This window comes from Thiocapsa bogorovii (genome assembly GCF_021228795.1).
GTDB classification, from domain to species: domain Bacteria; phylum Pseudomonadota; class Gammaproteobacteria; order Chromatiales; family Chromatiaceae; genus Thiocapsa; species Thiocapsa bogorovii.
On the sequence record NZ_CP089309.1, the window covers coordinates 173,014 to 403,699 of the forward strand.

207 protein-coding genes, 3 tRNA genes and 3 pseudogenes (2 of these 213 running past the window's edge) are annotated in these 230,686 nt (G+C 64.7%); 90 read left to right on the plus strand and 123 right to left on the minus strand.

Annotated elements, in window-relative coordinates:
• The 11 genes from LT988_RS00810 to rimP all read right to left on the minus strand — a co-directional run.
• On the minus strand, window positions 1–621 hold the 5' portion of the coding sequence (locus tag LT988_RS00810; RefSeq protein ID WP_232408384.1) for a hypothetical protein. 33 nt of this gene lie to the left of the window's left edge; only the first 621 of its 654 coding nucleotides appear in the window; the start codon lies at window positions 619–621; its stop codon lies beyond the left edge, outside the window.
• A 216-nt stretch (window positions 622–837) separates the two neighbouring features.
• Window positions 838–3,870 carry a bifunctional diguanylate cyclase/phosphodiesterase gene (locus LT988_RS00815; protein ID WP_332460512.1) on the minus strand — a complete coding sequence of 1,011 codons (3,033 nt, stop codon included), beginning with the start codon at window positions 3,868–3,870 and terminating at the stop codon, window positions 838–840.
• Between the two features lie 227 nt (window positions 3,871–4,097).
• Window positions 4,098–7,886, minus strand: a complete 3,789-nt coding sequence (locus LT988_RS00820; protein ID WP_232408386.1) for a response regulator — start codon at window positions 7,884–7,886, stop codon at window positions 4,098–4,100.
• A gap of 89 nt (window positions 7,887–7,975) precedes the next feature.
• Window positions 7,976–8,728 (minus strand): competence/damage-inducible protein A, encoded by a 753-nt coding sequence (locus LT988_RS00825; protein ID WP_232408387.1) that lies wholly within the window; start codon window positions 8,726–8,728, stop codon window positions 7,976–7,978.
• Between the two features lie 204 nt (window positions 8,729–8,932).
• Window positions 8,933–11,032 carry a polyribonucleotide nucleotidyltransferase gene (pnp, locus tag LT988_RS00830; RefSeq protein ID WP_232408388.1) on the minus strand — a complete coding sequence of 700 codons (2,100 nt, stop codon included), beginning with the start codon at window positions 11,030–11,032 and terminating at the stop codon, window positions 8,933–8,935.
• Window positions 11,033–11,214: 182 nt separating this feature from the next.
• Window positions 11,215–11,484, minus strand: coding sequence for a 30S ribosomal protein S15 (gene rpsO / locus LT988_RS00835; protein WP_232408389.1), 270 nt, complete (start codon window positions 11,482–11,484; stop codon window positions 11,215–11,217).
• Between the two features lie 218 nt (window positions 11,485–11,702).
• Window positions 11,703–12,620, minus strand: a complete 918-nt coding sequence (gene truB, locus LT988_RS00840; RefSeq protein WP_232408390.1) for a tRNA pseudouridine(55) synthase TruB — start codon at window positions 12,618–12,620, stop codon at window positions 11,703–11,705.
• Window positions 12,604–13,014, minus strand: coding sequence for a 30S ribosome-binding factor RbfA (gene rbfA / locus LT988_RS00845; protein WP_232408391.1), 411 nt, complete (start codon window positions 13,012–13,014; stop codon window positions 12,604–12,606). The genes truB and rbfA overlap by 17 nt, the downstream gene beginning before the upstream one ends.
• A gap of 4 nt (window positions 13,015–13,018) precedes the next feature.
• Window positions 13,019–15,766 (minus strand): translation initiation factor IF-2, encoded by a 2,748-nt coding sequence (gene infB, locus LT988_RS00850; RefSeq protein ID WP_232408392.1) that lies wholly within the window; start codon window positions 15,764–15,766, stop codon window positions 13,019–13,021.
• Window positions 15,767–15,784: 18 nt separating this feature from the next.
• Window positions 15,785–17,287, minus strand: coding sequence for a transcription termination factor NusA (gene nusA / locus LT988_RS00855; RefSeq protein WP_232408393.1), 1,503 nt, complete (start codon window positions 17,285–17,287; stop codon window positions 15,785–15,787).
• Window positions 17,288–17,410: 123 nt separating this feature from the next.
• Window positions 17,411–17,869, minus strand: a complete 459-nt coding sequence (gene rimP / locus LT988_RS00860; protein WP_232408394.1) for a ribosome maturation factor RimP — start codon at window positions 17,867–17,869, stop codon at window positions 17,411–17,413.
• Window positions 17,870–18,446: 577 nt separating this feature from the next.
• Between rimP and LT988_RS00865 the strand changes: the two genes are divergently transcribed.
• Window positions 18,447–19,004, plus strand: coding sequence for a SprT family zinc-dependent metalloprotease (locus LT988_RS00865; protein ID WP_232408395.1), 558 nt, complete (start codon window positions 18,447–18,449; stop codon window positions 19,002–19,004).
• A 252-nt stretch (window positions 19,005–19,256) separates the two neighbouring features.
• On the opposite strand, the gene LT988_RS00870 is transcribed toward LT988_RS00865, so the two are convergent.
• The 5 genes from LT988_RS00870 to nagZ form a co-directional block, all read right to left on the minus strand.
• The gene (locus LT988_RS00870) at window positions 19,257–20,270 is read right to left on the minus strand and encodes a hypothetical protein (RefSeq protein ID WP_232408396.1); all 1,014 of its coding nucleotides are present in this window, start codon (window positions 20,268–20,270) and stop codon (window positions 19,257–19,259) included.
• Between the two features lie 165 nt (window positions 20,271–20,435).
• Window positions 20,436–21,176 (minus strand): S-methyl-5'-thioinosine phosphorylase, encoded by a 741-nt coding sequence (locus tag LT988_RS00875; protein ID WP_232408397.1) that lies wholly within the window; start codon window positions 21,174–21,176, stop codon window positions 20,436–20,438.
• A gap of 133 nt (window positions 21,177–21,309) precedes the next feature.
• A complete protein-coding gene (locus LT988_RS00880) occupies window positions 21,310–21,786 on the minus strand; it encodes a hemerythrin domain-containing protein (RefSeq protein WP_232408398.1) in 477 nt (158 codons plus the stop codon).
• Window positions 21,787–21,976: 190 nt separating this feature from the next.
• Window positions 21,977–22,528, minus strand: coding sequence for a hypoxanthine-guanine phosphoribosyltransferase (locus tag LT988_RS00885; RefSeq protein ID WP_232408399.1), 552 nt, complete (start codon window positions 22,526–22,528; stop codon window positions 21,977–21,979).
• Complete coding sequence (gene nagZ / locus LT988_RS00890) at window positions 22,525–23,601, minus strand: beta-N-acetylhexosaminidase (RefSeq protein WP_232408400.1); 1,077 nt, start codon at window positions 23,599–23,601, stop codon at window positions 22,525–22,527. The genes LT988_RS00885 and nagZ overlap by 4 nt, the downstream gene beginning before the upstream one ends.
• Before the next feature lie 396 nt (window positions 23,602–23,997).
• Between nagZ and LT988_RS00895 the strand changes: the two genes are divergently transcribed.
• Entirely contained in the window at window positions 23,998–24,582 is a 585-nt protein-coding gene (locus tag LT988_RS00895) for a hypothetical protein (protein ID WP_232408401.1), read from the plus strand.
• A gap of 114 nt (window positions 24,583–24,696) precedes the next feature.
• On the opposite strand, the gene LT988_RS00900 is transcribed toward LT988_RS00895, so the two are convergent.
• Window positions 24,697–25,596 carry a PDZ domain-containing protein gene (locus LT988_RS00900; protein ID WP_232408402.1) on the minus strand — a complete coding sequence of 300 codons (900 nt, stop codon included), beginning with the start codon at window positions 25,594–25,596 and terminating at the stop codon, window positions 24,697–24,699.
• 261 nt (window positions 25,597–25,857) lie between these two features.
• Between LT988_RS00900 and ftsH the strand changes: the two genes are divergently transcribed.
• From ftsH to LT988_RS00920, 4 genes are all read left to right on the plus strand, one after another.
• Window positions 25,858–27,783: an ATP-dependent zinc metalloprotease FtsH gene (gene ftsH / locus LT988_RS00905; protein WP_232408403.1), complete on the plus strand. Its 1,926-nt coding sequence runs from the start codon at window positions 25,858–25,860 to the stop codon at window positions 27,781–27,783.
• A gap of 174 nt (window positions 27,784–27,957) precedes the next feature.
• Complete coding sequence (locus tag LT988_RS00910) at window positions 27,958–28,548, plus strand: Maf family protein (protein WP_232408404.1); 591 nt, start codon at window positions 27,958–27,960, stop codon at window positions 28,546–28,548.
• A 387-nt stretch (window positions 28,549–28,935) separates the two neighbouring features.
• Window positions 28,936–30,498, plus strand: a complete 1,563-nt coding sequence (locus LT988_RS00915) for a lytic transglycosylase domain-containing protein (RefSeq protein ID WP_232408405.1) — start codon at window positions 28,936–28,938, stop codon at window positions 30,496–30,498.
• A gap of 208 nt (window positions 30,499–30,706) precedes the next feature.
• The gene (locus LT988_RS00920) at window positions 30,707–30,982 is read left to right on the plus strand and encodes a SemiSWEET family sugar transporter (RefSeq protein ID WP_232408406.1); all 276 of its coding nucleotides are present in this window, start codon (window positions 30,707–30,709) and stop codon (window positions 30,980–30,982) included.
• Window positions 30,983–31,522: 540 nt separating this feature from the next.
• On the opposite strand, the gene LT988_RS00925 is transcribed toward LT988_RS00920, so the two are convergent.
• A complete protein-coding gene (locus LT988_RS00925) occupies window positions 31,523–34,201 on the minus strand; it encodes a bifunctional acetate--CoA ligase family protein/GNAT family N-acetyltransferase (protein ID WP_232408407.1) in 2,679 nt (892 codons plus the stop codon).
• Between the two features lie 250 nt (window positions 34,202–34,451).
• Between LT988_RS00925 and LT988_RS00930 the strand changes: the two genes are divergently transcribed.
• From LT988_RS00930 to LT988_RS00940, 3 genes are all read left to right on the plus strand, one after another.
• Complete coding sequence (locus tag LT988_RS00930) at window positions 34,452–35,384, plus strand: histone deacetylase family protein (RefSeq protein WP_232408408.1); 933 nt, start codon at window positions 34,452–34,454, stop codon at window positions 35,382–35,384.
• Between the two features lie 277 nt (window positions 35,385–35,661).
• A complete protein-coding gene (locus LT988_RS00935) occupies window positions 35,662–36,447 on the plus strand; it encodes a dienelactone hydrolase family protein (protein WP_232408409.1) in 786 nt (261 codons plus the stop codon).
• Between the two features lie 376 nt (window positions 36,448–36,823).
• Window positions 36,824–38,269: a cryptochrome/photolyase family protein gene (locus tag LT988_RS00940; RefSeq protein WP_232408410.1), complete on the plus strand. Its 1,446-nt coding sequence runs from the start codon at window positions 36,824–36,826 to the stop codon at window positions 38,267–38,269.
• Here the strand turns inward: LT988_RS00940 and LT988_RS00945 are convergent.
• The 3 genes from LT988_RS00945 to LT988_RS00955 all read right to left on the minus strand — a co-directional run bounded on the left by LT988_RS00945 (window position 38,250) and on the right by LT988_RS00955 (window position 40,651).
• Entirely contained in the window at window positions 38,250–39,056 is an 807-nt protein-coding gene (locus LT988_RS00945) for a TatD family hydrolase (RefSeq protein WP_232408411.1), read from the minus strand. The two genes, LT988_RS00940 and LT988_RS00945, sit on opposite strands and share 20 nt — an antisense overlap.
• A gap of 212 nt (window positions 39,057–39,268) precedes the next feature.
• Window positions 39,269–40,009, minus strand: a complete 741-nt coding sequence (locus tag LT988_RS00950; protein WP_232408412.1) for an NYN domain-containing protein — start codon at window positions 40,007–40,009, stop codon at window positions 39,269–39,271.
• 99 nt (window positions 40,010–40,108) lie between these two features.
• Complete coding sequence (locus LT988_RS00955) at window positions 40,109–40,651, minus strand: DUF2058 domain-containing protein (RefSeq protein WP_232408413.1); 543 nt, start codon at window positions 40,649–40,651, stop codon at window positions 40,109–40,111.
• Between the two features lie 273 nt (window positions 40,652–40,924).
• Here LT988_RS00955 and LT988_RS00960 point away from each other — a divergent pair, with 273 nt between their 5' ends.
• The 6 genes from LT988_RS00960 to LT988_RS00985 all read left to right on the plus strand — a co-directional run bounded on the left by LT988_RS00960 (window position 40,925) and on the right by LT988_RS00985 (window position 47,338).
• Window positions 40,925–41,440 carry an OmpH family outer membrane protein gene (locus tag LT988_RS00960; protein ID WP_232408414.1) on the plus strand — a complete coding sequence of 172 codons (516 nt, stop codon included), beginning with the start codon at window positions 40,925–40,927 and terminating at the stop codon, window positions 41,438–41,440.
• A gap of 187 nt (window positions 41,441–41,627) precedes the next feature.
• Window positions 41,628–41,864, plus strand: coding sequence for a YdcH family protein (locus LT988_RS00965; protein ID WP_232408415.1), 237 nt, complete (start codon window positions 41,628–41,630; stop codon window positions 41,862–41,864).
• A 314-nt stretch (window positions 41,865–42,178) separates the two neighbouring features.
• On the plus strand, window positions 42,179–42,811 hold the full coding sequence (locus LT988_RS00970; RefSeq protein ID WP_232410659.1) for an MBL fold metallo-hydrolase: 633 nt from the start codon (window positions 42,179–42,181) through the stop codon (window positions 42,809–42,811).
• A 57-nt stretch (window positions 42,812–42,868) separates the two neighbouring features.
• On the plus strand, window positions 42,869–43,741 hold the full coding sequence (locus LT988_RS00975; protein WP_232408416.1) for a hypothetical protein: 873 nt from the start codon (window positions 42,869–42,871) through the stop codon (window positions 43,739–43,741).
• A 207-nt stretch (window positions 43,742–43,948) separates the two neighbouring features.
• The gene (locus tag LT988_RS00980; protein ID WP_232408417.1) at window positions 43,949–46,825 is read left to right on the plus strand and encodes a DUF349 domain-containing protein; all 2,877 of its coding nucleotides are present in this window, start codon (window positions 43,949–43,951) and stop codon (window positions 46,823–46,825) included.
• Between the two features lie 48 nt (window positions 46,826–46,873).
• On the plus strand, window positions 46,874–47,338 hold the full coding sequence (locus tag LT988_RS00985; protein WP_232408418.1) for a LexA family protein: 465 nt from the start codon (window positions 46,874–46,876) through the stop codon (window positions 47,336–47,338).
• Between the two features lie 128 nt (window positions 47,339–47,466).
• Here the strand turns inward: LT988_RS00985 and LT988_RS00990 are convergent, their stop codons facing one another.
• The 3 genes from LT988_RS00990 to prfB form a co-directional block, all read right to left on the minus strand.
• A complete protein-coding gene (locus tag LT988_RS00990; RefSeq protein WP_232408419.1) occupies window positions 47,467–47,772 on the minus strand; it encodes a hypothetical protein in 306 nt (101 codons plus the stop codon).
• Between the two features lie 209 nt (window positions 47,773–47,981).
• Window positions 47,982–49,523, minus strand: coding sequence for a lysine--tRNA ligase (gene lysS, locus LT988_RS00995; protein ID WP_232408420.1), 1,542 nt, complete (start codon window positions 49,521–49,523; stop codon window positions 47,982–47,984).
• 209 nt (window positions 49,524–49,732) lie between these two features.
• A protein-coding gene (gene prfB, locus LT988_RS01000; protein WP_232408421.1) for a peptide chain release factor 2 occupies window positions 49,733–50,831 on the minus strand; the annotation gives its coding sequence in 2 pieces (ribosomal slippage) (window positions 49,733–50,755 and window positions 50,757–50,831; 1,098 coding nt in all).
• 170 nt (window positions 50,832–51,001) lie between these two features.
• Between prfB and LT988_RS01005 the strand changes: the two genes are divergently transcribed.
• The 5 genes from LT988_RS01005 (at window position 51,002) to pyk (ending at window position 55,051) form a co-directional block, all read left to right on the plus strand.
• On the plus strand, window positions 51,002–51,718 hold the full coding sequence (locus LT988_RS01005; protein ID WP_232408422.1) for a transposase: 717 nt from the start codon (window positions 51,002–51,004) through the stop codon (window positions 51,716–51,718).
• Window positions 51,715–52,104 carry a cupin domain-containing protein gene (locus tag LT988_RS01010; RefSeq protein WP_232408423.1) on the plus strand — a complete coding sequence of 130 codons (390 nt, stop codon included), beginning with the start codon at window positions 51,715–51,717 and terminating at the stop codon, window positions 52,102–52,104. The genes LT988_RS01005 and LT988_RS01010 overlap by 4 nt, the downstream gene beginning before the upstream one ends.
• A gap of 57 nt (window positions 52,105–52,161) precedes the next feature.
• Window positions 52,162–52,452, plus strand: a complete 291-nt coding sequence (locus tag LT988_RS01015) for a polyhydroxyalkanoic acid system family protein (protein WP_232408424.1) — start codon at window positions 52,162–52,164, stop codon at window positions 52,450–52,452.
• A 67-nt stretch (window positions 52,453–52,519) separates the two neighbouring features.
• Window positions 52,520–53,104 carry a flavin reductase family protein gene (locus tag LT988_RS01020; protein ID WP_232408425.1) on the plus strand — a complete coding sequence of 195 codons (585 nt, stop codon included), beginning with the start codon at window positions 52,520–52,522 and terminating at the stop codon, window positions 53,102–53,104.
• Between the two features lie 498 nt (window positions 53,105–53,602).
• Window positions 53,603–55,051, plus strand: a complete 1,449-nt coding sequence (pyk, locus tag LT988_RS01025) for a pyruvate kinase (protein WP_232408426.1) — start codon at window positions 53,603–53,605, stop codon at window positions 55,049–55,051.
• A 237-nt stretch (window positions 55,052–55,288) separates the two neighbouring features.
• Here pyk and LT988_RS01030 read toward each other — a convergent pair whose 3' ends face one another.
• The 6 genes from LT988_RS01030 to LT988_RS01055 all read right to left on the minus strand — a co-directional run bounded on the left by LT988_RS01030 (window position 55,289) and on the right by LT988_RS01055 (window position 60,519).
• Window positions 55,289–56,731 (minus strand): DUF294 nucleotidyltransferase-like domain-containing protein, encoded by a 1,443-nt coding sequence (locus tag LT988_RS01030; protein ID WP_232408427.1) that lies wholly within the window; start codon window positions 56,729–56,731, stop codon window positions 55,289–55,291.
• A 593-nt stretch (window positions 56,732–57,324) separates the two neighbouring features.
• Window positions 57,325–57,399, minus strand: a tRNA-Val gene (locus LT988_RS01035).
• Window positions 57,400–57,702: 303 nt separating this feature from the next.
• On the minus strand, window positions 57,703–58,122 hold the full coding sequence (locus LT988_RS01040; RefSeq protein WP_232408428.1) for an antitoxin Xre-like helix-turn-helix domain-containing protein: 420 nt from the start codon (window positions 58,120–58,122) through the stop codon (window positions 57,703–57,705).
• Window positions 58,123–58,598: 476 nt separating this feature from the next.
• Window positions 58,599–59,297, minus strand: coding sequence for a hypothetical protein (locus tag LT988_RS01045; protein WP_232408429.1), 699 nt, complete (start codon window positions 59,295–59,297; stop codon window positions 58,599–58,601).
• A 14-nt stretch (window positions 59,298–59,311) separates the two neighbouring features.
• A complete protein-coding gene (locus LT988_RS01050) occupies window positions 59,312–60,088 on the minus strand; it encodes an SDR family oxidoreductase (protein WP_232408430.1) in 777 nt (258 codons plus the stop codon).
• Window positions 60,085–60,519 carry a hypothetical protein gene (locus LT988_RS01055; RefSeq protein ID WP_232408431.1) on the minus strand — a complete coding sequence of 145 codons (435 nt, stop codon included), beginning with the start codon at window positions 60,517–60,519 and terminating at the stop codon, window positions 60,085–60,087. The genes LT988_RS01050 and LT988_RS01055 overlap by 4 nt, the downstream gene beginning before the upstream one ends.
• 143 nt (window positions 60,520–60,662) lie before the next feature.
• Between LT988_RS01055 and LT988_RS01060 the strand changes: the two genes are divergently transcribed.
• Window positions 60,663–61,670 carry a D-cysteine desulfhydrase family protein gene (locus tag LT988_RS01060; RefSeq protein ID WP_232408432.1) on the plus strand — a complete coding sequence of 336 codons (1,008 nt, stop codon included), beginning with the start codon at window positions 60,663–60,665 and terminating at the stop codon, window positions 61,668–61,670.
• Between the two features lie 61 nt (window positions 61,671–61,731).
• Here LT988_RS01060 and LT988_RS01065 read toward each other — a convergent pair whose 3' ends face one another.
• Window positions 61,732–62,073: an endonuclease gene (locus LT988_RS01065; protein ID WP_332460593.1), complete on the minus strand. Its 342-nt coding sequence runs from the start codon at window positions 62,071–62,073 to the stop codon at window positions 61,732–61,734.
• Here LT988_RS01065 and LT988_RS01070 point away from each other — a divergent pair.
• On the plus strand, window positions 62,068–62,550 hold the full coding sequence (locus tag LT988_RS01070) for a hypothetical protein (RefSeq protein ID WP_232408433.1): 483 nt from the start codon (window positions 62,068–62,070) through the stop codon (window positions 62,548–62,550). The genes LT988_RS01065 and LT988_RS01070 overlap by 6 nt on opposite strands.
• Here the strand turns inward: LT988_RS01070 and LT988_RS01075 are convergent.
• Window positions 62,547–62,735, minus strand: a complete 189-nt coding sequence (locus tag LT988_RS01075) for a hypothetical protein (protein ID WP_232408434.1) — start codon at window positions 62,733–62,735, stop codon at window positions 62,547–62,549. The genes LT988_RS01070 and LT988_RS01075 overlap by 4 nt on opposite strands.
• A gap of 197 nt (window positions 62,736–62,932) precedes the next feature.
• Between LT988_RS01075 and LT988_RS01080 the strand changes: the two genes are divergently transcribed.
• Window positions 62,933–63,481, plus strand: a complete 549-nt coding sequence (locus tag LT988_RS01080) for a GNAT family N-acetyltransferase (RefSeq protein ID WP_232408435.1) — start codon at window positions 62,933–62,935, stop codon at window positions 63,479–63,481.
• Between the two features lie 150 nt (window positions 63,482–63,631).
• Entirely contained in the window at window positions 63,632–65,173 is a 1,542-nt protein-coding gene (locus LT988_RS01085) for a transposase (RefSeq protein ID WP_232408436.1), read from the plus strand.
• A 254-nt stretch (window positions 65,174–65,427) separates the two neighbouring features.
• Here the strand turns inward: LT988_RS01085 and mtnC are convergent, their stop codons facing one another.
• The 9 genes from mtnC to LT988_RS01130 all read right to left on the minus strand — a co-directional run bounded on the left by mtnC (window position 65,428) and on the right by LT988_RS01130 (window position 78,516).
• Complete coding sequence (mtnC, locus tag LT988_RS01090; protein WP_232408437.1) at window positions 65,428–66,105, minus strand: acireductone synthase; 678 nt, start codon at window positions 66,103–66,105, stop codon at window positions 65,428–65,430.
• Window positions 66,106–66,678: 573 nt separating this feature from the next.
• Window positions 66,679–67,809, minus strand: a complete 1,131-nt coding sequence (locus tag LT988_RS01095; protein ID WP_232408438.1) for an SEL1-like repeat protein — start codon at window positions 67,807–67,809, stop codon at window positions 66,679–66,681.
• Window positions 67,810–68,002: 193 nt separating this feature from the next.
• A complete protein-coding gene (locus tag LT988_RS01100; protein ID WP_232408439.1) occupies window positions 68,003–70,771 on the minus strand; it encodes a putative virulence factor in 2,769 nt (922 codons plus the stop codon).
• Between the two features lie 39 nt (window positions 70,772–70,810).
• Window positions 70,811–70,990: a hypothetical protein gene (locus LT988_RS01105; RefSeq protein WP_232408440.1), complete on the minus strand. Its 180-nt coding sequence runs from the start codon at window positions 70,988–70,990 to the stop codon at window positions 70,811–70,813.
• On the minus strand, window positions 70,968–71,108 hold the full coding sequence (locus tag LT988_RS01110) for a hypothetical protein (RefSeq protein ID WP_232408441.1): 141 nt from the start codon (window positions 71,106–71,108) through the stop codon (window positions 70,968–70,970). The genes LT988_RS01105 and LT988_RS01110 overlap by 23 nt, the downstream gene beginning before the upstream one ends.
• Window positions 71,109–71,180: 72 nt before the next feature.
• Window positions 71,181–74,174 (minus strand): virulence factor SrfB, encoded by a 2,994-nt coding sequence (locus LT988_RS01115; protein ID WP_232408442.1) that lies wholly within the window; start codon window positions 74,172–74,174, stop codon window positions 71,181–71,183.
• 286 nt (window positions 74,175–74,460) lie between these two features.
• A complete protein-coding gene (locus tag LT988_RS01120) occupies window positions 74,461–76,290 on the minus strand; it encodes an SrfA family protein (RefSeq protein ID WP_232408443.1) in 1,830 nt (609 codons plus the stop codon).
• Complete coding sequence (locus LT988_RS01125; protein WP_232408444.1) at window positions 76,287–77,786, minus strand: hypothetical protein; 1,500 nt, start codon at window positions 77,784–77,786, stop codon at window positions 76,287–76,289. Before LT988_RS01125 ends, LT988_RS01120 begins: the two co-directional genes overlap by 4 nt.
• A gap of 172 nt (window positions 77,787–77,958) precedes the next feature.
• A complete protein-coding gene (locus LT988_RS01130; RefSeq protein ID WP_232408445.1) occupies window positions 77,959–78,516 on the minus strand; it encodes a CDP-alcohol phosphatidyltransferase family protein in 558 nt (185 codons plus the stop codon).
• Window positions 78,517–78,820: 304 nt separating this feature from the next.
• Here LT988_RS01130 and purM point away from each other — a divergent pair, with 304 nt between their 5' ends.
• Window positions 78,821–79,894: a phosphoribosylformylglycinamidine cyclo-ligase gene (gene purM, locus LT988_RS01135; protein WP_232408446.1), complete on the plus strand. Its 1,074-nt coding sequence runs from the start codon at window positions 78,821–78,823 to the stop codon at window positions 79,892–79,894.
• The gene (purN, locus tag LT988_RS01140) at window positions 79,887–80,549 is read left to right on the plus strand and encodes a phosphoribosylglycinamide formyltransferase (RefSeq protein WP_232408447.1); all 663 of its coding nucleotides are present in this window, start codon (window positions 79,887–79,889) and stop codon (window positions 80,547–80,549) included. Before purM ends, purN begins: the two co-directional genes overlap by 8 nt.
• Window positions 80,550–80,811: 262 nt before the next feature.
• Here the strand turns inward: purN and LT988_RS01145 are convergent, their stop codons facing one another.
• The 3 genes from LT988_RS01145 to LT988_RS01155 form a co-directional block, all read right to left on the minus strand.
• The gene (locus LT988_RS01145; RefSeq protein WP_232408448.1) at window positions 80,812–81,066 is read right to left on the minus strand and encodes a hypothetical protein; all 255 of its coding nucleotides are present in this window, start codon (window positions 81,064–81,066) and stop codon (window positions 80,812–80,814) included.
• 29 nt (window positions 81,067–81,095) lie between these two features.
• Window positions 81,096–81,386 (minus strand): DUF6489 family protein, encoded by a 291-nt coding sequence (locus LT988_RS01150; protein ID WP_232408449.1) that lies wholly within the window; start codon window positions 81,384–81,386, stop codon window positions 81,096–81,098.
• A gap of 155 nt (window positions 81,387–81,541) precedes the next feature.
• On the minus strand, window positions 81,542–82,021 hold the full coding sequence (locus LT988_RS01155; protein ID WP_232408450.1) for a hypothetical protein: 480 nt from the start codon (window positions 82,019–82,021) through the stop codon (window positions 81,542–81,544).
• Window positions 82,022–82,170: 149 nt separating this feature from the next.
• Between LT988_RS01155 and LT988_RS01160 the strand changes: the two genes are divergently transcribed.
• Window positions 82,171–82,485 carry an MTH1187 family thiamine-binding protein gene (locus LT988_RS01160; RefSeq protein WP_232408451.1) on the plus strand — a complete coding sequence of 105 codons (315 nt, stop codon included), beginning with the start codon at window positions 82,171–82,173 and terminating at the stop codon, window positions 82,483–82,485.
• Window positions 82,486–82,641: 156 nt separating this feature from the next.
• Window positions 82,642–83,484: a metallophosphoesterase family protein gene (locus tag LT988_RS01165; protein WP_232408452.1), complete on the plus strand. Its 843-nt coding sequence runs from the start codon at window positions 82,642–82,644 to the stop codon at window positions 83,482–83,484.
• A 56-nt stretch (window positions 83,485–83,540) separates the two neighbouring features.
• Here the strand turns inward: LT988_RS01165 and LT988_RS01170 are convergent, their stop codons facing one another.
• Window positions 83,541–83,711, minus strand: a complete 171-nt coding sequence (locus LT988_RS01170; RefSeq protein ID WP_232408453.1) for a hypothetical protein — start codon at window positions 83,709–83,711, stop codon at window positions 83,541–83,543.
• A 252-nt stretch (window positions 83,712–83,963) separates the two neighbouring features.
• Here LT988_RS01170 and hslO point away from each other — a divergent pair, with 252 nt between their 5' ends.
• The 8 genes from hslO to LT988_RS01210 all read left to right on the plus strand — a co-directional run bounded on the left by hslO (window position 83,964) and on the right by LT988_RS01210 (window position 91,530).
• Window positions 83,964–84,836, plus strand: coding sequence for an Hsp33 family molecular chaperone HslO (gene hslO / locus LT988_RS01175; RefSeq protein ID WP_232408454.1), 873 nt, complete (start codon window positions 83,964–83,966; stop codon window positions 84,834–84,836).
• Between the two features lie 14 nt (window positions 84,837–84,850).
• Window positions 84,851–86,101 (plus strand): NupC/NupG family nucleoside CNT transporter, encoded by a 1,251-nt coding sequence (locus LT988_RS01180; protein WP_332460515.1) that lies wholly within the window; start codon window positions 84,851–84,853, stop codon window positions 86,099–86,101.
• 256 nt (window positions 86,102–86,357) lie between these two features.
• Complete coding sequence (locus tag LT988_RS01185; RefSeq protein ID WP_232408455.1) at window positions 86,358–86,726, plus strand: HIRAN domain-containing protein; 369 nt, start codon at window positions 86,358–86,360, stop codon at window positions 86,724–86,726.
• A gap of 57 nt (window positions 86,727–86,783) precedes the next feature.
• Window positions 86,784–87,098 (plus strand): hypothetical protein, encoded by a 315-nt coding sequence (locus LT988_RS01190; protein WP_232408456.1) that lies wholly within the window; start codon window positions 86,784–86,786, stop codon window positions 87,096–87,098.
• Window positions 87,095–87,859, plus strand: coding sequence for a protein-L-isoaspartate(D-aspartate) O-methyltransferase (locus tag LT988_RS01195; RefSeq protein WP_332460516.1), 765 nt, complete (start codon window positions 87,095–87,097; stop codon window positions 87,857–87,859). Before LT988_RS01190 ends, LT988_RS01195 begins: the two co-directional genes overlap by 4 nt.
• A 127-nt stretch (window positions 87,860–87,986) precedes the next feature.
• Window positions 87,987–90,392: a tRNA(Met) cytidine acetyltransferase TmcA gene (locus tag LT988_RS01200; RefSeq protein ID WP_232408457.1), complete on the plus strand. Its 2,406-nt coding sequence runs from the start codon at window positions 87,987–87,989 to the stop codon at window positions 90,390–90,392.
• A complete protein-coding gene (locus LT988_RS01205; RefSeq protein ID WP_232408458.1) occupies window positions 90,389–90,865 on the plus strand; it encodes a bis(5'-nucleosyl)-tetraphosphatase in 477 nt (158 codons plus the stop codon). The genes LT988_RS01200 and LT988_RS01205 overlap by 4 nt, the downstream gene beginning before the upstream one ends.
• Entirely contained in the window at window positions 90,862–91,530 is a 669-nt protein-coding gene (locus LT988_RS01210) for a YceH family protein (RefSeq protein ID WP_232408459.1), read from the plus strand. Before LT988_RS01205 ends, LT988_RS01210 begins: the two co-directional genes overlap by 4 nt.
• A 258-nt stretch (window positions 91,531–91,788) precedes the next feature.
• On the opposite strand, the gene LT988_RS01215 is transcribed toward LT988_RS01210, so the two are convergent.
• Window positions 91,789–91,878 (minus strand) — tRNA-Ser (locus tag LT988_RS01215).
• 209 nt (window positions 91,879–92,087) lie between these two features.
• Here LT988_RS01215 and LT988_RS01220 point away from each other — a divergent pair.
• Both LT988_RS01220 and LT988_RS01225 read left to right on the plus strand, forming a co-directional pair.
• The gene (locus LT988_RS01220; RefSeq protein ID WP_232408460.1) at window positions 92,088–92,756 is read left to right on the plus strand and encodes a Bax inhibitor-1/YccA family protein; all 669 of its coding nucleotides are present in this window, start codon (window positions 92,088–92,090) and stop codon (window positions 92,754–92,756) included.
• A 96-nt stretch (window positions 92,757–92,852) separates the two neighbouring features.
• Entirely contained in the window at window positions 92,853–93,038 is a 186-nt protein-coding gene (locus LT988_RS01225; protein WP_232408461.1) for a hypothetical protein, read from the plus strand.
• A gap of 416 nt (window positions 93,039–93,454) precedes the next feature.
• Here LT988_RS01225 and LT988_RS01230 read toward each other — a convergent pair whose 3' ends face one another.
• Window positions 93,455–93,823: a DUF4870 family protein gene (locus LT988_RS01230; RefSeq protein ID WP_232408462.1), complete on the minus strand. Its 369-nt coding sequence runs from the start codon at window positions 93,821–93,823 to the stop codon at window positions 93,455–93,457.
• Window positions 93,824–93,829: 6 nt separating this feature from the next.
• A complete protein-coding gene (locus tag LT988_RS01235; RefSeq protein ID WP_232408463.1) occupies window positions 93,830–94,165 on the minus strand; it encodes a hypothetical protein in 336 nt (111 codons plus the stop codon).
• A 228-nt stretch (window positions 94,166–94,393) separates the two neighbouring features.
• Here LT988_RS01235 and LT988_RS01240 point away from each other — a divergent pair, with 228 nt between their 5' ends.
• Together LT988_RS01240 and LT988_RS01245 are read left to right on the plus strand one after the other, a co-directional pair.
• The gene (locus tag LT988_RS01240; protein ID WP_232408464.1) at window positions 94,394–95,689 is read left to right on the plus strand and encodes a dicarboxylate/amino acid:cation symporter; all 1,296 of its coding nucleotides are present in this window, start codon (window positions 94,394–94,396) and stop codon (window positions 95,687–95,689) included.
• A 171-nt stretch (window positions 95,690–95,860) separates the two neighbouring features.
• Window positions 95,861–99,403 carry a sulfite exporter TauE/SafE family protein gene (locus LT988_RS01245; protein WP_232408465.1) on the plus strand — a complete coding sequence of 1,181 codons (3,543 nt, stop codon included), beginning with the start codon at window positions 95,861–95,863 and terminating at the stop codon, window positions 99,401–99,403.
• Window positions 99,404–99,552: 149 nt separating this feature from the next.
• Here LT988_RS01245 and LT988_RS01250 read toward each other — a convergent pair whose 3' ends face one another.
• Window positions 99,553–101,103, minus strand: coding sequence for a GTPase family protein (locus LT988_RS01250; RefSeq protein ID WP_232408466.1), 1,551 nt, complete (start codon window positions 101,101–101,103; stop codon window positions 99,553–99,555).
• A complete protein-coding gene (locus tag LT988_RS01255) occupies window positions 101,100–102,326 on the minus strand; it encodes a YcjF family protein (RefSeq protein WP_232408467.1) in 1,227 nt (408 codons plus the stop codon). Before LT988_RS01255 ends, LT988_RS01250 begins: the two co-directional genes overlap by 4 nt.
• Window positions 102,327–102,703: 377 nt before the next feature.
• Between LT988_RS01255 and pbpG the strand changes: the two genes are divergently transcribed.
• Window positions 102,704–103,549 carry a D-alanyl-D-alanine endopeptidase gene (gene pbpG, locus LT988_RS01260; protein ID WP_232408468.1) on the plus strand — a complete coding sequence of 282 codons (846 nt, stop codon included), beginning with the start codon at window positions 102,704–102,706 and terminating at the stop codon, window positions 103,547–103,549.
• A gap of 21 nt (window positions 103,550–103,570) precedes the next feature.
• On the plus strand, window positions 103,571–104,185 hold the full coding sequence (gene trhA, locus LT988_RS01265; protein WP_232408469.1) for a PAQR family membrane homeostasis protein TrhA: 615 nt from the start codon (window positions 103,571–103,573) through the stop codon (window positions 104,183–104,185).
• Window positions 104,186–104,210: 25 nt separating this feature from the next.
• Here the strand turns inward: trhA and LT988_RS01270 are convergent, their stop codons facing one another.
• Window positions 104,211–105,314 (minus strand): NADH:flavin oxidoreductase/NADH oxidase, encoded by a 1,104-nt coding sequence (locus LT988_RS01270; RefSeq protein ID WP_232408470.1) that lies wholly within the window; start codon window positions 105,312–105,314, stop codon window positions 104,211–104,213.
• Window positions 105,315–105,507: 193 nt separating this feature from the next.
• Window positions 105,508–106,017 (minus strand): GNAT family N-acetyltransferase, encoded by a 510-nt coding sequence (locus LT988_RS01275; protein ID WP_232408471.1) that lies wholly within the window; start codon window positions 106,015–106,017, stop codon window positions 105,508–105,510.
• Between the two features lie 223 nt (window positions 106,018–106,240).
• On the opposite strand from LT988_RS01275, the gene LT988_RS01280 reads away from it, so the two are divergent.
• Window positions 106,241–107,167, plus strand: coding sequence for a cation diffusion facilitator family transporter (locus LT988_RS01280; protein WP_232408472.1), 927 nt, complete (start codon window positions 106,241–106,243; stop codon window positions 107,165–107,167).
• A gap of 18 nt (window positions 107,168–107,185) precedes the next feature.
• On the opposite strand, the gene LT988_RS01285 is transcribed toward LT988_RS01280, so the two are convergent.
• Window positions 107,186–108,385: a Bcr/CflA family multidrug efflux MFS transporter gene (locus LT988_RS01285; RefSeq protein ID WP_232408473.1), complete on the minus strand. Its 1,200-nt coding sequence runs from the start codon at window positions 108,383–108,385 to the stop codon at window positions 107,186–107,188.
• Window positions 108,386–108,711: 326 nt separating this feature from the next.
• Between LT988_RS01285 and LT988_RS01290 the strand changes: the two genes are divergently transcribed.
• Window positions 108,712–109,485, plus strand: a complete 774-nt coding sequence (locus LT988_RS01290; protein WP_232408474.1) for a glucose 1-dehydrogenase — start codon at window positions 108,712–108,714, stop codon at window positions 109,483–109,485.
• 27 nt (window positions 109,486–109,512) lie between these two features.
• Here the strand turns inward: LT988_RS01290 and LT988_RS01295 are convergent, their stop codons facing one another.
• From LT988_RS01295 to LT988_RS25460, 5 genes and pseudogenes are all read right to left on the minus strand, one after another.
• On the minus strand, window positions 109,513–110,163 hold the full coding sequence (locus LT988_RS01295) for a SphA family protein (RefSeq protein ID WP_408648032.1): 651 nt from the start codon (window positions 110,161–110,163) through the stop codon (window positions 109,513–109,515).
• Window positions 110,064–110,474, minus strand: a complete 411-nt coding sequence (locus tag LT988_RS01300; RefSeq protein ID WP_232408476.1) for a transporter family protein — start codon at window positions 110,472–110,474, stop codon at window positions 110,064–110,066. The genes LT988_RS01295 and LT988_RS01300 overlap by 100 nt, the downstream gene beginning before the upstream one ends.
• Before the next feature lie 360 nt (window positions 110,475–110,834).
• Window positions 110,835–112,553 carry an aldehyde dehydrogenase family protein gene (locus tag LT988_RS01305; protein ID WP_232408477.1) on the minus strand — a complete coding sequence of 573 codons (1,719 nt, stop codon included), beginning with the start codon at window positions 112,551–112,553 and terminating at the stop codon, window positions 110,835–110,837.
• Between the two features lie 51 nt (window positions 112,554–112,604).
• Window positions 112,605–112,748 (minus strand): hypothetical protein, encoded by a 144-nt coding sequence (locus LT988_RS01310; RefSeq protein ID WP_232408478.1) that lies wholly within the window; start codon window positions 112,746–112,748, stop codon window positions 112,605–112,607.
• 16 nt (window positions 112,749–112,764) lie between these two features.
• Window positions 112,765–113,418 (minus strand): annotated as a pseudogene (locus LT988_RS25460) (proline dehydrogenase family protein); the annotation flags it as partial.
• 106 nt (window positions 113,419–113,524) lie between these two features.
• On the opposite strand from LT988_RS25460, the gene LT988_RS01315 reads away from it, so the two are divergent.
• The gene (locus LT988_RS01315) at window positions 113,525–114,109 is read left to right on the plus strand and encodes a hypothetical protein (protein WP_232408479.1); all 585 of its coding nucleotides are present in this window, start codon (window positions 113,525–113,527) and stop codon (window positions 114,107–114,109) included.
• Between the two features lie 138 nt (window positions 114,110–114,247).
• A complete protein-coding gene (locus tag LT988_RS01320; RefSeq protein WP_232408480.1) occupies window positions 114,248–115,039 on the plus strand; it encodes a hypothetical protein in 792 nt (263 codons plus the stop codon).
• Between the two features lie 224 nt (window positions 115,040–115,263).
• Here the strand turns inward: LT988_RS01320 and glgP are convergent, their stop codons facing one another.
• On the minus strand, window positions 115,264–117,783 hold the full coding sequence (glgP, locus tag LT988_RS01325; RefSeq protein ID WP_232408481.1) for an alpha-glucan family phosphorylase: 2,520 nt from the start codon (window positions 117,781–117,783) through the stop codon (window positions 115,264–115,266).
• Between the two features lie 119 nt (window positions 117,784–117,902).
• Window positions 117,903–119,192, minus strand: a complete 1,290-nt coding sequence (locus LT988_RS01330; RefSeq protein WP_269752087.1) for a multifunctional CCA addition/repair protein — start codon at window positions 119,190–119,192, stop codon at window positions 117,903–117,905.
• A 194-nt stretch (window positions 119,193–119,386) separates the two neighbouring features.
• Here LT988_RS01330 and LT988_RS01335 point away from each other — a divergent pair, with 194 nt between their 5' ends.
• A complete protein-coding gene (locus LT988_RS01335) occupies window positions 119,387–119,869 on the plus strand; it encodes a DUF2939 domain-containing protein (RefSeq protein WP_232408482.1) in 483 nt (160 codons plus the stop codon).
• A 49-nt stretch (window positions 119,870–119,918) separates the two neighbouring features.
• Here the strand turns inward: LT988_RS01335 and LT988_RS01340 are convergent, their stop codons facing one another.
• The 3 genes from LT988_RS01340 to LT988_RS01350 form a co-directional block, all read right to left on the minus strand.
• Entirely contained in the window at window positions 119,919–120,305 is a 387-nt protein-coding gene (locus LT988_RS01340) for a PF20097 family protein (RefSeq protein ID WP_232408483.1), read from the minus strand.
• Window positions 120,306–120,393: 88 nt separating this feature from the next.
• The gene (locus LT988_RS01345; RefSeq protein WP_232408484.1) at window positions 120,394–120,540 is read right to left on the minus strand and encodes a hypothetical protein; all 147 of its coding nucleotides are present in this window, start codon (window positions 120,538–120,540) and stop codon (window positions 120,394–120,396) included.
• Window positions 120,541–120,579: 39 nt separating this feature from the next.
• Window positions 120,580–120,771, minus strand: coding sequence for a hypothetical protein (locus LT988_RS01350; protein ID WP_232408485.1), 192 nt, complete (start codon window positions 120,769–120,771; stop codon window positions 120,580–120,582).
• Between the two features lie 61 nt (window positions 120,772–120,832).
• Between LT988_RS01350 and LT988_RS01355 the strand changes: the two genes are divergently transcribed.
• The gene (locus LT988_RS01355; RefSeq protein ID WP_232408486.1) at window positions 120,833–121,249 is read left to right on the plus strand and encodes a YajD family HNH nuclease; all 417 of its coding nucleotides are present in this window, start codon (window positions 120,833–120,835) and stop codon (window positions 121,247–121,249) included.
• A gap of 363 nt (window positions 121,250–121,612) precedes the next feature.
• Window positions 121,613–122,083: a universal stress protein gene (locus LT988_RS01360; RefSeq protein WP_232408487.1), complete on the plus strand. Its 471-nt coding sequence runs from the start codon at window positions 121,613–121,615 to the stop codon at window positions 122,081–122,083.
• Between the two features lie 425 nt (window positions 122,084–122,508).
• On the opposite strand, the gene LT988_RS01365 is transcribed toward LT988_RS01360, so the two are convergent.
• From LT988_RS01365 to LT988_RS01410, 10 genes are all read right to left on the minus strand, one after another.
• The gene (locus LT988_RS01365; RefSeq protein ID WP_232410664.1) at window positions 122,509–122,997 is read right to left on the minus strand and encodes a phosphatidylglycerophosphatase A family protein; all 489 of its coding nucleotides are present in this window, start codon (window positions 122,995–122,997) and stop codon (window positions 122,509–122,511) included.
• Window positions 122,998–123,001: 4 nt separating this feature from the next.
• Complete coding sequence (thiL, locus tag LT988_RS01370) at window positions 123,002–123,976, minus strand: thiamine-phosphate kinase (protein ID WP_232408488.1); 975 nt, start codon at window positions 123,974–123,976, stop codon at window positions 123,002–123,004.
• Between the two features lie 124 nt (window positions 123,977–124,100).
• Window positions 124,101–124,598 carry a transcription antitermination factor NusB gene (nusB, locus tag LT988_RS01375; RefSeq protein ID WP_232408489.1) on the minus strand — a complete coding sequence of 166 codons (498 nt, stop codon included), beginning with the start codon at window positions 124,596–124,598 and terminating at the stop codon, window positions 124,101–124,103.
• Window positions 124,598–125,068, minus strand: coding sequence for a 6,7-dimethyl-8-ribityllumazine synthase (ribH, locus tag LT988_RS01380; RefSeq protein ID WP_232408490.1), 471 nt, complete (start codon window positions 125,066–125,068; stop codon window positions 124,598–124,600). Before ribH ends, nusB begins: the two co-directional genes overlap by 1 nt.
• 188 nt (window positions 125,069–125,256) lie before the next feature.
• Window positions 125,257–126,402, minus strand: coding sequence for a bifunctional 3,4-dihydroxy-2-butanone-4-phosphate synthase/GTP cyclohydrolase II (gene ribBA / locus LT988_RS01385; RefSeq protein ID WP_232408491.1), 1,146 nt, complete (start codon window positions 126,400–126,402; stop codon window positions 125,257–125,259).
• A gap of 75 nt (window positions 126,403–126,477) precedes the next feature.
• Window positions 126,478–127,161 (minus strand): riboflavin synthase, encoded by a 684-nt coding sequence (locus tag LT988_RS01390; RefSeq protein ID WP_232408492.1) that lies wholly within the window; start codon window positions 127,159–127,161, stop codon window positions 126,478–126,480.
• Window positions 127,162–127,211: 50 nt separating this feature from the next.
• Window positions 127,212–128,324: a bifunctional diaminohydroxyphosphoribosylaminopyrimidine deaminase/5-amino-6-(5-phosphoribosylamino)uracil reductase RibD gene (ribD, locus tag LT988_RS01395; protein WP_232410665.1), complete on the minus strand. Its 1,113-nt coding sequence runs from the start codon at window positions 128,322–128,324 to the stop codon at window positions 127,212–127,214.
• 59 nt (window positions 128,325–128,383) lie between these two features.
• Window positions 128,384–128,896 carry a transcriptional regulator NrdR gene (gene nrdR, locus LT988_RS01400; RefSeq protein WP_232408493.1) on the minus strand — a complete coding sequence of 171 codons (513 nt, stop codon included), beginning with the start codon at window positions 128,894–128,896 and terminating at the stop codon, window positions 128,384–128,386.
• A complete protein-coding gene (gene glyA / locus LT988_RS01405; protein ID WP_232408494.1) occupies window positions 128,897–130,153 on the minus strand; it encodes a serine hydroxymethyltransferase in 1,257 nt (418 codons plus the stop codon).
• Between the two features lie 196 nt (window positions 130,154–130,349).
• Entirely contained in the window at window positions 130,350–130,802 is a 453-nt protein-coding gene (locus LT988_RS01410) for a DUF29 domain-containing protein (protein ID WP_232408495.1), read from the minus strand.
• Window positions 130,803–131,189: 387 nt separating this feature from the next.
• Here LT988_RS01410 and ubiG point away from each other — a divergent pair, with 387 nt between their 5' ends.
• The 11 genes from ubiG to LT988_RS01465 all read left to right on the plus strand — a co-directional run bounded on the left by ubiG (window position 131,190) and on the right by LT988_RS01465 (window position 141,656).
• Window positions 131,190–131,909 (plus strand): bifunctional 2-polyprenyl-6-hydroxyphenol methylase/3-demethylubiquinol 3-O-methyltransferase UbiG, encoded by a 720-nt coding sequence (gene ubiG, locus LT988_RS01415; RefSeq protein WP_232408496.1) that lies wholly within the window; start codon window positions 131,190–131,192, stop codon window positions 131,907–131,909.
• Window positions 131,909–132,775, plus strand: a complete 867-nt coding sequence (locus LT988_RS01420) for a squalene/phytoene synthase family protein (protein ID WP_232408497.1) — start codon at window positions 131,909–131,911, stop codon at window positions 132,773–132,775. The genes ubiG and LT988_RS01420 overlap by 1 nt, the downstream gene beginning before the upstream one ends.
• 230 nt (window positions 132,776–133,005) lie before the next feature.
• Window positions 133,006–133,755 carry an SDR family NAD(P)-dependent oxidoreductase gene (locus LT988_RS01425; RefSeq protein WP_232408498.1) on the plus strand — a complete coding sequence of 250 codons (750 nt, stop codon included), beginning with the start codon at window positions 133,006–133,008 and terminating at the stop codon, window positions 133,753–133,755.
• A gap of 35 nt (window positions 133,756–133,790) precedes the next feature.
• Entirely contained in the window at window positions 133,791–134,966 is a 1,176-nt protein-coding gene (gene bioF, locus LT988_RS01430; protein ID WP_232408499.1) for an 8-amino-7-oxononanoate synthase, read from the plus strand.
• Window positions 134,967–135,158: 192 nt separating this feature from the next.
• Window positions 135,159–135,971, plus strand: a complete 813-nt coding sequence (gene bioH, locus LT988_RS01435) for a pimeloyl-ACP methyl ester esterase BioH (protein WP_269752088.1) — start codon at window positions 135,159–135,161, stop codon at window positions 135,969–135,971.
• Window positions 135,968–136,873 carry a malonyl-ACP O-methyltransferase BioC gene (gene bioC / locus LT988_RS01440; protein ID WP_232408501.1) on the plus strand — a complete coding sequence of 302 codons (906 nt, stop codon included), beginning with the start codon at window positions 135,968–135,970 and terminating at the stop codon, window positions 136,871–136,873. Before bioH ends, bioC begins: the two co-directional genes overlap by 4 nt.
• A 25-nt stretch (window positions 136,874–136,898) precedes the next feature.
• Window positions 136,899–137,666: a dethiobiotin synthase gene (bioD, locus tag LT988_RS01445; protein ID WP_232408502.1), complete on the plus strand. Its 768-nt coding sequence runs from the start codon at window positions 136,899–136,901 to the stop codon at window positions 137,664–137,666.
• A 66-nt stretch (window positions 137,667–137,732) separates the two neighbouring features.
• Window positions 137,733–138,956 (plus strand): D-alanyl-D-alanine carboxypeptidase/D-alanyl-D-alanine-endopeptidase, encoded by a 1,224-nt coding sequence (locus LT988_RS01450; protein ID WP_232408503.1) that lies wholly within the window; start codon window positions 137,733–137,735, stop codon window positions 138,954–138,956.
• A 47-nt stretch (window positions 138,957–139,003) separates the two neighbouring features.
• A complete protein-coding gene (locus LT988_RS01455; protein WP_232408504.1) occupies window positions 139,004–139,867 on the plus strand; it encodes a trypsin-like peptidase domain-containing protein in 864 nt (287 codons plus the stop codon).
• 89 nt (window positions 139,868–139,956) lie between these two features.
• The gene (locus tag LT988_RS01460; RefSeq protein WP_232408505.1) at window positions 139,957–140,868 is read left to right on the plus strand and encodes an ATP-binding cassette domain-containing protein; all 912 of its coding nucleotides are present in this window, start codon (window positions 139,957–139,959) and stop codon (window positions 140,866–140,868) included.
• The gene (locus tag LT988_RS01465) at window positions 140,868–141,656 is read left to right on the plus strand and encodes an ABC transporter permease (protein ID WP_232408506.1); all 789 of its coding nucleotides are present in this window, start codon (window positions 140,868–140,870) and stop codon (window positions 141,654–141,656) included. Before LT988_RS01460 ends, LT988_RS01465 begins: the two co-directional genes overlap by 1 nt.
• A gap of 40 nt (window positions 141,657–141,696) precedes the next feature.
• Here the strand turns inward: LT988_RS01465 and LT988_RS01470 are convergent, their stop codons facing one another.
• Window positions 141,697–141,900: a TlpA family protein disulfide reductase gene (locus LT988_RS01470; protein WP_232408507.1), complete on the minus strand. Its 204-nt coding sequence runs from the start codon at window positions 141,898–141,900 to the stop codon at window positions 141,697–141,699.
• Window positions 141,901–142,085: 185 nt separating this feature from the next.
• On the opposite strand from LT988_RS01470, the gene LT988_RS01475 reads away from it, so the two are divergent.
• Window positions 142,086–142,325 (plus strand): helix-turn-helix domain-containing protein, encoded by a 240-nt coding sequence (locus tag LT988_RS01475; protein WP_232408508.1) that lies wholly within the window; start codon window positions 142,086–142,088, stop codon window positions 142,323–142,325.
• A gap of 460 nt (window positions 142,326–142,785) precedes the next feature.
• Here the strand turns inward: LT988_RS01475 and dnaB are convergent, their stop codons facing one another.
• From dnaB to LT988_RS01505, 6 genes are all read right to left on the minus strand, one after another.
• Window positions 142,786–144,180 carry a replicative DNA helicase gene (gene dnaB, locus LT988_RS01480; protein WP_232408509.1) on the minus strand — a complete coding sequence of 465 codons (1,395 nt, stop codon included), beginning with the start codon at window positions 144,178–144,180 and terminating at the stop codon, window positions 142,786–142,788.
• Window positions 144,181–144,337: 157 nt separating this feature from the next.
• Window positions 144,338–144,787: a 50S ribosomal protein L9 gene (rplI, locus tag LT988_RS01485; RefSeq protein WP_232408510.1), complete on the minus strand. Its 450-nt coding sequence runs from the start codon at window positions 144,785–144,787 to the stop codon at window positions 144,338–144,340.
• A 148-nt stretch (window positions 144,788–144,935) separates the two neighbouring features.
• The gene (locus LT988_RS01490) at window positions 144,936–145,868 is read right to left on the minus strand and encodes a DUF2232 domain-containing protein (RefSeq protein WP_232408511.1); all 933 of its coding nucleotides are present in this window, start codon (window positions 145,866–145,868) and stop codon (window positions 144,936–144,938) included.
• Between the two features lie 8 nt (window positions 145,869–145,876).
• The gene (gene rpsR / locus LT988_RS01495) at window positions 145,877–146,113 is read right to left on the minus strand and encodes a 30S ribosomal protein S18 (RefSeq protein ID WP_007194235.1); all 237 of its coding nucleotides are present in this window, start codon (window positions 146,111–146,113) and stop codon (window positions 145,877–145,879) included.
• A gap of 15 nt (window positions 146,114–146,128) precedes the next feature.
• On the minus strand, window positions 146,129–146,542 hold the full coding sequence (gene rpsF / locus LT988_RS01500; RefSeq protein ID WP_232408512.1) for a 30S ribosomal protein S6: 414 nt from the start codon (window positions 146,540–146,542) through the stop codon (window positions 146,129–146,131).
• 173 nt (window positions 146,543–146,715) lie between these two features.
• A complete protein-coding gene (locus tag LT988_RS01505) occupies window positions 146,716–147,168 on the minus strand; it encodes an SRPBCC family protein (protein ID WP_232408513.1) in 453 nt (150 codons plus the stop codon).
• A 120-nt stretch (window positions 147,169–147,288) separates the two neighbouring features.
• On the opposite strand from LT988_RS01505, the gene LT988_RS01510 reads away from it, so the two are divergent.
• Complete coding sequence (locus LT988_RS01510) at window positions 147,289–148,491, plus strand: acyltransferase family protein (RefSeq protein ID WP_232408514.1); 1,203 nt, start codon at window positions 147,289–147,291, stop codon at window positions 148,489–148,491.
• A gap of 174 nt (window positions 148,492–148,665) precedes the next feature.
• Here the strand turns inward: LT988_RS01510 and LT988_RS01515 are convergent, their stop codons facing one another.
• The 7 genes from LT988_RS01515 to LT988_RS01545 all read right to left on the minus strand — a co-directional run bounded on the left by LT988_RS01515 (window position 148,666) and on the right by LT988_RS01545 (window position 157,692).
• The gene (locus LT988_RS01515) at window positions 148,666–149,427 is read right to left on the minus strand and encodes a DnaJ domain-containing protein (protein WP_232408515.1); all 762 of its coding nucleotides are present in this window, start codon (window positions 149,425–149,427) and stop codon (window positions 148,666–148,668) included.
• Between the two features lie 7 nt (window positions 149,428–149,434).
• Window positions 149,435–150,154 carry a vWA domain-containing protein gene (locus LT988_RS01520; RefSeq protein WP_232408516.1) on the minus strand — a complete coding sequence of 240 codons (720 nt, stop codon included), beginning with the start codon at window positions 150,152–150,154 and terminating at the stop codon, window positions 149,435–149,437.
• A gap of 206 nt (window positions 150,155–150,360) precedes the next feature.
• Complete coding sequence (locus LT988_RS01525; RefSeq protein WP_232408517.1) at window positions 150,361–152,334, minus strand: ATP-dependent DNA helicase; 1,974 nt, start codon at window positions 152,332–152,334, stop codon at window positions 150,361–150,363.
• Between the two features lie 41 nt (window positions 152,335–152,375).
• Complete coding sequence (locus LT988_RS01530) at window positions 152,376–153,302, minus strand: tetratricopeptide repeat protein (protein ID WP_232408518.1); 927 nt, start codon at window positions 153,300–153,302, stop codon at window positions 152,376–152,378.
• Window positions 153,302–155,626 carry a penicillin-binding protein 1B gene (mrcB, locus tag LT988_RS01535; RefSeq protein WP_232410666.1) on the minus strand — a complete coding sequence of 775 codons (2,325 nt, stop codon included), beginning with the start codon at window positions 155,624–155,626 and terminating at the stop codon, window positions 153,302–153,304. The genes LT988_RS01530 and mrcB overlap by 1 nt, the downstream gene beginning before the upstream one ends.
• A 303-nt stretch (window positions 155,627–155,929) precedes the next feature.
• Window positions 155,930–156,718 (minus strand): ABC transporter permease, encoded by a 789-nt coding sequence (locus tag LT988_RS01540; protein ID WP_232408519.1) that lies wholly within the window; start codon window positions 156,716–156,718, stop codon window positions 155,930–155,932.
• Window positions 156,715–157,692, minus strand: a complete 978-nt coding sequence (locus tag LT988_RS01545; RefSeq protein WP_232408520.1) for an ABC transporter ATP-binding protein — start codon at window positions 157,690–157,692, stop codon at window positions 156,715–156,717. The genes LT988_RS01540 and LT988_RS01545 overlap by 4 nt, the downstream gene beginning before the upstream one ends.
• A gap of 103 nt (window positions 157,693–157,795) precedes the next feature.
• Between LT988_RS01545 and LT988_RS01550 the strand changes: the two genes are divergently transcribed.
• The gene (locus tag LT988_RS01550) at window positions 157,796–158,557 is read left to right on the plus strand and encodes a TSUP family transporter (protein ID WP_232408521.1); all 762 of its coding nucleotides are present in this window, start codon (window positions 157,796–157,798) and stop codon (window positions 158,555–158,557) included.
• On the opposite strand, the gene LT988_RS01555 is transcribed toward LT988_RS01550, so the two are convergent.
• Window positions 158,539–159,150, minus strand: coding sequence for a hypothetical protein (locus LT988_RS01555; protein WP_232408522.1), 612 nt, complete (start codon window positions 159,148–159,150; stop codon window positions 158,539–158,541). The two genes, LT988_RS01550 and LT988_RS01555, sit on opposite strands and share 19 nt — an antisense overlap.
• Window positions 159,151–159,439: 289 nt before the next feature.
• Here LT988_RS01555 and LT988_RS01560 point away from each other — a divergent pair, with 289 nt between their 5' ends.
• The 3 genes from LT988_RS01560 (at window position 159,440) to mutS (ending at window position 164,061) form a co-directional block, all read left to right on the plus strand.
• Window positions 159,440–160,189, plus strand: a complete 750-nt coding sequence (locus tag LT988_RS01560) for an MBL fold metallo-hydrolase (RefSeq protein ID WP_232408523.1) — start codon at window positions 159,440–159,442, stop codon at window positions 160,187–160,189.
• A gap of 224 nt (window positions 160,190–160,413) precedes the next feature.
• Window positions 160,414–161,241, plus strand: a complete 828-nt coding sequence (locus LT988_RS01565; RefSeq protein ID WP_232408524.1) for a PD-(D/E)XK nuclease family protein — start codon at window positions 160,414–160,416, stop codon at window positions 161,239–161,241.
• 231 nt (window positions 161,242–161,472) lie between these two features.
• Window positions 161,473–164,061: a DNA mismatch repair protein MutS gene (mutS, locus tag LT988_RS01570; RefSeq protein ID WP_232408525.1), complete on the plus strand. Its 2,589-nt coding sequence runs from the start codon at window positions 161,473–161,475 to the stop codon at window positions 164,059–164,061.
• A gap of 50 nt (window positions 164,062–164,111) precedes the next feature.
• On the opposite strand, the gene LT988_RS01575 is transcribed toward mutS, so the two are convergent.
• The 5 genes from LT988_RS01575 to LT988_RS01595 all read right to left on the minus strand — a co-directional run bounded on the left by LT988_RS01575 (window position 164,112) and on the right by LT988_RS01595 (window position 167,822).
• Window positions 164,112–164,900: a PP2C family protein-serine/threonine phosphatase gene (locus tag LT988_RS01575; protein ID WP_232408526.1), complete on the minus strand. Its 789-nt coding sequence runs from the start codon at window positions 164,898–164,900 to the stop codon at window positions 164,112–164,114.
• Window positions 164,901–164,937: 37 nt separating this feature from the next.
• Complete coding sequence (locus tag LT988_RS01580; protein WP_232408527.1) at window positions 164,938–165,672, minus strand: DsbC family protein; 735 nt, start codon at window positions 165,670–165,672, stop codon at window positions 164,938–164,940.
• Between the two features lie 7 nt (window positions 165,673–165,679).
• Window positions 165,680–166,162, minus strand: a complete 483-nt coding sequence (locus LT988_RS01585) for a YajQ family cyclic di-GMP-binding protein (protein WP_232408528.1) — start codon at window positions 166,160–166,162, stop codon at window positions 165,680–165,682.
• 110 nt (window positions 166,163–166,272) lie between these two features.
• Window positions 166,273–167,169: a site-specific tyrosine recombinase XerD gene (gene xerD, locus LT988_RS01590; protein WP_232408529.1), complete on the minus strand. Its 897-nt coding sequence runs from the start codon at window positions 167,167–167,169 to the stop codon at window positions 166,273–166,275.
• Window positions 167,170–167,351: 182 nt separating this feature from the next.
• Window positions 167,352–167,822 carry a methylated-DNA--[protein]-cysteine S-methyltransferase gene (locus LT988_RS01595; RefSeq protein ID WP_232408530.1) on the minus strand — a complete coding sequence of 157 codons (471 nt, stop codon included), beginning with the start codon at window positions 167,820–167,822 and terminating at the stop codon, window positions 167,352–167,354.
• A gap of 451 nt (window positions 167,823–168,273) precedes the next feature.
• On the opposite strand from LT988_RS01595, the gene LT988_RS01600 reads away from it, so the two are divergent.
• Window positions 168,274–168,738 carry a YcgN family cysteine cluster protein gene (locus LT988_RS01600; protein WP_232408531.1) on the plus strand — a complete coding sequence of 155 codons (465 nt, stop codon included), beginning with the start codon at window positions 168,274–168,276 and terminating at the stop codon, window positions 168,736–168,738.
• A gap of 106 nt (window positions 168,739–168,844) precedes the next feature.
• On the opposite strand, the gene rimK is transcribed toward LT988_RS01600, so the two are convergent.
• The 3 genes from rimK to LT988_RS01615 form a co-directional block, all read right to left on the minus strand.
• On the minus strand, window positions 168,845–169,750 hold the full coding sequence (gene rimK, locus LT988_RS01605; RefSeq protein ID WP_232408532.1) for a 30S ribosomal protein S6--L-glutamate ligase: 906 nt from the start codon (window positions 169,748–169,750) through the stop codon (window positions 168,845–168,847).
• Between the two features lie 420 nt (window positions 169,751–170,170).
• Window positions 170,171–171,523 (minus strand): prephenate-dependent tRNA uridine(34) hydroxylase TrhP, encoded by a 1,353-nt coding sequence (trhP, locus tag LT988_RS01610; RefSeq protein WP_232410667.1) that lies wholly within the window; start codon window positions 171,521–171,523, stop codon window positions 170,171–170,173.
• A 47-nt stretch (window positions 171,524–171,570) separates the two neighbouring features.
• Entirely contained in the window at window positions 171,571–172,746 is a 1,176-nt protein-coding gene (locus LT988_RS01615) for a ChaN family lipoprotein (RefSeq protein ID WP_408648033.1), read from the minus strand.
• 138 nt (window positions 172,747–172,884) lie between these two features.
• On the opposite strand from LT988_RS01615, the gene LT988_RS01620 reads away from it, so the two are divergent.
• The gene (locus LT988_RS01620) at window positions 172,885–175,020 is read left to right on the plus strand and encodes a M1 family metallopeptidase (protein WP_232408534.1); all 2,136 of its coding nucleotides are present in this window, start codon (window positions 172,885–172,887) and stop codon (window positions 175,018–175,020) included.
• A 405-nt stretch (window positions 175,021–175,425) separates the two neighbouring features.
• On the opposite strand, the gene LT988_RS01625 is transcribed toward LT988_RS01620, so the two are convergent.
• The 3 genes from LT988_RS01625 to LT988_RS01635 form a co-directional block, all read right to left on the minus strand.
• A complete protein-coding gene (locus LT988_RS01625) occupies window positions 175,426–177,594 on the minus strand; it encodes an alpha-amylase family glycosyl hydrolase (RefSeq protein WP_232408535.1) in 2,169 nt (722 codons plus the stop codon).
• A 76-nt stretch (window positions 177,595–177,670) separates the two neighbouring features.
• Entirely contained in the window at window positions 177,671–178,792 is a 1,122-nt protein-coding gene (locus LT988_RS01630; RefSeq protein WP_232408536.1) for an AI-2E family transporter, read from the minus strand.
• Window positions 178,793–178,933: 141 nt separating this feature from the next.
• Entirely contained in the window at window positions 178,934–179,608 is a 675-nt protein-coding gene (locus tag LT988_RS01635) for a Fe2+-dependent dioxygenase (protein ID WP_232408537.1), read from the minus strand.
• Window positions 179,609–179,955: 347 nt separating this feature from the next.
• On the opposite strand from LT988_RS01635, the gene LT988_RS01640 reads away from it, so the two are divergent.
• From LT988_RS01640 to mepA, 4 genes are all read left to right on the plus strand, one after another.
• Complete coding sequence (locus tag LT988_RS01640) at window positions 179,956–180,546, plus strand: hypothetical protein (protein ID WP_232408538.1); 591 nt, start codon at window positions 179,956–179,958, stop codon at window positions 180,544–180,546.
• Between the two features lie 41 nt (window positions 180,547–180,587).
• Window positions 180,588–180,941 carry a hypothetical protein gene (locus tag LT988_RS01645; protein WP_232408539.1) on the plus strand — a complete coding sequence of 118 codons (354 nt, stop codon included), beginning with the start codon at window positions 180,588–180,590 and terminating at the stop codon, window positions 180,939–180,941.
• Between the two features lie 7 nt (window positions 180,942–180,948).
• Window positions 180,949–182,736, plus strand: a complete 1,788-nt coding sequence (locus LT988_RS01650) for an SLC13 family permease (protein WP_232408540.1) — start codon at window positions 180,949–180,951, stop codon at window positions 182,734–182,736.
• 128 nt (window positions 182,737–182,864) lie between these two features.
• Window positions 182,865–183,731, plus strand: coding sequence for a penicillin-insensitive murein endopeptidase (mepA, locus tag LT988_RS01655; protein ID WP_232408541.1), 867 nt, complete (start codon window positions 182,865–182,867; stop codon window positions 183,729–183,731).
• A gap of 236 nt (window positions 183,732–183,967) precedes the next feature.
• Here mepA and LT988_RS01660 read toward each other — a convergent pair whose 3' ends face one another.
• Window positions 183,968–184,351 carry a DNA-binding transcriptional response regulator gene (locus LT988_RS01660; protein ID WP_232408542.1) on the minus strand — a complete coding sequence of 128 codons (384 nt, stop codon included), beginning with the start codon at window positions 184,349–184,351 and terminating at the stop codon, window positions 183,968–183,970.
• Entirely contained in the window at window positions 184,351–184,962 is a 612-nt protein-coding gene (locus LT988_RS01665) for a 2OG-Fe(II) oxygenase family protein (RefSeq protein WP_232408543.1), read from the minus strand. Before LT988_RS01665 ends, LT988_RS01660 begins: the two co-directional genes overlap by 1 nt.
• A gap of 398 nt (window positions 184,963–185,360) precedes the next feature.
• Between LT988_RS01665 and LT988_RS01670 the strand changes: the two genes are divergently transcribed.
• Window positions 185,361–186,302, plus strand: coding sequence for a DMT family transporter (locus LT988_RS01670; RefSeq protein WP_232408544.1), 942 nt, complete (start codon window positions 185,361–185,363; stop codon window positions 186,300–186,302).
• Window positions 186,303–186,328: 26 nt separating this feature from the next.
• Here the strand turns inward: LT988_RS01670 and LT988_RS01675 are convergent, their stop codons facing one another.
• Window positions 186,329–186,883, minus strand: a complete 555-nt coding sequence (locus tag LT988_RS01675; protein WP_232408545.1) for a hypothetical protein — start codon at window positions 186,881–186,883, stop codon at window positions 186,329–186,331.
• A 129-nt stretch (window positions 186,884–187,012) separates the two neighbouring features.
• On the opposite strand from LT988_RS01675, the gene LT988_RS01680 reads away from it, so the two are divergent.
• The 11 genes from LT988_RS01680 to ccmI all read left to right on the plus strand — a co-directional run bounded on the left by LT988_RS01680 (window position 187,013) and on the right by ccmI (window position 196,325).
• On the plus strand, window positions 187,013–188,119 hold the full coding sequence (locus tag LT988_RS01680) for an Sfum_1244 family protein (protein WP_232408546.1): 1,107 nt from the start codon (window positions 187,013–187,015) through the stop codon (window positions 188,117–188,119).
• A 19-nt stretch (window positions 188,120–188,138) separates the two neighbouring features.
• Complete coding sequence (locus LT988_RS01685; RefSeq protein ID WP_232408547.1) at window positions 188,139–188,966, plus strand: tyrosine-protein phosphatase; 828 nt, start codon at window positions 188,139–188,141, stop codon at window positions 188,964–188,966.
• Between the two features lie 274 nt (window positions 188,967–189,240).
• Window positions 189,241–189,858 (plus strand): cytochrome c biogenesis heme-transporting ATPase CcmA, encoded by a 618-nt coding sequence (ccmA, locus tag LT988_RS01690; RefSeq protein ID WP_232408548.1) that lies wholly within the window; start codon window positions 189,241–189,243, stop codon window positions 189,856–189,858.
• A gap of 6 nt (window positions 189,859–189,864) precedes the next feature.
• Window positions 189,865–190,536 (plus strand): heme exporter protein CcmB, encoded by a 672-nt coding sequence (ccmB, locus tag LT988_RS01695; protein ID WP_232408549.1) that lies wholly within the window; start codon window positions 189,865–189,867, stop codon window positions 190,534–190,536.
• 23 nt (window positions 190,537–190,559) lie between these two features.
• On the plus strand, window positions 190,560–191,318 hold the full coding sequence (gene ccsA, locus LT988_RS01700) for a cytochrome c biogenesis protein CcsA (protein ID WP_232408550.1): 759 nt from the start codon (window positions 190,560–190,562) through the stop codon (window positions 191,316–191,318).
• Window positions 191,315–191,485 carry a heme exporter protein CcmD gene (gene ccmD / locus LT988_RS01705; protein WP_093028827.1) on the plus strand — a complete coding sequence of 57 codons (171 nt, stop codon included), beginning with the start codon at window positions 191,315–191,317 and terminating at the stop codon, window positions 191,483–191,485. Before ccsA ends, ccmD begins: the two co-directional genes overlap by 4 nt.
• Window positions 191,482–191,949 carry a cytochrome c maturation protein CcmE gene (ccmE, locus tag LT988_RS01710; RefSeq protein WP_232408551.1) on the plus strand — a complete coding sequence of 156 codons (468 nt, stop codon included), beginning with the start codon at window positions 191,482–191,484 and terminating at the stop codon, window positions 191,947–191,949. Before ccmD ends, ccmE begins: the two co-directional genes overlap by 4 nt.
• Entirely contained in the window at window positions 191,949–193,934 is a 1,986-nt protein-coding gene (locus LT988_RS01715; protein ID WP_232408552.1) for a heme lyase CcmF/NrfE family subunit, read from the plus strand. The genes ccmE and LT988_RS01715 overlap by 1 nt, the downstream gene beginning before the upstream one ends.
• Window positions 193,931–194,509: a DsbE family thiol:disulfide interchange protein gene (locus LT988_RS01720; RefSeq protein ID WP_232408553.1), complete on the plus strand. Its 579-nt coding sequence runs from the start codon at window positions 193,931–193,933 to the stop codon at window positions 194,507–194,509. Before LT988_RS01715 ends, LT988_RS01720 begins: the two co-directional genes overlap by 4 nt.
• On the plus strand, window positions 194,506–195,006 hold the full coding sequence (locus LT988_RS01725) for a cytochrome c-type biogenesis protein (RefSeq protein ID WP_232408554.1): 501 nt from the start codon (window positions 194,506–194,508) through the stop codon (window positions 195,004–195,006). The genes LT988_RS01720 and LT988_RS01725 overlap by 4 nt, the downstream gene beginning before the upstream one ends.
• On the plus strand, window positions 195,003–196,325 hold the full coding sequence (ccmI, locus tag LT988_RS01730; protein WP_232408555.1) for a c-type cytochrome biogenesis protein CcmI: 1,323 nt from the start codon (window positions 195,003–195,005) through the stop codon (window positions 196,323–196,325). The genes LT988_RS01725 and ccmI overlap by 4 nt, the downstream gene beginning before the upstream one ends.
• Before the next feature lie 188 nt (window positions 196,326–196,513).
• Here ccmI and LT988_RS01735 read toward each other — a convergent pair whose 3' ends face one another.
• A complete protein-coding gene (locus tag LT988_RS01735; RefSeq protein WP_232408556.1) occupies window positions 196,514–196,987 on the minus strand; it encodes a YbhB/YbcL family Raf kinase inhibitor-like protein in 474 nt (157 codons plus the stop codon).
• Window positions 196,988–197,523: 536 nt separating this feature from the next.
• Here LT988_RS01735 and fusA point away from each other — a divergent pair.
• Window positions 197,524–199,569, plus strand: a complete 2,046-nt coding sequence (fusA, locus tag LT988_RS01740; RefSeq protein WP_232408557.1) for an elongation factor G — start codon at window positions 197,524–197,526, stop codon at window positions 199,567–199,569.
• A 379-nt stretch (window positions 199,570–199,948) separates the two neighbouring features.
• On the opposite strand, the pseudogene LT988_RS01745 reads toward fusA, so the two are convergent.
• From LT988_RS01745 to LT988_RS01760, 3 genes and pseudogenes are all read right to left on the minus strand, one after another.
• Window positions 199,949–200,664 (minus strand): annotated as a pseudogene (locus tag LT988_RS01745) (M48 family metallopeptidase).
• Between the two features lie 612 nt (window positions 200,665–201,276).
• Entirely contained in the window at window positions 201,277–203,790 is a 2,514-nt protein-coding gene (locus LT988_RS01755; RefSeq protein WP_232408559.1) for a type I restriction endonuclease subunit R, read from the minus strand.
• Between the two features lie 138 nt (window positions 203,791–203,928).
• Window positions 203,929–204,297, minus strand: coding sequence for an antitoxin Xre/MbcA/ParS toxin-binding domain-containing protein (locus LT988_RS01760; protein WP_232408560.1), 369 nt, complete (start codon window positions 204,295–204,297; stop codon window positions 203,929–203,931).
• A gap of 165 nt (window positions 204,298–204,462) precedes the next feature.
• Here LT988_RS01760 and LT988_RS01765 point away from each other — a divergent pair, with 165 nt between their 5' ends.
• A complete protein-coding gene (locus LT988_RS01765) occupies window positions 204,463–204,621 on the plus strand; it encodes a hypothetical protein (protein WP_232408561.1) in 159 nt (52 codons plus the stop codon).
• A gap of 11 nt (window positions 204,622–204,632) precedes the next feature.
• Here LT988_RS01765 and LT988_RS01770 read toward each other — a convergent pair whose 3' ends face one another.
• The 5 genes from LT988_RS01770 to LT988_RS01790 all read right to left on the minus strand — a co-directional run bounded on the left by LT988_RS01770 (window position 204,633) and on the right by LT988_RS01790 (window position 210,436).
• The gene (locus LT988_RS01770; RefSeq protein ID WP_232408562.1) at window positions 204,633–205,172 is read right to left on the minus strand and encodes a Fic/DOC family protein; all 540 of its coding nucleotides are present in this window, start codon (window positions 205,170–205,172) and stop codon (window positions 204,633–204,635) included.
• Window positions 205,173–205,242: 70 nt separating this feature from the next.
• Window positions 205,243–205,437 (minus strand): hypothetical protein, encoded by a 195-nt coding sequence (locus LT988_RS01775; RefSeq protein WP_232408563.1) that lies wholly within the window; start codon window positions 205,435–205,437, stop codon window positions 205,243–205,245.
• A 160-nt stretch (window positions 205,438–205,597) separates the two neighbouring features.
• Window positions 205,598–207,556 (minus strand): GmrSD restriction endonuclease domain-containing protein, encoded by a 1,959-nt coding sequence (locus tag LT988_RS01780; protein ID WP_232408564.1) that lies wholly within the window; start codon window positions 207,554–207,556, stop codon window positions 205,598–205,600.
• Window positions 207,553–208,683 (minus strand): restriction endonuclease subunit S, encoded by a 1,131-nt coding sequence (locus tag LT988_RS01785; protein WP_232408565.1) that lies wholly within the window; start codon window positions 208,681–208,683, stop codon window positions 207,553–207,555. Before LT988_RS01785 ends, LT988_RS01780 begins: the two co-directional genes overlap by 4 nt.
• Window positions 208,684–209,329: 646 nt before the next feature.
• Window positions 209,330–210,436, minus strand: coding sequence for an N-6 DNA methylase (locus LT988_RS01790; protein ID WP_232408566.1), 1,107 nt, complete (start codon window positions 210,434–210,436; stop codon window positions 209,330–209,332).
• A gap of 368 nt (window positions 210,437–210,804) precedes the next feature.
• Here LT988_RS01790 and LT988_RS01795 point away from each other — a divergent pair, with 368 nt between their 5' ends.
• On the plus strand, window positions 210,805–212,286 hold the full coding sequence (locus LT988_RS01795) for a transposase (RefSeq protein ID WP_232408567.1): 1,482 nt from the start codon (window positions 210,805–210,807) through the stop codon (window positions 212,284–212,286).
• Window positions 212,287–212,361: 75 nt separating this feature from the next.
• Here the strand turns inward: LT988_RS01795 and LT988_RS01800 are convergent.
• From LT988_RS01800 to hrcA, 12 genes and pseudogenes are all read right to left on the minus strand, one after another.
• Window positions 212,362–213,402, minus strand: a pseudogene (locus tag LT988_RS01800) (type I restriction-modification system subunit M); the annotation flags it as partial.
• 223 nt (window positions 213,403–213,625) lie between these two features.
• Window positions 213,626–213,702: transfer RNA gene (locus LT988_RS01805), tRNA-Met, on the minus strand.
• Window positions 213,703–213,841: 139 nt separating this feature from the next.
• A complete protein-coding gene (locus LT988_RS01810; RefSeq protein WP_232408568.1) occupies window positions 213,842–214,324 on the minus strand; it encodes a hypothetical protein in 483 nt (160 codons plus the stop codon).
• A 235-nt stretch (window positions 214,325–214,559) separates the two neighbouring features.
• Entirely contained in the window at window positions 214,560–215,996 is a 1,437-nt protein-coding gene (locus LT988_RS01815; protein ID WP_232408569.1) for a c-type cytochrome, read from the minus strand.
• Window positions 215,997–216,244: 248 nt separating this feature from the next.
• Window positions 216,245–217,411: a lipocalin-like domain-containing protein gene (locus LT988_RS01820; protein WP_232408570.1), complete on the minus strand. Its 1,167-nt coding sequence runs from the start codon at window positions 217,409–217,411 to the stop codon at window positions 216,245–216,247.
• Between the two features lie 7 nt (window positions 217,412–217,418).
• Window positions 217,419–218,201: a M48 family metallopeptidase gene (locus LT988_RS01825; protein WP_232408571.1), complete on the minus strand. Its 783-nt coding sequence runs from the start codon at window positions 218,199–218,201 to the stop codon at window positions 217,419–217,421.
• Between the two features lie 200 nt (window positions 218,202–218,401).
• A complete protein-coding gene (locus LT988_RS01830; RefSeq protein WP_232408572.1) occupies window positions 218,402–220,828 on the minus strand; it encodes a fatty acid cis/trans isomerase in 2,427 nt (808 codons plus the stop codon).
• A 202-nt stretch (window positions 220,829–221,030) separates the two neighbouring features.
• On the minus strand, window positions 221,031–221,846 hold the full coding sequence (gene dapB / locus LT988_RS01835; protein ID WP_232408573.1) for a 4-hydroxy-tetrahydrodipicolinate reductase: 816 nt from the start codon (window positions 221,844–221,846) through the stop codon (window positions 221,031–221,033).
• Window positions 221,847–222,201: 355 nt separating this feature from the next.
• On the minus strand, window positions 222,202–223,332 hold the full coding sequence (gene dnaJ, locus LT988_RS01840) for a molecular chaperone DnaJ (RefSeq protein ID WP_232408574.1): 1,131 nt from the start codon (window positions 223,330–223,332) through the stop codon (window positions 222,202–222,204).
• Between the two features lie 320 nt (window positions 223,333–223,652).
• Window positions 223,653–225,587, minus strand: a complete 1,935-nt coding sequence (dnaK, locus tag LT988_RS01845) for a molecular chaperone DnaK (protein ID WP_232408575.1) — start codon at window positions 225,585–225,587, stop codon at window positions 223,653–223,655.
• 95 nt (window positions 225,588–225,682) lie between these two features.
• The gene (gene grpE, locus LT988_RS01850) at window positions 225,683–226,294 is read right to left on the minus strand and encodes a nucleotide exchange factor GrpE (protein ID WP_232408576.1); all 612 of its coding nucleotides are present in this window, start codon (window positions 226,292–226,294) and stop codon (window positions 225,683–225,685) included.
• Window positions 226,295–226,378: 84 nt separating this feature from the next.
• Entirely contained in the window at window positions 226,379–227,431 is a 1,053-nt protein-coding gene (gene hrcA / locus LT988_RS01855) for a heat-inducible transcriptional repressor HrcA (protein ID WP_232408577.1), read from the minus strand.
• 406 nt (window positions 227,432–227,837) lie between these two features.
• Between hrcA and LT988_RS01860 the strand changes: the two genes are divergently transcribed.
• The 3 genes from LT988_RS01860 to LT988_RS01870 form a co-directional block, all read left to right on the plus strand.
• The gene (locus LT988_RS01860; protein ID WP_232408578.1) at window positions 227,838–228,731 is read left to right on the plus strand and encodes an NAD(+) kinase; all 894 of its coding nucleotides are present in this window, start codon (window positions 227,838–227,840) and stop codon (window positions 228,729–228,731) included.
• Window positions 228,732–228,752: 21 nt separating this feature from the next.
• Complete coding sequence (gene recN, locus LT988_RS01865) at window positions 228,753–230,426, plus strand: DNA repair protein RecN (RefSeq protein WP_232408579.1); 1,674 nt, start codon at window positions 228,753–228,755, stop codon at window positions 230,424–230,426.
• 79 nt (window positions 230,427–230,505) lie between these two features.
• Window positions 230,506–230,686 carry the beginning of an IS110 family RNA-guided transposase gene (locus LT988_RS01870; protein WP_232408580.1) on the plus strand. Its footprint extends 1,049 nt past the window's final position, so 181 of the gene's 1,230 nt are visible here — the first part of the coding sequence; the start codon lies at window positions 230,506–230,508; the stop codon falls past the right edge of the window.

Sequence of the window (230,686 nt, forward strand, 5' to 3'; positions counted from 1 at the left end):
AACAAGCGAAGGATACAGATCGGGCAAGGGCGGCGGCAGGGGCGGAGGCAGCACGGGCGGCGTCGCTCCCCATTGCGGCGGCGACTCGAAGAACCCCTGGTCGGCGAACCCGCCCGGCCTCGGAGGTTCGCGCAGCGGGCGGCGCGCGGGGTCGGTCGGCCGGAAGCGGTAGGGTGTCTCCGACCAACCGGACGTGAAGCCTTCCGGCAGTCGATCGTCGCGACGGAAGACCGGGTCATCGAGACCGCGATCTCCTCCGCCGAGCCAATCCGTCGATCCACTCTCCCGGCTGTCGGCCCAACCGCCGAAACGACGCTGCTCCCGCTCATCGAGAGGGCGGAAGCGATAGCCATCGATCACCGAACCGCTGTCGGGGCGTGACCCGAACTGCGAGAATCGGTCATCGCGCCACGCTGCGGGAGGGGTTGGCGGGGTCGGCGTCTTCGGAACGGTGAAGGTTTGCGGGCGTTCCAAAGGACGCATCTTCGCCGGGACCGCATCGGCAACAGGCTGCGAATCGCGTACCGGAACGCCCAAGACCAACAGGATCACGGCGGTCGCGACGAAGATCGCAAGAAAGATCGCTCCCACGATGACGACGAGATCGAATCGTTGATTCATCACTGAACACCTGCCTCCCGATCGGCACGAAAGCGGAGACGGCGAGAGCCGGGGTCACGCTGCCTTCGAAAAGCGACACACCGAACGCATCTTCGACTCGCAGCTTTCCTTTCGTCCCCTTAGAAATAGGCCGTAGATGCGGAATACGCAAGCACTATCGGTGTTTGATTGCGACGAATCGTCGCGGAAGGACGGTCAAGTGTCCGATTCAGGTTCTCAGCCATCGAGTCGCGCTGCAGATCTCTCCACCGGACCCGGACGGCCGAACAGGTAGCCCTGAAAGGCACGGCAGCCATGTCCGGCCAACCAGTCGCGTTGGGCCTCGGTCTCGACCCCCTCGGCGATCACGTCGAGCGCGAAGGTATTCCCCAAGGCGATAATGGTGCGCGCGATCGCCGCATCGTTCGGATTGGTTACGAGATCCCGCACGAAGGACAGATCGATCTTAAGCTCCTTCAACGGCAGCCGACCGAGATCGGTCAGAGAGGAATAGCCGGTTCCGAAATCATCGAGCGCAAAGCTGATGCCCCGCTCCTCGAGGATCGACATCTTCGCGATCGTGGCGTCGCGGTCATCCAGCAAGAGATTCTCGGTAATCTCGAGTTTCAGTCGATTCGGACTGCAGCCGTGGCGATCGACCGCGGCGAGGACCTGCTCGACGAAATCCGGATGATGAAACTGCAGCGCACTGATATTGATGGCAAGCGTCAGTCCGGCTGTTTCGGGCCGCTCGGACCACGCGGCCAACTGGGCGCAGGCCATTTCCAGAACCCATCGACCCAGCGGCAAAATCGTCGCGGTCTCTTCGGCTAAACGGATGAAATCAACAGGCTCGAGCAGTCCACGTTGCGGGTGTTGCCAGCGCAGAAATCCCTCCGCTCCGGTCACCTGCCCCGACCCGTCGACCTGGCTTTGGTAATGGAGCACAAACTCGCCGTGCTCCAAACCCTCGCGCAGGCTCGTGGCGAGCGCTGCACGGGCAGATACCTCCACATGCATCTCGGGGTCGAAAAACCGCACCGTATCCCGTCCTGCTGCCTTGGCCCGATACATCGCCATATCGGCCTGCTTCATCAACTCCTCGACGCGCGTCGCTTGCCGCCCGAACAGGGCGACACCCATGCTGGCCGAGCAGCGATACTCGCGATCTTCAAGCTCGCAGGGCGCACGCATTGCTGCGAGCAGCTTTTTGGCGAGCACCTCCGCCTGCGATGCGGCCTCCTGCGTGTGTGCGCTCAATCGCTCCAACATCACCACGAACTCGTCGCCGCCGAGCCGGGCGAGGGTGTCGGACTCGCGGATACAGGAGGCGAGACGCTTGGCGACCTGACGCAACAACCGATCGCCCTGATCATGTCCCATGGTGTCGTTGAGCGTCTTGAAATCGTCCAGATCGATGAAGATCAGAGCGCCCATGCGGTGACTGCGTCGGCTCGCGGCAATCGCGCGCTCAAGTCGATCCATCAACAATCGGCGGTTGGGCAAGCCCGTGAGCGGATCGAAAAACGCAAGATGCTTGATCGCCTCTTCGGCACGCTGACGCTCGGTCGTATCCGTGACCAGGGCGACAAAGCGCGGCTCCACGCCGAGGAGTTGCAAGCGAATCTCGGCAGGATAGCAGCTGCCGTCCTTGCGCCGATGCCGGGTCTCCAACACGACCTGGCTCTTGCTTCCTTCACGCAGCGGCTCAAGCAAACGCGAAAGGGTCGGCGAATCATAATCGGGCATCAGATCCAATGGGGTCATCCGGGTTAGCTCGTCCATGCCGTAGCCCAGGTTGGCGCGAGCGCCCTGATTGACCTGTTCGAAGAGAAAGCAGCCCGGATCGAAAACATAAACCTCGGTCTGTGCCTTTTCGACAATCTCCCCGAGGCGACTGAGTGAATCATTGGCCGCGCGGCGGGCGGAGATATCGGTGGTCGTGCCGATCATCCGAAGGGGCATACCGTCCGGGGCGCGCTCGACGATCTTGCCCCGCCCGAGGCTCCACAGGTAAAGGCCGTCTCGGCGTCTTAATCTGTGCTCATGGTGCAGGGCGGCGGAGCGGCCGCGAAGGTGATGGTCGATCGCATCGGTCAGCCCCTGGAGATCGTCCGGATGGACGCGATCCTTCCAGGCGTCGAGCCCATCGCCGATGTCCTCCTCGCCAAGGCCCAAGAGGCTCTTCCAACGGGCCGAATAGAAGACCTTGCCGGTGCGCAGATCCCAGTCCCAGACCCCGGCATCGCTGCCCTCGAGCGCGAATTTCCAACGCTCTTCCGCATCGGCCAGCTCGGCCATTGCGGCGTAGTGGTCGAGCGCGTAGGAGATGTCTCGGGCCAGCTCGGCCAGTAAATCGCGCGCGTCGTCGTCCAGGACATCGCGTTCGCACGCATAGACGCTCAAGACCGCGAATACTTTCCCGCGCATCTTCAACGGCAGCGATGCCGAAGCTTGCCACCCGAAGCGTCGCGCAGCCGCATGCCACGACCGGGTCGCCGGATCGGCTTGGAGGTCGAGGCTCCAGTAGCCCTCCGCGCTGCGCATGACGCGCGCGAGGGCATCGTCCTCGAGACCGTCGGTCTCCATCGACGAACCCAGCTCGCCAAGCAGCTCGGCTCCGCCCTCGCCTTCGACGGCTAGACACTGGATCGAGGCCTTGCCCGCGCCGTCGCCCGCACGGCCGATCCAGGCCATATTCAAGCCGCCATGCGTCACCAGCGCACGACAGACGATCGGGAGCAGCGTGCTCGGCGACTCGGAATGGATGATGGCCTGATTGCACTCGGTCAGGATGCGATAGAGACGCGTTAAGCGCTCGATCGTTGCATGACTGTTCTTGCGTGCCGTGATGTCGTGAACACACACCACGACTCCCTCCACGCTCCCGGCCACATCGAAACACGGGATATAGCTCACCTCTCCCCAGCCGGTCCGCACACCGCGCCGCGGGAGCTGCGCCTCATACACGACCGTTTCGCCGCCTAGACACGCCTCCAGGCGCGGTCGGACCTCCTGCACGTACAAATCCCGATCAATGATCTCGTCCACGCGACGACCGATCACCTGCTCGGATGTCAAGCCCCATGAGCTCAAATAAGACGCGTTGGCGGCAAGATACCTGAGGTCGCGGTCGAGATAGGCGAAGCGGTCGGCGCTGGCCGCGATCATGCGCCGAAAAAAATCGGGTTCTCCGGCTTCGGCCGACGCTGTATGGTTGCGACCCTCTGACACGCGCTCGCTCAATGATCTCCCTCCCGGTCTGACCACATCACGCCTCCCCTGAATCCTGAACCCGGCTCAGCGCGTGCTCGAACACACGGGGCTCGAGACTCCGAGTCGCTCGCTCGGCTATGCTCGCCGATGACCCGAACCGGCGCAAGACCGCGCATCGGTTTCCGAATCGTTGACCGGTGCGTGACCCTGCCCGAACAATGGCTTCGGGTGCTCGACAGCGACGTTGTCGTCACGGAGACACCTCGGCAAAGCCCTCGTACTTAAAGCGCGGCATCGGGTGCGACGCGATTCCGACCGGTACGCTTGGCGCGGTAGAGTTGCTCGTCGGCCATCTCGAGCAGCCGACCGGGCGCCTCCCGATCATCGGCCATCAGCACGGCCGCGCCGATACTGACCGTCACATGATCGTCGACCGGAGAATCCAGGTGCGGGATCTCCAACTCCTCGACGGCAAGGCGCAGGCACTCCGCTCGCCGAACGGCTGCCGCGATGTCGCAACCGGGAAGCAAGCACACGAACTCCTCTCCACCGTAGCGGGCGACCAGATCGTGTCCGCGACAGGGAACCCGAATCAGCGCCTCGGCGACCGCCCGCAGACAGGCGTCGCCCTCTTGGTGGCCATGACGATCGTTGTAGCGCTTGAAGTGATCGACATCCAGGAGGAGAGCCGCAAGCGAGGTCCCGTCGCGCTGCGCCCGCCGCCATTCCGTTTGCAGGCGTTCGTCGAAGGCTCGGCGGTTGGCGATGCCGGTCAGCCCGTCCAGATAGGCCATGTTGCGCAGCAGGTCGGATTGGGCCTTGAGAGTAAGATGGGTTCGAACCCTGGCCCGAACCACCGCGGGATTGACCGGTTTGCTGATGAAATCGACACCGCCTGCCTCGAGTGCCTGTGTCTGATCCAGTGCATCGGTCTGCGCCGTGACGAACAACACGGGGACGTCCGCCGTCGTGCCATGTTGTTTCAGTGCACGGCACACGGCAAGCCCGTCCATTCCGGGCATGATGACGTCGAGCAGGATCAAATCGGGCGGCGCTCGGCGACAATGCGCCAAGGCCTGCTCGCCGGCGGTGGCCGTGAAAACCTCGCAATCATCCTGGAAGATCCGGCGCATGGCCTGGATCTGGATCGGCTGGTCGTCCACGATCAACACATGGGGGCGGCGCGAATGGGGCCAGATCGGCGCAGGGGCCTTCGCGTCACTGCGCTTGGACACATTGCTCGGGCGATCGCCCGCGACACCGGTCGCCGTGCCGCTCCGACGCTCGCGCCCAGGACTGAATAAAGGCTCCAACTGGGCCTGCACCTCGTCTAGCGATGCCTTGAGCTCGTCACGCATCGCGCTGGCGACAGGGAGCCCTTGACTCAACGTACGGTCGATGTCGGCCGCGCCCGTGCTCAGACGCAGGGCGCCGACCGTTCCCGCGAGACCTTTCAGGGTATGCAGCATTCGGCGCACCCCCGGTAAATCGTCGCCGGCTTCAAGTCGCTCGACCACGTCGGCAAGACCGCCCGTCAACTCCGTCCGAAAGCCATCCAGGAGCTCGAGATAGAAGGCTTCGTCGCCATCGGCAGATTGCCGACCCACATCCAGATCGAAACCATCCAGTGTCGCGGGGAGGCGAAATGCCGGTTCGCCGGGAGGAGGATCCGCCGTGGAAGAGGCGACCGCTTCACGAGGCTTGAGCCAGTTCGACAGGGTTCGATAAAGGGCTGCGCTGTCGATCGGCTTGGCGAGATGCGCGGCGACACCTGCTGCTCGCGCACGCTCGAGATCCTCTTCCATCACGGCCGCCGAAAACGCGATGATCGGCAGATGCGGGTGACGCTCGTGAATCGCACGCGTGGCCTCAAAACCGTCCATAACGGGCATCTGCAAGTCCATCAGCACGAGATCGAAGGCGTGCGATTCCGCCATGGCGACCGCCTCGGCCCCGTTGTTGGCAAGCACGACCCGTGCACCGGTTCGTTCCAGCAGACGCCTGGCGACTTCTTGATTCAGCGCTTGGTCTTCCGCGACCAAAATCGAGGCACCGTCGAACCGCGGCGGAGCCGTCCGCTTGCTCGAACCGCCCGTGCGCGCCGATGCAGTCACCGAATCGCGCCGTGGCATCCCGGCCCCGTCGTGATCGAAAGGGTACGAAAGCCCCGTTTTCGCCGGAGCAGACTGCAGAGGCACGTCGAAGCGGAAGGTCGAGCCCTGTCCCTCCAGACTCTCGACGGCGATCCTCCCGCCCATCAACTCGATGAGCTGCTTGGAGATCGCCAGGCCCAGCCCGGTTCCGCCGTACCGACGGGTGATCCCCGACTCCACCTGACTGAAGCTACCGAACAGCAGCCCCAGCTTGTCCGCCGGGATGCCGATACCGGTGTCTCGAACCGAGAAACTCAGCCGCACCGCATCCGAGCGCGGGTCCGCTGCGCCCGCACTCGCTCCCGCGCCCGATCGCTCGCCGGGCGGGCACATCTCGACCCGCACCTCGACCTCGCCGCTCGGGGTAAACTTGATCGCGTTGTCCACCAGGTTGACGAGGACCTGACGCAAGCGCCCGGCATCTCCACGCAGGTGCGCCGGCACCGCGTCGGCGACCTGGCAGACCAGCCGCAGACCCTTGGCGCGGGCACGGTGCAGGAGAATCGTCTCGAGCTCCTTGAGTTGACCGCGCAGATCGAATTCCCCGACGTCCAAATCCAACTTGCCGGCCTCGATTTTGGAGAAATCCAGGATGTCGTTGATCAAACCCAGCAGGGAGCGGGCGCTGATCCGGGCGTTTTCGGCATAGTTGCGTTGCTCCTCGCTCAGCGCGGTGTCGAGCAACAGCTCAAGCATCCCGATAACGCCGTTCATCGGGGTGCGAATCTCGTGACTCATATTGGACAGGAAGGCGCTTTTCGCGCGATTCGCATCCTCGGCCCGCGTAGCCAGAAGAGCCGCCTGCTCGGAGGTCTCCGCGAGACGGCGGTTGAGATTCAAGAGATCGCGCTCGGTCTCTTTGCGCGCCGTGACGTCGCGCGCGACGGCGTAGAGATGGCCATCGTGTTGTCTGGCGCGCCACTCTATCCACCGATAACTGCCGTCGCGGCAACGATACCGATTCTCGAAATTCAGCACCTCCTCGCCCGCTCTCTGCCTCTTGATCGCCGCCAGCGTCGCTTCGCGATCCTCGGGGTGAACCAGGTCCAGGAAAACACGCCCCTGGAGCTCCGCGATCGGATAGTCCAGCACGCGCTCCCATTCCGGATTGAGGCGAACGAACCGGTTCTCGAGATCGGCGATACACAAGAGATCCCGGCTGTAGGCGAAGTAGCGATCGAGCTCCTCGCTCTTCTCGCGCAGCAATTGTCGTCCGCGCACCAACTCGGCTTCAGCCTGCCGGCGCTCCGTCAGATCGATCACCATGGCCACAAGCCGGCACTCGCCCGGATCATCCGTCTCCGCAGGCAGCGCCGCCAACTCGAGCTCGCCGACAAAACCGACCCCGTCGCCGCTCGAGAACGACAACTCGGCGACACTCGCGCGACCGCTCGCGCAGGCCTGACGTAAGGCCTCGTAGAGTATCGACTCACCACTGCGATCCGTGAGTCGGTTCAGATAGTGGTGGCGCAGATGCCGCGCGCGCATGCCGAACAGATCGCCGGCGACCCGGTTGACCTCGAGAATTCGGCCGATCCGATCGATGACGAGTCCAGCGACCGGCATGTCCGAGAACAAGCGCAGATAGCGCTGTACGGCACGTTCCGTGTCGAGTTGGGCGGCGCGCAGCTCCTCGTTCTGAATCTCGAGCTCGGCCTGATAGACACGCAGATTCTCGATCAGGGTGATCGCGTCGACATGGTCTTGCGTCAGATCACGCGTGGCCCACGCGAGGTCACCCTGCTCGAGTGCGGCTCGGGCATGCCCCTGCACCGACGCTTCCCCCTCGGACAACGCTTTGTTCTCCCCGCCCGACACACCGACGCAAGGCGGCGGCGACTCGGCGCCGCAGGCGGATGCCGAAGCATCCGCGGTCGACGGGGCGGAGATCGGTGAGCGAGCCTTCTCAGTGGTCATACGTCGATCATCCGCTGGTCATGGAGCGGGCCGTCTACCTTGACGTCGTTCTGATCGGCCGACATGAGGTGACCCCCGAACGAGCCTGCTCAGCTGCAGGCTCGGTAGCTGATTCCGTCATGATCGAGGCGCTCGCGCAGTGCGGCGATGGCCTCGTCGATCCGATCGCGACCACGGAATCCGAGACGAATGTGTGCGTCCTCTCCCATGTGAGGCAGGCTAAAGAGCGTCGCCTCGGGAAACTGCGCGCCGAGATCCCGCATCAAGGGGATCAAAGCACTCTCCGGAACACCGCGGAGCTCGAAGGCCCGCTCTTGGATCAGGGCAGAGACGCCGTAGTCCCGATCCAAGACCCATTCGGCCATCGGCCACGCCATTTGGGGGAAACCCGGTAGAAACCAGTGTCCGCCCAGCGAAAACCCGGGGATCCGGTTGATGGGATTCGGGATCAGACCGCACCCGGCAGGCAAGTCCGCCATGAGGATGCGGTTGGGATAGGCCTCGTCTCCGAACTTCTCTTCGAGCAGGGCTTTCGCTTCGGGATGACGCACCAGGTCCAAATCGGCCGCCGTCGCTGCACATTCACGCGTGTGATCGTCCGGCGTTGCGCCGATTCCGCCGCAGACGAAGACCGGATCGGGTCGCCCCATCGAGAAGCGCAGATGCGCGATCAACGCCTCCGGGTCGTCCGGGAGCAACCAGTGCCAGGCCAGCTCGTGTCCGCGCTCGCCGACCATACGTTTGAACGCACCGAGGTGTGCATCGACGCGGGCCCCCTTGAGGATCTCGTCACCGATGACGATGAGACCGAAACGAATCGGGGGGCTGGGACGCGTTGACATCGCGGGGATGGGCCTCGGGTTGCGGGCTCTTTCGGTGATCCTAGCATTTCACGCCGGCCCTCGCGTATCTGTGCGGGAAGCGATGGATCGGCAGGTTCGGGCCAGGGCCCTTCGCGCAAGCAAACGGCCGGCTTCATTGAACTCGGCAATAGGAAAAGCAAAAAAGGGGCCAAAGGCCCCTTTCTCAACCAAGATGCGTGACGATTACTCGCCCGGCTCGACGGCCTTCATGCTGAGACGGATGCGGCCCTGCTTGTCGACCTCCAACACCTTGACGCGGACCTGATCGCCCTCGGAGAGCTTGTCGCTCACGCTCTGGACGCGCTCCTCGCAGATCTGAGAGATGTGCACCAAGCCATCGCGTCCGGGCAGGATGGTGACAAAGGCCCCGAAATCCATCAGGCGTGCGACACGACCTTCATAGATCTTGCCGACCTCGACATCGGCCGTGATCAGACGAATCCGACGCTTGGCTTCCTCGCCCGCGGCCTTCTCGACCGAGAAGATCTTGACCACGCCCTCGTCGTTGATGTCGATGGTGGCGCCGGTCTCTTCGGTGATGGCGCGGATGACGGAGCCGCCCTTGCCGATGACATCGCGAATCTTCTCCGGATGAATCTTCAGCTCGATGATGCGCGGGGCATGCTCGGACATCTCGGAGCGGTGTGCGCCGATGACCTTGTTCATCTCGCCGAGGATGTGCAGCCGGCCGGCCTTCGCCTGATCGAGCGCGGTCTCCATGATCTCGGCGGTAATGCCTTCGATCTTGATATCCATCTGCAGGGCGTTGATGCCCTCGGACGTCCCGGCCACCTTGAAGTCCATGTCGCCGAGATGATCCTCGTCGCCCATGATGTCGGTGAGCACGGCGAAGGCATCGCCTTCCTTGATCAGGCCCATCGCCACGCCGGCCACCGGCGCCTTTACCGGCACGCCGGCGTCCATCAGCGACAGGCTGGTGCCGCAGACGCTGGCCATGGAGCTCGAGCCGTTCGACTCGGTGATCTCGGAGACCACGCGAACCGAATAGGGAAACTCTTCGATGCTCGGCATCACGGCGAGGACGCCGCGCTTGGCCAACCGGCCGTGGCCGACCTCACGCCGCTTCGGCGAGCCGACGCGACCCGTCTCGCCGACGCAGAAAGGCGGGAAGTTGTAGTGCAGCATGAAGTGCTCGCGCCGCTCGCCTTCCAGCGCGTCGATGATCTGCGAGTCACGCTCGGTGCCCAAGGTCGTGATGACCAGGGCCTGCGTCTCGCCGCGCGTAAAGAGCGCCGAGCCGTGGGTGCGGGGCAAAACCCCGGTGCGGATCGTAATCGGCCGAACGGTCAGGTTGTCGCGGCCGTCGATACGCGGGTTACCGGCGATGATCGAGCTGCGCACGGTCGTCTTCTCGAACTTCTCGATCGCACCCACGACCTGTTGCTCGGTCCAGGCCGGTGCGTCGCCGCTGCATAGGTCGGCGACGACGGCTGCACGCACCGCATCCAGGGCCGCATAGCGGTCCTGCTTTTCTTTGATGCGATAGGCCTCGGCGATCCGATCCGAGCAGGCGCTCGCGACGGCGTCGGTCAACTCGGTGTCGGCCGGCGGCGGGGTCCAGGCGATCGGTGTTTTGCCGACCTCGGCAGCGAGCTCGCGGATCGCGTCAATCGCCGGTTTCATCTGCTCATGGCCGAACAGCACAGCACCGAGCATGATCTCCTCCGAGAGCCCGCGTGCCTCGGACTCGACCATCAAGACCGCCTTTTCGGTGCCTGCAACGATCAGGTCGAGGTCCGAATCCGGACCCACGCCGACGACCGCCGGATTCAGGATGTACTCGCCGTTCTTGTACCCGACGCGCACCGCGCCGATCGGTCCGTTGAACGGGACTCCCGAAATCGCCAATGCGGCGGATACGCCGAGCATGGCCGGGACCTCGGGATTGACCGCGGGATTCAGCGACTTGACGGTCGCGATCACCTGGATCTCTTGCCGGAAGCCCTTCGCGAACAGGGGGCGGATCGGGCGGTCGATCAGCCGAGAGGTCAAAATCTCGGTCTCGCTCGGACGGCCCTCGCGACGGAAAAAGCCACCGGGGATCCGCCCGGCGGCATAGGTCTTCTCTTGATAGTCGACGGTCAGGGGCAGGAAGTCGCGCACCGCGCCCGGGCGTTTATCCACGACGACCGTGACCAGAACAACCGTATCGTCGACGTTGACCATCACGGCGCCGTCGGCCTGGCGCGCGATCTCGCCGGTCTCGAGTGTGACCGTCTGGTCACCGAGCTTGAATTGCTTAACGATAGCTTTGGGAATCACAAGTAGATCCTCGGGGTATGTGGTCCGTCGTAGCGCCGGGCCTTGGACCCCTGCACCTCAGGCGCGTCTGCGGGCGCTGTGGTGGCAGGGCTGTGCGTCGGTGCCGCCGGCGGCGTCCCTTCCGCGGGGAGCGGGCGGATCGGGCGTCTCCCGGCCGCCCGACCGCCGTGTCGGGAGGCGTGTCAGCGGCGTAGGCCGAGACGCGTGATCAGCTCGCGATAGCGGTCGAGATCCTTACGCTTGAGATAGTCGAGCAGCTTGCGACGGGAGTTGACCATACGGACCAGACCGCGGCGCGAGTGATGATCGTGCTTGTGCTCCTTGAAATGCTCGGTGAGCTGCAGGATGCGCGCGGTCAGGAGCGCGACCTGCACCTCCGGAGACCCCGTGTCGGAATCGGCGCGACGGTAGTCTTCGACAATCTGTTTCTTCTCGGCTGCGGTCATTGTCATTGGTGGTCTCCTGGTTCAGTGATGGAGAGAAAAAGGTCCTGGTCCGTCTCCGAACGGGAGAGGGATGGATCGCCCCGACAATGACATCAGGGAATCGGACCGTGGCTTGATTGCACTGTTTTTCGAGCTGTCGAACGATTTTCGAGGTGTCGCGCACCATTTGAGATGGCGGCCTCACGGATTGTTCAAGGCGGAACCGCCCGCAGAATTTGACGATTCTAAATCAGCCTCTTGGGCTGCACGCGCCCGTCGTCGAGGATACTGCCGACCCCGACGAAGATCTGCGACGGATCATAGAGCCTGACAAGGCCCTGCGTCGGCGCTTGCGGGATCAAGACCGCCTGGCCTTGTCTCAAATAAAAGGCGGCGTCGGCGGACAGACGCACCGCCGGCCAGTGACCCAGGGCGCTGTCGAGCGGCAGCAGAAGCGCATCGAGACCGGCCATGTCGTCTTCGCCCGCCATCGCCTCGATTCGGTCCAGACCGACGAACGGCCCCTCCGTCTCGGAGTATGGCCCCACCGCGGTACGCCGCAGTCCGCTGACATGTGCACCGCAGCCCAATTTGCGACCGATATCCTCGGCAAGCGTACGCACGTAAGTCCCTTTGGAGCAATGCACGTCAAGCTCGATCTCCGGCAGGTTCATCGACAGCAGATCGAGTGCGAAGATCTCGATCTCGCGCGGAGTGCGCTCGACCTCCAAACCTTGCCGAGCCAGTTTGTAGAGCCTCTGCCCCTGGTGCTTCACGGCCGAGTGCATCGGCGGCAGTTGCGAGATGATACCCAGAAAGCCGAGCAGCACCTCGCGCACGCGCGCCTCGTCGATCCCGACCACCGGCTCGTCGGCGACGATATCGCCCTCGGCATCGGCGGTCGTGGTCGTCACACCCAGTCGCACGCGCACCCGATAGCGTTTGTCCGCATCCAGCAGATATGCGGAGAACTTGGTCGCATCGCCCAGACAACAGGGCAAAAGCCCGGTCGCCAGAGGATCGAGGCTTCCGGTATGACCGGCCTTAGCGGCGCGGTAAAAGCGCTTCACGCGCTGCAAGGCATCGTTCGAAGACAAACCCAGCGGCTTATCAAGCAAGAGGATGCCGGTGACATCTCGGCCTGTATTACGACGGCGTCCCATCAACCTGCAGCTCCTGATCGGCGTCTTCATGCGTAGATTGGTCGGATTGCCCGACCGCCTGCGAGATCAGTGCTGCAAGGCGCTCACCCTTGCCGATCGACTCGTCGAACACAAAATGCAGTTGCGGGATGGTCCGAAGACGAACCCGCTGCGCCAGTCCATGACGGAGAAAGCCGGCGAGACGGCCATTGAGCAGACGGGTCTGCTCAACGGCATCGTCATCCGTCGAAAAGCAGGTGAAGAAGACCTTGGCATGAGCAAGGTCCTTCGTCACGCGCACCTCATGGACGGTAATGTTCGCCAGGCGCGGATCATTCACCTCGTCACGCACCAAGGTTGAGAGCACACGCTTGAGCTCCGCGCCGATGCGTTCGGTACGATCGAATTCCTTCATTCGATCAGATCTCGCGGGCCCGTTCGGTCCGCTCGAAGACCTCGATCTGGTCGCCCGGCTGCACGTCGTTGTAGTTCTTTACGCCGATGCCGCACTCGATGCCTGCCTTGACCTCGTTCACGTCGTCCTTGAAGCGCCGCAGCGACTCGAGCGCCCCCTCGTAGACCACGACGTTGTTGCGCAGGACGCGGATCGGGCTGTTGCGACGGATCGCACCCTCCGTGACCATGCAGCCGGCAACCGCGCCGAACTTCGACGAGCGGAAGACATCGCGCACCTGAGCAAGACCGATGATCTCTTCGGTCACGATCGGACTGAGCAGGCCCGAAATGGCCTTCTTCACGTCGTCGATCAGCTCGTAGATAATGCTGTAGTAGCGCAGGTCGAGGCCCTTGTCCTCGATCACCCGGCGCGCCGCGGCGTCGGCTCGGACATTGAACCCGAGCAAAATGGCGTTGGAGGTGACGGCCAGGTTGGCGTCGGATTCGGTAATACCGCCGACACCGACCGCGACCAGCGCAACCTTGACCTCCTCGTTGCCGAGTTTGAGCAGGCTGTCTTTGAGTGCCTCGAGACTGCCCTGCACGTCCGCCTTGACGATGAGGTTGACGCTCTTCTGCTCGCCGTCCTTGATCTGCGCGAAGAGTTGGTCGAGGCTCACGCCACGCTGCTCGTCGAAGCGGCTCTGTCGAGAGCGCGCCGAACGGAATTCCGCGACCTCGCGCGCCCTGCGCTCGTCGGCGACCGTCATGACGTCGTCGCCGGCATAGGGGGTGCCCGAGAGACCCAGCACCTGGACGGGAATCGATGGACCAGCCGCCTCGACCGGCGCTCCGGCCTCGTCGAACATGGCTCGAACACGACCGTATTCGCCGCCGCTGACGATGATATCGCCGCGCCGCAGCGTTCCGGACTGGACCAGGACGGTCGCGACCGGGCCGCGGCCCTTGTCGAGACTGGACTCGACGATCGTCCCGCGGGCGGGGCCGTCGACGGCGGCCTTGAGCTCGAGGACCTCGGACTGCAACAGAATTCCGTCGAGCAAATCGTCGATGCCGTCGCCGGTCTTGGCCGAGACCTGCACCATCATGGTATCGCCGCCCCACTCCTCGGCGACGACCTGGTGCTGAGTCAGCTCCTGCATCACCTTGTCCGGATGGGCATCGGGTTTGTCGATCTTATTGATCGCGACGATCAGCGGAACACCCGAGGCTCTGGCGTGCTGGATCGCCTCGACGGTTTGCGGCATGACGCCGTCGTCCGCCGCGACCACCAGGATGACGATGTCCGTCACCTTGGCCCCTCGAGCGCGCATCGCCGAGAAGGCGGCATGGCCGGGGGTATCGAGGAAAGAGACCGTCCCCTTCGGTGTCTCGACGTGATAGGCGCCGATATGCTGGGTGATCCCGCCCGCCTCGCCCGAGGCGACACGAGTGCGCCGGATATAGTCGAGCAAAGAGGTCTTGCCGTGGTCGACATGCCCCATGATGGTGACGACCGGAGGACGCGGCACCATCTCGGCCTGCTCGACCTGCTCCTGGACCTCTTCCATCAACACGCCTTCGGCGTCGCGCTCGTCGGCGCGCACAGCCGTATGACCGAGCTCCTCGACGACGATGGTCGCCGTGTCGCGATCCAGCGTCTGGTTGATGGTCACCATGACGCCCTGCTTGAAGAGCTCGCGGATCACCTCGGATGCCTTGACCGACATGCGGCTGGCGAGCTCGCCGACCGAAATGGCCTCGGGGATCTCCACCTCGCGGACCACCGGCGCGGTCGGCTTCTGGAAGACATGCTTATCCTGCAGCTGCGGCTTGAGCGTCTTCTTCTTCCGACGCAGTCCGCGCCCGGCGGTACCGCCGCCGGAATCGATCTCTTCGTAGTCGGCGCCCGGGATGACCGCAGCCTCGCGGCCTCGCGAGCTGTCCTTGCGTCCGGCCTTCTTGACCGAACGCTCCTTCTCGGAGAGTTCCGCCGGCTTCTTCAGGGCTGCCTTCTTCGACTTCGATGCCTCTGCGCGACGGGCGACGACCGCCGCTGCAGGCACGTCCTCGGGACCTTCATCATCGAGATCGGTCGCGGCGCTTGCGGCCTCCTGCTCCGCAGCCTCTGCGGCAAGTCGAGCGGCCTCTTCGGCCGCACGCGCCGCCTCGGCGACGCGTCGCTCCTGCTCCTCGATCCGACGCTTCTCGTCCTGCTCGCGAGCTTGGCGCTCTTGCTCCTCCTGCTCGGCAAGTCGGCGGGCCTCCTGCTCGGCCCGTAAGGCCTCGAGCTCGATGCGGCGGCGCCCGCCATCGTGCGCAGGTGTCGCGGACGAGGAGCGCTCGCGCTGCGGCCGCGCACGCTCCACGGCCGGACGCTGCTGGGCAGCGGCGGCGGACGGCGGCGGGACCGGCTCATCGGCGCGCTTGACGTAGGTCCGTTTGCGACGTACCTCGACGCTCACGGTCTTCGCCCGCGCGGCGGGGGTGGGTCGAGCACTTCCGACATTTCCCCGTGGAGCCGCCGCAGGCTGGCGCAGCTCGCTGACCGACTTACGCTTGAGCGTCACTTGCGCGGGCGTGGTACCGCTGTCGGCTTCCGCCTTTCCGTGGCTGCGACGCAGATAGCCGAGGAGCTGGAGTTTCTCCTGCTCCGTCAAGGTAGTCTCCGCGCTTTCAGCGGTGATGCCTGCCTCGTTCAGCTGTGTCAGGAGGCGCTCAACCGGGATGCCGACCGTAGAGGCGAGTTGCTTGACCGTGACTTCACTCATGAACTGACCTTTATTCCTCTATTCCTGCGGGGCGTCCGCAAACCAGGGCTCGCGGGCCTTCATGATCAAGCGGGCCGCACGCTCGCGGTCCATCCCGTCGATAACCAGCAGGTCGTCGACCGACTGCTCGGCGAGATCCTCGACTGTGGCCACGCCGCGCTCCGCAAGGGCATAGGCCAATGGCTCGTCCATTCCATCCATTTCCAATAGATCCGGCGCCGGATCCCGAGCCCCGTCTTCCTCGGTGGCGATCGCGCGCGTCAACAGCACGTCGTTTGCACGCTCGCGCAGCAACTCGATGGTCTCGTCGTCCAGCTCGTCGATCGCCTGCATCTCGACCAGAGGCACGTACGCCACTTCGTCGACCGTGCTGAAACCCTCTTCGACCAGAATCGCCGCAAGGGTCTCGTCGACACCCAGCTGCTCCATAAAGTTCTGGACCGAGCGAACGGCCTCCTGCTCGCCCTTGGCCGCCGCGTCTTCCTCGTTCATCACGTTCAGCTCCCAGCCGGTCAACTGACTGGCGAGGCGAACGTTTTGTCCGTTGCGCCCGATGGCTTGCGCAAGATTCTCTTCCTTGACGGCGACATCCATGCTACGCGCCTCTTCGTCGATGACGATCGAGACGACATCGGCCGGAGACATGGCGTTGATCACGTATTGAGCGGGATTGTCATCCCAGAGGATGATATCGACACGCTCACCATTGAGCTCGTTGGAGACGGCCTGTACGCGAGAGCCGCGCATTCCGACACAGGCGCCGACGGGATCGATGCGCGGGTCGGTGGTCCGCACGGCGATTTTGGCGCGGGAGCCCGGATCGCGCGCCGCACCCAGGATCTGGATCAGCCCCTCGCCGACCTCGGGAACCTCGAGCTTGAACAGCTCGATCAGCAACTCCGGAGCCGTCCGACTGACAAACAGTTGCGGACCCTTGGGCTCGGAGCGGACATCGTAGAGATAGCCGCGCAGGCGATCGCCGGGGCGCACCGACTCGCGCGGAATCACATGGTCGCGCGGAACCAGCGCCTCGGCATTGCTGCCGAGATCCACCATGATGGTGCCGCGCTCGGCCTTCTTCACGATGCCGGTGACCAGTTGACCTTTACGCTCGCCGAAGGCCTCGACGATCTTCGCCCTCTCGGCCTCGCGGACCTTTTGCACGATCACCTGCTTGGCTGTCTGGGCCGCGATGCGACCGAACAGCTCGGAGTCGATCTCCTCCTCGATGAAGTCGCCGGGGCCGAGCTCGGGCTCGAGGATCTGCGCCGCCGAGGCGGTAATCTGCCGAGACGGCGCCTCGAGCACACCCTGCTCGGGGTCGGGAATGATCTCCCAACGTCGGAAAGAGCGGTAGTCGCCGGTCTTGCGGTCGATCGCGACACGCACGTCGATCTCCCCGCCGTGTTTCTTGCGGGTGGCAGACGCCAGTGCGGCCTCGATGGCCTCGAAGATGACGCCTTCGGGGACGTCCTTCTCGTTCGAGACGGCCTCCACGACCATTAAGATCTCTTTACTCATTCCACCTCATCCGACTCAAAAGATCCGGCTCGCAACACGATCGAGCCGACGCGATCGACGACCGACGTGCGACTTGACCGAATGCGGCTATGCTCTTCCGCCACGTATCATGGTCCGGCAACGTCAAAAGACGGGGATAAGCCGGGCGATCTCGATCCGATTCACGGGGATCTCCCAGAGACGACCATCCGCCTCAAGGCTCACGATGCCCTCTTCGCATCCGCGAAGAATGCCTTCCAGACTCCGTCGCCCTTCGAGCTTCTCACTCAATCTCACCTTGGCGCGCGAGCCTTCGAAACGCCGAAAATGCTCGGGAAACACCAGTGGCCGATCCAATCCGGGCGAGGAGACCTCCAGGTCGTAGCGCCCCTGAAGGGGGTCTTCGACATCCAGGACAGCGCTCAACTGGTCGCTTACGGCAGCGCAGTCGTCGAGTCCGATACCACGCTCGTGGTCGATATACACCCGCAGCGTGGCGCCGCTGGCACCGCGCTGAAACAGCTCGACACCGACAAGCTCGTAGCCCAGAGGTTCGACAACCCCGTGGGCCAACTGACTGAGACGACTTTCCGCAGGCTCCATCACACGCCCTTCAGAAACAAAAATTGGGCCATTGGCCCAACGACTTAAAGATCCGCCCTCGACCCGACACAACCGACTGCATCGAGACGACGGTCTCGCCAGCGGATAATCGCTGCACCGATCCGATCCCGGGCCATGAGAACCGCGTGGACGTGCGAGGCGCCGGACGGTTGACACCCGGTCGACCACCTTTCAAGGGAGACCGCCGACCTGAAGTTCGGCAGCGATAAAAGACCCAGGATAAAAAAACCCCAGCGAAGGGGTTCTTATGAAACGCCGACCTTCAAGGTGCTCGCAGGAGACTTCATCTACGAAGCCCTTGGAGTGTATCCGGTCCGACCTTGATCCGCAAGGTTGTTGATCGCGCAGCGGCCGATATCGCGAGAGTACTGCGCGATGCAAAGACACGTCCGACGAACCACCCGCACATTGCCAAACACCTCCTCGCCGGTGCAGTCTCCAGGCACCGAGAGACCATCGGCCGGCGAGCGCGCCGCCGGCTCGACGCCGGGTGTCGATCGCTTTCGGCAACCTCCGGCACGCCATCCAGGGACGGAAGTCCGAGAAGGTGGTATCCATGACAGGCGAATCGATGACCGACGCGACGATGACTACTCCCTCACCGACCGAGCACGCCGCGGCCCGCACCGGAGCGCTTCTGCGCGAGGCGGAAACCTGGTTGCATCTCGCCATGCCTCGAGTCGAGATCCGATTCGACCTTCGCGGGACCTCAGCGGGGCAGGCGCGGATGCGAAGCCGGTCTTTCGCAATCATCCGCTACAACGCGACGCTATTGAGCATGCACGAGACACATTTCGTATCTGAGACCGTGGCGCATGAGGTCGCCCATGTCGTGGCCTTCGTGAAGCACGGGCCGCGTATTCGGCCACACGGACCGGAATGGCAAGCCGTCATGCGTCATTTCGGTGTCGAGCCTTCACGCTGCCATCGCTACGACGTCTCGAGGCTGCGCACGCGATCCCTGCAGCGGTTTCTCTATCGCTGCGACTGTGGAACGCACGAGATCAGCAGCATCCGCCACAATCGAATCTGTCGAGAAGGGACCGTCTATCTCTGCCGCCGCTGCAGGCAACCCCTACAGCATGAGGTCGACCTGCAAAATGAGAGATCCTAGTACCCCTTTTTCACCTTATTTTGCATGCTCGCACATCTAAGGTGGACCGGGGTACTCGGCAGCGAACGGGTTTCGAAGTTCGAAATTCGACAACCGGACGTCGACGAGGCTCTCAACCGCCGCCCGGAGACCGGTTTTCGCGAAGGCCGTCGGACGCATCGCGAGGCGGAAACTCCGTCTCGCGCATCCGCAGCCGAGGTCGGCTCGACACATCCGCGCGAAGGCGGATGCAACCGCTCCGCCCGACGAGGGCTATCGCTGATAGGCAGGCGCGCCGTAGCCCGGCCCGTAAACGGGCCCGAAAGCCGGCCCGTAAGCAGGATAGCCGGCCGGGGCGGCCATCGGTGCCGGCATCTCCATCCGCTCCCAGTATTCCCGGGCACGCTGGTCGGCGGCGCGCCGCATGTTTTCATATTCCGCCATCATGCGAGCACGATACTGAGCGGCACTTTCGCGGCGACCTTCGAACGCGGGGGCGGCGCCGGACGGCGCAGGAACGACCTCCGTACGCGCCAAGGGCTGGGGCACGACAGGCACAGGCGCGAAGTCCTGCCGGGTCAATGCGGGCGCCGGCGCCTCGGCCGACGCGGGTGCCGTTTCCGACGACGACTCGTCTCCCATCAACGATTCGGCAAACGCAGTTGCCTCCGCGTCCTTCATCGGCGGCGACTCGGCGGTCGTCTCGGCGGAAACGGCATCCGTGTCGGCCGCAACCTCCGGCTCCGCACGGGTTGCTTGAGGCGTTGCAGGCGCCGTCGCGGGTAAGGGGGCCGAGTGGCGACTAAACGCAGAGGCGGCCGGACGGTCTTCCGCGACCCGCACGGGCGCGGGGCTGGCTACGGATTCCTGCGGGGCGGCGCTCGTCTCCACGACAGCCGGCTGCGGATCGGCCGAATCGACAGCGGCGGACTCGGCGACGACAGGCTCGGCGACGACAGGCTCGACGTCGGCCGGCTCGGCCGTGCCCGTCAATTCCTTGACCTTCCCCACGACCTGGTTGAAGCCATCGGCCCCGGCGGCGGTCACATCGGCGATCACGGTTTCCGCAGAGGCCGTGAACTCCCCGAGCTTGTCGACGATCTTCTGGAAGCCGTCAGCTTCCGCGCTGCTCTCGCCGGTCAAGGCGACCTGCGTCGTATCGCCGGTGGACTCATGGTCGGCCGAGCTCAGATACAGGTAACCGAAGGCAATCACGACGGCCCAAAGGGATAACTTCGGGATCCAGCCGAGACCGGAGCGTTTGGGTGCAGTTTCCTCGGTGGCCATTTCGGATTCTCCTGGAAAAGCGATAAAGTAAGGGACGCTTATGGTATCAGAGTTTCCTGATGTACTTAAACACCTTGCGCTACCGACAGTCCGGCGAAGCCTGTTCGAGGCCCCGGATCCGACCTTCCGAGCCGACGGGCCAACCGAACGGATCGCCCTAAGGGATCATCCCGAGGTTGCGACGATCCGGAGGACCTTACGCACACGCCCGACACAGTCGGATAGATGAGACTCGATCTCGGCCATTGTGATCACACCCTCGCCCTTGCCCGCCGCCCAGTTCACGACGAACGCTAGGCTCGCGTAGCAGAGCCCGAGCTCCCGGGCGATCCCGGCCTCCGGCATGCCGGTCATCCCCACGAGATCGCAGCCGTCGCGCTCCAAACGAGCGATCTCGGCGGTGGTTTCGAGACGCGGTCCCTGGGTCGCGGCATAAACCCCCTCCTCGATCGCCGGATGACCGGATTCGGCGCAGGCGCGAATCAAGACTTGGCGCAGCTCTTCGCAGTAGGGCGAGGTCATGTCGACATGATCGAGCGCCCCCTGCTCGCCATCGTAGATGCTGTGATCTCGCCCGTACGTGTAGTCGACGAGGTCGTGCGGAACCGCGAGCGCCAGCGGGGAGAAGCGCGCACCGATCCCGCCGACCGCGGCCAGCCCGACGACACGCTCTGCCCCCAAGGCGCGCAGCGCCCAGAGATTGGCGCGGTAGTTGATCCGGTGGGGCGGCAGCCGATGCTCGGCGCCGTGACGCGGTATGAAAAGGATCTCGGCGCCATCGAGGCGCCCGATCGCGACCGGCGCCGAGGTCTCGCCGAAGGGGGTTTCGACCCGACGAGACGCCTCGAGCTCGAGGTCGGGAAAGTCCGAAAAACCAGATCCACCGATGATGGCGAGAAGGCTCATGCGCTTCATGAAGGTCCGAAATTGACTCGAAATTGGCCGCGCAGTCTAGCGGAGGGCGGCGAGGAAGCCAAAAAAAGGCGCCTTGCGGCGCCGGTCTCTTGTCGTCGAGCGGTCTTGACGACCGAGTCGACTCTCAAACGGATGTCTTGAACGCGCTCGCGTCGGATTTTCGGGATCGATCGGTGAAAATGCCGATCTCGATGAGCTTCGGAAAAAGGACCTGCTCTTCGCGATCGATGCGCTTGTCAACCATATCGAAGATCTCGTGCGTTTCAGCAAGAAAATCTTCCGTGAAGTTGAAATCGCAGTTTTTCAACCAGTGCTTATGGTAGTCGTCGAAGGTTTTGCGCAAGGGCTTTTCGCCGCTGATGAAGCCCCACGCGATCGACTTGACCTTGGGGTCTTCATGGATGAGGAGGGTCGGGTAGAGACTGCGATCCTCATCGGCGAGATGGCTGCGAACCTTCGTACCAAGGTCGCACAACAGCTCGTAAGCGGTCTTCGCATTCGGGCGAATGCGCAGCTGCTCGGGGGTGAGAAGCGATCTGAGATCCTCGATCATCTGACGCAGTTCGCCATGTGTGTGGCGGTAGTCTTCCAGGGTCGGCATGCACCATCCTCCGATTGTTATGGGTTGTGCGGTCGTCACGTCCCGCGGGGCGAAGACATCGACGCCGCCCCGGGGAGGACCGATCACGCTGAAACAACACGCAGATCAGGGTGTATACCAAAGCTCAAAAGGTGTCAAAAAGCGGGTACTTATATTCGGGTTTCAACAAATACCCATAGAGCCGTCGCGCCTACACGTCCTCATCGGCCACTGCATAGATCCCGGCTGCGTTTCGGAAGTAGTCCTTGTAGTCGAGCCCGTACCCATAGAGATACCGGTCCTCGACGTGCACACCCACGACATCGGCCTCGCACGCATGTTCGCGCTCTTTGGACACCAGAACAGCCGTGTGCACGCTTGCCGCCCCGTCTTCATGACAGGCATCGACGATCTGACGCAGCGTAATGCCCTCGTCGAGAATGTCGTCGAGCACCAAGACATGCTCGCCGCGGATGGCATCCGACGGACGGTAGCGCCAGAGGATCTCCCCGCCGCTGGTTCGGCCCTGGTAACGGCTGGCATGGATGTAGTCCACCCGCAGTTGAAACTGCAGCCGCGGAAGGAGAAGACCGGCGACAATGACCGCTCCCGTCATGACGCAAAGCACCAGGGGATCCTTTCCGGCGAGACGCTCGGCAACCGCCGCGGCCATCCGGTCGAGCGCCGCATCGATCTCTTCGGGCGTGACCAGTTGTTGTGCGCGTGCGGCGACGGCGTCGTAGTCTTTCGGGTCGAGCTTCATCCAGTTGCCTCCGGGTCGGTCGGATCGAGGAGCCCCAGATCAAGCGTCTCGAGCCCCTCGAGAAGAGCCACGCACCGCACGCCGCGCTGCCACTCGGGCTGCTCGTGCAGACGTGCTCGCTCATGCTGACCGCGACCATGCATCCTGAGAAGACGCAGCTCAGCCGCAGGGTCGTGGTGATCGGCGAACGCCTCAAGAACCTCAAGCGCCGCCGGGCGATTGTTGCAGACCAACAGCATATCGCAACCGGCGTGCGAGGCGGCGCGCGCGCGCTCGACCGGTCCACCCTCAGATGCCGCCGCCCCCATGCTGAGGTCGTCGCTGAAGATCACCCCCTGAAAACCGAGCCGGCCGCGCAAGATGTCGCGCAACCAAACCGGTGAGAATCCGGCCGGACGGTCGTCGACCGACGGGTACAGAACATGGGCCGGCATGATCCCTTCGATCGCGTGCGCGATGACGCGCTCGAAAGGAATGAGATCGTCCATCAAAAGATCAGCGTAAGGCCTCGGATCGATTGGCAGCTCAAGGTGTGAATCCAGGTTTACACCGCCGTGCCCGGGAAAGTGCTTCCCCACGCCGGCCATGCCGGCGCGACGCACTCCGTCGAGCCAGGCGAGCGCCAAATCGCCGACCGCGCGCGCCCGGCTCCCGAAGGCGCGATCGCCGACCACGGGATTCAGGCCTCGATCCAGATCGAGCACCGGCGCGAAGCTGAAGTCCACGCCGACCGAGCGCAGCTCCGCGGCCATCAGCCATGCGACGGACTCGCAGCTGGCACGGGCGTCTCTGGGATGGCGACTGAAGAGCTCGGCGAACCGGCCCGCCGGCGGAAGTCGCGTAAATCCCTCGCGAAAGCGCTGCACCCGCCCCCCTTCTTGGTCAACACCGATCAGGAGGTGCGGCGCGCGCAGGGCGTGGATCTCGGCGGTCAGCTCGGCGAGCTGAGAAGGCGAGTCGAAGTTGCGCGCGAACAGGATCACCCCGCCAACGCCGGGATGACGCAACAGCTCGCGATCCTCGGCGTCGAGTGCCGTCCCCGCGACATCGAGCATGACGGGACCCAGGGACATGGTCAGGCATCCACTCCTGGACGACACGAACGTGCCGACCGGTCCTTGCGCCGACAGAGCATTCTCCACTCCGATCTCGATCTTTTCATTCGCAATACCGATTGCGTAATCTTCGCCCAACACCGAACGGACCCCGGACAGACCGCGACCCCGGAACCCGAGTCGACGAAGGTTGTTGTAACACAGCAACAGCTTCGCTCCTAGGGCCTCCGGGTCTCGACCTCGCCGGGGCTGCGCAGGCATACCCGGGGCCGGTATTATAGTTCCCGCCGGCGAACGCCCGCGCGCGCGGGACGGCCTCTACGCATCAGCAGCACGACTGCCGTCCGCCGGCTCCTGCGAGCGCATCTTCCACCCGAGTCCAGCCGACGTCCAAACCAGCCGAGGTCTTCGTTCATGTCGTACCGCCGTTTCCCGCACCTGCTCGTCGTACTTTACGTACTCTTCACGGCAGGCTGCGGCTCCAGCCCAACCTCGGCGCCGGTCCAGACAGCCACCGGAATCGGCACCTCCGCGGCGATCGGGGCTCCGACGCCGGCGAGGGCGCCGGGCAGCGCCCGTGCGACTGCACCCGGCGAGATCTACGACGGCCCCCCGGCGCTCGCGATCGCCCCGGTCGTCGACGGTCGCGCTTCGGCCTCGCCTGAGGTCTCGGCCTGGTGGATCCAAAAACTGATGGCGGATGACCTGGACCGCACCGACCTCTTTGCCGGCGTGATTGCGCTCGAGCACGTATCCGAAGCGCATGAAGGAGGCCTGCTCGTCCAACCGGCGCTCACGGGGTTGACCTGGACCCGGCCCGATCAGCGCAGCGGGACTATCGCCATGCGAATCCGGGCGAGTGACACGGAGACCGGCCGGGTCCGCCTGGACCGCGTCTATACCGCATCCTGCAGCAACTGCAAGGTGGCACCGGGCCAACCCGCCGTTGCGGGTCCATTGGCGGTCTTGATGCAAGACGTCGCGAAAGATCTGCGGTAAGACGCGACCCGCCCGCGACCGCTCCGCGCGCCGCAATTTTCCGCGAAACGCGCACACCCGGGACGGCATGACCGTGTGTCCCGACGCCCGCGCGCCCACACGGCGGGGAGGTCTTCAGCGGGCAGGCTCGACGCGGGCGGAATTCAGGGTTACCCCGAGCGGCCCCCGAGCGATCCATGTCTCCACCACTCGCCCTCCGCGGCGCACCTGCACCGCAACCTGCTCCCCGTATTCACCCTCGGTGGTCTTCCTACGCAGCTCCGAGAAGTCGAACAACCGCTCGTCGGCGTACGCCTCGATCAGATCGCCCGGTTGCAGACCAGCGATCTCGGCGGCAGATCCCGGGATGACGGAGTCGATCTTGACGCGATTGTCCTCGCCCGTGGCAAATAGATAACGGTCGTAGATCTCCTCGCCGATCTCTTCACGCAGCGAACGCGCGTCGGCATTGATGCGAGAAAGCTCATCGCGGTACTCGGCGGTCCCGAGCCAGCCTTCCCGAATCGCTTGATCCCGCAACGAGAGTCGCTCGAGCGAACGCTGTGCCTCGCGCAGGACCAGATCCTCGGCCAAGACCGGATCGACACCTGCGGCCACGAGGGCTCCGCGTCGCTCGTCTGCGGTTCGCGGAGCCGCCGGGCGTGATTCTTCGTTCGCGTCCGCGGGCGTCGAGGAGGCCGTCAGGACGCGGTTCAGGGTCTGTTCCACACTCGCGAGCCGAGAGCGTAGATCGGTAACCTGGGACTCCAAGCTTTTCAGCGCCTGCGGGGTCACGACGTCGCCGGCGGGGATCGTCGGCACATCCGGCGGCGTCTCCTCGGGTCGACCTGCACGTTCGGTCACACCCAACGCGACCGGGATCGGCGCATCTGCCCGCTCTTCCGAAACCGGATCCACCTCGGAAGCCGCGGGCGACAGGGGTTCGTTCAGCGCGATGTAGCCGGCGACGGCTGCTGCGCCGAAGAACGCGCCGACCGCGAAGCCGGCGGACAAGAGAGGAACGGCTGGTTGCATTGCAGGGTCTCCGGTGTCTAGGACGTGAGCCTGCGACCGCGACCGAGGCGCCGCGTTCCCCGCATCATCAAGAGACCAGCGAGCCGCCGTCACGACCTCCCGCCTGATCACGGAACCGGCAAAACTGTTAAGCTCGCTCCGGTCATCGACCGCGGCAGCGTTTCCGTTGGTTTTCGAACCCATGCCCCGATGTACCCGCCAATAGCGCAAGGCGGAGCGGCGAGCTCCAGCCGAGCGATGGTCAACGAGGACAGCCCGAGAATGAATGCCAAAAATCTGAATCTGCTGCTGTGGGTCGCCGTCACCATCTGGTTGGTGATGATGTTCAACAGCATGACGACCTCCGACCAGATCGAGTCCCGCAGCCTAAGCTACAGCCAGTTCCTCCAGGAATTGTCCGACGGCTCGATCCGCGAGGTCACCATCCAGGACGAGAAAATCAAGGGCCTGAGGACCGACGGCTCCCGATTCGAGACCTTCGATCCGGGTGACCCCGCGCTCGTCGGCGATCTCCTCGAGAATGGCGTGACGATTCGCGCCGAGCCGCCGGATCGCCCGAGTGTCCTGGCTCAAATCCTGATTGCCTGGCTGCCCTTCCTGCTCCTGATCGGAGTCTGGTTCTGGTTCATGCGCCGCAACATGGGTGGCGGCGGTGGTGGCGGCGGGATCTTTAACTTCGGCAAGAGCCGCGCTCGCCAGCACGCCGAGGGCGAGGTCAAGGTCACACTGCGCGACGTCGCAGGCGTCGAGGAGGCCAAGGAAGAGGTGGGCGAGCTGGTGGATTTTCTGCGTAACCCGCAGAAATTTTCGAACCTCGGCGGCCGCATCCCGCGCGGAGTGTTGATGGTCGGGCCTCCCGGCACCGGCAAAACGCTTTTGGCCCGCGCGATCGCAGGCGAGGCGAAGGTGCCCTTCTACAGCATCTCCGGATCGGACTTCGTCGAGATGTTCGTCGGCGTCGGCGCTTCGCGCGTTCGGGACCTGTTCGAGCAAGCCAAGAAGGCCGCTCCCTGCATCATCTTCATCGACGAGATCGATGCGGTCGGGCGCAAACGCGGCGCCGGTCTCGGCGGCGGCCACGACGAGCGTGAGCAGACCCTGAACCAACTGCTGGTCGAGATGGACGGCTTCGCGGGGAACGAGGGCATCATCGTCATCGCGGCGACCAACCGCGCCGACGTGCTCGACCCGGCGCTCCTGCGTCCGGGACGGTTCGACCGGCAGGTGGTTGTCGGTCTGCCCGACCTCGCCGGTCGCGCGGCCATCCTCGAGGTGCACATGCGGAAGGTGCCGATCGCCGACGACGTCGAGGCACGCACCATCGCCCGCGGGACACCCGGCTTCTCGGGTGCCGACCTCGCGAATCTGGTCAACGAGGCTGCCCTTTTCGCGGCGCGCGCCGGGCACACCGAGGTCTCAATGCAGATGTTCGAGCGCGCCAAGGACAAGATCATGATGGGCGCGGAGCGCCGCAGCATCGTCATGTCCGAGTCCGAGCGTAAGCTGACCGCCTATCACGAAGCCGGTCACGCCATCGTCGGACGTCTCGTGCCCGAGCACGACCCCGTCCACAAGGTCAGCATCATCCCGCGCGGACGCGCGCTCGGCGTGACGCTGTTTTTGCCCGAGCGCGATCGCTACAGCATGAGCAAACGCCAACTCGAGAGCCAGCTCTCGACCCTGTTCGGTGGGCGCCTGGCCGAGGAGATGATCTTCGGGCCCGAGCATGTGACGACCGGCGCCTCCAACGATATCGAACGCGCCACCGATATCGCGCGCAACATGGTGACGCGCTTCGGGTTGTCCGACAGCCTCGGGCCGCTGGCATACGCCGAGGACGAGGGCGAGGTCTTCCTCGGACGTTCGGTGACGCAGCAGCGACAGGTCTCGCCCGAGACCGCGCAGGCGATCGACAAAGAGGTCCGGAAGATCATCGATCGCAACTACAAGCGCGCCAAGAAAATGCTCGAGGAGAATCTCGAGAAGCTGCATACGATGGCCGACGCTCTGCTGAAGTTCGAAACGATCGGCAAGGACCAGATCGACGACATCATGGCCGGCCGGCCGATGCGCGAGCCCGACGACGATGTCGACAGCGCCAAACCGACCTCCGGCGGAGACCTGCCGAAGGGAGGCGCACCGCGTCAGGAGCCGCCCGTCGTCGGCGGAGCCGTCGGCGGAGTCTGATCGAGACTCTCGACAGAGCCATCCCGCCCATCGGACGGGCGTGTGAAATCAAGCCCTCGCAATCGATTGCGAGGGCTTTTTTGTTTTATACTTCAGCCCGATCGATCGATCGCCCCGGCCTTGACAACGAGGCCTCGGGGCACCTTCCGGAAACCGCATCAGGATCCCGACAACGTGCCTGCGCCCGCGCTCGTCCTTGCCTCGACCTCGCCGCACCGGCGCCAACTCCTGGAGCGTTTGGGCCTGCCGTTTACGACCGCCGCTCCCGATATCGACGAACGACGTCGACCCGGCGAATCGCCGCAGGTCCTGGTTCTGCGCCTGGCCGAGGCCAAGGCTCGGGCGATCGCGCCGACGCATCCGAACGCGCTCGTGATCGGATCGGATCAAGTCGCCTGCATCGATGACGACGTTCTGGGAAAGCCGGGCGACCGCGCCAACGCGATTGCTCAACTGGAGCGAGCCTCGGGGCGGATTGTCGTCTTCCAGACCGGTTTATGTCTGCTCGACACGGCCAGCGGGCACGCGCAAACCCTCGTCGAACCCTATCGCGTCCATTTCAGACGGCTGGATCGGCGGCAGATCGAAACCTACCTCGATCGCGAGCAACCCTTCGATTGCGCCGGGAGCTTCAAGTCGGAGGGACTGGGAATCGCATTATTCGAGCGCCTTGAAGGAGATGACCCCAATAGCTTGATCGGCTTGCCGCTCATTCGTTTGATCTCATTACTCGAATCGAAAGGCATGCATCCGCTCAGCGTCTAGTCACCGGCGCAACTGCGGGTCGAATACAAAGGTCGCGCACACGTATCGAAATTGCGAGCAATCGCGGTGATCAGTTATCCTATCACGCTGAAAAATATGAGAATACACAAAGAAAGTTCAAGCGCTTTCAAGAATAAGAGGCCACCGCGGTACATCAAAAAAGAAGGCGCTCGCGGCGCAATTCTCCATTGCAAAGGCGGCTTTCGTGAGCCAATATCAAACCGTCACCGAACAGATTGTACCGAACGCCTTGACCGAGTCGACGTTGCCGCTGCCCATTCGCATGGCAACGCACCTGCCCCGAACGAGCCGGCACACCCATTCGGAGCATCCACCATCGCGGGGTTCAAGGCGCGCAGGGATCACGCTCGAGAGGACATGCAGACCATGCCGACCTATCCGATCACAAACAGAGGCCTTTCATTCCTGCTGTTGTCGATTGCTCTGCTTGCCTTGGGGGGCTGCAGCAGCGACGGCGGCCAGCGTGATACCGGTGTAGAGGGCTGGACCCGAGGCGAGGTGGTCGCGGGCTCGGATACCTTTCCCGTACCTGCCGAGATTCAGCCCAACGTCGACTTCTGGCGTCACGTCTACGGGATTTGGGGGCGTGGTGACGTCGCGATCCACGACGACCAATACATGGACGTCATCTACGAGGTCGTCAAACTGCCCTCGCCCATCAAGGAGGGCTACACGGACTCGCAGCGCGCGCTGGTGCGATCCCGCACGGACGCCTACAAGGGTCAGCTCCGGCTTCTTGAAGAGCGCGTGCGAACCGGACAGAGCCTCGACAGCGGCGATAAAGCGCTCCTGGCGAAATTCGAGCGGTCCGGCGCAGGCCGGTCAGCAATCTACGGGTCTGCCGATCGCGTGCGCAGCCAACGTGGTCTACGCGAACGCTTCCATCGCGGCGTGGAGATCAGCGGGCGCTACGACACCGCCTTCCGAGAGATCATGCGCAGTTATGGTGTCCCGGAGGACCTCGCCTATCTCCCGCACGTCGAATCCTCGTTTCAGACCAATGCCCGATCAGGCGTCGGCGCCGCAGGCGTGTGGCAGTTCATGCCGGCAACCGGCCGGATGTACATGAACGTCGACGGCACCGTCGACGAACGACTCGATCCCATCATTGCGGCGGACGGTGCGGCGCGGTATCTATCCCAGGCCCATCGTCGCCTCGGGAGCTGGCCGCTCGCCATCACCTCCTACAACCACGGCCAGGGCGGTATGGCGAACGCCAAGGCACAACACGGCAACGACATCGGCGCTATCGTGAAGAACTATCGGGGCCAGTACTTCGGCTTCGCATCGCGAAACTTCTACGCCGAATTCATCGCCGCTCGCGAGGTGACGCGAAACGCCGATCGCTATTTCCCGGAGGGCGTACGCCCGGAGGAGCCTTGGCCACACGAGCGCCTGGTCCTTCAATACGCCATGCCGGTCGACCACCTCGCCGGACACTACGGCGTGTCCCCGTATCGCCTCGCCGACCTGAACATGCATTGGCGCGACCGTGCACGCGACGGGCGTGCGTATCTGCCTCCCGGCAGCACGGTATGGCTCCCGGCCGGGACCAAACGGCGCGTCGCCAGCCATCCGCCGCCGGTCTCCAACACCATGGTCGCGCGCGCCGAGCCCAAGGCATCGCCGGTGGCTCGGCAGGCAACCGCCAAGGTCGAGCGGCCTGTGGCCAAACCGACCACCAAATCGGCGGCATCGGCGAAACCCGTGGCGAAAGCGCCCGCTAAGCAGATCGCGAAGGCATCGACCGCCCAGGCCTCCAAGAAGTCGACCACCGCCGTGCGCTACCATGTCGTGAAGCCACAGGAAACACTCTATCGCGTCGCGGTTCAGAACGGCATTACTGTCGCCGAGCTGCGCAAGCTCAATAAGATGCGGCCCGACGACAACAAGATCCGTCCGGGCCAGAAGCTCAAGGTCAGCATTTAAACCGCGTTCCGAGCGGCATGGTCGGGTGGGAGCGAGTTCGGCGTGGTGCCAACCATCACAGCCGGCGCCACGCGGTTTAAATAAATATTAAAAACAAAGAGATGGTCTGGAATTCTATTGCCGCTTGTCGGCTCGGTGGGGGTCGAATTTCCGCTTGCCGACCCGGCGCGTACATGCCGCTTGTGATTGTGTCGGGGCGTCCGTCGCCGTGACGTTGTGGGTCGAGAGCATCGGTTTTGCTGCGGCGGCGCTCACCACAGTCTCCTTCGTGCCGCAGGTGGTGCACACCCTGCGCACCCGCGACACACGGGCCATCTCGCTTTCGATGTATGCGCTCTTCAGCGCAGGCGTCGCGCTCTGGGGACTTTACGGTCTCATGATCGGCTCCTGGCCCGTGATCACCGCGAATGTGATCACCTTGGCCCTCGCCTCCATCGTTCTCTGGCACAAGCTCCGCGAGAGGCCGCAGAGCCCGACCGGGTAGGCTCCGGGCGAACCTTCGCTCGTCGCCTCAGCCGAGCATCAGTCCATCGCCAAGGCAGGGCCTCCTCCACGACACGTAGCCGGTAGGTACGGACGAGAGAGTGCGAACTTCCCCGATCTTGGCGTCGGTGCTGGTGAGCTGCGCTGCGCGTGCCCGCCCTACGGCTACATCTCTAAAAATTAGGCACTTAAGCCACTTCCGGAAATCAGCATCCCGAATGGGCATCGACACGTCGATCGCGCATTGCACATCCGATCGACCGGAAGCAACGCCGTCAAGCGGCGCGAAGCGACGCTCCCCCGGGATAGACGACTTGCAGTCGTCTTCGTTCAAGCGTCCCGGGTGCCGGCCGGGTCCCGCTCCACCGGACGCTCTCGGGCCGTCGGATCGGCTGAAGAAGACGACTTCAAGTCGCCTATCCCGGGACCTGTCGAGAGATTCCTTCCCGGAAATCACCTTAAACCGCGTCGACGCCGACTTCGCAGATTAAAGACCAACGGTCTGTCTACTCAAAACCACGCATACCCTGCAGGACGCGGTTTAAAGCACCTTGCTGACCCATTTGACCGCCATGTCTTGCGGATCGCTCTCGATGCGGAATCCAAGCGATTTGACCAAGGCCAGCATCCGACTGTTGGCGCTCAGCACCTCGCCGTCCATCACGCGAAAGCCGCGCGAGCGGGCGTTCTGCATCAGCGAACGCATCAACCGTGCACCAATCCCGAGGTTTCGCCAGGTATCGGAGACCACGATCGCGAACTCGCAGGCCTCGCCGCCCGGTCGTGCCATGTAGCGGGCCACCCCGACCTGGACGTCGGACCCGTCGTGCTCGACCACCCCGATCAGGGCCATCTCGCGGTCGTAGTCGATCTGGGTGAAGCGCACCAGCATCTCGGGCGTCAGCTCCTTAATCGCCTGCATGAACCTGAAATACTTGGTCTGCTCCGAAAGCCCCCGAACGAACTCCTGCTCCATCTGGGCATCTTCCGGGCGAATCGGGCGAATCACCAGATCCTTACCGTCCGGCAACTGGACGCGCTCGATGAGGTGACTCGGATAGGGGTGGATCGCCATGTGCCCGTAGGTCGTCTGTTGTGGCGGACGATACTCGACCTTGATGCGCGCATCCACGGCGACGACATCCTTGTCGTTTCCGATCAGCGGGTTGATGTCCATTGAGATAATCTCCGGCAACTCGCAGACCATCTCAGAAACCCGTTGAAGAATCTTCGCCAAGGCCACGCGATTCATCGGCGGCATATGCTGAAAGGCACCCATGAGACGCACGATCCGAGTGTGGTCGATCATGGTCTGGATGATGAAGGCGTTGAGCGGCGGCAGACCGAGCGCGCGGTCCTCGAGGACCTCGACCTTGGTGCCGCCGGCACCGAAACTGATAACGGGCCCGAAGATCCGGTCCCGGGTGACACCGATCATCAGCTCACGTGCGGCTCGGGTCGAGGCCATATGCTCGACCGTGATCCCTTCCATCCGGGCGTCCGGACGCAGCCGCTTGGCACGCTCGACGATCTCGGTGAAGGTCCGACGGACCGATTGGGCATCGTCGATATTCAGACGCACGCCGTCGACGTCGGACTTGTGCTCCAAATCCGGCGAGTTGATCTTCATCACCACCGGGAACCCCAGGGCTTGAGCCGCCATGAGCGCCTCGTTCGGCGTGCGGGTCAACACCGCCTGCATCGTCGGGATGCGGAACGCCGAGAGGATCGCCTTCGCCTCGACCGTACCCAGGGTCTTGCGTCCCTCGGCCATCACGCCCTCGATGATCAGGCGCGCGCCCTCCACGTCCGGTGCATCCTCCTGCGAGAGCGGGCCCGGCGACTGCATCAGCAGCTTCTGGTTGCGCTGGTGGGTGGCGAGGAAGGAGAAGGCGTCGATCGCCACCTCCGGGCTGTCGAAGTGCGGCACGTCGTGCTCGGCCAAGAGCTCTTGGGCCTCGGCGACCCGCTTCCCGCCCATCCAACAGGCGAGCACCGGCTTGCGGCTGTCCTTGGTCGCCGCGATGACCTGCTCGGCAGTCGCAACGGGATCTCCGAACACCAAGGGCGCCAAGATGACGAGCACCCCGTCGACATCCGGATCCGCGAGACAGGCGTCGAGGGCCATCCGATAGCGCTCCGGCGGGGCGTCGCCGATGATGTCGATGGGGTTGCCGTGGGACCAATGGTCGGGCAAGGCCTTCTCGAGCATCTGACGTGTCGGATCGCTGATCTGCGCGAGCGAGAGCCCGAGCTCGACGATGCGATCCGCGGCCAGCACGCCCGGGCCGCCGCCGTTGGTGATGACGGCGATGCGGTCGCCCGCCAGACGCCGCCGCGTGCCGAAGACCTGGGCGGCCGCGAACAATTGATCGAGGTTGGAGACCTGCACCACGCCAGCACGCTCGGTGACGGCGCGGAACACGTCCGCGGAGCCGACATAGGCGCCGGTGTGCGACTTGACCGCGCGAGTCCCCGCCGGATGCCGCCCCGCCTTGACCACCACCACGGGTTTCAAGCGCGCCGCCGCACGCAGCCCGCTCATGAAATGGCGCGCGTTGCGAATCCCCTCCACGTAGAGCAGGATGCATTGCGTCTGACTGTCCAGAGCGAGATAGTCGAGCACGTCCCCGAAATCGACATCGGCCGCCGCGCCCAGCGAGACCATCGCCGAGAAACCGATCCGTCGACGCTCCGACCAATCGATCATCGCCGTGCAGATGGCACCGGATTGCGAGACCAGGGCCACGTTGCCACGACGCGGAAGATCCTGGCCGACGCTTGCGTTCAGCCCGTGTTGCGGGCGCATCGCCCCGATGCAGTTGGGTCCGAGCACGCGGATGCGGTTGTTCCGGGCCGCCTCGACCATGCGTTCCTGAAGGTTGATCCCGCGTTCGCCGTACTCGCCGAAACCGGCGGAATGGACCACCGCAACCTTGACCCCGTAGCCGCCGCACTGATTGAGGATTGCAGGGACGCGATCGGCCGGCGTAGCGATCAGTGCCAGGTCGACATGCTTGTCGAGCTGGCCCAAGTCGCGATAGCAAGGTTCCCCGGCCACCTCCTTGTACTTGGGATTGATCGCGTAAGCATTGCCTTTGAAGCCACCGGCCAGCAGATTGCGAAACACCATGCCGCCGATGGACCCCTCGCTGTCGCTGGCGCCGAAGACCGCAACGGCAGTCGGCGTGAAGAGTTGTTCGATGTCGGATACGCGCATGGAATCGCCCTCCCGGGCAATAAAAAGGATTAAGCTAAACCGCGTTCGAAACGGGTCTGGCGCGATACGCGCAGGTCCTGCATCGACTCGGCCTCCGATGCATCCACAGGTGTCGGCGTCGACGCGTTTCGAAGATGAAAAAATTGGATTCAGGGATTCGACAGGGGCGCGAACGCGCGCCGAACGACAACGAGAATTGCCCGGGCGCCGTCAGGGTCCCGTGCGCGATCAAAGCCTTGAGGACCTTCGCATGAACCTCGCCTTCGTCTCTCATCCCGCTTGTCAGCAGCACAAGATGGGCGCGCACCATCCCGAATGTCCCGAGCGGCTCTACGCCATCCAGGACCGCATGATCGCCTCGGGGATGGAGATGCTGGTGACGCATTACGACGCTCCCGAGGCGAGCGTGGCGCAGCTGGGCCGCGTGCACGACGCGGACTATATTCAGGGGCTGATCGAGGCCGCACCCGAGGTCGACGACGTCCTGGTCTGGGTCGACGGCGACACCGCCATGAACAGCCACACCCTGCCGGCAGCCCTGCGCTCGGCCGGAGGGGCCATTCTCGGGGTCGACCTGGTGATGAGCGAAAAACACCACGCTGCCTTCTGTTGCGTCCGTCCGCCGGGCCATCATGCCGGACGGCGTTCGGCCGGAGGGTTCTGCCTCTTCAACAATGTCGCCGTCGGCGCCGCACATGCCATGGCGGAGCACGGCATCGAGCGCATCGCCATCGTCGATTTCGACGTTCACCACGGCAACGGAACCGAGGAGATCTTCATCGGCGACGAGCGGGTGCTCTTTTGCTCGAGCTTCCAGCATCCCTTCTATCCAGGCAGCGGCGCCGACACCAAGGCGCCCAACATCCTCAATCTTCCGTTGCCCCGACTGACCGACGGAGCCGCCTACCGGGCGGCTGTCGAGGCCGCCTGGCTGCCCAAGCTCGACGCCTTCGCACCCCAACTGGTCATGATCTCTGCAGGGTTCGACGGACACGCCGAGGACGACATGGCGCACTTCAATCTGCGCGAGCCCGATTATGCCTGGATCACGCGCGAGCTCCACCTGCTGGCACGCCGGCATGCGCACGAGCGCGTCGTGTCCTGTCTGGAAGGCGGCTACAGCCTATCCGCACTTGGACGCAGCGTGAGTACGCATGTCGATGAGTTGATCGGGCATGCGTGATGCCCTTGCCGCGAAGCGGATCGGCATCGAGAGGGGTCATCCCGCCAACCTGTTGCATTGCAGCATTAGGATAGAGAGGTCCCGCCCGCGCCGCAATGCCGATCATGAGCCGATCACGCTTGCGGTGCGCTGCGCCCGTGAGATGGAGCCGGGGTTGTCATCCGAACCGACCGGCCTGACCTTCCGAGAACCGTGGCGGTGGCCCGTCTTCCGAGGCGCCTGACCGCCGCATATGACCTGTTACCGAGCTCAGTCAACCACCGGATCGGAGAGACTCATGAGAAGACCATCGACCCACATGGCCGCGTTGTTCCTCTGCGCCCCCCTCGTTGCAGGCGCAGCCATCCAGACCGAGCGCGTTGAATATCGCGACGGCGACACCGTCCTCACGGGCTACCTCAGCTACGACGACTCGATCGAGGGCAAACGTCCCGGGGTGCTCGTCATCCATGAATGGTGGGGCCTGAACGACTACGCGAAGAAACGCGCGGAGATGCTCGCCGAGCTGGGTTACGTCGCCTTCGCCGCCGACATGTACGGCGACAACAAGGTGACGGAGCACGCACCCGACGCCCAGGGCTGGATGCAGCAGATCACGGCCAATCAGTCCGCCTGGCAGCAGCGCGCCATGGCCGGACTCGATACCCTGAAGGCCAGCGACCGCGTCGATACCGAAAAGCTTGCCGCCATCGGCTACTGCTTCGGCGGCGCCACCGTGATGCAGATGGCCTATGCCGGTGCCGATCTCGACGGCGTCGCGAGCTTCCACGGCTCGCTGCCCCCGGCCAGCAATGTGGAACCCGGCACCATCAAGCCCAGCGTCCTGGTTGCCCACGGCGAGGCCGACAGTTTCGTTCCGCCCGAGCGCATCGCCGCCTTTAAAGAAGGGCTCGACGCCGCCGGGGCCGATTGGCAGATGATCATCTATTCCGGGGCACGCCACGGTTTCACCAATCCGGGCGCCGCCGCCTACGGAATGGACGCACTCGCCTACGACCCCAAGGCCGATGCGCGGTCTTGGACACTGATGCAGGGGTTCTTCGACGAGATCTTCTCGGACTGAACCGCGTCCGGCGGGGTATTCTCGCTTGTCGTTCGGGCTGGGATTCTTGCGGCTCATAATCGTCGGTGGTGACGCGGTTCAGCATGACGAAATCCTTGGGCCATTCCCCCGATGACCGCATACCGAGCCCACGAAGTGGGTCGGGCTTCAGCCCGACAGCGGCGTATCAGGTTAACAATCGGGTCGGCTTCAGCCCGACGAAGCGGAAGGAACGCCGATAAAGCCGGGTCGGACTCAAGTCCGACCCACGCCGGATCGGTCGGACCTGAGTCCGACCCACACCGGATCGCTGAACCTCGGTGACTCCAGAGAGCGAACCGCTCGCTCGCAACCATCCCGCAATCCGATTGCAATCGAAACCAGACCTGACGCATCCATGCCGAGCACCGTTATCCTCTGGCTTCGTCGCGACCTGCGTCTCGACGACAACCCCGCGCTCCAAGCGGCCTTGCACGGCTGCGACACACTCCTCCCCGTCTATGTCCACGACCCGGACTCGGATGCGCCTTGGGCGCCTGGCGCAGCGAGCCGGTGGTGGCTGCACGGCAGCCTGACGAGCATGGATCGGGCTCTACGCACCCTCGGCAGCCGGCTACTGATCGCACGCGGGGAAAGCCTGGCCGAGCTGCGCCGTATCGTCGCCGCGACCGGCGCCACACGCATCCACTGGAACCGCCTTTATGATCCGACGTCGCGCAAACGCGACGGCCAGATCAAGCAAGCGTTGCGGACCGATGGCCTTCGGGTGGAGAGCCACAACGCATCCCTTCTGTTCGAGCCCTGGGAGATCGCCACCGGCAACGGCGAGCCCTACCGGGTCTTCACCGCCTTCTGGCGTCGGTGCGCCGCTCGGCTTTCCGAGGTGCCCCCCTTGCGCGCTCCGGCGGCCTTGCCGCCGCCTCCCGACAGTCTCGACGCGCTGCCCCTCGAACGCCTGGGCCTGCTGCCGACGATCCCGTGGGACGCGGGAATGCGCGAGGCCTGGACGCCCGGCGAGACCGCCGCGCTCGAGCAAGCCCGCGCCTTCGTGCACGACCGCATCCAGGGCTACGCAAACGAGCGCGACCTGCCAGCCCAAGCCGGGACATCCGCGCTGTCGCCGCACCTGCACTTCGGCGAGATCGGTCCACGTCGGATCCTCGCCATGGTCAGGGAGCAGTGGGGCGACCCGAGCGCCGATCCGGTTGAACCCTTCGTGCGCGAGATCGGCTGGCGCGAATTCGCTCACCATCTGATTTATCACTACCCGCACACCACCGACGAGCCGCTGGATCGGCGCTTCGCCGCTCTGCCCTGGCGTGAAGACGATGCCGATCGGATGCTCCGGGCCTGGCAGCGCGGAGCGACCGGTATCCCTTTGGTCGATGCCGGTATGCGCCAGCTTTGGCACACCGGCTGGATGCACAATCGGGTGCGCATGGTCGTCGCCTCCTTCCTGACCAAGAACCTGCGCCTGCCCTGGCAGGCCGGTGCACGCTGGTTCTGGGACACCCTGGTCGATGCGGATCTCGCCGCCAACAGCCTCGGCTGGCAATGGAGCGCCGGCTGCGGAGCCGACGCGGCGCCGTATTTCCGCATCTTCAATCCGGTCCTGCAGGGGGAGCGTTTCGACAAGACGGGGACCTACGTCCGGCGCTGGTGCCCGGAGCTGGCACGCCTGCCGGACAAGTACATCCATCAACCCTGGACCGCCCCGAGCGCCCTGCTCGATCACGCCGGCATTCGGATCGGGCGCGACTACCCGGCCCCGATTGTGGATCTCAAGGCATCGCGCGAGGCGGCTCTGGCGGCCTACGAGGTCGTCAAGTCGGCGGGGCGCTGAGCCGGCGCGAACCGGACGGATCGATCAGGTCGAGACCCGGCAAGACCGCTCGCGCGTTGGCCGTCGTGAGGGCCGCCAAGACATCGGGCGACTCACCCCTAACCTCTGATAATGCCCGCAGAATATCGGGTAAGTACTCAGGACTATTGCGCTCTCCACGGTGTGCGGCCACCGTCATGTCCGGCGCGTCCGTCTCGAGCACGATCGCCTCGCCCGGCAACTCGGCGGCCAGACGGCGCAGACGCGAGGAGCGGGTGAAGGTCAACATCCCCCCGAAACCGAGCCGGAACCCCAGATCCAGATACTGCTGCGCCTGCTGGATGCTTCCGTTGAAGGCATGCGCGATACCGCCCTTCACGCCGACCCGCTTCAGGATCGTCAAGACGTCCTCATGCGACTTGCGTACATGCAGAAGAACCGGCAGATCCGCCGACTTGGCGATGGACAACTGCGCTTCGAACAGGGCCTGCTGACCCGCTCGATCCAACTCCGGGAGGTAGTAATCCAGACCGATCTCGCCGACCGCGAGCGGGCGATGCTCGGTGATCGCTTGCTCCAGCTCTCGGAGATCGGAGTCACGGTGTCGGTCGAGATAAACCGGGTGCAGACCCAACGCCGGATAGAGATCGTCAGCCGAGGCGCAGAGCGCGAGCAGACCGTCCCAGCCCGCCGCATGGATCGCCGGAACCACGATCGCGGCCACGCCCGCCACCCGCGCCCGATCCAACACCCCGACCCGATCGGCATCGAACTCGGCAACATCCAAATGACAGTGTGTATCGATCATGAGTCGCGTCCCGGACGGCATCGCAGGGTGGACAAGCGAAGCGCAGTCCGCAAGCGCCCGCGCCGAGCTCGGTGGACTTCGCTCTCGCTCAACCACCCTACAAGATGGTCGTTCTTCTTCCCGAAATCACCTTAAGCCGCGTCCACTCCGACGCATCGGATGGGCTCAACGCAGACCCACCCGCAGCCCGTACCTTTCGCGGCAGACGCGGCTTAAGCCGGCGAGCGCTGATCGCGCACGAACAACGCCTTGTGCGGGCCGCGCCCGACCTGGCGCTCCTCGATCTCGAAGAGCTGGATCGCCTTGAGCAGCCCGCTGAGCTTGGCATAGCCGTAGTTGCGCGAGTCGAACTCCGGGCTGCGCTTGGCGATCGCCGAGCCGACGGCGCCGAGCCCGGCCCAACCGGTGTCGTCCGCCGCGCCGTCCAAGGCGGCCCGCAGCAGATTCACCAGCTTGATATCGCGCTGCAGGTCCTTGCCGCTCTTGCGCGTTGTCGAGTCGCCGGCAGCGCCCTCGCGCAGCACCTCGGTGAAGACGAACTTGTCGCACGCCGCGACGAACGGCTCGGGTGTCTTCTGCTCGCCGAACCCATAGACGGTCATGCCGGATTCGCGCAACCGCGATGCCAGGCGCGTGAAGTCGCTGTCGCTCGAGACGATGCAGAACCCGTCGAAATTGCGCGAATAGAGCAGATCCATGGCATCGATCATCATGGCCCCGTCCGTCGCGTTCTTGCCCTTGGTATAGCGAAACTGCTGCATCGGCTGGATCGAATGACGCAACAGCGTCTCCTTCCATGAACCCAGATTGGGCAGGGTCCAGTCCCCGTAAATGCGCTTGACGTGGGCCGTGCCGTATTTCGCGACCTCGGCGAGAAGCCCCTCGACGATGCTCGCCTGGGCATTGTCGGCATCGATGAGCACGGCGAGTTTAAGGTTGGCGATGTCGGACATCCGCGGTTTTCCTGTCGATCGATCTTTGAATTCAGTGGATTCCGAGCAACTCGGAGCTTGCGCGTCCGGAGGGCCGACGAGACGGGTCGCAGGTCATCGTCACCAGATCAGGTCGTCCGGGACCTGATAGTCGGCGTACGGATCGTCCGCGTCCTTCTCCTCCGCGGCCTTGTTGTGGACCAGAACCAGGCTCGCATCGCGCGCAGCCACCCGGAGGGCAATCTCGGCGGGAACGACCTCGTAGAAGGCATCCTGACGGACCACGGCCAGGATTCCCGAGACCAGCTTAGAGTGCTGCTCCTTGTCGACATAGATGCGCTTGAGCGTGGTACCGTCGGTAAAGTTGAAGGCCAGATCGCCGCGATCGCGTACCACGCGGTGGGTGTGAATAAGTTGGCGAATCTCGTTTTCGGCGGCACGCAACGCCGCCTCCTCCTGACGGCGCAGATTGAGCTCGCGGTCTCGCTCGAGCTTCTCGCGACGGGCACGCTCCGCGGCCTGACGCGCCTCGTTGTCCACGGCAGTGCTCCGTGGACCGGCGTGGCGCTTGGTCTTCTTGTGTTTGGTGGAACGTGCCTGCTTGAGCTTCTGCTCGTCGACCAAGCCGGCCTTGAGCAATTGGTCCTGCAACGAGTTGCCCACGGTGTGGATCTCCGAAAAAGATGTCGCCGATCGCCCGGCCCGCTGAAGTCCGCGAACCGTCGGCGGATACCCGAACGCCCGAGCCGGACGACAGGATCCGACAGGCGCGCCCGCGACGCAAGCACGCGCGTTGTTGCGTCTGCCCGAAAGTTCCCCCGAGCGAACGTCGGGGTTAGAATCCGGCGCGCCGCCGTTCCGCCATCGGCCTCTCCGCTGTATGCTCTTGGACCGCGTTTCGTCTCACCCACTCTATCGATCCTCGGAGTTCTGCTCATGTCCCGTGTCTCACTCGTTGTCGCGCTTGCCCTGTCCATCATCGTGCCGGCCCACGCCTTGGCCGCCGACGTGCTGGGCTACGTCGACATGCAGAAAGTCTTGGAGGAAAGCAAGCTGGGCAAACGTCTTCAAGACGAGCTGCGCGAGCAGTTCGAGCCGCGCGGCCAGGAGATGGCCGCCGAGGAGCAGGAGATCCGTAAGGTCCAGCAGTCGCTCGAGCGCGATGCCCCTTTGATGAGCGCCGAGCAGGTCAGCAAGCAGGAAGCCGACGTTCAGAAGCGCATCGAAGCCTTTCAGGAGAAGGCAAACGCAATCCAGCAGGAAATCATGAAGGTTCAGCAGACCAAAAGTCGCGAGATCATCGGCCCGGCACGCGAATCCATCACAGCTGTCGCCAGTAAGAAGAAGATCGGCATGGTCGTCGAGCCGGGAATGACCGGACTGCTCTACATCGACAAAACGCTAGACCTGACCCCCGAGGTCATCAAACACCTGGATGAGAAGACCAAGTAAAGCGCCAGGTCACCGAACCGTTCGACATGAACGGGCTATGTCCGACCCGCAGCGCTGCGGTATCATTTTCGGGTCTCGATCCGGACTCGCCGCTGCGCCTGCATCCGGCGACGGGGTCGGCCCCGACCACACGACCACCGGCGCGATCGCTGCGCGGGTTATTGCACTCTCCTGAGGAACGGACATCATGCTTGGCGAATCACACGACCTCCTTCACGAGTTCCCCGATCTTGAAACGAAGATCGCGACCCTGCGCTCGAACAACGCCGAGTTCGCGCGGCTCATGGACGACTACGATGCACTCGACGCGCGGGTGCGCGACCTTGAAGAGCTCGGCACGCCCGTCGCCGACGAGACCATCGAGGAGCTCAAGAAGCAACGCTTGGTGCTGAAAGACACGCTCTACGGCATCCTACGGTCCTAACGGCGCGTTCGGGTTGCCGACAGCGGCCCTGCGTCGGGCTTGTCGAGCGCAGGCAACCCGACCCGAGGCCTCTCGCACGAATCAAGGCCGTCTGCCCTCTCGCAGAGATCCCGCAGAGATCGTGGAACCGCAGAGGGCCTTATCCCGTCCTTGTGAGCGGTTCAGAAGGCTGTTGTCGTTGTCGTCATCGATGACAACAAGGATTCGATTCGGTACTGAGCAGGAGACTTAACCCTCATCGCGTCCTGGACAACCCGGACACCAAGTGAAACCATGCGCGGAAACCCAGCCCCTGCCGCATGAGCAAGACCCCAGTGCAATTTCGTATCATCCCCGTGACCCCCTTTCAGCAGAACACCACCTTGCTGTGGTGCGAGCGCACTCGCGCCGCCGTCATCGTCGATCCCGGCGGCGAGGCCGAGCGCATCCTCGACCACGTCGCAGCGCTTGAGCTGCGACCGGAATACGTGCTGCTCACTCACGGCCACCTCGACCACGTCGGTGCCAGCGCCGAGGTCTCGCGCAGGCTCGGCATCCCGATCTGGGGTCCGCACCCCGACGACGCCTTCTGGCTCAACGCCCTGGCCGAGCAGTGCGAGATGTTCGGGTTTCCGCCCGTCACCGCCTTCGAGCCCGACCGCTGGCTCAGAGCAGGCGAGCGCATCGCCCTCGGCGAGGAGACCCTCGAGGTATTGCATTGCCCGGGCCACACGCCGGGGCATCTGGTCTTCTTCAACCCGAAGAATAAGCTTGCACAGGTCGGCGACGTCCTCTTCAAGGGATCAATCGGACGCACTGACTTTCCGCGCGGAAACCATCGCCAGCTCCTCGACTCCATCCGGGAGCGCCTGTTTCCGCTCGGAGACGATGTGCGCTTCATCCCCGGACACGGCCCGATGTCGACCCTGGGCGAAGAGCGACGCACCAACCCCTTCGTTCGCGAATAAGCGCGTTCGCCGAACAACGTCCGCAACCGGGCCTCGGCCCGCGGAAGGAACGGCATCATGCGAAAATCAGGCATCACAACGCCGACACCGGGCCGGAAAAGCAGTCCGCCGCGCAGCCGCCCCGTGCGCAACCCGAAGGCCGAGCCGCCCGACGCGCCACCGCAGAATGCACTCAAGCGCACCAAGAAGCCCCACTTTCTCGAACCCTACCGACTCTCCGAGTCCGCTCGCGCGGCCTTGCTTGAGTGCCTGTGCGATCACGCGGTCGGTGATCCGGAAAGCCGCGAGCTGTTCGCCGCCGCCGTCGAGTACGGCATCGCGAGCTGTCGCGCATCCGCGAAGGGAACCCGCACGACCGAGAAAACATCCGTCATCACAGAGCCGGACGTGCGCCCGGCCGAAATGCCGGCCGCCAAGCCGGCGGAACGCCGTGCCATAGAGCCGAACCCGAACCCAAGCGCCCCGCTCTCGGCCCTCGCCGAGACAGCGCGTCAGCTCGTCCGCGCACTCGGAGCGCTCGGCGACCGGTCCCGCGAGGCGATCGGCGACCGTCTTCGCAGCTCCGACCCCTTCGACCGTGTCCATGACCACGCCTATCTGGACGCGGTCAGCCGCGAGGTCGAGCGGATCGCCGAGGCCGCCGCAGCCGCCCTCGACACGCCTCCCGCCTTGCCGCACGTCTCCCCTGCTGCCGCCACGCCCGCACCGACGACCGCCACACATGCAGCGGAGCCGATCGACGAGACGGCGCGCCGCCTCGTTCTGCGCATCGCAGACGCCTACGAAGCCTGTTTCGAAACCAAGGTCGGGACCGGCTCGGGATACCCCTTCATCCCCGTCCTGCGACTCATCGCCCAGAACGCCGAGATCGCGTTGCCCGCGGAGGACGTCCGACTTCTCGAGGTCCTTCCGGCGCATTGCCGAGCCTAGTGGCGCAGTGCAGAGACGCCGAGACCGTCCGAGATCAGCTTTGTTGTCGTTGTCGTCATCGACCATCGATACGACCACGATGAGGATGACGACAACGAACGGGCTCGACACATCGGCCGTGTGGGACAAGGTACAGAGTCGTCGGGCCGTTCGGCCGCGTTTCTGAGTACAATGGGCGGTCCGAGGGCAACGGTTGGCGAGTATCAGATGCTATTCGAGCGCTTTCTCAAGAAAAAACGACACGATAGACACAAGGAAGAAGACCAGGAGGTTCTGGCCGAACGCGCCCGCAATCACGAAGACCCAGCGGCGCGGCGCGAGGCGACCCGCCGACTCGTCGGGCTGTCCCATCTTCGCCTGATCCTCACCGAGGACCCCGACGCGGGTGTGCGCGAGATCGCCGCCGCCCGCTATCGCCATCTCCTGTGCGGGACCCAGCCGGCGGAGACCACCTCCGGTGGAATCAGCGTCGATGCGCGCGTCGCGGAGCTATCGCATGTCGAGGACGCACGCATCCTCGAGCAGGTCGCCGTCCAAGGTCTGGACCCCGAGGTCCGCCGCGCGGCGATCGAGCGGCTGACCTCTCCCGATGTGCTCGCGCTCTGCGCAGTCCAGGATTCGCTCGCGGCCAACCGCGGTGCCGCCGTCGAGCGCATCGAGACCAAGGACGCACTCGAGCAGGTCGTGCGCCAGATCGGCAAGCGCGACAAGAACGTCTACCGCAGCGCGCGCGAGAAGCTCCGCGTGATCGCCGAGCGCGAAGAGCGTCCGCTACGCGTGCGTGCACTCTGCGAAGAGCTCTGCCAGAAGGCCGAGCGCCTCGGCCGGCTCGCGCAATGGAATCAAGATCGCGCCATCCTCGATCTTCTCGACCGCCAATGGGCCGAGATCCGAGACGAAGCCGAGCCGGACGGTCGCACGCGCTACGAAAGCGCACGGGAGCGCTTCATCCAGGCCTACGGCGGCCAAGCGCGCGAGACCGCCGCCCGCGTCGCTGCCGAAGAGGCGCACGAATCCTTGCACGCCGAACGCCTCGCACTTCTGGACTCCCTGGCCGAGGCCCCGGAGCTGACCACGGAACAAGAGATTCGCGCCCTGTGCGAACGGGTCTCAACCGCCTGGGACGCCCTCGATGCCCTCCCGCCGCAACGCCAGAAGCCCCTCGATCAACGCTACCAGAGGCTCATGGACGCGGCCGAAGCCGCACGCACGGCGCTCGGCGATCAGCGCAAGCGCCTGTCGCAACTGCACAAATCGCGCAATCGGGCACAGAAGCTCCTCGATGAGCCTAAACCGCTCGATCTGCGTGCGACCAAGACCTTCATCGAGCAGGGGCGCGCGCTCGCCGCCGAGCTTCCCGCATCCGACGAGACCGAAGCCTTCCTGGGCCTGATCGAACGCGTCGAATCGCGCACCAAGACCCAGCGCAAGAATGCCGAGCACCGTCTCAAGCAACTCCCCGAAAAGCTCGCCGAGCTCGAGAAGCACCTCGAGGACGGCGAGTTGAAGAAGGCCGACCCGCTTTTCCAGAGCCTGCGTGCGGGCCTGGATCTGGTCGAGGCCAGCGCCCTCCCCAAGGGCGCCGCCGAGGAGGTCGCGGCTCGCCTGCATGTGCTCGCACCGCGCCTACGCGACCTTCAACACTGGCGTCGCTGGGGTGCCGATCAGCATCGCGACGGCCTCTGCGAGGAGATGGAACAGCTCATCGAAGCCGACCTGCCGCTGCAAGCCCTGAGCGAGCGACTCCACACCATGCGCATGGACTGGAAGGGCTTGGAGAGGACCGGGCCGCGCGCCAGCCCCGCCGTCGCCGAGCGTTTCCACAAGGCATGCGACGCCGTCCAAGAGCGCTGTCGACCCTACCTCGAGGCCCAAGCGGCCGAGCGCGAGGCCAACCGTGCCGCGCGCGAGTCGGTCTGCGACCAGATCGAAGACTTCCTCTCCAAGGTCGATTGGGAACGCATCGACTGGAAACGCGTCCTGCGCGCCGAGCGCGAAACCCGTCACACCTGGGCCTCGATCGGGCCGGTGGATCCGCGCCACTTCAAAGCGCTCGAAGGGCGCTTCCGCCAAGCGCTCAAGCAGCTCGACCGCCGCCTGGATGCAGAGCGCAAACGCAATCAGGCGATGAAGCACGCGCTGATCGCGAAGATCGAAGCCCTGGTCGACGAGCCCGATCTGGACGCCGCCATCGAGCAGACCAAGGCACTCCAACGCGAATGGCACACCACCGTGCCGGCGCGCCACAAGGACGAGAACAAGCTCTGGCAGACCTTCCGCAGCGCCTGCGACGCCATCTTCGAACGCCGCGCCGCGGTACACCAGGCGCACGCCAACGAGATGAAAGAGCATCTCGCCACGCGCGAGACCATCTGCGCCGACGCCCTCGCACTGGCCCGAACCGAGCAGGATCCGAAACGACTGCGCGCCGAGATGCGCGAGCTCGAGCGACGCTGGGACGATGCCCAGTCCTTGCCCATCCCGCGCCAAAGCGCCGCCCCACTCAACGAACGTTGGCGCGAGACCCGCGACGCGCTCAAGCAGCACCAGCGCGACTGCGAGGACCAACAGCGTCGCGGCGCACTCGATCTCCTGCAACGCCAAGCCGAGCTGTGCGAACGTCTCGAGCTCGGTCTCCTCGGAGAAAGCGACGCCCCGCTCGCCCCCGAAGCCGCCGAGCAGGCCTGGGCGGATCTCCCGCACCAACAAGACAACGAGATCCAAGAGGCCATCGCTGCGCGCTTCTCCTCTGCACTCGCCGCCGCCCGAGACCCCGAGCAGCTCGCCGCCCTGCGCCGCCGCTACGACGGCAACGCCGCGCGCCTGAGCCAGCTCTGTCTGCAACTCGAAATCCTCGCCGGCGTCGAAACCCCGCCCGAGTTTGCCCAACAACGCCTGGAATTCCAGGTCGCACGCCTGACGGAACGCATGGTCGACGGCGAGGAGGACCCCCTGCGAGGCAGCGCTAGACTCCTCAAAGAGTGGTATCTGTGCGGTCCCGCGCCCCGCTCCGCCGGCCTCGTCAGCCGCTTCGAGCGCATCCGTCGAGCCCTCGCCGGAGAGCCCAGCGAGGCGACCGCCTGAAACGCCCGCGCGGCGGCCAAGACGCAGAACACGCTCGGGATGCCCTCGATGGATGACTCCGACTCGCGACTCTACAAACGCCGGCACCGCGCCTGGAATCCGGCGCGCGACCCGCGCAACCCGAGCGAAGACCCCGGAATCGAGCTGCAGGTGCTCGGCTCCGTTAGCGCCGGCGCACCGATCGAGGATCTCGAGGACCCCGAGACCATCGTCGTCCCCACCGGCCTGGCACGCCCCGGATCCTACGCCTTGCGCGTCCGCGGCGAATCCATGGTCGAAGACGGCATTCACGACGGCGACATCGTCGTCGTCGACCCCCGCCCGACAGCCGAAACCGGTACCACCGTCGTGGCACGCATCGACGCCGAACGCGTCACCCTCAAACGCTTCTACGCCGAGAAGGACCGCATCCGCCTCCAGCCCGCCAATGCCGACATGGAGCCCCTGATCCTGTTCGACGGCGAGATCGAGATCCTCGGCGTCGTCTCGGGTGTGGTGCTGTTGTCCGCTTAGGCGATTTCCGGCCGGAAGCATCCCGACCGCAAATGCATGGATCACCGGTGGGGCTAATCTAAGTCACGCCGCTTGGTCGTCGCGCTCCCTGTCCGGATGCGATGGCGAAGGTGGGGATCCGGCGCCGGTCAGCGGCCTCTGAGCAACCGCCGCTCCGAGCCGTAGTCAGGTGTGTTGGTCCCGGGGATCGCGTCGTAGAGCCTGCCGTCGCGAATGATCAAACGATCGGGGGCACCGTAGTCCGGGGTGCGGGTGCCTTTGATCGAGGGATAGACGATGCCGTCACGCTCGATCAAGAGCGGGCCCCCGTAGTCCGGGGTCTCGGTCCCCGGGATAGGTGTCCAAATCTCGGTGTCGGCGAACGAGAGCGGGGTCGAGGTGACTGCGAGGATCGGCAGCACTGTCCACCGTGCGACTTGTGCGGTCCTATTCATTGGGGTTCCTCCAATCCGCCATGGCCTGATCGATCGAAAGGGGCACGACGCCTGTCGATGCCGCGCAGGACATCGGTTTGATCGAATCGAGAGCCCGAGCGTCGCTGCCGGCGTCCATGCCAGGATAGACCGACACGGGTGAAACCGACCCGCCGGCAAGCTTGCGGCGGAACGGGTTGGAGCTGCCGAGCCCGACTTGTCGGATCGGCTCAGCCGCCGGCTTCCGGGCGCATATGCGGAAACAGCAGCACGTCGCGGATCGACGGCGAGTCGGTGAAGAGCATCACGAGCCGGTCGATGCCGATGCCCTCTCCTGCCGTCGGCGGCATGCCGTGTTCCAGGGCGCGGATGTAGTCGGCGTCGAAATACATGGCCTCGAGATCCCCGGCTTCCTTCTCGGCGACCTGTTGACGGAAGCGATCGGCCTGGTCCTCGGCATCGTTCAGCTCAGAGAAACCGTTGGCGATCTCACGTCCGCCGACGAAGAACTCAAAGCGGTCGGTGACGAAGGGGTTTTCGTCGTTGCGGCGCGCCAGCGGGGAGACCTCAGTGGGATATTGGGTGATGAAGGTCGGGGCCATCAGACGATGCTCGGCGGTGTGCTCGAACAGCTCGATCTGCAGCTTGCCGAGACCCCAACCGGGCTTGACGGCAATCCCGAGTCGCGCGGCGACCGCACGGGCGCGCTCGAGGTCGTCGACATCAGCCGGCCCGAGATCCGGATTGAAGTGCAGGATTGCCTCGCGAATCGTCATGCGCGCGAAGGGCTGGCCGAAGTCGTAGTCTTCGCCTTGATAATGGATCAAAGTGCGCCCGAGGACCTGCTCGGCCATCTCGCGCAGCATGTGCTCGGTCAGGTCCATCAGATCGCGATAGTCCGCGTACGCCTCATAGAACTCGAGCATCGTGAACTCGGGGTTGTGGCGCGTGGACAGCCCCTCGTTGCGGAAATTGCGGTTGATCTCGTAGACCTTCTCCAGCCCACCGACCACCAGTCGCTTGAGAAACAGCTCCGGGGCGATGCGCAGAAAGAGCTGCATATCCAGGGCGTTGTGATGCGTGATGAAGGGGCGCGCGACCGCGCCGCCCGGGATCACCTGCATCATAGGCGTCTCGACCTCAAGATAGCCTCGCGCATTCAAATAGTCGCGGATGAACTGGATGACCCGGGTGCGGATGCGGAAGGTGTCACGCGTGCCGCCGTTCATGATGAGATCGAGATAGCGTTGCCGGTAACGGCTCTCCATGTCGGTCAGCCCATGGAACTTCTCGGGAAGCGGACGCAACGCCTTGGTTAACAAACGGATACTGTCGCATTTGATCGACAGCTCGCCGGTCTTGGTCTTGAACAGCAGACCCTCCGCGCCGAGGATGTCGCCTAGATCGTAATCGCGCTTGAAAACGGCGTAGGCGTCCTCGCCGACCAGGTCGCGCTGGACGAAGAGCTGAATGCGCCCCGACATGTCCTGCACGTGCGCAAAGCTCGCCTTGCCCATGACGCGCCGGCTCATCAGCCGGCCAGCGACCTTCACGCGCAACCCGAGCGCCTCGATCGCCTCGGACTCATGCTCGCCGTATTCGGCCAGCAGCTCTCCCGCGACCACATCACGCCGAAAATCATTCGGAAACGCAGGGCCTTGGGTGCGCAACTGCGACAGCTTCTCGCGCCGCTGCGCGATCAGCTTGTGTTCGTCCACCGCGTCCTCGTTCGACGCGGACGGCGTGGTGTGTTGATCGGTTTGCTCGCTCATGGCCCTGCTCCCCCTTAAACCGCTTCCGGCACGACACGCTGACATCGACGCATCGTCGAGTGCCCCGCACGCCAACGTGCGTCCGAGCAGAAGCGGTTTAAGAAATGAAATGTTTAACATCTTGAACCGCGTCGGCTCGGGGCGCCCTGGAGACCGCGACGCCGCGGCCGTATCCCCGGTCTCGGAAGACACCTGGACGCGGTTCAATCTTAGAGGCCGCTCTTCAGGCTCGCCTCGATAAAAGGATCCAGATTACCGTCCAATACCGATTGAGTATTGGCGATCTCCACGTTTGTCCGAAGATCCTTGATCCTCGATTGATCCAGCACATAGGAGCGAATCTGGCTGCCCCACCCGATGTCCGACTTGGTGTCTTCGATCGCCTGCTGATTGGCCCGCCGATTCTGCATCTCGAGCTCGTAGAGCTTGGCCTTGAGCTGCTTCATCGCATGGTCTTTGTTCTTGTGCTGCGACCGATCGGTCTGGCACTGCACCACGATCCCGGTCGGATTGTGGGTGATGCGCACCGCGGACTCGGTCCGGTTGACGTGCTGGCCGCCGGCGCCGCTCGCACGGTAGACGTCGATCCGCAGGTCCGCGGGGTTGATCTCGATATTGACGGTATCGTCGACCTCGGGCGAGACGAAGACGGCGGCAAACGAGGTGTGGCGGCGGTTACCCGAGTCGAACGGCGACTTGCGCACCAGACGATGCACGCCGGTCTCGGTGCGCAACCAGCCGAAGGCGTAGTCGCCCGAGAATTGGATGGTCGCCGATTTGATGCCCGCGACCTCGCCGGGCGAGACCTCGAGCAGCTCGGTCTTGAAGCCGCGACGCTCGCCCCAGCGCAGATACATGCGCAACAGCATCTCGGCCCAGTCCTGCGCCTCGGTCCCGCCCGATCCGGCCTGGATATCGACATACGCGTTTTTCGCATCCATTTCGCCCGCGAACATGCGGCGAAACTCAAGCTCGGCGACCTTCGACTCTTGCTGGTCCAAGTCCTTCGCCACCGCGGCGAGCGTCTCCTCGTCCTGTTCCTCGGCGGCCATCGCCAGAAGATCGTCGGCATCGACGAGCCCGGTGGTGAGCTCGTCGATCGTGAGCACGATGGCCTCGAGCGTCGCACGCTCGCGCCCGAGCGTCTGGGCACGTTCCGGATCGTTCCAGACCGTCGGGTCTTCCAGCTCGCGCAGGACCTCGGTTAAACGCTCTTTGCGCTCGGGATAGTCAAAGATACCCCCTAAGGGACTCGACGCGTCCCTTGAGGTCACTGATTTGGTAGGCGATCGGGTTGATGTCGAGCATCTTGGCATCCGTCCGGAAAAATCGGTAAGTATACGCCGCCGGAGCGAGCGCGTGCGGATGTTGCAATCGGCGTCGATCGGGTCAAACCGCCGTCGCACCTGATCCCTGTTGTCTTTCCCGATCGGTTCTATACTCAGAAGTAGGTCAACCAACCGGCTCCGACCCTAACCATGGCACGCCTGCCCCGATTCGTCCTGCCCGGCTATCCGCAGCATGTCATCCAGCGCGGAAACAATCGCGAACGCATCCTTTACGAGGAGGAAGACTACTGGTTCATGTGGGAAAAAATCGGCGCCGCCGCCGAGAAATTCCAGTGTGATCTGCATGCCTACGTCCTGATGCCCAATCACTTCCATCTCCTGCTCACGCCGCGATTGGAAAACGGTGTCGGCAAGTTGATGCAGTATGTCGGCCGCTACTACGTCCAGCACTTCAATGCCCGCTACGAGCGCACGGGCACACTCTGGGAAGGGCGCTATCGGGCCACACTGCTCGACCCCAAACAGTTTCTGCTCCCGGTCAGTCACTATGTGGAGTCCAATCCGGTGCGGGCCGGGCTGGTTAGGAGCGTCGGCGACTACGGATGGTCGAGCTACGCGGCGAACGCACTCGGAGAGGACGACCCCTTGGTGACGCCGCACGCGGAATACGATCGACTCGGGCGCAGCCCGAAGACCCGCCGAGCCGCCTATGCCGCGCAGGCCGAGAAGCCGCTGGAAGCGGCGCTCCTGACCCGGATTCGGGATGCTACCAACAAGGCCTGGGTGCTCGGCGACGAGACCTTCTGCGAGTCGATCGAGACGCAGCTCAACCGGCGCGCCTTACCGCGTCAACGCGGCGGTGACCGACGCTCCGCGGCCTATCGACGCGCGACGGGGCGCGCATGAGCCGGACACTCGGCCTGATCCACACGCCCCGCGAGGCCGACGAGTTCTTCACGGACGAAGGCTGCTTCATCCTCGAGACCTGGAATCGCGCGGATGATCCGGCGGTGTCCATTGCCCGCGCACGGGTCCAGCCCGGCGTCACGACACGCCTGCATCGTCTTGCCCGGATCGCCGAGCGCTATCTGATCCTCTCGGGGTCCGGACGCGTCGAGGTGGAGGGCCTCCCGCCTCAGTCCGTCGGACCGGGTGATCTGGTCTACATCCCCGCCGATCAGGGCCAACGGATCGCCAATACGGGGGACGGCGACCTCGTCTTCCTGGCCATCTGTACCCCGCGCTTCGTGCCCGAAGCCTATCTGGACATCGAGGGCGACCCGTCGACATGACTCGACCTCTTTCGCCGATACCTTGACCGACTTCCGACGCGGACCAACAATAGTGGCATGGCGGATATCTTCATCGAACGCGAGCATGCATTGGGCCTCGATCGGGCGCTCGACCAGATCGAGGCACTCGCTGCCGTGATCGCCGAGGAGCTCGATGCCAGATGTGCGTGGGACGGCAACCGGCTCGATTTCACGCGGCCGGGCGCGAGGGGCTGTGTCGAGGTCACCGAAACCTTGCTGATCCTCGAGGTCTCGCTCGGACTCCTGCTCAGACCCTTCAAAGAGCGGATCGAGCAGAGCATCACCGAGAAGCTCGACAGCCTGGTTCCGTGCCTCCCGTCCGTCTGACATCGAGCCGTGTTGGCTCGGAGCCCTACCGGGGGCAAACTGGCGGTGCAGGGCCGGCTTTGACTCCATGAGCTCCGCGAACCACGCCGCGATCAACGCAGTCTTTCATCTCTACGACCCGCCCTTATGGCTCGTCACCGCGTGCGACGGGGCGCGCCGAGGCGGCTTCATCGCCACCGCCGCAACCCGCGCATCCATCGTCCACGAGATCCCGCGGATGCTGGTCGCGATCGCCAAACACCACCACACCTGGGGCCTCATCGAGGCGAGCGGATCCTTCGCGCTGCAGCTCCTCGCGGCCGACGACATCGCGAGCGTTCGGCGCTTCGGGCTCGCCTCGGGACACCGGGTCGACAAATTCGCCGACTTGCAGCCGCGCCAAACACCCGCGGGCTCGCCCTTGATCGAGGGTGCGATCTCGTGGATGGATTGTCGGGTCGAGGCGCGCATGGACATCGGCGACCGCACCACCTACCTGGCCGAGGTCACCGCAGGCGCAGTGTTGCGGGACGGATCGCCACTCACGGTCGCAGGTCTCCTGCGGGATGCGCCCGAGGCCGATCGGGCCGAGCTGAAACGCCTCTACGCACAAGATCAGGAGACCGACCGAGCGGCGATCCTGGCCTGGCGTCGATCTCGTGACGACGGGTAGGGCGACGTCGCCGATGCGGCCGCTCACCCAAACCTCAAGCAAGCCGTGACGCCCACTCCGAGGCGTCACGTCTACCCTGCGGCGCCTTGCGCCACATGTCGACACAGCAGCAGTTCCCAACAAGTCCCGTCAGGTTAAGCCGCAAGAGTCGATCTGCTCTGCCGTGGGTCGGACTTCAGTCCGACGCCCTCCCGCTGCATCACGGCCGGACGGAAGTCCGACCCACACCTCGACTCGACGACACACAAACATCACGGTGCGTCGCTATAACGACAACAGCCGCGCGCTTTCGGGCGCCGGGCGATCGGCGGAGTGTGCATTCGGAATGACCCGACGAGCAACCTGCACGCGCGCCGGCACTCGCACCCGATCGAAATCTGACATCTGGCGCGGGTTGTGCTTAGATGCTGACCAACCGGCCATGCTCGACTCGGTCCCGCCCAAGGCCCCGACCGAATCACCCGAGCACCAAATCCTCTAGCAGTAAGAGATCCAGACATGCAGCTGCCCAACCACAAGACCAAGATCGTCGCGACGATCGGCCCGGCGTCGGATTCGCCCGAGATGCTCCAAGCCTTGATCGAGGCCGGCATGAACGTGGCCCGATTGAACTTCTCCCACGGCGATCCGCACTATCACGGAGCGCTGATCGGGCGTATCCGCGAGGCCGCGGCAGCCACCGGGCGACGTGTCGCCATTATGGGGGACCTGCCCGGCCCGAAGATGCGCATCGGCGATCTGGCCGAGGAGCCGGTCGAGCTGTCCCGCGACGACATCATCACCCTCACGACCGAGGACATCATCGGCGACAAGTCGCGAGTCTCCATGAGCTTTCTCGACCTCCCGGCGGCGGTGCAGCCGGGTGACCGGCTCTTTCTCAACGACGGATTCATCCTGCTGAAGGTGCTCGAGATCGAGGGCTCGGAGATCCGCTGCAGCGTGCGAGTCGGCGGTGAGCTGCGCTCGCGCAAAGGGTTGAACTTTCCGGGCATCAATCTCGGCATCAGTGCCTTCACCGAGGACGATCACGGCTGGCTGCGCTTTGCCGCCGAACACGGTCTCGATGCGGTGAGTCAATCCTTCGTGGCCACGGACGACGACATCCTTGCCGTGCGCCGCGCGGCCGACGCCATCGGCTATGCGCCCTTCATCATTGCCAAAATCGAGCGCGCCGACGCGCTCGACAATCTCGAAGCCATCCTGCGGGCAGCAGACGGGATCATGGTCGCCCGCGGCGATCTCGGCGTAGAGATTCCCATCGAGCGGATCGCCGTGGTGCAGAAGCAAATCACGGAGCTCGCCAATCGCTTTGGCAAGCCCGTGATCACCGCCACACAGATGCTCGAATCCATGGTGACCTTCCGCCGCCCGACCCGCGCCGAGGCGACCGATGTCGCCAACGCGATCCTGGGCGGAACCGACTGCGTCATGCTCTCCGCCGAATCGGCCATGGGGCGCTATCCGATCGAGTCCGTCGCCATGCTGGCGAGCATCGCGACCCACGTCGAGCCCGAGCGCAGCAAACAGCCCTTCGTGCGCACGATGGACGGATTCCACGGTTCGGGGCGGATGCGCGCCGTCGACCTGATCGCCTCAAGCGTCTATCACACCATCAAGGACAGCGCCCCGCAGGCGGTCGTCGCCCCCACCCAGACGGGAAGCACGCCCCGCAATGTCGCGCGCTTCCGGCTCCCGGTCTGGATCATCGCCTTCAGTCCGAATACCGCTACGTGCCAAGCCCTTCAGTTCTCCTACGGCATCCACCCGATTCAGGTCGAGGCCGACCGTTCCGACTGGTCGAGCTTCGTGCGACACTGGCTTTACGAGCGTGGGATCCGCGAAGGCTTGGTGTTGCTGACCCAGGGTCCGACCATCGAGAACCCCTGCGGAAACTACAGGATGGAGATCTTGGAGCTGGAGGCGCCGCCCGGACAGCACTGTGATTGAGCGCGACCGGGAACGGACAACAGCAAGATCGACGGCGTAAAACGACACCCTGAGGTGGATCGACAGACGTGCCACGACGACTGAAGTCGCCCGTACACACCGTCGACCGCGCGCTGGCGAATGACAACGACGCGGGGCGACCGAGGGTCGCCCCATCATCCCCGTACCCGCTCTCTCGAGTCAGCCCCAAGCACCGCCCCGTCCCGCGAGACAAGCACGCTCACTCCGAGACCCGGTTCAGCGCCCGATCTGATTGAGATGGAAGCGGCTTCGCAAAAAGCCTTGAAAGTGCCCGACCTCCTCGAGCGCAAGCTTCAAACGCCCCTCCTCGATCCGATTCAGGCGCTCGAGCGGTAGGTAGTTCGTCGGCTCGCGGCCCTCTTCGAGCGCGAGCAACTGCGCGCGCAGGCGAAGGGTCACCAGAAAATCCAAGGCTGCGATCAGGCTCTCCGCCTGCTCCGCACGCAGGATCTCGACCGCCTGCAATCCGAGCACGCGGCCGCGGGTACCGCCGTCGCCGACACCCGCCTGCAGCGCCATCGCTTTGACCCCCTCGGTAATCGGAAAGATACCGGCCTTCTTCAGCTCGATGCTTCCGCGGTGCGGTCCGCTCCGCTCAGCCTTGATCCCCCCGAAGACCCCCAACGGCGGCTTGAAATTGACCGCATTGGCCGCGCTGTAGGCGAGAAAAAGATTGTTCGCGCGCAACTGCGCCGTGATGTGGGCCTTCAGGTCGGCCTCGAAGCTCGCGTCTCCGTAAAGGGTGCGAAGGTCGAAAAACATGCTTCCCGAGAGGATGTTCTCGGGCGACGGCGTCCGCAGCCATCTCTCCAGGACACGTTTCCAGTCGGAAAGACTGCGCCGCCACGCCTCGTTCTTCGCCATGATGCCGCCGGGGCATGCCGGCACGCCGATCCCGATGAGATGGTCGATCAGGTCGACACTGAAGGCCGCGAGGCGTTCGCGCTCTTCCCCCGTGAGATCGTCCGCGTAGACGATCGCGTTGTCCTGATCCGTGGAGAGTGTCTGCTCTTGCCGACCTTCGCTCCCCAGTGCGAGGAAGGCAAAGCGATCGGTGAGATCCGGGTAGCGCGCGGTGCGCACCAACTCGATCAGACGCACCAGGATACGATCATTCAGATGGGCCACCGTCTGCACGAGATCCTTGGTCGCCACGCCCGTGCCCGCCAAATGCACCACGAGCTTCTCCAGCTTCTCGTGCAGGACCTTTAGATCCTCGACGTCGGCCGCCTCCTCGATCTCCTTCACCAACTGCTGCGGCGAGCGACTTTGCAGCCGCAAGGCGTCGGAATCCGTCACGATGCCGCAGAGCGCACCGCTCGCATCCACCACACACAGCCGGTGGATTCGCCGCCGACTCATGAGATGGAGCGCCTCGAAGAGGTAGTCGTTCTCGCCGATCGTCACCAGCGGGCTGTTCATGATGTCGCTCACGCGCAGCTCTCCGGGATCCTGCCCCCGTGCCACCACCTTGTTGCGCAGGTCGCGGTCCGTCACGATGCCGACCGGAACCTGATCCGAGCACACGACGATGCTCGAAATATTCCGCTCGCTCATCATCTCGGCGGCAGTCACCAGCGACTCGTCATGCTCGCAGGTCGCGACATCGCGTTGACACAGATCCCGGACGGGAACGAAAAACACATTATCAGCGGACATTAGGCCTCGATAGCGATTGAGTTTGACGACACTTCAGCGACGGTTGACAGATGTGTTGAACCGCAATCATGGCCTATCATCCTCTCGCGGAACAGGGGCCGACGCGCTGGAGAAATGTGGACTTTTGTTGGCTCGACTTGGCCACCAATGAAGCAAGCGACGCCTGCGAGCTGGTCATCGAGGGACCGGCAAGAGGAACCGCGGCAATGGATCCCGGCGGTTTCGCCGGTTCTTGATCGCACGACGACGTTCGCACCAGGTCTACTGACTGCGTCCGACCGGCCTTCGGAGCAAAACGCTCTTTGTTGGCTGTCAGGCGGTCGGGATGCGGTTGTACCCTTGACAACGCTAGCCCAACAACAGACGGGGACGGTTGCCGATAATCGGCGGTGGAGGGGTGCCTCGAATCATGCGCCTGACGCGTGGAGCGGAGGTGAGCAGTCGACTGAAGCGGACCGGTCGTGGCCAGAATGTTTGGTCGGGCAGCGGTCGCGGTTCGGCCCGACGCTGTCTCTACGTTGGTCAAGGTGTGCGAGGTTCGCGCCCGGACAAAAGAGCCGGCGCGAGGCCGGCTCCTAAGTTTTCGTTTGCATTGGTGGGCGCAGGTGGGATCGAACCACCGACCCCTGCCGTGTGAAGGCAGTGCTCTCCCGCTGAGCTATGCGCCCGCATCGGCACGAGAATCTACCAGGCAAGTTTGACGAGGTCAACGCCGCAGAGCCTGCGGCGCCGCTCGCTCTTTCTCGCGCTCGCGTGAGACGACAGGATCTTGCCGGATCGGCGTTCCGGCAAGCCGCGTCGAGTCGCGAATCGTCTTCCTCGGTTTGCGTGATCCCTGCCGTTGGCCGATCGACCTCGGCAGCTGCCCCGCCGCTCCGTAGATCGAGATCTGGCTCCACGACCTGCCGAGCCGGACGCCGGAGCGGCGCTTGAAAACACCTCGGGTCCCCATCGTCGTTCCGGGGAACCGTTCAAGTGGGTGCTGCCTCGAGCAGACGCCGGTCCAGGACCAACCTTTGCGGTTCGCCGATCTCCACGGCGTCGGCGAAGCCGGGATGGACCGGATTCAGCATCAGGTTGCGCTCGACGTCGCGCAGCATCTCGGTCGCCAATACCAAGAGTCGCTCGATGCGCAGCACGCGCTCCGATTCGGCCGGATCCAGACGACCGGCTTGACGGCGCCGCACCAGGGTAAGGCTCGGAATGCCGGCATAGGCAGCCCGCTCCTGCAGCGACAGACCCAAGGGTTCGCGCAGGGCCTCCAGCTCGGTGAAGGGCCGGCCGCGGCGCACCCGCTCGATCAGCTGGGGTGCCGGAGTCTGCAAGACCTTCAAGAGATCGGCCGCTTGGGGATAGGGCGGGATAGTGCTCCCGGTCACCGTGTTCGTCATGACCCTACGCTCCATCAATATCGCCAGTTGGCGTCACGCTATACGCCATTTACCACAACGACAAGAGTGCGATCTCGACGCATCACTAATCCTCAGCCATTGGAGAGACGCGCGGCAGTCGCCACGCGCGTGGCGATCACCCTACCGACGTCCTTGGCGGGATCCTGTCCGAGGCGGACATCGACGAGCTTCCTGCACCGGTGATGGCCTCTTCGCCATCGCGGGCTCTTGCCCTCCGATCGGTCTTGATGGCCCCGCCGAAAGCGCGGGAGGCCGTCAAGGTAGTGGGCAGGAAATCGAGCAGGACGCACCATGTTGATTGACACGTCCGAGCCTGGGCTGCCGGGTGACATATGGCGATCCGCGGTGTTATCGGGGTTTCCAAGAAACTGACATGTCTAGCGCCCGGATCCGGCTCGCCCCCTCATTCCTTGCCTGACTCGGACCCGAGCAACACCACCGTCCTCCCATCCGCCTCACCCCCGAAATACACCTCGAGCACCCGCCGAAACACCGACCCCGCCGGCCCCCACCCGGAACCGCCAACCCAGATCGCGCCGCAACGCGAGACGATCGGTCAAGTGGACATCCCGAATGTCGGCACGTCGGATGCGGCGACGTTTCAGGGGCCAGACCACCTCCAAGCCCTCATCATCCAGGATAAAAGCGCTCGGACGAAAGCGCAGCCAGACCCAGGCATAAGCCAGACAGATCAACAGCAGCGGAACGAGCAGGGACAGCGAGAGCATCAGCATCGCGATGAGAATGACCACGGGGACCAGCAGCAGCACGAGCGTCAGCACCAGCACGTCGATCGTCATCGGCGCGAGACGGAAGTGATGTTTCATAAGCTCCAACGATCGTGGCGCGCCTTGTTCAGCGACCGGCGCAGAAAGCAGGCATAGCCGTAACGGTTCGCTTGCACGATTCAGTTCTCCGGCAAACCGCCCGGTGGTTGTCAGGATGATCTGGTACGGCCCTTCGAAGACCGTGAGCTGACCGGTCTCCGCATCCCAGCCGGCGGGTCCGGAAAGACCTTCGACCGGTACGGGAACAGCCGCATCGCCGAGCTCGCGACGCAACTCGCCCAGGTAGTCCCTAGTCCTTGAGGCGCCGCCCGGGATGGCCCACGGGGTAGCCCGGTCCGCCGCCCAAGTGCGGCTGAGGTGTCCCACGCACCGCCTCTAGCTCACTCCGCATAGATCATGGTGCGGGTCATACCGCCATCGACAACCAGGTTCTGGCCGGTGATGAACCCCGCACTCGGGCTGGCGAGGAAGCGGACCGCCGCCACGATGTCGGCAGGCTCGCCCACGCGGCCGACGGCATGCTGGGCCTGGTCGAGCGGGCGGTGGTCCGGGGCACGCCGGTGGGCCGACTTCTGGAGGGGGCCCGTCTCGATCCAGCCGGGGCTGACGGCATTGACGCGGATCAGCGGCCCGAGACTGATCGCCGCGGCATGGGTGAAGGCCAGGAGCCCGCCCTTAGCCGCGGCATAGGCTTCACAGTGGAGCTCCGATTGTAGTGCACGGGTGGAGGCGATGTTGACAATGGCGCCCCGGCGCACGCGCAACCGTGGGATGGCCGCGCGGGTGCAGAGGAAGGCCCCGGTCAGGTGACCGTCCAGCCAGCGCCGCCAACCCCCGAGCGAGAGCGCTTCGAGCGGGCCGCTCACCGGATCGGCGAGACCGGCGTTGTTCACCAACAGATTCAGACCGGCAGGCTCGCCCGCCCGGTCCAGCCATGTCTGGAGTGCGGCGAAGGCAGCAGCGACCGCAGTCTCCTCACCCTCGTCGGTCGCCAGCCCGAGCAATGCGGGACTCCCCAGATCGGCGGTCAGTTCGTCGATGGCTTCGGCATCGCGGTCGAGCACCACCACCAGCCACCCTTCGGCCAGGAACGATTGTGCCAGGGCGCGCCCGATACCTTGCGCACCGCCGGTGATGAGGGCGAGGGAGGCAGTCATGATCGAACGGACTCCTCGCTCCCCCGCTCACGCGCGGTGCGCGCCGCGCGGGACCTGATCCGATTCGGATACCAGGTGGTCAAGATCGCGCCGCAGACCAGCAGCACATAGCTGATGGTCTCGTACTGCCAGGGCTGGAGCAGGACGGATTCCATCTTGCCGAAGGCGAGCAGCGCGTTGAGCGTGAAGATCGTGCCCCAGGCCGAGGTTAGGATAAAGTTCATGCGCAGAAATACCGGGTCGTTCCAGAGTGACCGATCCGTGTGGGTACGGGCATAATCAAGCGTGAAGGGCTTGCGGATCAGCACGCTGAACCAGGTGGCGGTCGCGAGCATTCCGCTGGCGAGCACCCCCATGTGACGAATGGTCCAGAGGTTCTGGAAGCCAATGACGGCGATGCTCGCGAGAGAGAAGATGCATTCTATCAACATGGCGCATGGCCGGTTGGACCGGCTCGGCGGTGACCGACTGACCGGGTGAGAAACGCTCGGCACGAGCCTGGAAACCCCCGACCAAGCCATTGCATCATCGGTGCGGTCCGCGATCACGCTCTCATTCTTCGGAGAAGCACCCGATGACCGCTGCATCCATTCCCCGCCTAAGCCTGGCGCACCTGCCCACACCCATCGAGCCGCTGCCGCGGCTTTCGGCCCTGCTCGGCGGTCCTCGACTCTTCATCAAACGCGACGATCAGACCGGCCTCGCGCTCGGCGGCAACAAGACCCGCAAGCTGGAGTTCCTGGTGGCCGAAGCGCAGTTGCAGGGTGCCCGAACCCTTGTCACGGCAGGCGCCTGGCAGTCCAACCACTGTCGCCAGACCGCCGCGGCGGCGGCCCGCTGCGGGATGGATTGCATCCTGGTGTTGACCGGCGAGCGCCCCGCCGAAGCGTCCGGCAATCTGCTGCTCGATCAACTTCTGGATGCGCGGATCGTTGCGACGCCCGATCGGCGCGACCGCGATCGTCTCCTGCAGGAGACCGTCGAAACCGCCGCGGCGCAGGGTCAGGCCCCATACTTGGTCCCCTACGGCGGCAGCAACCCGACCGGAGCGCTGGGCTATACCTTTGCGATGCAGGAGGTCATGGCTCAGGGGATCGAGGTCGATTGGATGGTCTTCGCCACCTCCAGCGGCGGTACCCAGGCCGGACTGGTCTTGGGGCAGCGTGTCTTCGGCTACCGCGGAACAGTGCTCGGGATCAGCATCGACGAACCGGCATCCGCGCTGAAGTCACACGCCGCTGCACTGGCGAGCGACGCAAGCGCAGCACTGGGCCCACGCATCGCCTTCGATGCCGCTGACGTGAAGGTCGACGACCGCTACTGCGGACCCGGCTACGGTGTGATGACCGAGCTCGAGCGCGAGGCGATCCGGGTTTTCGCCCGCACCGAAGGCATCCTGCTGGATCCGGTCTACACCGGGCGCGCCGCCGGCGGTCTGCTGGATCTCATCCGCGGGGGCTTCTTCCCGCGCGATGCACGCATCCTGTTTTGGCACACGGGCGGACAGCCCGCGTTGTTTGCCGTGCCTTACCGGAACGCTCTGATCGAGTCGCATATCGCGCATGAATCGGGGACGGATTGAGAGGAGCACGCTCCCGATCGTCGGCGACAGAGTGCTCGAACCATCCGATTCATCACACCCGTCACAACGTCCGATAGTCCTCCACATAGCGGTTTCCCTTACCCTGCAAGCGCCGGATCCGCCGGTTGCGCTCGATCTCCCACGCATCGGGCGGATCGGCGTTGTTCCAGACCGCATAGAGCTTCTCGTCCTGCCGACTCAGCCGAAAGCCGTAGGTATCGCGCATGTAGAACATGGTCCGAGCAATCTCGCCACGAACCGCGTCGGGGGGTTGAACCCGGCGTAGGATCGGATCGAAACGGATCGGGCAGTCGCCCAGACGCTGCCCGGAGCGCAGCGCGCCCCAGTTGAAGTCGGAGCGCGCCGCGTTGATCGCACCGACCGCCGGGACGAGGTGGTGCAGATCGTTGTGGGCCGTAACGAACGTCGAGTCGACGCGCTCGCAGCAGGCGCGTCACGACAGGGGGTTTCCGCCGTCGCCTCGGCACTGGAAAAAGGCGGCGGGCTCGCGCCAAAAGCGTCGATAATTGCCGAACTGGGATGCCGGGAAGACGTGCTCGGCCTCGAACCGTTGCGCGCGGCTGCTGCCGTCCAAGGCGCCGAGCCCGCATCCATCGAGATCGGCTCGACCATCGCGATCGCGCGCGGCGCATGTTCCGGCCAGGTCTGGACCAGCGACTCCGGCAGGAACGAGACCGAGCCGATGAGGGCCAGCCCGATGCCGAGGTTTCGCAGTCCGTGCAGACTGCCCAGCAGGACCGGAACGAGACGAGCGAGTCGCAAGAGCCGCGGAGATTGGCGCGGCGAAGAGCGTTTGGGAGACGGGCGACGGGGCATCGGGGACGGGACATTCTTACAACGCAGCGGCCAAACACTCTAGCAAAGCGCGCCGATTGCAGGCACACCCAACCAGCCCGCAGGCACGGCAAACCTGTTCTCGCCCACCGGCGCCAGCCGGACCGGAGGGCGGCGGCGCGAGTTCTCGTTCATGCGCCAGTAATCGATCACCAGGCGGAGATTGCGCGCCAGGCGTTGGATGGTGGCGGAGACGGTGTCGCGGGACATCCGACGCGAATGCGCCGAGCTTCTTGAAGAGATCGCACGTCGGGACGAACGGATCGAAGTGTTGCTCGCGGCGCTCGGGGCGTGCGAGCAGGAACTGGCGGAGGAGCGGCAAGGATCATCCTCGAACCGATGGTCCTTTCCCCGATTGGCTAGGATGAACAGCGCCCTGAAACAGCTTCCGTCAGAGATCCACCTCGATGAACGTCGACAACCAGATTCTGATTCGCTCGGCAACATCGGCCGACCGCGATGCCATTAGCACTCTGTATCTGAGCGCCTTTTCGAAGACCGAGCGTGACCCCGTGGCCGGCTTGGCGATCGACCTGCTGTCGGAGGGCGGCGTACCGGAGACCTGTTCTCTGGTTGCGGAGATCAGCGGCGCCATCGTCGGGCATGTCGCGTTCAGCCCGGTCTGGATGGAGAGCATCCCGAACTGGCAGGGATACCTCCTCGCGCCCCTAGCGGTAAGCCCGCCCCGCCAAAAACACGGCGTCGGCTCGTCAATCGTGCGGCACGGCATCGGCGAGCTTCAATCACGCGGCGTCCAGACCTTGTTGGTCTACGGCGATCCCGGCTACTACGGCCGTTTCGGGTTCGACGCCCGGACCGCGGAGCCTTACTGGGCGCCCTACCCGCTTCAGTATGCCTTCGGCTGGCAGGGACTGGAACTCAACGATCTAGCCCGGATCCCCGGCCCGAATACCATTCGCTGTTTGCCGGCGTTGATGACCCCCGCGCTTTGGTAGGCCGGACCGCGTACCCGGACAACGCACATGGAAGGACTGAGCGACGACACCGTCACCGCGTTGATCACCGGGGCCATCATCCTAAAAAGAGCAGTTAAACCTTGCCTCGAGTGATCCAAGCCGCTGAAATATCGGCGCAAGGAGGTCCCCATGAGCAACCCGATCCCTCACCCGCAGGGTGAACCCGAAACCACCGCATTGGTACCGCATGCCGGCCCGGTTGCGGTGGACACGTTTGGCGGGCGCGTCCACGTCGAGTGGGATGCGCAGGCGGCGGTCACCCCGCTGGGGCAGCTGCCGTTCTTCACCGAGTTTTTGCGCCTGGGCGGGCGCTTCGATGCCTGGGTCGAGAGCTGCCCGCTGAAGCTGACCAGCCCGAACGCCCCGAGCACGCGCGACGTTCTCGGTACCGCCATCCTGGCGGTGCTGTCCGGGCATCAGCGCGATGCCCACATCAGTGCCCTGCGCGGCGACACCATCAACGCCGCCCTGCTGGGCATGGAGGCGGTGGTGAGCGAGGACTCGGTGCGCCGCAACCTCGGCAAGCTCGATGAAGCCGACGGGGTGGCCTGGTTGCAGAACCACCTGGACGCCTGCGTGGCGCCGGTGCCGGGCGTGCCCTGGATTCTCGATACCGACGTGACGGTCAAGCCGCTCTACGGGCATCAAGAGGGTGCGCTCAAGGGCTACAACCCGCACAAGCCGGGGCGCCCTTCGCACACCGACCACACCTATTTCGTCGCCGGTCTGCGTCTGATCCTGGACGTGGAGGTGCTGGACGGCAACCAAACCGCGTCCAAGTACAGCGCGCCGGGGCTGTGGGAGTTGCTCGCGCGCCTGCCGCGGGCGCACTGGCCGCTGTGCATTCGCGGCGACCGCGATTGGGGCACCCAAGCCAACATGGCACGGGCCGAGCAGGAGGGGATCCCGTATCTGTTCAAGCTGCGCATGACCTCCAAGGTCAAGCAGACCGTCGAGCGCCTGATGCGCGATGCCGAGTGGTGCGATGCCGGTCAAGGCTGGCAGGGGGCCGAGACGACCCTGCGTCTGTCGGGCTGGAGCCGTGCCCGGCGCGCCGTCGTGCTGCGCCGGCGCATCAAGGCCGACCTGGCCGTCGTCGAGCAGGGTGATCCCGAGCAGCTGCGCCTGAGCTTCGCCGAGCTCACCGACGAGACGATCGTCTACGAGTACGCCGTGCTGGTGACCTCGCTGCCCCATGAGATCCTGAGCGTGGCGCAACTCTATCGCGATCGCGCCGACGCGGAGAATCCCTTCGACGAGCTCAAGAACCATTGGGGCTGGGGCGGCTTCACCACCCGCGACATCAAGCGCTGCCGCTTCATGGCGCGCATCACCGCCTTGACCTACAACTGGTGGAGCCTGTTCGTGCGCCTGGCCGACCCGACTCGGCACACCGAGGCGATCACCAGCCGCCCGCTGCTGCTCAGCGCACCGGCACGACTGACCCGTCACGGCGGGCAGAGGCGCCTGACCATCAGCCATCCCCATGCCGAAGCCGGGTGGGTGGAGGCGACCTGCCGCGAGATCACGGCCTTCTTCAACACGCTGCGCCGAACTGCGGAGCAGTTGAGTCCCCTGCAACGCTGGTACCGGCTCCTCTCGCGGGCGCTGGTGAAGTATCTCAACGGCCGCCAATTGCAGCCGCCGGCGGTGTTACCGGCGCCGGCGTAGCCGCCGAACCGCCGGTATGTGTACTCGCCCGCGGGCCGAAAACGCTCCGCGACGGGCGCTAACTGCTCTTTTTAGGATCATGGCTCTCGGCGTCGGTTTGGGAGCCTTGGTGGTGTGGCTGACCATTCGCGAGGCTCGGAACTGGCGGGCGGCACTCGGGGAAGGGTTGGACGTGCTGTTCGCACTGATCATCTGGTGGACGCTCAGACGGGTGCGAGGGGCGGCTGACGCACATAAAATCCTGTTGGGTGCCATCAAAGCGGAATCCGGTCGAAGCGCGTGGCCCGCCGGTGGGCCGCAGCCGGTCCCGCGAGTCCCTCGCGCACCACCCAAACGGTTCGCCAGCCCGCCTCGCGGGCGGCGTCGAGCTCCTCGCGCACATCCGACAGGAACAGGATACGCCGGGGAGTGACGCCGATGGCCTCGGCGATACGCCGGTAGGAGCCGACCTCCCGTTTGTGTCCGGTGCGGGTGTCGAAATAGCCGGACAACAGAGGCGTCAGGTCGCCAGCGGCGGTGTGGCCGTAGATCATCCGCTGCGCTTGGACCGAGCCCGACGAGTAGATGTAGAGCCGTAGGCCCCGCGCGTGCCAGTTCCGCAGCGCCGGGGCCACGTCCGAATAAAGAGGTGTCACCAGCTCGCCGTTGCGGTATCCCTCCTCCCAGATCAGCCCCTGTAGGGACTTCAGCGGCGTGACCTTCTGGTCGCGCTCCATCCAATGGCACATGCGCACCACCACCGCCTCGTCGTTCCACACGCCGCCGGCCTCACGCGCCTCGTCCATGATCGCCGCCACTTCGGGCTCGTTGCGGTGCTGGCGGACGTAGTTCGGCAGGCGCTCCCGGGCGTAGGGGTACAACACGTCGGTGGCGAACGCGACTGAGGTGGTCGTACCCTCGATGTCCAGAACCACGGCCTCGACCGGCATCATGTCTGCTTGCTCCTGTCGGTGGACTTATAACGCAAAGTGAGGAGTGTAAGGCCAAGTCCGGCGTCGCGGACAATATCTGCGGGGGCGCCCGGTCGGGCCGCAGCATCGGCGGCCTAGGGGACTGCGATCAGGTGGACGGCTTCCCTCGCTGCCTGAGCGCCTAACGCGATACGCTTAGCGCCGTCTGCGGCCCGCCAGGCCGCGACGTTCGCTTTCCGGCGCCTCTGCCCGACCATCGTCGGCGCGGTCAGTGACGGCATAGCGGCCGGGGCGGCCTCCCGAGACCCTGACCGGCAGCGGCAGTCATCCGCCGATTCCCGGTCCTGCCCGGACCCGGCTGTTCCGCGCCGCTCCAAAGGGGTTACCCGACCGATCACGCCGCGCGGATGGAGTTGCCCAACGCCGGGGATCTCATGGGGCCATGAGGTGACCAGCACGGCCGACGGGTCGACGATCGTCTCGTCGGTGATCTCCGGGAAACCGAATGGCGTGGAATGCGCACACATAGGCATCGACGTCGGAATCGCAGTGGCACATTCAAACCTATCGACGGCTTCGTGAACATAGCGGCAATCAGCCGTTACCTCGGGTTTCAAGCCATCGGCGTGCCTCTTCGTCACCGGCAGCCGCCGCCTTGCGCAGCCAAACAAGCCCCGCCTCGTGCGTCGGCCCGGAGGGCTCGTGCTCGGCCATGAGTTGGCCGAGGCGGCGCTGGACCTCGATGTCCCCTGCCTCGGCGGCGTCGCTGTAATAGACGATCGCGTAGGGAATATCAGGGGCGGCGATGCAGGTTCCGGGGCGATGGGTGAGCGGGTCGTAGCGACGCGCGAGGCGGGCCGCGAAGGTGGGATCGGCGTTGGCGGCCTCGCTGTAGAGGGCATAAGCGGCTGGGCAATCGCCGCTTTGCTCGAGCTGCTCGGCGCGTTCGAAGATGGCTGCAGGCGTCGGTCCGTCGGCGAGGAAACGGCTCGCCAGGGCAATGCCGGTGAGGGCGGGATCGGATTCCGGTTGTGGTGTCGTTTCGCCCGACTGCACGGATTCCGGCTCGTCCCCTTGAACGGGCGGTCGGTCCGTGGTGGATTCGACGACTGGGGGTGAATCCGGATCCGACGGCGGCTTCTCGCCGAACCAACCGAGCCGCCAGGCGCCGAAACCGACGCCGGCCAAGAGCAGGACGGCGGCGAGTGCGAACCAAGGCCAGCGTACGGCGGGGCGCGGGGTTGGTCGGGGATCCGCATGACCCTCTAGGTCGAGCGAGAAGTCGTCGGCGTCGGAGTCGGAATCGGCATCCTGCGTGGACTCGGCTGCGGGTCTGCGGACGCTGATGGCCTCCTCCAACGGGTCCCTCGATGCGGAACGCGGTGCGGCGGCGCCGGAGCCGATCAGCTCACCGCGGATCCGCAGGGTTCCGGCGTCCTCGACGCCGTCGAGCCTGGCGACCACGCGCAAGGGCGCGCCGCCGACGCCGACGATGCTGTCCACCAGGTCAGGGCCCAATGTGAGCCTGAGGCCCTCGGAAAGCGGCTCGGCCGTGAAGATGGGGTGCCAGTGCGGCGTGACCTGCCATTGGCGATCCAGTCCAAGGTAACGCCCGTCGTTGCGCTGCAGGGCGAGCGAGACCGTCTCCGGGCTCGGCCGTTCGCCTGCGATCAACAGCCGAGCGGAGCCCGGACCAACCGGGTGGAGATCGATCTTCAGGGCCATCGGGGTCTACCTGTCGTCCTTTGGGGTTTGAATGGGTTTCCGCGATCGCGCGGTCACAGTCATGTCCGTGAAAGCTTGTCCCTGACCCAGTGAGGGTCGGACTTGAGGCCGACTCGGCGGTACCGCCATCCTGCGGCGTCTTTGTCGGGCTGTAACCCGACCCACCGGGGGGTGCGGTTTTGCGAAAATCGCCTCAAGTCGACTCGGTGCCGCCCCCGGCCACCAGGGCGAGGATCTGCCCCAGTCGGGCATTCTGCTCCGGAGAGATGTCGCGCCCGGCGGCGTGTCCGGCGTTGGTGATCGCGAGCGCTCGGAACGCCTCGAACCAATCGACGATGTAGAGCGCCGGGAAGTTGACCGGTGTCTCGGGCAGCACGGGCATGCCGCGGGGTGGAATCGGCGGCGGAGGCGCAAAAACCGGGCGCTGCTGGCCGACGAGGGAGCGCGGGCGGTCGTCGGGCGGCAGGTCGTCGCTGCCGAGGTAGTCGACGAATCGATTGATGCGTGACGCGGTCACGTAGACCTGGCGCTCGGCGAGTTGAGAGCGCATCGCCGCGGTCTGCGACTCGGCGCTGTCGATCAGAGCGACCAGAGCTTGATCGAGGCCGGAGCGGTCGGCTCCGGTGATCAGCTCGCCGATCAGGTCTTCGAGCGCACCCTTGTCCAGGCCCATGTGGCGCAGCCAGTGCAGGTCCTCGGGGAGTGACTTGAGATGTCCGACCCAGTAGCTGAGGACGGCGCGGACGAAGCGTGCCGCGTTCTCGTTGGTCGCCGAGGGGGCCGCTCCATCGGCGCCGTCCTTGTTGACCGCAGGGCCCGTGCCCGAGGGATAGCCGGACGAGGACCCGCCCAGCAGGGCATCCAGATCGATCAGGCCGCCGTCGCCGCTCGGCGCCGGGGGGCGGGCCGCATCCGGCGCAGCGGTCGCGGTCGTCGACGCAGGCTGTCCGGCCGCCGCGGCGTCGGCACGCAGATAGAGTGCGCGCAATCCCTCCTTGGGCGGCTGCAGTGCACCGAGCAGGGCGGCGAAGCGATTCGGCCGCTGACGCAGCGCCCCGATCACCCGATCGGCGAGACGGCGTTTATTGTCGACCTCGGCCGCGCCCTCCGCGCGGAAGTAGGGTCCGAAGCGGTGCCGTACGAGCTCCTCGATCCCCGCGTCGAGCTGCTCGGCGATCCGGGCGAGCTTACCCTCGGGCGCGGCGACCCGGCCGAGATAGGCGGCGAGGCGGGAGATGCCGCCGTCGTTGAAGCTGAGCATGGCGTCCCAGGCGGCTTGGGGGTCCGCGAGATGCTTCTGGACCGTCGGATCCTCGCAGAAGGTGCGCCGCAAGAGGTCGAGCCGCGCCCGCTGGCCAGGCAGGATGCCCTGCTCGCCGCTCGCGTCGGTCTCGATCACGGCGGTTGCCATCCGTGGCTTGCGCACCAGGAAGAGATTGTCGAAGGGCTTGCCCGGCGACCATTCGCGCAGCCAGTCGTAGGCACCGAAGCGCTCCAGGAGGGCGAGCTTCATCATGCCTTCCCAGCCCTTGCGCATCAGATCCTCGGTCTCGCTCGGGACCGGGTTGAGGCGAAAGTCGAACATGGTAAAGGCCCAGATCAGGCCCGGATCGCGGCGCGCACGCGTGGCGGGATCGGCGCCCTGCGTGGCATGAACCCAGGTCTCCAGAACCGGCCCCAGGTCCTTGACGTCGCTCTGCTTGTGCGAGGGGGCGCACAGCACCAGGAGGTTCATCTCCTGATCGTCGGTGTAGCGCTCGAAGAGGAAGGCGACCTTGCCGCGCAGCACCAGTTGGGCGACCGGATCGACCTGGTCGTCCTGGAGTTGCTTGCGCACCTCGGCCAGGTTCGCGACCGCGAGACGTCCACGATAGCCGGGGAAGTCGAGCAGGTCGACCTGCTCCAGTAGCCCGGTGCGCGGGGTCTCGGCGAGCACGAAGCGCAGCTCCGTGGTCAGGGCCGCGAGCAGAGAGCGCGGCAGCGCGACTGCCGGCAGCAGCGTCTCGCCGCGACGCGGGACGATCTCGATGCGGTCGGCGTCGTCGCGCCCGAGCCGCTCGAGGATATCGACGTTCATGATGCTGTCGCCCTGGCTCAGCTCCCCGCTCGCATCGGTGCGCACCAGCGCGGCGAGCGGGACATAGGCGGCGTCGGCGTGACCTGCGTCGGCGAGCCCCCCGCGCAGGGCCAAATAGGTCTCGGTCAGCTCGCGCACCTCGCCCCAGAGGATGGAGAAGAGCGCGGCGCGCTCCGCCGGCTCCAGGTACGGCGCCAGCGCGATCGCGGTCGGCCAATAGTCGGCCTTGAGCTGCTCGGTGGTCTTGGGGAAGCGCTTCTCGAAATACTCGAGCAGGTCGACGACGTCGTCCTCGCTCACCCCGCCGGTGGGTGCGGCGGTCCGGCGTGCCTGCAGGGCGGCGAGGTGTCGACGCAGATGACCCGGCGAGAGGTCGACCTCGACCTGCTCCCGGTCGAAGTCATTAAAGAAGGCGTTGCCGAGCACCTTGGCCAGATCGACCTCGGAGAAGAGCGACAGCTCCAGCGGATAGCCCGGCGGTGCGGTGCTCGGGCGGCGGGTGAAGCGGGTCACCAAACCGGTCGCCTCCTTGCCGTGTCCGGGCGGGTTCACGTGCTGGATGAAGTTGAGCCGTCGGCCCTCGACCTGTGTCTCCAGCTCCCCGCTCTCCCCGGCCGCGAGGGCCGAGATCAGATAGGACTTGCCGGCCTGTGAGAGCCCGAAAAAGCCGACGCTGACCGAGCGCCCGGCAGCGCGTCCGAGGCGCGTGGCAAGATTTCGGGTCCGGCGCAGCTTGTCGGTCAGGCTGTCGGACTCGCGGTCGAGCCGCTGGGAATGACGGCGTACCTCGGCCACCCACTCGATCGCTTCGCCGCTGCCTTCGTACAGGGCGCGGCTGCGGCGAATCAGCTCGGCCGCGCGTGTATCTCGAGTGTCACCCGTCATCAGCGATGCTCCGCGCTGTCCCTTCTGAAGCTCATTGAATCATCCGATTGCCGACTGGTTGTGCTGTTGCTCCTGTCGAAGCCGCATGAGTTCGGTCCGTTTGCGCCAAAATTCGAGTTGCTCCTGTGTCGACATGCGGGCAGTCAAGCGGGCCACATGATCGGCACCACGCCGCTTCATTTCGATGCAATCAAGCTCATTCGTCGTCTTCTTGGTCATAGCTCAGGATCTCGGGAGGGGAATAGATGCCGATCTGGCCCTGGCCGTTGAGCGTATTCACGGCGTTGTACTTCGGGATCTTGTCAAAATGCACGATGTGCTTGAAATTCCAACTCACAATGAGACACCGAATATCGATGTATCGGCATAAATTCTCATGCCTGCCCCGTGCGCTGATCCGCGACCGCGCTCACGTGAAAATCGACCCGCTGTCGAGCCAATAGCTGTCCTGATCGAACCCGATACTGGCCAAGGTGTTGAGTTTGAGGGCCACGACACCGCGACCGAAGGCACGCCCGCCTTCCAGCTCCACGGCCGCGACGCGGAACCGCTCGGCATTCACGCCGCGCATCCGCTCCAGGCGCACCTGGAGCACGCCGCCTTGGGTGTAGAGCAGACGGCGGACCTCGTCGTCGGCGAAGTCGAGCAGATAGAGCGGCTGCGCACCCCAGCGCTCGGCGGCGAGTTGACGATAACCGATGTGCATCACCCCGGTCATGGGGATGGTGGTCTCGGGCAACTGGTACTCGGGGTCGTCGAGGTCGACGTCGCTGTAATAGATATCGCCGGCCTTGATCATCCGGTTGCGGTCGATCATGCCGAGATAGCGGATCGTCGAGTAAGGGCGAAAGGCGTTGGCTCGGAACGAGAAGTTGGGCAGCCGCCCCTGCCCGAGCAGACAGAGCATGGCGCCGACCGCGGCCGTGGTCTTGGGATCCGCGATGCGGCCGCGTCGATTGAAGGGATACCAGGCGCCGGTGCGATAGTCGTGCATCGCGATGATCCGATCCGGCGGCAACGGCAGGAGTGCGCGCACGAGCGCCTGGAAACCCGGCAGACGGGACGGTCGCCCGGTGAGCAGAAGCAGGTCGCAGTCGTAGAGGTGCGCGATCTCGCATAGGGAACGCACGGCGCGCGTGACCTCGAGCCGTTCCTCCATGAACAACTGATGGGTGCGGTCGAGATCGAGCCGAACCGGGCAGTCAAGCAGCGAGAAACCGATGACCGTCCCGCCGGTCGCGTCGCGCAGGCCGTCGGCGAACCAATCCAAGACAGCGTCGGTCGGGCGCTCGAGGCTGATCTCGGCGACCAGATCGGCGAGCGCGAGGGTCTGCGGCTCGCTTCCGTGCACGGGGTCAAAGCGCTCGTAGGCCTTCAGCACCGCGAGCCCAGCCGGGTACAGCACCTGCAGCGCCAGCTGCTGGCGGAGCATCCCCTCCTGGACATCGACGGGATCCGCGCCGATCAGGCGCGAGAGCAGAGCGTCGGGCTCTTCGACTCCGGCGCCGATCACCGCCTCCTTGAGAGCCGGCACCAGGGTCGCGCCGATGACCTCAAGCAGGATATCGTCCCCGGCGACCTTGAAGCCATCCCGAAAACGCTGCTCGGGCACGATGGTGCGATTGGCACCGGTGCGACCGCCTTCGAGCAGATAGTCGTTGATCACGAGATCCGTCGTCCCGCCGCCGATGTCGATGGTCGCGATCCGCAAGCGCGCCCCCTCGCCCCCGATCCTGCCTCCGGTCTCGGCGTCGCGGACCCGCCCGGCGATCGCGAAGAGCTCCTCTGCACGCCCGGCGAAGGTGTTCTGGATCTCGCTGTAGAGATAGACCGCCTGACTGCAGGTCGCCTCGTCCCAGCGCACCTCGATGGTCGGGAAGGGGGGCCAGGCCAGCTCGGCGCCGGGTCCCTCGATCGGCGCGTCCTCGGGGTGCCAGCCGAACGCCTTCCAGACCAGACCGACGGCCTGGTGCATCCGCTCGGCGAAGAGATCTCGCTCCTGTTTGGGCATCGAGGGCGGGATGGTCAGGATCAGCGTGCGCAGATGCCGCGGTAGATCGGCGGTGGGCATGCGCAAACGCTGCGCCGGGCTGTTGATCTGGCACAGTGCCTGTGTCAGAACCTCGGCCAACATGAACATCATCATGGCACTGCGCGAGTAGTGCGGCATGAAGACCGGCATGCGGTCGGCCTCGGGCAAGGTGTAGAGCGCTGTGCCGACCTCGTTGATGAGATTGCAGAAGGGCGCGGCCGTGGCCATCGGCTCGATCTCGGTGCGGACGAAGGCGCTGTTAAAGCGCCAGCCGGTGTCGAAGCGGTCCTCGTCCCAGAGATAGCGCTTCGGACTGGAGATCCCGGTGGCCCCTTCGGTCCCGCGCCGACGTCCGGCCATACGCGCCGCCTCCGGTCCGACGCGGGCGATGGTCGGCCAGAGGAAGGCCCCGGCGCGTCCGCTCTTGTGCGCCCAGTGCTCCTTGCCGAAGGTTGCCTGGGCCAGCTCGACGCGGCTCTCGAAGGGCTCGTTGTAGCGGTGCTGCGGCTGGGACAGGTCTCGCAGCTCCAACTCGTAACGGCGCCCGAGCACATCGCCCTCTTTGGCGTGCTGCTCGATGAGGATGCCGCAGGTGCGCGAGTTGCCGACGTCCAGCACCATGTCGACCGGCACGGCAGGCTGCACGTCGGTCGCCTTGTTGCCGAGCAGCTTGATCTCGGGGATACAGCCGGCCTCGCCGATCACGGCGAGCAGGTTGAGATAATGGGCATGGTGCGCGAAACGCTCGCGCTCCGCCTCCACGTCCTCGGGCGGCAGACGCAGGCGCGGACCGGCGCGCTCGTCGAAGACCTCCTGGATCCAGCCCGCCACCCACGGCAGCTCCGGGAACCAGCCGATCTCGTGCGCGCGGTGCGCGAAGGCGAAGGCCGCGCCCGCCCCGACATCCGCCTCGGTCGGGGCCAAATAGCGCAGATCCTCGGCATCGGCCAGCAGATTGGTGTCGATGGCGAGGGTGAGCCGGTGGGTGTGATCGGTCGCGGCGGCCTCTTCCGCGGACAGGGCCAAGAGCCGCAGCCGCGCCCAGGTCTCCGGCCCCGTTGCGAACCGCCGCGGCGGGTGCAGGCGCAGCACGGGCACCGGCAGCCAGATGCCGTCGAGCAGGCGCGCCGAATCGTCGACCGGAACACTCAGTTGGGACTTCAGCGGGATGCCCGGACGGTCGGGCCAGTAGAGCTGATTGGTGCGCTCGTCATAGAGCAGGCGCGCGAGCGAGCGGTTGCTCTCCTGCACCACGAACTCGCCCGGCAGGGCCTTACGCAACGCGAGGGTCAAGCCGAAGTCGAGGAACTGAACGCCGCTGTCGGCGATCAGCGTCACCTTGGTTTCGAAGTTCACCAGTCTCGCGAGCATGGGCTTTAACCTAAACCGCGCCCGGCGCGGTATGCGATGTTCTTGGATAGGGTCGGCCTCGGCGGACTTGACGACCGTTGGAGCCGGCGCGGTGTAGTCGGGCCAAAAACAGTCCGTAGGTCGGATGAGCGCAGCGAAATCCGACCGACGACCTCGCAGCAGACCGCCAACGCCGGTGTCGGATGACGGCATGCTTCGGCGTTCGTGACCACATGCGGCGCCGTGCCGGCGCGCCTAATCCGACCGACGACGCTACCAAAACCCTGCGCAGGGGCATTCCAGCCGTTCACTCGCCCGCCGCGCTCTGCACGTCGAGAGAAAAGGTGCCGCCGCCGGGATAGCGGCCGACACAATTGGGCTTGCCGTCCTTGCCCGGCGCGCACTCTACGCTCGGCCGCCCGAAGTTGGTGCCGTCGGCGCAGCGAATATCCCCGCTGCTGTCGATCACCAGCCGCTCGCCTTTGACCGATGCTGCGGCACCGCTCTGGCAGATACTGCCGTCATGTCGTTTAAGGCGCAATTGACCTTGACCGCCTTGTGTGCGGTATTCCATCTGGATCGGAAGGCCGGTCTTGGGGTCCTGCAAGGAGGTCGCGGTACGCCAGCCGCTGGTCAGACCGCCCAGCGCCTGTGCCGTCGCGCCCGATGCCGCGGCGGGCGGTGCGGTGCCGGGTCCGGCGATGTCTCCCTTGGCCGGCGGCGTACCCAAAACCGACCCGGGTGAGTCTTCGGTCGAGCCGGGTAGACCGGGCGCCGCCGGGATCGGATCGCCCTCGCCCGTCGGCGGTTCAGCGGCCGTCTCGGGCAAGACGGCGTCGGAGGTCTGCGGCCCCAGGGGCGTCTCCGCAGTTCCGTCTTCGGCCGTCTGTCCCTCCACTGGTGCCTCGTCGCCATCGGCCGTGGTCGGATCTGCGGGTGCGGGATCCGCCGGAGGATCGACGATCCCGGTATCCACGTCGGGATCGGTCGGGGACAGGTCGCTCGGAGGCGGCTCGGCCGATGGCAGACCGGCACCCGTCCCCGCAACCTCGCCCTCGATCGGCGTGGCCTCGGACGCATCCGAATCGAGCGTCTCGTCGAGGACCGAAGAAGGTTCCTCGGGCCCCTCCCTCGCATCCGCTCCGCTCGTCTCGTCCGGGACGGCGGACCCTTGAGACAGACGATCGGTCTCGTCCAGGAGGCTCGTCGAATCGCTCCCCGAGAGGACCGTTTCGTCCACTGAGACGTCCCGGTCCGTCGCCGAGACGGAGCTGATGTCGTCGGTTCGATTGCTCCGAAGCTCGCGCTCGATCAGGGCCCGATCCCGCAGCTGTCCGGAATCGATTGTCACATCGCGAACGACCGAGTCTTCAACAAGTGTCGGATCGACCGAGAGCGGCTCCTCGGTCGGCGCCTCCGAAGAGATCGGTGCGAGCTCCTCGGTCATCCATTCCGGGACCCATTCGGGGGCCCAATCGGCGATCGGCATCGAGGACTCGGACACGCAGCCGCGCAACAGGAAGAGAAACAGCAGCACCAATGCGAGCAGCAGGAGCGGAAACCAGATCCACCAGGGCAGACCGCGGCGAGGGGCCGGAGTCGCATCTCGAGGCGGCTCGTCGGTCAGGTCGAGCGACCACTCCGTCGGCGGGGCAACGAACCGCGCCAGATTCACCAAGGGGTCCGAGCCCACCGCCTCGCGATCGCGGACAAAACCCCAAAACGTCACGACCGGGCGACCGTCGACCAGATAGACATGGTCCTCGTCGGGGAAGTTGAAGACGTGAGCGAGCAGCCGGGCAAAGACCTGACGCTCGGGGTCCGGATCGGCCTGCATGGTGCCGGCAAGCTCGTCGATGCGGGTGCGATTCTCCAGGAGCTGACTTTGGGCCGAGAGCCGCTCCTCGGGGCTCGCCGCACTCCAAGGGACAACCAGGCCGGGACGCGGGGCGTACCAATCCAGGGTGTCGCCGTCCTCGTTGCGCTGCGGGATGGCAAAGCTGTCGGCGAGATCCGGGCCGAGCCGTCGGGCCAAGGCGGCACGCAGTTGGGCCGCGGCGAGATAAACCGGGTGGCCGACAGCGCCGACCGGGTGATAGTCGGTGAGTGTTCCGGTGCGCAGTAAAGGTCCAATCATGGTTGCTTGAGTCCCTCGCCGACGGCCTCTTCCAGTTTTTCCAGGGTATCGCAGCGCCCGAGTGCCTCGTCGAGCCGACCACGGATCGCGCGCAGCGGCTCCCGCTCGGCGTCCTCGGCGTCCAGTTCCCGGTCGAGCGTGCGCAAGGCTGAGCAGTCCATTTGCGCATCCACCAGCTTCTGCCGATAGCTTTGGGCGCGGGCGCAGCGAGCAAGCTCGGTGTCGAACCGCTCCCGCGCCGCCGCGAGCGGTGCACGGCCGACCTCGAGACCCGCCGACTCCCGATCCAGCTTCAGGATAGCCGCACAACCGCCGTCGTCCGCCTCGAGTGCCGCATCCAACGCGGCGACGAGCCGATCGGCCTCGGCGCAGCGTGTCAGCTCATGGGCCAGACGCTCGCGGACCGGTCGCCAAGGCGTCTCGTCCGGCGGGGCCTCGGCCGCCAACTCAGACGCCGGCTCCGACGCGGGCAGACCGAGTCCACCGCCCAGCTCGGCGAGCGCGGCGCAGTTGCCGAGTCGCAGCTCCAGCTCCGCCGCAGCACGGGTGGACGTCTCGCAGACACCGACACGCTCGTCAAGCCGTGCGACGATGCCGGCGAAGGGCTCGCGGCCGAAATCCCGTTCGGACGCCGACGGCTCGCCGCCCGATCCACCCAATCCTCGTCGAATCTCGGCGAGTCGCACGCAATCCCAATCGGCGGCGATCAACTCGCGATCGAGCGACTCGGCCGCAGCGCAACGGGCCTGCTCGGCGGCGATCCGTTCGCGCAGCTCCGCGTACCCTTCGCGCTCGGGATCGAGTCGGTCGAGCCGCAGCGCAAGCGCCCCGAGCCGGTCCGGCCCGTCGCATGCCGCGTCGAGCGCGGCTTGCAACTCGGCCGCGAGCGAGTCCGTCTCACGTCGGTCAAGCCAGAGCCAGCCGCCGCCCGCGAGCCCCGCGCCGAGGATCAGCGCAACCGTAACGGACCAACCCCATCCGACACGACGCCGGACGGGCGGCTCGGGCCCGGAGGCCGATGCGAGAGCAGGTCCGCGGGAACGCCCGTGCTTGCGCTCCTCGACGAGCACGAACCCCCAAAGCGTGAGCACGGGCTCGTCACCGATCACATAAACATGCGAGTCGTCCGGATACCGAGTCGCGGCGCGCAGGACGGCGGCGATGGACTCGGATCCTCTCACCCGCGTCGGCAGCGCATCGGCGAGACGGCGCAAGGCATCGAGTCGCTCTCCGAGCTTGGCCTTCATCTCGGCGCGGCGTGCGGCCGGCAGGTCGGTCAAACGCGTCGGCTGGCCCGGAAGATCGCTATACCAGTCGACCGTCTTGCCGTCGGCGCAGGGGACGGGCAAGGCGAAGACCGAGGCGGCGATGTCAGGCAGATGTCGGCGGATGAGTGTCTGAAGCTCGCGATGCAAGTCGTCGAGCCCGGCAAGCTCCGCGGTCGGCAGTCGATAACCGCTGATGTCGACCCGTGCGACCCGCAATGATGGTGCCAACCAAGCCTCCTTGGGCCTGCCCTAAGCCCGCCCCCGGCGACAACTTCGCGGAGGTCGGTTCCGCACAGCCTAACCCGACATCCGGTCTCCCGTCAGGCCGCGACGGGCTCTGTCGAACGGTGTCGCGACAGTCCGCGCGATGCGAGCCACGGCATGCGCCGACGCCGAAAGATCAATGCCCCCGCCAACCGCGCAGCTGCGCCTTCCGCCCCCAGATCCAAACATACTGTGCGCCGCTGACGACGACGGTCATAAAACAGGCCCAGATCATCGCCTCGATCAGCCCTTCGGGCAGCCTGAAGGGTCCTGCCGCCATGATGACCATCACCACCAGCACGATCTGGAGCACGGTGTTGAGCTTGCTGATCGGCAGTGGCGCAGCCTCGACCGCCTCGACACCGTAGTTGTAGACGACGGCCCCGGTGACGATCACGAGATCCCTCAGGATGACGGAGCCCACCAGCCAGACCGGAACCAGCCCCTGCCAACCCAGGACCAGAAAGCAACCGACCAGCAATGCCTTGTCGGCGAGCGGATCCAGGATCCCGCCCAAGCGCGTGCGCCAGTCGAATCGTTTTGCCAAAAACCCGTCCAGGCCGTCGGACACGCCCGCCGCCGCGAACAGGACGAGGGCCCATCCATACTCTTGGCGAAGAAGCAGGTAGATGACCGGCCCGACCGCGATGAGTCGCAGGACGCTGATGATGTTCGGAAGATCCCTGAGCTGCACGTACACACTCCGATCGCCGGGCGGCACCAAACCTTGATACCTGTCCGGTTGATGCTAGCCGGGTCTGTGGCGCCTGTCCAAGCCGAACGCGCGAGATCCTGTCTTTGATCCGCGGATTGTTCGGAGATTTCCATCCTCGATCGATGCGGGCTGCAGTGCCGCCCCGAGAGCCTGCCGGGGAGAGAGCAGGCTGATGCCCTCCTGTTCCAACCTCCGGCCGAGCGACGAGACTCACCTGCTTTCCGAAAAACCCACGCGCGCTCGGTATAGAATAGTCGGTCAACCCGTCCCTTGGAGCCAAAGCGTGACGCAGGATTCCGCCCCGCCCTCATCGCCATCCCTCAGTTATCGCGACGCAGGAGTCGACATCGACGCCGGCGCACGGCTGGTCGAGCGTATCAAGCCGCTCGCAGCCGCCACGGCTCGACCCGGTGTCATTACCGGGCTGGGCGGATTCGGGGCGCTCTTCGAGCTCCCGCTCGCCGATTATCGGCAACCCGTCCTGGTCTCCGGCACGGACGGCGTGGGTACCAAGCTCAAGCTCGCCATCGACCTGGGTCGGCACGACAGTATCGGCATCGACCTGGTCGCCATGTGCGCGAACGATATCCTGGTCAGCGGCGCCGAACCCCTGTTCTTTCTGGACTATTACGCCACCGGTAAGCTGGATGTGGAGGTCGCCGCGTCCGTCATCTCGGGCATCGCCCGCGGTTGCGAGCTCGCCGGATGCGCCTTGACCGGAGGGGAGACGGCGGAGATGCCCGGTATCTATAGCGCAGGCGACTACGACCTCGCCGGCTTCTGTGTCGGGATCGCGGAAAAGGCCGACCTCATCGTCCCGGACCGGGTCCGAGCGGGCGACGTTTTGATCGGGCTCGCCTCCTCCGGTCCGCACTCCAACGGTTACTCGCTGATCCGCAAGGTCATCGAGGTCAGCGGCGCCGATCTCGGCGCGGACCTGGCCGGTTTCAGTCTCGGCGAGCGGCTGCTGGCACCGACTCGGATCTATGTGCGCTCGGTGCTGCCTTTGACGCGGGCTATCAGGGTTCACGCTCTGGCACACATCACGGGCGGCGGATTGACCGAGAACCTGCCGCGGGTCCTGCCGGACGATACCCGTGCCGTCCTGGATCTCGCCAGCTGGACCCGCCCGCCGGTCTTCGATTGGCTCCAGACCAAGGGCGGCATCAGCGATGCCGAGATGCTGCGGACCTTCAACTGCGGGATCGGGATGGTCGTTGTCGTCGAGGCGGGCGATCTCAACCAGGCGCTCGAACGGCTGCGCGCCTCCGGCGAGGATGCGCGGGTGATCGGGCAGGTCGAGACGGGCCAAGGACCATCGTCCGTCCGGTACGTCGGCGAGGCCGCGCATGCCTGATGGCGGACGTCTGCGTGTCGTCGCCCTGATCTCGGGCAGCGGCAGCAACCTGCAGGCATTGATGGACGACGCGGCACACGGCCAGCGCTTCGAGATCGTCGCCGTCATCAGCAACCGCCCCGACGCCCTCGGCCTGGAACGGGCCCGGCGCGCCGGTATCCCGGCCGAGGTGTTGGACCATCGTGACTTCGCGGGGCGCGAGCCCTACGAGGCCGAACTGCGTGCCCTGATCGAGCGGTACGCGCCCGGCTTGGTCGTCTTGGCCGGCTTCATGCGGATTCTCACACCCGCTTTCGTCGTGCACTATGCCGGGCGGATGCTCAACATCCACCCCTCGCTCCTACCCAAGTTCAGGGGGCTCCACACCCATCAGCGCGCATTGGACGCCGAGGAGCGCGAGCATGGCGCCAGTGTCCACTTCGTCACACCCGAGCTCGACGGCGGACCTGTCGTCATTCAGGCTCGACTCGCAATCCATCCGGGCGAGGATGCCGCGACATTGGCGCAACGGGTGCTCGCGCTGGAGCACATCATCTATCCACGGGCCGTCGGCTGGTTCGCGCAAGGGCGCCTGCGATTGGGAGCGGATGGACGGCCCTGGCTGGACGGCGAGCCGCTGATGGCGCCGATCGTGATCGATGCCGCGGCCGGTTGAGGCGATTTCCGGGCGTCAGCATCCCGACTGCACATGGCCTGTGGAGTCGCCCCGACCCGGTCGTCGCTTGTTCTAAACCGCGTCCAGCCGGAGATGCTGATTTTCGAGTAAGATCGGCGTTTTGTACATCAACGACCCCTAGCGCAAACGCGGTTCAAAATAATATAGTTTTTAATATTTTAAACCGCGCCGACTCCAACGCGCGTCAAGTCTTCCGGCACCCATCCCATCCAAAAACATCGCATACTGCGCTGGGCGCGGTTTAATGCTCACACTTCTCGAGCTTCTCGCGCGCGCCCGGGATCACCGACAGGAGAAAGGTCGAGACGAGCACGACCGGCGCGAGGATGATGAGAACGAGGGCGAAGAACAAGACGATCTGCTGCAGGTAGGCCAGGTCGGGCAGCACGAAGCGCACGGCCATAAAGAGCAATAGGGCCGCGACGAAGAAAATCGCCGAAACGACCACCCCGTCACGCATGGTCCTGCAGCCGAGGATCAGCACGCGATGAACCATTCGTCACCTCCTCCGCACTGTCGTGCGCACTATTTTCGGCGCGGCGTGGACTCACCGTCCGGGCTTTCGCTGCCCGAGCTGGCGCCTCCCGAGGACATGCTCGCGGCATTAGTGAGCATTTTCTGGAACATGTCCCACGAGGCCATGGTCCCGGTCACGTAGGGTTGGAAGAGCTTGATCGGGTCGTAACCCTCGGTGCCCGAGACCATGCGCTCGCGGATGTCGTCCATCAACTGGCGCTGAAAGGCTTCGACGTCCGGCAAGCCGAACAGCTTGCGCATCTCTTCGGGCGTCATTTCGACATCGACACTGATCTTCATGCCTCTCTCCTCGGAGCGCGGCGTGGCACCTTGCCCGGCCTGCCCGAACACTCTGGACGATGACGGGGGTCTAAGCAAGCCGACTCGCAACGACAGATGAACCGAGCCCACATCCGATCGCAAGGGTCACGAAACGGGCTTGGCACCTTAAACCACTAATGCCGACTCGCGCGCGGAACCGAATCGGTCGGTACGGGATCCTCGACGGCCATGGTACGTCGCACCCGGCGCCCGACCAAGAGACAGGCGCGTTCGAACGCGCGACCAGCCTCGCGTGCGTTCCATTCCCACTCCGAGGGATGCGCGGTCACCGGGAACTGCCAGTGCCCCGTGGTCAGCACGGTGCCGATGCGCACCTCGAGCGTCCAGTCATGCCAGACGGTCGCAGGCTGATCGTCCTCGACGAACTCCTGCTCGGCCAGCCGGATATAGTTTCCCGCCCGATCCTCCATCGACACCAAGTCGGAAATGACCAGCGAGTCGTCGACACAACTCGTCCAACCCGTGTGGACCGCGCTGGCCGTCCCCATTAAGGAGTGGATGAGGAGTGACGGTGTCAATGTGAGCGACAAGGGGGTTTCCCAATCGGGCTCGGCGGCGTCGCTCGGGGTCTCGGTGTCGGTCTGGATGGCCATTGGAAATCCTTTGCGGTCGACTTGTTCCCGGCTGTTGCAGGGCGTCTAATGGCCTTCAGTCTATAGTTCAGGTCCGCCGCAGGGCAATCCTCGCTCGGCTTCGATGCCTCGGCACGCGGCCGAGCCACGCGCATCATCAAGGTCTCATCATGTCCGTTTTGCTCGATCTGAGTATCTTTCCGGTTGATCGTGGTGCCGGTCTGAGCAGTTTCGTCGCCCCCGTCATCGCCATGATCCGCGACAGTGGCCACGACTATAGACTCTCGCCGATGGGTACCGTCGTCGAGACGGACACCTTGACCGAGGCGCTCGCGTTGATCGAGCGCGCCCATGAGATCCTCGAGGCACTGGGCTGCGAGCGCGTCTATGCAACGGCGAAGCTCGACATCCGCAAGGGTCAGGGCGGGCGTCTCCACGGAAAAGTCGATTCGGTACGCAAGCAGATCGGCGAAGTCGCCTCCTGAACCGCGTCCGTACGCCGCGATATGCAGAGGTTCGCAGTTACGAATTCAATACTTAAACCGCGTCGACGCCATCATCTCAGAGGGATGCCGCACCGGCCGCCCACTCGAAACGACGCATACCGCACGGGACGCGGTTTAACACGGGACGCCCAGATCATGAAGGTTGCGATCTTTTCCGATGTTCAAGCCAACCTCCCGGCGATGGAGGTCGCGGTCGAGCGGATCCTCGACTGGGATCCGGATCTGGTGGTGATGGACGGGGATCTTGTCAATCGCGGGCCGAGCAGCCTTGCCTGTGTCGAGCTGTTCGACGAGCTGCGCCGCACACGTGGTTGGTTGCCGGTGAAGGGCAACCACGAGGCTTGGATCTTGCGTTGCGCTCAGGAGCCGCCGCGCACGGAGCTGGAAGGACAGATGCGGCGTTTCGCCGACTGGACCTACGAGCAGGTGCGCGAGCGCATCGCGGCACTCGAAGGCTGGCCGGATCATCTCTGTTTCCACGGCGAAAGCGATTCAAGCTGGGTGCACGTCACGCACGGGACCATGGCCGGGAACCGCTTCGGCATCTCGGCCGGGGTTTCGGACGAGGACATCCGCGGCAACCTCCCGGTGGATGTCGCCCTGTTCGTGACGGCGCATACGCACCGGCCCCTCCACCGGGAGCTGGACGGTACACCTATCCTGAACGTCGGCTCGGTCGGCTCGCCGTTCGACGGCGACACACGTGGGAGCTATGCCTTGCTCGAAGAGCGTCGGGGGCGTTGGATCTGGGAGATCGTGCGATTCGACTACGACCGTGCACGCGCGGAGCGGGATTTTCGCGATTCGGGCTTTATCGAAGAAGGCGGACCCTTGGCGCGAATCCTCTTCGAGGAGTGGCGTCAGGCGCGTCTCTTGATGCCCTACTGGAGGCGGGGTTTCGAGCCGGCCGTTCTCGCGGGAGAACGCGACCTCTCCGAGGCTGTCGATGAGTTCCTGCGGGACTCAGGCCAAGGCTGAGTGGGTCGAGCGCCGGTGCGCCAAGGCGCACCGGGGTTCGGTGGATGTCGTGTCGGTCACTGCTTCGCCTGCTCGCTCAGGATAAAGACGGTGATCCCGGATCCGAGCAGACCTAAGAACACCATCGGGATCCAGGCATCGGTCACGAGCGCTTCGGCTCCGTAGGTCGCGCCGGCCAAGGCCAAGAAGAAGGTTGCCGTGATCAGACTTAAGATAAGAGGCATCATGATTGTTTCCTTTTAGCTACATCGTTGGCTCTAATATTAGTCTTTGCTTAAGTAGTTGCAAGCCTCGCCGAGCCACCCAAAGCGCCTGAAGCCGACCTGTGCAGCCCATGTAACAGATTGAAACTATGAGAGACATCAAGCGCGATAAGGGCGATCAGAAGAATCCGACGCTGCGGATCGGACACACGCCTCGATCGATGACAAATTGCAACAAGATGTAACAGGGCCACAGTGGACCCCTTGGAGTACCGGATGAGCGACTCGGATCGTCTTTACCGCTTCACCTTCGAGAACATCGGAATTCGCGGCAACCTGGTCCACCTGGACGCGACTTGGCGTGCCGTCCTCGGTGCGCACCCCTACCCGGAAGCGGTCCGCAATCCGCTCGGCGAGTCGTTGGCCGCGGTCACCTTGCTTGCCTCGACGATCAAATTCGAAGGCTCTCTCATCCTGCAAGCGCAAGGAAAAGGACCCATCCGCACCCTGGTTGCTCAGGCGACTCACGAGCACAAGGTGCGCGGGCTTGCCCGCTGGGAAGGCGAGGTGCCTATCGACGGAACACTCGCGGCTCGGTTCGGCGAGGGCCATCTGGCCTTAACGATCGAGCGTCGCGGTGCCGAACCCTACCAGGGGATCGTCCCGTTGGAGGGGTCGGATCTCTCGGCGGCGATCGAGCGTTATTTCGTCGACTCCGAGCAGCTCCCGACACGACTCTGGCTCACCGCCGGCGAGAACCGTGCCGCCGGACTGCTGCTGCAGCGCCTCCCCGGCGAGGGTTTGAGCGACGAAGATTGGTCGCGGATCGGGATGCTCGCAGGGACCCTGACGCCCGAGGAGCTGACCGGCCAATCCACCGGCGATCTCCTCTATCGGCTCTTCAACGAGGAGTCGATTCGGCTCTTCGAGCCCGAACCGATCGCCTTTCGTTGCGGCTGCTCGCGCACCCGAATCGAGGAGACGCTCAAGCTCCTCGGCCCGGACGAGGTGGACGACATCATCGCCGAGCAGGGCGCGGTCAGCGTCACCTGCGAGTTCTGCAACCGCAACTACGCATTCGATGCGGTGGACGCCAAACAGCTCTTCGCCGAGTTGACCCGCCACGAGCCCTCCCCCTCGCAGCACTGAGTCGGCCCGGCCGTATGCTGAGCACCTTGCAGCCCTTGCTCGGACTGGGTGTCATCCTCGGTCTGGCCTGGCTCGCTAGCGAGCGACGTCGCGCGGTCAGCCCGCGCTTGGTCCTCGCTGGCCTGGCCCTGCAGATCGCGCTTGCCCTTCTGCTGTTGAAGCTGCCGCTCGCCCAAGCCGCCTTTCTGGCTCTCACCGACCTCGTGCTGGCCGTGCAGCGCGCCACCCAAGCCGGCACCGAGCTGGTCTTCGGTTTCCTCGGCGGCGGCGCAGCACCCTTCGAGACGCGCTACCCGCAAAACAGCTTCGTACTCGCCTTTCAGGCGCTCCCGTTGATCCTGGTGATGAGCGCACTCTCCGCCCTGCTCTTCCACTGGCGCGTGCTGCCGCTGCTCGTGCAAGGCTTCGCTTGGCTCTTGCGACGGACCATGGGCACCGGCGGGGCGCTGGGTCTGGGCGCGGCGGCGAACGTCTTCGTCGGCATGACCGAGGCACCACTCTTGATCCGGCCTTACCTCGCGGGACTATCGCGCTCGGCACTCTTCGCGCTCATGACCTGCGGCATGGCGACCGTCGCCGGAACCGTCATGGTGCTGTATGCGGGGATCCTGGCCGACACCGTGCCGGACGCGATGGGACATATCCTGACCGCCTCCCTGATCAGCGCACCCGCGGCCTTGATGATCGCCGGCGTTCTGGTGCCGGAGCACGCTGAGGAGGCGGACCGCTCGATCGTCGCTATCCCGAGCGCGTCGCGCAGCAGTATGGACGCCATTACACGCGGGACGCTCGATGCCATCCCGCTCTGGCTCAACATCCTGGCGATGTTGATCGTGATGGTCGCGCTGGTGAGTCTCGCCAACCAGATGCTGGGTCTGCTGCCGACGGTCGCCGGCGAGCCCTTGACCGCACAGCGCATCCTCGGCTGGGCGATGGCGCCGGTCGTCTGGCTGATCGGCATCCCATGGTCCGAGGCGCAGGTGGCCGGCTCCCTGATGGGCATTAAGACCATCCTCAACGAGCTGATCGCCTACCTGGAGCTCGCCGGCACCGCAAGTGCCGAGCTCAGCGAGAGAAGCCGGCTGATCATGACCTACGCACTCTGCGGATTCGCCAATCTCGGCAGCCTTGGCATCATGATCGGCGGCCTCGGGGCCATGGCGCCGGAACGCCGCGACGAGATCGTCGCCCTGGGACTGAAGTCGATCCTCGCCGGGACCATGGCAACGCTGTCGACGGGAGCGGTCGTGGCCCTGATTCTCTGAGGCGCTCCTCGGCTCGGTTGCAGCGCGGCCCCGCTGGTTGCGCCGTGCGGCGCGAGCCGCAACCAGTCGACGGAGTGGTTTTGCACCCCCATCTTCGGCGCAACCTCGCCAAAAAACGGCTCCGCCGACGCAACGCCGATGTCGAGGATCGATCGGATCCGCAACCCTCTCGAAACGAAAAAACGCCTCGGTGGCTCACCTTTTGAGCCACCCACCTGTTTAGGATCACGCTCACCGGACCCATGAGGCGACCCCAATGTCCCATCGGCAACGATCTGCAACGAATGTCCCCGAGCCCTCTCTCGACGAGGCCGTCATCGGCCGTCACCTGGTCATCCAGCGCAGTCGCCTCGCGGGTTTCCGCCACCATGAGGCACCGGCTTTCCTGCCCGCACTGCGGGCCGGCTCCCCCCTGACCCTCAGCGCGGAGCGCGACAACCCGCACGACGGCGATGCCGTGGCCATCCTTTGGCAGGGCCACATGCTGGGCTATCTCCCGCGTGGCGAGAACCTGGTCGTCGCCAGGCTGCTGGCGCGACAACGCCGCTTGAGCGCCCGCATCCGACGCCTCGTGCCGGAAGCCGACCACAACCAGCGGTTGCAAATCGAGATCTTGATGCATTGACGTCCCGAACCTCGGCGATTAGTTTCACGCCGGTACACCGGCCGACCGAGGCGCATCATGGGCGAGGAGATCAGAGGACATTGCTGGAATTGCGGGCGGGGACTGACTAAGCTCGATTACGGGCGCGAGCTGCGCTGCCCCGGTTGCGACAAACCGACCCATTGCTGTCGCAACTGTCGGCATTACGCGCCCGGACGACCCAACGAGTGCCGGGAACCGATGGTGGATCGCGTCATTGCGAAAGACCGATCCAACTTCTGCGACTGGTTTCAGCCTCTGCTGCAGTCGCCTGCGCTGAAACCCGGCGATCTCCCGAGCGCGTCGACCGACCCGGAGTCGCTGAAACGTGCCGCGGAGGATCTGTTCAAATGACCGACCGCAGAGGCCCTTTGCGTTCGGTTGACTGCTTACTCCTCGCCGTCGGACTCTGCCTGCTCACGACGGTCAACGCCTGCGCATCGGATCAAGACATGACCGCGGAACGTCAACGACTCGTCGAGAAGATCGAGGCCGAGGTCCGCATGACCGCCCCCGAGCTGGGTTTCGCGCGGCTCGATCCTCGGGTTGCCGAGGCCATGCTTCGAGTGCCTCGCCACGCCTTCGTACCGAACGCTCAACGCGCCTTGGCCTATGCCAATCACCCCCTGCCGATCGGCGGCGGGCAGACCATCTCTCAGCCCTACATCGTCGCCATCATGAGTCAGCTGCTCGACGTCGGCCCCGGCGACCGGGTTTTCGAGCTGGGCACCGGGTCCGGGTATCAGGCGGCCGTACTGGCTGAGATGGGGGTCGATGTCTATTCGGTCGAAATCGTCCCCGAGCTGGCCGAGCGCGCGCACGCGAATCTCGAGGCCGCGGGTTACCCGCAGGTCCAGGTCCGTGCCGGCGACGGATGGCTCGGCTGGCCCGAGGCCGCTCCGTTCGACGGCATCATCCTGACCGCCGCCGCGCCCGTGATTCCGGACCAGCTGATCGATCAACTGAAACCCGGCGGCCGTCTGGTGATGCCGATCGGCGAGACGCATAGCGTCCAACAGCTCGCGATCTTCGACAAGGACGAGGACGGCACCCTGCGACGCCGTGACCTCCTGCCGGTGCGTTTCGTGCCGGTGACCGGACCCTTGGGCGACTGAGCGATGCCGATGCCGTGCCCGCATCCCCGTGCGAACATCGGGATCCCGGATCCGGAATGGATCCGGTGTCTGCCGCCGAGGAACTACCGGACAACGAGGCCGTGGCCCCATCCGTCCCGGCGGATCCGTGTCTGAAGAGACCCTCGCGCGCTTGCATGAGGACACCCTCGAAACCCTCGTCCGCACGCTGCAGCGACATGCACAAGGCGCCGGTCATCGCGCGACCTTGCTGTTGAGCGGTGATGCGGACTGGACCGCAGACCTTGCGCGGCGTTGCGTCGCCGCGCTCGCGGATCAGGTTCCGAACTGGCTAACCGAGCGATCCCTGGCCGACGGCGCCCTTGCGCTGCGGGCCGCGGACCGGCTGCTCGGCAGCGATCTCGATCTCTTGGTCTATGACGCCCACAGCGGCTTCGACCCGGATGGTTTCGGCGCGGCCACCGGGGCGATTCGCAGAGGCGGTCTCCTCCTGCTGTTGACCCCGCCGTTGGCCGATTGGCCTGATCTCGTCGACCCGCAAGCCGAGCGCATCGCTGTTTGGCCAAATACGGCAGCATCGGTCGGCGGGCGTTTCCTGCGCCGGCTCGCGAGGCTGCTCGGGTCCGACCCGGGTGTCGTCCATCGTGCCCAAGGTGGCCCGGAAAGCATCTCGAGCGCGAAGAGATTCGTCTCCGACAGCACGCGCGTCACCCCGGAGCCGGACGACCCTGGCCAGACCACCAAAAACAGCGACCCCGACCCCGCCGAGCCCGCCACATCGGATCAAGATCACGCCATCGCGGCCATCCTGGCGGTCGCACACGGCCGTGCACGCCGCCCGCTCGTGATCCGAGCGCATCGCGGACGCGGCAAGAGTGCCGCCCTGGGCCTCGCCGCCGGCCGACTGCTGCGCGATAGTCCGCTCCGAATCCTGGCGACCGCGCCGCGACGCTCGGCGGCCGACGCGCTCTTCAAGCACGCCGCAGCCGTGTTGGACGATCATGCTAGGGCCTCCGCTCCTGATAAGTGGACCGGGACGACGACGGACACGGCGACGCCACCGATGGCAGATCGATCCGTGCACAGTCGTGCATCGGGATCACTCGCTTTCGTCTCCCCTGCCGATCTCGCCGCGGAAACACCGGCAGCCGATCTGCTCCTGATCGACGAGGCCGCCGGCATCCCCGCGCCCATCCTTGAGACCCTACTCTCCCGTTACCCGCGCGTCGTCTTCGCGACCACGGTCCACGGCTACGAGGGCACCGGGCGCGGCTTCGACGTACGTTTTCGCAACACGCTGGATCGGCTCACACCGAATTGGCGCGCAATCGCCCTCGACACACCGATTCGCTGGGCGGACGGTGACCCGCTCGAAGCCCTGACCTTCCGGGCCCTGCTGCTCGACGCAGCCCCCGCCTCGGAGGAGGAGCTGCGCGAAGCCGACCTCGCCGATATCCGTTGCGAGCGTCTCGACCGCGACGCATTGGTCCAAGACGAGAAGACCCTGCGCGAGCTCTTCGGTCTGCTCGTCCTGGCCCATTACCAGACCCGGCCGATGGATCTGCGCATGCTGCTGGACGGTCCGAATGTCCGCGTCTACGCGCTGCGATCGCGCGGGCACGTCGTCGCCACCCTGCTCGCCGCGGAGGAAGGCGGCTTCACCGATCCCGCCTTGTGCGAGGCGATCTTCAGGGGGCGACGACGGCCGCGTGGTCACCTGCTCCCGCAGACCCTGTCGACGCATGCCGGACTCGCCGAGGCCCCTGCCCTGCGCTACCTACGCGTGATCCGCATCGCCGTCCATCCGGCGCTTGCACGCCGCGGGCTCGGCCGCAGACTGCTGCGCCGTCTCGCGCGTGACGGTCGCACCGAGGGCGTCGATCTCCTCGGCGCGAGCTTCGGCGCGACACCGGAATTGATCCGCTTTTGGGACCGCTGCGGCTTTCGCCCGGCACAGATAGGCACCAGCCGAAATGCCGCAAGCGGCGAGCATGCGCTCGTCGTGCTGCGCCGTCTCGACGCGCGCGGTTGGCGCTTTGCCGCAGGGGCCGAGGCACGCCTGGAATCCCGGCTCCCGGTGCTGTTGGGCGGCCCGCTGCGCATGCTCGCCCCCGCCACCCTTCTCGCGCTCGTCGCTGCGATCCGCACCCCACCCGTCCCGGGCTCCGGCGAGCTGCCATCGACCCTCTGTCGAGATGCGATCGACGACCATGAGCTGAGCGGCTTCACCGAAGGCTATCGCTCTCTGGACGCCACCCTCCCGCTCCTGGCCGAGCTCGTCCGGCGCCGACTCGGATCCTGCCTGCGAGCCGGACGCATCGCGGACGACGACGCAGCACTGTTGATCGCGGTCGCCCGCCAGCTCCATTGCCCCACGTTGTTGGCGGACCGCCTCGGCACGAAGGGTCGCGACGCGATCATCACCCGCATCCGACGCGCAGCCGCCGCGCTGCGGTCCGCCCCAAGCGAGACCCTCCCCCGCGCGACAGCCATGCAAGACGCGTCGTCTCCGTCGCTTCCATTGGTATCTGCAACACGCGAGTGCGCCGAATGAAACGCCGACTGATCCTCTCCGCCGGCGTCGTTCCGGTCCGTCGGTTCGGATCCGAGATCCATGTCCTGATTCTGCGCTGCTACGGCTACTGGGATTTCCCCAAGGGCGAGACCGAGCCCGGCGAAGAGCCGTTGAGCGCCGCACGCCGCGAGGTCGCCGAAGAGACCGGACTGACCGACCTGGATTTTCGTTGGGGGACGTCTTTCGTGGAAACGCCGCCATACGGTCGCGGCAAGGTCGCGCGTTATTATCTGGCGGAGTCACCGCACGGTGATGTGGCCCTGGGGATCAACCCGCAACTTGGTTTTGCCGAGCACCAGGAGTTTCGCTGGGTCACCGAAGCAGAGGCGCGGGCGCTTCTGAACGAACGTGTGCGCACCGTCCTGGATTGGGCCGTGCGGCGCATGCGCGAATGGCCAGCGGCCCCGGCCGCCGAATCCGTCAACCGACCACCAGAGGACCGCCAACCATGACGATCGAGCACGACCCCGAAACCTCCGATGCCATGCTGACCCCGGCGGAAGCACGCGTCCTCGGCTGCCTCATGGAAAAGCAGCGCACCACACCCGACCAATACCCATTGACCCTGAACAGCCTCGTCAGCGCCTGCAACCAGAAGAGCGCTCGCCATCCCGTCATGAACATGACCCCCGGCGAGGTCGGCCACGTGGTCAATCAATTGCGTGACCGCGGCCTCATCTACGCCAGTCTTTCGGGTCGCACCGAACGCTACGACCACAAGATCGTCGGCACCTTCCTGCTGAGCCGAGAAGAGCATGCCCTGCTGTGTGCCCTGATGTTGCGTGGCCCCCAGACCATCGGCGAGTTGCGCACCAACACCGCACGGCTGGCCGATTTCAAGGATCTCGATCAGGTCATCACCACATTGCACGGCATGGCCAAGCGCGACCGCCCGCTCGTCGTCGAGCTACCGCGACAGCCAGGCAAGCGGGAGGAGCGCTACGCGCACCTGCTCTGCGGGCGACCCAAGATCGAGGACATACCGGAGTCCGCGCGCGCGTCGAGCGGCGAGCCGACCCGCAGCGCCCGCATCGAAGCTCTGGAGGTCGAGGTCGCGGAGCTCCGTGCGCAGATCGACCGACTCTGGACCCTGACCGGGCTCGAGGATCAGCGCTGAGCGCAGACGCCATGCGACAGACAGGCAACTCGGCCAGCGAGATCGGCAACCGTTGCGCGCCGCGCACGATTGTCGGTTTTTCGGGCTCAATGACTCGAATATATCGAGGTTTTAGACACTGCCGTGTCGAGGACCGAACCGGAAAGCGCCATGCAGACACGGATGAGTACGGACACGCAGGGCGCTGGGGCGAGGGCGGACGTGAGCGAGAGCAGCCGCAGAGGACCCCAAGAAAGATATGTAAGGCTTTGAATTAATTGGCGGAGAGGGTGGGATTCGAACCCACGGAGGGGATAAACCCTCAACGGTTTTCAAGACCGCCGCTTTCGACCGCTCAGCCACCTCTCCGAATCGACCGCCCGGCCCAATACCCCCCGACGCTGTCGGGCATCGAACGCCAAGTGGAAGCGGAGGGAAGGATACCGCATGTCAAAGGCGGACCCAAACGCCTTGATGCTTGCGTGAGCGACTCCATCAGGTATCCTTCAGGAACTCGGATCTTCTCGCCGAGTCAGACTCGGCAGCTTGGACTTGTCTTAACCGGAGTGACCACACCAATGGCCAACACTGACTTTACCGTCGCACGCAGCTCGCAGTCGGTCATCTCGACCAACAAGGTGCTCAAGAACACCTATTTGCTGCTCGCCGCCACGCTGGGCTTCAGCGCCTTCACCGCGATGGTGTCGATCGCCCTTGCCGTACCGAGCTGGATGTATCTCGTTTCGGTGATCGTCGCGATGCTGATGGGTATCTTCGTGCTTCCGCGCACGGCCAACTCATCGAAGGGTATCGGTGTCATCTTCGTCGTCACCGGACTCTTGGGGTTCGGCCTGGGCTCGATCCTGTCCATGTACCTCGCCCTTCCGAACGGCCCGCAGACGGTTGGCTTGGCCTTTGGCGGAACCGCGGCGATCTTCCTGGGTCTGTCGGGCTACGCATTGACCAGCAAGCGTGACTTCAGCTTCATGGGCGGATTCATCTTCGCCGGCATGATGGTCGTGATCCTGGCGATCGTGGCGAACCTGTTCCTCCAGATGCCGGCGCTTTCGCTGGCGATCTCTTCGGCCATCATTCTCCTGATGAGCGGCTTTATCCTGTTCGACACGAGCCGAATCGCACGGGGTGAAGAGACCAACTACATCATGGCGACTTACGGGATTTATCTCTCGATCTTCAACATCTTCATCAGTCTGCTGCAGATCCTGGGGATCATGGGCGACGACTGATCGACGAGCCCCTCTTCGGGCACGAACCCCGGCCAAGCGCCGGGGTTTTTGTTCGGGCTCTAGACATGACCCCGCTCGGGGCAGGGAGATGATTCCATGGAGCTAGCGCTGAAAATCGCCGCTGCGGCGGTGCTCGTCCTGATGCTGTTCTATCTCTGGCCGGCCTACAAACACTGGCAGGAGAACGGCCCGAAGGCGGAAAAGGGAGATTGGCAGGCGGCGATTCTGCCGCTCGGTGCGGTTGTCGCGCTGGTCGTGCTGCTGATCTTGGCCGTGCGCTGAACCACCTTAGCGGACCTCGCCCATCATCCAGCCCGGTCACCTCACTGACCGGATCGGTCGGGCGGACAAGCGCTCCAACGTGGACAAGCGCTGTACGGTGGACAAGCACAGCGCAGTACACCATCTCCAGCACCGGCGCAGGACCCGGTGGACTTCGCTCTCGCTCGTTCACCCTACGTCTACCGGCCTGTTTCATGAAGAACGCCCCCCGCTATTGCCGGGGTCCGCGAACTCACCCAGCCGCCTGATCGATTCTTGGTGAATCGCTGACGCGCTAGACTCGCACCAGTCCGGCAATCCACGCCCCGCGTTCTTCGATGGTCGAAATCATCTGAACCGCGTCCGCTCCGACGTCAATTGGCGGACGGGGCGCCCACGGCACGCGAGAAGATCGCAGCTGTCACCCGAAACGCGGTTCAGTCGGCATACATCGGGCGTTCTTCGGCCAGATTGAGCCACCCTTTAACGACGCGATAGAGCGTCCAGAAGTACACGACGCCCCAGATCAGAAAGCCGATCAAAAACACGCTGGTCACCAGACCGATAAGACCCCATAAGAGTTGGAACCAAAAGGTACGGATCTGCCAGACGAAATGTGATTCGAGCCAGGTTCCCCGGACCTCGGCGAGGCGCAGATAGTTGACGATGACGCCGATGACGGATGTCACGCCCAAAATGAACGACAGGGCCTGAAGGAGATAGACAAAGCCGGTTGTCGTCTTGATTGGATCGGTTGTTTCGGGCTCCGCCGAAACGGGTTGGACCTTGCGTGTCGATTCATTCATCCAGACTCACCAAGGGCGATATTCGAGTCCGGGAATGGCTTCACGATCGAAGACCGAGGGGAGCTCCCGGATGAGCTGATCCACCTCTTCGAAATCCATGTGTCGACCGTAGGAGGCCTTGGCCGCATCGATGGGGAGCTCGACCCAATACCGGATCGAGCCGGGCTCGCGAAGGATCTGCAGGGTGTTCTCGGCGTGATCGATGATCCCGAGATAATCGTCTTCATGCTGTAGGCGAGGCAGCAGCTGCTCTCGGATCTCCCGGCTGCTCACCTCCAGCGCACTCGCAGACGAGACCGACTCCCCCGAACGCTCGAATAAGTAGTAGACGCGATAGTGCATGGCTGACGATGTTCGCTCTCTGTGTGCTGTGACGGTCTGGTCTCGGCACGGCGTACGGCATAAGATGTGCCCCTCTGCGCGGTTGCACGAGTACCCCTTCGAGCACGCCGAGCCGGCTCGACCTTCGGCGAAGATGGATCGCCGAGTTCTTCCGCGCGGATGAGAGATCCCGCAATCAGGCGCGCGCTGACCCGTGCCGGAACACCTCAGAGCCATTCGGAGACGTCGATGTCGGTTCTCAAAATGAAGCTCCACTGGCAGATCCTGATCGCGCTCGTGTTGGCGATCCTCATTGGGTTGATCATCGAGCCCGATACCGGGCTTTTCGGGGTTACCCTATACGCGATCTTCGCCTTTCTGGGCGAGCTTTTCCTCAACGCCCTGAAGATGTTGATTGTACCCCTGATCGTGTCTTCGATCATCGTCGGGGTCGCCGGAATCGGCAACTCGAGCAATCTCGGGCGTCTCGGGGGCAAGACCATCGGCTACTACGCGACGACGAGTCTGCTCGCCATCATCGTGGGATTGTTGGTCGTCAACATCATTCAGCCGGGTGTGGTGGATGGCTCGGCCGAGGAGGTGTTCGGACTATCGGCCAGCAAGAGCGACCTGGAGGCTCAATTCGCGGACAAGGGTGCCGCCGATATTGTCGAGATCTTTCTGCGTATGGTGCCGACGAACATCGTCGCAGCGGCGGCAGCGGGGCAGATGCTCGGGCTGATCTTCTTCAGTCTGCTCTACGGATTCTTCATCACACGCCTGAACGGCAACCTCGCACAGACCCAGCTCGACTTCTGGAACGGCGTCTTCGAGGTGATGATGAAGATCACCGAGCTGGTGATGCGCTTCGCGCCCATCGGTGTCTTCGCCCTTGTCGCCAAGACAGTGACGGATACCGGATTGGAGGCATTCGGGCCGCTTGCGCTCTTCTTCTTCAGCGTCGTGATCGCGCTCGGCATCCATTTCTTCGTGACGCTGCCTCTGCTGCTCCTGTTCGTCGGGGGTGTGAAGCCGAGTCGTCACTATCGTGCCATGGGTGCCGCGCTGCTCACGGCCTTCTCGACCGCCTCCTCCTCGGCCACGCTCCCGCTGACGATGGAATGCGTCGAGAAGAACGCAGGTGTCTCCAACCGGACCTCGAGCTTCGTGCTGCCGTTGGGCGCGACCGTGAACATGGACGGGACCGCGCTGTATGAATGCGTCGCCGTCATGTTCATCGCACAGGCCTACGGCATCGAGCTCGGCCTCGCAACCCAGTTCATGATCGTGATCCTGGCCCTCTTGACATCGATCGGCGTGGCCGGCATCCCGGCCGCCAGCCTCGTTGCCATCGCCATCATCCTGTCCGCCGTCGGCCTGCCGTTGGAAGGAATCGGCCTAATCCTGGCGGTCGATCGAATCCTCGACATGATGCGCACCTCCGTCAACGTCTTCAGCGATTCCTGCGGTGCCGTGATTATCGCCAAGAGCGAAGGGGAAACCGGAATCCTGGAAAACAATGGGCCGATCCCGGCCAAGGCCTAGTCGGCCACCCGAGGCCGAACCGCAACACCGTAATCGCGGCTCGGGATCAGCATCGATCGATTTCCTTCATTAAGCTAATGGAATTACGATAGGGCGCGTGGGCAACGACGCGGGGACACTCCGCGCGCTGCGCGATCATGCCGCCCCCTTCGACCTAGCATCCCGAGCGCCGTGTCTGACCCTACCCTCTCCGCCAGCGCCGAAACGACCGCGAAGCTTTTCCGCGGGCGCGTCCTCAAACCGGCCGAAGGTGTCTTCCTGTTCCATCCAAGGGCCATCGAACGCCTGATCATCGACCACTTGTCAACCGAGGCACGCGACATCTCGATCCCGGAGCTCGCCTATTACCTGATGCCATCCAGCGCCTTTCTCACGGGGCTGGAATCGGAAAATCCGGAGGCGCTTGCGGTCATCGAGGGGCTCAACCTGCCCGACTACGTGATCCTCCTGCCGATCCCGCCCGAGCAGAGACTCGACCGTGTCGGCTTCACGAGACTGCTGCGCGACTACTGGGCACGGCGATTCGAGGCTGAGGTCGCGCGCGCTTGGCAGATGGCCCGCGACGACAATCTCGACGTGGATCCGTTCGGCCCGATCGGTCTGGCTCACCGAATCGGCCCGCTGGCGTTGGCCGAAGTGCGCGACATCATGACCCGTGACGGGGTCGTCCCTGCAGGCATCGGAGACGCCTTCGTTTGCCGCAGTTTCGTGGCCCTGGTCGCGCGGCTGCGCTACTTTTCACCCGGAGCGCGCGGTTTCTTTTTCCCGACGGTCCGCGACTGGCATGCGCTCGATCTGTGGCTCGTCGAAAGCGGGCTCGATCTCCCCGCATCGCTCCAGGGCGGTCGGCTACCGCGCTTGCTTGAGCATACGCGGCCTGATCACCGCTGCGGTGTCCCCGAATATCTGCCGCTTCTCCCGTCCGGCCTCCCCTACGGTGATTCGGATCCGGATTTCGCGCGTGCGGCCGCGGCCCGGGAGGGCCGCGAAACACCGTACAGCCCGGTTGAGCCCGCACCGCCGGATGCCTCCGCTCCGCCGCCCGCGAGCCCTGCCGGCGAGGTCGAGGCGCGCTGTCTCGCGGTCCTGCACGACGCCTCTCAACTGGCCCGGCGAGACTGGCCAACCAGACTCCGTGACATCGCGATCACCCCGGCCGGCCCACTCCTGGACGCACTACTGGCCATCCCGACCCTGTTCAGCCGTCGACGATCCGCGGCAGGACCTCGTGGGATCCGGCTGGATCTTCATCTCGCCTTGTTCGCCGATGCGGTGCGCAAGGCCCAGCGCGCCGAGCTCGACGACCGTTATGCCGCCGCGCTCCTCAACCTGGCTTTGGCGCAACGACGCTTTATCGCCATGGGCGAGCCCTGCATGGATGCGCAGGACGCCGTCCGCGCAACCCTCACCCAACGTGCCGCTGCCGCGGAGAGCACCTTGGCGGATCTGATCGCCGCCAACGCGAAACTGAGCCCGGAAACGGCGGGCGAATTGAGCGCCTTGACCGAGCGCCTCGGCACGGAGGTCATGCGCTCCGGCTCCGCACGCTCGGCGTACCTGATCCTGCGCGACCTGGAACGCGTTCTGCTGGAGAGCCGAAAAACCTACTACCGCCTGCGCCCGTTTCAATGGGCGGCGAGCGGCGGAAAGGTGCAGCCGAGACAGATCCTGCCCTTTCAGGCGCGCCTGAAGGCACTGCGCGCACTCGAGGTCGCCGCGAGCCGGCTCGAGCAGATCGAGTGGCCCGTGCAGGACGTCGAACGATTCGCCGTGCCCCTGCGGCGGCTCTCGGAGCAGCTGTCGTGGCGCCTGGCCGACCAGCTCCGACCTCATCTTCGTGCCTCGCTCGAAGAGGCCGGTTTCAACCCGGCCAACCATCGCGAGCAGGTCGCGGCCCACAAGATGCGCGAGGAGCTGCTCGATGTCATCCGAAGACGCCGCCATCTGAAGTTTACCGACGTACGCGACATCGTCGCACGTAATATCCTGCGCTTACCCGACCCAACCCTGGAGGAGATCCTCCACGGCGACCGCCTTGCGCATTTCGATCGCATCGCCGCCAAAGCCCTCCCCGGCGTCTATAAGCCGGGAGAGTTCTATATCAAGGGCCTACAGCAGCTCGGCGCACCCCTGTTCGGCACGCCGCAGGGCCGGCTGATCCTTCGTCACCTGATCCTCCCGGCGGGCCTGGCCTTCCTCGGACTCAAGACCGTCGACATCCTGGCCGGCCTGATCGCGCCCGAGGGAAGCTCCGTCCACCTGGCGCCGGCCTGGCTGGTACTGCTCCTGGCGCTGCTGATCAACGCGTTCGCCTACACTCGCGTCGGGCGAGCGATCGCCAAGACGATCTGGCGTGCCCTTTCGTGGACCGTCCGTCTACTGCTGTTCGACGGGGTACGCAAGCTGCTGCGCTGGGCGCCCGTCGCGAGACTTCTATCGACGAGCCTCGTCCGCGGCCTGGATCGCAACCTCGTCCAGCCGCTGTTCATCGGCTTGCTGATCGTGCTCCCCTTCGTGGGACTGGGTCTGCTGATCGACGGGGTTGAGATCGATTACGGTCTGTCCCTGCTGATCCCGGCCTTTGCGATCGGCACGCTCGCACGCAATACGCCGGCGGGTCGACGCATGCTCGACAACGCAGCGAGCGCCGCGTGGCAGATCCTGCGGCGCCTGAATCAGACTCTGGTGATCGGACTGGTTCGGGAGCTGCTCCATTTCTTCAAAGAGGTCACGCGCCGCTTCGAGCAAGGACTCCATCGCATCGAGGAGTTGCTGAGCCATCAGCTCGGAGAGTCGCGGCTCGCGCTTGTCGTCAAGTCCCTGTTTGCGCCGGTCTGGAATCTCACGGAGGCAATCATCCAGTTTTACGTGACCGTGTTGGTGGAGCCGCAAGTCAATCCGATCAAACACTTCCCTCTGGTCACCATCGCGCACAAGCTGATGTTGCCCTTCCTTCCCGCGCTCACCGGGCTGCTCGTTGCACTCACGGAGCCCTTTCTGCCGAAGCTGATCGCCTACCCCTTCGTGACCGTCACCATCCTCTTGTTGCCGGGGCTCGCAGGCTTCCTTGTCTGGGAGCTGAAGGAGAATCGGAGGATCTATGCCGCCAATCATGTCGGCTCGCACCAGGGCGGATACGACGCGGTCCGGATCGGGGCGGTGCGTCGATCCGATCTGGAGAGCACGCCGATCGAGCCGGCCATCATCGGCGGCCATGGCGAAACCATGCGCGGGATGCTCCGCCGTGGCTTTCACAGCGGAACATTGCCGAAGGCCTTCGACCGCCTGAGACGCGTGCTGCGCGAGGAGATCCGCGACGAGGTCCCATACCCTCATCGCCTTCGAGACGCACAGCGTCGCCTCGCCGAGGTCAATCGCACCCTCTGTGTCTTCTGCGACCGCGAGCTGGGCTATGCCCTGCGCCGCCGCTGCGCCGAGCCCAATTGCGGGCTGGTCCGCGTCGAAACCGGACAGCCCCGTCTCTCGAGCAACGCATTCGATCTGACCCTGGAGCTTTACGCGGCGAACACCGCGGATGATCGGCCGATCGAGCTGCAGCTCTGTATCTATCTGGAGGAGCCCGACATCTATCTCAGGGTCGAGGTCAACGGACCGAAGGAGGAGCTCGGCGAGCCCTGCTGGAGGTTGATTCGCTCCGACCTTGAGGTATTCAGCGGTCGCGCCGGCGCCAAGCCGGCACCGTCGGCGTTGTAGGGCGTCCAGCGCGCTGCCGACGGCGCACTGCGCTCAGGCCGTTGTGCCGAGCCGTGCAAACCGGGTCAACCTCCGGCGTCGGACGTTCCGAAAATCGCCCTCGATTTCAATTCATGACGGCAAGATGCCGGTCGCATCCCGCGGGACATCTATCGTCGATTGCGTGCGCCGGTGCTGCGCTCGGGCAAGGCGAGCAGGAAGCGACCCGCGTTGGCCAATTGTCTGCGCACGAGCGACCAGTTTTCCTCGCGTTTCCGCGCGTCTTGGCAACGCAGCAGACGCGAGCGCTGTGCGGCATCGAGACGGTCGAGAATGGCCGCCCAGAGGACGTCGTCGACGTTGTAGACCCGCCCGCCGGCGAGACAGACCGGGATGACGCTCGCGATCGGGATCGCAAGATCGGCCGCGACCACCTCGACGGCGGCGAGGATGCTTTCCGCTTTCAGACTCTTGGGCTCGGCGAGATCATACGGCGGCAGCCACTCGCGGACCGGGCGCAGCCGATCGATATGGCTGAGCACGACGAGCACCGGGGGCGGACGACGGGTCAGGCGCTCGGCGAACGCTGCGCGCAAGCTGTCCAGGGTCTCGCGATCGGCGTGACGGTCGGGGCGGTCGGCGGCACTGACCCAGAGGATCATATCGGCGTCGCCCGCTGCCGTGCGCAGAGTCTGCTCGTCCATCGCGTCCGATCCCGGCGTGTCGTAGATGAGGGCGAGGTCGAGACCTTCGCGTGCCAAACGATAGGGCGTGAGCATCTTGGTGGTGTCGGGCAGCAGATCGGTCGCCACGCGCAACTGGCCAAACAGTGCGTTGATCAGGCTGGATTTTCCGGCGTTGGAACGCCCCAAAACCAGGATCCGCAAGGGCTCGCCGGCCGGCTCGTCGGAGGATCCCGCCGTGCGCAGATCACGCTCGGACGACGTGGTCGGCCGGGCCTCGGGAGAAGCGTCGGACAGTAGGAGTCGCCCGCTGTAGAGCTCGATCGCATAGGTACCGACCTTGCGCACGTACTCCCTCAGGATCCAGCCATAGAGCTCGTCTTGCGCCAGGGCGTAACCGCGACCACGCAGCTGCGCCAACGCCTCGGTCAGGAAGGCATTGGCCGGATTCACGACCCATTGCCCGGCGCGATAAAGCCCCAACAGGCGATCCGCAAAGGGCTTCCAGCGATAGGCGCGCATCAGCGAGCCCACCGTCAGCCGGTGACTGAAGGGGATGTGGTCCGTGATGGTCTCGCGCAGATCCCGGCTCGCCCGCTCGACGATCAGGAGCGTGTGCGGCACCGTCAGCTCCAACAGGGGCTCGTCGACGTCGGGATGAAAATGCCGAGCGACACGCTCGAGCGTCTGCTGCCCTAGAACCCCGAGCCTGTCGCCCGCCCCGATCGGCCAGTCCTCGGGCTTGGTCTGTGCCGCCAGATCCTCGACCAGCGCCCAAGCGCCGTCGGCAGCAGGGGGCCAATCGGGGTCCGATTCAGTCTCCGCCGCGTGGAGCAGCCGGCGCTCATGCCGATGCAGCCAGGCCTGAAGGCCGTAGCCGGCCGCGCTGAAGAGGACGAGCGCGACCAGCCAGTAGCGCATCGCTCCCATCTGCCACAACCAGAGCAGACCCAGCGGCACGAGCGCCGCGACGGGAACCGCCCACAGCAGAAGTGCAAGAAGGCGCAGGCGATCGATTCGGCTCAGGAGTGTGTTCATGGCCGATCCGATTTGACAACGTCTTTGAGCAGGGCGGTGCCCTTGTCGAACCCTTCGGCGAAGGTGCGGCGCAACCCCTCGGCGTCCGCGGGCAGCCCCCGGCGTCGGCGATTGAAGTGAAACCCGGCGGCCTTACCGAGCGCATAGGTTGTCGCGCCGCTGGCGGTCGCGCCCCAGACGGCACCGGCCGTTTGGCCCCAGACCGGAATCAGCTTGACCAGGGAGCGGCCGGCGCTGCGCGCCGCATAGGCCACACCGATGCCGGTGCCGAGCAGACCCAAGAACTCGATGATGGCGCGGCGATCCCAGTCCTGACCGTAGAGCGTGGCGAGACTTTGCAGCATCTTTGCCTGGATCGCCGGCACACCGACCAGATCCACCAAGGGAAGCGCGCCGACACCGGCCGCCGCAATCGCATAACCGACGATGTGCGGGTGGGCGGATCGGGCATAGGCGTCGCGCACGCCGGCATCGCTGCGCAACAGGGCCTGGAGACGCAGGGTCGAGACCCCGTCGATTGCCTGCCACAGGGCATCCAGGCCGTAGTCCGGCGGGTCGAATCCATCTTCGGGGAGCGTGAGATCGATCGGCACCCACCGCACCGGGATCTCGCCCGGCAGCGCTCCGAGTCGATCTCTTTGCGCACGCAAGGCACGGGCGAGGTCGATGGGGACGGATTCCTGCCAGCCCTCATCCTCGAACGGATAGGGCGAGGGATGCTCGCCGCCCGGCGGATAAGCCTCATGCAATCCGGTCTGCGCGATCACCAAGGGCCATTCCGGGTGGCGCCCGCGCACCTGACGCAGGACCGCACGAACATCGTCCTGGACAATATCCGTTGCCTTCATCACGGCCAACAAGAGATGGGCCTGTGACTCGCAGTAGTGGATGTCGGCGCTCGGGTCATAGGCGACCTCGCCGAGGCCGCGGGTATCGAGGAAGCGCACCAAGGGCGCCTCCGCAGGAAAGTCGTAGAGCCGCGTCGTCGCCGTACAGGGCTGGAAACCGTTGCCGATCTCGGCAAGCCCGCTCCCGGTGAGCGCCCGAATGATGGAGGTCTTTCCGGATTGAGTCTTGCCGATCAGCCAGACCACGGGAAGCGGATGCCGCGCGCGGGCCTCCTGCAGGGCTGCACCGAGACGCGCGTCATCGACCCGCGGCTCTAGCAGCGCCTCGCGCAACCCGCGCCAGCGATCCGACCACCGTGTCCAGGGATTTTGCATCAGCACCTCGATCCCGACTCTCCGATAAAGCAGCAACACCCTCGCGCCTCCGCAGCAGGCAGCCCGATCCGAGCCGGCCGCTTTCGACCCCTGGCGATTCCCCGATCCTGTGTAATAATTCTCGCCGACGCCGGACCTCCGGCCATCCGTGGCTTCCGTCCACTCAATCGAACCGCATCCGCCGCTGCTGCTCCGGAATGACGGAAGGCCGATGTCCCGGCGGGAACGCCACATGGGACGGCGGACGGGTTTCGGACACCTTTCATTATCGCCGAGATATCCCTCTCATGCCCCCATTGTCGTTGTCGCCGATCAACCTACTCGGCCCGCTGCACCCTCCAGCCAGGAAGGCTCGATCGATCAAAGAGATCGGTCCGATGCTCTTATCGGCACTGATGCTCGCCGGCATCATCCTCTGCAGCGACGCCTTCGCCGCGACTCAGCACCAGGGCTCCGGCACCTCGGCCCTCAAGATCAATTCAGCCAGCGCCCTGATCGTCGACGAAAGGGGCAACCGGATCTACGGCAAGAACACCCGGGATGTCAAACCCATTGCCTCCGTCACGAAGCTGATGACGGCGATGGTGGTCTTGGACTCCGGCGCCTCTTTAGATGCGCCCATCACCATCACCGAGGCCGACCGCGACACCCTGCGCCACAGCCGCTCGCGCCTGCGGATCGGCCAAGCGACATTATCGCGCCGCGAGATGCTGATGGTCGCACTCATGTCCTCGGACAACCGTGCCGCCGCCGCCCTGGCGCGCACCTCGCCGGGCGGGACGCCGCGATTCGTTGCGGCCATGAACCGCAAGGCCCAAGCACTCGGAATGCGCGATACCTCCTTTGTCGACAGCAGCGGGCTGGACAACCGCAACCGCTCCACGGCCGAGGATTTGGTCAAGATGGTTCGCGGTGCTGCCCAGTATCCCTTGATCCGTGAAGCCACCTCGCTTGGCGAGATGAAGGTCCAGCCTTTCGCCGGCGCCGGCGCCCTGGAGTACCGCAACACCAATCCGCTGGTGCGCAACCCGGAATGGCATGTCGAGGTGAGCAAGACCGGGTTCATCAACGAGGCCGGCCATTGCCTGGTAATGCAGACCCGAATCGGCGATCGGCGACTTTATGTCGTCTTTCTGGACGCGGTCGGCAAGCTCACGCCTGTCGGCGACTCGAACCGTCTGCGCCACTGGCTCGCCGACGGACAACGCATCGCAGGGAATTGATCCCGCACCGCGTCGCATCCGATGTACGCAGGAGAGCGCTTCAACAGCATCTCGCACCTGGTCGGCGCGGTCCTCGCGCTGATCGGTGTCGCGGTGCTCGTGACCCTTGCCGGGATGCAGGGTGGCGCCCTTCGGATCGTCAGCTTCAGTGTCTACGGCGCCACGCTGTTTCTGCTCTACCTCTTCTCGACCCTTTATCACAGCCTCCGGGGGCGCACAAAGCAGGTCTTCAAGATCCTCGACCATGCAGCCATCTACCTGCTGATTGCCGGCACATACACCCCGTTCAGCCTGCTGGTACTGAAGGGGTCGACGGGGTGGTGGATGTTCGGGGCCATCTGGACCCTCGCCGGCATCGGTGTCCTGATCGACAGCATCCCCCACGGAAGACGGCGAATCCTGCCGATGATCATCTATCTCACCATGGGCTGGCTGATCGTCTTCGCACTCGAGCCCCTGGTGGAAAGCCTACCTGCGGCCGGCGTCCGCGGGCTCGTGGCCGGCGGCCTCTTATACACCTTCGGCATCATCTTCTACGCCTTGGACAGTCGCTTCTCCTGGTCCCACGGTGTCTGGCACCTCTTCGTGCTCGCGGGCAGCATCAGCCACTATCTGACGATCCTGATTTTTCTTTGATTTCCGCACCACAGGCTTAGGCGATTCACGACTTCCACCCTGCGTAACTTTGCAACCAGTGGGCATAAGGCGCAGGGAGTATCCAGGCGGAGCGCTCGACACCCAGCGTGCGGGCGGCTTCGTACGGCCAGTGCGGGTTCGCCAAGTGCGCGCGCCCGATCATCACCAGATCCAATTGCGCGCTCGCGACAGCGCCTTGGGCGATCTCAGGGACGTCGAACCCCCAGGCAGACGCCACCGAGAGCCCGGACTCGCGCCGCACGCGCTCCGCGACGGGCGCGAGAAATCCCGGCGCCCACGGGATCCGAGCGGTCGGGGTGGAAAATCCAATGCTCACGCTCAAGAGATCGAGACCGTGGCCTTTGAACGCCTTGGCCAGCTCGATCGACTCGGCCAGTGTCTCCTCATCGCGTCCGTCGTATTCGATCACGCCGAATCGCGCGGTCAGGGGAAGATTCTCGGGCCACACCTCGCGTACGGCATCGAGTGTTTCCAACAGGAATCGGCACCGGTTCTCCAGGCTCCCGCCATAAGCATCCTCGCGCTGGTTGGAATGGGTGGAGAAGAAGCTCTGGCCCAGATAGCCATGCGCGAAATGCAGCTCGAGCCAGCGGAACCCGGCATCCCGCGCGCGCCGTGCAGCGGCCTTGAAGTCGGAGCGTACCCGAGCGATGTCGTCCATGGTCATGGCCTGCGGCACCTTCGGGAGATTCGCACCGTAGGGGATCGCCGAGGGCGCGATCGTCTTCCATCCGCGCGGGTCGCCCTCGGGGATGTGATCGTCGCCTTCCCACGGACGGTTTGCGCTCGCCTTCCGGCCGGCATGTCCGATCTGAATGCCCGGCACGGCGCCGGCCGCCTTGATGGCCTCGACTGCGTGCGCAAGCGCCTGCCCCTGCTCGTCGTTCCAAAGACCGGTACAGTTGGGCGTAATGCGCCCTTCCGGGGAGACCGCGGTCGCCTCGACGATGACCAGACCGGCGCCGCCTCGCGCGAGACCGGCAAGATGCACCAGATGCCAGTCGTTGACGAAACCGTCGATCGCCGAGTATTGGCACATGGGCGGCACGGCGATGCGGTTGCGCAGCCTCACGTCCTTGAGCGTGAAGGGTTGGAAGAGAGCGGACATGGTGACTCCTTGGTCAAGTGGTCGAAATATCGGGAGACTCTCTCACGGAGACACGAAGATCACGCAGAGACACCCTAAGATCCGTGGCTCCGTGAGAGGGATTCGAAGACAGATGGTCGGCAGACTGCGTCTGTGCGGCCCGGCCCCGGAAACGCTGCATGGTCCCGGGTATCGAATCACGCTTCGCCCATGCTCAGGCGCTCGACCCGAGACGCTTTTCCATGAATCGGTATTGTACGGAGCGCTCGCCGGCACTCCCGGCGCCGAAGCCAAGCGCGCGGTAGAGCCCCTCGGCTCGCGGATTGTCCTCGCGCACCTCGAGCGTGAGCTTACAGCAGTCGCGTCGCCTCGCCTCTGCCTCGATCGCCGCCAACAGCGCAGTGGCGATACCCCTGCCCCGATGGCCTGGAAGCACCGCCAAATCGTGGATATTCAGCAGCGCTCTGGCACGGAAGGTCGAGAACCCCTGAAAGCAGATCGCCAGCCCGACGGCATCCTCCCCATCGAAGGCCAGGAGCACCAAATGATCGGGAATGCCTCGCAAGGCCGGCACCAGACGTTCCTTCACGTCCTCGGAAAGCGGCCCGTCCGCACCCATGGCATCCTCGGCGTAGGCGTTCAGCAGGGCCACGACGGCGCTTGCGTCGCCGGATCGGTCCAGATCGGCGGACCGGATCCGGCCCGAAAAACGCTGTCGATACATCCTGATTCCTCTATGTCGCGCAGGCGGCGAACCCGACCCTTAAACGCTCTGCCGCAGCCTCGCGGCGCTCGCCTATAATCGCTCGGCCCCATACATCGTCAGCACACCCGAGCAACCCCGGCCAACGCCGCCGTCCGGCCACCGATCACCGATCCGGTAAATCCGACGGCCCGGCAGCGACGCCGCGCGGCGGGTGACCGGCAACACTGGAGACAGAGAATCCATGGCATCGATCGAGCGCGTGATGCGGTTGCGAAGCGAGCTTGAAGCGCGCTTGTTGTGGATCTCGTTGGGCGCGACCCTGGTGATCGCCGGGCTCGGCATCCTGTTCGGGCTCTTGGCCCGATCGACCGCTATTCTCTTCGACGGATTCTTCTCGCTCGTCGATGTCGCGGTGACCTGGCTGACACTTGTCGTGGCGCGCTTGGTCGCCAGCCAAGGCGATCGCCGCTTCCAGTACGGGTTCTGGCATCTGGAGCCGATGGTCATCGCACTGAAGGCATCGGTGCTCATCGTCCTGGTCGCTTACGCCTTCTTCAGTGCGGTGAACAGCATCCTCAAGGGCGGCTACGAGCCCGAGTTCGGCATGGCCCTCGTCTACGCGTGCAGTGTCGCCCTGATCTCCTACGGGATGTGGTGGTGGATGGGCCGCCAGGCCGAGCGCATCGACTCGGGTCTGGTACGCTTGGACGTCAAGGCATGGCTGATGTCGGCCCTGATCACCACCGCGCTGCTGATTGCCTTCGGCGCGGCGCTGGCGATGAAAGGCACCGACGCGGAGGGTTTCATCCGCTACGTCGACCCCCTTGTGCTGGCCGCCGTCGCACTCTTTCTCCTGCCCCTGCCCTTCCGCGAGGCGCGCGAATCGTTCGGCGAGATCCTCTTGATCAGCCCGCCTAACATGGACGCGCACGTCCGTTCGGTCATGACCGACTTCGTGGCCCGCCACGGCTTTTCGGACTATCGCAGCTATCTCTCCAAGGCCGGCCGCGCCCGATTTATCGAGATCTCCGTCCTGGTGCCGCCCGACCTCAGCCTCCCGGTCGGCGAGATCGACGCACTGCGATCCGAGATCGGAGACGCCATCGGCGGCGCGGGGCCGGATCGATGGCTCACCATCGTCTTCACTGCGGACCCGATACATCTGTGATACGCGGCCGACGCAAGGTCAGCCTGGCCCCCTCGTCGTCTCTTGAGGGGGACAGCAGAGGAGCCAATAGCTCCCGCCGGCCGCCAAGCCGCACATCGCCATGCCGAACAGCATCGGCTTCGCATCCCCGGTATGCATCAGGCTGACCAGGGATCCCATCACCGCGCCGAGCCCGAAGCGCGACGCCCCTGAGAAGGCCGATGCAGTCCCGGCCATCCGCGCGAAGTGGGCCATAAACCCGGCCATTGAATTGCCGAGCACGACCCCCGCCATCCCGAGATAAAGTAGGGTCGCGCCGACGATGGCCCACAGCGGCGGCGTCCCCCAAAGACTCAGCCCCAGCAGAATCAGCGCCGACAGCACCTGCACACCAAGTCCCCAACGCAGCAGACGCTCCGCCCCGAGACGGACAACCAATCGGGCATTCTGGCTGGTCACCACCATCGCCAAGGCCACATTCGCCCCGAAGAAGACCCCGAACCAACCCACCGGCACCCCGTGCAGCTCGATATACACGAAGGGCGAGGTGACGATGTACGTCATCATGCCGCCGAAGGAGAAGGCCCCGGTCAGCAAATATCCCATACCGACCCGATGTCGGAGCAAGCTCCGGTAATTGCGTAAAACCCGAGCCAACTCGGGCGGGTGGCGATCCGCGTGCAGAAGGGTCTCCGGGATCAGCCGAAAAAAGAGCCCGCTCGCGGTCAAGCCCAGGACCAAGAGCGCGACGAAGACCCAATGCCACTCCAGATAAGAGACGATGGCCCCGCCGATGGACGGCGCCAGCAGAGGCGCCAGTGCCGTCGTCAACATCACCAGACTCATCACCCGCGCGTAGTGATCGCGCTCGAAGAGGTCCCGCACCAGAGCGGGCACCGTCACCGCCACCGCCGCTCCGCCCAGTCCTTGAACGGCGCGCCCCAACAGCAGCGTCTCCATCCGCTCGGCCAAGACACACATGAGCGCACCCAAACAGAAGAGCGCCAGGCCACCGCCGATGGTCGCCCGCCGTCCGTGGACATCCGAGGCCGGGCCCAGAACCAATTGGGCCAGAGCAAAGACGCCCAGGTATGCCGTCACGCTCAGCTGAGCCAGCTCGATCGTCGAGTCCAGGTCCTGCGCGATCGCGGGCAGGCTCGGTAGATACATGTCGATGGCAAAGGGTGTCAGGCCGGAGAGCAGCCCAAGCGTGAGGAGCGTCGAGAGGCGAATCTGCATGGGCCCTCCGGGCCGCCCCGGGCCCGCAGGCCGCGGAGGAAAGAGGAGAAGGGTAACGAGCGGGGCGGACCGGTACCGGGTTGACGTCCCCGCGCCGTATCTTGACCCAACTCGGGGAGGCGGCGCGGCGAGCACCGATCTCGACCAGCCTTGCGCTCCCGGGCGCGTTCAGCGGACGGCCGCCTTCGGATCAGGCAAGGCCGACCGAAAACGACTAAGTTATCACCGGAGCTCTTCCGGGTCTCCGATCCCGCGAACCTCGGATCGGTTTCGAAGGCTCGGCCCCCCTTACCACCGACTGAGTCGATTCCACCATGGAGGCATCTATGCGGACCTTTGAAGGCAAGGTGGCACTGGTCACTGGCGGGAGCAGCGGGATCGGCGCGGCGACTGCGATCGCGCTCGCGCGCGGCGGAGCCAAGGTGGTCCTGGCCGCCGACCGGCCGGAAGGCAGCGACGCGGTGCTGAACGCGATCGCGGCGTTCGGAGGCGAAGCGATCTTCGTGAGGTCCGACGTCGCCCTCGACAACGAGGTCGAGGCCATGGTCGAGGCCACGATCGAGCGCTTCGGCCGACTCGATTGTGCCGTAAACGGTGCCGGCATTACAGGCGACGTCAAGATACCGACGGCGGAGATCGAGCGGGCCAACTGGGACCGGGTCATCGGTATCAATCTCACCGGCGTCTGGTTGTGCATGAAGCATCAGATCCCGGTCATGCTGGCGCAGGGCGCGGGGGCGATCGTAAATGTCTCCTCGATCTACGGTCTCAAACCCAGCGACGCCGGGCATGCGGCCTATTGCGCCAGCAAGTTCGGTGTGATCGGATTGTCGAAGACAGCAGCGGTGGATTACGGACAGCGGGGGCTTCGGATCAACGTCGTCGCGCCCGGCTTCACCGTCTCCGGGATCGTCGATCCCAATGCGGAAGGCGCCACGGAGAAGTACCGCACCATGACCGCGAAGTACTCGGCGATGAATCGCCTCGGAGACCCCCGCGAGACGGCGGCCGCGATCGCCTGGCTGTGCTCGGATGCCGCCAGTTTCGTCAACGGTGCCGTGCTCACCGTCGACGGCGGGGACACGACACCTGTTTACTGAACGCCCGGCGCGAGCGGCTCGGCCTTTTCAATGGAAATGATGCACGAGCCTCAGTTTGAACCTGGAGCCCTCGGGGCGATTCTCCGCCTCCGTCTCCCAATAGGCGTTGACGAAGAGATGGTCGTGTTTGGAGAAGTGGTAGACCAGCCCGGGGCCGATACCGATGACCTGCTCCTCGCTGTCGCGCACACCCCTACCATCGATCTTGCTCTCGGTGAACTGCTTGAGAAAGTAGCCGTTGATGCCGATTCGCAGACGATTCGGCAGCACCTCGTAAGCACTCGCAAAGTTGGCATGGACGGCCTGGCCGGCTTGAGTATCGTTGGCCCCGAGCGGCTTGTAGGGATCGTCGTTCTCGGCGTTCCAGAGATAGTGCAGGCGCCAGGAGGCCGTCCATTTCGGTGTCAGGAAGGCCGTCGCGGCCCAATAGGGAGCGAAGGAGAAGTAATTGCTGCCGACGTTCAGGGCATCGTTCGCGTCGTAGGAGCCTGTTGGGAAGATCAGCTGAAATTCGACCCGCTGCACGAATCTGGGTCCGTTGGGACCCATGATGGGATCCCACTGAAGGTAGGGGCCGATCAAGAGATCCCCGAATTTGCGCCGTTCGCCGAAAGCGCGAAGTTGTCCTTCGGATCCAGATCGAAGCCGGCATAGGGCAACATGAGATTCATGCCCCATTTGCCGCCGAGCAGCAGGGACTGGTCCGATTGATAAACGAGCTGGGTCAAACCGATGTTCGCCTCGACCTCTGCCTTCTCGAGCCCGCGTGCGGTGGGCAGACGCAGATCAGCGCCGCCCGCATCCTTGAGGCGACCGTTGCGATAAAACTGCACGTACTGCTGGGCGTACCATCCTGGCCCCGACGACGGCGCACCGTCCAGAAAGCTCGTAAACCCGAGATTGACGGCGGGCAGATCGTACGCCTGCGTCAGCGACGCCATCCCGAGCCCAACCGCCCCGACCAACAGCCTTGCAACCCTCTTCGTCATCGTCGCGCCCCTGATTGTTGTCTGACTTTGGAGACGAGGCGCGACCCACCTCGCGCCCGAAAAGCGCGTGAAGGATAAGAGAATGCGCGGAGCCTGACATAGCGGTTTCCCGGCATCGACACACCGGCAACGCCCAGGGGATGGGCGACTCAACTTACACCTGAAGGGGTACAGTGTCTCCGCCGGACATCGCTGAACCTGCGACCGATCACGGTCGGACGCTGGGGAGCGGGAGTCCGGCGACAGCCAACTGAATCGTCGGACAGAGCGATCGACACCTACTTCAGCCGACCTCCTCGTCGGCGGCTACAAGGAGGGCGGCATTGCCACCCGAAGCGGTGGTGTCGCGCGAAACGGTCTTTATCGGTCAGAAATCGGCGCATCCACCCGGCGCTGCCGGCCGGCGGGATGCCGATGCCGGCGCCGACGTCGGCCCAGAGAATCAGGGGGCGAATCGATCCCTCGCTGCCGGCGAGTGCGACGTCGAGGCGGGCGGCAAACGCCTCGGTCCCATGAAACGCGAGTCCGTCGAGACGCGCATCGGCGGCGAGGTCCTCCGGGAGCGCGTCCGTTCCCGGCCTCGATGAAATGCTGCACGGTACGGCCGGCCTCCGGGCCGACGGCAATGATCCGATTGCCGGTGGCCAAGGCCGCACCGATCGGGATGACGAGCGGGGCCGGATCCTCGGCGATGCAGGCGATACGGCCGCGCGGTTCGAGGAGGAGCTGGTTCTCCTCGCCGGTCGGGCCCGCGAGTGCCAGCGGGGCGGCAAGCATGGCGCGCGCCCGGGCCGCAAGGCCGCTGAGCCATGGGCCGGCTGCACCCTCGATCCGCGCTGCCACCCGCTCGAGGATTGTCGTCCGAGTCTCGAGATCCGGCGGCCGGGCAGCGTCCGCTCGGCTGAATGCCTCCTCCAGATCCCGGCGGGACAGGCCGATCGGCCCTGTCGGCGCAGGTAAGTCGCCCCCCTGAAGTGAAACCGTTCGGCCGAACCCGGTGCCGACCCGGCTCGCATCGTCCGAGAGGCCTGCGGCAGATCGAGCGGCAACCAAGCGCTCGAGGTAATAGGGTCCGCCCGCCTTGGGCCCGGTCCCCGAAAGCCCCCGCCCACCGAAGGGTTGGATGCCGACCAGGGCGCCGATCTGATTTCGATTGACATAGATGTTGCCGACCCAGGCACGTGCGGCAATCCGGCCCCAAGTCGCGTCGATCCGGGTGTGCACGCCGAGCGTGAGGCCGTAGCCCTTGGCATTGATGCTGTCGACGACTGCGCCGAGCCTATCCGACGCGAAACGCACCACGTGCAGGAGCGGCCCGAAGACCTCGCGCTCGAGCTGGCCGGCATGGTCCAGCTCGAAGGCCGCGGGGGGCAACGAACCAGCCGTGCTCGGCCTCGGGTCCCGGCGCGACACATCGGATGAGGCGTGCCTCGCGTTCCATGCACCGCGCGTGCGACGCCAAAATCGCCGCCGCCTCGCCGTCGATGACCGGGCCGACGTCGGTCTCGAGCAGGCCCGGGTCCCCGAGTCTGAGCACGTCCATCGCCCCGGCGAGCAAGTCGAGCGTCTGCTCGGCGATGCCCTCCTGGAGGAACAGCACCGCAGCGCCGAGCAGCGCTGGCCCGCACTGCGGAAGGCAACGGACAGGACGTCGCGGATGACCTGCTCGGTCAGGGCGGTGCTTTCGACTATCATGGCGTTGAGCCCGCCCGTCTCGGCGATCAGCACGCGGCGGCGGTCGGACTGCACCGCGAGCAGCCGATTGATGGAATGCGCCACGTCGGTCGAGCCGGTGAAGCAGACCCCGGCGATCCTCGGGTCGGCCACCAGCGCGGCCCCGACGCGGGCCCCCTCCCCCGGCAAGAGATGCAGGACCGCAACCGGCACACCGGCCGCGTGCAGGAGCCGGACCGCACGCGCAGCGATCAACGGGGTCTGCTCGGCGGGTTTGGCCAGAACCGCGTTGCCGGCCACCAAGGCCGCACTCACCTGCCCGATGAAGATCGCGAGCGGGAAGTTCCAGGGGCTGATGCAGACGAAGACGCCGCCGGCCTCGAACCTCGCGGCGCGCCCGGACATGGATGCCCACGACACGGGCTCGGAACCCAGCCCCGCGCGCGCTCGGGCGGCTTAGTAGCGGCAGAAGTCCACCGCCTCGCGGACCTCGGCAAGTGCATCGGGCAGGGTCTTGCCGGCCTCGCGCACCGCCAGCGTCATGAAGGCAGGCAGGATCGGCCTCCAGTGCGTCGGCCGCGCGATCGAGACAGGCGGCACGCTCCTCGGCATCGCGCGCCGCCCACGCGGGCGCTGCCTTCGCGGCAAGGGCGAGGGCCCGCTCGATCTCGGTCCGGTCGGCATCGCGGACCCCGCCGATCTCGTGTGTGCGATCGGCGGGCGAGGCCACGGGCCGCAGTCCCGCCTCGGCCATCATGCCGTCGATGATCGGCGCCGCGATCCAGGGTCCGTCAGCCGTGCGCATGGCCTCGCGCAACCGTGCCAGCTCACTCGGCGAGGCGAGATCCAAACCGCGCGCGAGTCTTCGCTCGGGCAACAGGATCTCCCGAGGCATCGCGATCCGCGGATCCGGCTGACCTGCGAGCGCGCGCCTCCGGGCAATGGGATCCTGTACGATCGCCTCGATCGGCAGACGCTCGTCGCGCAGACGGTTGACGAAGGAGCTGTTGGTCCCGTTCTCCAGGAGACGGCGCACCAGATAGGGCAGGAGATCTTCATGGCGGCCGACCGGAGCATAGATGCGGCAGCCGACCCGAGATCGGCGCCCTCGACGACCCGTCGATAGAGCCTCGCCCATGCCGTGCAGACGCTGAAACTCGAAACCGCGCGTCGTCCCGGCCAACTCCAGCACGGCCGCGATCGTGTGGGCGTTGTGGGTCGCAAACTGCGGGAAGAGCCGATCCGCGCGCGCGAGCAGCCGGCGTAGCATTGGTGACCAGGTCCCCGGCGAGCGCAAAGGCGCCGCGTTCAACCGCCTGGGCGAGGGCGTGGCGTTCGACGGGCGCTACGTAGCGTTCTGGGGCGCTTGGGGGAGGATGCGCACGATCCGCCTGCACTGCCCGACCGAGGGCAACAAGGACCGCATCGCGTTCTGCCTGATGCAGTGCCCGGAGCCGCAGGGCTGCTCGGCCAAGACGCCCGTAAGCCAGGGCATTTTCCTGCATGACACCGTCACCGGGGACACCACCTCTGCGGTCGCCAGGGCGCCGACGCAGTACGGCGATTTCCTGCTCTGGAACTTCTCGGGCATGGTGCCCGGCGTCGGCGGAGGCGAGGACGGCAGCGAGGAGGATGGCGAGCCGGCCCGGTGGCGCTCCTCCGCCTTCGTCGCGGTCTCGGGCGAGCGCACTGCCTTCAAGGCCGTGAGCGGCAACCGGGTCGGCGTGTATCTCAGCGAGGCGCCCGGACAGACGCCCGTCACCGTGGTCGATAACCGCACCGACGGCCAGCTGCTCGACCCCGAGGCACCGGTCGGCTCGACCGTCGTCGAGGTTGGCCTGGAGCGCGAGGGTCTGCGAGGTCACTGGCTCGCGGTGAGCGCCAAGATGGCGGTCGCTGGCGGCACTGAGGAGGACGGCATGGCCGGGGTCTACCTCACACGGTTGCCTGGCGCTGACTGACTCAGGGGCGGCGACAAGCTGGCGCCCCGGGAGCCAGCTTGCTCGCTGCCCTGAACCGCGAGTCGGTCGGTAATTGGCGACGTCATCTCAACGCCCGCGAGCAAGGAGTGATCCGGAAATAGGTGATCCGGAAATACAATGGCCAACGCCTTGCCCAATACGGTACTGCAAGGAGAGCCGCCGAAGGGCGGGCAGCAAGAGGAGGCGGCCGTGCCTGCGCATGGTCGATCGTCGATGCAACAGCAGCACATTCCTTTCCTGCGTTGGCTCTTGCTCGCGACCGCGGTCGCGGCACTGCTCATTGCCTTTCTCGGCTGGCACATCTACGAGTCGCACCGCTTCTTCGGTCAGGTCGGGACAGAGTTCGTACGCCAGACAGAGACGATCGCCAGTGTTCGTAAGCTGAGGTGGGAGCTGACCCAAGCGGCGCACCACGTTGTCCTGTTCGGGGATGGCGATGATCGACGCGGCGCGTACAGCACTGCGAAGCGGCGGCTGGAGGCTGAGATCGACGCGGCTGTCGGGCTCCCGGACCAGGCCGCTGACAGGTCCAGTCTGGCGGCACTTGCCGACCTCTCCCGCGAGCTCGGCACTATCGAGGTCGCCGCGATGGATGCAGCCCTGGAGGATCGCTCGGATGCGGCGCTGAGACTGTTGCACTCACCAGAATACACGGAAGGCACACGCCTGCTCTGCGCGCGGGCAGATGCCCACTCGAAGGCTGTCTACGACCGCTTGGAGGGGCGCCTGCAGTCCCATCGGGAAAGCGAGATCCTGTTCTTTTCGGTTGACGTCGCGGCCCTGATCTTTGCAGGGGCGCTTTGGTGGCTATTGGGCCTGCGGCTCCAGCGTTGGCGGGCGCTTGCGGATTCCGAAACGGGCCGGCGAATCCTCGCAGAGGTCAAGCTTCGGCAAGCCGAGAGGCTGTAGGCCCTCGGCCAAGAGATCTGCTCGAATGTGTTCGTCGGCCGAGGCTGGAACCAGGACCTTCACCAAGCCGACGCGCTCGAACCCGATCTGCACCAACCCAAGGCCGTCACGTCAGGTAATAGACGTCGAAAGTTCCACATGCGCGGCGTCGAAGTGTGCGTATTGAATGCGCTCCGGGCCGGCCTTCCCGGTTCCACTGAATCGGCGGCCGTCTGCGGACATCTTCAACGCTGCCAAACGACGTAGGGAGCCTCCAGCGGCGTCGCCGCTTCGGCATGGACGGGTACGATCCGCGGTGTGAAGTCCTCGGCGGGACGTTGTGTCTCGATGGTGGCTGTATACAGAAAGGCCTGAATTGTCCCCTCCAGCGGACGCACACGGTCCATGGTGATGCGCGTCGGCGCACTGTCGTTCCGGGGAGAGGCCGCGTATAGCTCCACGGCGACATCCGCGCCCGCGAGATCGTCGAGATAGACCTCGACATCGAAACGCAGCAGGTTGTCCGCATGGGTGACGGAAAGGGCACCGAAGTGCAGCCGCGGCCAACCCTTTTCCAAACGCTGTTGCCACGCCGCGATCTCGGCACCGAGCCTACCCTGGTCGGCCGAGCGCCTGCGTTGGGCGACCGCCCCCGGCACGTAGTAACGTTCGGTGTATTCCCGCACCATGCGGTTGGCGGAGAACTCCGGTGTGAGCCGAGCCATGCTCTCGCGCATGCGCGCGACCCAGGCGGAGGGGATACCCTTGGCGTCCCGCTGCTCGTAAAAAGCCGGAATCACCTCCCGCTCCAGAAGGTCGTAGAGTGCGCCGGCCTCGGCGGCGTCCCAGGCCGCGTCATCGCCGTGCTCCCGTCCGTCGCCGATGGCCCAGCCGACCTCGGGCGACCAGGCCTCGGCCCACCATCCGTCCAGCTCGGAGAGATTGAGTCCACCGTTGACCAGGAGCTTCATCCCGCTGGTTCCGCTCGCTTCCCAGGGACGCCGCGGGGTGTTGATCCAGAGGTCGACACCCTGAACCAGGTCCGCCGCCAGGGCGAGGTCATAGTCGGCGAGAAAGACGGCCCGCCCGTCCACCTCTGCTTGCCTAGTGAACTCGATCCAGCGGCGGATCAGCTCCCTGCCCTCCTGATCCCTGGGGTGAGCCTTGCCGGCGACGACGATCTGGACCGGCCGCTGCGGGTCGGTGATGAGCCGCACCAGCCGGGCCGGGTCGTGCAGCAGGAGGTCCGGGCGCTTGTAGGCGGCGAAGCGGCGGGCAAAGCCGATGGTGAGACGATTGGGGTCGAGCGGCTCGGGGACGCGCACGCCGACTTCCCCGCTCTCGGCGATCCGACGCGCCTGACGCTGCCGGACCGCTTCCGTCAACAGCGCACGCCCCGCGGTGCGCAAGCGCCAAAGCGCCTCGTCGTCGAGGGCGCGGATCGCCTCCTCGTGGACCTCGAGCGCACCCAGCCAGGGGCCCTTGCCGCAAGCATCGGTCCAAATGTCGTCGGCCGCGGCCGAGTCCCAGGAGGGGACATGGACGCCGTTGGTGACATGCCCGATCGGGACCTCATCTGCAGGCCGGCGCGGGAACAGTGGCCCGAAGATCCGGCGGGATACTGTCCCGTGCAATTGGCTAACGCCGTTGACTGCACCGCTGCCACGCAGCGCAAGGTAGGCCATGTTGAAGGGCTCGGTCTCCGCCGCGGCATCGGCCCGGCCGAGGGCCAGGAGCTCAGGCAGCGAGAGACCCAGGTCCTGTGCATAAGCGGCGAGGTATTGACTGACCAGCGCCGGGGAGAACCGGTCGAATCCGGCTGCCACCGGGGTGTGGGTGGTGAACAGGTTTCCGGGCCGAGTCGCGCACAGGGCCTCGCGGAAGTCTCGGTTGTTGCCGCGCATGAAGGCACGCGTCCGCTCCAGCACCGCAAAAGCGGCGTAGCCCTCGTTCAGGTGGCATACGTCAGGAGCGATCCCCAGCGCCTCCAACAGTCGCCAGCCGCCGATCCCCAGCACCATCTCCTGCTGCAGCCGCAGCTCCGGGCCGCCGCCATACAGTTCGCTGGTGGTGCCGCGGTCACTCGGCGTGTTGAGCAGATCGTTGCTGTCGAGCAGATACAGGTGCACGCGACCGACCCGCACCTCCCAGCCCCGCAGCCGCAGGGTCCTGCCGGGCAGCTCCAGGTCGACCCTTAGCCAGCCGCCTTCGCCGTCCCGCAGGGGCAGCACGGGCAGCATGGATGGGTTGTTGTACGGAAACAGCTCGCGCTGCTCGCCCCCTGCGTCGATGCTCTGGCGGAAGTAGCCCTGCTGATAGAGCAGACCGACTCCGACCAATGGCACACCGAGATCGCTTGCAGTCTTCAGGTGATCGCCGGCCAGGACACCGAGCCCACCGGAGTAGATGGGCAGGGCCTCGCTCAGACCATACTCCATGCTGAAATAGGCCACGGTCCCGAGCGTCTCGGCAGCACGGATGCCGCCGAGCCAGCTCGGCTGCCGCAGCTGCCCGTGACGGGCAGCGACCTGTTCGGCGAGATCCCGCAGGAACCCACCATCCCTCGCCAGGGCATGCAGACGTTCCTGCGTGACGCTTTCGAGGATCAACCAGGGGTCGCCTGTTGCGTCCCAGAGTTCCGCGTCCACCTGCTCCCAGAGCTGGTCGGCCCGGTGGTTCCAGCTCCAGCGCAGGTCCAGTGCCAGGTCCACCAGACCGGTCAGGGCCTCGGGAACGGGACGGGGGAGATACCGGACAGGTTGCATAAACGTCTCCTCAGGAGCGAGCGGACGGAAGGCAACGCCTTCGGATGGACGGCCCGAGCAATGAACCGGTCATCCGAAGCGCCTAGCGCCGCGCCTCCTCGTAAGGGCGATTACCCACGTCACATGTCGGGTGCCTCTTGGACGGCTGTGGAGCCCGCAGACGTTTCGGAGGCGCTGCGCATGGCCGTCTTCAAGGAGGCGACGCGCGCTGCGCGGATGTGCTCCTGGATGAGTCGCGGCTCGCGTGCGGCGCGGGCAACGGCGCCGACATCCACGGCCGCGACGGCTGCCTGCAACCGACGCAGGGTCTCGCCCTGCGGATAGTCGCGATCGGCATAGCCGGCGCGGCCTCGAAAATCGGCCTCGCAGGCCGTCAGCATCCGGTGGAAGCGCTCCGGCCGCCGGAAGGCGTCGGCGCCCTCCAAGAGATCGAGGATGGTCGTCGCGCGCAACTCGTCGACCTTGTGGACGAGGCCGTGGTAGCGTGCCGTGATGCGGGCCAGCTCGCGAAAGCGAACGGGGACACGCAGACGCTCGCAGATGGCCTCGAGCAGATCGACGCTGCGTTCCTCGTGACCCCTGTGGCTCGGCAGGATCTCGGGCGGCGTGGTGCCCTTGCCGAGGTCGTGACAGAGCGCGGCGAAGCGCACGCCGAGATCCGGAGACAGCCGCGCGGCCATGTCGACCACCAGCATGACATGGACGCCGGTATCGATCTCGGGGTGCCATTTGACCGGTTGGGGCACGCCCCACAGCCGATCGACCTCGGGCAGCAGCCGGACCAGCGCGCCGCAGTCGCGCAGCACCTTGAAGAAGCGCGAAGGCCGATCCTCGCAGAGCGCGCGCGCCAACTCCTGCCAGACCCGCTCGGGGACGAGTGCGTCGACCTCGCCGGCCGCGACCATCCCGCGCATCAAATCCATGGTCTCGGGCGCGATGCGGAAACCGAGGTCGTTGAAGCGGGCCGCGAAGCGGGCGAGCCGCAAGATGCGGACCGGGTCTTCCGCGAAGGCCGGCGAGACATGTCGCAAGACGCGCGCCTGGAGATCCGCAAGCCCTCCGTAGGGATCGATCAGGACTCCGGACGGATCCTCGGCGAGCGCATTAATGGTGAGATCCCGGCGCTGCAGGTCCTCCTCGAGTGTGATGTCCGGGTCCGCGTGCACCGCGAAACCGTGATAACCGGGTGCGGTCTTGCGCTCGGTGCGCGCCAAGGCGTACTCGTCCTTGGTCTGTGGATGAAGAAAGACCGGGAAGTCCTTGCCGACCTGCTGGAAACCGCGGGAGAGAAGCTCATCGGGTGTGGCGCCGACTACGACGAAATCACGCTCGCCGACCGCGCGCCCGAGCAAGCGGTCGCGCACGGCGCCGCCGACCAGAAAGATCCGCAGACCGTCGGTGACGTTCACGGCAAGGGGCCGACGCGCGAGAACGCATCGGCACCGGACCAGAGGGCCGACCGGGTGCGGGGAAAGTCTCGAGCTGTGGTCGCGATCGGCATTGAGAGCCTCGTCTCTGCGGTCTGTCCGGTCGGGGGATTATACCGGGCGGAGGCTTGCGGGTAGAATTCTCAGCCCGTTTCATCACTCGAGACCCGAAGACCATGCGACTGTTTGGATATCTGATCCTGTTCGCGCTGATCGGCTACGGCATCTGGCCCTATTTCACGGTCTTCCGTCTCGACGAGGCGATCAATCAAGAGGGCACGGCTCAGCTCGCAACGATGGTGGACCTGCCGGCGATCCGTGCCAATTACAAGGCACGCGTCGCCGCAGGGGTCGACGGCATCTTCCCCTCGGACGACCCGGAAAGCGTCATGAGCTGGATCCGCCAAAATGTCGATCGCCTCGGCGACTCGGCGCTCGAGCAGGCGATCACCCTACCCTGGGTGCGCGACACGCTGCGGGGCGCGGTCACGCGAGCCACCGGTCAGAGTACGCCCTATCTCCTGGGCGGGATCGACTTCGCCTTTTTCGAGTCCTACAACCGCTTCCTGATCCGCATCGGCGATTTGGGCCGCTCCCCGACCCATGTGCGGATGATGTTGCAGGGCACGGACTGGAAGATCACCGACATCATCGACTGAGTCGGCGCCGCCGCCCCGTCGGCGGCGACCCGTGGCGGCGGGATCGGTCCTAGGCGGTGCCGCCCCGGCCGGCCGGTTTGACGAGCTTGGTGTAGTCGATCAACACGAGTCGGCAGCTCGGACATCGCCACGCCATGTTGACCGCCGGCCGAAGCGACATGCTGATGGTGTTGGGCAGGGCTCGGCCGATGTGCGCGAAGGTTCCGGGTGGTCCCTGCTCGCGCGATGACCAGATCGCACCCTTGCCGAGCATGACCCAGCCGGCATCCATCGCGGTCCCGCAGTCCGGACAGGCGTAGCGGCGTCCCGACCAGAGATCGGCGGTTGCGTGGATTTCGCACGCCTTGCCTTGCAGATGGCGCACGATCGCCCAGAGGGCCAGCAAGGCCGCGATGGCGGCGCTTGCGCCGATCAAGATTGCGAAATTTGCCGACATCGCTCGGTCTCCCTCAATCCACCCAATGTCACCCGGCGAGCGCCGCTCGGCAGCAGGGATTGGTGGACTTCGCTCTCGCTCGTCCACCCTACCCGTCCGACCGGCGCAACGGCGAGCTTGGAGCGCGACCGTGGCTTCGATCGGCGCGAACCAGCCCGTCCAGATAACGCCCGATCAGCTCGACCGTCAAGACCTCCGCAGGGGCGTCGCCGCCGATCGCGAGCTTGCAGGTCAAGGCCAGAACCGTAATCCCGTGGACCCCGCCCCGGAGCGACTAGGCCGAGCGTCGCACCTCGGCCGGGCTCGCCCGCGGGTTCAAGGCCGCGATCGACTCCGCGACTTGGAGGAAGTCTGGATCGACGGCAAACCCGTGACCGGCGCGGTGCTTGCTAAGGAGCGTGCCGAGCGACACCGCATGGGCGCCGGTGCACAGCGCCCATGCGGCCGGCTTTCTGATCGGGGTCATGTTTGAAACGGCCAGAACGGCTAAGATTGGCGGCATCGCCAATCCACAAGGGGACACCTCGATGACCTCGAGCCGCGGTCCGCGTCACGCCAAAACCGGCAAACCCATCGACAGTGCCAAGCTCGATCGCGTCGTCGCCGATGCCCGCAAGGCCAGCGAGGAGCGCGCCGCCGGCTATCGCGAGCAGGCACTGAAGCTCTACGACTGGGTCTGCGGCCGGTGTGCACGCACCTTCACCCGCGAGAACCTGCGCGAGCTCACCGTCCATCACAAGGACATGAACCACGACAACAACCCGCCCGACGGCAGCAACTGGGAGCTACTCTGCGTCTACTGCCACGACAACGAGCACCAAAAGTACGAGGAGCACCTTGCCGCCCTGGCCGGCGGCCGGGTCGCCAAACCGGGCGTGGCGGGAAAGCAGACGACACACAACCCCTTCGAAGGACTGGCCGATCTCCTGAAGAAAGACAGCTAAACCGCGTCATGCGTGATCCGTGAGATCTCGGGCGAGAGCGAAGTCAGCGAAACCAGCGAGCGCAGGAGCGGACGCGGTTTAGGTTTTTCATTGATCGAGCGTGTTGGCGTGCGTATTCGCAGGTCGCTATACCGATACCAAGCGCGCCGCTCGCTCGAAGGCACGCGAGATTGAGAACCCGTGTTCAACGGCGACGAGCTGGTGACATCTCGAAAGCCGATTACACTTGAAGAGGGTCTTCAATGACCGAAACCGCGTCGACTCCGACGCGCCCACATGCGCGCCGGACCGGCCAAAAAGCTGCGCCGGCTCATGCCACTCCAGGACGCGGTTTAGGTTTAGCTACAGCCAGCGAGGTTTGCGATGGACAACCACGACTATCAACGCCTGTTGCTCGCGGTGGATTTCGAAAAGGAAAGCGAGCCGGTTGTCGCACGCGCGCAGCAGCTCAAAACGTTGCTGGGAGCGCGGCTTTTCCTGCTGCATGTCGTCGAGCACATACCGCCGACGATGGAGTACATGCCGGTCGGCTACGCCGGTGACGTCGCCGTCCCGGAAAACCTGGAACTGGAAGAAGAACTGCTGGCGATCGCCCGGCGCGAGCTCGATGCGCTGGGCGATCGCATGGATGTGCCGATCGCGGACCGACTGGTTCGGATTGGTCCGACCGGGCGCACCATCGACGAGGTTGCCGGCGAGCAGAATATCGACCTCGTCGTCATCGGCAGCCGCGGACGGCATGGGTTCTTGGGGCTCTTCGGCTCCACGGCGCGCTCCGTGCTGCGCAACCCGACCTGCGACGTGCTGTGCGTGAAGATCGACGAGGCCGACTAAACCGCGGCCTGGGGTTCTTCATGAGCGTCTCGGGCGGAATGGGCCTTGGTCGGGATCTGCAACCTCGGCGCGGCCGCGGTTTAGGAGTCGGGGAGATTTAGACGCGTTGATCAGCAACCCGGCTCCGAGCGGTCCGCCCTTCGGTCTTAGGTGATTTCCACGAAACGGCATACCCGCTGTGGGTCGGGCTTCAGCCCGACAAAGGCGTTGCTGGATAGTGATATCGCCGAATCGGACTGAAGTCCGACCCACAGCCTGTCGGACTGAAGTCCTGCCTACAGTGCGGCTCTGGGACAGGGTTCTCCAGAAATCGCCTAAGGGCGAATAAATTCGCCCTTACACGGCGGTAGATCATTTCCCGGAAATCACCTTAGGTGTTGAGATCCTAGGGGTGATTGCCCCTGCAGTTGTTTGAACGGCTCCCTTCAGGTCGGTATCCACGCGGCGGCGAGTGCCACGAGGATGCCCGCCATCGCCCCGGCGATCAGGTCGTCGAGCATGATGCCGAGGCCGCCGGGCACCTTGCGGTCCGCCACGCTCACCGGCCAGGGTTTCCAGATATCGAAGAGCCGGAAGAGTGCAAAACCGGCGAGGATCCAGACCCATCCGGCCGGTGCGGCGACCATGGTCAGGAGGAAGCCGACCCATTCGTCCCAGACGATCGCAGACGGGTCTTTGGAGTCCAGGTCGCGGGCCGTGCGGTCGCAGGCCCAGATCCCGATGACGGTGAAGAAGACCAGCAAGCCGACATAGAGTGGCCAGGCAAGCGTGCTCAGGAGCAGATAGAGCGGAATCGCGGCAAGCGTGCCGGCGGTTCCGGGCGCGCGTGGGGCCAGTCCCGAGCCGAAACCGAAAGCGATCCAATGATCGAGTCGTCGCGGATTAAAGCCGGACTGAAAGCCGCGTTGAGGCATGCCGTCAGGTGTTGTTCGCGAAGTGGTCATAACCGGCACTCGAGAGGCGCATCGGGGCACCGTCAAGCCCCTTCAGGGACAACCCGGGTTCTGCATGGATGCGCCCGACGGCGGTCAGGGCGCAGCCGAGCCCATCCGCCATCGATGCGATCAGCCCTGTATGCTCGGACGGCGCGCAGAAACAGAGCTCGTAGTCGTCTCCGCTCGACAGCGGCAGCAACCAATCACCCTCGGATGCGATCCGGCTTGCGACGGCGGGAGACAGGGGCAAGGCCTCAAGGTCGAGCTCGGCCCCGACACCGGATGCCGCAAGGATGTGGCCGAGGTCCCCGGCTAGACCATCAGAGAGATCGATCATGGCGGTGGCGATCCCACGCAACGCCGAGCCGAGCTCGACGCGCGGGGCGGGGCGTTCCAGTCGCGCACGTAAGGCTTGATCGATCGGACCGCCCTCGCGCATGAGCCGGAGCGCCAACCCGGCATCGCCGAGGGTTCCGCTGACCCAAACGATGTCGCCGGGACGAGCGCCCTTGCGCCGCACCGCCGTGTCGGCGCGCACTACACCATGAACCTGCACGGTCACGCTCAAGGGACCGCGCGTGGTATCGCCACCCACCAAACGCACTCCATAGGCTCGGGCCAGGTCGCCGAAGCCGCGGGCGAATGCCGCGAGCCAGTCGTCGTCGCGCTCGGGCAGGGTCAAGGCCAACGTCGCCCAAGCGGGCGCAGCGCCCATCGCGGCCAGATCGCTCAGTCCGACGGCTAGGGATTTGTGTCCGATGGCCTCGGCAGCGCAGTCGTGAAAGAAGTGAATCCCGGCGACCAGGGTGTCGATGCTGACCGCCAGGCTCAGGCCGACGGGGACCTCGAGCAGTGCACAATCGTCGCCGACGCCGAGCAGGACGTCGGAACGGGGCGCGCCCAGGTCGGCGAAAAAGCGGCCGATCAGGTCGAACTCGGAGCGCGATCCTTCATGCATCGGCAGTGCCCGAAGGTCGGGTCGCGGTGGGGCGGGTCGGGTCGCTCGACCTGCCTCGACGCAACGTCGGATCAGCGTGCCGGACCCGCTGATGACCTGAAGAGGCCGGTGTCGCCATGCAGACCTAGACCGGCCGACCCGACGCCGCCGCATGTGTGCGAGCGACCTTGTCGAGCACACCGTTGACGTATTTGTGCCCCTCGTGGGCGCCGAGCAGCTTGGTCAGCTCAACCGCCTCGTTGATGGCGACGCGATCCGGAACGGAGTCGGAGAAGAGGATCTCGAAGGCCCCAAGGCGCAGGATCGCGAGCTCGACCGGATCGACCTGACTGATGGGTCGATCGAGGACGCGGTCGAGCTGCGCATCGATTTCGGCGACATGGATCGGGACGCCTGTCAGCAGTTGATCCAACAGCTCCATGTTGAAGTTGAACCGCTCCCTGGCATCGGGCGGCGCGGCGTCGTCCTCGTCCCCGTTCAGCGAGCCGGCAAGTGCATCGAGCCATTCGGGGTCATCGAGGAGATGGCGTTTGATCTCCATCGGGTCTTCGCCGGTCAGCCGCCATTGATAGAGCGCCAAGGCGGCATAGCGGCGTGACTGGCTGCGGGGGCTGATCGTCATCAATCGAGCTGCCGCAAGAGGTCGACCATCTCGATGGCGGACATGGCCGCTTCGGCGCCTTTGTTGCCCGCCTTGGTGCCGGCACGCTCGATCGCCTGCTCGATGGTATCGACGGTCAGGACGCCGAAGGCGACCGGGATGGCGTATTTGAGGCTGACCTGGGCCATGCCCTTGACGCACTCCCCGGCGACGTATTCGAAGTGGGGCGTGCCGCCGCGGATCACCGCACCCAGCGCCAGGATGGCGTCGAAGTTGCCCTTGGCGGCGATACGCTCGATGGTCACCGGCATTTCGAAGGCACCCGGCACCCGCACGATGGTCAGCGCCTCATCGGCAGCACCGTGGCGCTTGAGTGTGTCGATAGCGCCTTTTTCGAGCGCCTCGACCACGAAACTGTTCCAGCGCGACACCACCAGGCAGAAGCGTGCATTGTCGGCGCGCATGGCGCCCTCGATCGTCTTGATACTCATCAGTTGGCTCGTCTCGATTCAAACCGCAAAGACGCAAGGGCGCGCAGGGTTTCAAACCGAAGTCTTGGAAGCTGTTCTCATCGACGAGGTGCCTGCCGGTTGTGCATTGCGACCTCGTCATCCTTTGCGTTCCTTGCGTCCTCTGCGCCTTTGCGGTTCGCACTCTCCGTCTCGGAATCCGCCCTGGCTCAGGTCGCTGGACCGCTCTCCGGCTTCCCGCCGGTGTACTCGACGACTTCCAAATCGAAGCCCGAGATGGCGTGCATCGCCTTGGGCGCACTCATGACGCGCATTTTACGCACGCCGATATCGGAGAGGATTTGGGCGCCGATCCCGTAGGTCCGCAGGGCGTTGCGGTCTTGGCGGCGCGCGGGCACGACGTCGTCCTCGTCGTGGAGCTGAAAGTCCTTCAGACGCGCCAGCAGGTCGGCCGCACTGTCGCGGTTGCGCAGCACCACGATCACGCCCTCGCCCTCGGTCGCGACCTGCCGCATCACGTCCTGCAGCGGCCAACCGCAGGCGTTGTGACGCGTGCCGAAGAGGTCGCACAGGGTGTTCTGAAGGTGCACCCGGACCAGGGTCGGCCGTTCCGGACTGATCTCGCCCAAGGTCAAGGCGAGATGGATCTCGTTGTCGATACTATCCCGGTAGGCCACCAGGCGGAAGGTTCCGTGATCCGTGCGCAGCTCGCACTCGCACTCGCGCAAGACCGCTTTCTCGTGCCGAACCCGATAATGAATGAGGTCGGCGATGGTGCCGATCTTCAGCCCGTGTGTCTCGGCAAAGGCTTCTAGATCCGGACGACGCGCCATCGAGCCGTCCTCGTTCAGGATCTCGACGATCACCGCGGCGGGACTATAACCAGCAAGCCGGGCCAGGTCGCATCCGGCCTCGGTATGACCGGCACGCACCAAGACCCCGCCGGGTTGGGCCATGAGCGGGAAGATGTGTCCGGGTTGGACCAGATCCTTCGGCTGCGCATCCGGCGCGACCGCAGCTTGGATGGTCGTGGCTCGGTCGGCTGCCGAGATGCCCGTCGTCACGCCGCGCGCCGCCTCGATGGAAACGGTGAAGGCGGTCGAATGGGCAGCCTGATTATCGCTCACCATCATCGGCAGGCGCAGACGCTCGCAGTGCTCCTTGCTAAGTGTCAGACAGATGAGACCGCGCCCGTATTTGGCCATGAAGTTCACGGCCTCCGGGGTCACGCAATCGGCCGCCATGAGCAGATCACCCTCGTTCTCGCGATCCTCGTCGTCCATGATCACGACCATCCGCCCTTGACGGAGCTCTTCGATGATCTCTTCGATGCTGTGAAGCCCTGAATGTCCCATGACTCAAATGTCGTCCGAGCGAAAAGCCGGTTAGTTTAGCAAAGTCGGTGCCCAGAAACGCTCGACCACCATCGCTTAAGACGATGAACCCGTGGATCGCACAAAGCCATGCTCGGCCAGAAAGGCCATCGTCAATCCGGGCGTCGCGCCGCTGGAGCCGGCCGCGGCATCGCCCAGCAGCAACCGTTCCAGATAGCGTGCGATCAGGTCCACCTCGAGGTTGACTCGGGTACCGCCGCGATAGCCGCCGATAATGGTCTCTGCGAGCGTATGGGGCACGATGTTGAGCTCGAAGACGGCGCCGTCCACCTGATTGACCGTCAGGCTGGTGCCGTCCACGCAGATGGAGCCCTTCGGCGCGATATAGCGTGCCAGCTCCGCCGGGGCCTGGATACGCAACCGCCAGGATCGCGCATCCTCGCGCTGCTCGATGATCTGCCCGACGCCGTCGACGTGACCGCTGACCAGGTGTCCGCCGAGCGGGGTCGCCAATGTGAGCGCCGGCTCAAGATTGACGGGGCTGCCGGGCGTGAGTGTGCCGAGCGTCGTGAGGGACAGGGTCTCGCGGGAGACATCCGCGGAGAAGCCGTGCGCATGGAGCTCGACTGCGGTCAGACAGACGCCGTTGACCGCGATGCTGTCGCCGAGCGCTGCGCTTGCAAGATCGAGCTTCCCGGCATCGATCGACAGGCGCACGTCGCCGCCGCGTGGCTCGAGCCGCTGGATGCGGCCGATGGATTGGATGATTCCGGTGAACATGTCGATGACGAGTGCCGAATAGTCTGAGTGGTGAGCGATGCCGGGCGGGCCTAACTCGGCGCGCTGGCGGTCGGCTCAGGGCGGGCCGTGATACGAAGATCTCGCCCGACGGAGCGCACATCGGTGATCGCAAGCGGGATGCGATCGCGCATCCGATCGAGTCCGGGCAGGCGAAACAGACCGCGTCCAGCGTCGCCCATCAGGTGCGGAGCCAGGTAGATCAGAATCTCGTCGACCAGACCTGCCGCGACGGCAGCCCCGGCGAGGGTCGGCCCGCTCTCCAGGAGCACCTCGTTGATCTCGCGCCGACCCAGCTCACTCAGAAGTGCACCGAGATCGACCTGCGCCGAGTCTCCCGGGCACAAATACACCTCGACACCTGCGCCCTTCAGCTCTGCCATCCGCCCGGGGTCGTCGACCGCGCCGACGATTAGGGTCGTCCCGGCCAGGGTCAGGATGCGGGCACCGGGCGGGGTGCGCCAGCGGCTGTCGAGGACAACCCGCAGGGGCTGGCGAATCGTCTCGCCCGGACCCATCCCCGGCAAATCCTCCGTGCCGAGCCTTACGTTCAAACTCGGATCGTCCGCAAGCAGCGTTCCGATCCCGGTGAGGATCGCCGAGCTGCCGGCGCGAAGACGCTGAACGTCGCGGCGCGCCGCCTCGCTGGTAATCCATTGACTCTCGCCACTCGCCATCGCCGTACGCCCGTCCAGGCTCGCCGCGAGCTTGCATCGGACGTGGGGGCGGCCCTGCTCCATCCGCTTGATGAAACCCGGGTTGAGCGCGCGCGCCTCGGCCTCAAGCAGGCCGGTCTCGACCGCGACGCCGGCCTCGGCGAGCAATCGCAGACCGCGCCCCGCAACCAGCGGATTCGGGTCGACCATCGCGCAGACGACCCGCGCGACCCCGGCCTCCAGCAGGCCGTCTGTACAGGGGGGCGTGCGGCCTTGATGACAACAGGGCTCCAGCGTGACGTAGGCAGTCGCTTCGCGGGCGCGCTCGCCCGCCTCGGTCAAGGCATGACGCTCGGCATGCGGCTCGCCGGCCCGCCGATGCAGTCCCTCGCCGACGATGCGACCGTCGCGCACGATCACACAGCCGACACGCGGATTGGGGTCGGTCGTGAAACGCCCGAGCTCGGCGAGCTGAATGGCGCGCGCCATGTAAGCATGATCGGCACCCGGCCGCGTGGCACCGCTGGTCTCGACGTGGGACACGGACGTCAAGGCTTGAGCTCCAGCTCCTGAAGCAGATCCAACTGCTGACGCTTCACCTCGGGCGTGGGCTGCTGCTCGAGCCGCTCGATCTCTTCGCGGAAGGCGGCGACATCCTCGAACTTTCGATACACCGATGCGAATCGCACGTAGGCGACCTGATCGAGCTGGCGCAGTTCCTCCATCACCAGCTCGCCGATGCGCAGGGCCGGGACCTCGCTCTCGCCGCTCGACATCAGCTTGCGCTGGATCCGCCACATGGCGCTGTCGATCTCGTCGGTACTGACCGGCCGCTTCTCGAGCGCCCGCATCATCCCGGAGCGCAACTTGCGCCCGTCGAAGGGCGCGCGACTGCCGTCGCGTTTCACGACCCGCGGCAGGTTCAGCTCGGCCGTCTCGAAGGTCGTGAAGCGTTCGTGACAGACGACGCACTTGCGCCGCCTGCGCACCTGGTCACCCTCACCGGAAAGACGCGAGTCCACCACCTTGGTGTCCTGGGCGCCGCAGAAGGGGCAGCGCATTCAACGCTCGTAGACGGGAAAGCGTTTGCAGAGCGCCAACACCTTGGTTTTGACCGCATCGATGGTGGCTTGATCGCCCCGCGCATCGATCAGGTCGCACATCCAACCGGCCAGATCGCCGGCCTCGTCGGTCCCGAAACCACGCGTGGTGATGGCCGGCGTGCCGACACGGATGCCGCTGGTGACGAAGGGCGATTGCGGATCGTTGGGCACCGCATTCTTGTTGACCGTGATGTTGGCCGCGCCCAACCAGGCGTCGACGTCCTTGCCGGTCAGACCCTGCTCGATAAAGCTGACCAGAAAGAGATGGTCGTTCGTGCCGCCCGAGACCACATCGTAGCCTCGCGAGAGAAAGACCTCGGCCATCGTCTGAGCGTTCAGAACGACCTGCTGCTGGTAGACCTTGAAGCTCGGCTCCAACGCCTCCTTGAAGGCCACCGCCTTGGCAGCAATCACATGCATCAGCGGACCGCCCTGGGTGCCCGGGAAGACCAGCGAGTTGAACCTCTTTTCAAGCTCCGGATTGGCCTTCGCCAGGATCAAGCCGCCGCGCGGACCGCGCAGGGTCTTGTGGGTGGTGGTCGTGGTCACGTCGGCGATCTGCACCGGGCTCGGGTAGACGCCGGCGGCGACCAGGCCGGCGACATGGGCCATGTCGACCATCAGATAGGCGCCGACGGCATCGGCGATGGTCCGGAAGCGCGCCCAATCGACGATCCGCGAGTAGGCCGAGAAGCCGGCGATGATCATCTTCGGGCGATGCTCCCGGGCCAGACGCTCGACCTCGGCGTAATCGATCTCGCCGGTCGCGGGATCCAGACCGTACTGGACCGCGTGGTAGATCTTGCCCGAGAAGTTCGGCTTGGCACCGTGGGTGAGGTGACCGCCGTGCGCAAGGCTCATGCCGAGCACCGTGTCGCCGGGCTCGCACAGGGCCATGAAAACCGCCGCGTTGGCCTGGGAGCCGGAATGCGGCTGGACGTTGGCATAGTCGGCGCCGAACAGTTTTTTGGCGCGATCGATCGCCAACTGCTCGGCCACGTCGACATGCTCGCAGCCGCCGTAGTAGCGCTTGCCCGGATAACCCTCGGCGTACTTGTTGGTCAGAACGCTGCCCTGAGCCGCCATCACGCGCGGGCTGGCATAGTTCTCCGAGGCGATGAGCTCGACGTGCTCCTCTTGGCGACGCTCCTCGTCCTGGATTGCACCCCAGAGCTCAGGATCATAGTCGCTGATCTGCATGCTTTTTTCGAACATCGTTCATTCCCCCGGCGGCACAAAGCCGCACAGTGTATCGAGTTTTCGGTTCTGCGTCGCTATCCGGACCGCACAGAGGTGTGGAAATGAGGGATGTCGTGAGGATTGGCAATCCCGCGGACGGTCGGGTTTGAACGGAATCGGTCTCGCCCCTGGGGGGTATCGGATGTCTAAACCGAATCGCGCGAAACACGGTCTAGTCGGCACTCTCGTCGCCCGGAAAAAAGTCAGCAGCCAAGATGTCATCGAGCAGGTAGGGGCAATGTTCGGGAAGCTGCCGGCGATCGATCCCGGTTTCGTCCTCGGCCTTCAGCTTGGCTTTGTCGTAGGCCGCTTGCAGCTTTTCGACCATGAAGGGACGCAGGCTGGGACTGTCGTCCAGCAACTCGGAGATGTCCATACGCTGCGCGAGGATCGTCGTACGCCAGCTGCGCGACCGCTTCGGCGCTTGATAGTGCCATTTCAGGAGATGCATCAGGAGAATGGCCAGACGACTCAAAAGCTCGCGTTTTTCGCTCTTCGCCATAGCCTCGAGTTCCTCTGCGATGTGTTCGACATCGATCCGATCGAGTTGACCGCGGCGCATCAAGGCCACGTTGTCGGTCAGCCATCCGTAGAAGTCTTTGTTGTAGCTTTCAGGTGTGCTCACGTCGCTGTCCTTCGATGGTGTCTCGGGCGGGGAGGGCCTCCGCCCCCGGATAGTCGACTATCCCGTGGGTGTCGGCGTTGCGAATCGAGAATGGTGAATCCGTACCGGTCGAGATGACATGACTATAGATTTAGGAAGCGAAGGCGGCAAATCCTACCGGCCAGGACAGGAATCACGGCCGCCGCGTCGGCTGGACCGTACCATGCCCGGCATGCGAGATTTCGAGACCCTTCCCTACACGCTCGAAGAAATCCTTTCGCCCGGCTTCTTGCCCGAGAGCGGCCGACGCTGATCCGACGCGACGCTTCGCGGTGTAGAATTGCGGCCCGATCAGACCGACATGGCGATCATGGACATGTCGACAGCACACCGCCGGGGCCGCAGACGATGACCGAAACCATCCACAACGTCGATCACGCCGAGATCAGCAAGTTCGAGGAGCTCGCCTCGCGCTGGTGGGATCCGCACAGCGAGTTCAAGGCGCTGCACGAGATCAATCCGCTGCGCTTGGGTTATATCGAGCGCGCGGCGGGCGGGCTGGACGGCAAACGTGTCCTGGACGTCGGCTGCGGCGGCGGCATCCTCTCCGAGTCGATGGCGCTGCGCGGCGCCGAGGTGACCGGAATCGACATGGGCGCCATGCCGCTGCGTGTCGCCGAGCTTCACACCCTGGAGAGCGGCGTGGAGGTCAGCTACCGGCGCGTACCGGTCGAGGTGCTCGCCGCGGAGCAGCCGGACAGCTTCGATCTGGTCACCTGCATGGAGATGCTCGAGCACGTCCCCAGCCCGGCCTCGATCGTCGATGCCTGCGCACGTCTGGTGCGCCCGGGCGGGACGGTGGTCTTCTCGACCCTCAACCGCAACCCGAAGTCCTACCTCTTCGCCATCCTCGGCGCCGAGTACGTCATGGGACTCCTGCCCAAAGGCACGCACGACTACGCCCGCTTCATTCGTCCCTCCGAGCTCCACGCCTGGATCCGCCCCACCGATCTGCGCACGACCGATATGACGGGAATGACCTACAACCCCCTGACCCAGACCTATCGACTCGACTCGGATGATCTCGACGTCAATTATCTCGTGACCTGCGTACGCGATTCCGATTGATGCCGGGCTCGCAGGCGGAGACCGAGTGGGCCTTCCCGAACCCCGCGACCCCGCCGGGCTCGACCGCGTATTACAGCCTTCGCTTTGCACCGGCCCGACTTCGCGATGACCTTGCCGCGTTGCTCGGCTGGCGTCATCTGGTGCGTTCGGTCTTCGATGAGGTATCGGACCGCGGTGTGGCGGCACGCAAGCTCGAATGGTGGAGCGACGAGCTCGAGCGCATCGTCGCAGGCACGGGCCGGCATCCCCTAGCGAGCCGGCTGAGCCGGCTGATCGCGAGGGCCAATCTGCCGCAGCAACCCTTCATCGACATTATCCTGGGGACGAAAGCGATCCTGGCCGATCGACGGTCGCAGGACACCGCCGCACTCGCGGACCTGGCCGACCTGGATCTCGGAGCGCTCAGCGAGCTGATCGCGCGCGCCCACGAGGAGTCCACACCGGCCGGTCTGGCCACTGCCCGACGCGCCGGGAGCTATTGCGGCTTGGTCGAGCTCGTCCGGGACAGCGGCCGCCTGCTCCGCCGGGACCGCTGCGGCTTCCTGCCGGAGGACCGGCTGAAGCGCCACGGGATGAGTCACACCGGACAGGGACCGACCGAGATCCGCAAGCACCTCTCCCCGCTGCTCGCCGATCTCGCCGAGGATCTGGATCGCCATCGCGCCGACCTGAGCCACGACCTCCCTCGCCTGCCCGCCACGATCCGGATCCGCGTCCGTCTTGCGGATCGCCTGCTCGCCGAGATCGCGGCCAGCGACTTCGAGGTCGCTGATCAACGCATCGCACTGACCCCGATCCGCAAGCTCTGGAACGCCTGGCGCGAGAGTCGGCTAAACCGCGCCCCGCGCGGTATATCCTGTTCTTGATGGGGATCGGCCGCGGCGGACTTGACGACCGTCGGAGCCGGCGCGGTCTAGAAGATCCAAAAAAGATTGTTTTAAACCGCGTCCCCGCAAACGTCTTTTGATGCACCGAACGTCGAGCGCACTCGAAAACGAGCATATCGCTCCTGACGCGGTTTAATCGTCAATGCCGCTTCGCGCGATCGCGGCGATAATCCCGAATCTTTACAACCCAGCAAGAGGCATTTGAACCCATGGACTATGGACAATCCGACGCCGATCGACTGGACGGGCGTGTAATTCTGGTGACAGGCGCAGCCGAAGGCATCGGACGCGCCGTTGCGCTTGCCTGTGCTGCTGCCGGGGCGACCGTCGTTTTGTCGCAATCGAAGGAGTCGGATCTCGCCGAGGTCTACGACCGAATCGAAGCGGACGGCGGGCCCGAGCCGGCGATCCTACCGCTCAACCCGGAGACCTCGACCGAGGACGACTTCCTCGCCGCCGCCACCGTCCTCGGCGATGCCTTCGGGCGTCTCGACGGACTCGCCCATTGCGCCTCCTACGCACCCTTCCTCAGCCGCATCGACGACTATGACGCGAGCGAATGGGATCGCGTGATCCGCATCAATCTCACCACGCCCTTCCTCCTCACGCAGGCCTGTATGCCCTTGCTGCGCGCCTCCGAAGACGCCTCGGTGGTCTTTACCTCCGACCGCGTCGGTCGTCAGGGGCTGGCCTACTGGGGCGCATACGCTGCGGCGAAGTTCGGCATCGAAGGACTGATGCAGGTCCTGGCCTCTGAGATGCGCGAAAACGGGAAGATCCGGTCCAACAGCATCGACCCCGGCGTAGTGCGGACCGCCTTGCGCGCCCGCCTCTATCCCGGCGAGAACGCGCTGAACAACCCCCTGCCCGAAACCGTCACCGGGATCTACGTCCACCTGCTCGGACCGGCCGGACGGGGAACGAACGGCGAGGCCCTTCAGGCGCAAGGCCCAGGTTGAGAGCCGCGCACCCGAACGCAGCCGATGCGCCCGCCATGAGCCCCGACCGCGACCAAGCCCTCGACCCCGCACTCGACCGACTCCGGGCCGCGGGGCTCTATCGGCGCCGTCGCGTGCAGGACCGTCCGCAGCAGCCGGAGGCCATCGTGGACGGCCGCCCCTTGCTGAGCTTCTGCAGCAACGACTACCTGGGGCTCGCGAATCACCCCGAGGTCATCGCGGCACTGCAACGAGGCGCGGAGCGTTGGGGCGTCGGCAGCGGTGCCTCCCATTTGGTCAACGGACACAGTACCGCCCATCATGCCCTGGAGGAGGAGCTGGCGGACTTCACGGGGCGGCCCCGTGCGCTCCTCTTCTCGACCGGCTACATGGCAAACCTCGGGATCATCGCGGCACTGACCGGCCGCGGCGACACACTCTGGCAGGACCGGCTCAATCACGCCTCGCTGCTCGACGGCGCCCTCCTCTCGCGCGCGAAACTACGCCGCTATCCCCACGCCGATGCCGCCGAGCTCGACCGCCTGATCGGCGACCGAGACACTCGCATGATCGCCAGCGACGGCGTCTTCAGCATGGACGGCGATCTCGCCCCCTTGCCCGCGCTCGCCCTGCTCGCACGCCGCGCGGGCGCCTGGTTCCTGGTGGACGATGCCCACGGGCTCGGGGTGCTCGGCCGAGAGGGGCGCGGGACGCTCGATCATTTCGGGCTCGGTGCCGAAGAGGTGCCGATCTTGATGGGCACCCTGGGCAAGGCGTTCGGGACTTTTGGCGCCTTCGTAGCCGGCCCCGAGACGCTGATCGAGACCCTGATCCAGCGTGCGCGAAGCTACATCTACACCACCGCGACACCCCCGGCGCTTGCCGAGGCGACACGCACGAGCCTCGCGCTGGCCCGCCGCGAGGACTGGCGACGCGAGCACCTTCAGGCGCTGATCACCCGATTCCGCGCGGGAGCGAACCAGCTCGGTTTGCCGTTGTCGGAATCGCCGACACCCATCCAGCCGCTGATCGCCGGGAGTAGCCACCAGGCGCTGGCCTGGGCGGCGCAGCTGGAATCCCGCGGGATCCTCGTCGGCGCCATTCGTCCGCCCACCGTCCCCGAGGGGAGTGCACGTCTGCGGGTCTGTCTCTCGGCCGCCCACACAGAGACCATGGTCGACCGGCTGCTCGACGCGCTCGGAGCCCTGCGACCCGCGACGCCGAGCACATAGCCCGGAACAAAGGCGCACGCACCTGCAGGTCGGACGAGCGTCGCGAATTCCGACAGTCGACCTCGTGGGGGGAACGCCGGCGCCGTGCTGCCGTTCCGACGGAGCCAATAGGTTAAAATCGAGCGCCGAGCCGTGCGATCCCGAGGAGACCGACGCGCGACCCCCATTTTCGAAAGGTTGACCAAGCACCGAATGACCCACCCGACACACGCACCGAACTCTGACCGTCAACTGGTCCTCCTCCATGGATGGGGGATGAACAGCGCCGTATGGGACAATCTCGCCGGCGATCTCCCGCCCGGCGTCATCCCCTGCCCCATTGATCTGCCCGGCCACGGCGATCGCGCTTTCTCACCCCGACTGGACAACCTCTGGTCCTGGGCTGATGCCTGTCTGGAAGCAGCGCCCGGGCGCGCGATCTGGTTGGGCTGGTCGCTCGGCGGACTGGTCGCCCTGGCAGCGGCGGTGCGTGCGCCGAAGCGGGTCAAAGGGTTGATCCTCATGACCGGCACGCCGCGTTTCGTGCGTGCGGCGGACTGGATGCCGGCCATGCTCCCCGAGACACTGGACCAGTTCCACGCCGACCTGCTTGCCGACCCTGCAGAGACACTCGCCCGCTTTCTCGCACTCCAAGTGCGCGGCAGCGATGCCGCGCGCGAGACCCTGCGGGGCCTTCGCCGGCGTATCGCCGAGCAACCGCAGCCGGAGCCGGACGCACTCGCGGTGGGTCTGGATATCCTGCGCGACGAAGACATGCGCGGTCGGCTCCCCGACATCCGCTGTCCGGTGCTTTGGATCTTCGGCACCCATGACACCCTTGTGCCCCCGACCGTGGCCGAGCGTGTCGAGATCCTGATGCCGGGCGCGCTCACCGCCATCGTCCAGGGCGCCGCCCACGCGCCCCATCTCTCGCATCCGAATCGAACCGGCGAGATCGTTCGGGACTTCCTGACTCAGCTCGAGGAACCGGAGCTCGGTCCGAGCGCGTCTCGAGCCCTACCATGAATCCAATCGGCCACAGGATCGACAAAGACCGAGCCCGGCGGAATTTCGAGCAAGCCGCAGAGCATTACGACAGTGTCGCCGTGCTCCAGCGCGAGATCGCCGATCGGCTGCTGGAACGCCTCGACTACGTGCGCCTCGAACCCGCGCGCGTGCTCGATCTCGGGGCCGGCACCGGCTATGCCGTCGAAGCGCTGTACCGACGCTATCGCAAGGCGCGGATCATCGCGTTGGACTTCGCACACGGCATGCTGATGCAGGCACGCCGACGCGGTCGCTGGCTCAGGCGTCCGCTCTGCCTCTGTGCGGATGCCGAATCGCTTCCGCTCGCGGACGGTGCGGTCGATCTCATCGTCTCGAACGCCACCTTTCAATGGTGCAACGGACTGGATCGAACCTTCGCCGAGTGCCTGCGCGTCCTGCGTCCGGGCGGACTCCTGATGTTCACGACCTTCGGACCCGATACCCTGAAAGAGCTTCGCCAGGCCTGGGCACAGGTCGACGGCGCCTCGCACGTGAGCCCCTTTCTCGACATGCACGACGTCGGCGATGCCCTGGTACGCGCCCGTTTCGCAGACCCTGTCATGGACGCCGAGCGGATCACCCTGACCTACCCCGCCATCCGCGAGCTGATGAAGGACTTGAAGATCCTTGGCGCGGGCAACGCAACCGCGGATCGTCCGCGTGGTCTCACGGGTCGTGCCCGGCTTGCCGCCTTGGACGCGGCCTACGAGATCCACCGCAGCGACGGTCGACTACCGGCCAGCTACGAGGTTGTGTATGGCCACGCCTGGGTGCCGGAGCAAAAACCCGCGGAGGGCGGCATCGCCGTCCCCGTAAGCGCAATCGGACGCCGCAATCGCGAGATCTCCCCCGCGGATCGCGCCGTCGAGACCGGGGGCTGACCCCCGAACGGAGGATCGCATCGCCATGCACGGGCTCTTCGTGACAGGAACGGATACCGGCTGCGGCAAGACCGAGATCAGCCTCGGGCTGATGGCCGCGTTCCAGGCAACGGGGCTGAAGGTGCTCGGGATGAAACCCGTCGCCTCCGGTTGCGCGCGTGGACCCGACGGATTGCGCAACGACGACGCCCTGCGACTGCGCATGCAGGGCAGCTCCGAGGCGCCTTACGGCTTGGTCAATCCTTACGCCTTCGCGCCTCCGATCGCGCCGCACATTGCCGCCGGAGAGGCCGGCATCGAGATCGGCCTTCCGACCATCGAGCAAGCCTACCGAGCGCTCGCCGGCGAGGCCGATCAGGTCATCGTGGAGGGCGTCGGCGGCTGGCGCGTCCCCTTGGGGCCGACGCTCTTCGTCAGCGACATCCCCAAGGCGCTCGGACTACCGGTCATCGTGGTGGTCGGCTTGAGGCTCGGATGCATCAATCACGCCCTGCTGACGGTCGAGAGCATCCAGAGCACGGGAGGCGTCCTGGTCGGCTGGGTCGGCAATCAGATCGACCCGACGATGCTGTCTCGCGACGCCAACCTCGCCACACTCGCGGCCCTGATCGATGCGCCCTGCCTGGGTGTCCTGCCGTGGCTCGAGACACCGACCCCGAGCGAGTTAACCGAATACCTCCATCCCGAGCTGATCGACCTACAGCCCAGACATGCCGCCAAGCTCGCCACGACGCGGACTCGGACCGAGGCGCGGAAAGGCGAAGGAGCTCGGACAGCAAAGCGACGCGCATAGCCGGGCGTTGTCGGCTATCCTTGGGCCTCGAGACCTCGCACCCCTTTCACCCACATCGGATCCGGAATGATCGCCCTTTCAATGCCGTCTCAAAGCAGCCGTCGCCCGCAATCGAAGGTCCCCGCCCTGGTCACGTTTGCGATCGCCACCCTCATGGCTGCGCCGACGGCCCTTGCGGATCCTGTCGCCCAAGTCCGGGCCCTGCCGCAAGCAAGCCTGCTCCTGCAAGAGAACGGCCGTGATCTGATCGCGACGCGTGCCGATACACCGCGCATCCCGGCCTCGACCATGAAGGTCCTGACCGCGTTCGCCGCGCTCGAGACCTGGGGACGCAACCACCGCTTCGAGACCGACTTCTACACCGACGACGCCGGCTGGCTCTGGGTCAAGGGCTACGCAGATCCCTATCTGGTCTCGGAGGAGCTCGACAAGGTGGTGAGTGCGCTCTCGGCCAAAGGCCCGCGCCGGATCACCGGCATCGGGCTCGACGACAGTTTCTTCAGTCCGGACGTCGAGATCGCCGGACGCTCCTCGACCGACAACCCCTACGACGCACCCGTAACCGCCTTGGCGGCCAACTTCAACACGGTCAGCCTGGTTCGCACCGGCAACAGCGTCAAGAGCGCAGAGCCCCAAACCCCGCTCACCGACTCGGCCCGGCGCTTCGGCATGGCCGGAGCCGCCGGCAAGCAGCGCGTGAATCTGCGCGAGCGCGACAAGGCGCTGCGCTATTTCGGCGAGCTGCTCGCCGCCAAGCTCGAAGGCGCCGGCATCCAGGTCGGAGAACAACAACGTTTCGCGACCATGCCGCGCGACGCCAAGCGCATCTACCGCCACGCCAACAGCCGCACCCTCGCCGAGATCGTGTCGCCGATGCTTAAGTATTCCAACAACTTCATCGCCAATGCGCTCTTCCTACGGCTGGCCGATCCGAAGGGCACCGGTCAGGTCACCATAAGCGGCGCGAAACGCGCCATGACCGATTTCTCGCGCAAGCGCTTCGCGTGGCGCGACTTCACGATCGACGACGGCGCCGGTCTCTCGCGCGCCAATCGGCTCAGCGCCCGCCAGCTCGTGGAGCTGCTCGACGCCTTCGTGCCCTACCGCGATCTGATGCCCCAGCAGGACGGCAACCCCTCCGTGCGCGCCAAGACGGGAACCTTGCGCGGGGTCAGCACCTATGCCGGCTATGTCCGCCGGGGCGGGAGCTGGGAACCCTTCGCCCTGATGATCAACGAGCCGGTCGACGGCGCCATCAGACAACGGGTCGCCAGCAGCTTGGCGCGTTGACCGTTCGCTCGGCTCCATTTCATCCCTTCGACCATCGGGAGCTCGCCGTGGAATGTTCGACAGCTGCCCCTGGGCCCCGGCGCGGAAAGGGCTCGATCGCGGCGTCGGCGTTCGTTGCGCTGCTCGCGACGGGTTGCGCAATCTCGCCGAGTACCGACCGCGAGTCGGGCCTACCGACCACGATCGCAGGCGCCCCGGTCCTCGGCACCGCCTCCGGCTTCCCGTCGCTCGCGCCGCTGATGCGGCGTGTGACCCCTGCGGTGGTGAACATCTCGGTCAAGTCCGAGGTTCCGATGGAGGATCATCCCTTCCTGCGCGATCCCGAGTTCCGCGCCTTCCTCGATCGCTTCGGTCTGCCCGCGCCCGAGGAGGGCGAGATCGAACAGCGCCAGAGCGTGGGCTCGGGGATCATCGTCGATGCGGGACGCGGCTATGTGATGACCAACGATCATCTGTTGCGCAACGCGACCGAGATCCGGGTCACGCTCAAGGACAGGCGCAGCTTTCGGGCGCGGCGACTGGGCTCGGACGCCGCCTCGGACGTTGCCATTCTCGAGATTCCGCCTGTAGACGTGCGCCCGCTCAAGCTCGGCGACTCCAATCGACTGGAGGTCGGCGACTTCGTCATCGCCATCGGCAATCCGTTCGGCTTGGGCCAGACCGTCACCTCCGGCATTGTCAGCGCGGTCGGGCGCAGCGGGATCGCCGGCAACCGTCTCGGCGAGCTGATCCAGACCGACGCATCCATCAATCCGGGCAACTCGGGCGGCCCTTTGATCAACCTCGCCGGCGAGGTCGTCGGCATCAACACCGCGCTGATCGGACCGAACGGGGGCAATGTCGGGATCGGGTTCGCGGTGCCGAGCAACCGCGCCCGGGTCGCCTTGGATACTGTGATGCGTGGGCGATGACCTTGCTGCTTTCCTGTTCAGCGCGTCGTTCGGGGGCAAGGGCGCTGTAGGTGCGCCGAGACCGCGCGCAAGACGATGGAGCCCGACAGATGTCACCGGTGATCGATGCACGCGGCCTTCTCAAGCGCTACGGCACATTCACTGCGGTCGAGGACATCTCGTTCGAGGTCGCCGGGGCGCGCTGCTTCGGCCTACTGGGCCCCAATGGAGCCGGCAAGACCACAACCCTGCGCATGATCCTGGGCACGACGCCGATGAGCGCCGGCCGGCTCGATGTGTTCGGCCTGTCGATGCCGGCGCAGGGCCGCGCCATCCGCGCGCGCACCGGCGTCGTGCCCCAGACCGACAACCTGGATCCGGACTTTCGCGTCGATGAAAACCTCGAGATGCACGCCGCCTACTTCGGCATCCCGGCGCAGGAGGCCCGCAACCGCATCCCCGAACTGCTTGAGTTCGCCGCCCTAACGGAGCGCCGCCACGCCAAGACCGACACCCTGTCCGGGGGCATGAAGCGGCGTCTGACCATCGCTCGAGCCTTGATCAACCGACCCGAACTGGTGATCCTGGACGAGCCCACCACCGGCCTGGATCCGCAGGCGCGCCACGTCATCTGGGCCCGTCTCGCCGAGCTGAAGGCGCGCGGCACGACCTTGCTGCTGACCACGCACTACATGGAAGAGGCCGAGCGGCTGTGCGACGAGCTGGTGATCATCGACCGGGGACGCATCCTGGATCAGGGTTCGCCGCGAGCGCTGATCCGCCGCCACGTCGAGCCGGAGGTGATCGAGATCCGCAGCGGCGACAGCGTGGCCTTCACGGTCCTGGCGGAGCGTCACGGCTGCCGATTGGAGCGCCAAGGCAGCAGCCTCTATTGCTACGGACGCGACACGGCGCCCTTGATCGACTTTCTGCTGCGTGACCCGGAACTGATCTACTTGCATCGCCCGGCGGGCCTGGAAGACGTCTTCCTGCGCCTGACCGGGCGCGACCTGCGCGACTGATGCCCATGCGAGACCACTGGATCCTCCCCCGACCCGGCCACGGCGCGCTGGCCGTCTGGCACCGCAACATCCGCGTCTGGCGCAAGCTCATCGGTCCCGCCGTGGTGCTGAACTTCGGCGAACCGACGCTCTACCTGCTAGGGTTGGGATTCGGCCTCGGCAGCTTCATCGGCACCATGTCCGACATGCCCTACCTGGCATTTCTGGCCTCGGGGATCATCGCGTCCAGCGCCATGACCACGGCCAGCTTCGAGGGCATGTACTCGGTTTTCACGCGCATGGACGTGCAGCGCACCTACGACGCCATGCTGGCCACACCCTTAACGCTCGACGACATCCTCGCCGGCGAGATGCTCTGGTGCGCCACCAAGGCGCTGTTCAGCGGTGCGGCGATCCTAACCGTGGCCGCCTTGCTCGGCGTCGTCGCCGGTCCCGGCGCCCTGTTGGCCCTGCCCGTGGCCTTCCTGATCGGGCTCTGCTTTGCCGGACCGGCCATGATCATGGCGGCGTTGGCGCCGAACTACGACTTCTTCAACTACTACTTCGTCCTGGTCGTGACGCCGATGCTGATCCTATCCGGCGTCTTCTACCCGATCGACACGCTGCCCGTCGCTATGCAGACGGTCGTCCAACTCTTCCCGCTGACCCACGCCGTAGCCCTGACCCGCCCTCTGGTCGCGGGCCAACCGCTCGACGGTGTGCTGTTGCACCTCTCGGTGCTGGCCGCCTATGCCGCGGTCGGCTTTTATCTCGCCGTCGCATTGACCCGACGCAGGCTTTTGGTTTAGCGCCCCGAGTCAAACCCGCAATGCGGCCGGATATAGTCGATCAGCGCTCGGGCGACGTCCCGCCGTCGAGGATTCGACGCATGTTGTCGATGACTTCGGCACGGTCCCATTCCAGCGGCCCCTGCACGACATCGACGACCTTGCCGGTCCCGTCCAGCACATAGGTGGTCGGCAAAATCTTGCCGCCCCAGCGTCCAAAGACCGTAGCGTCCTCATCCAGCAGGACCGGGACATCGATCCCCAACTGCTCGACCCAGTGGGCGGCCCGTCGCCGGCTCTACCCGACGTCGTCATCACCATCGTGTACCACGTGCGGGCGGCATCCGTGCCGCCCCCGGCTTCAATCGCGCCTGGAGATTCAGAACGTTACCTGGTTCCCGCAAGATCTCTACTATCGGATCGCCTGCTTCCGCGTCACGCGAGATCGGCATGGGAATTCCCAAGACACCGGACCAGTCGCCTGTCGTGACCTGCCATGCGGCCCCACCTGCTCCCGCCCATGTCGAGATGTCGCAGGGCCCCCTCGCCCGCAGCCTGGATGCCTTCGAAACCGAACAGCTCGCACGCCTGTTGAGCAAGCACAATGGCAACCGGCGCGAAATCGCGGGAGCGCTCGGTATCAGCGAACGGACCATCTATCGCAAGCTGAAGCGTTTCGGTCTCGGCTAAACCGCGTCCGGTTCCAACGCCCGATTGGCCGGGGCGGAGGCAGGCACCGAGGATACGGTCGGGCCGTTTCTTGACCCCCGCTTGGCCGCCAGTGTGGTCTGCACGTCGATGTCGCGCGGGACACTAGTACCCCGTTCCACCCTATTTTGCATGCTCAGAGCCCCCCCAAAAGCGCCGGGGCAAGGCACAGGCCGCGGGGAATAGTGGATCCTATTTCCAAGGGCTGTAACGCCGCCCCGGCGCTTTTGGGGGGCTCCCGAAGGGGCGAGGCGAGAAGCGTTCGGCGCCGTTGTTGCGCGAGCTTGAAAGAGGACCACTCTTCCTTCACTCGCGCGCCTAGCCGCCGAACGCTTCTGCCTCGCTGAGCACGCAAAATAGGGTGGAACGGGGTACTAGGACATCTGACGTCCCACCCGCCGGGTGACGGCCGTTCAACTGCTGGATCTAGTCAAACCGGGTGTCAGTCGCCGCCCTCGCCGTAATAATTGCCGATATAGTTCTCGAACTTGGTGTATTTGCCGAGAAAGGTCAGTCGGGTTGTCCCGATGGGGCCGTTGCGCTGCTTGGCGATGATGATCTCGGCGACACCCTTCTCCTTCGTGTCCTCGTGATAGACCTCGTCGCGATAGATGAAGACAATGAGGTCTGCATCCTGCTCGATCGCGCCCGATTCCCTCAGATCCGACATCACCGGCCGCTTGTTCGGGCGCTGCTCGAGACTGCGATTGAGCTGGGAAAGTGCGATCACCGGGACGTTGAGCTCCTTGGCGAGCGCCTTGAGCGAGCGTGAAATCGCGGAAATCTCAGTTGCCCGATTCTCGCCGACCCCCGGGGCCTGCATGAGCTGGATGTAGTCCAGCACGATCAGACCCAGGTCGTCTTGATCACGTTTGAGACGCCGTGCACGCGCCCGGACCTCGGTCGGGGAGAGGGCGGGGGTGTCGTCGATGAACATGGACGCTCCGGCCAGGATGTTGACCGCGGAGGTCAGGCGTGGCCACTCGTCGTCCTCGAGCCGCCCGGTTCGGACGCGGTGCTGATCGATGCGCCCGAGCGAAGACATCATGCGCATCGCCAGCGCATCGCCCGGCATCTCCATACTGAAGACGGCCACAGGGCGTTTGGACTGGATGGCGACATGCTCGGCCATGTTCATGGCGAAGGAGGTCTTGCCCATCGAGGGCCGTCCCGCGACGATGATCAGGTCCGCGGGCTGCAGCCCCGAGGTCATCATGTCGAAGTCGGTGAAACCGGTCGCCAGTCCGGTGATGGGCTCGTCGCGCTGATAGAGTGCGTCGATACGCTCGACCGCGCGCCCGAGCAGGGTCTTGATCGGCTGGAACCCACCTCCGCCGCGCGCCTCCTGCTCGGCGATCTCGAAGACGCGGCGCTCGGCGGCATCGAGCAGCTCGGAGGCATCGCGACCCATGGGATTGTAGCCACTGTCGGCGATGTCCGTACCCGCGGCGATCATCTGGCGCAGCACCGAGGTCTGGCGGACGATCTTGGCGTAGGCCTTGATATTGGCCGCGCTCGGGGTCTCGTTGGCGATGGTGCCGAGGTAAGGAAGCCCGCCTGCGCCTTCGAGCTGCTCGGTGCGCTCGAGGGTCTCGGCGAGGGTCACCAGATCGAAGGGTTGGTCCTCCGCGGCCAGTTTGGCGATGGCGCGAAAGATGAGGCGGTGCTCGCGTCGATAAAGGTCACGCTCTGTGACCATGTCGGCGATGCGGTCCCAGGTGCTGTTGTCCAGCATGAGACCGCCGAGCAGGGATTGTTCGGCATGAATGTTGTGCGGCGGGACACGGAGCTCGTCGAAGTCCGCGCCCGGCGGGCCTTGGGAATCCGAGTCGAACATAGACCACCTCGGCCGAATGATCCGCGAGAAAGCGGGGCCTCGCCAGAGCTTCGGCCAGACCTTCGAGTCGATTCACGTGACGTGCCCGACGCCTCCGGGCGAGGCGCGCCGGCGATCCGACGGACGCTCGCCGCCGGATCGCCGAGGAACGGTCATCTCAGTCCTCGGGAACGACATCCACGGTGATGGTGGCATCGACCTCCGGATGCAGGTGCAGCGTCACCTCATACTCGCCCGCGGCGCGGAAAGGTCCTCCGGAGAGTTTGACCTCGCCCTTCGACAGCGTAAACCCGGCGGCGGTCACTGCCTCGGCAATGTCGCCCGTGCCCACCGAGCCGAACAGCCGCCCCTGCTCGCCGGCACGGCGCGCGATCGTGACGCTCATCCCTTCGAAGTGATCGCGCCGAGCACGCGCCTCGGCAAGCTGCTCCGCTGCAACCTGCTCAAGCTCCGCACGCCGGGCCTCGAAGGCTTCGAGATTTGCATCGGTCGCCGACACGGCGAACCCGGAGGGGATCAAATAGTTCCGACCATAGCCCGGACGGACACTGACCTTGTCGCCGAGCGCTCCTAGGCGACCGACATTCTTCAACAGGATGACTTCCACGTGTGTATTCCTCTCAAAAGTTCTTCGAGATCAGGGTTTTGCACCCTCGATCCTCGGGTGATCCCCCGGAACGGGCGGCGCATGCGCCGGGACCTGATTCATCCGGTCAAGATCTTTCGGCCAAACGGTCTTGCCCGATCCGTACGGGTCAGGTCGCCGGCCCGCTTGTGCCGGAACCCGGCGGCGGCGATGGTGCAACCCGAGACCGGATATCGGCCCAGATGTCCACCAAACCGATACAGGCGATCAGCAGCAGTGCCTGCGGCATGAAAAACACCACCAAGACGTAGAGCCCCACCAACCACGCCTGCCGTGCCTGCTTGAGCGCTCGCACCTGATGGGCGACCGCGAGACCCTGAAACAGGAGCAGGACGCCAGGCACCAGCAATAGATTCGCCGTCAGGCTCGCGCCGTCGCTGAAGGGAAGAAGCGCCAGCAGCACGACGACGAGGACCCCGAAAGGACGACTCAAACGCAGCTGCCGAAACTCCTCGCCAAACCCCCCCGGGTTGTAGAGCAGCGCCTGCCACCAGCGAGCAATAAAGAGCCCGAACAGCAACTGTGCGACCAAGGCCGCTGCAAATGCGCCGGTCATCCATCCGGCAAGCTCGGCGAACACGGCGGCACTCGCCGGATCGTCCAGCACGCCGTCTTTTACCAGCGCGTCCCGGAACGGCTCGAGGAGCGTCAGCCAGGTGGCACTCGGGTCGCCCATCAGGCCGTACGCCGACAACACCAGAAGGACGCCCAACACACCTGCCACTTGCAGCGTCAGCGCCAAAGACCGGCTGTATCGCAGCAGCAGTGCCAGGGCCAGAATCGGCACCCAGAGCATCAACAGCACGCCGAGCGCAGGCAAAGGCGAGCCCAAAGCCAACCAGGCGATGACGCCCATTCCGAGGGTCGCCGCCGCACTCACGAGCAGCCCGTAAATAGGACCGCTTCGCAGAGCGACCAAACCGATCGAGCCGGCGCTGAGCAGCCCCAACGGCGGGACTAGGATCGACAACAGGGCCGTCGCGGCGGCGACCAGCGCCGCCTGCGACGGACCGCGCATCACGAAGGCCGCAATCGCCTTCATGCCGCGGATCAGTGACCGTCGGTGTACGGAAGCAACGCCAGGTAACGGGCGCGCTTGACCGCTTGCGCGAGCTGACGCTGATACTTCGCCGAGGTTCCGGTGATCCGACTTGGGACGATCTTGCCGGACTCGCTGACATACGCCTTCAACAGGTTGAGATCCTTGTAGTCGATCTCGGTGATGCCTTCGGCGGTGAAGCGGCAATAGCGCTTGCGACGGAAAAAACGTGAATTGCTGGATTCCATGGATGGCGTCTCGTCTTAGTCGCTCGAGGAGGTGCTGTCGGGGTTGCTGCTGCGAGCGGAATCTTCCCGCCGGCTGGCGCCCTCGGGAGCATCCGAGCGCTCGCGCTCTTCGCCCGTCTTGACCAGCGGGGAGGGTTCCGTCACGGCATCGTCGCGGCGAACGATCAGGTTGCGAAGGACCGCGTCGTTGAACCGGAAAGCGCTTTCGAGCTCGTCGATCGCCTCTTGGTCGCACTCGACGTTCATCAAGACGTAATGCGCCTTGTGCACCTTGTTGATCGGGTAGGCCAACGGCCGACGCCCCCAATCCTCCATGCGGTGGACGACGCCGCCACGCTTCTGCAGATTCGTCTGGTAGCGCTCGATCATGCTCGCCACCTGCTCGCTCTGGCTCGGATGAACCATGAAGACTACTTCGTAATGTCGCATTGAAGCTCCTTTCGGATTGACAGCCTCCCGCGACGGCAAGATGGCCGAAACGGTGAGACAAGGAGTTCCCCGGAGTGCGGGGAATCGCGCATTATACGGGGTACGGACGTTAGGTCAAAGGTTTGCGGACGGCGACTCGCGAGCAGTACCCGCGGCAGAGTGGTCGGCGCGCCTCAAGCGGCGGCACCGAGCTCGGATTCGATGAGGCCTTTCAGGTTGCGCGTGACGCGCTCGGCACCATCCTGCGCAGCAACCCGAATCAGCTTCTCGAACGGCCGAAGCGCCAAATTGAGCTGCGCGAGCTCGAAGATGAAGGTGAGATGTGTATGCTCGCCGAGGGGATCGAACCGATACTCGATCACGTAGGGGTCGGTGGTCCCCTTGAAGGACACGCGCCGGCCAGGCTCGAGCGCGACGACCCGGAACCGACTGTCGGTGCGGCGGCCTTGATCGACACGAATCTGTCGACCGATCCAGCCGACCCGGATCGGACCTTGGGTCACCGCCTGAAGACTCTGCACCTCCGGCGACCAGCGGGGGTAGTTGCGGAGGAAGTCCTCCACCACGAAGCTGAAGACCTGCGCGGGCGGAAGACGAATTAGTGTCTGTACTTGGGTCTTGACCATGGATGATACCGTCCCCCGATGCGCGCTATTGATCAGGTAAGCAGGACCGAACATGGATCTTCGCAGACAATGGGGTCTTACGGAACCGGCCCAAGACCTAGATGCATCGAGGCGACGCGATTGAGTCGTCCCTCGACAGACCGGAATCGCGCGCTCGACGGCATCCGCGGTCTTGCCATCCTCTGGGTCTTCGCCTTTCACGCAAACGCCCTTTTGGTCGGAGGAACAGCCGACGCGCCCATGGGCTGGGGCCAATCACTGGCCGAGAAGGGCATGCTCGGAGTGCAGCTCTTTTTCGTTTTGAGCGGCTTTTTGCTTGTGCATCCTTGGATAACGGCCGCCGCGTCCGGAGCACCCTATCCGTCCACCGGACACTTCTTCGCGCGCCGGGCTCGGCGCATATTCCCGACCTACTGGCTCCATCTCGCCCTGTTGATCGGGTTGATCCTTCCGATCCTGCGCGGCAGCTTTGCCGTCTTGGGCTCCGAGATCGGACAGACCAACCTCTGGCTACATATCCCCCTGCTGCACTTTCTGCACCCGGGGAGCTCCAGCTCGCTCGGGCTCAACATGGCCCTTTGGAGCCTGAGCATCGAGGCCCAATTCTATCTGCTTCTGCCATTGCTGGCCCCGTTGTTCGTCCGAAACCGGGTCCTGATCGCACTCCCGGCGGCCTTGCTGATCGCGCTGTTGTGGAAGACCTACGCGCCCGGCTTGCTGATGGAGTGGGTCTATCTGAACGTGCCCCCTTCCCGATTGGTCTTCTTCGATCCGGTCTCGGGACACGCCGGCCCCTTCCCGCCCGAGATGATGCACTTCTTTCTGGAGCGCCAGCTGCCGGGCGAGATCATCGCCTTTGCACTCGGGATGGCGGGAGCCAACCTCTACACCCGGGCGCGCTCCGGCGAACCGACCTCGCAGCCGTTGCGCTTCCTCGACCTCACCGCATTCGCCTTCCTGCTCCTTGCGACGCCGACGCTGATCCACCTTTCGTTCGGCGAAATTCTGACGGGGGTCGGGTGGCGACTCGTCGGAATGCCGCTCTTCCTCGTCGGCTGTACCCTGGTCGTCGTCGCCGCCGCGCTTCGGACCCCGTTGATCGACTGGATCTTGGCAAACCCGGTCCTGGTGCCGATCGGCATCATCAGCTACAGCCTCTTTCTGTGGCACGAGCCCGTGCTGCGGTTGGTCGCGACGGGTCGGCTGCTGCCTGCTGCGTGCGACAGCTCACCCTGCCGAATCGCAGTCGCACTTGGGCTCGCCCTACTCGTCGCGGCGGCTTCGTACATCCTGACCGAGCGACGCAGGTCGCCACGCGTGTAGATCTTCCGGTTATCCTCGCTGGTGCAGCACGGCCGAGGGTTCGACCGCCTCGCGCACCGTGCAACCAATTGCGTGATCTGAGGTTTAATCCTAAACCGCGCCAGCTCCGAGCGTCGTCGATTCAGCCCCAAGCCGATCCAACCCGAAAACAACGCAAATAACACTCTGCGCGGTTTAGTCGCCCAGCAATAAGCGTTTGGCCTCGTTGATCTTCGCGGCCAGATAGTCCGACCCGCCGCGATCGGGATGCAGGCGTTGCATGAGCCGCCGATGGGCTGTGCGGATTGCATCGGCATCGGCGTCCGGCTCCAAACCGAGAATCGCCCATGCCTCGGTCTTCGTGAGACGCTCGCCGTGGGGCGGCGCACGACCGGTACGGCCGCTTCCTTCGTCGCTTGCGCGCCAGTCGGCCTCGCGCTCGCGATCGAGATAGGCCTCGAGCACCGCCGCCGACTGTGCATCGGCGTCGCGATAGAACTCAAGGATGCGAATCAGCTCGTCGAGCGTGAGATCCGACAGGCGGCGATCCTTGAAGGGGCCGTCGAGGACTTGGCCGTCCATCGTGCCGGTCCTGTGATCCAGGCTCATCGCGAGGAATTTCGTCCGAATGCTCGAGGCCTGAGCGCCGCCGCCGGCACCGGCTCCGCCGGGTCCAGCCAATCCACCCAGACCGAGACTGCGCAGCACCTGCTGGATGGCGGGGAAGAGCCGCACGACGGCGGCCGCACGCAGCACCAGCGGGATGGCCGCGCCGACGGCCGCGAAGATGGGGCTCAAACGTCCGGTCGCTGCGGCAAGGACCAACACGCCGATGATGCCCCAGAACGCAGCCTTGCGCAGAACCTGACCGACCCGGTGCGCAGGAGTAACGCGAAACCAGTGAAGAAACCACAGCACTGCGCCCAGGATTCCGAGCAGGATCAGCAAACGCGCCATGCGAACCTCAAGTCCTTTTCTTCGTCATTTGGTGGGTCAATTGGAGGACGGCTCCACCGTGGGTCTCGCCGTAGTGCGTCAGCGCAGCCCGACCACCGGCGGCATAGACGGCCACCGCGGCAAGCAAATCGTGAAGCGTCCGGGGGCTGCTCGAGTCGAACGGACACCAAGCGCCGCCACTCAAGCGAGCGATCTCGCGAAAGCTGCGCTCGGTCGCCGGATCGCGGCCTTCCTGAAACACGAATGCCGGCACGCCCGAGAGCCCGAGCCGTCCGGCCAGGTCGGCAAGACGATCGCGACTCTCCTCCATGCAGTCGCCGACGAACACCAGGGCATCGACGCGCCCTTTCTCGGCCTCGTCGAGGGCGTGTTTCAGGACACGACCGATCTGGGTCAGACCGGCCTCGCAGAAGACCCCGTTCATGCGTTTGAGCAATGCCTCCGAATCCTGGAGCCAAGGCGACGCCGAGAACTCCCGGAAGCCGCGATAGTAGCAGAGCTGAACCTCGAGTCCGCCCAGGTCGCGCGTCTCGATAAACATGCCGGACTGGATCTGCGCCGCCCGATCCCAGGTCGGCTCGCGGCTTGCCGTGGCGTCCATCGCGAAGATGAGCCGCCCGCGTGCGCCGGGCGGGCCGACACGCGGTGTCGCAGCGACCTGGCGCAGGAAGGCACTGACATCTTGGGCATTGGCGGGTGATTCGAGATCGGTTCGTTTCGAGGTCATCTGAGATCGTTTCCGTCGTCATGATCGCGGCGACACCCTCTCGCGCACCGCGAATCCCGAGCGTTCGACCGGTGCACCGGGCAAGCATTCCCGTGGGGGCGGTCCTGCCTGCTGCCCTCTGGTGGTTTCGGTCTATGGCGTCGTTGCGCCGTGAGCCGGTTCAGGGGAAATGCCGGCATCGTCGGCCTCGATCAAGCGTGCGGAGGTCAGACCGAGGCCTCCAGCGGCGCGACTTGCGCCGCATCGGCTCGGTCCGGCGCGTCATCGGGCTGCGGCACGGCCTCGAAAAAGGCCCTCACGTCGTCGATCGATCGGGTGCGGGCCATCGCCGGCAGGCTTTCCAGGAAGCGATGGCCGTAGGATCGCCCCAGAAGACGCGGGTCGCAAACCACCAGGACCCCGCGATCCTCGCCGTCGCGGATCAGACGCCCGGCGCCCTGCTTCAGCGCGATGACGGCCTGCGGAAGTTGATGGTCGTTGAAGGGATTGCCGCCGCGACGACGCACGGCGTCGATCCGCGCGGCGAGCACCGGATCGCCCGGGGAGGCGAAGGGCAAGCGGTCGATGAGCACGCACGACAGCGCATCGCCTCGGACGTCGACTCCTTCCCAGAAGCTTGATGTTCCCAACAGGACGGCGTTGCCGAGCGCACGGAACCGCTCCACCAGATCGGCCCGGGGTGCCGTACCCTGGACCAGGATCGGATAGGGGATCCGGCCTTCCAGACCCTCGGCCGTCTCGCGCAATGCGCGATAGCTCGTGAACAGCAGGAAGGCGCGCCCGCGGCTGTAGCCGATAACCTCGCAGGCCAGCTCGAGCAGGTGGCTGTTGTACGCCGGATCGGACGGCTGCGGCAGGCCCCGCGGGACGAACCAAAGCGCCTGCCTCGCGTAGTCGAAAGGACTGTCCCAGCGCTCGGTTTGCGCCTCCTCGATTCCGAGCTGGCGGGCGAAATGATCGAAGCGCTCACCCACGGCGAGCGTCGCCGAGGTGAAGACCCAGGCCGTTTGGGGTCTCCCCATCTGGGCACGGAAGGGTTCGGCCACCTCGAGCGGTGTCTCGTGCAGCCGAAACCCGCGTCCCTGTGTCTCGAACCAGCGCACGGCCTCGGGCGGCTCGACCGAGGTCAGGCGCTGCAAGGCGTCGCCGAGATCCACGGCCCGCCCCAGGCAGGCGTCCAGACCCTTGCCGCGACCCTCGACGGCCTTCAGACCCTCGGTGACGGATGTCAGACGCCGCACCAGGGTTTCCAGCGCCTTCAACACCTCGGGCGCGCCCGCGAGCTCGCTCCAGGGTCCGCGGCGATCGATCTCGCCGAGGCCCAGGCGCATGTCCTGAACGGCTCGACGCAGCGCCCCGAGACGCTTCGGCAGCTCGGGCATGTCCCCGGCCTCGCGACGATATTCGAGCTCGCTATCTCGGACCAGATCAAGCAATTGCCGAGCGCTGACGCGGACACCGAAGAAGCTGGTCGCCGTCTCGGGCAACTGATGCGCCTCGTCGAGCACGAAGCAGTCCGCACCGGGCAGGATCTCGCCGAAACCCTCGTCTTTGAGCGCCAGGTCGGCGCAGAAGAGATGGTGATTCACGACCACCAGATCCGCGCCTTGGGCCTCGCGGCGCGCGGCGACCAGATGGCAACCCTGCCAGTCCGGGCAGTCCTGGCCGAGACAGTTGTCGCTTGTCGAGGTCACGATCGGCCAGACCCGGGCGTCCTCGGGGATCGACAGCTCGGCGATATCGCCGCGTGTGGTCGACTTCGACCAGTCCTGAACCTGCTTGAGACCGCCGCGCGACTCGGGATCCAGGTGTGTGATGTCGTCGATGGCGAGCTTCAGGCGATGGCGACAAAGATAATTGGCGCGCCCTTTCAGCAGGGCGGCCCGCACCGGAACGCCGAGCGCGGCCGCCACGAGCGGCAGATCGCGATGAAAGAGCTGATCCTGGAGGTTGCGTGTGCCGGTCGAGATCAGCACCTTGCGTCCGGAGAGGATAGCCGGGACCAGATACGCAAAGGTCTTGCCGGTGCCGGTGCCAGCCTCGCAGATGAGTGTCCCGCCCTCCTCCATGAGGGCCGCGATCCGCTCGGCCATCGACTGTTGTTGTGCCCGGTGAGCGAAACCCGGCAGTCGCTCGGAGAGCCGACCGCGCGGACCGAAGATATCGCCGAGATCGGGCATGACAGAGGCGTGGGCGCCCTGAGCGAGCCGACTCGGGCCGCTCAGTTGCCGCTCGCGCGCTGCTCTGCCGCGGTCGCGCCGGCGATGTCCCCCGAGCGCCGCTTGGACTCCGCGATCACGCGCCAGTTGTCCTGCTTGATCAGCGGCGTATCGCCTGCGAGGTCGTTCGAGCGCGAGGCGAGATTGCCGGCCTGACCAGCCTGTCCCTGCTCCAAGCGAACCCGGGCAAGCCGGTTCCACAGATAGGCCTCGCGCGGCGCGATCCGCAAAGAACGCTCGAGCGAGGCCGCTGCACCCGCATAGTCACCCGCCTGGCGCTGTTGCTCGGCTTGACGGGCCAATGCGTCCGCTGCCGGCGGCAGACCCGGCGCTGCCAGCGCCGGTGCCGGCGGGACCGCGGCGACCTGGACCTCAGGAGCAGGCGGCGCGGCGGGCGGTTCGACGGCCGGCGCCGGGGCGGGCGGAGGCGGCGTGAGAGGCACCTCGGCACGAGCGGGCGCAGGTGGCGCCGGCGCCTTGGCCTCGGGCTTGGGCGGCGTCTGCGCGACCTTCGGCGCAGGTGGAGCAGGCGTGGGAGGCCTCGCTGCTGCGGGGGCGGACGCGGTGCCCGGGGCCGACCCGGCGGCTCGCGCCTGAGTCGGCGGCGGCGTGGCCTCTGGCGCCGACGGCGTCGGAGCCGCTGCTCGAACAGACCCTGTCGTTTCCCCTGCGGTCGCCGCCTTGGAACTTGGCTCTGGATCAGGCTCGGGTGCGGGCTCGGCGGCCGGATCCCGATACGCAAAGACCCTGGTCTGCTGTTTCTTCGGCGCTGCAGGCTTTTCGGGCTCGGGCGGCGCCGCGGGCTTCGGCGCCTCGACAACGGATCCGCGCGGAGTCACTTGGACCACGGGCGCGGCTTCCTCGCGTTGTGCGGTCGCACATGCAGTCAGAACAAGCCCTGCAATCAAGATGGTCGGCACTCTGGTCATCAGTTGTAGAAATCGCTCATGAAAAGATTCTTACTGGACGACGCCTTGGGCGCCGCCTTCGCTTCGACCGCGGGTTCCGGATCCGCCGCCGGCTTCGGCTCAGCCTGCGCGATGTCTTGCTCGTCCCCGCCTTCGCGGCCCGTCTTCTTCTTCTCGCCGCCGGTTCCCGCGGCCGGAGTCGTCCCGGCAACATACGGGGCCTGGTCGCGGCCGGCGAGAACGACACCGTCGGGCGGGACATCCGAGAGCGGCTCGTTGGGGATGGCGAGCATGAAATCGCCCCACACCCGCAAGGCGCCTGTGCCTCCGGCGAGCCCCATCGGCTGATAATCGTCCCTGCCGACCCAGACCACAGCTACCTTGTCCCCGCTGAATCCCGCAAACCAGCTGTCGCGCATGTCGTCGGTCGTACCCGTCTTGCCGGCCATCGTCATCCCTTTCGGAAGCTTCGCGCCGAGCCATCGAGCCGTACCGTGCGTGACCACACGCTGCATCGCCCAGGTCGTCAGATAGGCCGCCCGGGGATCGACAACGGCCTCGACGGCCAGCGGATAGCGGTTGAGCGGTCGACCGTTGGGATCCATGACCTCGCGAATGGCGCGCAGCGGTGCCCGGTATCCGCCTGCGGCGATCGTCTGATAGATCTGAGCGACCTCCAAGGGCGACAAGGAGACCGCACCGAGCAAGATCGCGGGGACTTTGCTGATACGTCGCTGGGCTCCGAGCCGATAGAGCGTCTCCGTCACCTCGGTGATGCCCAGACTCAAGCCAAGATTAACGGTCGCCAGATTGAGCGAGCTGCTGAGCGCACGATGCAACGGCACGGCCCCGTTGACGCGGTGGTCGTAGTTTTTGGGCGCCCAGATCTTGTCGCCGACCCGCATGCTGACCGGAGTGTCCTGAATACTGGTGGTCAACGAATAACGCTCGGGTTTGGACAAAGCAGCCAGATAAACGGCCGGCTTGACCAGCGACCCGATCGAGCGTACCGAGTCAAGTGCCCGGTTGAACCCGGCATAGCCGGCCTCGCGACCGCCGGCGAGCGCCAGCACCTCGCCCTGAGCGACCGATGTCACCACCGCAGCGGCTTCGAGCGAGCCGGCCTTCATGCGGCGCTTCTTTTCCAATTCGGCGAGACGCGCCGGGAGCGCCCTCTCGACCTCGGCCTGCACGGAAGGGTCCAGTGTCGTGAAGATGTTCAGTCCCTCGGACCTGAGATCTTCCTCGCGATAGTCGCGCTGCAACTGCCGCCGCACCAACGAGACGAAATTCGGATACTCCCCGACCGCCCGTCCGCCACCCTCGGCGACCCCGAGCGGAGCGGCCTTCGCAGCCTGCGCCTCCGCGGTGCTGATCACCCCGTCGCGGACCATGAGATCCAGCACCAGATTACGGCGCTTGAGGGCAGCCTGTGGATGGCGACGCGGATCCAAGCTCGACGGCGCCTGGACCAATCCGACCAGAAGAGCGGTTTCGGGGATCCCGAGCTCTTCGAGCGGCTTGTTGAAGAAGAAGTCGCTCGCTAGGCCGAAACCGTGAATGGCCCGGCTGCCGTCTTGGCCCAGGTAGATCTCGTTGGAATAAGCCTCGAGGATCTCGTCCTTGCTGTAGCGTCGCTCGAGCAGCAGGGCCATCAGTGCCTCGTTGATCTTGCGCTCGAAGGTCCGGTCCGCGCTGAGGTAGAAATTCTTGACCAGCTGTTGCGTGAGTGTACTCGCTCCCTCGACCACGCCTCCGGCGCGCAGGTTGCTGAAAGCCGCACGTGCGATCCCGCGCGGGTCCACCCCGAGATGCCGATAGAAGCTGCGATCTTCCACCGCAATCAGGGTGCGCACGAGCAGGTCCGGGATCTCCTTGCGACGCACCAGAACACGGTCTTCGTTGTGCGTCGGGTAGATGCTCGCGATCAACATCGGATCGAGCCGCACCAACGCAGGGGCGGGGGAGGAGCCGTCGGAGGCGTCGGCGAGCTCCGCCACCCGACCGTCGGCAAGGTTGACCTGCAAGGTCCGCCCGGGTTCCTCGCCATCCCAGAACCTAAAGGATCGCGTGCGGATGAGAAAGCGCTCCCCGTCTCGACTGTAGCTCCCGGGAGCGGCAGGGGTCTCGACACGCCGGTAATTCAGACGATCCAACTCGGCTTGAAGCTGATCGCCGAGAAGAGGCCGATCCGCGTAGATCTCGAGAGGGCGTGCATAGACACGTGCCGGAAGCGCCCAGCGTTGCCCCTCGAACTTTCCGCGCACGATCCGATCGAGATGGACGCTGTAAAGGGTGCCGGCGAGACCGACCCCGACGACGACCAACAGAGCCCAGCGGAACATGAGTCCGCCGAACCCGCGGCGTTTGCGCGCAGGTGCGGAACGTGGGCGTCGGGCCACCTCAGCGCCTCCGCTCGGGACGAGAGCCGATCACGAAAACCGCGCACGGCAGCGGGTCGTTCAACAACGAAGACGGTACGAAACGCGAGCCGGAAAACATCGAATGGCCGGTCCTTTTCTGGAAGTTTCAGGTGCTTATGGTCCCACTTGCTGCAGAAGGATACAACCTGCGCAGATCACGAGACGGGCCTGCGGGCGTACTTTCAAGCGGTTGGAGCCGAGGCCGCCGGAGCACGGGGCAGACGCTCAGGTCTTGATGCCGACCCCGCGACGCAGCAGATGCAAGCTGAACACGCACAGCACCAGGATGAAGATCGCAATGATCCCGAACGCAATACCCACGGGGATGTCGCTGACCCCCTGTAGTCCGTAGCGGAAGGCGTTGACCATGTAGAGGACCGGATTGGCGAGAGACACGCCTTGCCAAAACCCCGGCAGCAGCTCGATCGAGTAGAACACCCCGCCCAGGTAGGTCAGCGGCGTCAACACGAAGGTCGGCACGATCGAGATGTCGTCGAAGCTGTTGGCATAGATAGCGTTGATGAAGCCTCCCAGCGCGAAGAGCACCGCCGTCATCGTAATCACCAGCACGGTCACCGCAAGGCTGTGAATGTGGATCTCGGTGAAGATCATGGCGACCAGCATGACGGCCAGCCCGACCACCAAGCCACGGGCGACACCGCCGGCCACATAGCCCGCCAGGATCACCCAATTCGGCGCCGGAGAGACGAGAAGCTCCTCGATGTAGCGGGAGAACTTGCTGCTGTAGAAGGACGACACGACATTGGAATAGGCGTTGGTAATGACGCCCATCAAAACCAGACCCGGTACGATGAAGTCGAGATAGTCCAATCCGCCCATGGTGCCGATCCGATCGCCGATCAGGCGCCCGAAGATCACGAAGTAGAGCGTGGTCGTGATGACCGAAGGCAGAATTGTCTGGACCCAGATCCGGGTAAACCTCAGGATCTCCTTGACGAAGATTGTTTGGAAGCTGATCCAGTAGCGATACCAGCCCACACCCTGCCTGCTCAAGCAATCACCTCGCGCCCGGCATCGGGCGCGGACGCCGCATCCGAGCTCGACCATCCGGCGCCGCCACGGCGGTCGACCATCTCCAGAAAGAGCCGCTCGAGGCGATTCTGCTTGTTGCGCAGGCTGATCACCTCGATGCCGTTACGCGATAGGGCCTCGAATAAACCGTTGATGGTATGCTCGCGGCTCATCTCGACCTCCAGCGTGCAGTCGTCGAGGTGCTGGAGCACGAAACCGCCGAGTTGAGGCAGCTCGGAGAGCCGGCCCTTGAGGTTCAAGACGAAGGTCTCGGTATGGAGCCGGTTGAGCAACGCGAGGATGCTGGTGCGCTCCGCAATCTCGCCGTGGTTGATGATGGCAATATTGCGGCAGAGACTCTCCGCCTCTTCGAGATAGTGGGTCGTGAGAATGATGGTCGTCCCGCCGGCGTTGAGCTCGCGCAGGAAGGTCCACATCGAGCGTCGGATCTCGATATCCACGCCCGCCGTCGGCTCGTCGAGGATGAGCAGCCGCGGCTCGTGCACCAATGCCCGCGCGATCATCAGGCGCCGCTTCAGACCGCCGGAGAGCTTGCGCATCTCGGTGTCGCGCCGGTCCCATAGATCGAGCTGCTTGAGATATCGCTCGGCACGCACGCGAGCCTCGCGTCGCGGGATGCCGTAGTAGCCGGCCTGATTGACCACCACCTCCACGACGGGCAGGAAGAGATTGAAGTTGAACTCCTGCGGCACGAGGCCGATGAATGACTTGACCAGCTCAGGCGTGCGATCCTGATCCTCGCCGAAGACGCTCACGCTGCCGCCGGTCTTGTTCACCAAAGAGGCGAGGATGCCGATGAAGGTCGACTTGCCTGCCCCGTTCGGTCCCAGCAGGGCGAAGAAATCCCCCTCCTCGACCGTCAGGTCGATTCCCTTCAGGGCTTGGAAACCGCCTTTGTAGGTCTTGGTCAGCTGCTGTACGTCGAGTGCGGGCATCGTGTTGTCGGCTCGGGTCGTCGGTATCGGAACCTGAATGAAGGGGCGCAGATTGTAACCAGGCTATTGGATTTCAACCTGAACGGCGAGGACGCAGACCCGAGTGGATTCCCCCGAGATTGCCTTGATCCTGTTCGGCCTCGCGCTGCTCGCAGGCTTTGTCGATGCCATCGCCGGCGGCGGCGGACTCATCACCATCCCTGCCCTGCTCTGGGCCGGTCTGAGCCCGGTCGAAAGCCTGGCGACCAACAAGGCGCAAGCGGTGTTCGGCAGCGGCAGTGCAACCATCCACTTCATGCGCAAGGGCATGATCGAGCCGCGCAGCGCGGCCTTCGCGGTAGCATGCACCTTCGTCGGCGCCGCGCTCGGCGCGATCCTGGTTCAGCAGATCGACAGCGCCGCGCTGCAGCGCCTCATCCCGATCCTGCTGGTCGGGTTCGCGCTCTACTTTCTCTTCTCGCCGCGGGTCTCGGATCTGGACTCGCACCAGCGGCTTTCGACGCCGGCCTTCGCCTTGACGGTGGGAACCGGCGTCGGCCTCTACGATGGTTTTTTCGGCCCCGGCACCGGGACCTTCTTCGCGATGGGGTATGTCGCGCTGCTCGGCTACAACATGCGCCGCGCCACGGCTCACACCAAACTGCTCAATTTCACAAGCAACTTGACTGCGTTGATCTTTTTCATGGTCGGCGGACACGTTGTCTGGATCGTCGCCGCCTCGATGGCGGTCGGCCAACTCCTCGGCGCTTGGTTGGGCTCGCATCTGGTACTCAAGCACGGCGCCGTCCTGGTGCGACCTATCCTGGTCGTGTCGTCGGTCCTGATCTCCGCCAAGCTCCTGTTGGATCAATTCAACGGGGCCTGATTGGGGACGCGGGCGGCGGCCTGTCGAGCGATCGCCGCGCGGGAAAGCCAGAGCAAGGCCGGGTCGTCCTCACGCGCGAGCTCGCCGTCGCGCATGATCAGCAAACCGTCCGGCACCGTCCAGGTCGCGACCCCGTCGCCGGTCATGTCGCTCGCCCGCGAGGTCGGCGGATCATCGGACCGACCGACACGCCCATCCACCCAGTTGCGCACCAGCGGATGGTAGATCCGGCGGTAAGAGACCTTGACCGCGCGGAGCCCGTCGCCGACCAGAAACAGCGTCACGGAGGATGCCGGCATCCCGTTGAAGGCACCGATCTCTGCGGCGCAGAGACGGTCGCCGAAGGGATTCGCCCCGTCGGCACACTGAAACGCGAGTTTCGGGAAAGTCTCGCGGATCTGCGCCTCGGTCAGAGCACTGGTGAAGGCATCCAAGCCCGCATTCAGATCTGGCTTGCCGAGGAGGAACATCAGGGCCAGATCGGTACGCCGTTGACCGTCTTCGGTGAAGGCCAACCAGTAAAAAGGGCCGAAGACGAGCGCCAGCATGAGGAGCGTCTTGTAGAGCCGGGGAAGCTTGAGATCATTTCGCATGGCGGCATTCTAACGAGAAGTGCGGACCGAGACCCAACAACCTTCGTTTGGCTCTCGGATCCGGGTTCAACGCAGGGGACCGTGCCGGCAGCGACTGGCCGGGGCCTCACATTCGCAGGAACGCGACCGATACGGTGCCAGGCTTTCCGGACTCGCCGCGACATGTGGACTTCTCCAGCAGCGGATCGTCGATGTCGGAATCGGCGGCCAAGAACGCGGCCGACTCGGCGACCGCAGGACACCGATACCCTACGCCTTTCGCAAAGGTTACTCTCGACGGAGGATTAAGATGTTGTTCAAACAGTTGTTCGAGCCGGTTTCAAGCACCTACACCTATCTGCTCGGCTGCGAGGAGACGCGAGAGGCGATTCTGATCGACCCCGTGCTGCCCACCTGGCAGCGCGACCTGACCGAGATCTCCAAGCTCGGATTGAAGCTGGTCTACACGCTCGATACGCACGTCCACGCCGATCACATCACCTCCGCACGCACGCTCAAGCGCGAAGCGGGCAGCCGGATCGCACATCCCGCAATCGACGCTCTCACCTGCGTCGATGTGCCGATCGAGGAAGGGACACCGCTCGCGGTCGGCAGTCTACGTATCGACCCTCTCTTCACACCCGGTCATACCGACGGACATCACGCTTACCGGATCGGTGAGCGGATCCTCACGGGCGATGCACTGCTGATTGACGCCTGCGGTCGCACCGATTTCCAAAGCGGCGACCCGACCGCCTTGTATCACAGTGTGGCCGGCAAGCTCTTCTCGTTGCCCGAAGAGACGCTGGTCTATCCCGGCCACGACTACGAGGGACGCTGGGTCTCGAGCATCGCGCAGGAGAAGACCCGCAACCCGCGGCTCGGCGGCAACCGCTCACTCAAGTCCTTCGTCGAGCTGATGAACGGGCTGAATCTCGCCTACCCGAAGTTCATCGACTATGCGGTGCCCGGCAACCGGGAATGCGGCGTCTGTCCGCCCGGAGTGCCGGACAACTTAAGCCAATATTGCGACCAGATCGGGGAAAGCAGGCAGGGCTGAGTGCCCCTCGACGCGTACTGCAGGCAAGCGGCTGCGCGAAGTCCGCGAGACCGCCTGGTGTTGGAGACGACACACCCCCCAGCGCTTCGTCGTCTCGCAGGACCCAGGCAGAGAAAGGGCATAGCACCCGGCGACCCAACGGGGGCAGAGGTCGGAGCCTGACAACCGAACACGGGGCTCTGGTAGACTCAGGAAGGTACCACAGTCGCTCTTCGCCATCGGACATGACCACGGAATCCCTAAAAGAAACCATCAAGCGAGAGCTGCCGACCTGGCTGCGCGAAGATCCCGCGTTCCGGACCTATGTCCTCGAATTGACACGAAACGAGTACGCCGACCGAAGAGAGACCGGAGATCGATTCTACGAGCTGCTTGGCGAGCTACGTCGAGACCGCGAGAAGCAGGAGCGGAAGTGGGAAGCGAACCAGGCCGAGCTTGAGCGCATGCACGAGGAGCAAGCGCAAGAATGGGAGCAGCAGAACCGCCGTTGGGACGAAAACCAAGCCGAGTGGCGCCGGCTTTGGGACGAGAACCGAGCGGAGCAGAGTCGTCTTTGGGAGGAGAGCCGCGCGGACAGCAATCGCCGCTGGGACGAGAACCAGGAAGAGCTGAAGCGCCTGCATAACGAGGTCATGGCGCAGGCGCAGAAATTCGATCGCGGCATCGGTGCGCTCGTCTCGAGTTGGGGGCTCCAATCGGAGAAGGCGTTCCGCGATGCCCTGGCCGCTATCCTGGAACAGAGCTTCGACGTGCAGGTGGTCAACGTCACCGACTACGACGACTCGGGCGAGGTTTTCGGCCGTCCGGACCAGATCGAGCTGGATGTCATTATCAAGAACGGCCTGCTGCTGATCTGCGAGCTGAAGTCCTCGATCGACAAGGCCGGCCTGTACATCTTCGAGCGCAAGGCGCGTTTCTACGAGCGGCGCCACGAGCGCAAGGCCGATCGCCTGATCGTCATCTCGCCGATGATCGACGCCAGAGCCCGTAAGGTCGGCGAGCGGCTCGAGATCGAGATGTATGGGGACTCGACCGAGGTCGAGGCCTTCTGAACCGCGTCTCCCGGCCATCCGGGATCTTGTTTGCGACGGCATGCGTCGCCGGATATCAAGCGCGCGGTGCCGGACGCGGTTCAGGAATTGAAAAGCATTGGGTCCTGAAGATGCGTCGATCCGGACTCGATCCGGCACCGGCATCATCGAGCGCGCGAGCGAATCCTGCTCGTTCCGTGCGGTCCTCGCGGTACGCCCTCCATCGACTCACACTTCAGCGTCTTGCAGGCCATGGATAAACCAGATCAGAGTGCACACACCCCGGTGATGCAGCAGTACCTCCGCCTCAAGGCGGAGTATCCGGACATGCTGCTCTTCTATCGGATGGGCGATTTCTATGAGCTGTTCTTTGAGGACGCCGAGCGCGCCGCGCGGCTGCTGGACATCACCCTGACCAAGCGAGGGCAGTCGGCGGGTCGGCCGATCCCGATGGCGGGCGTACCCTACCACGCCGCCGAGGCCTATCTGGCGCGCCTGGTCCGCAAGGGTGTCTCCGTGGCGATCTGCGAGCAGATCGGTGACCCGGCCAAGAGCAAGGGCCCGGTCGAGCGTAAGGTGGTACGCCTGGTCACCCCGGGGACCCTGACCGACGAGGCCTTGCTCGACGATCGGCGCGAGAACCTGCTGACGGCGATCGCCGAAGGGCGTGACAACTATGGCCTGGCGTTTTCGGAACTGTCGAGCGGGCGGTTCTCGGTCCTGGAAGTGGCCACCCGCGAGGCTTTGGCGAGCGAACTGGAGCGCTTGAAGCCGGCCGAGGTCTTGGTCGGAGAGGACAGCCGGCTACCCGAGTTGCTGCGCATCGACCGAGGTGTCACCCGCCGCCCGAGCTGGCACTTCGACCGCGACACCGGCGAACGTCTACTCTGCGATCAGTTCGGCACCCGCGATCTGAACGGCTTCGGCTGCACGGGGCTGGATCTCGCCATCGGCGCCGCGGGTTGTCTGCTGCAATATGTCCGCGACACCCAGTTCGCCGCCCTACCCCATCTGCGCGGGCTCACCACCGAGCAGCGCGACGAGGCCCTGATCCTGGACGCCGCGACCCGTCGCAACCTGGAGATCACCGAGAGTCTCGGCGGACGGCCCGAGCACACGCTGGCCGGCGTGCTCGATCGGACCGCGACTGCGATGGGCAGCCGTCTGCTGCGACGCTGGCTCGGTAGGCCTTTGCGCTCGCGATCGGACGTGCAGTCGCGTCATGCCGCGATCGGCACCTTGATCGACACGGGCGTCCAAACCGACTTGCAGACGGTCCTCGCCGGGATCGGGGATCTCGAGCGCATCCTCTCGCGTATCGCACTGCGCTCGGCGCGTCCGCGGGATCTGGCCGCGCTGCGCGATGCCCTGGCCGTGCTGCCGGATCTGCGTGCACCGCTCGACGGCTGCGACGATCCGCTGCTTCTGACTCTCGCCGAGGCGATCGGCACCCACCCCGAGGTGCTGGATCTGCTTCGGCGCGCAATCATCACCCAACCCCCCATGCTGATCCGAGACGGCGGCGTCATCGCATCCGGCCTCGACCCGGAGCTCGATCGGCTGCGTGAGCTCTCGAGCAACGCGGACCGTTTTCTACTCGACCTGGAGACCCGCGAGCGCGAGCGCACCGGAATCTCCGGGCTGAAGGTCGGCTACAACCGCGTCCACGGCTATTTCATCGAGCTCGGTCGCAGTCAGGCCGATCAGGTCCCGGAGGACTACATCCGCCGCCAGACGCTCAAAGGCGTCGAGCGCTATGTCACGCCCGAGCTCAAACGCTTCGAGGACGAGGTGCTGAGCAGCCGAGAGCGCGCACTGGCCCGCGAGAAGGCACTCTACGAGGATTTGCTAGGCACCCTCGCCGGGTCGCTCGCGCCCCTGCAAGCGAGCGCCGAGGCTATCGCGACGCTGGACGTGCTGGCGAATCTGGCCGAGCGCGCGCGGGCACTGGACTGGACCCGTCCGCGCCTGACCGACGAGGCGATCATCGAGATCGAAGACGGACGTCATCCCGTGGTGGAGACGGTCCTCGACGACCCCTTCATCGCCAACGGACTGCGTCTGGATCGCCGCCGTCGCATGCTGGTCATCACCGGGCCCAACATGGGCGGTAAATCCACCTATATGCGCCAGAATGCCCTGATCGTGCTGCTCGCCTTTAGCGGGAGCTACGTCCCGGCGCGCACCGCGTCCATCGGCCCAATCGACCGCATCTTCTCGCGCATCGGCGCCTCCGACGACCTCGCCGGCGGACGCTCGACCTTCATGGTGGAGATGGAAGAAACGGCCAACATCCTCAACAATGCGACCGCCCAGAGTCTGGTCTTAATGGACGAGGTCGGGCGCGGCACCAGCACCTTCGACGGGCTTTCGCTCGCTTGGTCGTGCGCTGTGGAGTTGGCCACGCGCATCGGTGCCTACGGTCTCTTCGCAACCCACTATTTCGAGCTGACGACATTGCCCGAGGAATATCCGGGTATCGCCAACGTCCACCTCGACGCGGTGGAGCACGGTGCCCGCATCGTCTTCATGCACGCCCTACGCGAGGGCCCGGCCAATCAGAGCTACGGCCTGGCGGTCGCCGCACTCGCGGGCGTCCCGACCCCGGTGATCGCGCGTGCACGCGTACGATTGCGCGAGCTGGAAGCCGGCGCGCGACGCCATGCGGAGCGCGATGCCGTGCAGCTCTCGCTCTTCCCGCCCGATCCCGAGCCCGCCGCGCCGCATCCGCTTTTGGAGGTTATGGAGACCATCGAGCCGGACAGCTTGACGCCTCGAGCAGCCTTGGATCTGCTGTATCGCCTGAAGGATCTCTCGGCCGATCGTCCATCTGTCGCTTGACCGCCGTGGATGTCAGGGTTCGGCCCACTCCTCGCAACCGAAGCCGTGCATTAGGCGCCATCAAGCGACGGAGCGCCGACCCGCAGCAGCGCCAAGGTGATGTTGTCGTTGCCGCCACGCTCGTTGGCGAGACGCACAAGCGCCTCTGCAGCAGGCTCGAGATCGTTCCCGAAGCTCGCGGTCAGCACTTGACACAGCCAGTCTTCCGGGACCATGCCCGTTAGACCGTCCGTACAAAACAAAAAGATGTCGCCGAGCGCGAGATCGGAGACCCCGCAGGAGACCTTGACCTTGGGCGACGACCCGAGTGCTCGGGTCAGGATGTTCGCCCCGATGCCGTAACGGCGGGCGTCCTCGCGCGTGCTGAAGAATCCTTGATCGACCACCTCTTGGATGAAGGAGTGGTCCCGCGAAAGCTGCTCCAATCGCCCGTTGCGCAGCCGATACAGTCGCGAGTCACCCACGTAGCCGAAGGCTAGCCAATCTTCCCCGACGGCCCCCACAACCACGGTTGTCCCCATCCCGGAGAGATCCGGCTCGGCTTTGCTCAGCGTCCAAATGGCGACATTGGCGTCCTGGATCGCCGTCTCGACGAACCCCTTCGCCGCGTCCGGATGCAGTCGGTAGGCCATCTGCTCTCGAAAACGCGTGGCGATGAGGTCCGTCGCCAAGGCGCTTGCGACCTCGCCGGCCTGAGCGCCGCCGATACCGTCCGCCACAATCAAGAAGCCGAGCTCAGGGTCGACGGCCACGGCATCCTCGTTACCCGAACGCACGCGACCGCGGTCGGTTCGCCAGGCATATTCGAAGGTGAGAGCGGTCGTAAGGGCGCCACTCATCGCTTCAGCATCATGGCCAGCGCTCGACGTTCGAGGCTCAGGATCCAGGCGCGCCGTTGAGCTGGGCCGCCAGACGCTTGGGCTCCACATAGCCCGGAATCAACTCGCCGGTTTCGGTGAGGATGGCCGGGGTGCCGCGCAGACCGAGCTCCGCGCCAAGCGCCATGTGCGCGTCGACTGGGTTCTCGCAGGTCTTATCCGGGATCGGCTTACCAGCCTTCGCGTCGGTCATGGCCGTGCGCTGGGCGGCGGCATCCCCGGCACACCAGACCGATACCGCCTCGGTATAAGCGGGACTGCCCTGGCCCGCGCGGGGATAGAAGAGATAACGGACACGAATCCCTTCTTTGAGGTAGTCGTCGATCTGGCTATGCAGTTTGCGGCAGTACCCGCACTCGATGTCGGTGAAGACGGTCACCGTGTGCTTGGCGTCCTCCGGCTCGAAGACGACCATCTTGGACTCCCCAACGCCATCGACCAAGTCCTTACGGACCGTTGCCAGACGCGGCTCTGTCAGATCCTCGCGCGTCTTCAGATCGACGATTCGTCCGTCGACGAAATAACGACCGTCGGCGGTGACGTACATCAACTGAGTGCCGACCATGACCTCGTAGAGCCCCTGCACGGGGGAAGCCGTCACGCTGTCGATTTCAATGCCTGGAACGATCTTGCCCAACGCCTCGCGAATGGTCTTCTCGGGTGACGCCCACGCGGACTGCGCGGCGAGCATCAGGGCGGCTAGGGCGAGCGCGGAAACTCTGGCTTTGGTCATTGGATACTTAATCTCTGAAGTTGGTGAACTGGATCGGCAGACCCCAGTCTTCATCGCGCAGTAGCGCGATTGCTTCCTGGAGGTCGTCACGCTTTTTTCCGGAGACACGGACCTGGTCCCCCTGGATCTGAGCCTGCACCTTGGTCTTGCTCGCCTTGATGGCCTTGACCATGCGCTTGGCGGTCTCGCTGTCGACACCCTGTTTGAGGGCGATCTCCTGCCGGGCCGCGCTGAGATTAGAGACCGGGTCGCCGGGGTCGAGCGACGAGAGGTCGATTTTCCGTTTGACCAGTTTCTGCCGAAGGATATCCATCATCTGCTGCAGGTGAAATTCCTGCTCGCCGATCATGAGGATCTTCCCGTCGCTCAGCTCGAAGCTCGCCTTTACACCCTTGAAGTCGAACCGGGTGTCGATCTCGCGGTTGGCCTGGTCGACCGCGTTGCGGACCTCCTGCAGGTCGATTTCCGAGACGATGTCGAACGATGGCATAGGCTTTCTCACTCCGCACGCAAATCACCGAAGACGGCCATTGTGCGAGAAATCCCGCCAAAAGCGAACCGCCGCGCATCATCCGCCCCGGTTCCATCCGCAATCCATACTCACCCCCGCGGATGGTGGCGTGCGTGGAGTTGCTTCAAACGCTCACGCGCAACATGGGTGTAGATCTGCGTGGTTGAAAGGTCGCTGTGGCCCAGGAGCATCTGCACGACGCGCAAATCCGCGCCATGATTGAGCAGATGGGTGGCGAAGGCATGGCGCAACGTGTGGGGCGAGAGGGGTTTGAAGACGCCCGCCTCCAGCGCATAGCGCTTGATCAGCAGCCAGAACGCCTGGCGCGTCATGCAGTCGCTGCGGCAGGTTGGAAAGAGATAATCGGTCACGCGACCGCCGAGCAGCTCGGCGCGCGGTCCGCGCAGATAGTCGAGCAACCAGGATGTCGCCTCCTCGCCGAGCGGCACGAGCCGTTCCTTGTCCCCCTTGCCGACGATCCGCACGACGCCCTGCGTCAAACCGACCTGCCCGGTCGTCAGGGTCACCAGCTCGGTGACCCGCAGACCGCTCGCGTAGAGCACCTCGAGCATGGTGCGATCCCGGTGACCCCGCGCATCGGCGGTATCCGGCGCGCCGAGCAGGGCCTCCACCTCGAGCTCGCTCAAGCTCTTCGGCAGAGGTCGACCGAGCTTCGGCGCCTCGACACGGGCGCTCGGATCGTCGCGGATCACGCCGCGACGCAGCAGATACTGATAGAACTGGCGTAGACAGGACAACAGACGCGCACTCGAGCGCGGCTTGCGGCCCTCCTGCGAGAGAACGACCAGATAATCCAGCAAATCCAGTCGCTGCGCCTCGATTAGCGAGCGTCCACGCTCGCGTGCGACCCAGGCGGCGAAGGCACGCAGATCCGACTGATAGGCCGCCAGCGTATTCGGACTCAGACCCCGCTCGAGCCAGAGCGCATCGGCGAAACCCTCGATGACCCCCAAATCGACGGGCATCAACACGCGTCTCCCGCGCCGCGCGAGGGCATAGGCCCGGACCGCCCTTGCAGCTGCCCACCACCACCCGAGCGGACGCGCTTGAATTGATTGACTTCTTTTCGCTTTTTCATCTAAACCGCGTCGGGCATAAGGCTTCCAGGCTCCTCCGCGACTTGCTCCAACGCAAGCCCATATTTGGACTACGGACGCGGTTTACGGGATTCGTGGCCAAGCAGCCAGCGTTTGACTGCGAGCTTGCGTCCGTTCGTGTCTCCCGAGAAACCGCCGAGGCCGTCGACGGCGACCACCCGATGGCAGGGCACCACGATTGGACAGGGGTTGGCACGACAGGCTTGTCCGACTGCGCGTGGGCCGCTCCCGAGTCGCCGCGCGATCTCCCCGTACGTTCGGGTCTCGCCCGCCGGAATCCGACGCAGCTCGGCCCAGACCCGTTGTTGGAAATCGGTGCCGACCAGCGAGACCGGGAGATCGAACCCGGTCGACGCCTGCTCGAAATAGGCTCTAAGCTGCAGCCGAATGGCCGACGGCATACCTTCCGCCCCCAGGTGTGCATGCGTAGCCGGCGGGTCCAGATCGACGCCGGTCAATGTCTCGCCGTCCCAGTGGATAGCGATCCGGCCAATAGGGGTATCGATCCGAGTCTGCGGCATGAGGTCTTCCTCCAATGGTGTGCCGGAATCCGCTCTTCGGCCGAGGCAACGTCGGATTCATCTTAGCCCGCACCGCTGCGCCGGAAAAGGCAGCGACACCCTGTGGATAAGTCTGTGGTCAAGTGGTGTGGTGTAGAATGAGAGCAGTCCCATGTCACTGTTTTTTCGAAACTCACCGACCGAATGTAAGCGTTTGATAATAACAAAAACAACGGATTAAACGTTTTCCCGGCAGATGACCGAGCGGGCTCGCATCTCCCGAGTGACCCTTCGGGCGACGCTTGGCCGTGTGCATAACGTCTCTTCGGCTCGATCCGGGGTTCGCGAAAAGTCAAGCCCCGACCGGCGAACACCGGTCCGAGATCCGATCGACGACTCGCTCGATGCGGGTGCATCGACCGTTCGGATCGGTCAAGATAGCCAAAATGAGTGAGCTGTGGACATGCCCGACATGAGCGAACCCGATCAAGGCCCCGTTGAGGGAATGGAGAGATTCTGGGAAACGACCCCGCTCGCTGCCATGACACCCGAGCAATGGGAGTCGCTCTGCGACGGCTGCGCGAAATGCTGTCTCGAAAAGTTCGAGGAAGAGGAGACCGGTGACATCATCTATTCGCGCGTCGCCTGCGCGCTTCTGGATCTCGACACCTGCAGGTGCGGCGACTACGCCAATCGAGCGCGGCGTATGCCCGATTGCGTCACCCTAACGCCTGCTGCACTGGCCTACTCGCGGTGGCTTCCCGAAACCTGCGCCTACCGGCTGTTGGCCGAGAGCAAGCCGTTGCCGACCTGGCATCCGCTGATCACCGGCGATCGGAATTCCGTCTTGGAAGCCGGGCAGAGCCTGTACGGGCGAGCCATCAAGCCGGGGCCCAAGACAGATCCGCTGATGCACCTGATCGACTGGATCCGCTGATCCTGGATCCGGTGAGCCTGGACGCCGCGTTGTCGTGGGTCATGAAGAGATCCGGATACGCCCGATTGACGACGTGATCCCGGACCGGAAAAGGTGCCCCGATGCCCTAGCCTTTACCCCGGGTCCGCGTCTTGCCCGAGGCCGCATTCTTCTCGATGAATTCGATGATGTTTCCGGCAATATCCTTTCCCGTCGAGCGCTCGATCCCTTCGAGCCCGGGTGAGGAGTTCACCTCCATCACCACCGGGCCATGGTTGGAGCGCAGCAGATCCACACCGGCGACATTCAACCCCATGGTCTGCGCCGCGCGCAACGCGGTGGAGCGCTCCTCCGGCGTGATACGCACGAGGCTTGCCGTGCCGCCCCGGTGGAGATTGGAACGAAATTCGCCCTCTTTCCCCTGGCGCTTCATCGCCGCGACGACCTTGTCCCCGATGATGAAGCATCGCAGATCGGCGCCGCCGGCCTCCTTGATGAACTCCTGCACCAGGATGTTGGTATGCAGACCCATAAAGGCCTCGATCACGCTCTCGGCCGCCTTGTGCGTCTCGGCCAGGACTACGCCGATCCCTTGCGTGCCTTCCAGGAGCTTGATCACCAGCGGCGCCCCGCCAACCATCTTGATCAAATCCTGGATGTCGTCCGGCTTGTGCGCGAAGCCCGTGACCGGCAGACCGATTCCCTTCCGAGAAAGCAGTTGCAGGGAGCGCAGCTTGTCGCGTGAGCGTGTGATGGCGACCGACTCATTCAGCGGAAATACCCCCATCATCTCGAATTGGCGCAGAACAGCTGCGCCGTAAAAGGTGACCGAGGCCCCGATGCGCGGAATGACGGCATCGAAACCCTCAAGCTGCTCGCCCTTGTAGTGGATCTGCGGGCGCATCGAGGTGATGTTCATGTAGCAGCGGAGCACGTCGAAAACCCTGACGTCGTGGCCGCGCGAGCCGGCGGCTTCAACCAAGCGCTGCGTGGAGTAGAGCTTCGGGTTTCTGGATAGGACCGCTATCTTCATTGTTGACCTCGCAAGCGGTGGAATGGAATCCGAGATACGGCTCGCGCGACAGGGTCAGCCGGGGGCCCCGCCGGCCGAGAGGCAGTTCCGATCGATGCGCAGGGAGTTCCTGGCCCCGGAAGCCTCCGCACCGACATCGGAATGTCCCACCATAGTCGCAGGCGATCTGGGCGTCCATCGCAATCAGGGCCTTGGCATCGCGAATGTCCCCAGCTCGGCACTCGCCGGCCGAGGAATCGCTCAGGAGCTCATGACGCTAAACCGAACACCCGCAGATTTTGCAGTGCACTGCACATACCGTTCGCGCCGGGCCGCGATGCACCGTATTGCGACGCGCACGATACGCACTCTGCTGTGCGGAAAACGCGGGGGACTTCCCGTGTGCGTTCGGATGTAGAGAGATTTACCTTCGGTGGTCGATCAGATTGCGGAACAGCTGTCCCGAGAAGGGTTCAAATCGGGGTTCAGGACCCGGTGAAGTGCTCGGGTCAGAAGGGCATGGCGCTCCGGCGTCGAAGGTACCCCCGGGGGGACCGGGATGCGCACCCTCCATCCGTCGCCGGGTGCGAGTTGAAGCTCGGCGTCGTCGACGCTTCTCATGCTCTCCAAGCGGAAGCGGTGATTCCCGGCCGGGGTCAACAACTCCAGCTCGTCACCCACCGCGAAGCGGTTCTTGACCGTGACGTCCACCCAGCCGTCGCGACTGCCGGTGACCTCGCCGACAAAGATCTGCCGCTGGTTGCGCGAGGCCCCGTCGTCGTAGTTCTGCAGCTCGCTCGGCGCGTGGCGCCGATAAAATCCCTCGGTGTAGCCACGGTTGGCGAGCCCTTCCAAATCAGTCAGCAGAGCGCTCCGGAACGCACGCCCGGCGAGCGCGTCGTCGATCGCGGCACGATAGACTTGGGCGGTCCGGGCAACATAATAATGCGACTTGGTCCGGCCCTCGATCTTCAGCGAATCGATGCCGATCGACACCAGACGCGCGACATGCTCGACGGCGCGCAGGTCGCGCGAGTTGAGGATATAGGTCCCCTCCTCGTCCTCGAAGATCGGGAGATAGGAGCCCGGGCGCTCGCGTTCTTCGAGCAAATAGACCTCGTCGGCAGCCGGATGCCGTGTCGCGCCCGTGATCTCGCCGCTCATTCCGCCCGTGGCGTCCATGGCTGGGTCCGAGGCGGCCGCGAGAGGCTCGGTCGATGCCGTACTCGCCACCCGATAGTCCCAACGGCAGGCGTTGGTGCAGGCGCCCTGGTTGGCATCGCGATGATTGAAATAGCCCGACAGCAGACAGCGCCCCGAGTAGGCGATACAGAGTGCGCCGTGTACGAAGACCTCGAGCTCGACATCGGGACAGGTGTCCCGGATCTCGGCCACCTCGTCCAACGACAGCTCGCGCGAGAGGATCACCCGCGAGATCCCCTGCGCTGCCCAGAAGCGCACCGCCGCGGAATTGGTGGTGTTCGCCTGGACCGAAAGGTGGATCGCCTGATCAGGCCAGCGCTTGCGCACCAGCATGATCAGGCCGGGGTCGGCCATGATGAGTGCATCCGGAGCCATCGCAACGATGGGCTCCAGATCTGCGATGAAGCTCTTGAGCTTCGACCCACGGGAGAGGATGTTCGCTGCGAGGTAGAAGCGCTTGCCCTCTGCATGCGCCTCGGTGACCGCGCTGCCGAGCGTTGCCCCGTCGAAGGCATTGTTGCGCACCCGCAAGCTATATCTCGGCAGTCCGGCATAGACCGCGTCCGCTCCGTAGGCGAAAGCGTAGCGCATGGCGCGCGGCGAGCCTGCAGGCGAGAGGAGCTCCGGTCGCGGAGGGCTCAATGCAGCTCTACCTGGAAACTCAGTCGCTCGTCGGCCCCGAGCGTGCGCTTGCGCAACACCTCGACGGGCATCTTCTCGCCCGGCCCCTTATCGAGCAAGGCGATGCGCACGTCGGCATAGGCGCTCACCGGCTGATCGCCGATCTGGACGATGCGGTCCCCTTCCTGGATACCCGCGTCCTTCGCACCGCTCGTCTCGGCGAACCCCTGGATGACCGCACCGCCGCGATCGACGCCGGATTCGAGCATGACGCCGAGCAGACCGGAGGCGGGCAAAGCGACCTCCTTCGGATACAGAAAGAAATCAGCCGCATCCGGATCCATGGGGCGCTGTGTCCCATTGAGGATGATTGCCGTCGGGACGTCGAGACGCCGCGTCAGCCGGCTGGGGATGCCCTGACCGTACTCGACATGACCGGATCCAGCCAGGACGACAAAGGTGCGCTCCGGGTTCTCCTCGAGATAGACCGCAGCGCGCTCGGCCATTCCTTCGTCCCAGAGGAGCTGGACCTCGAGGAAGTTCTCCACATCCTGCTGGCGCTCGCTGGGGTGCATCGCGAATACGGCTTCGATACGCTCGCGATAGGTCGGATCGCTGCGATCGATTTCGGCCGGAATCCGGGCGCGCTCGGCCTCGGTCAGACCGGCGATGCCGACCTCGCCGACGCGCCGAGTCAGCTCGGCCTCGAGGTTTAGGGCGATGACCGGGATACCGTGCTCTCGCGCAAAGCGCAGGATGGGACGATAAAGCCGATAATCGAAGCGCCAGCGGTCGAAATATTCCGTACGGCGCAGGAACTCAGCCTCGTCGACATCGCCCGCCAGATAGGCGTCGATCGCGGATTGATAGGGCTGCTGAAAGAATTCCATCCCGATCGCCAGGGGCTTGCCGCGTGCGTGCAGCCCTTCGATCACGGCGAGTTGGTTGAGATGGTCCTCATAGCGATCATGGCTTTCGCCGACGAAGACAACTCGCCGATCGGCTATGCGATCGAGCAAGTCGCTCATGTCCGAAAGGGCGCCGAGATCCAGGACACGGGTCCCCGGATCGGGCGCCTGCGTAGCTTCTGTTTGTGCTGGGGGTTCCTGCGCGGGCGCGGGATCGGACCCGGCGCCGGCGCCGGAGACCAGCGCAGCGGTGACGACGAACATCGAAAAACGAAGATACGACACGACGGAATCCTCTCTGGTCATGAGCCGATTGGGCCCGCATGTTGACGTACCCGGTACCGGATGCACCGGGTATAGCTTGGCGCAATGCGGACTGCTCGCTCGCGCTCCCGACCTTTCAAACGATTGGAACCTAGACTGATGCGAAACCGGTTCGTTTCAAGCCTCCTGCTGACGATCTCCACACTGCTCGGGTCGACGCACATCGCGGCAGGCTCAGCGCTCGTCGCGCACGACCTCCATGCACGTATCGACCCTGATGCGGGCACCCTGCAGGTGCGAGATACGCTGACGTTCCCGGACGACAGACCGGAGTGGTTGCTGCTGCTTCACGCCGGGATGGAGCCGAAAGTCACCTCCGGAAATGCGCGGATCGACGCCGCCGAAAGCCTCGAGCATCTGACGGGCTATCGGCTTCGCATCACCGCGCCGGGCCCCGTCACCTTGACCTACGGCGGGTCGATCCGTCACGCGCGCGAGCAGATCGCCGAGGGCATGGGGCGTGCCCGCGAATGGTCGCGCGGCACCATCGCCTCGGAGGGCGTCTTTCTCGACGGCAACAGCGGGTGGTATCCGCGCATCCCGGACAGCCTTCAGACCTTCACGCTCGCGGTGACGCTCCCGAACGGATGGACCGCAGTTTCGCAAGGGGAAGGTCCCGGCGATCCGGCAAGCGGCCAGTCCCGCTGGCGCGAAAGCCATCCGCAGGATGACATCTATCTGATCGCGGCACCTTTCGAGCGGTATATCGACCGGGGTCAAGTCGGAGACACCGAATACGAGGCCCAAGTCTACCTGCGTGAAGCCGACGCCGCCCTCGCTCAGCGCTATTTGGACGCGACGGAGACCTACATCAACCTCTACTCCGCGTTGATCGGCGACTATCCGTTCGCCAAGTTCGCGCTGATCGAGAACTTCTGGGAGACCGGCTACGGCATGCCCTCCTTCACGCTACTCGGCCCCCAAGTCATTCGCCTGCCGTTTATCATCCACACCTCCTACCCCCATGAGATCCTCCACAACTGGTGGGGCAATGGCGTCTATGTCGACTACGCGGCGGGAAATTGGGCGGAGGGGCTCACGACTTATCTGGCCGATCACCTGCTTCGCGAGCGCGCCGGCGAGGGTTGGATTTATCGGCGCGAGATGCTCAAGGGTTATGCCGATTATGTGCGAGACAGCAGCGATTTCCCGGTCGTCGAGTTCCGCGGCCGGCACGGCGCAGCCTCCCAAGCAATCGGTTACGGCAAGAGCGCCATGCTCTTCCACATGCTGCGGCGCCAGCTCGGCGACGATGTATTCAAGGCCGGACTTGCGCGCGTCTGGACCGACAACCGTTTCCGTGTCGCCGACTTCGACGATCTGCGCCGCTCGTTCGAGGCCGCGAGCGGACGGGATCTCGGAGACTTTTTCCGGACATGGACAACACGCACCGGAGCGCCGCGACTCCGCCTCGCGGAGGTCGCGGTCGTACCCACGGGCGTGGGAGACATCACGGGCTACGAGCTGACCGGCCGGATCGAGCAGACCCAAGGCGGCGAGCCCTTCCCCGTGCGTGTCCCCGTAATCGTTCACCAAGAGACCGGCGACCCGGTCAGTCTCGTCGTCGAGGTCGGCGGGGCGAGCGCTGACTTCAAGGTGCGCCTGCCGTCCGCGCCGATCCGGGTGGCGGTTGATCCCTGGCTCGACGTCTTCCGCGAGCTGCTTCCGGGTGAGACACCCGTCGCACTGAGCAACCTTTTCGGTTCCGAGCGCGGGCTCATGATCCTGCCCGCCGCGGCACCCGAGGCATTCAAGGACGGCTACGAGCGACTGGCCGAGGCTTGGAAGTCAGGCCATCCGGGCTGGGATGCTCAGTGGGACGACGCACTCGAGGCGCTTCCGGAGGACCGAGCGATCTGGGTGTTGGGCTGGGAGAACCGCTGGATCGATCAATTCGCTCGGGTGGCACGAGGATTTGCGCTGGAGCCGGCGCAGCGCCGTCTCCGACTCGGCGGCGGGGAGGAGCTCGAGGGCACGCACGTCAGCGCGGTCCTGACCGCGTGGCGCGACCGACAACCTCTCGGCTGGCTCGCCGCAAGCGACCCGACCGCCATCCCAGGTCTCGCGCGCAAGTTGCCGCACTACGGAAAGTACAGCTACCTCGTCTTCACCGGCAGCGCGCCCGAAAATCAGGCGAAAGGCCAATGGCCCTCGGGCGACTCCGAGCTCATCGTCTGGCTCGGCCCGAAGCGCACCCTGCCGCCGCTCGCCGAACCACCCGCGCTGGTACCCTAAGAAAAAAAACGCTCAGAGCGGGCCGCACGCATCGGATGGACAACGCGCAGGGTGCGGTGAGGGACGAACCGCACCCTGCGACGATCGCAGCGGACATCGGTGCGGTTCCTTCGTCACCACACCCTACACGACGGCTCGGACAGGGCGCATCGAGGTGACGCAAACGGGTCAAGCATCGGCGACCTCGACACACTGGCCCTGCGGACACCCAGGTAGAGCCGGCGGTCACATCGCTCGCGAGGCTCCCGCCTACCCTCCTTGAAGGCGAACGCCAATCCAGCGTCAGCTGTCACTAAAATCTCCGGCAGCAGTTCGGTCGCATCCTACGCGCGTCGCTGCGTCAGACCGACATCGCCGGCCGCAACTGCGTCGCGTTGGCCCGAACCGGCTGAGTCGATAGCCGGATCATCTCAAGTAGACCCCGTCCTCGCCGATCTTGCCCGGGCCGTCCAGGACATAGATTCCCGCCGAGTTGGCCTTGACGTGAAACAGCAAACGACCCTGGCAGTCTTGCTCCCGGCCGGTCACCGCGTCGCGATAGACACCGGGTCGGACCCCGTCGATCCCGATCTCTTGATCCGAGCCGATGGCGAGACCGACCACCACATAGGTGCCGCTCTGCGGATGATCGCGCACGAAACGCATCCCGCTGCCCCATTCGGCGAGGTGGCTCAGACCTGCCTTCTGGAGCGCAGGAATCGCACGGCGGATCAGATTCAGGCGCTGGATGTGCCGATAGAGCGGATGGGCTTGGGTCTTGGCGAGACGCCCGTCGCTCAAGTGGTCGCCGAAATAGGCGCGCCCGGTCTGATGCAAGGTATCCCGCTCGCCCTCGACATCTTGGGGCGCGCCCTTCATGAACTCGATCTCCTCGCCGAAATACAGACAGGGAATCCCGCGCACGGTCCAGATCAGGTTGTAGGCTGCGGCGGCCATCCACTGATCGCCCTTGAAGCGGTACTTGAAGTCATTGTCCGGGCCGACGTCATGGTTCTGCAAAAAGGTGACCAACTGGGTCACGTCGCCGTAGATCCAGTCCATGCCGAGGATCTGAGCGGTGCCGGAATAGGTGCCCTTACTGACGGTGTCGCGGAAGGTCGAGAAGAGGCCGAAATCGAGCTGCGGGAAGCCCGAGTCCCCGCCGGATTCCGGATCTTGAGGGTCATGGCCGATTCGCGTGTACCACCAGGGTCGGATCTGCGAGGGACCGTTGTCGCCGCCGCCGAGATCGCCCCAGCCATAGCCTTTCACCAGATTCTCGCCGAACACGAAGAGACCCGGCTTGTGTGACTTCCATGCGTTGACGTATTCGAGCAGATTGTCGCGCTCGACATGCTTCACGGTGTCGATGCGCAGCGCATCCACACCCATGTCCAAATAGCGGTTGATGGAACCGATCAAATAGTCCTTGACGTTGTGGCGCTCGGTGGCCAGGTCGATGCAGTCGCCTGCTAGGTGTTTGTGCTGCAGCGGATGCGGGCTCTCCCAATCGCCGCCGCAGATGAAGCCCTCCTGGTGATACCACTCGGGATCCAGATCATGGGGGTCGACACCGAAGAAACGCCCCGGGTGATAGCCGGGCTTGGGCACCGTCTCGCCGGTCTTGTGATCGACCAGCGGCTCGATGCCTTCGGGATCTCTGCCATGACGCTCACGGTACCATTGGGGAGCAACCGGGTTGTCGATGTCGTCGCGATTCGGCCACGCATAATTGCCGAGATGGCCCTGGTAGGGGCCGTGATCGACCTTCCCCTGCTCGGAGCCCTGGGGAACGTAGTATTTGATCGGAAGATGGTCGACATGCACCTGCCCGCGGATGCCGTACTGGCAGGAATGGTTCACGACGACATCCTGGATGATCTTGATGCCCTTGGCATGGGCGACGTCGATCAGGTCCCGATAGGTGGCTCCCGGCGACTCCAGGCGCGGATCGATCCGAGTCCAGTCGTACGGGTGATAGCCGTGATAATCGAGACCGGAGCGGTTCTCTACGGGCGGCGTGATCCAGATGGCCGTGAAGCCGAGGTCCCGAATGTAGTCCAGGCGCTGGATCAGGCCCTTGAAATCGCCCCGCCAATGGGGATCGACCGGATTGCCGTTCGCGTCGAATTGGATGCGGTCGCGGCAGAAAAAATTGTTCGAGGGATCGCCGTCGTAGAAGCGCGTGGTGATCAGAAAATAGATGGTCTCCTCGCGGAAATCGCTCCGCTCGGCGACCGGGCGCAGCTCGGTCTGGAAACTCGGTACGGGCCGGGAATCGGGGGGCGCCTCGGCACTCTTTACCGAGCGCACCCGATGGCCGGGGCGATGATCGTGCCAGTGACTCCTGGCATCGAGCCAGCCGTCGGCATCGCGAAAATGATCGTGTGTCTGGTGACCTTCACCATCGGTGAAGACCAAATGCGCAGAGCGGGTTCCGGGCAGACTGATCCGATACCAGTCGTCGTCGAGCGCCTCCATCGGCACACCGGGCCAATCGGTGCGAGGCCCGATCGGCTGGGCATCCCAAACATAGGCTCGGACGATCGAGCCCCAGCCGGGACGGCGCTCGAAGTGGAGGATCAAATCGGACATGAACAAGACTCCGTGTCTGGGTACGGTAAAGACGCAGCGCGCGTGGACCCCAACGACGCGTGCAGGTCAATCGGGTTCAAACCTGCGGCGCGGGTTCTTCCGTCGACGGCAACGCGTCGGCCTGCTCGGCAGACTCTGACCCTGCATGCAGCCAGGCGAGCAAGAGCTTGTAGCCGAGCACCAAGACGACCGAGCCGACGAAGAGCCCGATGATGCCGGCACTCAGGAACCCGCCGATCGCACCGACGAAGATGACGGCCATCGGGACATCGACCCCGCGCCCGAGGAGGATGGGTTTGAGGATGTGCTCCAGACTGTACACGAAGAGACTCCAGACCAGAAACCCGAGGAAGGTCAAGGTTCCGACGTGGAAGAAGACATAGACAAGGATGGCTACCGTGATCGGGAGGATCCCGATCTGCACCACACACATCACCAGCGCCAGCAAGGCCCAGAGCCCGGCTGCGGGGACGCCGATCGCCAGCCAGCCCAGCCCGGCGAGGAGCGACTGTATCAAGGCGACGCCGAGAATGCCGCGGGTCACGCTGCGAATGGTGGCCTCGGAGAGCCGGGCGAATTCGACGCCCCGCGCCCCCGCCAACCGCCGTGCAAAGGCCGCGCTCGCGCGCTGTCCGGCCTCCGCCTGAGCGAGCAAGAAGCCCGCGATCAGAATCGCGACGAGAATGTGAAGGAGGCCCACACCGGCCCCGCCGGCCACCCCGATCGTCCAGTGCAACGCGACCTTGAGCTCGGGCTCGGTCTCCATGAGCACCGCCCTGAAGTTCGATGAGCCCTGGTCCCAGATCCGCGCGATGTCGTCGCCGATCAGCGGCAGCTGTGTAACGGCATCGGGCAAGGGCGGAATCTTTAGCGACTCGTGGCTGAAGGCAGCGATGACCGTGTGCACCTCCCCGACCAGCGACGCACTGAGCAACAAGGCCGGCACCAGCAACAACGCAAAGCAGAGCAAGGACATGATCACGGCGGCCAGGATTCGCCGTCCGTGCAGGACCTGCGTCAGTCGTTCGTAACCCGGATAGAGTCCGATGGCGATGATGATCGCCCATGCGAAGGGCACGATGAAAGGTCGTACGATATCGAAACACCAGGCGACCAGGATGGCGATGATCGCAATCCGGATGAACGCCTCGATTGCTCGATCCAAGAAGACGCGATCCCCCTCGCGGCCCTGTTGCATGCTCGGTCCCCCCGTTTAGCTCTAAAGCCACTAAGGCCAGCGCTATTTGCCCGGCCATGCTCGGGCCCAACGATACCCCAGCCCGCCCCCGAGCGCGACAGGGCTCGACGCGCCTCTTGGCTCGCAGCAGCCAGATACGCTTTAAAGATCACTCCACATGCGCACGAGGTTCGCGTAGGAACGGTCGACGTAGGCGGTTGTAGCCTCTGCGTGTGCGGTTTTGAGCAGATGCTCGCGGGCGAGATTCAGCTCGTAGAGAAGCTCTCGGCGTGCGGGATCGCGCACGTAGCTCTGAATCCAGGTCAAGGCAACGAGTCGCTCCCCCCGCGTGACCTCCATGACCCGGTGCAGGCTCGATGAGGGATAGACGACGGCGTCGCCCGCGGCCGGTTTGATCGTCTGTTCGCCAAATGGGGTGCGGATCGACAGCTCGCCGCCGTCGTAGGACGCGGGATCGTTGAGAAAGATCGTCATGGAGACATCCGAGCGGAAACGCGGCCCGGTCGTCCCCATGATGGGATCGTCGACATGTTCCCCGTAGGCCATGCCGGGGGTGTAGCGCGCGATGATGGGATCGGCCACACGATGCGGCAGGACGCCGAACCGAAATCTTTCGTGATGGCCGAGACTCGCCATGATGATGCGAATAAGCCGCTGCATGCGCTCGGGTTCCGACCGCATCTCTTCGTTGTGCTTGACCCGACCTGCGGCGAAGCCGGCGGTCAACTTGCCGTCGACGAAGGGCGCGTCGGCGATGGTCTCGTGGATCTTGGCGATCTGGGCGGTGTTGAGAAGCGCCGGGATGGTCAGCAACATGGTGTGCTCCGAGGACGACCCGACGAGCGTTTGAGTCGTCGCAGCCGCAAATTGAGATCGATAGACTTGAATCGCGTCTCGGCATCGGACTCCCCGAGGCCGCGTCGACACAAAGACGCCCAAAGTACCCCGACCGCGATTGATGCAGAGCCCACGTGGATTTTCCGGAAAGCCGGGTGCGTTCCGCGCGCGCCGATACGAAGGCGTGCCGACGAGGTGTTACGGCTCCTAACGGCGAGGAGGGGCAACGCCGGTCCAAGGTGCGCGGGGCGTGCAATGCCGCGGAAATCCCACGTGGGCTCGTTATACTAGCCGAGACCATCACCAACGACGCACGAGGCGACCGGATGCTTCTGAAAGCCATCATCGACGATCGGATCTACGAGCTCAACGTCCCCGATGCCCTGATCGGTCAAGCTCAGCCCTTCTTCGAGAAGCTCGACCAAGACATGGATGCCGGCTGGCAGATGAGCCGGGAGTGGGTCGAAAAACCGGATCGTCTGCAGCGTTGCCAGATCGTCGCCGATAAGCTGCTCACCGCGCTCGAGTGCGAGAACCAGAAGCTCGGGATGATGATGGCCGGCTATATTCTCGCGCGCTTGCCCGGGGTCGAATCGGTCGAGCTCGACGTACAGGGCGAGATCCAGAACAACCGCTTCAACCTGACCGAGCATCGACCGACCGAAGAGACGCCGCGCCCTGCGACGCGTTCCGGCGGCCTCGGTCGGCTCGGTAAGCTCGAGGCGATGGAGCAAGCCGGCAAGGACGTGACCAAGGTCTTCAAGGTCGGTCGCGGATGGCGGTTCTCGGTCTTCGACCACGTGACCGGCACCTGGCAGGACTCGCCGCTCGCCCCCACCGAGGATGACGCCTCGCGGCTGCGCCAAGAGGCCTTTAAGGCCCGCTACGAGGCCCTGCAACGGGGTCGCGATCACTGAGCGGGTGCGGGCTTTTCGAACCGGACGAGACGAATCGACCGATGGCCGACCTCTTCAGCGTCACTGCACCTTTGACCCTGCGCTGCCCGAACGGCACGCGAAAGGTCATCGCGGTCTGTTTTCCACATCCACGGGGCCTGCTCTACCTGGACCTCTTCTGGCATCGGCGCACCCCGCGGGAGGCCGCCCATCTGATCGACGGAGAGCTGCAGGGCGAAGGGCCGTGGAAGATCGGCGGCTGCGTGATCACCGTCTTGGGTTGTCATCACACGGATCCTGAATTGGCCGCGCCCTATACGGAATGGCGCGCCTATCTGGAATCCGACGAGGGCGTAGACTACCCGGGCACCGAGCAGATCCGTGCCATCGCCCGTCGTCTCGGCGCCGCGGTCTGATCAGCCGATGAGTACCGTCATGCAACTGGGGTGGGAAGGCTGGTTCAGCCTGGGCATCGTGGTGCTCTGCTTCGGGCTTTTCGCCTTCAGCCGCGCCGCGCCGGATGTCGTCACCGCCGGCGCACTGACCCTGCTGCTTCTGTTCGGTATCCTGACCCCGACGGAGGCCCTGAGCGGCTTCTCCAATCCGGGCATGTTGACGGTCGGCGTCCTCTACGTGGTCGTTACAGGCCTTACCCAGACCGGTGCCGTCGGTTGGATCGGACCGGGGCTGCTCGGACGCCCGCGCGGACCAACCGATGCGCGTCTGCGACTCATGTTGCCGGTCGCGGGTCTGAGCGCCTTCCTGAACAATACGCCGGTGGTGGCTATCTTCATCCCGGCCGTGCAGGACTGGGCCAAGCGACACCGCCTGGAGCTTTCGCGCCTGCTCATCCCGCTCTCCTTCGCCAGTATCGTCGGCGGCACCTGTACCCTGATCGGCACCAGCACCAACCTGGTGGTCAACGGGCTCTATACGGAGCGTCTCGACGGCGAGGGCCTGGGCCTCTTCGAGCCGATCTGGGTCGGCCTGCCCATCACGGTCGCGACACTCATCTTCATGCTCACGGCGGGGCACTGGTTGCTCCCGAAACGCACCTCGGCGGCCGCCAGCTACGAAGATGTCCGCCAATACACCTCCGAGATGCTCGTCGAGCCGGACAGTCCACTGATCGGCAAGAGCATCGAGGACGCCGGTCTGCGCCAGCTCCCCGGACTCTTCCTGATCGAGATCGAGCGCGGCGAGCAGGTGATGGCGGCCGTATCCTCGCAGGAGGTGCTCCAGGCGAACGACCGGCTGGTCTTTGCCGGGATCCTGGATTCGGTGATGGACCTGCAGCGCACTCGCGGTCTGATCCCGGCAACCGATCAGGTCTTCAAGCTCAACGTGCCGCGCCCGGGGCGCTGCTTTGTCGAGGCCGTGCTGTCGGACAAATCGCCCCTAGTCAGCAAGAGCGTGCGCGCCGGGCGGTTTCGCAATCGCTACGATGCCGTCATCATCGCGCTCGCGCGCAACGGCGAGCGCGTCGACCGCAAGATCGGCGATATCGTCCTCGCGCCGGGCGACACACTCCTGCTGGAGACCCGCCCGGATTTCGTGGAGCAGCAGAAGAACTCGCGCGACTTTCTGCTGGTGAGTCAGATCGGGGATTCGCATCCGCTCAAGCACAAGCACGCGCCGATCGCGATCGCCATCGTTGTCGCGATGGTGGCGGTCGTCACTGTCGGATGGCTCAGCATGCTGGAGGCCGCACTGCTGGCTGCGGGGCTGATGATCCTGACGCGCTGCACCGACAGCCGCACCGCACGGCGCTCGCCGGACTGGCAGGTGCTGGTGGTGATCGCCACCTCTTTCGGCATCGGCGCCGCCTTGGAGAAAACAGGCGCGGCCTCGCTGGTGGCCGGCGGTCTGATCGGGCTGGCGGACGGGGATCCCTGGGTCACGCTTGCTTTGGTCTTTACCGCGACCGCCCTACTGACCTCGCTTGCGACCAACAACGTGGCCGCGGTGCTGGTGTTCCCGATCGCCGTGCAGGCGGCTCAGGCCATGGAGGTGTCGCCCGAGCCCTTTATCCTGACCCTGATGGTTGCGGCATCCGCCAGCTTCGCGACACCCATCGGTTACCAAACCAACCTGATGGTGTTCAATGTCGGCGGCTACCACTTCGGGGACTTCGTGCGGATCGGAGTCCCCTTGACCTTGGTGGTCGGGTTGGTGACGGTCCTCGTGGTGCCTTTGGTCTGGTCCTTTTAAACTGAACCGCGTCCTGTTCTCGAACCGCGGCGCCCGGTCGTCGCGGTGACCTCGAACGTGCCTCGAGAACGGCATCGACGCGATTCAGGCAATGAATCGTTGAAAATCGTAAACACAGGAACCCACACATGATCCGTGCACTTGGGGTAAGAGACACGAGACCGGTTCGGTATGCTTCAATCGCCGGTGTTCTCTTGCTGATCGCCGCGAGCGCCGGCGAAGCGACACCTTGGGCCGAGGTTGCAGCGCCGAGCGCTGGACCTGCCGAGGTGATCGGCGGTGTGTCAAACGGATGCATCGGCGGTGCCGATGCACTTGCGGAGACCGGTCCCGGCTACGTGAGCATCCGTCGCTATCGCAATCGCTATTATGGTCACCCCGATCTGCTTCGCTTCGTCGAAGACATGGGACGCGCTCAGCACTCACGCGGCGAGCGTCTGATCATGATCGGCGACCTGAGTCAGCCGCGCGGCGGGCGAATGTCGTCTTCCCATCGCAGCCATCAGAACGGATTGGATGTCGACATCTGGTTCACTCTCGCGGACTCTCCTGCCGCAGCCCGGCGCCTGATGGACGATCGCTCCGATCCCCAAAGCATGGTCGGAGCCGGCGGGCGCTCGGTGAGTGCGGCCTGGGGGCCGTCGCAGCGCAACCTGATCGAGACGGCTGCCCGACATCCGCAGGTCGATCGGATCTTCGTCAACGCGGCGATCAAACAGGCGCTGTGTCGAGACAGCGGCAGCGGAGATCGGGATTGGCTCCGCAAGGTCCGCCCCTGGTGGCGTCACGATGCGCACTTCCATGTGCGGCTGCGCTGCCCGGACGGGAGTCCGGATTGCCAATCACAAGCCCCGCTGACCGGCGACGACGGCTGCGGGAAGGAACTCGCCTGGTGGCTGAGCGACGAGGCACTCAAGCCCTCCAAGGGAGGAAGCGGGTCGAAACCCGAACCGCGGATGCCGCAAAGGTGCAGTGCGGTGCTGCGCGGGTTCTAACGGCGCGACCTCGGCAATCCGACAAAATCAAGCGGTAGAGTTCGTCGCAATCAAGTGCCGGGAATGGGTTGGGCACCGAATCCAATCATTGTCGTTGTCTTTGTCGTTGTCGTGAACGACAACGATGGCGGAGGTATTCATTGTTCGAACTGCTTTACTCCTGATTGGATGTCGGATGACGCATCGCTCATCCGACCGACAACCGATTCTCCTTGTGCCTTTGCGGTTCTTGCAGTCTAGGCGAGGGCCCGACGCAAGGCCGCCTCGACCCTCGCAGGCTCGATCGGAAAGGCGATCGCCTCGAAGACCGGAAAGCGTGCGGTCATGGCGTCGAGCTTGTGTCGGTACTCGCTCTGGTAGAAACAGATCACCTTGACCTCGGGATGACGCTGCAGCCGTGCCATCAGGGTCTCGAGGTTGCTGGTGCGATCGCGAAAGTCGGACTGGAAGTTGTATTCGGCAACGATCACGTCCGGAACACGGCGCTTGAGCGCCGCCTGCGCCTTGCGCTGCGAGGCGACCACCTCGACCTCGAATCCCAGGCTGCGGTACAACGTCGTCAGGTTGGGATAACCGCCGAGCTCGACGATCGCCAGGAGGGTCGGTGGCGTATCGCGCATCAGGCGAAGACCACCCAGGTGGTGGCGATGTATTTCACGCCGGTCTGGATCACCGCCGCCCGGTGCTCGTGTGTCCAGAAAGGCGGAAAGAGCACCAGCTTGCCGCGCTCTGGCCGCACGGCGACGTCTTGATAGAGAAACTCAGTCTCCCCGCCCGGGCCCGGCACGTCGTTCAAGTACCACAAGACCACCAACTGGCGTTGACTGAGCTCGTGACTGCCTCCGTCGACGTGCCAATGATAGTACTCGCCGGGGCGGTAGCGCTGGACCTGGTAGCCTTCGTCCTTGAATGGCCCTTTGAAATAGGGGTAGGTCTCGCGAAACTCCTTGATCGCGGCAGCAAGTGAGCCGAAAAACATCTGGTCGACGTCCTTCCAATCCGGCTTGTTGCTCACAACCAGATCCGTGGTGCGCTTCACGCCCGGATCCTCGGTGCGAAGCTGCCCGACCCGCCCGGCATATTGGTATTCGGGCTGGGCCTCGAAGCGCTCGATCACCGCATCGCAGAAGGCGGGCGGCAGCGCCAATGGCCGCTCGAAGATGAAGCTCCCGGCTTTCACCTCGCGGATCGTGGGCAACGGGGGCACGGTACGTTCGGCGGCGGAGGTCATGGCGGCGGATGAGTCGTCTCGGAGATCGGTCGGCCTATTGTCCGGACCCGATGCGGCCGAGGTCAAACCCCGAGCTGTGGTACGCATCCCGATCCGGCGGCTCGCAGGCCGCGGAGGTTGACGCAAGATCGAGCGGATCGTTCCTCCGAGGTAATATTCACCCGCAGGCTTGAGTCGGAGATCGGAGATGCGATATGAGGGAGCCGGGTATCGGTGCGGAGACCACTCCGGCCTGAGACCAACCCCTCACGCGATCGTCCCCGGAGTGTGAGGTCGGCGTCCAACGGACTTCAACCTGGATTCGGTCGCTCAACCGAGATCGAAATCATCGCCATGCCGAAGACAGACACCGGTGCGCCATCGGCGCTATTCCGGACCGCCCGATCGCAGCCCCTCCAGTGCAGCTGACACGACGGCATCGCCTCGCCGATTGGGTCATGCTGCTGTCGCTGACCCTGATGTGGGGCACCTCCTTTCTGCTGACCAAGATCGCGGTCGGGGGGCTACCGCCCGATCTGGTCGTGGCGGGGCGTCTGATCGTGGCTGCGTTGCTGCTCGTCCCCGCGGCCTGGATGCTCGCGACCCGACCGGCCGCCGGCGCGCGCCTCTGGGTCTTCTACGTTCTGATCGCCGTGTTCGGCAATGTCCTGCCCTTCTCATTGATCTCGTGGGGCCAAACCTTTATCGACAGCGGCCTGGCCGGCATCCTGATGGCCGTGATGCCGCTGGCAACCCTCGGGCTCGCCCATTTCCTGGTGCCCGGCGAGCATCTCACCCGCTATCGCGCGACGGGCTTTTTGCTGGGGTTTGGCGGCGTCGTCGTGCTGGTGGGACCGAATGCCTTCGCGGATCTTGGCAACGGCCAAGGGCATCTGATGCCGATGCTCGCGGTCTTGGGCGGGGCATTCAGTTATGCCGTCTCCTCGATCCTGGCGCGGCTCCGGCCGACGAGCGATGCGCTTTTCAGCGCGGCCTCCACCATCTCGCTGGCGTCGCTGATGATGGTGCCGATTCTCTTCATGAGCGGAGATGTCGAGGTGCAAGTCGTCCCGGACACGCTGCACCTGATCGCCGTCGGGCTGCTCGGCGTTTTTGCGACCGCGATCGCAACCATCGTCTATTTCAGACTGGTGAAATCCGCCGGTCCGTCGTTCGTTTCTCAGCTGAACTACCTGATCCCGCTCTGGGCGGTCGGCGTCGGGATGCTCTTCCTCGGCGAGGAGCCCGAGCCGAACCATCTTTACGCCCTCGGCCTTATCCTGAGCGGCATTCTGATCACCCAACTGGAGCGCCGCGGCACCCCGTCCGCAAGAAACCCGGCTCCGCGTCGATCGGGGTAGTCAGGTCAGCGCAGCCTCAACCGACCTCACTCGAACAGGTCGCGGAATGCCTTTGAGAAACGCTTGTAGGCATCCCATCCATCCTTGTCCATCACCTGATCGATGACCCAACGGTTCTCCTCGCCCGGTCCCATGAGGGACTGGATTTCGAAGCCGAGGTGGCGCAGGAAGGCGTAGCTCGGCCCCTCGTCGTCGAATCGGTAGTCGGCATACTCGCCAGAGCGCGTGTTGAGCCGCGCGATAAAGGGCCCGCCGTAGTCGCCCGGACCGAGCAGGTCCTGCGTGTTGTCCTGCACATGTTCGAAGACCTTTTTTGCAAAGGCGGTGATGAGGGTGCGTCGGTTCTCGTCCTCCAAGATGCCGTGTGACATCCGGTCCGCGATCTGGATCAGGAAGACCAGGTACTCCTCGATCACGTCCAGGCGCTGACGATCGCTCTCGTAGAGGAAGCGCTCGCAGTGCAGATTGATCGCCTTATCCACGGCGATCCGCCAGGCGATGAAGGCCAGCGCGCTCGCAATCTCCGGGAGCGAGCGCTCCTGATCGTCGTTCCACCAATGACTTTTGATACGTAATGCCACGTCCGACTCCTGTTTCGCGACTTGTTTGGACCGGCGCCGCCCCGAGATTGGCAGGGCGGCGCGAAGCTGATAGCTTGATGTCCTATCATTCTACTCAGAAAAAAGACCCTTCCGGCTCGAGGTGTTGTGATGCCGAATGCTTCAATCAGCGTGCTGGCCGAGGCCGTGCAGTACAACTGTCACGTCTCCGATGCGCGGCACGGCGCCGATGACTCGCTCTGCATCTATCTGATGAAGATGCGGGAGTACTTTCGTTGGGAAAAGCACCTCCCTTATGGTGCGTTCTTGGAGCGTGAGCAAGTCGGCGAATGGCTCCAGGCGCGCGAGCAGCTCTGGGAGGAGCTTGAAGAGGCCGAGATGCGGCCCATCGAGATCGACGGCGAGCGTTACGACCCCTTCGATGCGGAGTCGATCAACAATCGACTCGCCCCGCTCGGCCTGGTCTACAGCGGCGGGCTCGGCAACCGCGCCAAACCGCACTTCGTTCTCGGCGCGCTCGAGCAACACCGAGTCAGCGAGGGCTGTTCGGTCTTCGTGGTCGCCGACGAGTATGCGCGTGATCTGACCGCGCCGCCGGCCATGACACTCGGGCGAACCATCGTCGTTCGGCGCGAGTCCCTGCGGCGCTATCTGTGGGAGAAACTCGAAGGCTGGCGCTGGCACCGCCCCGACAACGCACTCGGACGCGCCTTCGCCTGCTACGACTTCGACGGTGCACTCGAATCGTCACTCGATGCCATGACCGAGCACGAGATCAAGGCGTTGCTGCTGCACGAGCAAGGCGAGTACGAGGCCGGACAGCGTCTCGGAGAGGATTGGAACGCCATGCTGGCGGCACTCGCCCACACGCCGGCAGAGCTCATGGCTCGCGCGGTGCGCGATCACCTCGCCGACTGTCTCGTGACCCTTCCGGCCCTGGCCGAGGCGAGCGACCCAGCCTCGCTGCACTTTTACATCGGCACCTTGACCGGCATGCGTCTCCACCTGTTTCCGGCGCTAAAGGACGCCTACGCGACCTGGATGGAGGCCGACTCGACAAGCGCATTTGCGTGCATCGCGGATCAAGGCCGCGCCCATTGGGAGCAAGTGGCAGAGGCGATGCTCGAGCTCTATCGGCGACACGACGGCGTAACGCCCAACGCAAACCCTGATTCGAGGCCCGACAGGAACCGGGCCGCGAGCTCCGATGGCATCCCGGGTGCGATCGGGCATCTGGTCGAATCCAATCGACTGTAGCACCCGTCATAAGGAATCCATGCCACAAGAACCCGCGTTGATCGACACCCACTGCCACATCCTCCCCGGGCTCGACGACGGTGCGCACACCTTCGAGACGGCGATCGATATGGCCAGGGCCGCTGTCGCGGGTGGAACACGCGGGATCGTCTGCACCCCGCATCATCTGAACGGGGTCTACAAAAACCCCGGCGACCTCGTCCGTCACGCCTTGGCGGACCTGCAGCAACGCTTGACCCACGAGGGGATCCCGCTTTGCCTTTATCCGGGCGCCGAGATCCATCTCGTCCCCGAGGCGCCGAGTCGCGTGCTCGACGGCAGTGCCTTGACCTACAACGACCGCGGCAAAGCCGCGCTCGTCGAACTTCCGAAGAACGCCGTTCCGCGGGGTACCGACGTCCTCTTGGGGCAACTGCTGCGGCACGGCGTCACACCCGTGATTGCTCACCCCGAGCGCAACCTTGTGTTGGCGCGACGCGCGCACCGCCTGGCTGAATGGATCGATTGGGGCTGCAAGGTCCAAATCACGGCGCAAAGCTGCAGCGGTGATTTCGGCGATCGCCTGCAAGGGCTCAGTCGGCGCTGGCTGGAGCTGGGGTGGGTTCACCTGATCGCCTCGGATGCCCATCGCCCGACGGGGCGCAGTCCGGACACCCTGCTCGCGGCCCGCGCACGCGTCGCCGCTTGGCTCGGTGAGGAGGCCGCAACCCTGCTGACCCTGGACAACCCTCGACGACTGCTCGAAGGAGAGGATCTCATTGCGCTCCATCCCTGCATGACGGCGAAGGCGACACCAGCCGAAAACGACTGGCTACGCTTTTTTCCGTGGTCTCGCCGAGCACAGTGATTCGCTGGAGCGCAACGCGCGTGCGGACAGGTGCAACGACCACCGCAACGCGAGGTCGCTGCGATGAATCCGCAGACGGCCCCGCCGATGACTCGACTGCGCGAATCGATCCTACCGGACGTGGTCGCGCTGACCGGTTGTGGAATCCGGACCCAGCGTTTATGGTTGCTCGCCGGCCTCGGCCGAAAGCCGAGCAAAAGCGGACTCGACGGATCCGCGGTGCGATCCAGCGGCCGGCGTCTTCGGACTCATTCACGGAACCCCTTCAGTATCCATGCTCGAGGTGACACAGCTTCAGTGCAGGCGAGGCGACCGTCTGCTGTTCTCGGGTCTCGACTTCGCTGTCGCGGGGGGAACACTCCTGCACGTACGCGGCGCGAACGGCAGCGGTAAGACGACGCTCCTGCGCTCTCTGTGCGGGCTGTTCACGCCGGACTCGGGCGAGATCCGCTGGAACGGCGAATCGACGCGTCGCCTCGGCGAGGACTACCGGCGCGATCTCCTCTATTTCGGCCATCTAAACGGCATCAAGGGCGACCTCACCGGCATCGAGAATCTTCGCGTCTCGGCGACATTGGACGGAGACCCTATGGACGCGTCTGCGATCTGGGCGGCTCTGGCGCGGATCGGTCTTGTCGGTTTCGAGGATCTGCCCACGCGTATGCTCTCGCAGGGCCAGAAAAAGCGCGTCGCGTTGGCTCGGCTCATTCTCAGCAACGCGCCGCTCTGGGTGCTCGACGAACCCTTCACCGCCTTGGACGTCAGCGCCGTGGATCTTCTGGAGACCCTGATCTCCGAGCATGTGGCACACGGGGGCATCGTCGTCCTGACGACTCACCAGGAGGTCGGCCTGACCTCCGGTCAGGTCGAACGCCTTCACCTCGGGAGCTGACCGACCGTGCTGCGTGTCTTCTGGTGCGTTTTGCTGCGTGATCTGACGCTGGCCATGCGGCGACGCACCGACGTCTTGACCACGCTCTTCTTCTTCATCATCGTGGTGAGCCTGTTTCCCTTGGGTGTCGGCACCGAACGACAGATCCTGCAGATCCTCGGTCCCGGGGTGGTCTGGGTGGCAGCCCTGCTGGCCTCGATGTTGGCGCTCGAGCGCCTCTTCGCGGCGGACTACGAGGACGGCACGCTCGAGCAGATGGTCTTGACGGCACAACCCTTGTCTTTGCTGGTGCTGGCGAAGATCACGGCACACTGGTTACTGACCGGGCTGCCGTTGGTCCTCATCGCCCCGCTGGTCGGCATGCAGTACCATCTCTCGGACGACGCGATCCTGATGATGATGGTCGCCCTCTTGCTCGGCACACCGGTGCTGAGTCTGATCGGAGCGATCGGTGCGGCACTGACCCTGGGGCTGCGCGGAGGCGGTATCCTCTTGTCGCTGTTGATCCTGCCGCTCTATATCCCGGTGCTGGTCTATGGGGCCGGCGCGGTCACGGCGAGCGGTATCGATATGGCCGACACGCGACCTTATCTCGCCCTTCTTGGGGCGTTTTTGGTTGCAGCACTGACGTTTGCGCCGCTGGCATCGTCGGCTGCGCTTAAGATTTCAATCGAATAATTCGAGGGAAGACCCCTTCACCAATGGCTTCGAACTGGTTTAAATTCGCCGCTCCGGCCTCTTTCTATCCGCTTGCGGGACGACTGATCCCGATGTTTTGGATCCTGGCCGGCATCTGTCTCCTCGCCGGCCTCTACTGGGGGTTTTTTCAAACGCCCGATCAACTCGGCGGAAGCAACGCGCAGAAGGAGTATTACCGCATCATCTTCATCCACGTCCCGGCCGCTTGGATGTCGATGTGGCTCTATGTCGTGATGGTGGGCTGGGCGGCGATCGGGCTGGTGTTCAACACGCGGCTGTCCTTCATGATGGCCAACGCCGTCGCACCGACCGGGGCCATCTTCACCTTCCTGGCGCTCTGGACCGGGGCCTTTTGGGGGCGTCCCAGCTGGGGCACCTACTGGGATTGGGATCCACGCCTCACGACGGAGCTGATTCTTTTCTTCATGTACGTCGGCTACATCGCGCTGCACTCGGCGATCGACGACACGCGCCGTGCCGACCGGGCCGCGGCCCTCCTGGCGATCGTCGGACTGGTGATGGTCCCGCTCATCTTCTGGTCCGTGAACTGTCCGGATCCGAACCAATGTGCCGCACTCCATCAGAGGTCCAACCTGACGCAGATCGAGGGAAACATCCTCTTTTCCATGCTGGCGGTGACCTTCGGGTTCTGGATGTACTCCTTCGCGACAACACTGATGCGGCTGCGCAGCATCATCCTGACCCGCGAGGCCGACAATACCTGGGTTCAGGAACTTCTCGCCAAGGGGAGCCGAGCATGAGCGAGTTCTTCTCTCAAGGCGGTTACGCCTTCTTCGTGTGGGGCGCCTACGGCATGGTGCTGGTGCTGCTCGTGGCGGAAATTCTTCAATTGCGCGCTCAACGGCGAACCATTTTGGCCCGTCTTGGTCGATTGATCCGGATGCGCGACTCTGGAGTGAATCAATGAAAGCAAGACAGAAACGTTTGGTGTTCGTCGGCCTCGCTATCGTCGGTGTCGGCGCGGCATCGGCCCTGGCCTTGAGTGCGCTCAACAGCAATATCTCGTACTTTTTCAGCCCGTCGCAGGTGATGGCCAGCGAGGCCCCGGCCGAGCACGTCTTCCGGCTCGGAGGCCTGGTGACACCTGGAACGGTGGCACGCCAAGAGGACGGCTTGACGGTCAAATTCGACGTGACCGACAACGCCGAGACGGTGACGGTCGCCTACACCGGAATCCTCCCCGATCTCTTCAGCGAGGGTCAAGGGGTGGTCACCAAGGGTCGACTCGGTGCCGATGGCGTCTTTTATGCCGAGGAGGTCCTCGCCAAGCACGACGAGGAATACATGCCGCCCGAGGTCGCCGACACACTCCAAACCGCCCATGCAGAAGGCATCGTCGAGTCGATGGGCACCCGCGGAGCTTCCAACTAATGGTCCCCGAGCTAGGTCACTTCGCGCTTGTTCTCGCGCTCGTCATCACGATCGCGCAGGCATCTGTCCCGCTGCTCGGCAGCTTCGTCGGAAACCGCCGCTGGATGGAGATGGCTCGACCGCTCGCCCGCGGCCAGCTGACCTTCATCGCAATCGCCTTCGTCGCGCTCCTGCATGCATTTTTGACGGACGACTTCTCGGTCGAATATGTCGCGGGTCACTCCAACACCCTGATGCCGGTTCTGTACAAGGTCTCGGCGATCTGGGGCGGTCATGAAGGATCCTTACTGCTGTGGGCCCTGATGTTGGCCGGCTGGGGTGCTGCCGTCGCGGCCTTCAGCAAGAATCTGCCGTTGGCGATGGTGGCTCGCGTGGTCTCGGTCCTCGGGATGGTGGCGATCGGCTTCCTGCTGTTCATGCTCTTGACCTCGAACCCCTTCGACCGGCTCTTCCCGGCACCGCTCGAGGGCCGCGACCTGAATCCGCTGCTGCAGGACTTCGGTTTGGCGATCCACCCGCCGATGCTCTATATGGGCTATGTCGGCTTCTCGGTCGCCTTCGCCTTCGCCATTGCCGCACTCATCGGCGGCAAGTTGGACTCGGCCTGGGCGCGCTGGTCGCGGCCCTGGACGACCGCGGCCTGGGTCTTTCTCACCATCGGTATCGCGTTGGGCTCCTGGTGGGCCTATTACGAGCTGGGCTGGGGTGGCTGGTGGTTCTGGGATCCGGTCGAGAACGCCTCCTTCATGCCGTGGCTGGTGGGCACGGCGCTGATCCATTCGCTTGCCGTCACGGAGAAGCGCGCAGCCTTCAAGAGTTGGACCGTACTGCTCGCCATCTCGGCCTTTTCTCTGTCGCTGCTCGGGACCTTCCTGGTGCGCTCGGGTGTTCTGACGTCCGTCCATGCCTTCGCGACGGATCCGGCACGCGGCACCTTCATTCTGATCTTCCTCTGCGTCGTGATCGGCGGATCGCTGGCACTCTATGCCTTGCGCGCGCCGACCATTGCCGGCGGCGGTCGCTTCGACATCCTCTCGCGCGAGAGCTTCCTGCTGGTCAATAACCTGCTCTTCGCGACTCTGACGGTCCTGGTCTTGTTCGGCACCCTCGCCCCGTTGATCTACGAGGCCGCCGGGTGGGGCAAGATCTCGGTCGGCTTCCCCTGGTTCAACAAGATGTTCGTGTCACTCTCGCCCTTCCTCATCGTGGCGATGGGGATCGGACCCTTGACCCGCTGGAAGCACGACGAGCCGCTGCGCCTCGTGCGCTCGCTTTGGATCGCGCTTGTACTCGCCATCGCCGTCTTCATCGTGGCTCTGCAGCCGATGTTCGAGGACGGCGGCCTCGCGATGGCCTTCGGTCTGAGCATGAGCGCCTGGCTGGTCGGCACGCATCTGATTGCCCTCGCCGAGCGCCTGAAGAACAAAGGCGGTTTCCGGGGCCTGGCGGCCGACTTCAACGCTCGCAATCTCAGCTACTACGGCATGTGGACCGCGCATGTCGGGATCGCGATGTTCATCGTCGGCGTCACCATGGTGTCGATCCACGGCTCCGAGACGGACGTGCGGATGTCGCCGGGCGACGTGCACGAGGACTCGGGCTACCGCTTCCAGTTCAACGGGGTTCAGGCGATCACCGGACCCAACTACCTGGCGCAGCAAGGCGAGTTTCTCGTCACCAAAGATGACCGACAGATCGCCGTGCTCTATCCGGAGAAGCGCTCGTATTTCTCGGGCGGCATGCCGATGACCGAAGCGGCCATCAACGCCGGCTTCCTGCGTGATCTCTACGTCTCGCTCGGCGAGCCCGTGGGAACGGACGGCGACTGGGCGCTGCGGGTCTACTACAAACCATTCGTGCGCTGGATCTGGCTCGGCGCGCTCCTGATGGCACTCGGCGGTCTCTTGGCGATGGCCGATCGGCGTTATCGCACGGTGCGGCGAACCGCGGATGTCCCGGCCGGGGCGCTGGGGGCACGCTCATGACGGCGACCACCACCCCGTCGAGAACGGCAGCAACAAGAGCGAAGAGGCGCGCGCTGATCCCGCTCGTCGTCTTCATTGCGTTGGCCGCGCTGCTGTTCTACGGCCTTCAACTGGACCCGCGCAAGGTCCCCTCGCCGCTCGTGAACAAGCCCGCGCCCGTGTTCGAGCTCGAGACACTGGACGACCCGAGCCGCACGGTGACCAACGAGATCCTCATGGGAAAGGTCTCCTTGGTGAATGTCTGGGCCTCTTGGTGCCCCTCATGCCGCCAGGAGCATGGCGAGCTGATGCAGATCGCACGCGAGAACGATGTCCAGGTCGTCGGGTTCAACTGGAAGGACACACGACCCGAGGCGCTCGAGATGCTTAGACGCTACGGCAACCCCTACGTCGTGAGCGCCTACGATCCGGACAATCGCTACGGTATACACTGGGGTGTCTACGGCGCTCCCGAGACCTTCGTGGTCGACGGCGAGGGCATTATCCGTTACAAGCACATCGGGCCGGTCGACCGCAACGTCTGGGAGACCACGATCCGCCCCATCGTCGAGCAGTATAGACCTCAGCCATCATGATCCATCGCGTCCGCAAACTCTCTTTCAGTCTCGCGCTGCTCGTCGGAACACTGGCGTTCGGAAACCTATCCGCCTACACCCTCGAAGAGTTCAAGTTCGAGCAGCCCGGCCAACACGAGGCGTTTCGGGACCTGATCGCCAAGCTGCGCTGCCTCGTCTGTCAAAACGAGTCGCTCGCCGGCTCGCAGGCCGGCGTCGCGCAGGACCTGCGCGAAGAGGTTTATCGCATGATGCTCGAAGGACAGAGCGACGAGGAGATCGTGACATTCCTCGTCGATCGCTACGGCGACTTCGTGCTCTATGAGCCTCCGATCAAGCCATCGACCTATATCCTCTGGTTCGGCCCTTTCATCTTCCTCGGCGTCGGTGGTTATCTGCTGTTCCGCACGCTTGGACGCAAAAAGGACGAACCCGAGGAGGACCTCACCGAGGCCGAACGCGCCCGTCTTCAACGACTGCTCGCCGCCGGCGGCGATAACCAAGAAAACATCAAATGATCATCTTCTGGATTCTGACCGCCGGGCTCATGGGCCTGGCGTTGCTTTTTGTCGCCCTTCCGCTGCTGCAACCCGAGAAAGCGACCGAAGCACCCGAGCAGGACGAGTTGAATCTCACGGTCTTCAAGCAGCGGCTCCAAGAACTGGATGCCGATCTCGCCGGTGGATTTCTGGAACAGGACCAGTACGCTGCGGCTCGACGCGATCTGGAACGAGACCTCCTGCGCGACATCCCGGGAGAGCTCGCAGCGTCGGGGCGCCGCGGCGCTTCCGGCGGGCGCTGGCTGGCGCTCGTGCTTGCGATGGCGGTGCCGACCGCGGCAGTGCTGATCTACAACGAGGTCGGCCACCGCGAGATCATCGAGCGCATCGAGGGCGTCGCCCTGAGCGCCGAAGCACCGCAGACCCTGATCGGACCCGATGGCGAGGAGCTCCCGCCGCTTGAGGTCCTGGTCGAGCGCCTCGAGGAGAGGCTGGCAGAGGATCCGAACAACATCGACGGATGGCTGATGATCGGCCGGACCTACTTCACCATGCGCCGCCCGGGTCAGGCACTCGACGCCGTCTCGAAGGCCTATGCCTTGGCACCGGAGCGTCCGGATGTGATGCTCGCCTATGCGGAGGCCATGGCTGCCAACAGCAACAACAGCCTTGAAGGCGAACCGGCCGCGCTGATCGATCGGGTTCTAAAGGCCGAGCCGGACAACGTGAGTGCCCGCTGGCTTGCCGGGATGCTCTACTACCAGCGCGGGCAGTACACTGCCGCGGCAACGGCTTGGCAGCGCATCCTCGACGAGATGGATCCCGCGTCGGAGGACGCCGCGGACATGCGCGAGATGATCACGGAGGCGCAGACGCGTGCCGGCGCTCCCGCAAACGCAGCGACCGCAAACCAGCCCGCTGCGGCAGAGCCAGCTGCCGGAACATCCCCAACGCAAACCGGATCGCCCGCCGCACCCGAGCCCGCCGCCGGCGTCTCGGTCACCGCAGACGTCAGCCTGGATCAAGCCGTCTCGGCCGGTGCGGCTCCGGAGGATACCGTATTCGTTTTCGCGCGCGCCGTCGCCGGGCCGCCGATGCCGCTCGCCGTTCAACGCATCAAGGTCAAGGACCTCCCGACCCGTGTCACCCTCGACGACAGTATGTCGATGATGCCCGCAATGCGCCTTTCCGCCTTCCCGCAGGTGATGATCGGCGCACGCGTGGCAAAAAGCGGCCAAGCGACACCGCAACCGGGCGACCTTGAAGGAGAAACCGGGCCGATCGACAGCGCCGGAAATACGCAAGTCGCCGTGACCATCAACCGCATCAGGCCCTAAACCGCGTCCGGCGCGACAAGCGCCGGTTACGGATCGTCTCGATGTCTTATCGACCCAGACGCCTCGCGGCAGACGCGGTTTAGAAACGATAAAAAATGAATCACTTAAACCGCGTCCGCTGCGTCGCTCGCGTTTTGGTGTTACGCCTCGCCCGCCTGAAACCCTCTCATAGACCCACAAGACGCGGTTTAACGTTTCTCGTAGATGCCGACCAGCTCGGTGCGGCCGAGGATGTGGTCTTCCATGGCAAGCAGGAGCTCATCCTTGGTCGGGGTTCCCAGCTCGTTCGGCAGGCGGACATCGAGCGCATAGAGCCGGTGGAAATAGCGGTGACAGCCGATCGGCGGGCAAGGCCCACCGTAGCCGACACGACCCCAACTATTGATCCCCTCGCCGGTGCCGCCGGGTAGACGATCGGAGGTCATTCCTTCGGCGAGTGAGGCCTCGGGCGGCAGGTTATAGAGGATCCAATGATCCCACACCATCCGCGGAGCTGCGGGATCCGGGGCATCCGGATCATCGACGATCAAGACCAGGCTAGCGGTACCTCCGGGAAGATTCTTCCACGACAGAGGCGGCGAGACATCATCACCTTCGCAGGTATAGCGAACGGGGATGGGTGCTCCGTCGACAAAAGCGTCCGATTCGAGAACCATTGACATCTTTACGTCTCCACAGATGTGCTAACCTATGGGGCATCAGCGCCCCGTCTTCTCCGTTTCGACAGCGAGACGGGTCACGGAGTTTGACCCGAGTGCAAATCGCTAGGCGATACCGATCAAGCCCAAGCTTCCGGGCCTCTTTTTAAGGATAACGCGAATACAGATCCTCGAGCACACAGATCGATGCGTCCGAACATCCGGACACGATCACCTCGAGATTGCCTTTACTCTCAATAGCTGTGCGTCCTTCGGCGGCCGATCGGCCGCCTTTTTTTTCCGCGGATCCGGCTTGCAAGTCAAGCCCACGCAGCGGGCATGGGTACCGTTCCCCTCACGGCTCGCGCCCATTCGCCACGCGCACATCGACCCGACATCACAGCTGCCAATTGATCCGCGACAGGCCGAGACGTGAATTCGGACCGATCCCCAATCAGGGTGACACCCGAGTTACGGTATAATTTCGCCCCGTCAATACACCTCGACGGGAAGCCGAACAACGCCCCGCATCTCACCCAAACGCCACTACAGGATCACCGATGTCTGATTACAACGCCGAGGACGTCCGCAACATTGCCCTGGTCGGTCACGCCGGATCCGGCAAGACCACGCTGGTCGAAGCGCTGCTCGCCGCGACCGGTGTGATCTCGACACCCGGCAGCGTGACCAAAGGGACCACGGTCTGCGACTTCGATCCGATGGAAAAGGAGCTGCTCCACTCGCTGGACGCCTCCATCACCAGCTTCGATGCACACGACAAGCACGTCAACCTGATCGACACCCCCGGTTATCCGGACTTCCTGGGGCGCTCCATCTCGATCCTGCCGGCCGTCGAGACCGCTGCGATCGTGATCAATGCGCAGTCCGGGATCGAGCCGATGACCCTGCGGATGATGAAGGCGGCCGACAACCGCAACCTCTGCCGCATGATCATCGTCAATCAGATCGATGCACCGGAGATCGATCTGGCGGAACTGACGGAGCAAATCCGCGAGACCTTCGGCGCGGAATGCCTCCCGATCAACCTGCCTGCCGAAGGCGGCAAGCGTGTCATCGACTGCTTTTTTCAACCCAGCGGCGAAGGTGCTGACTTTTCATCCGTCGCAGAGACCCATAGCCGCATCATCGACCAGGTGGTGGAGGTCGACGAAGCCTTGATGGAGATCTATCTCGAGCAGGGTCAAGAGCTCAAGCCCGAGCAGCTGCATGACCCCTTCGAGGCAGCCCTGCGCGAGGCGCACCTGATCCCGATCTGCTACGTATCGGCGGCGACCGGGGCCGGCGTGAATGAACTGGTCGAGATCATCACGCGCCTCATGCCCAACCCCTCGGAAGGCAATCCCCCACCCTTCCTCAAGGGCGAAGGTGCCGACATGAGTCCCGTGACCGTCGATCCAGACCCCGGCAAGCACGCCATCGCCCACGTCTTCAAGATCATCAACGACCCTTTCCGCGGCAAGCTCGGGATCTTCCGCATCCATCAAGGACGCATCACGGCGCAAAGCCAACTTTACATCGGCGACGCGCGCAAGCCGTTCAAGGTCAACCATCTGTATCGCCTCCACGGTGCCGAGCAGATCGAAGTACCCGAGGGTGTTCCCGGCGACATCCTAGCGGTCTCCCGCGTCGACGAGATCCATTTCGACGCCGTTCTGCACGACTCCCACGAGGAGGATCATTTCCACCTGTCGAGCCTGGAGTGCCCCGTTCCGCTGTTTGGTCTCGCGATCCACCCGACCAAGCGCGGCGACGAGCAGAAGCTCACCGACGCCCTGCATAAGCTCGAATCCGAAGACCCCTGTTTCCATGTCGAGCACAACGCCACGGCCAACGAGACGGTCATGCGCGGGCTCGGCGAACTCCATCTGCGCGTCCTCTTGCGCCGACTCTCCGAGCAGTATCACGTCGAGGTCGAGACCCATCCGCCGAGCATCCCGTACCGCGAGACCATCACGGCACCTGCCGAGGGACATCATCGCCACAAGAAGCAAACCGGAGGTGCCGGACAGTTCGGCGAGGTCTATCTGCGCGTCGAGCCCATGGAGCGCGGTGCCGGCTTCGAGTTCGTCGATGCCGTCGTGGGCGGCGTGATCCCGAACAACTTCATCCCCTCGATCGAGAAAGGCGTGCGCCAGGTGCTCGAGGAAGGCGCCATTGCTGGATTTCCGATGCACGACATCCGCGTGACGGTTTACGACGGCAAATTCCACCCTGTCGACTCCAAAGACATCGCCTTCTCGACCGCAGGGCGCAAGGCGTTCATCGAGGCTGTGGAGAAGGCTCGCCCGGTCCTGCTCGAACCGATCGTGAAGATCCGCATCACCGCGCAAGGCACCGCGATGGGCGACCTCGCGGGCGATCTCTCCAGCCGCCGCGGCCGCATCAACGGCAGCGACAGCAAGAGCCGCGGCCGGATCGTCATCGAGGGCGAGGTCCCGCTTGCGGAGCTCAACGGCTACGATGCTCGCCTGAAGGCCCTGACGGGCGGTGAAGGCACCTACAGCATCGAGCTGAGCCACTACGACACGGTGCCCGCCAACATCCAGAAACAGCTCGCCGACGCGTACCAGCGCGCCGAAGACTGAACCGGCCCAACGCGGACCGGCGACACACGTCGGTCCGTGCTCCATCGCGGGAGACGACACCCCGCCGCCATGACCCCTGCTTCGGGATCCCCCCGATCTTGTCGACGCACCCTCGGCGATGCCGCAAGCCGATAGGCATCTCGGCTTTTCGGCAACGTTGAGCACCCGGGTCAACAGGTGGACCTCGTCGCTCATGGCGTGTCGGAGCACCCACGGCCCCTTGAACACCAGCGCTGACATGACTCGCGAGAAAAAAAAGGGCTTGCGGCGATCAACCGTAAGCCCTTCTTTTATTTGGTAGCGGGGGCGCGCTCACGACTATTCGCCACATCGACCGACGTGAATGGGCGCGCCGGGTTATGCGCCCGACCCAGCAGCATTAGTAGCCCCACTCTTCATGCCCCAAGGGCAGACCATTGAGCAGGTCCCGCGACTGCTGCCACTGCGGCAGATGGCGGTCCATCAGCTCGACAAACCGAGCGTTGTGATGGCGTTCCAGCAGATGCGTCAGCTCATGGACGACGATGTACTCCAGGCACTCCGCCGGCTTCTTGGCGAGCTCGGTATTGAGACGGATCGTCCGAGCGTCGGGATTGCAGCTTCCCCAGCGGGTTTTCATGCGCTGCACGAACAGGCGCTGGACGCGGACGCCGAGGATGGGTTCCCAGGTTCGCATCAGGGTGGCCGCAGCATCCCGGACTTGCCGGCGGTACCAGTCTGCCATGACGGCGTCCCGCTGCGCTTGGCTCGTCCCCGGCCGAATCCTCAGCACCAGCGAGCCGGGATTGATCGTCACGGTCGGCGCGGTCTCCTCCTCAACCAGGCTCAGCAGGTAACGCCGGCCCCAAAGATAGTGGCTCTCGCGCTCCAGAACCTCGCGTGGCGTTTCCCGTGCCTGCGCATGAAGCTTTTCTGCTGGGTCCTGATCCAGCCGAGCTTGGACACGGCAAAGACCCGCAGGGTCTCCAGGCTCATGTGCGCGGGTGCGGCGAGGCGCACCCGACCGTCGGGCGGATAGACACTGAGGTGGACGTGCTTGATGTCTTTGAAGATGACATCGACCGCGATGTCGCCGAGCTGAATCCGGTCGGTCATCAGTATTCGGTCTGCGCCTTGATGATCAGAAAGACCCGCTCGACCTCGCTCGTGTCCTGCAATACGCCATAGAGCGCCGCCTTGATGACCTGCTCGCGGGCCTGCACACCTCGCCAGCCGTCGGGACGCACGGTCTTGGCCACCTCGTCGATCTTGAGCGCCAGATCCACGGCCACGGCAGCGGGCGCATAGGCCCCTTGATCATCGGCAGCCGGCAGCACCGCCGGAGTTGGAGCGGCAATGGACTTCAGGTTGTTGAAGAGGGCCCGCTTTCCCGGTGTATCCAGTGCCGCCGGGGTGTCTTTGGCCTGGCCGGCTGCGACCCGCTTCGCAAGCTCCGCGATCTTCTGCAGATACTCTTCGTAGGCGATCGCCTTCGCCTTGCGCTGCGCGATGATCTCCTGCAACTGGGCGGAGATCTTGGCGTAGAAGGCCGGATCGGTCAGATGCTCCTTGATGATGGTGCGGCGGACGTTGTTCTCGATCGTCTCGGCGATCGCGTTCTTGTTACCCTGCATGCCGCCCAGGCGCATGGCAATCGCCTCGGCAATGCCGCTCTTCACGATCAGGTCCAGCAGACCCAGGTTCTCGAAGGGGGAGATCCGACGCGGATCATCCGCCTCGATATAGGTATCGATGAGATGGCGCATGTCGGCCTCGTAGGGCTTGAGGTCGAGCGTCTCGCCGCTGGCCTGTCGGACCAACTCGCGCAGCTTCAGCGCTTGGTCGAGCTGCTGCTTGATGCGGGCCATGTCCTCGCCGCTGTAACCGGCCTCCTCCAGCTCGTCGGCCATGTTGGCATAGGCCCGGACCAGGGCAACGGTCGCCATGTAAAGCGCGGCCCGTCGCGGCTCTCGGTCCTCGAGATCGCCGGGGATCTCGGTATTGCCGCAAAAATAGTGAATATGCTCCAACTCGCCCTTGGGCGGCTTTACCGGCCCAGAGGAGTGCGAAGGTTTCCAGAGCCGTGTCCAGACGCTCCTTGCCGGTCTCGAGGCGATCCCGCAAGAGGACCTGCGGATCCGCGCCGCCGGCGCTGCGGTCCAGCTCCGAGGTGTAGACCGCGATGCTGTTCTCCACCTTTTTGAAGAGATCCTTGTAGTCGACGATATAGCCGAAGTCCTTGTCGTCCCCGTCCAGCCGATTGGTCCGACAGATCGCCTGAAACAGGCCGTGGTCCTGCATGGATTTGTCGATATAGAGATAGGTACAGTGCGGCGCATCGAAGCCGGTCAGCAGCTTGTCCACGACCACCAAGAGCTTCATGTTGGCCGGCTCTTTGACGAACAGCGTCTTGGCCTGCTGTTCGAAGGTCTCGGTTTTAGTCATCTGCGGCTTGGCGACGATGTCCTTCAGCAAGCCCTTGTAGACCTTGTAGATGAACTGCTTGTCGGTCTCGGTGTTGGCGCCGACCTCCTCCTTGGTGACATCCTTCGCCTGCGGGTTGTAGGAGGTCACGACCGCACACTTGCCCTTCAGCGGCGTCTTCTGAAACAGCATGAAATACTTGCAGGCCTCGTAGATGCTGGAGGCCACCAGCATGGCGTTGCCGCGTTGGCTGGACAGGCGCGGCTTGAGACTGAAGTCGAAGACGATGTCGCTCACCACCCGATCCATGCGCGAGCGCGAGCTGAGCACGCTTTGCAGGGTCACCCACCGGCCCTTCAGCTCTTCCTTCTGCCAGTCGTTCAGACCCTTCGTTTTGATCTCGAACCAGGCGTCGATCTTCTCTTTGGAGCCGAGCCGCTGGTCGATGTCGCGCGCCTCGTAAATGAGATCGAGCGCCACCTCATCCTCGACCGCCTCGCTGAACTTGTAGGTGTGGATGTAGCCGCCGAAGACCTCCAGGCTGGTGGCCTTGTCCTTCTTCAGGAGCGGCGTGCCGGTAAAGCCGATGAAGACCGCGTTGGGCATCAGGGCCTTCATCACCCGATGCAGCTTGCCGCTCTGGGTGCGATGACACTCGTCTACGAAGACGAAGACCTCGCCGACCGTCTGGCTGGGCTGTCCCTCGAGCGCCTTGATGAAGGCATCGACGTCATCCACATCGCGGCGGCCGAACTTGTGCACCAGGGAGCAGAGCAGCCGTGGCTTGGCCTGGCCGAGCCGGGCCATCAGATCGCGCCCACTGTTGGTGCGATAGATGGATTCGCCGGCCTGGCTGAAGACGCCCTCGATCTGGCTGTCCAGCTCGTCGCGGTCGGTGATGATCACGACGCGTGCGTCGGGAAAGGTCTCCAGGATCCAACGCGCCAGCAGCACCATGACAATGCTCTTGCCGCTGCCCTGGGTGTGCCAGATAATCCCGCCTTGGCGCCGCCGCACATGGCCCTGCGCCGCCTTGACCCCGAAGTATTGATGGGCCCTCGGCAGCTTCTTGATAACGCCGTCGAAGAGCACGAAGTCGCGCATCAGCTCGATCAGGCGCCGCTTCTCGCAGAGCTTGAGCAGATACTTGTCCAGCTTGAAACGGCTGTCGTCCGCCTCGTCCTCCTTCCAGGCGAGGAAATAGTTCTCGGGCGTGCCGATGGTGCCGTATTTCAGCCCTTGCGAGTCGTTGCCCGCGAAGACGAGCTGTATCGTGCTGTAGAACCAGGCGTTGAACTCGGGCTGCTGATTGGACAGGCTCTGGCGGATGCCGTCGCCCATCGACACCCGACTGCTCTTCAGCTCCAGGGTGCCGATGGCGAGGCCGTTCATGTAAATGACTGCATCGGGTCGCCGTTCGGCGGCGTCCGGCGCGTGGCCCTTGAGCGTGACCTCCTCGGCAATGGCGAAGTCGTTCGCCTCCGGCACGCTCCAATCGATCAGATGGACGGTCTCGGTGACCTGACCCGCCTCGATCTTCACCGGCAACCCATAGCGCAGCAGGCTGTAGACCGCCTCATTGTTGGCATACAGGGTACGGCTTGGGTTGTCCGCCTCGGTGCGCAGGCGGTAGAGCGCCGTGGCGATCTGCGCCTCGGAATAACCGCGATCGGTCAGCCAGGCCGACAGCAGACCTTCCTCGATGTTGCTGTTGCTCGCCCGATCGGCCCAGTCGCCGAGATGCCGATAGCCCAACTCATCGCGGAACAGGGCGATCACCCGGTTCTGGGTGTCTCGTTCGGATTGACCGACGCTCATGCCATCGACTCCTGAAACAGATCCATTGTGATCAGTCGCACGGCCGCGGATCGTCCTTTGACTTGGCGACGAGACGGACACCGACCGGATCATGCATGACGTCGCTCCGGCAAACCGGAGACGAGCAGTCAGGGCGAGTCAGGTATACCCGCCGTCGGCGATGCGCGCCAGATAAGCCTTCACGGCCTCGGTCCGGCCGGTCTTCACTAGCTCCTCGGCGGTCTTGTCCCCGAAGGAGTGCAAGGGCTGATTGCGAAACCAGGCAAAGGCAAGTCCCGCGGAACCTGCCCAGCCCGTGGCGCGGTTGATGATCTCGACAGTGTCACGCAGCCGCGCCTGGGTCTGACGCGATCGCAGCCGACTGCGCCTGGAGACCGCATCGCGCGACAACCCGGTCGCCAAGGCCAGCTCGGTCTTGGTGACGCGTAGCCGATCGGCGAGACGATCGGTCGCGAGCATCCCGTCGTCGGTGATGACGTCATTGAGCAGCTCAGCAGGAAGCGACATGATTCTACATCGGCAACTTGAACGATTCAGGGTTAGATGATGAGCATCGCCCGGCGGCAAGAGTCAAGACCTGAGGTTTGAAGCACGCTCGGCACCAATCCGGGTGTGCCACGCAACGGTTGGCGCTATACTCCCTACTCTAATTCACGGATAAAGAGCATCGCGATGGAGACCAAACCCATCAAGAAAATCCCGAGCAAGAAGAAGATCCTGCGCGCCGTTGCGAGCTCGACCGCGATTGAAACCGGCCAACCCGTCGAGCAACTCGAACGCCTGCTGCGGAGGAAGCGCAGTCCATTTCGGCACCTGACGCTGGCTGACTGATTGATTTTTCGTTATTGCCCCATCGCCTGATCGACCAAGCCGATCATCGCGTCGTAGTTCCGTGTCAACCCAGTTTGGATTGCGCTGAAGTAGGATGGCTTATCGGAATCCCAAAGACTGTAATCCAACGGATCCCGTCCGGCCTGCACGGCCATGACATCCGCCAATAATCGGGCGAGCCGTCCGTTTCCTTCACGAAAAGGGTGAATCAGGATCAACTCGACGTGCGTTACCGCGATTGCATAAGCCAAACGGGCAGGTGCAATCGTGCGACAGGGCGTCAAGCAAGCCAGATAATCCCGTTCAAAGACTTCCAGCAGCCGTGGAATCTGTGCCGCTGCCGCGAAGTGGAAGTCACCTTTGCTGAGATTGACGGATCGTTCCTCGCCGGCCCAATCGTATAGATTGCCCAGCCAGCGACGGTGCCAGGTCTTCAGATCCTGGATCTCCAGTCGTCGATCCGGAAAGGCGTCGATTAGCACCGCTTGATACAGCTTTTCCAGCAGGACCAACTCAACCTCGGCGATCTCCGCTGGATCGAAAATGCCCAACTTATTCGCCAGAACCCGATGATTCGATCCCGGCTGGAAGGTTCCCTGCGGGCCATCGGCCTGGTAGCGATCACTGTTCAACGGTGCCTTGCTCGATGCGGTCGGACTCCGGTTCCGCTGGTGCATCGGGTCCGATGCAGACGGGGCGGTCGCCCCGCCATACGACGGCATATTGACCCGACCGACGCTTGCGCTCCAGCGCGCCGTCCACAGCCTTCCTCAAAGCACTTAGGGCATTCGTCTCGTAGTCTGGTGTCTGCATCATGTCGATCTCCAGCCGGATAGTCGCTCCTTGATCGCGTGCCGCAATGACGGCCTTCCGTGCGCACCACACGCCGAGTAAGCAATCCGCACAATGGCTTTGACGATCAACGTCTCGTTGAAATCTTCGCTGATCATTAACCATTTTGACCGAACCGGGGCGGTTATTCCGACACCGCGGGCCCTTCCGCCAGAATCTCCGCCTTCACATAGCGCCGAAACTCCGCGATCCCGTTGAAGCAGCGAAAGCCGGCTTGGCTCGCAATTGCGATGGTTTCGGCGGTCTCGTTCAGCAGAACGGCGACCGGCTGGCTCAGCTCTTCCTGAATGCCGCTCGGCCAGGCCAGGTCGAGGACGGCCTTCTGCTCACCGGTATCGGGGTCCGCAAAGTCGTAGGGCAGCATGCCGCGCGGCAGGCCCATTGTCTCCATCCAAGCATTCAAGGCTTCAAGCTGGGTCTCTTCCTCTTCGCTCGTGATCCCGCCGGGCACCGTCGAGGGCTTGGGTGCCATGACCGAAGAGCCGGACAACCATCCGGTATCGCCGTGCAGCAACTCTTCCATGCGCTGGTTGACCTCGGCGGCAAGCAACGCCTTGCGGGCTTCGAGGAAGTCGCGGAAATTCGCGATCTTCCACAGCTCGGGATCATCTGGAATCCACTGCGACGCCAGCGCGCCGGGGTGCGCCTGCTCCACCTCTGGGAAGTAGACCTCCGGGAGCCGATCGCGGATGTCGAGGTTGGTGTCCTTGGTCAGGAAGCAGAAATTGCCCAGCGCGTTGACCTCCGGCCGCTTGAAGTCGCGCTTATAGAGCTGCGCCTTCGGGAAGATGTGATGCACCTCCAAACGACTCATCTTGCCGAGCAAGCTCGACTTGAGCGGCAGCCCGGTTCCCCAGTCGCGTGCAAGACCCATCCGGGTGAGCAGATAGAGCACGGGATAGAAGCGTGCCCCGAGGCTCCAGCCGGTGAAGTGGCCCGGCTCGACGCGCAGCCCGCCGTGCCACAGCCGCAATTGCTCCAAGAGCTTGTCCAAACCGCCATCCGAGCCTTCCAACGCCGCCAGATCCTGGTCGATGAAGGATTCGGTCGAGCCCGAAAAACGCCCCCACATGCCCGCTTGCACAAACCAGAACAACAGTTTGTCGCGCTCGATCTCGCCCATCGATCCGCTGCGTCGGTCCAGGTAGCGCACCATCACCGGCACTCCGAAGCGGCCGAAGAAGACCTGGTCGTGATCCAGTCCCAGCCGTCCACTGATCAGGTTCAGGCTGGTGTCGATGTGCTTGATCGCGCGCTTCAGACCCTCTTGGACCTCGGCTGCATTCTTTTCATGCAGGTATTGGAACTTGGCTTCACCCGTGAGGACCGTGTTGACCGAGCGCAGAAGCCAGTCGAGGCTGAAGTGATAATCGGCCTTCGCCCATTCCTTCAGCTTTGCCTTCATGGTGTCGCGCGCCTCGGGCCACTCGGCGCAGATCTTGGCCAGAGCCAGGTCGCCCTTGGAGAGCTTGGTGCCGCCGCTGTTGACTCGATTGAAGATGTCGACCACCACGTCGAGTGACTTGTCGGCGCCGGTCACCTCCTCGGTATGCAGGTCGATATCGGTCACACCGAGCAGACGACTGAGCCGACCCACATAATCGCCGACCTTCGCCGCCAACTCAGGCTGAGCAGTCAAGCGAGTCACGAACTGCCCCAGCCCGGCCGTTCCCTTCTGCATCAACTCGGTCACGTCGATCCAGAGCGGATCATCCTGCATCTTCACGGGCTGATAGAAGGCGAAGGTTTCGTTCTCCAGATGGAACCGCAAGCCTGTGAAGGTCTGGGCGTTGCCGTCGAAGAACTTGGGTGGCTTGCCGCGCACCACGCCGTAAAGCGATGTCATGCGCTGCTGGCCATCGAGCAGGAGCTTCACCACGCCAGCGGCCAATGGCCCATCCCCGCGATGCGCGGCGGTCTTGGATTCGGTCGCCCAGACCAGCAGGCCCCCGATCGGATGACGCCGGTAGAGCGAGTCGAACAGCCCACGAACCTGATCGCGATTCCAGACATAGCCGCGTTGAAACTCGGGCAGGGCCATGTGGCCGCTGTCGATATGGTCAAGGATGGTGGAGATCTTCATATCAGTCGGGTTCTCCCTGTCAGCAATTCCTGCATCATGCCCTGCTTGATCCGGCGGGCCTTGGCGAGCTTGTCTTCGAGTGCGGTGATCTCGGCGTCCATGTCGGAGAGGATGGTTGCGATGGCGGTTTGTTCGGCTTGATGGGGCAGCGGAAGCCTGATCTCTCCAAGGGCAGATGCACTGATATGGACGACGGCATCACCTTGCCCGCGGCTTGCTTTCTGTCGATTGATGCTTGGCGTATTGAGTGCGTACCCGAGGAATAGTGCGTCGACGGCACGCGGCCTCAGAATAACGAGATCGCCTCCGGCGTAGGCTTCGCAGTCCGAAACGAAGGCAACACACTTGCCGATTTCTGCTTTCGTTTCCCCCGAACCTGCAAAGAGAATGTCCCCATTCTTCAGAAGAGTAGCTGTTTGTGCGACGTCCTGTGAAATCCAGGAACGGAATGCCTTGATGTAGTCGTGATGTTTTGTATAGATCTCGCCGTAACGCACGCATGGGATCGGCCCACTCTGGGCTTGTTCTCGGGTGATTCCGCTGCCTTTCCGGAACTCGCCCAACTCATCGAGTCGCCTAATTTTCCACTCCACATCAAACCCCGGCAACCGTCTCCTGCCGGTCAGCAGCTCCTGCATCGCGCCTTGTTTGATCTGGCGCTTCTTGGCGATGAGCTGCTCCAGGGAGTTGACGAAGGCATCCGCATCGCTCAGCGCCTCGGCGATCGCTTCCTGTTCGGCTTTGGTGGGTGGCAGGCGAACGACAATCGTATGAAGGTCATTACGATTGACTCCCGGCACTCCGCTCTTGCCGCTATGGGTGTGGAAGTCGATTGTGAGCAGCAAGTACGAGACGAAGAGAGGATCATTCCCATGGAAATCGCTCACATAGAGCGTTGTATTCAAAGGCCAGAAATCTTGACGGACGAAGAATACTTCTCCGATGGTGCCATAGCGCCCCGTGACAACGCCTGGGGCTTTGACCTTTGCCTCGGAGTGCGTGTCCTCAATGCCTGATGAAGTGACGATCGGAACCGTCCCCACCTTGCGAATCCGGTGTGGAAGATCAAATCCGCGCTGAAGCGTCGCGACGTTGCCAAGAGATATGGACTCCCATTGGGCGCTCATAACGAGAACCCCATCCGCTCCAAGTGCCCGTTCACCCTGGCCTCCAGCTCCGCCACCCGTTCGCTCATCTGCGGCATCGACGCCTCATAGCGCTCGGCCAGCTCCTTGACCCGCCGGGTGAGCTGCTGACTCACACGGTCCATCTCACCCTGGACAGCCGCCTCGATGGCCGCGAGCCATTTATCGTCCACGACCAACGACTTTATCGCGTCCTCGGTCAGCTTCAGATAGTGCGCGTAGGCCTTGGCATCGAGCGCCGTCTCAGCATCCTTCAGGCGTTTCTTGAGCGCGGTCTCCTCCAGGTTCAGCGTGAGCCACCGGTCGAGCACGGCGGCCTCGTCCCTGGCCTCGGGATCGCGTCCGATCTCCTTGAGACGCGCGGCGACGCTGGCCTTGTTGACCCGGTCCAGCTCGGCGAAGGCGCCCTCCTCGCCGCCGTTCTCTTCCTCCAGCTCCGCGAGCCGTGCGGAGACGGTCTCCAACTCGGCGGCGAGCCCGTCGAGCGCGGCCTGCTCCGCGGCGAAATAGCGGGCGACGATGAGCGCCTTGGGGATCAGATCGCAGGTCCAGCCCTTGTCGCGGGACTTGCCCTTCTTGTCGGTCTCGATGATGCGGTACGTCTTGGCGGCCCAGCCGTCCGCGGCGATCAGGTAACAGTCGTCCTGTAGGGTCTCGTCCCAGTAATCGAGCAGGTGCTGATAGATCCGGAGAGTCGCGTGTCGCTCGTGAATCCGTCCGGGGGCTCCTGCCGCCGGACGGACTCGCTCCTTGGCGACGACCTGTTTTGGCCCCGGTTCGCCCCGCTCCGGGCCGCGCTGCGCCACGACGTGCGCCCGAGGGGCGCGGTCGGGCTGCGCACGGCCCTGCGACGAATGGCTCGACGGCGTGTCGGATGCGCTTTGCATACCGCCTTCGCGGCTTCGCGACCACGGCCGCTTCGCCACTGCGGCGGCACGCACGCGCCGACGCCTACCGGGGGCCGCTCGGCTTCGCTCCGCTCTCCATGCCTCGCGGAGTCGTAGGGGTCGACGAGGGGCTGATCCCGGTAGTGCGCGAGCAGACCCTCGGAGAGCCAGCCGATGATCTGCTTGGGATGGCAGCTGGGTTCGAGCGCCTTGAGCTTGGCGGCGCTCGGGCCACGCCAGGCGGAGAAGTGGGCATCCATCCCGGCAATGAAGGCGGAGAACTCGGGGTGCGCGTAGATGAGGGTCCTGATGGCGGTCTTGTCCGCTGTGATGGCGGGCGCCAGGTCGAGATAACCGGGACGGTTCGGGCTGAAGAGCGTGTCCCGGAGCCCGGGGCAGACGGTCCAGTAGGCGGCGAGTGCGTCGACATCGGCGACCGGGATGCCGCCCTGAAGATGCGCGGCGATGTCCTGCACGTCCTCCGGGGTCTGGCTGTCGATGTAGCGCGGCAGGTTGAGGTTGAAGTCGTTCTTCTCGATCTCGTCGAGCCCGACCAGGCGCGCGTAGCGCGGGACCTCGATCCGGCGGTTGAAGATGTCGACGATCTTGTGGATGTCTTGGGCGCGCAGTCGGTTCTTGGGGCCGTCCTTCATGAAGCCGGTGCTGGCGTCGAGCATGAAGATGCCGCGACGTGCCTGGGAATCGCGCTTGTCGATCACGACGATGACGGCGGGGATGCCGGTGCCGTAGAAGAGGTTTGCGGGCAGACCGATCAACCTAAAAAGAGCAGTTAAACCTTGCCTCGAGTGATCCAAGCCGCTGAAATATCGGCGCAAGGAGGTCCCCATGAGCAACCCGATCCCTCACCCGCAGGGTGAACCCGAAACCACCGCATTGGTACCGCATGCCGGCCCGGTTGCGGTGGACACCTTTGGCGGGCGCGTCCACGTCGAGTGGGATGCGCAGGCGGCGGTCACCCCGCTGGGGCAGCTGCCGTTCTTCACCGAGCTTTTGCGCCTGGGCGGGCGCCCGGAGAGTCGCGTGTCGCTCGTGAATCCGTCCGGGGGCTCCTGCCGCCGGACGGACTCGCTCCTTGGCGACGACCTGTTTTGGCCCCGGTTCGCCCCGCTCCGGGCCGCGCTGCGCCACGACGTGCGCCCGAGGGCGCGGTCGGGCTGCGCACGGCCCTGCGACGAACGGCTCGACGGCGTGTCGGATGCGCTTTGCATACCGCCTTCGCGGCTTCGCGACCACGGCCGCTTCGCCACTGCGGCGGCACGCACGCGCCGACGCCTACCGGGGGCCGCTCGGCTTCGCTCCGCTCTCCATGCCTCGCGGATTCGATGCCTGGGTCGAGAGCTGCCCGCTGAAGCTGACCAGCCCGAACGCCCCGAGCACGCGCGACGTTCTGGGTACCGCCATCCTGGCGGTGCTGTCCGGGCATCAGCGCTATGCCCACATCAGTGCCCTGCGCGGCGACACCATCAACGCCGCCCTGCTGGGCATGGAGGCGGTGGTGAGCGAGGACTCGGTGCGCCGCAACCTCGGCAAGCTCGATGAAGCCGACGGGGTGGCCTGGTTGCAGAACCACCTGGACGCCTGCGTGGCGCCGGTGCCGGGCGTGCCCTGGATTCTCGATGCCGACGTGACGGTCAAGCCGCTCTACGGGCATCAAGAGGGTGCGGTCAAAGGCTACAATCCGCACAAGCCGGGTCGGCCCTCGCACACCTACCATACCTATTTCGTCGCCGGTCTGCGTCTGATCCTGGACGTGGAGGTGCTGGCCGGCAACCAAACCGCGTCCAAGTACAGCGCGCCGGGGCTGTGGGAGTTGCTCGCGCGCCTGCCGCGGGCGCACTGGCCGCTGTGCATTCGCGGCGACCGCGATTGGGGCACCCAAGCCAACATGGCGCGTGCCGAGCAGGAGGGGATCCCGTATCTGTTCAAGCTGCGCATGACCTCCAAGGTCAAGCAGACCGTCGAGCGCCTGATGCGCGATGCCGAGTGGTGCGATGCCGGTCAAGGCTGGCAGGGGGCCGAGACGACCCTGCGTCTGTCGGGCTGGAGCCGTGCCCGGCGCGCCGTCGTGCTGCGCCGGCGCATCAAGGCCGACCTGGCCGTCGTCGAGCAGGGTGATCCCGAGCAGCTGCGCCTGAGCTTCGCCGAGCTCACCGACGAGACGATCGTCTACGAGTACGCCGTGCTGGTGACCTCGCTGCCCCATGAGATCCTGAGCGTGGCGCAACTCTATCGCGATCGCGCCGACGCGGAGAATCCCTTCGACGAGCTCAAGAACCATTGGGGCTGGGGCGGCTTCACCACCCGCGACATCAAGCGCTGCCGCTTCATGGCGCGCATCACCGCCTTGACCTACAACTGGTGGAGCCTGTTCGTGCGCCTGGCCGACCCGACTCGGCACACCGAGGCGATCACCAGCCGCCCGCTGCTGCTCAGCGCACCGGCACGACTGACCCGTCACGGCGGGCAGAGGCGCCTGACCATCAGCCATCCCCATGCCGAAGCCGGGTGGGTGGAGGCGACCTGCCGCGAGATCACGGCCTTCTTCAACACGCTGCGCCGAACTGCGGAGCAGTTGAGTCCCCTGCAACGCTGGTACCGGCTCCTCTCGCGGGCGCTGGTGAAGTATCTCAACGGCCGCCAATTGCAGCCGCCGGCGGTGTTACCGGCGCCGGCGTAGCCGCCGAACCGCCGGTATGTGTACTCGCCCGCGGGCCGAAAACGCTCCGCGACGGGCGCTAACTGCTCCTTTTAGGATCAAGCCGGCGATATAGCCTCGGCGGACCAGATTGCGGCGGATCTCGGCCTCGGCATTGCCGCGGAACAGGACACCATGGGGCAGGATGCAGGCCCCCGTGCCGGTGCTCTTGAGCGAGCGGACGATATGCAGCAGGTAGGCATAGTCGCCCTGCTTGGCCGGCGGCGCGCCGAAGTGGCTGAAGCGCTCGAAGGGATCCTCGAGGGGGTTGAGTCCGGTGCTCCAGCGCTTGTCCGAAAAGGGCGGATTGGCGACGACATAGTCGAAGGTCTTCAAGCTGCCGCCATCGCGGAACTTGGGGTCCGTGAGGGTGTTGCCCTGCACGATGAGCGCCGTGGGGTTGTCGTGCAGGATCATGTTCATGCGGGCGAGCCCGCTGGTCGCCGCGTCCTTCTCCTGACCGTAGAGCGTGACCGGGGTGCGCGCCTCGTCGGAGACCTTCAGCAGGAGCGACCCAGACCCGCAGGTCGGGTCGTATACCGTGGTTGCGGCGCTGGTGGGCGCATCGCGAATCCCCAGGATCTGCGCGATGACCCGGCTCACCTCGGCCGGGGTGAGGAACTGCCCCTTGCTCTTACCGCTGTCGATGGCGAAGTGACGCATCAGAAATTCGTAGGCGTCACCCAGGATGTCGTCGCCCTCGGCGCGATTCTTCGAAAAATCGAGCGCCTTGTGCTCGAAGATGGCGATCAGGTTGGTGAGCCGCTCGACCATCTCCTTGCCCGAGCCGAGCTTGGAGGGGTCGTTGAAGTCCGGCATGGCGGACAGCCGGTTGGCGTTGGCCAACGGGGCGATGATCCGCTTGTTGATCTGATCGCCGATGTCGGGCTTGCCCTTGAGCGAGACCATGTCACGGAAGCTCGCGCCTGGCGGGATGACGATCGGGGCGTAGGGCTGTCCGGCGTACTTGTCGCTGACATACTTGATGAAGAGCAGCACCAGGACGTAGTCCTTGTACTGACTGGCATCCATGCCGCCGCGCAGCTCGTCGCAACTTGACCAAAGGGAGGAATACAGCTCGGACTTCTTCAGGGCCATGGGCAGTTTCCTTGCTGCTCGGAGGAAAACGCGGCGGCGGTTCGATGACACGACATGTCGCCCTGCCACCTGGCGATGACGTCGTCCGGGGAAATCGATTTCCCTCCTGCGCCCGCGTTCCCGTTGATCCGCGTATCAGATTTTCGGCGCCATAGTGGCTACATAAAAGTGACGCAACAAAAAAGGGCTTGCGGCGTTTAACCGTAAGCCCTTCTTTTTTATATGGTAGCGGGGGCAGGATTTGAACCTACGACCTTCGGGTTATGAGCCCGACGAGCTGCCTGACTGCTCCACCCCGCAACTGAGTCGACAAGGTTACAGTGGAAGAGCCGAAAGCGCAAGCCCTTTCGATCGTCGATTTGCTCGAACTGCATCCAACCTCCCCTTCGGGCGCTTCACGATCTGCATTCGAAGTCAGGATGCTGCCGAGGGTCGCGGCTCAGTCTGACCCTGGAGACACCGCCAGCTTGCTCGGCTTGAACCGCTGCATGTAGGGGTTGTCGTGGCGTCGCTCGACGATGAGATAGGGGCGCTTGGCTTTCTCGTGACACTGGTTGCAGGCACCGAGGAGCCGGTTGTAATCGGCATCGACGAGGGCCTCGTCGCCTGATTCGAAGGATGTCTCAAGGGTTTCGAAGCTCGGTACGAGGATCTCTTTGACGAGATTGCCGATGGGCACGCCATCGGCCTCGTCGATGTCTTCGATCTTCTCGATCACCTCTTCGACCTCGTGGATGTAGTAGGCGATGAGCGGCTTGTTTCCGGCATCGACGGAGAGACCGAGCTTGTGCGCGTAGTATTGGAGGCGGCCCATCCAAGTCACCAGTCCGAGATCATGCTCTTCGTCGCCGGCAAGGACCGGCAAGGGTCCGGTCAGGAGGGCGGCGGCCAAGATCACCGGGATGCTTGTCGTTCGGATCATGTGAGGTGTCCTCTTTTCTGATGCGTTGAAGGTGTTCCGACGGCCTAAGCCGCGTCCAGAGCGAGACGCTCATTTTCGAGCGAGATCGAAGTTTGGCGCATCCACGACCCTTAGCGGAAACGCGGCTTAAAATCATATATTTTTTAATATCTTAAACCGCGCAAGTTCCAGCATTCGTCGAGTGCTACCGGGGCCAATCCCTTCCCAAAACATCGCGTATCGCGCTGGGCGCGGTTTAAAGGGTCTTGAGATACTCGAGCAGCGCCAGACGCTCGGATTCGGTCAGATCGTCGCCGAAGGTGTGGCCCTGATTGCCGTAGCCCGGGAGACCGGTGTCGTAGATGTGGTTGCGCTCCTCCCAGCTCATGGCGCCGGCCTTGCCGTGGTCCAACGTTCGATAGGCCCAACCTAGACCGACTTCATCATAGAGGGGCCGGTCCTCGCCTTCCCGGTCGAACCGCCAGAAGGTCGGGCGCGAGCGGCTGTCGAGCAAGGATGCAATCGTCGGCACCGAGCCGTTGTGCAGATAGGGTGCAGTCGCCCAGACCCCGTCGAGCGGCGGTGCGACATACCCCAGCGCCGGTGCGGCCTGCGAGAGCTGGCCGTAGAAGGATCTTCCGAACCACTTCAGGAAGCGGTCGGCATCGCTGAAACCCTTGCGCGCGACCTCGGGATCGGTCTCGACCTTGCCGAGCGCAATGACGCGATTGGGATAGGTCGGCTGCTCGCCGTAGGTCCCGTGACACTCCTTACAGGTCTTGTCGAAGACCGCAGCGCCGCGTTCGGCGAGCGCCCTATCGATGACGAAAGGGTACTCGGGCGGCTGTAGGCTTGCCAGATAGGCACGCACGTCGACGAACCAAGCATCGATCTCGGCGGCCTCCTCGACAGAATCGGTGCAGGTGGTCGAGGCGAGGATCATGTAGCGGACGTGGTCGCCGCGCCCTTCGCCGTTGTAGAACATCGCGTGTTTTTTGCCCATGTTCCACCACGGCGGAACGCTCACCGGCAGCGGGTTCTGCGGCGGCGGCTCGATGAGAGGCGTGTCGGACCAGGCCAGCGTCTCCGGGTCGCGGTGCGCCATCAAGGCCAGAGTCAGGTTGTTCGCGGAGTTTACGCCGACGGTGTCCGTCATCATGTAGTCGGCGATTGCACCGATCCGATCGGCCCAGCGCCGCCACTCCGTCGCTTCGGGTCCGTCATCGACCAGCGCGGCGGACGCCTCGATCCCGATCAAGGGATCGATGGTCAGATCGAGAAACGCGTTCCCCAGACCCATGATCAGCTCCCCGTTGAAGGTCGACGCATGGCAGGCCAGACAGTTCGAGGTCACGATCTCGACACCCGAGGCGGCCACATGGGAGGTCAGCATGTACGGCAGCCCGGCATTGCGTCCCGTGCGGCCCGGGAACTGCGGACCCGCATCCTGCGCGGCACCTCGGGTCTTGAGATAGGCGTTGTAAGGCAGACCACAGGTGACGACCGAGCGGTTGAGGAGCGCATCGTAACCCTTCTCGGGATCCCCCGGACGCTGGGGCGATGCCGGAATCTCCCCGACCTCGGCCTTGTAGACGCCGTCCTTCTCGGTCGGACCGCGATCGCAGCCGAGCAAGGACAATGTCAGCAGGATCAGCGGGACGTGAATCGACGGATACCGGATATTAAATAGCATAGTGACCCGGTTAAACCGCGCCCGGTACGGTATGCGCAATGTGTTGGAGTGGCTTGGCCGCACCGGCTCCGAAGACTCTCGGAGCCGGCGCGGTTTAACATACTCGAAAATATTAAGTTCTAAACCGCGTCTCACTGGAATCAAGGATATCTCCGAAGCCAAACGCACAATGAAAATGACGCATATCGCTCTGGACGCGGTTTAGGATGACCCGGCTGTGATGATCGGGTTCGATTGAAAGGACAAGATCAGATCCCGGACGGCGCAACCACCTCGGCCGTCGTCTCGATCCGCCCGTGACCGGCGATGGCCTCTTCGCCCAGAAGACCCTCGGCGCGCACCGCACCGCTCCAGAGTCGGACCCTATCGTCAGCCTCTTGATCCCGCGCCAGAGGGACAAGCTCCAGATCAAGATCCAGGATCGGGATGCTCAACCTCCAAGCCACCGGGTAGCGCGCCCCGCTGCGCGGGCTCAGCCAGTGCTCGACCGGCTCAAGCCGGATCTCGCGGCGCCGAAAACCCTGCACCCGCCCGTCGGCGAGGATCAAGGCGCAGGCCGGGATGGGTGTACCCGTACCGTCTTCACGGCGCAACTGGAGACAGACCAGCTCGCGGTCCTGGTCGAGCTGGATCGCGAACCGGTTCAAACCGACCTGCCCCCCGCTCGTCGGCAGCATCCCCCAAGCATGATCGAGCCAGACCTGCCCCTTCATCGACCGGGGCTCGCCGTTCAGGGTCAGGGTACCGGCGGCCGCCATGCGCGGAAGCAGATACGCCTGCAGCCCCGACGCGCCGATATCGCGCCCCAAGAGGCCCAGATCGGCGAAGGCGACCGGGGGCTTCACGGCGACCAGATCCAAGTTCAAGGCCGGCCCCTCGCCCCCCATGACCAGACGCATCCGCGGCCGGTCCGTTTCGCCGTCGGACAGCGACAGAGACCAGTCCTCGACCCAGACCGACCCGAGCCGCGCGTCGGCTCCGGCAAGTCCAGAGGCAGCGCGCGTCAACCGCTCAGCCGAATGCACCTCAGGCTCGTCGGCCCGAATCAGCGTGAGTCGACCTCGGAAAACGGCGTTGGCCGCCCAGGCAGATGCACGCGGCGGTGGATCCGCAGCGAGCGCAAAACGTGTGATGCCGAGCTGAAAGTCGTAGCGCCGCCCCTCGGCGTCGGTGAGCTGTCCGAACAGATTCCACAGCTCACCGGGATACTCGGAATGGGCGCCATGATCCGCGGGGAAGTGCAAGGGCTTGTCCTCGACGACGTCGACAACGCCGTCCGCACCTGGATCGAGATCGAATAGCGCATCCAGCGAAGACCCCGGCAGCGATTCAGGCCCCCGAGACCCGAGCGTCCAGAGGGAAGCGAGGCCCGCGAGCAGAGCCAACAGACCGATCAAGACCAAAAGAGGCTTCATGACCGCATCAACGCCGTGCGGCTTCATATTCAGCGATCGCCTGCGGGAGGAACCGCCGGATCTGCGCGATGCGTGCATCGTCGAGCGGATGCGTGCTCAGGAACTCCGGGGTCGAAGTACGGCTGCCCCGGTTTTGTGCCTGAAAGCGCTCCCAGAACCCGACCGCCTCGGTCGGATCAAAACCGGCTCGGGCCATATAGAGCAGTCCGACTCGATCGGCCTCGTACTCCTGGGTGCGTGAATACGGAAGCATCACACCGACCTCGGTGCCGACCCCGTAGGCCTGCATGGCCAGGTCACGGGTGACCGCGGGTTGGCTGCCGAGCGCCGCGGTCAGTGCGGTGCCGCCCAGCTGTACGAGCAGGTCCTGAGACATCCGCTCAGCCCCGTGGCGGGCGGTCACATGCGCGATCTCGTGTGCAATCACGGTGGCGAGTCCGGCCTCGGTTTGCGTGATCGGCAAGATGCCGGTGTTGACGCCGATCTTGCCGCCGGGCAGCGCGAATGCATTGGGCTCGTCGGACTCGAACAGCACGAACTCCCAGTCCGCATTCGGGATGCTCACGACGCTCGCGATGCGCCTGCCGACGGATTGGAGCTCGGCATTCGCGTGTCGGTCTCGCGAGACGGGCGTTTGCTGCTTGATCTTCTGAAACAACTGGAGACCCAGTTGAGCCTCTTGCGCACTGTCGATCAAGAGGACCTGGCGTCGACCGGTCTCGGGCGCTGTGGCGCAACCGGCAACCGCCGCCAAGATGCAGGACGCGACCAGGAGGCGATGTAATTGCAACGACGCGAGCTGCCGCGTCGCCGCAAGCGCACTTCGACGCGGTTGGCGCGTGCGAGGACCGCGGCGCACGCATCGGCCGGACATCCGGCGGGCTTGCAAGAAGACTCGTGTACGGCTTCGCGATTCCATGTCCGGAGAGTGGGGGCACGCCACTCGGCACACCAGAGGCTCGGCCGAGCGCACTGCGCATCGGCGCCCGATCAGGTCTCGGGCGCGTCGTAGTAGCTCAGGTCGAGCCAGCCGGCAGAATCGCCGCGGTGCTCGACATTCCAGCGATTGATCCAATCGTAGAAGGGCCAAAAAAGCGCGCTGTCGCGCAAGATCCCGTAGCACGAGGCAAACCGACTCCAGTCGTCTTTGCTCTCGACGGCACGCAGATCCGTCAGGAAGCGGCCCGCATCGGCAAGGTCCAGATCGATGAAGAGGTTCGGGAAGCCGTTGACTAGGGTCGGATAGATACTGAGGGTGTCCTCGTCCGGGAGCGCCTGGCCGTTTTGAAACACGAGGGTATATTGGGACTTGTAAACGCGGTTCGCCACCAGCGAATAGACCCGATGGCGATCCTGCGCCGCACCCTCTGCACCGTTTAGTCTCAGCACCAGGACGCTCGGGAGCTGAGGCACGAAGTGCTGACCTTGGACCGCCGTCAGCCTGGAGACGGCCGCTTCCCAGTCGTCGAAGTCCTTGATCGGCGCATCGACGGCGAGCTCGGGCTTGACTCGAGGGTTGAGCCGATCAGGCAGACCGCTGATGCGCGGTCCCAGGCGGCGAGCGATCTGCTCGACCAGGTCGACCAGCGGATCCGGCCCGTGAACATCGACCCGGGTCGGCTGGTTTGCGGTCTCGAACGGGATCAGGCTCAGGGCCACCGAGCCGATACCGCGCGTCCATTGCCGGCGGATCCGCTCGCGTTCCTCAGGCGGCAGCAACCCGAGGAAGCCGTCCTCGAACTCCTGGCGCAGCATGTTGAAGAACAGCAGGGTTTCGAGCTTCCGCCCGTCGCCGGCCCAGTATTCGAAGCTGGCCACGGTGTCGTAATAGAGCCGCTCGAGGCCGCTGTAGCCCATCAACCAGAAGGTCTGCGGAAGACCTCCCTGCGCACCCTGAAGCACGGAGACGTTGGTCTCGTGGCGCAGCAGGGTGAGCCATGCGTTGCGGTTTTCGCCCTCGCCGTCCCAGATCGCATCGAGTGACCATCCCTCGGGATCGAGCCGTGCCCGAGTCTTGGCATAGGCATCGAGATAGGCCGCGTTGCCGTCGAGCGAACGGTCCATGAAGAGATCCCAGTCGTCGAGGCCCAAACGGGGATCCCGCACCGAGATGTCGTATGCGGGATCCAGGAAGAAGACCCAGAACTGATCCTTGACCGCGTAGGTCGCGATCTGACCGTTGCAGACCGGCCCATAGGTGATCCCGCCGACGATGACCTCGGCATTCTCGAGCAGGAAGCGATAGCGGGACTCGGCAGGGATCGCCGCGAAGACGCGAAAGGGATTGCCGATATCCCAAGGCGGATCGAGATCCGCATCGGCGGCCCAATCAGGCGACAGAAAAAGATCGGTGAGATCCGCCATGTCGTCCCGCGAGAGCCGCCAGACGAAGAGGCTCTTCTGCACCGGTGCCGTCGTCACCTTCTGCAGCCTGTACCAGAAGCGCTCGACGCCGGGATCCCCGTAGGGCAGCGCCGTCGAGATCAGCTCGATCGGCGATCTCTCCACTACCGAGGGACCGGCCCGGCCGTCGTCGAGAATAGGCGCGGGCGGTGTGGCGGATCGCACCAAGCGGAAACGATCCCCCGGACTGTCTTCGAGAACGATGGTGGCGAGGAAGACGTGCTCGAAGATGAAGCGACTGACCAAGGCTTGGCGGGGATCCGGGCCGTTGAAGAAGGACTCCCATGCGGCGACGGCCGCCGGGTTGGCGACCTTTTGCGCTCGAGCCTCCTCCGCCTCGGTCGGGCCGGGCGAGCCCTGTGCGATCCAGTCCCGCAAGATCGCAAAGTCGGCCTTCGCGAGCGCCGGCAGGCCGAAGGGCATCCCCAGACCGGGGTGCTCCTGCAACCTGGCCGCGAGCGCATCGGCGCTCGACGGACAGGTCCCCGCAAAGCGCTGCAGCCGAAACGGATCCACGGACGCGCGCGAGAAGCCGGGGTCGTTGTAGCGCATGCCCGCGTCGATCATCCGATAGAGGATGGAGTCGTCGAGATTGGTCTGCGCCGACGCGGTACGCGCCAGGATGGGGTAGAAGCCGCGCTCGCGCCATTCCGCCGTGGAATCGGCAGCGTCCATATCGGTGCGCGGATCCGCGGTCAAACGCGCAGAGTATGGGTTGTGACCAAAGCCGCCGCGGTCGACGCCGCGGAAGGAATCCAGCTTGACGTTGCAGGGAGAGCCCAGACAGCCGTGGCACGCGATGCAGCGGCGGTCGAAGATGGGTTGGACTTGCGTGCTGTAGTGCGGCGTCTCGGAGCCCACAGACTCGGCCGCAGCATGGTCTAACGACTCGCGGGCGGTGTCCTGCGGCTCCGCTGCGCGGAGCGGCGAAGCGAGCAGCAGCACCGCGAAGGCGATGGTGAGGGCGACTCGAGAATGCCGTATCGAGCCTTGGGTTCGTGCGTCAAGGTGCATCCGACAAACCTCGCAACGGGTGCCGTCGGAACCCTCGGCTGATGCGACGGGCCGGCGGACGGGATCGTGATCAGTGTTTCCGCCGACGGGCACCATGTCGGTGCAGGCCATGCGAGGTGTGCGCTTCGCTGAGCCTATCCGGCCTAAAGACCGGCGAGTCGAGTACAACCCGCACATCACGGGGCAGGAGTCGCGAAATGGCTCAGAGTTCCCGCAGCCCGAGGACGTCCTGCATGTCGAACATCCCGGGACCGCGCCGTGCGATCCAGCCCGCAGCCCGAACGGCTCCCCGCGCGAAGTTCATCCGGCTCGATGCCTTGTGGGCGATCTCGACCCGCTCGCCGTCGGCGACGAACCAAACACTGTGCTCGCCGACGATGTCGCCGGCCCGGATGGTCTCGAAGCCGATGGTACGGCGCTCGCGCGGCCCGGTCTGCCCCTCGCGTCCGTAGACGGCGACCTCGTCGAGGTCCCGTCCCAAGGCCGAGGCGATCACCTCGCCCATGCGCAATGCCGTGCCGGACGGCGCATCGACCTTGTGACGGTGGTGCGCCTCGATGATCTCGATGTCGACCTCGTCACCCAGAACCCGTGCGGCGATGTCCAGCAGCTTGAAGCAGAGATTCACGCCGACGCTCATGTTCGGCGCGAAGACGATTCCAATCTCCCGAGAAGCCGCGGCGATCATGTCGCGCTGCGCTTGGTCGAGCCCGGTCGTTCCGATCACCATGCACTTGCCGGCGGCACGGCAGATCTCGAGATGCGCGAGCGTCGCCGCAGGCGAGGTGAAGTCGATCAGGACGTCGAAATCGTCCAGGCTCCCCGCCAAATCAGGCGCAACCGACACGTGCAGACGCCCGACCCCCGCAAGCTCGCCGGCATCCGCCCCGAGCAACGAGCTACCCGGCCGCTCGGTCGCCGCGCCCAACACAAGTCCCTCGGTCTCGTTCACCGCCTGCACCAGCGTGCGGCCCATACGCCCGCCCGCCCCGACCACGGCGATCCTGATCTTCTGCATCGTAGCTCCTGAAAAAGTCGTGACCGATCGCGGGAACAGCGATCGACCAGAATGACTGCCCGCTTGCCGCTGTCAGGCGATTTCCGAGGACAGTCATCCCGACTGCCCATGACCGGAAGACCCAAGGTGCTTTGCATGCGAATCAATTCGCACCTACGCGCTGCCGGATCCCTGCCCGGAAATCACCTAGGGTCACCGACGCCACCCGTGCCGAGTCGTTAGGGCGGACCCGGAAAGCCTTGGAACATGCCCTCGAAAAAAATTCCTGAACCGCGTCGACGCCAACGCCGACCGATGCGAACGCGACCGACACCAGACGCGACCTGATCAAGGAAGCGCCGGACGCGGTTCAGCTTTAGAGCCCGATCTTGTCGATGAAGCTCTTCACGCTGTCCAACCAGGAATGCGACTGCGGACTGTGCCGTGAACCGCCCTCCTGCACACTGGCCTCGAACTCGCGCAGCAGATCCTTCTGACGCTCGGTGAGGTTCACCGGCGTCTCGACCGTGACGCGACAGATGAGATCACCGATCGCGCCGCCACGCACGGGTTTCACCCCCTTGCCGCGCACACGGAACATCTTGCCCGTCTGTGTGCCCGCCGGGATCTTGAGCATCACCTTGCCGTCGAGTGTCGGGACCTCGAGCTCGCCACCGAGTGCGGCGGTCACGAAACCGATCGGCACCTCGCAGTGCAGATGGCTGTCCTCGCGGGTAAAGATCGGGTGCGCCTTGACCTGGATCTGAACATAAAGATCACCGGGCGGTCCTCCGAACTCGCCGCGCTCGCCCTCACCGGCAAGGCGAATCCGGTCGCCGGTATCCACGCCCGCGGGCACGCGAACCGAGAGGGTCTTCTCCTCCTGGATCCGACCCCGACCCCGACAATGTCCGCAGGCCTCCTCGATGACGGTTCCCGTCCCCCGACAGGTCGGACAGGTTTGCTGAATCGAGAAGAAGCCCTGCTGCATGCGCACCTGGCCGCTTCCTCCGCAGGTGGTGCAGGTCTTCGGCTTGGTGCCCGGCTTGGCCCCGGTTCCCCCGCAGAACTGGCAGTCCACCTGAACCGGGATGCGGAACTTGGCCTCCTTGCCGTTGACGGCATCCTCGAGACTGAGCGACAAGTCGTAGCGCAAATCCACTCCGCGCTGCGTGCGTCGAGCACCCGAGCGACCGCCGAAGATGTCCCCGAAGACGTCCCCGAAGATATCGGAGAAGGCCCCGCCGTCCCCGCCGGGACCGCCGAACCCGCCCGCGCCGGCATCCACGCCCGCATGGCCGAACTGGTCGTAGGCCGAGCGCTTCTTCGGATCGCTCAGGACGTCGTACGCCACCTTGGCCTCTTTGAACTTGGCCTCGGTATCCGCGTCGCCGGTGTTGCGATCCGGGTGATACTTCATCGCCAGGCGGCGGAAGGCCTTCTTGAGGTCGGCCTCGCTCGCATTGCGCGAGACGCCCAAGACCTCGTAATAATCGCGTTTTGCCATTGAATCCTAAACCGCGTCCAGAGTCATAACCGATGGTGTTCCAGGAACGGCCTCTTGAGGGTACGAGAGGTCGCGATGCATGACGCGGCTTCGATCGAATCCGAAAACGACGCATACCGCTCCAGACGCGTCTCTACATCGGCCGATTCATGCAAAGACGAGCCGGTTCGGAAACAGCATTTGCGCCCTCGAAGCGGCGATTCCGCGTCGAGGGCACTGCAGCGTGACCGGTGACGGAGCCGAACATCTTGCCGAAACCGTCGAGCGCCTGTCGAGACGCGCGCGTCTCGGTCGTGGTTTCGAGCCGTCGGCCGCTTGATCTACTTCTTGTCGTCTTTGACCTCTTCGAACTCGGCGTCGACCACGTCGTCGCGCGCCGGCCCCGCCGAATCCTCGGGAGCCCCGCCGGCCGTCGGGCCCGCACCCGGACCGCCGCTGTTCTGCGCATAGAGCCGTTCCGCCATCTTCGCGGAGGAATCGCCGAGCGTCTTGGTCAGGGTCTCGATGCGATCCTTGTCCTCGCCCTTCATGGCCTCCTCGAGCTCTTTGATCGCCGCCTCGATGGAGTCCTTCTCGCCGGCCTCCATCTTGTCGCCGAGCTGCTCCATCGACTTGCGCGTCGCGTGGATCATGGTGTCGGCATGGTTGCGGGCGGCAACCACCGCGTGGAACTGCCGGTCTTCCTCCGCATGCGCCTCGGCGTCCTTGACCATCTGCGCGATCTCGGCATCCGACAGACCGGAAGAGGCCTTGATAATGATGGACTGCTCCTTGCCGGTCGCCTTGTCCTTGGCCGAAACATTCAGAATGCCGTTCGCGTCGATGTCGAACTTGACCTCGATCTGCGGCACGCCACGCGGCGCCAACGGGATATCGCTGAGATCGAAGCGCCCGAGCGACTTGTTGTGGATCGCCCGCTCGCGCTCGCCCTGAAGGACGTGCACGGTCACCGCCGTCTGATTGTCGTCCGCCGTGGAGAAGACCTGCTGCGCCGAGGTCGGGATGGTGGTGTTCTTCTCGATCAGCTTGGTCATGACGCCGCCGAGGGTCTCGATGCCGAGCGACAGCGGGGTGACGTCGAGCAGCAGGACGTCCTTGACCTCGCCGCCGAGCACGCCGCCCTGGATGGCGGCACCGATCGCGACGGCCTCGTCGGGGTTGACGTCGCGACGCGGGCTCTTGCCGAAGAACTCCTCGACCTTCGCCTGCACCTTGGGCATGCGGGTCTGACCGCCGACCAGGATGACCTCGTCCACCTCGCCCGCGGTCAGCCCGGCGTCCTTCAACGCGATCCGGCACGGATCGATCGTGCGGTCGACGAGATCCTCGACCAGGGATTCCAGCTTCGCCCGCGTCAGCTTCACGTTCAGATGTTTCGGACCCGTCTGATCCGCCGTGATGTAGGGCAGATTGATGTCGGTCTGCTGGCTCGTGGACAGCTCGATCTTGGCCTTCTCGGCGGCCTCCTTCAAACGTTGCAGCGCCAGCGGATCATTGCGCAGATCCACTGCCTGGCTCTTTTTGAACTCGGCCACCAGGAAGTCGATGATGCGCAGATCGAAGTCCTCGCCGCCGAGGAAGGTGTCCCCGTTGGTCGAGAGCACCTCGAACTGATGCTCGCCCTCGATCTCGGCAATCTCGATGATGGAGACGTCGAAGGTGCCGCCGCCCAGATCGTAGACCGCGATCTTCTGATCCCCGCGCTTCTTGTCCATGCCGTAGGCGAGCGCCGCCGCGGTCGGCTCGTTGATGATGCGCTTCACCTCGAGGCCGGCAATCCGGCCCGCGTCCTTGGTTGCTTGGCGCTGCGAGTCGTTGAAGTAGGCCGGAACCGTGATGACCGCCTCGGTGACCTTGTGGCCCAGATAATCCTCGGCGGTCTTCTTCATCTTCTGAAGGACCTTCGCCGAAATCTCCGGGGGCGCCATCTTCTTGCCGTTGACCTCGACCCAAGCGTCGCCGTTGTCGGCCTTGACGATCTTGTAGGCGACCATGTCTTTGTCTTTGCTGACGACACTGTCCTCGTATCGGCGCCCGATCAAGCGCTTGATCGCGAACAGCGTATTCGCCGGGTTGGTGACCGACTGTCGCTTTGCGGACTGTCCCACCAGCACCTCGCCGTCACCCGTGTAGGCAACGATGGAGGGCGTGGTGCGATCGCCTTCGGCGTTCTCGATGACCTTGACGTTGTCGCCTTCCATCACGGCGACGCAGGAGTTGGTCGTCCCGAGGTCGATACCGATGATTTTTCCCATGAGTCTCTTCTCCAAAAATAAGGTGTCTTGTGTCGCCGAACGGCCTCTAAGTTGCCTCTGAGGTTGGGGGAAACCCCTATCCGTTCAAGCCGATATCAGGAGGCCTCCTGAGAGACCATAACCAGTGCCGGACGCACCAAGCGCCCGTTGAGCGTGTAGCCTTTCTGCATGACCGCGACGACCGTGTTGGGCGGCAGGTCCGAGCGGGGCTGCATCGTCATCGCTTGATGAAACTCCGGGTCGAAGGGTTGCTCGATCGGATCCACCGGGACCACGCCGAACCGCTCCATGACGTCCCCCATGAGCTTCGATGTCAGCTCCATACCTTCGCGAATCTTGGCGATATCCGCCCCTTCGGCCAGGGCCGCATCGTGACCGAGGTCCAGGCTGTCGCGTACCTGCAGGAGCTCGCGCACGAAGCTATCCAGGGCGTATTTGTGGGCCTTCTCCAACTCGACGGCATGGCGGCGCCGGAGGTTCTCCATCTCGGCACGCACCCGCAGTGCCTGATCGCGGAGCGATTCCGCCTCCGCGCGGGCAGCGGACAGTTGCGACTGGAGATCCTCGAGCGTCGGCGCCTCCGCAGCACTCGCACGATCGGCCTCGGCCTCACCCGCACGGAACGCCGAGGCGTCCTCGAGAAGGGCCTCCTCCTCCGCCGCTGTCGACGCGTTCGATTCGGTCTGTTTTTCTGATTCCGTACTCATTACCGTCTCCCGTATCCCGGTTCGCCGCCTTGCCGCGACGCAATTCGGCGTCGCGGCCGCACACGACCGATCCAAAGCCTGAAACTATTGTCTGAGCGCCGCCGCCAGCAGTCGAGCGGTGACGTCCACGATCGGGATGACGCGCTGATAGTCCATACGCGTCGGGCCGATCACGCCCAGCACCCCGACAACCTCGTCGTCCACCCGGTAGGTCTGGGTCACGACGCTGCAGTCGCCTAACAGCGAATAACCCGACTCCTCGCCGATGAAGATCTGGACGCCGTCCGCGGCGATGCACCGATCGAGGATGTGCAGAATCTCGCGCTTCTCGTTGAAGGCATCGAAAAGCTGCCTGAGCCGCTCCATGCTGGCCAGCTCCCCGAACTCCATTAAATTGGTCTGACCGGCGATGAAGCAGTCATCCTTGCGCTCGGCCGACTCGACGACCTCATGGGCCAGCATGACCGCGCGCATCATGAGCCGATCCATGTTGCGATGCGTGCTCTTGAGGTCCTCGACGAGGCGCTTGCGCACGTCCTTGATGTCTTGGCCGGTAAAGATCTCGTTCAGGTAGTTTGACGCCTGCTCCAATTGCGAGGCGCTGAAGGGGCGCTCGGTCGCAATGATGCGGTTGTGGACTTCGCCCTCGCTGGTCACGAGGATGGCCAAGACCCGCGTCCCCGACAAGGGTAACAGTTCGATTTGGCGAAACACATTGCGCTCGTGCCGCGGCAGCATGACGACACCAGCCAGGTGCGTGATACCGGACAAGAGCGTCGATGCCGTCTCCACGAGCGATTTGGCGTCGGACCGGGTATCGAACCGGGTGCGCAGACTGGCGATGTCATCCTCCGACGGCGGACGCACGGTCAGGAGGGTATCGACGAATAAGCGATACCCGGCGACCGTGGGAACCCGCCCGGCGGAGGTGTGGGGCGAGACCACAAGTCCCAGATCCTCCAGATCCGCCATGACATTGCGGACCGTGGCGGGACTCAGGTCCAACCCGGTGTCCTTCGCCAAAGTCCGCGAGCCGACGGGCTGACCTTCCCGAATGTATCGCTCCACGAGCGCCTTCAGGAAATGGAGCGCACGTTCGCTGACCTGGCCCTCGGTATTACGTGTCTCGCTTGACAAGGTGCGTCTGCCATGAAGCCGGCGGTAATAGGGATCTCGACCACGTCGAGCCACATCGTTCGGCCGCACTCGGCCGGACCGGAAGTGTCTGTTCCCGCAGAACACGCGCTCGGCGGGTCTGCTCGTGATCTCGCTGTTTCCCGAGACCGCAGTCGAGAACGACTCTCGACAACGAGCCGAATCTCAACAGAATCCGCCCCCGCGGTTCGGCGCCGATCGGCCTCGAGCAGACCCGAGTCGCCCGTGGCGTGTTTTAGCACTCACCTCAGCAGAGTGCTAACACGGCAATTTAGGGATTCGGGCCAAGCCTGTCAAGGCTGGTCGGCGCGCCTATTGGCGCTACCCCTCGCCCATGCTAGCTTTAACCTTCGATCGTCCTTCCGGATCCCAGCCTCTGACAGACCTCATGCCGCAATTCAGCACCGTCGGCATCATCGCGAAACAAGGCGACCCGGAGAAGGTGGTCGGGACGTTGCGTCATCTCGGCGCCTACCTGCGTTCTCGACGCCTCCACGTGCTCCTCGATGCCGAGAGCGCCCATCTGCTCGGCGCGGAGGTGGGAACGGCGGTCCCGGTCCCGGACCTCGGCGCGCAATGCGATCTCGTCATCGTGGTCGGCGGAGACGGGACCCTGCTGCACGCCGCGCGTATGATGGCGGCCTACGGGATTCCGCTGGTCGGGATCAACCTCGGACGGCTCGGGTTCCTGGTCGACGTCTCGCCGCAAGACATCGAGTCCGCGCTCGACCCGATCCTCGCCGGTGAATACCAATCCGACCGCCGCGCCATGTTGTCGGTGCGCGTGATCGCCGACGATGGGCTCGAGCGCAGCTACTCGGCCCTGAACGACGTCGTTGTACACAAATGGAATACGGCTCGTATGATCGAGTTGGAGGTGGACATCGACGGCGTCTTCGTCTCCGCTCAACGCTCCGACGGTCTGATCATCGCCACGCCGACCGGGTCGACAGCCTACGCGCTCTCAGGCGGGGGCCCGCTTGTGGATCCTGCCCTAAATGCGCTCTTGCTGGTGCCCATCTGCCCACACGATCTCAGCAACCGACCCCTCGTGGTTCCAGGCGATCGGCGGATCGCAGTCAGGGTGCGCGGGCTCGATCAGGGTCATGTGCAGGTGACCTGCGATGGACAGGCGGACCTGCAGCTGCCCCCGCGCGCGACGATTCAGGTGGAGCGACATCGACATTCCGCCCATCTGCTCCACCCGCGGGGCCACGATCACTATCAGATCCTGCGGGCGAAACTCGGCTGGGGCGGCCATCTGACCCCAATCGGGGCCTGAGGTGCCGGCGGACGTTTTTCGATGTTGACACACATCCTTGTCAAAGACCTCGCCATCGTCAGCTCGCTCGAGCTCGAGTGCGCCTCGGGCATGACGGCGCTCACCGGCGAGACAGGCGCGGGCAAGTCGATCATGATCGATGCCTTGGGTCTCGCGCTCGGCGATAAGGCGGACGCCGCGATGATCCGCGCGGGCTGCGAGCGCGCCGAGATCGTCGCCGGTTTCGACGTGGCGGGGGTCCCCGGCGCGCGCGCCTGGCTCGCCGAGCAGGATCTCGACGAGGACGGTGATTGTCTGGTGCGCCGCTTAATCGTGCGCGACGGACGCTCGCGCGCCTATGTCAACGGTCGACCCGCCACCGGCGCTCAACTGCGCGACCTCGGCGACCTCTTGGTCGACATCCACGGACAGCACGCGCACCAATCGCTCCTGCGAGCGAATGCGCAGCGCGACCTCTTGGACGCCTACGGCGGTCATGCCGACCTCGCGCAAGCGGTCGCGTCGGCGTTTCGCGACTATCGCGCACTCGATCAGCAGCTCGGTGCACTGGAGGCGGCGCGACAGGAACGGGCCGAGCGGCTCGATCTGCTGCGCTTTCACGTCGAAGAGCTCTCGGCACTCGGACTGAGCGCGGCGGAGATCGAGAATCTCGATCGAGAGCAGCGACGCTTGAGCCACCTGGGGCGCCTCCAGGAGACCGCGGCGCGTGTCCTCGATAGTCTCTCCGAGGCCGAACCGGCGATCTGTGATCAGCTGCGCTCGGCCGGCTCCGACCTGGCCGATCTGGCCGAAATCGATCAGACCCTGGTCGAGCCCCGCGACCTGCTGGAAACCGCGGCAATCCATGCCGGCGAGGCCGCCGCCAGCCTGCGCCACTATCTCGACAGTCTGGAGGTCGATCCGGCCGCCCTCGAAGCGGTCGAGACCCGGATCGCACAGATTCACGACCTCGCGCGGAAATTCCGCGTCCTGCCCGTCGATCTGCCGAACGCCTTGGCTGCGCGTCAGGCGGAGCTGGAATCACTTGAACAGGCCGATCTGCGCCTCGGCGACCTGCGCGCTTCGCGCGACACCGCGCTGCATGACTTTCTCGATCGAGCGCGCGCGCTCGGGGACGCAAGGGCGGAGGCCGCGGAACGCCTGAACAGGACCGTCACGGAAGCCATGCAACAGCTCGGCATGGCGGGCGGTCGCTTCGCCGTGGACATCGAGGCACTTCCTCCGGAACGCGCCGGCACTGGCGGTCTAGAGCGCATCGCTTTTCTGGTCAGCGCCAATCCGGGACAACCGTTGCAGCCGCTCGCAAAGGTCGCCTCGGGCGGCGAGCTCTCGCGTATCAGTCTCGGCATCCAGGTCGCGACCGCCGAGTGCGGAAGCGTCCCGACCCTGGTGTTCGACGAGGTCGATGTCGGCATCGGCGGCGGGATCGCAGAGATCGTCGGACGCCTGTTGCGCCGACTCGGCGACTCGCGCCAGGTGCTCTGCGTGACCCATCTCCCGCAGGTCGCCGCCCAAGCGCACCAACAACTTCGCGTGCGCAAGGAGACCCTCGACGGCCAGACCTACACCCGCATCGAGACACTCGACCCGGATGGGCGGGTCGACGAGATCGCCCGCATGCTCGGCGGCACCAAGATCACGGCACGCACCCGTGACCACGCCTGCGAGATGCTCGGCTTAGACATGATGTTTTGATCTGCCCGTCCTCAACGCACGTGGGTTATGTTGAGGACGGACATCCACCGACACAGAGCCACATTGAGGGGAGCAGGTCATGCAAGAGTTTAGCGCAGTGGAGCATCGGATTGAGACGGCATCGGCGCCGGCAGCGCTGTCGGCGGCGAGCGCGTCTGGCGAGGCGAAGCAGCACGCGGCCTACATCGGCCTGGACGTGCACAAGGAGACGATTGCGATCGCCGTGGCCGAGCCGGGACGCGCGGAGCCGATCTACCGCG

Bases quoted from the DNA above. Each gene is read 5' to 3' on its own strand.
- LT988_RS00820 (WP_232408386.1), bottom strand. From the start codon at position 7,886: ATGACCACTGAGAAGGCTCGCTCACCGATCTCCGCCCCGTCGACCGCG.
- LT988_RS00825 (WP_232408387.1), bottom strand. From the start codon at position 8,728: ATGTCAACGCGTCCCAGCCCCCCGATTCGTTTCGGTCTCATCGTCATC.
- rpsO (WP_232408389.1), bottom strand. From the start codon at position 11,484: ATGACAATGACCGCAGCCGAGAAGAAACAGATTGTCGAAGACTACCGT.
- truB (WP_232408390.1), bottom strand. From the start codon at position 12,620: ATGGGACGCCGTCGTAATACAGGCCGAGATGTCACCGGCATCCTCTTG.
- rbfA (WP_232408391.1), bottom strand. From the start codon at position 13,014: ATGAAGGAATTCGATCGTACCGAACGCATCGGCGCGGAGCTCAAGCGT.
- infB (WP_232408392.1), bottom strand. From the start codon at position 15,766: ATGAGTGAAGTCACGGTCAAGCAACTCGCCTCTACGGTCGGCATCCCG.
- nusA (WP_232408393.1), bottom strand. From the start codon at position 17,287: ATGAGTAAAGAGATCTTAATGGTCGTGGAGGCCGTCTCGAACGAGAAG.
- rimP (WP_232408394.1), bottom strand. From the start codon at position 17,869: ATGGAGCCTGCGGAAAGTCGTCTCAGTCAGTTGGCCCACGGGGTTGTC.
- LT988_RS00865 (WP_232408395.1), top strand. From the start codon at position 18,447: ATGACAGGCGAATCGATGACCGACGCGACGATGACTACTCCCTCACCG.
- LT988_RS00870 (WP_232408396.1), bottom strand. From the start codon at position 20,270: ATGGCCACCGAGGAAACTGCACCCAAACGCTCCGGTCTCGGCTGGATC.
- LT988_RS00875 (WP_232408397.1), bottom strand. From the start codon at position 21,176: ATGAGCCTTCTCGCCATCATCGGTGGATCTGGTTTTTCGGACTTTCCC.
- LT988_RS00880 (WP_232408398.1), bottom strand. From the start codon at position 21,786: ATGCCGACCCTGGAAGACTACCGCCACACACATGGCGAACTGCGTCAG.
- LT988_RS00885 (WP_232408399.1), bottom strand. From the start codon at position 22,528: ATGAAGCTCGACCCGAAAGACTACGACGCCGTCGCCGCACGCGCACAA.
- nagZ (WP_232408400.1), bottom strand. From the start codon at position 23,601: ATGTCCCTGGGTCCCGTCATGCTCGATGTCGCGGGGACGGCACTCGAC.
- LT988_RS00895 (WP_232408401.1), top strand. From the start codon at position 23,998: ATGTCGTACCGCCGTTTCCCGCACCTGCTCGTCGTACTTTACGTACTC.
- LT988_RS00900 (WP_232408402.1), bottom strand. From the start codon at position 25,596: ATGCAACCAGCCGTTCCTCTCTTGTCCGCCGGCTTCGCGGTCGGCGCG.
- ftsH (WP_232408403.1), top strand. From the start codon at position 25,858: ATGAATGCCAAAAATCTGAATCTGCTGCTGTGGGTCGCCGTCACCATC.
- LT988_RS00915 (WP_232408405.1), top strand. From the start codon at position 28,936: ATGCCGACCTATCCGATCACAAACAGAGGCCTTTCATTCCTGCTGTTG.
- LT988_RS00925 (WP_232408407.1), bottom strand. From the start codon at position 34,201: ATGCGCGTATCCGACATCGAACAACTCTTCACGCCGACTGCCGTTGCG.
- LT988_RS00930 (WP_232408408.1), top strand. From the start codon at position 34,452: ATGAACCTCGCCTTCGTCTCTCATCCCGCTTGTCAGCAGCACAAGATG.
- LT988_RS00935 (WP_232408409.1), top strand. From the start codon at position 35,662: ATGAGAAGACCATCGACCCACATGGCCGCGTTGTTCCTCTGCGCCCCC.
- LT988_RS00940 (WP_232408410.1), top strand. From the start codon at position 36,824: ATGCCGAGCACCGTTATCCTCTGGCTTCGTCGCGACCTGCGTCTCGAC.
- LT988_RS00945 (WP_232408411.1), bottom strand. From the start codon at position 39,056: ATGATCGATACACACTGTCATTTGGATGTTGCCGAGTTCGATGCCGAT.
- LT988_RS00950 (WP_232408412.1), bottom strand. From the start codon at position 40,009: ATGTCCGACATCGCCAACCTTAAACTCGCCGTGCTCATCGATGCCGAC.
- LT988_RS00960 (WP_232408414.1), top strand. From the start codon at position 40,925: ATGTCCCGTGTCTCACTCGTTGTCGCGCTTGCCCTGTCCATCATCGTG.
- LT988_RS00965 (WP_232408415.1), top strand. From the start codon at position 41,628: ATGCTTGGCGAATCACACGACCTCCTTCACGAGTTCCCCGATCTTGAA.
- LT988_RS00975 (WP_232408416.1), top strand. From the start codon at position 42,869: ATGCGAAAATCAGGCATCACAACGCCGACACCGGGCCGGAAAAGCAGT.
- LT988_RS00980 (WP_232408417.1), top strand. From the start codon at position 43,949: ATGCTATTCGAGCGCTTTCTCAAGAAAAAACGACACGATAGACACAAG.
- LT988_RS00985 (WP_232408418.1), top strand. From the start codon at position 46,874: ATGGATGACTCCGACTCGCGACTCTACAAACGCCGGCACCGCGCCTGG.
- LT988_RS00990 (WP_232408419.1), bottom strand. From the start codon at position 47,772: ATGAATAGGACCGCACAAGTCGCACGGTGGACAGTGCTGCCGATCCTC.
- lysS (WP_232408420.1), bottom strand. From the start codon at position 49,523: ATGAGCGAGCAAACCGATCAACACACCACGCCGTCCGCGTCGAACGAG.
- LT988_RS01005 (WP_232408422.1), top strand. From the start codon at position 51,002: ATGGCACGCCTGCCCCGATTCGTCCTGCCCGGCTATCCGCAGCATGTC.
- LT988_RS01010 (WP_232408423.1), top strand. From the start codon at position 51,715: ATGAGCCGGACACTCGGCCTGATCCACACGCCCCGCGAGGCCGACGAG.
- LT988_RS01015 (WP_232408424.1), top strand. From the start codon at position 52,162: ATGGCGGATATCTTCATCGAACGCGAGCATGCATTGGGCCTCGATCGG.
- LT988_RS01020 (WP_232408425.1), top strand. From the start codon at position 52,520: ATGAGCTCCGCGAACCACGCCGCGATCAACGCAGTCTTTCATCTCTAC.
- pyk (WP_232408426.1), top strand. From the start codon at position 53,603: ATGCAGCTGCCCAACCACAAGACCAAGATCGTCGCGACGATCGGCCCG.
- LT988_RS01030 (WP_232408427.1), bottom strand. From the start codon at position 56,731: ATGTCCGCTGATAATGTGTTTTTCGTTCCCGTCCGGGATCTGTGTCAA.
- LT988_RS01040 (WP_232408428.1), bottom strand. From the start codon at position 58,122: ATGACGAACACGGTGACCGGGAGCACTATCCCGCCCTATCCCCAAGCG.
- LT988_RS01050 (WP_232408430.1), bottom strand. From the start codon at position 60,088: ATGACTGCCTCCCTCGCCCTCATCACCGGCGGTGCGCAAGGTATCGGG.
- LT988_RS01055 (WP_232408431.1), bottom strand. From the start codon at position 60,519: ATGTTGATAGAATGCATCTTCTCTCTCGCGAGCATCGCCGTCATTGGC.
- LT988_RS01060 (WP_232408432.1), top strand. From the start codon at position 60,663: ATGACCGCTGCATCCATTCCCCGCCTAAGCCTGGCGCACCTGCCCACA.
- LT988_RS01075 (WP_232408434.1), bottom strand. From the start codon at position 62,735: ATGTCCCGCGACACCGTCTCCGCCACCATCCAACGCCTGGCGCGCAAT.
- LT988_RS01080 (WP_232408435.1), top strand. From the start codon at position 62,933: ATGAACGTCGACAACCAGATTCTGATTCGCTCGGCAACATCGGCCGAC.
- LT988_RS01085 (WP_232408436.1), top strand. From the start codon at position 63,632: ATGAGCAACCCGATCCCTCACCCGCAGGGTGAACCCGAAACCACCGCA.
- mtnC (WP_232408437.1), bottom strand. From the start codon at position 66,105: ATGATGCCGGTCGAGGCCGTGGTTCTGGACATCGAGGGTACGACCACC.
- LT988_RS01095 (WP_232408438.1), bottom strand. From the start codon at position 67,809: ATGGCCCTGAAGATCGATCTCCACCCGGTTGGTCCGGGCTCCGCTCGG.
- LT988_RS01100 (WP_232408439.1), bottom strand. From the start codon at position 70,771: ATGACGGGTGACACTCGAGATACACGCGCGGCCGAGCTGATTCGCCGC.
- LT988_RS01105 (WP_232408440.1), bottom strand. From the start codon at position 70,990: ATGACCAAGAAGACGACGAATGAGCTTGATTGCATCGAAATGAAGCGG.
- LT988_RS01115 (WP_232408442.1), bottom strand. From the start codon at position 74,174: ATGCTCGCGAGACTGGTGAACTTCGAAACCAAGGTGACGCTGATCGCC.
- LT988_RS01120 (WP_232408443.1), bottom strand. From the start codon at position 76,290: ATGATTGGACCTTTACTGCGCACCGGAACACTCACCGACTATCACCCG.
- purN (WP_232408447.1), top strand. From the start codon at position 79,887: ATGCCTGATGGCGGACGTCTGCGTGTCGTCGCCCTGATCTCGGGCAGC.
- LT988_RS01145 (WP_232408448.1), bottom strand. From the start codon at position 81,066: ATGGTTCATCGCGTGCTGATCCTCGGCTGCAGGACCATGCGTGACGGG.
- LT988_RS01150 (WP_232408449.1), bottom strand. From the start codon at position 81,386: ATGAAGATCAGTGTCGATGTCGAAATGACGCCCGAAGAGATGCGCAAG.
- LT988_RS01155 (WP_232408450.1), bottom strand. From the start codon at position 82,021: ATGGCCATCCAGACCGACACCGAGACCCCGAGCGACGCCGCCGAGCCC.
- LT988_RS01160 (WP_232408451.1), top strand. From the start codon at position 82,171: ATGTCCGTTTTGCTCGATCTGAGTATCTTTCCGGTTGATCGTGGTGCC.
- LT988_RS01165 (WP_232408452.1), top strand. From the start codon at position 82,642: ATGAAGGTTGCGATCTTTTCCGATGTTCAAGCCAACCTCCCGGCGATG.
- LT988_RS01170 (WP_232408453.1), bottom strand. From the start codon at position 83,711: ATGATGCCTCTTATCTTAAGTCTGATCACGGCAACCTTCTTCTTGGCC.
- hslO (WP_232408454.1), top strand. From the start codon at position 83,964: ATGAGCGACTCGGATCGTCTTTACCGCTTCACCTTCGAGAACATCGGA.
- LT988_RS01180 (WP_332460515.1), top strand. From the start codon at position 84,851: ATGCTGAGCACCTTGCAGCCCTTGCTCGGACTGGGTGTCATCCTCGGT.
- LT988_RS01185 (WP_232408455.1), top strand. From the start codon at position 86,358: ATGTCCCATCGGCAACGATCTGCAACGAATGTCCCCGAGCCCTCTCTC.
- LT988_RS01190 (WP_232408456.1), top strand. From the start codon at position 86,784: ATGGGCGAGGAGATCAGAGGACATTGCTGGAATTGCGGGCGGGGACTG.
- LT988_RS01195 (WP_332460516.1), top strand. From the start codon at position 87,095: ATGACCGACCGCAGAGGCCCTTTGCGTTCGGTTGACTGCTTACTCCTC.
- LT988_RS01205 (WP_232408458.1), top strand. From the start codon at position 90,389: ATGAAACGCCGACTGATCCTCTCCGCCGGCGTCGTTCCGGTCCGTCGG.
- LT988_RS01210 (WP_232408459.1), top strand. From the start codon at position 90,862: ATGACGATCGAGCACGACCCCGAAACCTCCGATGCCATGCTGACCCCG.
- LT988_RS01220 (WP_232408460.1), top strand. From the start codon at position 92,088: ATGGCCAACACTGACTTTACCGTCGCACGCAGCTCGCAGTCGGTCATC.
- LT988_RS01225 (WP_232408461.1), top strand. From the start codon at position 92,853: ATGGAGCTAGCGCTGAAAATCGCCGCTGCGGCGGTGCTCGTCCTGATG.
- LT988_RS01230 (WP_232408462.1), bottom strand. From the start codon at position 93,823: ATGAATGAATCGACACGCAAGGTCCAACCCGTTTCGGCGGAGCCCGAA.
- LT988_RS01235 (WP_232408463.1), bottom strand. From the start codon at position 94,165: ATGCACTATCGCGTCTACTACTTATTCGAGCGTTCGGGGGAGTCGGTC.
- LT988_RS01240 (WP_232408464.1), top strand. From the start codon at position 94,394: ATGTCGGTTCTCAAAATGAAGCTCCACTGGCAGATCCTGATCGCGCTC.
- LT988_RS01250 (WP_232408466.1), bottom strand. From the start codon at position 101,103: ATGAACACACTCCTGAGCCGAATCGATCGCCTGCGCCTTCTTGCACTT.
- LT988_RS01255 (WP_232408467.1), bottom strand. From the start codon at position 102,326: ATGCAAAATCCCTGGACACGGTGGTCGGATCGCTGGCGCGGGTTGCGC.
- pbpG (WP_232408468.1), top strand. From the start codon at position 102,704: ATGCTCTTATCGGCACTGATGCTCGCCGGCATCATCCTCTGCAGCGAC.
- trhA (WP_232408469.1), top strand. From the start codon at position 103,571: ATGTACGCAGGAGAGCGCTTCAACAGCATCTCGCACCTGGTCGGCGCG.
- LT988_RS01270 (WP_232408470.1), bottom strand. From the start codon at position 105,314: ATGTCCGCTCTCTTCCAACCCTTCACGCTCAAGGACGTGAGGCTGCGC.
- LT988_RS01275 (WP_232408471.1), bottom strand. From the start codon at position 106,017: ATGTATCGACAGCGTTTTTCGGGCCGGATCCGGTCCGCCGATCTGGAC.
- LT988_RS01280 (WP_232408472.1), top strand. From the start codon at position 106,241: ATGGCATCGATCGAGCGCGTGATGCGGTTGCGAAGCGAGCTTGAAGCG.
- LT988_RS01285 (WP_232408473.1), bottom strand. From the start codon at position 108,385: ATGCAGATTCGCCTCTCGACGCTCCTCACGCTTGGGCTGCTCTCCGGC.
- LT988_RS01290 (WP_232408474.1), top strand. From the start codon at position 108,712: ATGCGGACCTTTGAAGGCAAGGTGGCACTGGTCACTGGCGGGAGCAGC.
- LT988_RS01295 (WP_408648032.1), bottom strand. From the start codon at position 110,163: ATGGGGCATGAATCTCATGTTGCCCTATGCCGGCTTCGATCTGGATCC.
- LT988_RS01300 (WP_232408476.1), bottom strand. From the start codon at position 110,474: ATGACGAAGAGGGTTGCAAGGCTGTTGGTCGGGGCGGTTGGGCTCGGG.
- LT988_RS01305 (WP_232408477.1), bottom strand. From the start codon at position 112,553: ATGTCCGGGCGCGCCGCGAGGTTCGAGGCCGGCGGCGTCTTCGTCTGC.
- LT988_RS01315 (WP_232408479.1), top strand. From the start codon at position 113,525: ATGCGCACGATCCGCCTGCACTGCCCGACCGAGGGCAACAAGGACCGC.
- LT988_RS01320 (WP_232408480.1), top strand. From the start codon at position 114,248: ATGGCCAACGCCTTGCCCAATACGGTACTGCAAGGAGAGCCGCCGAAG.
- glgP (WP_232408481.1), bottom strand. From the start codon at position 117,783: ATGCAACCTGTCCGGTATCTCCCCCGTCCCGTTCCCGAGGCCCTGACC.
- LT988_RS01335 (WP_232408482.1), top strand. From the start codon at position 119,387: ATGCGACTGTTTGGATATCTGATCCTGTTCGCGCTGATCGGCTACGGC.
- LT988_RS01340 (WP_232408483.1), bottom strand. From the start codon at position 120,305: ATGTCGGCAAATTTCGCAATCTTGATCGGCGCAAGCGCCGCCATCGCG.
- LT988_RS01350 (WP_232408485.1), bottom strand. From the start codon at position 120,771: ATGACCCCGATCAGAAAGCCGGCCGCATGGGCGCTGTGCACCGGCGCC.
- LT988_RS01355 (WP_232408486.1), top strand. From the start codon at position 120,833: ATGACCTCGAGCCGCGGTCCGCGTCACGCCAAAACCGGCAAACCCATC.
- LT988_RS01360 (WP_232408487.1), top strand. From the start codon at position 121,613: ATGGACAACCACGACTATCAACGCCTGTTGCTCGCGGTGGATTTCGAA.
- LT988_RS01365 (WP_232410664.1), bottom strand. From the start codon at position 122,997: ATGCCTCAACGCGGCTTTCAGTCCGGCTTTAATCCGCGACGACTCGAT.
- thiL (WP_232408488.1), bottom strand. From the start codon at position 123,976: ATGCATGAAGGATCGCGCTCCGAGTTCGACCTGATCGGCCGCTTTTTC.
- nusB (WP_232408489.1), bottom strand. From the start codon at position 124,598: ATGACGATCAGCCCCCGCAGCCAGTCACGCCGCTATGCCGCCTTGGCG.
- ribH (WP_232408490.1), bottom strand. From the start codon at position 125,068: ATGAGTATCAAGACGATCGAGGGCGCCATGCGCGCCGACAATGCACGC.
- ribBA (WP_232408491.1), bottom strand. From the start codon at position 126,402: ATGGGACATTCAGGGCTTCACAGCATCGAAGAGATCATCGAAGAGCTC.
- LT988_RS01390 (WP_232408492.1), bottom strand. From the start codon at position 127,161: ATGTTCACCGGAATCATCCAATCCATCGGCCGCATCCAGCGGCTCGAG.
- ribD (WP_232410665.1), bottom strand. From the start codon at position 128,324: ATGGCGCGCGCCATTCAGCTCGCCGAGCTCGGGCGTTTCACGACCGAC.
- nrdR (WP_232408493.1), bottom strand. From the start codon at position 128,896: ATGCGCTGCCCCTTCTGCGGCGCCCAGGACACCAAGGTGGTGGACTCG.
- glyA (WP_232408494.1), bottom strand. From the start codon at position 130,153: ATGTTCGAAAAAAGCATGCAGATCAGCGACTATGATCCTGAGCTCTGG.
- ubiG (WP_232408496.1), top strand. From the start codon at position 131,190: ATGACCGAAACCATCCACAACGTCGATCACGCCGAGATCAGCAAGTTC.
- LT988_RS01420 (WP_232408497.1), top strand. From the start codon at position 131,909: ATGCCGGGCTCGCAGGCGGAGACCGAGTGGGCCTTCCCGAACCCCGCG.
- LT988_RS01425 (WP_232408498.1), top strand. From the start codon at position 133,006: ATGGACTATGGACAATCCGACGCCGATCGACTGGACGGGCGTGTAATT.
- bioF (WP_232408499.1), top strand. From the start codon at position 133,791: ATGAGCCCCGACCGCGACCAAGCCCTCGACCCCGCACTCGACCGACTC.
- bioH (WP_269752088.1), top strand. From the start codon at position 135,159: ATGACCCACCCGACACACGCACCGAACTCTGACCGTCAACTGGTCCTC.
- bioC (WP_232408501.1), top strand. From the start codon at position 135,968: ATGAATCCAATCGGCCACAGGATCGACAAAGACCGAGCCCGGCGGAAT.
- bioD (WP_232408502.1), top strand. From the start codon at position 136,899: ATGCACGGGCTCTTCGTGACAGGAACGGATACCGGCTGCGGCAAGACC.
- LT988_RS01450 (WP_232408503.1), top strand. From the start codon at position 137,733: ATGATCGCCCTTTCAATGCCGTCTCAAAGCAGCCGTCGCCCGCAATCG.
- LT988_RS01460 (WP_232408505.1), top strand. From the start codon at position 139,957: ATGTCACCGGTGATCGATGCACGCGGCCTTCTCAAGCGCTACGGCACA.
- LT988_RS01465 (WP_232408506.1), top strand. From the start codon at position 140,868: ATGCCCATGCGAGACCACTGGATCCTCCCCCGACCCGGCCACGGCGCG.
- LT988_RS01475 (WP_232408508.1), top strand. From the start codon at position 142,086: ATGGGAATTCCCAAGACACCGGACCAGTCGCCTGTCGTGACCTGCCAT.
- dnaB (WP_232408509.1), bottom strand. From the start codon at position 144,180: ATGTTCGACTCGGATTCCCAAGGCCCGCCGGGCGCGGACTTCGACGAG.
- LT988_RS01490 (WP_232408511.1), bottom strand. From the start codon at position 145,868: ATGAAGGCGATTGCGGCCTTCGTGATGCGCGGTCCGTCGCAGGCGGCG.
- rpsR (WP_007194235.1), bottom strand. From the start codon at position 146,113: ATGGAATCCAGCAATTCACGTTTTTTCCGTCGCAAGCGCTATTGCCGC.
- rpsF (WP_232408512.1), bottom strand. From the start codon at position 146,542: ATGCGACATTACGAAGTAGTCTTCATGGTTCATCCGAGCCAGAGCGAG.
- LT988_RS01505 (WP_232408513.1), bottom strand. From the start codon at position 147,168: ATGGTCAAGACCCAAGTACAGACACTAATTCGTCTTCCGCCCGCGCAG.
- LT988_RS01515 (WP_232408515.1), bottom strand. From the start codon at position 149,427: ATGGCGCGTTTGCTGATCCTGCTCGGAATCCTGGGCGCAGTGCTGTGG.
- LT988_RS01520 (WP_232408516.1), bottom strand. From the start codon at position 150,154: ATGACCTCGAAACGAACCGATCTCGAATCACCCGCCAATGCCCAAGAT.
- LT988_RS01525 (WP_232408517.1), bottom strand. From the start codon at position 152,334: ATGCCCGATCTCGGCGATATCTTCGGTCCGCGCGGTCGGCTCTCCGAG.
- LT988_RS01530 (WP_232408518.1), bottom strand. From the start codon at position 153,302: ATGACCAGAGTGCCGACCATCTTGATTGCAGGGCTTGTTCTGACTGCA.
- mrcB (WP_232410666.1), bottom strand. From the start codon at position 155,626: ATGTTCCGCTGGGCTCTGTTGGTCGTCGTCGGGGTCGGTCTCGCCGGC.
- LT988_RS01545 (WP_232408520.1), bottom strand. From the start codon at position 157,692: ATGCCCGCACTCGACGTACAGCAGCTGACCAAGACCTACAAAGGCGGT.
- LT988_RS01555 (WP_232408522.1), bottom strand. From the start codon at position 159,150: ATGCGAAATGATCTCAAGCTTCCCCGGCTCTACAAGACGCTCCTCATG.
- LT988_RS01560 (WP_232408523.1), top strand. From the start codon at position 159,440: ATGTTGTTCAAACAGTTGTTCGAGCCGGTTTCAAGCACCTACACCTAT.
- LT988_RS01565 (WP_232408524.1), top strand. From the start codon at position 160,414: ATGACCACGGAATCCCTAAAAGAAACCATCAAGCGAGAGCTGCCGACC.
- mutS (WP_232408525.1), top strand. From the start codon at position 161,473: ATGGATAAACCAGATCAGAGTGCACACACCCCGGTGATGCAGCAGTAC.
- LT988_RS01575 (WP_232408526.1), bottom strand. From the start codon at position 164,900: ATGAGTGGCGCCCTTACGACCGCTCTCACCTTCGAATATGCCTGGCGA.
- LT988_RS01580 (WP_232408527.1), bottom strand. From the start codon at position 165,672: ATGACCAAAGCCAGAGTTTCCGCGCTCGCCCTAGCCGCCCTGATGCTC.
- LT988_RS01585 (WP_232408528.1), bottom strand. From the start codon at position 166,162: ATGCCATCGTTCGACATCGTCTCGGAAATCGACCTGCAGGAGGTCCGC.
- xerD (WP_232408529.1), bottom strand. From the start codon at position 167,169: ATGCCCGTCGATTTGGGGGTCATCGAGGGTTTCGCCGATGCGCTCTGG.
- LT988_RS01595 (WP_232408530.1), bottom strand. From the start codon at position 167,822: ATGCCGCAGACTCGGATCGATACCCCTATTGGCCGGATCGCTATCCAC.
- LT988_RS01600 (WP_232408531.1), top strand. From the start codon at position 168,274: ATGAGCGAACCCGATCAAGGCCCCGTTGAGGGAATGGAGAGATTCTGG.
- rimK (WP_232408532.1), bottom strand. From the start codon at position 169,750: ATGAAGATAGCGGTCCTATCCAGAAACCCGAAGCTCTACTCCACGCAG.
- trhP (WP_232410667.1), bottom strand. From the start codon at position 171,523: ATGCGCTACGCTTTCGCCTACGGAGCGGACGCGGTCTATGCCGGACTG.
- LT988_RS01620 (WP_232408534.1), top strand. From the start codon at position 172,885: ATGCGAAACCGGTTCGTTTCAAGCCTCCTGCTGACGATCTCCACACTG.
- LT988_RS01625 (WP_232408535.1), bottom strand. From the start codon at position 177,594: ATGTCCGATTTGATCCTCCACTTCGAGCGCCGTCCCGGCTGGGGCTCG.
- LT988_RS01630 (WP_232408536.1), bottom strand. From the start codon at position 178,792: ATGCAACAGGGCCGCGAGGGGGATCGCGTCTTCTTGGATCGAGCAATC.
- LT988_RS01635 (WP_232408537.1), bottom strand. From the start codon at position 179,608: ATGTTGCTGACCATCCCGGCGCTTCTCAACACCGCCCAGATCGCCAAG.
- LT988_RS01640 (WP_232408538.1), top strand. From the start codon at position 179,956: ATGCTTCTGAAAGCCATCATCGACGATCGGATCTACGAGCTCAACGTC.
- LT988_RS01645 (WP_232408539.1), top strand. From the start codon at position 180,588: ATGGCCGACCTCTTCAGCGTCACTGCACCTTTGACCCTGCGCTGCCCG.
- LT988_RS01650 (WP_232408540.1), top strand. From the start codon at position 180,949: ATGAGTACCGTCATGCAACTGGGGTGGGAAGGCTGGTTCAGCCTGGGC.
- mepA (WP_232408541.1), top strand. From the start codon at position 182,865: ATGATCCGTGCACTTGGGGTAAGAGACACGAGACCGGTTCGGTATGCT.
- LT988_RS01660 (WP_232408542.1), bottom strand. From the start codon at position 184,351: ATGCGCGATACGCCACCGACCCTCCTGGCGATCGTCGAGCTCGGCGGT.
- LT988_RS01665 (WP_232408543.1), bottom strand. From the start codon at position 184,962: ATGACCTCCGCCGCCGAACGTACCGTGCCCCCGTTGCCCACGATCCGC.
- LT988_RS01680 (WP_232408546.1), top strand. From the start codon at position 187,013: ATGCCGAATGCTTCAATCAGCGTGCTGGCCGAGGCCGTGCAGTACAAC.
- LT988_RS01685 (WP_232408547.1), top strand. From the start codon at position 188,139: ATGCCACAAGAACCCGCGTTGATCGACACCCACTGCCACATCCTCCCC.
- ccmA (WP_232408548.1), top strand. From the start codon at position 189,241: ATGCTCGAGGTGACACAGCTTCAGTGCAGGCGAGGCGACCGTCTGCTG.
- ccsA (WP_232408550.1), top strand. From the start codon at position 190,560: ATGGCTTCGAACTGGTTTAAATTCGCCGCTCCGGCCTCTTTCTATCCG.
- ccmD (WP_093028827.1), top strand. From the start codon at position 191,315: ATGAGCGAGTTCTTCTCTCAAGGCGGTTACGCCTTCTTCGTGTGGGGC.
- ccmE (WP_232408551.1), top strand. From the start codon at position 191,482: ATGAAAGCAAGACAGAAACGTTTGGTGTTCGTCGGCCTCGCTATCGTC.
- LT988_RS01715 (WP_232408552.1), top strand. From the start codon at position 191,949: ATGGTCCCCGAGCTAGGTCACTTCGCGCTTGTTCTCGCGCTCGTCATC.
- LT988_RS01720 (WP_232408553.1), top strand. From the start codon at position 193,931: ATGACGGCGACCACCACCCCGTCGAGAACGGCAGCAACAAGAGCGAAG.
- LT988_RS01725 (WP_232408554.1), top strand. From the start codon at position 194,506: ATGATCCATCGCGTCCGCAAACTCTCTTTCAGTCTCGCGCTGCTCGTC.
- ccmI (WP_232408555.1), top strand. From the start codon at position 195,003: ATGATCATCTTCTGGATTCTGACCGCCGGGCTCATGGGCCTGGCGTTG.
- LT988_RS01735 (WP_232408556.1), bottom strand. From the start codon at position 196,987: ATGTCAATGGTTCTCGAATCGGACGCTTTTGTCGACGGAGCACCCATC.
- fusA (WP_232408557.1), top strand. From the start codon at position 197,524: ATGTCTGATTACAACGCCGAGGACGTCCGCAACATTGCCCTGGTCGGT.
- LT988_RS01755 (WP_232408559.1), bottom strand. From the start codon at position 203,790: ATGAGCGTCGGTCAATCCGAACGAGACACCCAGAACCGGGTGATCGCC.
- LT988_RS01760 (WP_232408560.1), bottom strand. From the start codon at position 204,297: ATGTCGCTTCCTGCTGAGCTGCTCAATGACGTCATCACCGACGACGGG.
- LT988_RS01765 (WP_232408561.1), top strand. From the start codon at position 204,463: ATGGAGACCAAACCCATCAAGAAAATCCCGAGCAAGAAGAAGATCCTG.
- LT988_RS01775 (WP_232408563.1), bottom strand. From the start codon at position 205,437: ATGATGCAGACACCAGACTACGAGACGAATGCCCTAAGTGCTTTGAGG.
- LT988_RS01780 (WP_232408564.1), bottom strand. From the start codon at position 207,556: ATGAAGATCTCCACCATCCTTGACCATATCGACAGCGGCCACATGGCC.
- LT988_RS01785 (WP_232408565.1), bottom strand. From the start codon at position 208,683: ATGAGCGCCCAATGGGAGTCCATATCTCTTGGCAACGTCGCGACGCTT.
- LT988_RS01790 (WP_232408566.1), bottom strand. From the start codon at position 210,436: ATGGGGACCTCCTTGCGCCGATATTTCAGCGGCTTGGATCACTCGAGG.
- LT988_RS01795 (WP_232408567.1), top strand. From the start codon at position 210,805: ATGCGCTTTGCATACCGCCTTCGCGGCTTCGCGACCACGGCCGCTTCG.
- LT988_RS01810 (WP_232408568.1), bottom strand. From the start codon at position 214,324: ATGATCCGAACGACAAGCATCCCGGTGATCTTGGCCGCCGCCCTCCTG.
- LT988_RS01815 (WP_232408569.1), bottom strand. From the start codon at position 215,996: ATGCTATTTAATATCCGGTATCCGTCGATTCACGTCCCGCTGATCCTG.
- LT988_RS01820 (WP_232408570.1), bottom strand. From the start codon at position 217,411: ATGAAGCCTCTTTTGGTCTTGATCGGTCTGTTGGCTCTGCTCGCGGGC.
- LT988_RS01830 (WP_232408572.1), bottom strand. From the start codon at position 220,828: ATGCACCTTGACGCACGAACCCAAGGCTCGATACGGCATTCTCGAGTC.
- dapB (WP_232408573.1), bottom strand. From the start codon at position 221,846: ATGCAGAAGATCAGGATCGCCGTGGTCGGGGCGGGCGGGCGTATGGGC.
- dnaJ (WP_232408574.1), bottom strand. From the start codon at position 223,332: ATGGCAAAACGCGATTATTACGAGGTCTTGGGCGTCTCGCGCAATGCG.
- dnaK (WP_232408575.1), bottom strand. From the start codon at position 225,587: ATGGGAAAAATCATCGGTATCGACCTCGGGACGACCAACTCCTGCGTC.
- grpE (WP_232408576.1), bottom strand. From the start codon at position 226,294: ATGAGTACGGAATCAGAAAAACAGACCGAATCGAACGCGTCGACAGCG.
- LT988_RS01860 (WP_232408578.1), top strand. From the start codon at position 227,838: ATGCCGCAATTCAGCACCGTCGGCATCATCGCGAAACAAGGCGACCCG.
- recN (WP_232408579.1), top strand. From the start codon at position 228,753: ATGTTGACACACATCCTTGTCAAAGACCTCGCCATCGTCAGCTCGCTC.